The 163632-nt window shown below is 61.9% G+C and carries 156 protein-coding genes, 1 pseudogene and 1 riboswitch; of the genes and pseudogenes, 90 read left to right on the forward strand and 67 right to left on the reverse strand.

The genetic code is table 11. The features are described 5' to 3' along the window. A pseudogene (locus RBB16_RS00865) lies at nucleotides 1-244 on the forward strand (penicillin-binding protein 1C); the annotation flags it as partial. A gap of 304 nt (nucleotides 245-548) precedes the next feature. Next, nucleotides 549-929 (forward strand): hypothetical protein, encoded by a 381-nt coding sequence (locus RBB16_RS00870; protein WP_071691198.1) that lies wholly within the window; start codon nucleotides 549-551, stop codon nucleotides 927-929. A 118-nt stretch (nucleotides 930-1047) separates the two neighbouring features. On the opposite strand, the gene RBB16_RS00875 is transcribed toward RBB16_RS00870, so the two are convergent. The 4 genes from RBB16_RS00875 to RBB16_RS00890 all read right to left on the reverse strand — a co-directional run bounded on the left by RBB16_RS00875 (nucleotide 1048) and on the right by RBB16_RS00890 (nucleotide 5683). Next, nucleotides 1048-2223 (reverse strand): acetyl-CoA C-acyltransferase family protein, encoded by a 1176-nt coding sequence (locus RBB16_RS00875; RefSeq protein WP_306044320.1) that lies wholly within the window; start codon nucleotides 2221-2223, stop codon nucleotides 1048-1050. A gap of 67 nt (nucleotides 2224-2290) precedes the next feature. After that, a complete protein-coding gene (locus RBB16_RS00880; RefSeq protein WP_306044321.1) occupies nucleotides 2291-2737 on the reverse strand; it encodes a MarR family winged helix-turn-helix transcriptional regulator in 447 nt (148 codons plus the stop codon). Between the two features lie 94 nt (nucleotides 2738-2831). Beyond that, a complete protein-coding gene (gene serA / locus RBB16_RS00885; protein ID WP_306044322.1) occupies nucleotides 2832-4427 on the reverse strand; it encodes a phosphoglycerate dehydrogenase in 1596 nt (531 codons plus the stop codon). A 101-nt stretch (nucleotides 4428-4528) separates the two neighbouring features. Then, nucleotides 4529-5683, reverse strand: coding sequence for a phosphoserine transaminase (locus RBB16_RS00890; protein ID WP_306044323.1), 1155 nt, complete (start codon nucleotides 5681-5683; stop codon nucleotides 4529-4531). Between the two features lie 266 nt (nucleotides 5684-5949). Between RBB16_RS00890 and RBB16_RS00895 the strand changes: the two genes are divergently transcribed. From RBB16_RS00895 to RBB16_RS00925, 7 genes are all read left to right on the forward strand, one after another. Continuing rightward, the gene (locus tag RBB16_RS00895; protein WP_306044324.1) at nucleotides 5950-6798 is read left to right on the forward strand and encodes a c-type cytochrome; all 849 of its coding nucleotides are present in this window, start codon (nucleotides 5950-5952) and stop codon (nucleotides 6796-6798) included. A gap of 66 nt (nucleotides 6799-6864) precedes the next feature. Continuing rightward, complete coding sequence (serB, locus tag RBB16_RS00900) at nucleotides 6865-7737, forward strand: phosphoserine phosphatase SerB (protein WP_306044325.1); 873 nt, start codon at nucleotides 6865-6867, stop codon at nucleotides 7735-7737. A 237-nt stretch (nucleotides 7738-7974) separates the two neighbouring features. Next, nucleotides 7975-9717, forward strand: coding sequence for an FG-GAP-like repeat-containing protein (locus RBB16_RS00905; RefSeq protein WP_306044326.1), 1743 nt, complete (start codon nucleotides 7975-7977; stop codon nucleotides 9715-9717). Nucleotides 9718-9821: 104 nt separating this feature from the next. Next, entirely contained in the window at nucleotides 9822-11282 is a 1461-nt protein-coding gene (locus tag RBB16_RS00910; RefSeq protein ID WP_306044327.1) for a DUF6212 domain-containing protein, read from the forward strand. Nucleotides 11283-11286: 4 nt separating this feature from the next. Continuing rightward, nucleotides 11287-13938, forward strand: coding sequence for a glycosyltransferase (locus RBB16_RS00915; RefSeq protein ID WP_306044328.1), 2652 nt, complete (start codon nucleotides 11287-11289; stop codon nucleotides 13936-13938). Next, nucleotides 13925-14701 carry an FkbM family methyltransferase gene (locus RBB16_RS00920; protein WP_306044330.1) on the forward strand — a complete coding sequence of 259 codons (777 nt, stop codon included), beginning with the start codon at nucleotides 13925-13927 and terminating at the stop codon, nucleotides 14699-14701. The genes RBB16_RS00915 and RBB16_RS00920 overlap by 14 nt, the downstream gene beginning before the upstream one ends. Continuing rightward, nucleotides 14698-15426 (forward strand): sulfotransferase, encoded by a 729-nt coding sequence (locus RBB16_RS00925; protein ID WP_306044331.1) that lies wholly within the window; start codon nucleotides 14698-14700, stop codon nucleotides 15424-15426. The genes RBB16_RS00920 and RBB16_RS00925 overlap by 4 nt, the downstream gene beginning before the upstream one ends. A 20-nt stretch (nucleotides 15427-15446) precedes the next feature. On the opposite strand, the gene RBB16_RS00930 is transcribed toward RBB16_RS00925, so the two are convergent. After that, complete coding sequence (locus RBB16_RS00930) at nucleotides 15447-18101, reverse strand: FG-GAP-like repeat-containing protein (RefSeq protein WP_306044332.1); 2655 nt, start codon at nucleotides 18099-18101, stop codon at nucleotides 15447-15449. 417 nt (nucleotides 18102-18518) lie between these two features. Further along, a complete protein-coding gene (locus tag RBB16_RS00935; RefSeq protein WP_071691756.1) occupies nucleotides 18519-19205 on the reverse strand; it encodes a response regulator transcription factor in 687 nt (228 codons plus the stop codon). Between the two features lie 168 nt (nucleotides 19206-19373). On the opposite strand from RBB16_RS00935, the gene ribA reads away from it, so the two are divergent. Further along, on the forward strand, nucleotides 19374-20459 hold the full coding sequence (gene ribA / locus RBB16_RS00940; protein ID WP_306044470.1) for a GTP cyclohydrolase II: 1086 nt from the start codon (nucleotides 19374-19376) through the stop codon (nucleotides 20457-20459). Next, the gene (locus RBB16_RS00945; RefSeq protein WP_306044333.1) at nucleotides 20456-20950 is read left to right on the forward strand and encodes a L,D-transpeptidase; all 495 of its coding nucleotides are present in this window, start codon (nucleotides 20456-20458) and stop codon (nucleotides 20948-20950) included. Before ribA ends, RBB16_RS00945 begins: the two co-directional genes overlap by 4 nt. A gap of 181 nt (nucleotides 20951-21131) precedes the next feature. Here RBB16_RS00945 and RBB16_RS00950 read toward each other — a convergent pair whose 3' ends face one another. Both RBB16_RS00950 and RBB16_RS00955 read right to left on the reverse strand, forming a co-directional pair. Continuing rightward, nucleotides 21132-21785 carry a YggS family pyridoxal phosphate-dependent enzyme gene (locus tag RBB16_RS00950; RefSeq protein ID WP_306044334.1) on the reverse strand — a complete coding sequence of 218 codons (654 nt, stop codon included), beginning with the start codon at nucleotides 21783-21785 and terminating at the stop codon, nucleotides 21132-21134. A gap of 75 nt (nucleotides 21786-21860) precedes the next feature. Further along, nucleotides 21861-22877, reverse strand: coding sequence for a porin (locus RBB16_RS00955; RefSeq protein ID WP_306044335.1), 1017 nt, complete (start codon nucleotides 22875-22877; stop codon nucleotides 21861-21863). Nucleotides 22878-23144: 267 nt separating this feature from the next. On the opposite strand from RBB16_RS00955, the gene RBB16_RS00960 reads away from it, so the two are divergent. The 4 genes from RBB16_RS00960 to holA all read left to right on the forward strand — a co-directional run bounded on the left by RBB16_RS00960 (nucleotide 23145) and on the right by holA (nucleotide 27784). Further along, nucleotides 23145-23639, forward strand: a complete 495-nt coding sequence (locus RBB16_RS00960; RefSeq protein ID WP_306044336.1) for a DUF3576 domain-containing protein — start codon at nucleotides 23145-23147, stop codon at nucleotides 23637-23639. Nucleotides 23640-23719: 80 nt separating this feature from the next. Beyond that, entirely contained in the window at nucleotides 23720-26278 is a 2559-nt protein-coding gene (leuS, locus tag RBB16_RS00965; RefSeq protein ID WP_306044337.1) for a leucine--tRNA ligase, read from the forward strand. Further along, nucleotides 26265-26756: an LPS assembly lipoprotein LptE gene (gene lptE, locus RBB16_RS00970; protein WP_306044338.1), complete on the forward strand. Its 492-nt coding sequence runs from the start codon at nucleotides 26265-26267 to the stop codon at nucleotides 26754-26756. Before leuS ends, lptE begins: the two co-directional genes overlap by 14 nt. Then, nucleotides 26753-27784 carry a DNA polymerase III subunit delta gene (gene holA, locus RBB16_RS00975; protein ID WP_306044339.1) on the forward strand — a complete coding sequence of 344 codons (1032 nt, stop codon included), beginning with the start codon at nucleotides 26753-26755 and terminating at the stop codon, nucleotides 27782-27784. The genes lptE and holA overlap by 4 nt, the downstream gene beginning before the upstream one ends. A 9-nt stretch (nucleotides 27785-27793) precedes the next feature. Here the strand turns inward: holA and RBB16_RS00980 are convergent, their stop codons facing one another. Next, on the reverse strand, nucleotides 27794-28762 hold the full coding sequence (locus RBB16_RS00980; protein ID WP_306044341.1) for a hypothetical protein: 969 nt from the start codon (nucleotides 28760-28762) through the stop codon (nucleotides 27794-27796). Between the two features lie 122 nt (nucleotides 28763-28884). On the opposite strand from RBB16_RS00980, the gene RBB16_RS00985 reads away from it, so the two are divergent. Then, the gene (locus RBB16_RS00985; protein ID WP_306044342.1) at nucleotides 28885-29475 is read left to right on the forward strand and encodes a glutathione S-transferase family protein; all 591 of its coding nucleotides are present in this window, start codon (nucleotides 28885-28887) and stop codon (nucleotides 29473-29475) included. Between the two features lie 210 nt (nucleotides 29476-29685). On the opposite strand, the gene RBB16_RS00990 is transcribed toward RBB16_RS00985, so the two are convergent. Then, nucleotides 29686-30846 carry a TIGR03862 family flavoprotein gene (locus RBB16_RS00990; RefSeq protein WP_306044471.1) on the reverse strand — a complete coding sequence of 387 codons (1161 nt, stop codon included), beginning with the start codon at nucleotides 30844-30846 and terminating at the stop codon, nucleotides 29686-29688. An 81-nt stretch (nucleotides 30847-30927) separates the two neighbouring features. Between RBB16_RS00990 and RBB16_RS00995 the strand changes: the two genes are divergently transcribed. Then, nucleotides 30928-31233, forward strand: coding sequence for an HNH endonuclease (locus RBB16_RS00995; protein WP_306044343.1), 306 nt, complete (start codon nucleotides 30928-30930; stop codon nucleotides 31231-31233). A gap of 31 nt (nucleotides 31234-31264) precedes the next feature. On the opposite strand, the gene dapB is transcribed toward RBB16_RS00995, so the two are convergent. Beyond that, the gene (dapB, locus tag RBB16_RS01000; RefSeq protein WP_306044344.1) at nucleotides 31265-32077 is read right to left on the reverse strand and encodes a 4-hydroxy-tetrahydrodipicolinate reductase; all 813 of its coding nucleotides are present in this window, start codon (nucleotides 32075-32077) and stop codon (nucleotides 31265-31267) included. A gap of 117 nt (nucleotides 32078-32194) precedes the next feature. Between dapB and rbfA the strand changes: the two genes are divergently transcribed. The 5 genes from rbfA to RBB16_RS01025 are packed head-to-tail and all read left to right on the forward strand — an operon-like array spanning nucleotide 32195 to nucleotide 35757. Beyond that, nucleotides 32195-32611, forward strand: a complete 417-nt coding sequence (gene rbfA / locus RBB16_RS01005; RefSeq protein WP_306044345.1) for a 30S ribosome-binding factor RbfA — start codon at nucleotides 32195-32197, stop codon at nucleotides 32609-32611. 1 nt (nucleotide 32612) lies between these two features. Next, nucleotides 32613-33356 carry a phosphodiester glycosidase family protein gene (locus RBB16_RS01010; protein ID WP_306044346.1) on the forward strand — a complete coding sequence of 248 codons (744 nt, stop codon included), beginning with the start codon at nucleotides 32613-32615 and terminating at the stop codon, nucleotides 33354-33356. A 43-nt stretch (nucleotides 33357-33399) separates the two neighbouring features. Next, nucleotides 33400-34302, forward strand: a complete 903-nt coding sequence (gene truB / locus RBB16_RS01015; RefSeq protein ID WP_306044347.1) for a tRNA pseudouridine(55) synthase TruB — start codon at nucleotides 33400-33402, stop codon at nucleotides 34300-34302. After that, nucleotides 34299-34811 (forward strand): DUF1643 domain-containing protein, encoded by a 513-nt coding sequence (locus RBB16_RS01020; protein ID WP_306044348.1) that lies wholly within the window; start codon nucleotides 34299-34301, stop codon nucleotides 34809-34811. Before truB ends, RBB16_RS01020 begins: the two co-directional genes overlap by 4 nt. Nucleotides 34812-34857: 46 nt before the next feature. Beyond that, on the forward strand, nucleotides 34858-35757 hold the full coding sequence (locus RBB16_RS01025; protein ID WP_306044349.1) for an alpha/beta hydrolase: 900 nt from the start codon (nucleotides 34858-34860) through the stop codon (nucleotides 35755-35757). A gap of 6 nt (nucleotides 35758-35763) precedes the next feature. Here the strand turns inward: RBB16_RS01025 and RBB16_RS01030 are convergent, their stop codons facing one another. Continuing rightward, nucleotides 35764-37410, reverse strand: a complete 1647-nt coding sequence (locus tag RBB16_RS01030; RefSeq protein ID WP_306044350.1) for a calcium-binding protein — start codon at nucleotides 37408-37410, stop codon at nucleotides 35764-35766. Nucleotides 37411-37834: 424 nt separating this feature from the next. Between RBB16_RS01030 and rpsO the strand changes: the two genes are divergently transcribed. Then, nucleotides 37835-38104 (forward strand): 30S ribosomal protein S15, encoded by a 270-nt coding sequence (gene rpsO / locus RBB16_RS01035; RefSeq protein ID WP_071691776.1) that lies wholly within the window; start codon nucleotides 37835-37837, stop codon nucleotides 38102-38104. A gap of 69 nt (nucleotides 38105-38173) precedes the next feature. Here rpsO and RBB16_RS01040 read toward each other — a convergent pair whose 3' ends face one another. The 3 genes from RBB16_RS01040 to RBB16_RS01050 all read right to left on the reverse strand — a co-directional run bounded on the left by RBB16_RS01040 (nucleotide 38174) and on the right by RBB16_RS01050 (nucleotide 42023). Then, nucleotides 38174-38953 (reverse strand): 3'(2'),5'-bisphosphate nucleotidase CysQ, encoded by a 780-nt coding sequence (locus tag RBB16_RS01040; protein ID WP_306044351.1) that lies wholly within the window; start codon nucleotides 38951-38953, stop codon nucleotides 38174-38176. Then, the gene (locus RBB16_RS01045) at nucleotides 38940-40286 is read right to left on the reverse strand and encodes a TldD/PmbA family protein (protein ID WP_306044352.1); all 1347 of its coding nucleotides are present in this window, start codon (nucleotides 40284-40286) and stop codon (nucleotides 38940-38942) included. Before RBB16_RS01045 ends, RBB16_RS01040 begins: the two co-directional genes overlap by 14 nt. 126 nt (nucleotides 40287-40412) lie before the next feature. Next, nucleotides 40413-42023, reverse strand: coding sequence for a DUF2125 domain-containing protein (locus RBB16_RS01050; RefSeq protein ID WP_306044353.1), 1611 nt, complete (start codon nucleotides 42021-42023; stop codon nucleotides 40413-40415). A gap of 142 nt (nucleotides 42024-42165) precedes the next feature. Between RBB16_RS01050 and RBB16_RS01055 the strand changes: the two genes are divergently transcribed. Both RBB16_RS01055 and RBB16_RS01060 read left to right on the forward strand, forming a co-directional pair. Further along, on the forward strand, nucleotides 42166-42894 hold the full coding sequence (locus RBB16_RS01055; RefSeq protein WP_306044472.1) for an SDR family oxidoreductase: 729 nt from the start codon (nucleotides 42166-42168) through the stop codon (nucleotides 42892-42894). Then, on the forward strand, nucleotides 42891-43511 hold the full coding sequence (locus RBB16_RS01060; RefSeq protein ID WP_306044354.1) for an enoyl-CoA hydratase/isomerase family protein: 621 nt from the start codon (nucleotides 42891-42893) through the stop codon (nucleotides 43509-43511). Before RBB16_RS01055 ends, RBB16_RS01060 begins: the two co-directional genes overlap by 4 nt. A gap of 11 nt (nucleotides 43512-43522) precedes the next feature. Here the strand turns inward: RBB16_RS01060 and RBB16_RS01065 are convergent, their stop codons facing one another. Both RBB16_RS01065 and RBB16_RS01070 read right to left on the reverse strand, forming a co-directional pair. Continuing rightward, nucleotides 43523-43702: a hypothetical protein gene (locus RBB16_RS01065; protein ID WP_306044355.1), complete on the reverse strand. Its 180-nt coding sequence runs from the start codon at nucleotides 43700-43702 to the stop codon at nucleotides 43523-43525. Between the two features lie 84 nt (nucleotides 43703-43786). Further along, nucleotides 43787-43975, reverse strand: a complete 189-nt coding sequence (locus RBB16_RS01070; RefSeq protein ID WP_306044356.1) for a DUF1674 domain-containing protein — start codon at nucleotides 43973-43975, stop codon at nucleotides 43787-43789. Nucleotides 43976-44045: 70 nt separating this feature from the next. On the opposite strand from RBB16_RS01070, the gene RBB16_RS01075 reads away from it, so the two are divergent. From RBB16_RS01075 to RBB16_RS01125, 11 genes are all read left to right on the forward strand, one after another. Then, nucleotides 44046-45308: an RsmB/NOP family class I SAM-dependent RNA methyltransferase gene (locus tag RBB16_RS01075; protein ID WP_306044357.1), complete on the forward strand. Its 1263-nt coding sequence runs from the start codon at nucleotides 44046-44048 to the stop codon at nucleotides 45306-45308. A gap of 47 nt (nucleotides 45309-45355) precedes the next feature. Further along, nucleotides 45356-47122 carry a heparinase II/III family protein gene (locus RBB16_RS01080; RefSeq protein ID WP_306044358.1) on the forward strand — a complete coding sequence of 589 codons (1767 nt, stop codon included), beginning with the start codon at nucleotides 45356-45358 and terminating at the stop codon, nucleotides 47120-47122. Nucleotides 47123-47140: 18 nt separating this feature from the next. Next, the gene (gene purH, locus RBB16_RS01085; RefSeq protein WP_306044359.1) at nucleotides 47141-48727 is read left to right on the forward strand and encodes a bifunctional phosphoribosylaminoimidazolecarboxamide formyltransferase/IMP cyclohydrolase; all 1587 of its coding nucleotides are present in this window, start codon (nucleotides 47141-47143) and stop codon (nucleotides 48725-48727) included. 134 nt (nucleotides 48728-48861) lie between these two features. Next, nucleotides 48862-49332, forward strand: a complete 471-nt coding sequence (gene lspA, locus RBB16_RS01090; protein WP_306044360.1) for a signal peptidase II — start codon at nucleotides 48862-48864, stop codon at nucleotides 49330-49332. 44 nt (nucleotides 49333-49376) lie between these two features. After that, nucleotides 49377-49901 (forward strand): DUF3035 domain-containing protein, encoded by a 525-nt coding sequence (locus RBB16_RS01095; protein WP_306044361.1) that lies wholly within the window; start codon nucleotides 49377-49379, stop codon nucleotides 49899-49901. Between the two features lie 274 nt (nucleotides 49902-50175). After that, the gene (locus tag RBB16_RS01100) at nucleotides 50176-51330 is read left to right on the forward strand and encodes a Hint domain-containing protein (protein ID WP_306044362.1); all 1155 of its coding nucleotides are present in this window, start codon (nucleotides 50176-50178) and stop codon (nucleotides 51328-51330) included. A 116-nt stretch (nucleotides 51331-51446) separates the two neighbouring features. Continuing rightward, entirely contained in the window at nucleotides 51447-52349 is a 903-nt protein-coding gene (locus RBB16_RS01105; protein WP_306044363.1) for a Hint domain-containing protein, read from the forward strand. Nucleotides 52350-52541: 192 nt separating this feature from the next. Next, entirely contained in the window at nucleotides 52542-53870 is a 1329-nt protein-coding gene (locus RBB16_RS01110; RefSeq protein WP_371931197.1) for a M16 family metallopeptidase, read from the forward strand. A gap of 11 nt (nucleotides 53871-53881) precedes the next feature. Continuing rightward, complete coding sequence (locus tag RBB16_RS01115) at nucleotides 53882-55195, forward strand: pitrilysin family protein (RefSeq protein WP_306044364.1); 1314 nt, start codon at nucleotides 53882-53884, stop codon at nucleotides 55193-55195. A gap of 60 nt (nucleotides 55196-55255) precedes the next feature. Beyond that, the gene (locus tag RBB16_RS01120; RefSeq protein WP_306044365.1) at nucleotides 55256-55591 is read left to right on the forward strand and encodes a zinc ribbon domain-containing protein YjdM; all 336 of its coding nucleotides are present in this window, start codon (nucleotides 55256-55258) and stop codon (nucleotides 55589-55591) included. Nucleotides 55592-55908: 317 nt separating this feature from the next. Beyond that, nucleotides 55909-58389 (forward strand): FG-GAP-like repeat-containing protein, encoded by a 2481-nt coding sequence (locus RBB16_RS01125; protein ID WP_306044366.1) that lies wholly within the window; start codon nucleotides 55909-55911, stop codon nucleotides 58387-58389. A 109-nt stretch (nucleotides 58390-58498) separates the two neighbouring features. Here RBB16_RS01125 and RBB16_RS01130 read toward each other — a convergent pair whose 3' ends face one another. From RBB16_RS01130 to ilvD, 4 genes are read right to left on the reverse strand one after another with little or no spacing between them, the layout of a single operon-like run. Beyond that, nucleotides 58499-58876 (reverse strand): hypothetical protein, encoded by a 378-nt coding sequence (locus tag RBB16_RS01130; RefSeq protein WP_306044367.1) that lies wholly within the window; start codon nucleotides 58874-58876, stop codon nucleotides 58499-58501. Between the two features lie 13 nt (nucleotides 58877-58889). Beyond that, nucleotides 58890-59645 (reverse strand): DUF6478 family protein, encoded by a 756-nt coding sequence (locus RBB16_RS01135; RefSeq protein ID WP_306044368.1) that lies wholly within the window; start codon nucleotides 59643-59645, stop codon nucleotides 58890-58892. Between the two features lie 60 nt (nucleotides 59646-59705). After that, entirely contained in the window at nucleotides 59706-60431 is a 726-nt protein-coding gene (locus RBB16_RS01140; protein WP_306044369.1) for a hypothetical protein, read from the reverse strand. Then, nucleotides 60412-62145 carry a dihydroxy-acid dehydratase gene (gene ilvD / locus RBB16_RS01145; RefSeq protein ID WP_306044370.1) on the reverse strand — a complete coding sequence of 578 codons (1734 nt, stop codon included), beginning with the start codon at nucleotides 62143-62145 and terminating at the stop codon, nucleotides 60412-60414. Before ilvD ends, RBB16_RS01140 begins: the two co-directional genes overlap by 20 nt. A gap of 127 nt (nucleotides 62146-62272) precedes the next feature. Between ilvD and RBB16_RS01150 the strand changes: the two genes are divergently transcribed. The 4 genes from RBB16_RS01150 (at nucleotide 62273) to RBB16_RS01165 (ending at nucleotide 66395) form a co-directional block, all read left to right on the forward strand. Further along, nucleotides 62273-63163, forward strand: coding sequence for a CPBP family intramembrane glutamic endopeptidase (locus tag RBB16_RS01150; protein WP_306044371.1), 891 nt, complete (start codon nucleotides 62273-62275; stop codon nucleotides 63161-63163). Between the two features lie 71 nt (nucleotides 63164-63234). After that, on the forward strand, nucleotides 63235-64179 hold the full coding sequence (accD, locus tag RBB16_RS01155) for an acetyl-CoA carboxylase, carboxyltransferase subunit beta (protein ID WP_306044373.1): 945 nt from the start codon (nucleotides 63235-63237) through the stop codon (nucleotides 64177-64179). Next, entirely contained in the window at nucleotides 64172-65452 is a 1281-nt protein-coding gene (locus RBB16_RS01160) for a folylpolyglutamate synthase/dihydrofolate synthase family protein (RefSeq protein WP_306044374.1), read from the forward strand. Before accD ends, RBB16_RS01160 begins: the two co-directional genes overlap by 8 nt. Nucleotides 65453-65731: 279 nt before the next feature. Continuing rightward, nucleotides 65732-65941, forward strand: a riboswitch (cobalamin riboswitch). Between the two features lie 70 nt (nucleotides 65942-66011). Beyond that, the gene (locus RBB16_RS01165) at nucleotides 66012-66395 is read left to right on the forward strand and encodes a hypothetical protein (protein WP_306044375.1); all 384 of its coding nucleotides are present in this window, start codon (nucleotides 66012-66014) and stop codon (nucleotides 66393-66395) included. 3 nt (nucleotides 66396-66398) lie between these two features. On the opposite strand, the gene RBB16_RS01170 is transcribed toward RBB16_RS01165, so the two are convergent. From RBB16_RS01170 to RBB16_RS01185, 4 genes are read right to left on the reverse strand one after another with little or no spacing between them, the layout of a single operon-like run. Then, nucleotides 66399-67316 carry a metal ABC transporter permease gene (locus tag RBB16_RS01170; RefSeq protein ID WP_306044376.1) on the reverse strand — a complete coding sequence of 306 codons (918 nt, stop codon included), beginning with the start codon at nucleotides 67314-67316 and terminating at the stop codon, nucleotides 66399-66401. Continuing rightward, nucleotides 67313-68518 (reverse strand): metal ABC transporter permease, encoded by a 1206-nt coding sequence (locus RBB16_RS01175; protein ID WP_306044377.1) that lies wholly within the window; start codon nucleotides 68516-68518, stop codon nucleotides 67313-67315. Before RBB16_RS01175 ends, RBB16_RS01170 begins: the two co-directional genes overlap by 4 nt. 3 nt (nucleotides 68519-68521) lie before the next feature. After that, entirely contained in the window at nucleotides 68522-69289 is a 768-nt protein-coding gene (locus tag RBB16_RS01180) for a metal ABC transporter ATP-binding protein (RefSeq protein ID WP_371931201.1), read from the reverse strand. 38 nt (nucleotides 69290-69327) lie between these two features. Next, a complete protein-coding gene (locus RBB16_RS01185) occupies nucleotides 69328-70272 on the reverse strand; it encodes a metal ABC transporter solute-binding protein, Zn/Mn family (protein ID WP_371931198.1) in 945 nt (314 codons plus the stop codon). Between the two features lie 156 nt (nucleotides 70273-70428). Here RBB16_RS01185 and RBB16_RS01190 point away from each other — a divergent pair, with 156 nt between their 5' ends. Beyond that, nucleotides 70429-71112, forward strand: a complete 684-nt coding sequence (locus RBB16_RS01190) for an IclR family transcriptional regulator (protein ID WP_306044379.1) — start codon at nucleotides 70429-70431, stop codon at nucleotides 71110-71112. A 34-nt stretch (nucleotides 71113-71146) separates the two neighbouring features. On the opposite strand, the gene zapE is transcribed toward RBB16_RS01190, so the two are convergent. Continuing rightward, nucleotides 71147-72232 (reverse strand): cell division protein ZapE, encoded by a 1086-nt coding sequence (zapE, locus tag RBB16_RS01195; protein WP_306044380.1) that lies wholly within the window; start codon nucleotides 72230-72232, stop codon nucleotides 71147-71149. A 127-nt stretch (nucleotides 72233-72359) separates the two neighbouring features. On the opposite strand from zapE, the gene RBB16_RS01200 reads away from it, so the two are divergent. Beyond that, nucleotides 72360-73604, forward strand: a complete 1245-nt coding sequence (locus tag RBB16_RS01200; RefSeq protein ID WP_306044381.1) for an MFS transporter — start codon at nucleotides 72360-72362, stop codon at nucleotides 73602-73604. Here RBB16_RS01200 and RBB16_RS01205 read toward each other — a convergent pair. The 5 genes from RBB16_RS01205 to RBB16_RS01225 all read right to left on the reverse strand — a co-directional run bounded on the left by RBB16_RS01205 (nucleotide 73601) and on the right by RBB16_RS01225 (nucleotide 77868). Then, on the reverse strand, nucleotides 73601-74515 hold the full coding sequence (locus RBB16_RS01205) for an alpha/beta fold hydrolase (protein ID WP_306044382.1): 915 nt from the start codon (nucleotides 74513-74515) through the stop codon (nucleotides 73601-73603). The two genes, RBB16_RS01200 and RBB16_RS01205, sit on opposite strands and share 4 nt — an antisense overlap. Beyond that, nucleotides 74500-75417 carry an ornithine cyclodeaminase family protein gene (locus RBB16_RS01210; RefSeq protein ID WP_306044383.1) on the reverse strand — a complete coding sequence of 306 codons (918 nt, stop codon included), beginning with the start codon at nucleotides 75415-75417 and terminating at the stop codon, nucleotides 74500-74502. Before RBB16_RS01210 ends, RBB16_RS01205 begins: the two co-directional genes overlap by 16 nt. Then, nucleotides 75414-76037, reverse strand: coding sequence for an HAD family phosphatase (locus tag RBB16_RS01215; RefSeq protein ID WP_306044384.1), 624 nt, complete (start codon nucleotides 76035-76037; stop codon nucleotides 75414-75416). The genes RBB16_RS01210 and RBB16_RS01215 overlap by 4 nt, the downstream gene beginning before the upstream one ends. Then, the gene (fghA, locus tag RBB16_RS01220) at nucleotides 76034-76873 is read right to left on the reverse strand and encodes an S-formylglutathione hydrolase (protein ID WP_306044386.1); all 840 of its coding nucleotides are present in this window, start codon (nucleotides 76871-76873) and stop codon (nucleotides 76034-76036) included. The genes RBB16_RS01215 and fghA overlap by 4 nt, the downstream gene beginning before the upstream one ends. Nucleotides 76874-76935: 62 nt before the next feature. Next, entirely contained in the window at nucleotides 76936-77868 is a 933-nt protein-coding gene (locus tag RBB16_RS01225) for an AEC family transporter (RefSeq protein ID WP_306044388.1), read from the reverse strand. A 100-nt stretch (nucleotides 77869-77968) separates the two neighbouring features. Here RBB16_RS01225 and RBB16_RS01230 point away from each other — a divergent pair, with 100 nt between their 5' ends. Further along, nucleotides 77969-78586: a TetR/AcrR family transcriptional regulator gene (locus RBB16_RS01230; protein WP_306044389.1), complete on the forward strand. Its 618-nt coding sequence runs from the start codon at nucleotides 77969-77971 to the stop codon at nucleotides 78584-78586. Here the strand turns inward: RBB16_RS01230 and RBB16_RS01235 are convergent, their stop codons facing one another. The 4 genes from RBB16_RS01235 to RBB16_RS01250 form a co-directional block, all read right to left on the reverse strand. After that, a complete protein-coding gene (locus tag RBB16_RS01235) occupies nucleotides 78587-79297 on the reverse strand; it encodes an NYN domain-containing protein (protein WP_306044390.1) in 711 nt (236 codons plus the stop codon). 108 nt (nucleotides 79298-79405) lie between these two features. After that, nucleotides 79406-79840 (reverse strand): hypothetical protein, encoded by a 435-nt coding sequence (locus RBB16_RS01240; RefSeq protein WP_306044392.1) that lies wholly within the window; start codon nucleotides 79838-79840, stop codon nucleotides 79406-79408. 39 nt (nucleotides 79841-79879) lie between these two features. Next, on the reverse strand, nucleotides 79880-80275 hold the full coding sequence (locus tag RBB16_RS01245; RefSeq protein WP_306044394.1) for a hypothetical protein: 396 nt from the start codon (nucleotides 80273-80275) through the stop codon (nucleotides 79880-79882). A 70-nt stretch (nucleotides 80276-80345) separates the two neighbouring features. Continuing rightward, nucleotides 80346-81458, reverse strand: coding sequence for an S-(hydroxymethyl)glutathione dehydrogenase/class III alcohol dehydrogenase (locus RBB16_RS01250; protein ID WP_306044395.1), 1113 nt, complete (start codon nucleotides 81456-81458; stop codon nucleotides 80346-80348). A gap of 173 nt (nucleotides 81459-81631) precedes the next feature. On the opposite strand from RBB16_RS01250, the gene RBB16_RS01255 reads away from it, so the two are divergent. The 7 genes from RBB16_RS01255 to infB all read left to right on the forward strand — a co-directional run bounded on the left by RBB16_RS01255 (nucleotide 81632) and on the right by infB (nucleotide 88207). Beyond that, complete coding sequence (locus RBB16_RS01255) at nucleotides 81632-81892, forward strand: I78 family peptidase inhibitor (RefSeq protein ID WP_306044396.1); 261 nt, start codon at nucleotides 81632-81634, stop codon at nucleotides 81890-81892. Then, nucleotides 81889-82236, forward strand: coding sequence for an I78 family peptidase inhibitor (locus RBB16_RS01260; RefSeq protein ID WP_306044397.1), 348 nt, complete (start codon nucleotides 81889-81891; stop codon nucleotides 82234-82236). The genes RBB16_RS01255 and RBB16_RS01260 overlap by 4 nt, the downstream gene beginning before the upstream one ends. A 35-nt stretch (nucleotides 82237-82271) precedes the next feature. Further along, entirely contained in the window at nucleotides 82272-82718 is a 447-nt protein-coding gene (locus RBB16_RS01265; RefSeq protein WP_306044399.1) for a hypothetical protein, read from the forward strand. 120 nt (nucleotides 82719-82838) lie between these two features. Beyond that, a complete protein-coding gene (gene rimP, locus RBB16_RS01270) occupies nucleotides 82839-83429 on the forward strand; it encodes a ribosome maturation factor RimP (RefSeq protein ID WP_306044400.1) in 591 nt (196 codons plus the stop codon). Nucleotides 83430-83432: 3 nt separating this feature from the next. Further along, a complete protein-coding gene (gene nusA / locus RBB16_RS01275; protein WP_071691680.1) occupies nucleotides 83433-85058 on the forward strand; it encodes a transcription termination factor NusA in 1626 nt (541 codons plus the stop codon). 24 nt (nucleotides 85059-85082) lie between these two features. Continuing rightward, complete coding sequence (locus RBB16_RS01280) at nucleotides 85083-85712, forward strand: RNA-binding protein (protein ID WP_306044401.1); 630 nt, start codon at nucleotides 85083-85085, stop codon at nucleotides 85710-85712. Then, on the forward strand, nucleotides 85709-88207 hold the full coding sequence (gene infB / locus RBB16_RS01285; protein WP_306044402.1) for a translation initiation factor IF-2: 2499 nt from the start codon (nucleotides 85709-85711) through the stop codon (nucleotides 88205-88207). Before RBB16_RS01280 ends, infB begins: the two co-directional genes overlap by 4 nt. Nucleotides 88208-88278: 71 nt before the next feature. On the opposite strand, the gene RBB16_RS01290 is transcribed toward infB, so the two are convergent. Continuing rightward, nucleotides 88279-88743: a cytochrome c family protein gene (locus RBB16_RS01290; RefSeq protein ID WP_306044403.1), complete on the reverse strand. Its 465-nt coding sequence runs from the start codon at nucleotides 88741-88743 to the stop codon at nucleotides 88279-88281. 173 nt (nucleotides 88744-88916) lie between these two features. Between RBB16_RS01290 and hslV the strand changes: the two genes are divergently transcribed. Further along, nucleotides 88917-89474, forward strand: coding sequence for an ATP-dependent protease subunit HslV (hslV, locus tag RBB16_RS01295; RefSeq protein ID WP_306044404.1), 558 nt, complete (start codon nucleotides 88917-88919; stop codon nucleotides 89472-89474). Then, complete coding sequence (locus tag RBB16_RS01300) at nucleotides 89471-90550, forward strand: hypothetical protein (RefSeq protein ID WP_306044405.1); 1080 nt, start codon at nucleotides 89471-89473, stop codon at nucleotides 90548-90550. The genes hslV and RBB16_RS01300 overlap by 4 nt, the downstream gene beginning before the upstream one ends. Here RBB16_RS01300 and RBB16_RS01305 read toward each other — a convergent pair. Both RBB16_RS01305 and RBB16_RS01310 read right to left on the reverse strand, forming a co-directional pair. Beyond that, on the reverse strand, nucleotides 90547-90807 hold the full coding sequence (locus tag RBB16_RS01305) for a BrnA antitoxin family protein (RefSeq protein ID WP_306044406.1): 261 nt from the start codon (nucleotides 90805-90807) through the stop codon (nucleotides 90547-90549). The genes RBB16_RS01300 and RBB16_RS01305 overlap by 4 nt on opposite strands. Next, nucleotides 90767-91060, reverse strand: coding sequence for a BrnT family toxin (locus tag RBB16_RS01310; RefSeq protein WP_306044407.1), 294 nt, complete (start codon nucleotides 91058-91060; stop codon nucleotides 90767-90769). Before RBB16_RS01310 ends, RBB16_RS01305 begins: the two co-directional genes overlap by 41 nt. A gap of 213 nt (nucleotides 91061-91273) precedes the next feature. On the opposite strand from RBB16_RS01310, the gene hslU reads away from it, so the two are divergent. The 3 genes from hslU to RBB16_RS01325 are packed head-to-tail and all read left to right on the forward strand — an operon-like array spanning nucleotide 91274 to nucleotide 94941. After that, nucleotides 91274-92590 carry an ATP-dependent protease ATPase subunit HslU gene (gene hslU, locus RBB16_RS01315; RefSeq protein WP_306044408.1) on the forward strand — a complete coding sequence of 439 codons (1317 nt, stop codon included), beginning with the start codon at nucleotides 91274-91276 and terminating at the stop codon, nucleotides 92588-92590. A gap of 36 nt (nucleotides 92591-92626) precedes the next feature. Then, nucleotides 92627-93718 (forward strand): alpha/beta hydrolase, encoded by a 1092-nt coding sequence (locus tag RBB16_RS01320; protein ID WP_306044409.1) that lies wholly within the window; start codon nucleotides 92627-92629, stop codon nucleotides 93716-93718. Next, the gene (locus RBB16_RS01325; protein ID WP_306044410.1) at nucleotides 93715-94941 is read left to right on the forward strand and encodes a nitrate/nitrite transporter; all 1227 of its coding nucleotides are present in this window, start codon (nucleotides 93715-93717) and stop codon (nucleotides 94939-94941) included. The genes RBB16_RS01320 and RBB16_RS01325 overlap by 4 nt, the downstream gene beginning before the upstream one ends. On the opposite strand, the gene RBB16_RS01330 is transcribed toward RBB16_RS01325, so the two are convergent. From RBB16_RS01330 to RBB16_RS01340, 3 genes are read right to left on the reverse strand one after another with little or no spacing between them, the layout of a single operon-like run. Then, nucleotides 94924-95526 carry a Smr/MutS family protein gene (locus RBB16_RS01330; RefSeq protein ID WP_306044411.1) on the reverse strand — a complete coding sequence of 201 codons (603 nt, stop codon included), beginning with the start codon at nucleotides 95524-95526 and terminating at the stop codon, nucleotides 94924-94926. The two genes, RBB16_RS01325 and RBB16_RS01330, sit on opposite strands and share 18 nt — an antisense overlap. 1 nt (nucleotide 95527) lies before the next feature. Then, nucleotides 95528-96553: a murein transglycosylase A gene (locus RBB16_RS01335; protein WP_371931199.1), complete on the reverse strand. Its 1026-nt coding sequence runs from the start codon at nucleotides 96551-96553 to the stop codon at nucleotides 95528-95530. 6 nt (nucleotides 96554-96559) lie between these two features. Further along, nucleotides 96560-97216 carry a Tim44/TimA family putative adaptor protein gene (locus RBB16_RS01340; protein ID WP_306044412.1) on the reverse strand — a complete coding sequence of 219 codons (657 nt, stop codon included), beginning with the start codon at nucleotides 97214-97216 and terminating at the stop codon, nucleotides 96560-96562. 119 nt (nucleotides 97217-97335) lie between these two features. On the opposite strand from RBB16_RS01340, the gene RBB16_RS01345 reads away from it, so the two are divergent. Both RBB16_RS01345 and secB read left to right on the forward strand, forming a co-directional pair. Continuing rightward, nucleotides 97336-97812 carry an FxsA family protein gene (locus tag RBB16_RS01345; protein WP_306044413.1) on the forward strand — a complete coding sequence of 159 codons (477 nt, stop codon included), beginning with the start codon at nucleotides 97336-97338 and terminating at the stop codon, nucleotides 97810-97812. 55 nt (nucleotides 97813-97867) lie between these two features. Continuing rightward, nucleotides 97868-98371, forward strand: a complete 504-nt coding sequence (gene secB, locus RBB16_RS01350) for a protein-export chaperone SecB (RefSeq protein WP_071691693.1) — start codon at nucleotides 97868-97870, stop codon at nucleotides 98369-98371. Here secB and dnaQ read toward each other — a convergent pair whose 3' ends face one another. Genes dnaQ through RBB16_RS01370 form a run of 4 tightly spaced genes read right to left on the reverse strand, consistent with a single transcriptional unit; the run spans nucleotide 98372 to nucleotide 101118 of the window. Next, nucleotides 98372-99109 (reverse strand): DNA polymerase III subunit epsilon, encoded by a 738-nt coding sequence (gene dnaQ, locus RBB16_RS01355; protein ID WP_306044414.1) that lies wholly within the window; start codon nucleotides 99107-99109, stop codon nucleotides 98372-98374. Continuing rightward, the gene (gene coaE, locus RBB16_RS01360) at nucleotides 99102-99695 is read right to left on the reverse strand and encodes a dephospho-CoA kinase (protein WP_306044415.1); all 594 of its coding nucleotides are present in this window, start codon (nucleotides 99693-99695) and stop codon (nucleotides 99102-99104) included. The genes dnaQ and coaE overlap by 8 nt, the downstream gene beginning before the upstream one ends. Continuing rightward, the gene (locus RBB16_RS01365; protein ID WP_306044416.1) at nucleotides 99692-100525 is read right to left on the reverse strand and encodes a shikimate dehydrogenase; all 834 of its coding nucleotides are present in this window, start codon (nucleotides 100523-100525) and stop codon (nucleotides 99692-99694) included. The genes coaE and RBB16_RS01365 overlap by 4 nt, the downstream gene beginning before the upstream one ends. Continuing rightward, nucleotides 100522-101118, reverse strand: a complete 597-nt coding sequence (locus RBB16_RS01370; protein WP_306044417.1) for a nucleoside triphosphate pyrophosphatase — start codon at nucleotides 101116-101118, stop codon at nucleotides 100522-100524. The genes RBB16_RS01365 and RBB16_RS01370 overlap by 4 nt, the downstream gene beginning before the upstream one ends. A gap of 415 nt (nucleotides 101119-101533) precedes the next feature. Between RBB16_RS01370 and hemJ the strand changes: the two genes are divergently transcribed. The 7 genes from hemJ (at nucleotide 101534) to RBB16_RS01405 (ending at nucleotide 108893) form a co-directional block, all read left to right on the forward strand. Further along, complete coding sequence (hemJ, locus tag RBB16_RS01375) at nucleotides 101534-101992, forward strand: protoporphyrinogen oxidase HemJ (protein WP_306044419.1); 459 nt, start codon at nucleotides 101534-101536, stop codon at nucleotides 101990-101992. A 132-nt stretch (nucleotides 101993-102124) separates the two neighbouring features. Continuing rightward, the gene (rho, locus tag RBB16_RS01380) at nucleotides 102125-103396 is read left to right on the forward strand and encodes a transcription termination factor Rho (RefSeq protein WP_071691699.1); all 1272 of its coding nucleotides are present in this window, start codon (nucleotides 102125-102127) and stop codon (nucleotides 103394-103396) included. Nucleotides 103397-103412: 16 nt separating this feature from the next. Continuing rightward, nucleotides 103413-104696, forward strand: a complete 1284-nt coding sequence (gene mnmE / locus RBB16_RS01385) for a tRNA uridine-5-carboxymethylaminomethyl(34) synthesis GTPase MnmE (protein ID WP_306044420.1) — start codon at nucleotides 103413-103415, stop codon at nucleotides 104694-104696. Between the two features lie 11 nt (nucleotides 104697-104707). After that, entirely contained in the window at nucleotides 104708-106573 is a 1866-nt protein-coding gene (mnmG, locus tag RBB16_RS01390; RefSeq protein WP_306044421.1) for a tRNA uridine-5-carboxymethylaminomethyl(34) synthesis enzyme MnmG, read from the forward strand. Then, the gene (gene rsmG / locus RBB16_RS01395; protein ID WP_306044422.1) at nucleotides 106570-107196 is read left to right on the forward strand and encodes a 16S rRNA (guanine(527)-N(7))-methyltransferase RsmG; all 627 of its coding nucleotides are present in this window, start codon (nucleotides 106570-106572) and stop codon (nucleotides 107194-107196) included. Before mnmG ends, rsmG begins: the two co-directional genes overlap by 4 nt. Continuing rightward, a complete protein-coding gene (locus RBB16_RS01400; protein WP_371931202.1) occupies nucleotides 107180-107980 on the forward strand; it encodes a ParA family protein in 801 nt (266 codons plus the stop codon). Before rsmG ends, RBB16_RS01400 begins: the two co-directional genes overlap by 17 nt. Before the next feature lie 61 nt (nucleotides 107981-108041). Beyond that, nucleotides 108042-108893, forward strand: coding sequence for a ParB/RepB/Spo0J family partition protein (locus RBB16_RS01405; protein WP_306044424.1), 852 nt, complete (start codon nucleotides 108042-108044; stop codon nucleotides 108891-108893). On the opposite strand, the gene hemW is transcribed toward RBB16_RS01405, so the two are convergent. Genes hemW through rph form a run of 3 tightly spaced genes read right to left on the reverse strand, consistent with a single transcriptional unit; the run spans nucleotide 108890 to nucleotide 111361 of the window. Then, nucleotides 108890-110050: a radical SAM family heme chaperone HemW gene (gene hemW, locus RBB16_RS01410; RefSeq protein ID WP_306044425.1), complete on the reverse strand. Its 1161-nt coding sequence runs from the start codon at nucleotides 110048-110050 to the stop codon at nucleotides 108890-108892. The two genes, RBB16_RS01405 and hemW, sit on opposite strands and share 4 nt — an antisense overlap. Further along, nucleotides 110040-110648, reverse strand: coding sequence for an RdgB/HAM1 family non-canonical purine NTP pyrophosphatase (rdgB, locus tag RBB16_RS01415; RefSeq protein WP_306044426.1), 609 nt, complete (start codon nucleotides 110646-110648; stop codon nucleotides 110040-110042). Before rdgB ends, hemW begins: the two co-directional genes overlap by 11 nt. Beyond that, a complete protein-coding gene (gene rph, locus RBB16_RS01420; protein ID WP_071691706.1) occupies nucleotides 110648-111361 on the reverse strand; it encodes a ribonuclease PH in 714 nt (237 codons plus the stop codon). The genes rdgB and rph overlap by 1 nt, the downstream gene beginning before the upstream one ends. A gap of 120 nt (nucleotides 111362-111481) precedes the next feature. Here rph and hrcA point away from each other — a divergent pair, with 120 nt between their 5' ends. Then, complete coding sequence (gene hrcA / locus RBB16_RS01425) at nucleotides 111482-112546, forward strand: heat-inducible transcriptional repressor HrcA (RefSeq protein ID WP_306044427.1); 1065 nt, start codon at nucleotides 111482-111484, stop codon at nucleotides 112544-112546. A gap of 10 nt (nucleotides 112547-112556) precedes the next feature. Further along, nucleotides 112557-113132, forward strand: a complete 576-nt coding sequence (locus RBB16_RS01430; protein ID WP_306044428.1) for a nucleotide exchange factor GrpE — start codon at nucleotides 112557-112559, stop codon at nucleotides 113130-113132. Nucleotides 113133-113231: 99 nt separating this feature from the next. On the opposite strand, the gene mutS is transcribed toward RBB16_RS01430, so the two are convergent. Next, nucleotides 113232-115871 (reverse strand): DNA mismatch repair protein MutS, encoded by a 2640-nt coding sequence (mutS, locus tag RBB16_RS01435; RefSeq protein ID WP_306044429.1) that lies wholly within the window; start codon nucleotides 115869-115871, stop codon nucleotides 113232-113234. 132 nt (nucleotides 115872-116003) lie between these two features. Between mutS and RBB16_RS01440 the strand changes: the two genes are divergently transcribed. Beyond that, complete coding sequence (locus RBB16_RS01440; protein WP_306044430.1) at nucleotides 116004-118265, forward strand: NADP-dependent malic enzyme; 2262 nt, start codon at nucleotides 116004-116006, stop codon at nucleotides 118263-118265. A 60-nt stretch (nucleotides 118266-118325) separates the two neighbouring features. Here the strand turns inward: RBB16_RS01440 and dnaJ are convergent, their stop codons facing one another. Together dnaJ and dnaK are read right to left on the reverse strand one after the other, a co-directional pair. Next, nucleotides 118326-119474 carry a molecular chaperone DnaJ gene (dnaJ, locus tag RBB16_RS01445; RefSeq protein ID WP_306044431.1) on the reverse strand — a complete coding sequence of 383 codons (1149 nt, stop codon included), beginning with the start codon at nucleotides 119472-119474 and terminating at the stop codon, nucleotides 118326-118328. A 79-nt stretch (nucleotides 119475-119553) separates the two neighbouring features. After that, a complete protein-coding gene (gene dnaK / locus RBB16_RS01450; protein ID WP_306044432.1) occupies nucleotides 119554-121467 on the reverse strand; it encodes a molecular chaperone DnaK in 1914 nt (637 codons plus the stop codon). Nucleotides 121468-121680: 213 nt separating this feature from the next. Here dnaK and RBB16_RS01455 point away from each other — a divergent pair, with 213 nt between their 5' ends. Next, nucleotides 121681-122283, forward strand: a complete 603-nt coding sequence (locus tag RBB16_RS01455) for an alpha-ketoglutarate-dependent dioxygenase AlkB (RefSeq protein ID WP_306044433.1) — start codon at nucleotides 121681-121683, stop codon at nucleotides 122281-122283. Here RBB16_RS01455 and RBB16_RS01460 read toward each other — a convergent pair. Together RBB16_RS01460 and RBB16_RS01465 are read right to left on the reverse strand one after the other, a co-directional pair. Beyond that, nucleotides 122280-122900, reverse strand: a complete 621-nt coding sequence (locus RBB16_RS01460; protein WP_306044434.1) for an SH3 domain-containing protein — start codon at nucleotides 122898-122900, stop codon at nucleotides 122280-122282. The genes RBB16_RS01455 and RBB16_RS01460 overlap by 4 nt on opposite strands. Then, nucleotides 122897-123721 (reverse strand): ABC transporter permease, encoded by an 825-nt coding sequence (locus RBB16_RS01465; RefSeq protein ID WP_127561240.1) that lies wholly within the window; start codon nucleotides 123719-123721, stop codon nucleotides 122897-122899. Before RBB16_RS01465 ends, RBB16_RS01460 begins: the two co-directional genes overlap by 4 nt. Nucleotides 123722-123854: 133 nt before the next feature. On the opposite strand from RBB16_RS01465, the gene cysQ reads away from it, so the two are divergent. From cysQ to RBB16_RS01505, 8 genes are all read left to right on the forward strand, one after another. Beyond that, nucleotides 123855-124652: a 3'(2'),5'-bisphosphate nucleotidase CysQ gene (gene cysQ, locus RBB16_RS01470; protein ID WP_306044436.1), complete on the forward strand. Its 798-nt coding sequence runs from the start codon at nucleotides 123855-123857 to the stop codon at nucleotides 124650-124652. After that, the gene (locus RBB16_RS01475; protein WP_306044437.1) at nucleotides 124653-125453 is read left to right on the forward strand and encodes a 3-deoxy-manno-octulosonate cytidylyltransferase; all 801 of its coding nucleotides are present in this window, start codon (nucleotides 124653-124655) and stop codon (nucleotides 125451-125453) included. Further along, nucleotides 125450-126694, forward strand: coding sequence for a glycosyltransferase family 2 protein (locus tag RBB16_RS01480; protein ID WP_306044438.1), 1245 nt, complete (start codon nucleotides 125450-125452; stop codon nucleotides 126692-126694). The genes RBB16_RS01475 and RBB16_RS01480 overlap by 4 nt, the downstream gene beginning before the upstream one ends. Nucleotides 126695-126787: 93 nt before the next feature. Beyond that, complete coding sequence (gene galU, locus RBB16_RS01485) at nucleotides 126788-127678, forward strand: UTP--glucose-1-phosphate uridylyltransferase GalU (RefSeq protein WP_306044439.1); 891 nt, start codon at nucleotides 126788-126790, stop codon at nucleotides 127676-127678. Nucleotides 127679-127753: 75 nt separating this feature from the next. Beyond that, on the forward strand, nucleotides 127754-128908 hold the full coding sequence (locus RBB16_RS01490) for a glycosyltransferase family 1 protein (RefSeq protein WP_306044476.1): 1155 nt from the start codon (nucleotides 127754-127756) through the stop codon (nucleotides 128906-128908). Next, complete coding sequence (locus RBB16_RS01495) at nucleotides 128905-129915, forward strand: glycosyltransferase family 2 protein (RefSeq protein ID WP_306044440.1); 1011 nt, start codon at nucleotides 128905-128907, stop codon at nucleotides 129913-129915. The genes RBB16_RS01490 and RBB16_RS01495 overlap by 4 nt, the downstream gene beginning before the upstream one ends. Then, the gene (locus RBB16_RS01500; protein WP_306044441.1) at nucleotides 129912-131612 is read left to right on the forward strand and encodes a beta-1,6-N-acetylglucosaminyltransferase; all 1701 of its coding nucleotides are present in this window, start codon (nucleotides 129912-129914) and stop codon (nucleotides 131610-131612) included. Before RBB16_RS01495 ends, RBB16_RS01500 begins: the two co-directional genes overlap by 4 nt. A gap of 3 nt (nucleotides 131613-131615) precedes the next feature. Beyond that, nucleotides 131616-133046: a nodulation protein NodH gene (locus RBB16_RS01505; RefSeq protein ID WP_306044443.1), complete on the forward strand. Its 1431-nt coding sequence runs from the start codon at nucleotides 131616-131618 to the stop codon at nucleotides 133044-133046. Here the strand turns inward: RBB16_RS01505 and RBB16_RS01510 are convergent. The 10 genes from RBB16_RS01510 to RBB16_RS01555 all read right to left on the reverse strand — a co-directional run bounded on the left by RBB16_RS01510 (nucleotide 133043) and on the right by RBB16_RS01555 (nucleotide 140819). Next, nucleotides 133043-133507, reverse strand: coding sequence for a PTS sugar transporter subunit IIA (locus tag RBB16_RS01510; RefSeq protein WP_306044444.1), 465 nt, complete (start codon nucleotides 133505-133507; stop codon nucleotides 133043-133045). The two genes, RBB16_RS01505 and RBB16_RS01510, sit on opposite strands and share 4 nt — an antisense overlap. Before the next feature lie 51 nt (nucleotides 133508-133558). After that, nucleotides 133559-134125 carry a ribosome hibernation-promoting factor, HPF/YfiA family gene (hpf, locus tag RBB16_RS01515; RefSeq protein WP_071691724.1) on the reverse strand — a complete coding sequence of 189 codons (567 nt, stop codon included), beginning with the start codon at nucleotides 134123-134125 and terminating at the stop codon, nucleotides 133559-133561. A gap of 233 nt (nucleotides 134126-134358) precedes the next feature. Then, nucleotides 134359-135120 carry an LPS export ABC transporter ATP-binding protein gene (lptB, locus tag RBB16_RS01520; protein WP_306044445.1) on the reverse strand — a complete coding sequence of 254 codons (762 nt, stop codon included), beginning with the start codon at nucleotides 135118-135120 and terminating at the stop codon, nucleotides 134359-134361. Between the two features lie 3 nt (nucleotides 135121-135123). After that, nucleotides 135124-135609 (reverse strand): lipopolysaccharide transport periplasmic protein LptA, encoded by a 486-nt coding sequence (lptA, locus tag RBB16_RS01525; protein WP_306044446.1) that lies wholly within the window; start codon nucleotides 135607-135609, stop codon nucleotides 135124-135126. A 10-nt stretch (nucleotides 135610-135619) separates the two neighbouring features. Further along, nucleotides 135620-136216, reverse strand: coding sequence for a hypothetical protein (locus tag RBB16_RS01530; protein ID WP_306044447.1), 597 nt, complete (start codon nucleotides 136214-136216; stop codon nucleotides 135620-135622). A 10-nt stretch (nucleotides 136217-136226) separates the two neighbouring features. Continuing rightward, nucleotides 136227-136838 carry a ribonuclease D gene (locus RBB16_RS01535; RefSeq protein WP_306044448.1) on the reverse strand — a complete coding sequence of 204 codons (612 nt, stop codon included), beginning with the start codon at nucleotides 136836-136838 and terminating at the stop codon, nucleotides 136227-136229. 136 nt (nucleotides 136839-136974) lie between these two features. Then, complete coding sequence (gene nagA, locus RBB16_RS01540) at nucleotides 136975-138141, reverse strand: N-acetylglucosamine-6-phosphate deacetylase (protein ID WP_306044449.1); 1167 nt, start codon at nucleotides 138139-138141, stop codon at nucleotides 136975-136977. Further along, on the reverse strand, nucleotides 138138-139169 hold the full coding sequence (locus RBB16_RS01545) for an SIS domain-containing protein (RefSeq protein WP_306044450.1): 1032 nt from the start codon (nucleotides 139167-139169) through the stop codon (nucleotides 138138-138140). Before RBB16_RS01545 ends, nagA begins: the two co-directional genes overlap by 4 nt. Before the next feature lie 16 nt (nucleotides 139170-139185). Beyond that, the gene (locus RBB16_RS01550) at nucleotides 139186-139941 is read right to left on the reverse strand and encodes a GntR family transcriptional regulator (RefSeq protein WP_306044451.1); all 756 of its coding nucleotides are present in this window, start codon (nucleotides 139939-139941) and stop codon (nucleotides 139186-139188) included. After that, nucleotides 139938-140819, reverse strand: a complete 882-nt coding sequence (locus tag RBB16_RS01555; RefSeq protein WP_306044452.1) for a BadF/BadG/BcrA/BcrD ATPase family protein — start codon at nucleotides 140817-140819, stop codon at nucleotides 139938-139940. The genes RBB16_RS01550 and RBB16_RS01555 overlap by 4 nt, the downstream gene beginning before the upstream one ends. Nucleotides 140820-140966: 147 nt before the next feature. Here RBB16_RS01555 and RBB16_RS01560 point away from each other — a divergent pair, with 147 nt between their 5' ends. The 12 genes from RBB16_RS01560 to RBB16_RS01615 all read left to right on the forward strand — a co-directional run bounded on the left by RBB16_RS01560 (nucleotide 140967) and on the right by RBB16_RS01615 (nucleotide 153424). Continuing rightward, complete coding sequence (locus RBB16_RS01560) at nucleotides 140967-141863, forward strand: N-acetylmuramic acid 6-phosphate etherase (protein ID WP_306044453.1); 897 nt, start codon at nucleotides 140967-140969, stop codon at nucleotides 141861-141863. A 39-nt stretch (nucleotides 141864-141902) separates the two neighbouring features. Then, a complete protein-coding gene (locus RBB16_RS01565) occupies nucleotides 141903-143159 on the forward strand; it encodes an ABC transporter substrate-binding protein (protein ID WP_371931200.1) in 1257 nt (418 codons plus the stop codon). Nucleotides 143160-143226: 67 nt separating this feature from the next. Then, nucleotides 143227-144141: a carbohydrate ABC transporter permease gene (locus tag RBB16_RS01570; protein ID WP_306044454.1), complete on the forward strand. Its 915-nt coding sequence runs from the start codon at nucleotides 143227-143229 to the stop codon at nucleotides 144139-144141. 13 nt (nucleotides 144142-144154) lie between these two features. After that, nucleotides 144155-144994 (forward strand): carbohydrate ABC transporter permease, encoded by an 840-nt coding sequence (locus RBB16_RS01575; protein ID WP_306044455.1) that lies wholly within the window; start codon nucleotides 144155-144157, stop codon nucleotides 144992-144994. 142 nt (nucleotides 144995-145136) lie between these two features. Then, a complete protein-coding gene (locus tag RBB16_RS01580) occupies nucleotides 145137-146171 on the forward strand; it encodes a Gfo/Idh/MocA family oxidoreductase (RefSeq protein ID WP_306044456.1) in 1035 nt (344 codons plus the stop codon). Beyond that, a complete protein-coding gene (locus RBB16_RS01585; RefSeq protein ID WP_306044457.1) occupies nucleotides 146168-147172 on the forward strand; it encodes an ABC transporter ATP-binding protein in 1005 nt (334 codons plus the stop codon). Before RBB16_RS01580 ends, RBB16_RS01585 begins: the two co-directional genes overlap by 4 nt. 333 nt (nucleotides 147173-147505) lie before the next feature. Continuing rightward, the gene (locus RBB16_RS01590) at nucleotides 147506-150364 is read left to right on the forward strand and encodes a monovalent cation/H+ antiporter subunit A (RefSeq protein WP_306044458.1); all 2859 of its coding nucleotides are present in this window, start codon (nucleotides 147506-147508) and stop codon (nucleotides 150362-150364) included. 1 nt (nucleotide 150365) lies between these two features. Then, the gene (locus RBB16_RS01595; RefSeq protein ID WP_306044459.1) at nucleotides 150366-150731 is read left to right on the forward strand and encodes a Na+/H+ antiporter subunit C; all 366 of its coding nucleotides are present in this window, start codon (nucleotides 150366-150368) and stop codon (nucleotides 150729-150731) included. After that, nucleotides 150728-152278: a monovalent cation/H+ antiporter subunit D gene (locus RBB16_RS01600; RefSeq protein ID WP_306044460.1), complete on the forward strand. Its 1551-nt coding sequence runs from the start codon at nucleotides 150728-150730 to the stop codon at nucleotides 152276-152278. The genes RBB16_RS01595 and RBB16_RS01600 overlap by 4 nt, the downstream gene beginning before the upstream one ends. A gap of 3 nt (nucleotides 152279-152281) precedes the next feature. Then, nucleotides 152282-152773 carry a Na+/H+ antiporter subunit E gene (locus RBB16_RS01605; RefSeq protein WP_306044461.1) on the forward strand — a complete coding sequence of 164 codons (492 nt, stop codon included), beginning with the start codon at nucleotides 152282-152284 and terminating at the stop codon, nucleotides 152771-152773. Beyond that, on the forward strand, nucleotides 152770-153039 hold the full coding sequence (locus RBB16_RS01610; protein WP_306044462.1) for a K+/H+ antiporter subunit F: 270 nt from the start codon (nucleotides 152770-152772) through the stop codon (nucleotides 153037-153039). The genes RBB16_RS01605 and RBB16_RS01610 overlap by 4 nt, the downstream gene beginning before the upstream one ends. Nucleotides 153040-153049: 10 nt before the next feature. After that, nucleotides 153050-153424, forward strand: coding sequence for a Na+/H+ antiporter subunit G (locus RBB16_RS01615; protein WP_306044463.1), 375 nt, complete (start codon nucleotides 153050-153052; stop codon nucleotides 153422-153424). Nucleotides 153425-153482: 58 nt separating this feature from the next. Here the strand turns inward: RBB16_RS01615 and RBB16_RS01620 are convergent, their stop codons facing one another. The 4 genes from RBB16_RS01620 to RBB16_RS01635 form a co-directional block, all read right to left on the reverse strand. Beyond that, entirely contained in the window at nucleotides 153483-156359 is a 2877-nt protein-coding gene (locus RBB16_RS01620) for a glycosyltransferase (protein ID WP_306044464.1), read from the reverse strand. Next, entirely contained in the window at nucleotides 156356-158488 is a 2133-nt protein-coding gene (locus RBB16_RS01625; RefSeq protein WP_306044465.1) for a glycosyltransferase family 2 protein, read from the reverse strand. Before RBB16_RS01625 ends, RBB16_RS01620 begins: the two co-directional genes overlap by 4 nt. Before the next feature lie 5 nt (nucleotides 158489-158493). Next, nucleotides 158494-158994, reverse strand: coding sequence for a hypothetical protein (locus RBB16_RS01630; RefSeq protein WP_306044466.1), 501 nt, complete (start codon nucleotides 158992-158994; stop codon nucleotides 158494-158496). A 68-nt stretch (nucleotides 158995-159062) separates the two neighbouring features. After that, a complete protein-coding gene (locus tag RBB16_RS01635; protein ID WP_306044467.1) occupies nucleotides 159063-160520 on the reverse strand; it encodes a mannose-1-phosphate guanylyltransferase/mannose-6-phosphate isomerase in 1458 nt (485 codons plus the stop codon). A gap of 474 nt (nucleotides 160521-160994) precedes the next feature. Here RBB16_RS01635 and RBB16_RS01640 point away from each other — a divergent pair, with 474 nt between their 5' ends. Both RBB16_RS01640 and RBB16_RS01645 read left to right on the forward strand, forming a co-directional pair. Next, nucleotides 160995-161381 (forward strand): hypothetical protein, encoded by a 387-nt coding sequence (locus RBB16_RS01640; protein ID WP_306044468.1) that lies wholly within the window; start codon nucleotides 160995-160997, stop codon nucleotides 161379-161381. 170 nt (nucleotides 161382-161551) lie between these two features. Continuing rightward, entirely contained in the window at nucleotides 161552-163585 is a 2034-nt protein-coding gene (locus RBB16_RS01645) for an NADPH-dependent 2,4-dienoyl-CoA reductase (protein WP_306044469.1), read from the forward strand. Nucleotides 163586-163632: the final 47 nt, after the last annotated feature.

Below are 163632 nucleotides of genomic sequence, written 5' to 3' on the forward strand. Positions count from 1 at the left end.
CCCCGAGATCGCCTTCCCCCCAGATGGCGCTGTGCTGGCCAGCCAGCCGGGCCTGCCCCTGATGGCGCGGGTGGACAGGGGCAGGCCACCCTTCACCTGGCTCTGGAATGGCGCACCGGTTAGCACTGCGAACCGGGATCGTCAGATGACGCTTGACCTTGCCGGGCCCGGGTTCGGAGAGCTGACGGTTATTGATTCAATGGGCCGGGCTGCCCGCATCACGGTCGAAGTCGCGGCCCCCTGAGTTGTCGAACACCCGATGCCGGGGATTCGCTGGCCACGGGCATCCGCAAGCGTCGCACAGCATTCCCCGGAAGAACCAACGTGCTGAATGGCCGATAAGTTTCACGAGATCACACAGCCGTCACCAACAGTGACGCTCTGGGCTATCCCGCAGATGGAGATGTGCACATACGCACCAACCTCACGCAATTATCCCGCTTTCGTTGGGTGAAACACCAAACTCAAGCTCCTAAGTTGAGTGTCATCGGAGGCACAACGCCTTCAAACGCAAACGCACTGCAAACGACACTTGAAAGGAAAGACCCATGAAAACCATCGCACTCACCACCGCCCTTGTGACCGCCCTTGCCGCCCCCGCTGCATTCGCGTCCGACAACCTTGCCGCGTCACTGGGTGTTGAGCCCGGCACCTACTCCACGTCCGAACTGGTCCGCTTGAGCCAGGCCATGTCCGACAACGACCATGCGGAAGTGGCCTTCATTCTGAACGGCGGCGCAGGTCCGGTTGACGCATCGGTTGCATTCGACGCCCGTGTTCGTCAGGTCCAGGAAGATGATGATCACGCAATCGCAGCCTACCTCACCAATAGCGGCACCGAAGTGATTTCGACCCAGAGCTTTGGCCACAACGAAGTCGCGGCCCGCATTTTCGCCCAGCTGGCTGAAGAATCGCGCTTCGAAGACTGATGCCCATCACTCACGGGCCGGAACCGGCAGGGTGCCCCTCTCCCCATCCCGCCGGTTCCAACAAAAAACCCCCGATGCCGATGTGGCACCGGGGGTTTTTCATGTTCTGATCGTCGGCTCAGATGCGTTCGATGGCAATCGCGATGCCCTGACCGCCGCCGATGCACATGGTGATCAACGCCTTGCTGCCGCCGGTGCGTTCCAGCTCGTGCAGGGCCTTCACGGTGATGATCGCGCCGGTCGCGCCGACCGGGTGGCCCAGCGCAATCGCGCCGCCATTGGGGTTCACCTTGGCGGGGTCGAGCCCCAGACCCTTGTTCACCGCCAGCGCCTGCGCGGCGAAGGCCTCGTTCGATTCGATCACGTCGAAATCGGTGACCGACAGGCCGGTGCGCGCCAGCAGGTTCTGGACCGCAGGCACCGGGCCGATGCCCATCACCTCGGGGCGCACACCTGCATGGGCATAGCCGATGATCCGCGCGCGGGGTTTCAGGCCAGCGGCCTCTGCCGCATCTGCGCGGGCCAGAACCAGCGCGCCAGCACCGTCATTGATGCCCGACGCATTGCCCGCCGTGACCCGTCCGTCTTTCTTGAACACCGTCCGCAGCCCGGCCAGCGTTTCCATGGTGGACGCCTTGGGATGCTCGTCGGTGTCGAAGGGCACCATATCGCGCTTTACCTTCACCTCGACCGGGGCGATCTGATCTTTGAAATAGCCCGCCTCAATCGCCGCAATAGCCCGCTTCTGGCTTTCCACGGCAAAGGCATCCATCTGCTCGCGCGTGATGTCATGCTCTTCTGCCACGTTTTCCGCCGTCACGCCCATATGCCCGGTGCCGAACGGGCAGTTCAGCGCGCCGACCATCATGTCGGTGCCGCCCATATCGCCCATCTTCTGACCCCAACGAATGGCGGGCACGATATAGGGGCCACGGCTCATGCTTTCGGCACCACCGGCAAGGCCGAACTCCGCATCGCCAAGCATCAGGTTCTGCATCACTGACACGATGGCCTGCAAACCAGACCCGCACAGCCGGTTCACGTTCATCGCGGGGGTGGTGTCGGGAATGCCCGCCTGCATGGCGGCAACGCGGGACAGGTACATGTCGCGCGGTTCGGTGTTGATCACATGGCCAAAGGCCACATTGCCCACCTGCTTGCCGTCCACACCGGCACGCTCCAGCGCGGCCTTGGCGGCAACGGTGCCAAGCTCGATCGGGGGTGTCGCGGCCAAAGATCCGCCAAAGGTGCCGATGGCCGTCCGGGCACCGGACAGGATCACGATATCGGTCATTTATAGTCCTCCAAAGACTCCAACCCGCCAGCCGGCGGGCAATATGCCAAATTCCCCTGAACGCTGTTTACCCGCGTTGCGCAGGTTCCGCCATGAGCCGTTTCAGCGCGCTTTGAAAGCCTTCTGCATCGGGCGCGAGCGATTTCAACACCTCGGTCTGATATCTCTCGGCAATCGGTGTCAGCGCATTGATGATCCCCCTGCCGCTTTCCGTCAGCGCCAATACGACGAGACGCCTGTCAGCAGGTGAGGTCGTCTTGCTGATATAGCCCATCTCTTCCAGCCGCGACACGGCCCGGCTGACCTTCGACTTGTCCAGCGCCGCCTGAGCCGAAATCTCCCGGACCGAGACCGCCGTCTGCTGGCTCAGATGCGCCAGAACCCGCCACTCCGACCGGGACAGGCCGAACATCTCTTTGTAATGGCGCGCGAACTGGCCGCTGACCCGCTCGGCCACCACGGCCAGCTGGTAGGGCAGGAAATCATCCAGGACGAAAGGCGTGTTGGTGCTCATGTGTGAAGGATGGGGCGAAACAGGCCCAAACCGCAAGCCTGAACGAAAAAGCCCCGGCCAGAGACCGGGGCTTTGACGGGCTGACATGTCAGTTTCAGGCGGCGTCGAACTGCATCGGCGCGACCTGCTGGAACATGCCTGTGGCGCGCAGTTTCTCCAGCACGTCCGCCGGGGGTTGCGCGTCGAGATAGAGCAGCGCGATGGCATCCTTGCCCGCACCGGACCGGCCAAGGGTAAAGTTGGCGATGTTCACGCCGTTTTCGCCCATGGTCTGGCCGAGCGTGCCGATGATGCCGGGGATATCCTCGTTGGTGGTATACAGCATATGCTCCCCGATCTCGGCGTCGATATTGATGCCCTTGATCTGGATGAAGCGCGGTTTTCCATCCGAGAATACAGTGCCCGCGATGGACCGGGTGCGGTGCGGGGTCACGACCTCCAGCCGGATATAGCCTTCGAACGCACCGGACTTGTCCTGCGTGGTAGTGGAGATCTCGATGCCGCGTTCCCGCGCGATAACGGGGGCCGAAACCATGTTCACATCCGGGTTCACCGCCTTCATGATCCCCGCGATCACGCCGCAATTCAGCGCCTCAAGGTTCATCGTGCCCGCAACCCCGTTATAGGTGATGCGGATTTCCTCGATGGCCTCTTCGGTCAGCTGGCCCACGAAGCTGCCCAGATGCTGCGCCAGTTTCAGCCACGGGCCCATGACCTTGGCTTCCTCTGCCGTGACCGACGGCATGTTCAGCGCGTTCTGCACGGCACCGGTCAGCAGGTAGTCGGCCATCTGTTCGGCCACTTGCAGCGCCACGTTTTCCTGCGCTTCGGTCGTCGCCGCGCCAAGATGGGGCGTGCAGACCACGTTGGGCAGGTTGAACAGCGGGTTTTCGGTGGCCGGTTCCTCGGCGAACACGTCAAAACCCGCGCCCGCCACATGGCCGGATTTCAGCAGCTCCGCCAGAGCGGTTTCATCCACGAGGCCGCCCCGCGCGCAGTTGATGATCCGCACACCCTTCTTGGTCTTTGCGAGGTTCTCGGCAGACAGGATATTCCGGGTCTGGTCGGTCAGCGGCACGTGCAGCGTGATGAAGTCGGCGCGTTTCAGCAGCGTTTCCAGCTCCACCTTTTCCACGCCCATCGAATTCGCCTTCTCCTCCGACAGGAACGGATCGTAGGCGATGACTTTCATCTTCAGACCACGGGCCCGGTCGCAGACGATACCGCCGATATTGCCCGCGCCGATGACGCCGAGCGTCTTGCCGGTCAGCTCGACCCCCATGAACTTGGATTTCTCCCACTTGCCCGCATGGGTAGAGGCGCTGGCCTCGGGGATCTGGCGCGCAACCGCGAACATCATCGCAATCGCGTGCTCGGCGGTGGTGATCATGTTGCCGAACGGCGTGTTCATCACGATCACGCCCTTCTTGGACGCGGCGGGCTTGTCGATATTGTCGGTGCCGATCCCGGCGCGACCGATGACCTTGAGGTTGGTGGCGGCGGCAAGGATCTTCTCCGTCACCTTGGTAGCGGAACGGATGGCAAGGCCGTCATACTCACCGATCCTGGCAAGCAGCGCGTCCTTGTCCTTGCCGAGACCGGGTTCGAAATCGACCTCGATGCCACGATCGCGGAAGATCTGAACGGCGGTTTCGCTGAGTTTGTCGGAAACGAGAACTTTAGGGGCCATTTGGCTGTGTCCTTTGTCGGGGCGTACCGGTGGGCAAACTGCCCACCCTACGCACGGGGAAACGGGAAGGTGTAGGGTGGGCAGTTCTGCCCACCACCACGTCAGGCGGCTTCGGCCTGTGCGGCGATCTCGGCCTCAAAGGCCCATTCCAGCCAGGGCAGCATCGCCTCGATATCCGAGGTCTCCACTGTCGCCCCACACCAGATGCGCAGACCCGCAGGCGCGTCGCGGTATGCCCCGATATCGAGCGCGATATCCTCAGCCTCCAGCCGTTTGGCGACGGCCTTGGCGAAGGCTGCACCGTCTGCGATCCGGTCATCGGTGAACTTCAGGCACACGCTGGTGTTGGACCGTGTGGCGTCATCTTCTGCCAGGTTCGCAATCCAGTCATGCCGGTCGCAGAAGTCCCAGATCGCCTGCGCATTGGCGGTGGACCGGGCAATCAACCCTTCCAGCCCGCCGACCTCGCGCGCCCAGTCCAGCGCAAAAAGGTAGTCCTCGACGCAGAGCATCGAGGGCGTGTTGATCGTGGCGCCGGTAAAGATCCCGTCAATCAGCTTGCCGCCCTTGGTCAGGCGGAAGATTTTCGGCAGCGGCCAGGCCGGGGTGTAGCTTTCCAGCCGCTCGACGGCGCGGGGGGACAGGATCAGCATCCCGTGCGCGGCCTCACCGCCCATCACCTTCTGCCAGCTGAAGGTGGTCACATCCAGCTTGTCCCAGGGCAGGTCCATCGCAAAGGCGGCGCTGGTCGCGTCGCAGATCGTCAGGCCCGAGCGATCCGAGGGGATCACGTCGCCATTGGCCACGCGCACGCCAGATGTGGTGCCGTTCCACGTAAAGACAACGTCGGTGTCGTAGTCCACAGCGGCCATATCGACGATCTGGCCATAGTCGGCGGTCTTCACTTCGGCGTCGATCTTCAGTTGCTTGACCACATCCGTGACCCAGCCCGAGCCGAAGCTTTCCCAGGCCACCATGGTGGCCTTGCGTGCGCCAAGCAGCGACCACAGCGCCATTTCCACGGCGCCGGTGTCGGAGGCGGGCACGATGCCGATCTTGTAGTCTGCGGGGATGCCGAGGATCTCGCGCGTGCCTTCGATGGCGGCCTTCAGCTTGTCCTTGCCAATGGCGGCACGGTGGCTGCGGCCCAGGGGCGCGTCCTTTAAAGCATCAACGGTCCAGGTGGGGGGTTTGGCACAGGGGCCAGAGGAAAAACGCGGGTTCGCCGGCCGCGTTGCCGGGGTAGTCGTCACCATTGCTGGTATCCTTCCAGATATGCGCCCCTCGTTGGGGAGGGGTGTCCCACCGCCGGAATTACGGCCAGTCGCTGGAACGCACAAGTCGTAAAATTCGACAAAACAGTCGTTTCAGGAAAATTCTGCGCCGCCCGCGTTCACGATCGGAAACAAGAGAAAGACACAACCCTTTCGGGTAACATCTGGACATTCGGTCTTTTTTTCGTGTTAGGGTAGAAATCCGGCCTTCGAAAACCTCTGATCGGGCCGGACGACGGGAGGACCCAATGAAAAAACTGACACAAGCGGCCCTGGCCGCAACCGTTCTGATGGCCGCGCCCGCCGCTGCCCAGAACGAAGACCTTGTTGCCCGTGGAGAGTATCTCGTGACCGGACCCGCAGGCTGTGGCAACTGCCACTCACCGATGGGGCCAACCGGTTTCATCGAAGGACAGGAGCTTGGCGGCCGGCTGGTCGAGGCCAATGACATGTTCACCGCCATCGCCCCCAACATCACCCCGGCCGGACCCTCCGGCCAGTGGAGCGACGCGGAACTGGCCCGCGCAATCCGCGAAGGCATCCGCCCCGATGGGTCCGTCATCGGCCCGCCGATGCCCTTCACCTTCTACCGGGGTCTCAGCGATACGGATCTCGCCGCAATCGTGGCCTATCTGCGCACGGTTCCGGCCGTCGACAATGACCCCGGCCGCTCCGCCTATAACATCCCCCTGCCCCCCGCCTATGGCCCGCCGGTGGAAACCGTCGCCGACATCAATGCGGGCGTGACAGTGGAATACGGCGAATACCTTGCCGGGCCGATCGCGCATTGCATGGAATGCCATACCCCGATGGGACCAATGGGGCCGATGGTAGACACCGATCTCGGTCGTGGCGGGTTCGAATTCCACGGGCCCTGGGGCATCTCTGTCGCGTCCAACATCACCAGCCATGAGGACGGGCTGGCGGGCTACACGGATGACGAGATCGCCGCGATGATCACGCAAGGGGTTCGGCCCGATGGCTCGCCCATGTTCCCGCCGATGCCCTACGGGTTCTTTGCGAACATGACCGAGGATGACCTCGCCGCGATCATCCTCTACCTGCGCAGCCTGCCGCCGCTTCCTGACGCAGGCTGAGCCCCTTCAAATCCCAGCTCCCCCGTGGTTTATGCGTGCCAACCGCAGGCTACGGGGGACACACCCATGTTCATCGCCACGCTTCTGACCAACCCCGCAACCCCCAGGCTGGAGGGCGCGCTGGTCGAATCGCTCCGCAACGCCTGGGGCGGGGGCGATGCGCTTTGGCTCTCGCCCGATGTGGCTGCGGAATTTGCGATGCCCGCGATGCCCGCAAACCGGTGGAACGTGTGGGAGAGCCTGCAAGCCGAGGGTGTGGACCTTGTCGTTCAGCCCACGGAAGGCCGCCGCAAGAAGATGCTGCTCGCCGACATGGACAGCACCATGATCCAGCAGGAATGCATCGACGAACTGGCCGATGAGGCGGGCGTGGGCGAGCGTGTGAAAGACATCACCGCGCGTGCCATGAATGGTGAGCTGGATTTCGAAGGCGCGCTCATCGAACGGGTAGGTCTGCTGAAGGGCCTGCCCGAAACCGTCATCACCCGTGTGCTGGAAACGCGCATCACCCATATGCCCGGCGGCAAGGCGTTGCTGGCAACGATGAAGATCCACGGGGCCTATGCGGCGCTGGTCTCGGGTGGCTTCACCGCCTTTACCACGAAGGTCGCCGCCGATCTGGGCTTCGACGAGAACCGCGCCAACTCGCTGCTGGCCGAGGCGGGCCAGCTGACAGGGGAGGTGGCGCGCCCGATCCTCGGGCGCGATGCCAAGGTTCAGGCGCTGCACGACATCACCACTCGCATCGGCATCACCCCCGCCGACGTGATCGCCGTGGGTGACGGCGCGAATGACCTCGGCATGCTGGGGCTGGCGGGCACCGGCGTGGCGCTACATGCGAAGCCGTCGGTGCAGGCCGAATGCGAGATCCGCGTGAACCACGGCGACCTGACGGCGCTGCTCTATCTGCAGGGCTATGCAGACAGCGATTTCGCGTAATTGCTGCGCCTCATGGCGCTTTTCAACGGTTCACTTCCAGTGATCAACCTGTTGATCGGAGTGCCCTTGATGCTGGAAAGCGGAAGAGCGCGCCCATTCCCGCATTCTGCGAACGGATTGTAACCAATTGGTTAACAATAGTTAATAGACTCGACATGAAGCCAATTTTCACTACATTTCGCACAAGGCCTCATCCTGTCCAGAGGCAATAGAACGGCCAGTATTTGGAGCATCTAAATGTCGACAGTCACTCTTCAGGGTTTCGCCATCAATTCCACGACCTATGTCGGCTCGGCATCCCTGACACTCACGATTTCCGAGGGGGCCACGCTGTCTTATTCCGATGTCCCGGAGGGTGTCACGAATCTGTTCGGCATCACGGAAGTGGATGTCGTGAGCTCCTACGGGGCCTACACGAGCCAGTTTTCTCTCAATGGCGGCGTTCCTATTCCCGTGGCTGACGAAGACGAGACGTATATCTATCAGCTCAATCTCAGCACCGGGCCGGTAACTGTCCTGTCTCATTTCGATAGCAGCACGGATATCGACTATGTTTTCTTGCTGGCGGGCAGCGCACCAGCTCCCACCAACCAGGCGGAGTTCAACGCGCTTTTTGCGTCCATAAATCAGACCACACCGGCCCAAACCGCGCCAGCCCCATATGCGCCCGGCCAGGCGATCGACCCGACCGCCATTTCCGGGGCATCGGTGTCACAGAATGATTCCTTCGTCGGAACCTCGGATGACGAAGCCTTCGATGGCGGCAGCGGCGCGGACGATCTTGACGGAAACGGCGGCAATGACACGCTCAATGGCGGGTCCGGAAACGACACGCTCAATGGCGGTGCGGGCGAAGATACCTTCGGCTACTCGGGTGGCGCGGATGTGATCGAGGATTTCTCCGGCGATTTCCTGAAGATCGACTCGCCGGTCCTGAGCGGCAGTTTGGCCTCGGTGCTGTCAGCGGCCAGTGTGGTCAGCGGCAACCTTGTTCTGGATTTCGGAGGTGGCAACACGCTGACACTGAACGGTATCACGGATGTTTCTGCACTGGACGGGCGCATCGAGGTCGCAAACCAGCATGACCCCGAAAGCGACCTGACCGGCGACGGCACCTCCGACATTCTCTGGCGCAACGGCACGACGGGTCAGTACGGCATGTTCGACATGGCTGGCGGCACGCCCACCTGGAGCGTTCTGGGTGGCGAAAGCACCGCCTGGCAGATCGGCGGTCTGGGCGATTTCGACGGGGATGGCACCGACGATATCCTGTGGCGCAACGATACCTCCGGCGGCATCGGCTTCTCGGCCATGGGCACCGGCAGCCCGGTCTGGAACGCGCTCGGCACCGCCGGGGCGGAATGGCAGATCATGGGCGTCGGCGATTTCAACGGCGACGGTACCGACGATATCCTCTGGCAGAACAGCAACAATGGCGGCGTGGGCATGTTCGCCATGTCGGGCGGCACGGCGACCTGGCAGACGATCGGCGGTTCATCTGCGCCGTGGGAGATCGTGGCGACGGGTGACATTACCGGCGACGGGATCGACGACATCATCTGGCGGAACGCGACAACCGGCCAGGTGGGCCAGTTCGAGATGTCCGGCGCGGGCACGCCCACCTGGAGCGTGGTGGCCAATGTCTCGACCGACTGGCGACTGGTGGGGACCGGCGATCTGGACGGCGACGGGACGGATGACCTCTTGTGGCGGCATGAGAGCTCGGGCGCCGTGGGCTACTACGCCATGGGGTCCGGTTCGCCGGTCTGGCAGGGCCTGGGGCAAGCGAGCTTCGACTGGGATATCGTGGGCACCGGCGACTACAATGGCGACGGAACGGACGATATCCTGTGGCGGAACGTGAACACCGGCACGGTCGGCATGTATGATATGGATGGCGGGCCGAACTGGCAGACCATCGGCCAGGCCGCGCTGGCATGGGACGTCGAGGGGCAGTTCGTGGATGAGTTCGTGTTCTGAGTTATCCACCAGCAAAGACGTACTTTCCTGTCCCCTTGAGCCTTGTTGGCGGGACTAGATTTCTCTAGAAGGAAGCGGGAAACAAGAAAGCCGTTGCTCGCCTCATGGAAAATGCCATCGTCATTGCTGATCCCGGTGACGACTTCGCTCAAGTCTTCGATTTCGGGTATCCGCTTTTGCGGTGCGACATGCAGGGGCGTGTTACCGATTGGCATTCGGCATCCGAGGTGCCTCTCTCCGATCTTCAGCAGAACGCGCTCTGCATATTGGCGGCCTCGCCCGATGGCCTTCGGCAGGCGGAAACCTTTTGCGCCCGGTTCGTCACGGAACTGGGGGCGGAACCCTTGCTTCTGATCGACCTGAGCGACACGCATCCCGACCAGAGACAGGCCAAGGTGCTGAGCAAGATCGTCGATATATTGCTGCAGGAACGGCTCAGGGCCGCGCAACGCCAGGTCGAGCTGCTGCGCGACATGGCGCATCTCCGGGCAGATTTCGAAGAGTTGAGCAACGCGTTCGGATTGCTGGAAGGTTTTGTCCAGGAGGCAGAGCTCGATCACAGGCAGCTGCGCCGCGACCTTGCCCCGGCCTCGAACACGAAGCCGGTGAACTTGCCAGCGGGTGCGGTTCTGCATCAGCGCCTGCCAGGTGAAAGCAGCGGAATCTCTGATATCGGCTTGCATGTCGCGCGGGCCCCAGCCGGTTCGGGCGGCCAGCTCCTGATTGGGCTTCACGCACTGGAAAAAGCCGAGACACTTGCCGAATGGTCCATCGGTCAAGGCGATCTGAGCGCCGGCTGGTTGCGATTGCCGCTGGAAGTTGCGCTTGGACCTGACAATACCACGCTTCAACTGCGCCTCGAATGGACGGGCACCGCACCGCTGGAGCTTGATTGGTCACTGCGGCATCCGGACCAGCGCTATTGCCTTCAGCTCCGAGAAGGATCCGAAGCCAAGCCATCTGAGACTGAGGACCGGGTACTTGCCCTGCAATTGTGGACTTACATTCCCGGTTGCACCCCTCCCCATTCCAGCGATGGCGCGGGGGTCAAGGTACTGGCAGAAGCGGCTCTCAGGGCTGCCCGAAATCTCAACCCGGATAACACCGACACGAAGTATCTCGAAGAGCAGAATGTTCTGCAGGTCCATCCGGTTCAGGGTGATCTGGCAGCAGCATTGCTTTGCGATGCGGTTGGCTCAGGTGTGAATGAGGTCACGGCCAGCATTCACAGCCTGTCCGAACAAGGTGCTGATATCGAGTACGCGATTGCAGTTGCCCCAACCGCCGCACGCATTGATCCTGCCGGCAACAAGCGTGCCTTTATCCGGAGGCGCAGTGCGTTGGCGCCTTCCCTGAACAGTTTGCTGGACTCTCCCGGTGCGCAAAAATCCGAATGGTACCGGCTATCTGCTGGCCAGAAAGGCCATATCCATCTGCTCCTGCAAGAACCGGCAGGATCGGCGATGGATCTCTATCTGATCACCCGCATGGCAGACCAACAGCTGCCACCTAGCTGGGCTTGGGCGGCATTCTCATCTGTCACCCTGTGCCGCGACAGGTTCTAGCAGGATGCGCGACGTAGCAGAACCGGCTGCACCGAGGGTTGCGATCGTCATTCCGGTGTTCCGCCACTCCGGCCTGGTGACCGAGGCGCTGGAATCAGCTCTTGCGCAGGAAGCGCCCTTTCCGTTCCTTGTGGCACTGGTCAACGATGGGTGCCCCTATCCCGAAACGGAAGAGGTCGGGCTGGCCTATGCCCGAGCCTATCCGCATCGCGTGATTTATCTTCGCAAGCCGAATGGCGGGCTCGCCAGCGCGCGCAACCACGGAATTCGTACGGTTCTGGACCGGTATCCCTCGGTCGATGCGATCTATTTCCTCGACGCCGACAACCGGCTGAGACCGCAGGCGATGGCACGGGCCATGGCCACGCTTGACGCGGATCCGGACGCAGACTGGATATATCCCAGCATCGACATGTTCGGCCTTCCCAGCGCATGGGATTACAGCGGGCCCTATTCACTTCTTCAACACTCGACCATCAACATCTGCGAGGCGGGCAGCCTTGTCAGACGAAAGGTCTTCGAAGACGGGGTATTCTTCGATCAGAGCTTTCGGCTCGGGTGGGAGGATTGGGATTTCTTCCTGTCGGCGGCGCGCTCCGGGTTCCGGGGAAAGTACCTGGAGGACTTTGGCTTCCGTTACCGGAAGCGCCCCGAAAGCATGCTGATGGAGGCCGACCGCGAAGCGGCCCAGTTGCAGGGGGATATGGCGCAGAAGCACAAGCTGTTGTTTGCGCCGCGTGAACTGGTGCGCCTGGAAGCCGACGAGGCACCGCGATACGCCATCTACATGCCCGACCGGGCCGAGTTGCTGCATTGTGTCGATCCGGATGACGGATCTTTGCGCGTTGTGGATGTCGAAACTCATATCCGGCAGGTATGGCAAGCTCAGGTTCTTCCCGGTGCAAACTCGGCACCGCCTTTCACCGTGGTCATGCACAGTGCGGTTCTGGCCTGCCTCAGGTCGGCCGGTCTCTTGCACTGGGCCTTGTGGAAGCTGGAAAGCCAACTGGAATCCGCGCATGTTGCCGGACTTCATATTTCCCAGGGCACACCGGGACGCGTTGAGATAGCTGATATATCGGCTACCGAGGACAAGAGCCGAATTCGCCAAGCCGCGGTTGCTGCCATTTCCCCGAAATTGCTTACCGAGGTGCTGCGCGATACGGTTTCCGACTGGATCGACACAGTTCTCAGTGCCCATCCCAAGCCCAAGATTGCCCAGAGCGAGCTGTTTCTTCCCGCCTCCGTCGCAGACACGGACCGCCTGCACCGCGACGCGACCAGCAGCCTTGTCCAGCTGATCCACTCTTTGCGCGCATCTCCCTACCGTGCAGCGCTTGGGCAGGAGTGGCAGTGGCGCAGCAACGGCGCGACGATGCGCAATCTCGAATACAGGATTCCCCGAAAGCGGTTTTCGGGTCAGCCGGTATATCCGCGTGTCACGCGAGATACATCGCGCAACATGGGCTTCCTGCTGCCAATGGCGGAATTCGCGGGCGTCGAACGGGTCGCCTACAATATCGCCAAAGCGATGCGGGCACGCGGCTGGTCCACTCATGCCATGCTGCTTGATACCGGGTCGATCAAGATCCTGCCCGACTGGCAGGACGCATTCGATAGCGTGGGGTTCCTGTCCGACCCCGACTTCCGTCTTGGCGGGGACGGGCCGCAGAATTTCCTGGGCAGCCCGATATCAGACTGGGCGGTGTCGGGTAATCACGACAAAGTCCTCAGCATGCTTCACTGGCTCGACTGCGTGATCAACTTCCATGGTGGCGCGGTGGCCGGGACAATGGGACAGCTTCGGCGACTGGGTGTTCGCACCGTGAACTCTTTACATGTCCATGACCTGACCCGCTTTGGACGCCCCACCGGGAATACACATGTGGGTCTTGCTTATGAGCACGCCTTTGATCTGTTTGCCCCGTGCTCCGAAGCGATGGCCAGCTGGTTGCGCGGCATGGGCGTTCCGCGTCAGAAGATCGTGACCGTTCCGAATGCGCCAGGCTTTGACCTGCCAAGTTCCGTGCTGGTATCTGATGCCCTTGCCCGGCGTCGTGACCGCCCCGCCGACCAACCGCTCAGGGCGCTTTTCATCGGTCGGCTGGACCGTCAGAAAGGCGTCGACCGACTGGACGCATTGATCCGCGCCAGCAAGTCCCGTCGCTTGCCGGTGGATTGGCGTGTCATTGGCAGTTCGGTCATGGGGGACAGCAGAAGCCTGCCAGGTGGCAACCTTGCCATCTCGCCAGAAGCCCCGCTGTCCGATCCCGCGGATCTTGCCGCCGCCTATGACTGGGCGGATGTCGTTGTGATGCTGTCCCGCTACGAGGGATTGCCGCTGACGGTGCTGGAGGCCATGCGTTCTGGCGCGGTGGTGATCTCGACGGATGTCGGCGCCATCTCAGAGGTAGTGCAAGACGGCAAGTCCGGCATTCTGTTTCCCGACAGCGAAGATATTACCCCGGCGCTGGATACGCTTGAGCTTCTGTCCGGCGATCGCGCCCGTTTGCGCGCCATGTCGGCTTCCGGTTTTGAAGACATGCTTTCTCGTACATGGCAGACGGCGACACAGGCGCTCTCTGACGCGTTGGAACAGCCAGCACCGTCCGCGCCAACAGATCCCTTGAAGGATGATGGAAATGACGACACCTAGCACGAGCCAAGAGCCCCGTTCGGATCTGATTTACGACCTCGGCATGCATTGGGCTCTTGATACCGATTTCTATCTTCGCAAGGGCTTTTCGGTTGTTGCGCTGGAAGCGAACCCTGAAATGTGCAAGCGCGCGCAGGAGAAGTTTTCAACCGAAGTGGCCGATGGTCGCCTTGCGATCGTGAACCGCGCCTTCTGGGACACGGAGGATCACCAGATCGCTTTTCACGTCAATCCGGTCAAGGACGACTGGAGCAGCGTCAAGAAGGGATGGGCCGAAAAAGGCGGCCATGAATCAGAGGAAATACAGGTTCAGACCGTGACATTGGCGGGGCTTTTCGACCGCTATGGTGTTCCGCGCTACATCAAGTGTGACATGGAAGGCGTGGATGACCTGTTTACCCAACAGTTGGCAACCGACGCACGGCGCCCGGATTTCGTTTCCGTAGAGGCCATGTCGGCAGATACCATCTGCTTTCTGCGCGCGGCGGGCTATGACCGGTTCCAGATTGTAAACCAGGCGCTGCACAACATGGTCCGCCCGGTGGAACCCGCGCGAGAAGGGCAGTTTGCGGATGCAAAGTTCAACGGCCATATGAGCGGGCTATTCGGGAAGGAACTGCCGCCCGAGAAGTGGATCGATGCGGAAGAGTGCCTCGACCGGTTCCAGATGTTCCGGAAATTGCAGCTCAAGGATGGAATGCTTGCCCATGGCTGGATCGATTTCCACGCCACGACACAAGCCAGCCTGGAGAAAACAGCGTGACGCGTTCGACGGATTGTACCCGCTTCGTCATTCTCAGCGAGGCCCGGTCGGGAACCTCTCTGTTGACCGAAACGCTAAACAGCCACCCCGAGATCACGTGCCATGGCGAAGTGTTCCATCCGAACCCGGCGTGGCATTTCCGGGGCACCATGGCGGAGTGGAGCAATGACACATTGCTCAAACTGCGCGCGGAAAAGGCGGTGTTTCTCGACCGGGTGTTTGATCAGCCCGATGCGACAGCAGTCGGATTCAAGATGTGGCGCATTCAGGAGCCCGACGAATGCGCACGGCTGCTTGCCGATGGGTCAGTGTCGAAGATCATCCTCGAACGTCGCAACAAGCTGTCTCAGTATTCCTCAACTCTGTTGGCCCACCAGACAGGAATCTGGAACCTCAGCGCAGACTCAGGCGGCAAGAAGCTGGAATCCGCGCCGCTGGTCTTCGATGCCAGGGCTTTCCGAAAGTTCATCGCGTATCAAACCGAGACATTTGACTATTATCGCAGTCAGGCAACCGGTCCCACGCTGAACATTTCCTTTTCGAGCCTGGTGCAAGACGGGTTCGATGGTGTTCAGGATTTCCTTGGGGTTCAAAGACAGCCGCTTGATCCGCAGAAACGCCGCCTGCATGGCACCGACATTCTGGCGCGCTTCCAGCAATCGGATCACGCGGCAATCCGGGCGGAACTGAGCAGTCTCGGACAACCCGGGTGGGTCACCGAGTAGCGACCTTGATCGGGCACCGTTCAGAACACGAACTCATCCACGAACTGCCCCTCGACGTCCCATTCCAGCCCGGTCTGGCCGATGGTCTGCCAGGTGGGGCCGCCGCCATCCATGTCGTACATACCGACCGTGCCGGTGTTCACGTTCCGCCACAGGATGTCGTCCGTACCGTCGCCATTGTAATCGCCCGTGCCCACGATATCCCAGTCGAAGCTCGCTTGCCCCAGGCCCTGCCAGACTGGCGAACCGGAGCCCATGGCGTAGTAGCCCACGGCGCCCGAGCTCTCGTGCCGCCACAAGAGGTCATCCGTGCCGTCGCCGTCCAGATCGCCGGTCCCCACCAGCCGCCAGTCGTTGGAAGCATTGGCAACGATGCTCCACGTGGGCGTGCCCGCCGAGGATATCTCGAACTGGCCCACCTGACCGGTCGTGGAATTGCGCCAGATGATGTCGTCGATCCCGTCGCCGGTCGTGTCGCCGGTCGCCACGATCTCCCACGGGGCCGAGGAGCCGCCGATCGTCTGCCAGCTGGACGAGCCGCCGGACATGGCGAACATGCCAACACCGCCATTGCTGCTGTTCTGCCAGAGGATATCGTCGGTGCCGTCACCGTTGAAATCGCCGACGCCCACGATGCCCCACGCGGAACTGGCCTGCCCCAAGGCATTCCAGACCGGGCTTCCGCTACCCATAGCCGAGAAGCCGATGCCGCCGGAGCTGTCATTGCGCCAGAGAATATCGTCGGTGCCATCGCCGTCGAAATCGCCCACAAACGAGATCTGCCAGACCGGGGTCTCCTGACCCAGAACGCTCCACGTTGGCGTGCCGCCCGCCATGTCGAACATGCCGAGCTGCCCGGTCGTGCCATTGCGCCACAGGATGTCGGAGGTGCCATCGCCCGTGAGGTCTGACAAAGAGTTAGAGACCCCCGAAGGCCCGCCGCCGCCTGTGCCGGACAGCGTGTATTCATAGGCGATGTATTCCCGCTGGACCCATTCCTCGTAGGCCTCCAAGAAAGCCCCGTCGCTGCCCAACACATTCGGGTCAAAGGCGGAATACTGGGCGAAGAATTCCCGAACCAGTGCCTCTTCCTCGGCCGTCAGGTTTTCGTCCAACCCCCAGCTTGCATAGCCCACATAACCGGTAACGGTCAGATCTCCGGCGTAGCTGTTTAGCGCCGCTGTGACGAATTCGGCGGAGTGCAGGTGGTCGGAATGCTCGATATCCGCATAGTCAGTCGTGTGATCCTGAAGGTGTATGTGATCGGGCTGATGCTGATCGAGAAGCGCCGACAACAGGCCGACAAGGTCCGCGTGCGTGTAAGTCGCGCTTCCGTCCACCGCCGTGATCGTCGCGATGTCTCCGTCCCAAAGCTGTTCCAGGCTTTCGAAATTGTTGACCTCTGACCCTTCGCCCCGACTGAATCCATCGGGAAGGCGCAGGAAATAGAGCCGAATGTCGGGCTGGCTGGCAAGGTAGGAACTCGCGACCTCGAACTGGCTGTTGCCGACAGTCAGGGTAACGGTTTCGTCCACCCAATCATTCGCCCCGGCCATCTGCCCATAGGCCGCGCGTTCACCTGCTTCCCTTGCGCCCCAATACCCTGCGTCCTGCCCGGCATCACCCGCCGTCAGATAGACGACGCTGACCGGATCGGGCCCGTCGATCAGCCGATCTATGGTCGGGTTCATGAACAGCAGATCGTCATCCTGATGGGCGACGAAGATCATGTCTCCGACTCCAACGACCGGGTCGGCCGGGTCGGCGCCACCCGTGCCATCCTGTGGCGCGGACACCGTCAGATCCAGAACCACCCCATTCAGCCTCCCACCCCCGGCGGAGCCCATGGAACCGATCGTTGCTTCCTCTGCAAGAAAGCCGGTCGGGACGGTCCCCGCTGCGTCCACCAAGCGGACGGAGTCTCTCTCGATCCAGATCGTGCCATCTGCATCGGCCCCCACGGACCACATGGCCCACGCACCTTCTGAAATCGCGTCAGAAGCCGTGACACTGTAGATCTGTCCAGCCTCCACGATCTCGAAACGGATATCGTTGCTGTCCGCGACCCGGAACAATCGTATTGCCGATCCGCTATCGGCATTGCCGTAGGTGAACACCGTCTGATCCTCACCTGCCCGCAGATCGTCGAACCGAACAACGGCATCGACCTGGAAGGCTCCATTGATGTCCTCGGGGTTGTTGAGGCGACCGCCATCCACCACATCGCCTGCGTTGGTGATATCGACCCCGAGGATTGCCCCGATCAAGGGCGAATCGTCCGCCCAGTTGGATTGGCCCAACAGTTCATTCGGGCGCAGGCTGTCATCCGGCACAACCGCCTGTGTCTGCCCCAACCGAACACCGTCCCGGTCAAGCCACATCAGGCCGTCCCGATCTATTCCAACGGTCCAGGTGGCGGTTTCCCCCTCAAGGATCGCGCCCGGTGCGATCACTGAATAGGTGGTGCCGTCCTGATAGAGGGCGAACATGATGTCGCCGGTATTCTCGACCTGCGTCAGCAGGATGTTATTGCCACCCGCCCCGGACCCTATATCAATCAACCGTTGCCAATACCCGCCGGTCAGATCGTCAAAGCGGGCGACCACCTGCAACTCGAAGCTGCCGGAAATGTCTGCGACATCGCCGAGCGGAAAGGTCGGTTCAAGGGGCGGCATGGCAATTCCTCTTTCGGGCCGGAAGGCAACCATCGTGACGACCTGCGCCCCGGGCGACAGCCATGTCGCAGCAGAGCGCAGCCCCAAGAACAATTCCTCTTCCGCCCGGAACAATGCGGACGATGACAACAGAGCTACTCATGCGATGGTTAAGGCGGCGTTTTCATTGCCTCGAAAAAGGTTAACCGCTTCTTCTGAAAAATGTCGGCCAGATCGTCGAAGCAATGCGTTTCAAGGAAGGAAACAATCAATTTGCCTCATTCCGCACTGGTCGGACCGCCGATCAATGCGCGTCGTGCCCGCCAGACGAAAAAAGCCCGGCGCTCGGCCGGGCCAGTCCAACAGGGAGGTAGGTGTTGTTCACCTTCTGTCAACTATCGGTTGATTAAATCAATTAGTCAACATTTAGCGGTTATTTCACGCCAAAAGACGATATCCGCCGCTTTCTGTGACCAAAATGCGCGCATTCGAGGGGTCGGGCTCGATCTTCTGGCGCAAGCGGTAGATATGCGTTTCCAGCGTATGGGTGGTCACCCCGGCGTTGTAGCCCCAGACCTCGTGCAACAGCACATCACGCGCCACCACACCATCCTGGGCGCGATAAAGGTATTTGAGGATATTCGTTTCCTTCTCGGTCAACCGGATTTTCTTCATATCCTCCGTTTCCAGCATCTTCATGGCGGGCTTGAACGTGTAGGGCCCAAGCTGGAATACGGCATCTTCCGATTGTTCATGCTGGCGCAGTTGCGCGCGAATGCGGGCCAGAAGAACCGGAAACTTGAAGGGCTTCGTGACATAGTCATTCGCCCCCGCATCAAGGCCAAGGATGGTATCTGCATCGCTGTCATGGCCGGTCAGCATCAGAACCGGGCATTTCACCCCCTGCTTGCGCATCAGGCGGCACAGTTCGCGACCATCGGTGTCGGGCAGACCCACGTCCAGGATTACCAGATCGTATATCGCTTCCTTTGCCTTTTGCAGGCCTTCGGACCCATTGCCGGCCTCGAACACGTCGAAATCTTCGGTCATGATCAGCTGTTCGGCCAATGCCTCGCGCAGATCCTCGTCATCATCCACCAGCAGGATTTTCTTGAGATTGGCCATTCTTGGTGGCTCCCGTTGCTTGTTCTTCTCTGCACATGTCGTGCAATCACCCGTCTGACAAGTGCATCGAAAAACTTCTCACGCAGCCGTGTCAGACAGCGAGCAAATGTTTCAAAACGCTACAGGGCAGTCTACATGGGGAAGACACCCGTCGTTCAGGACCATGCGATGCCGCTTCTGCCCACCCCGTCCGAGCTTGCCGCCCGCGCCCGCGCCGACCTGCGCGTCGGCTTGCCTGTCGTTCTGGGGGACGGCGATGGCATTGCCCTGCTGGCGGCAGAAACACTGACCGATGCCCGGCTTTCGGCGATCCGGAGCTTTGGCGAGCTGGACCTCGCAATCACCGACCGGCGCGCGGAAACGCTGAAGGCGCGGGCCTATGATGGCGATCTGGCGCGCGTTGTGGTCCCCGTCGACGCGACTGCATCCTGGGTGCGGGCAATTGCCGATCCCGCCGACGATTTGCGTGTCCCGATGAAAGGCCCGCTGTTGACCCGGCGAGAGGGGGTGGCAGGGCTTCATCGCCTCGCCATTGCCCTGATCAAGTCCGCGCAGCTTCTGCCCGCGGCGATCATCGTGCCGATCGCCAATGCAAAGGCATTCGCCGCCGATCATCATCTGACCCGCCTGCATCCAGACGCCACCCATCAGGACCTGCTGCGCCCACACGCCCTCAACCCCGTTGCAGCCGCCCGCTTGCCGATCGAGGCAGCTGACGCCGGTCGCCTGCATATCTTCCGCCCCGACAATGGCGGGACCGAGCACTACGCAATCGAGATCGGCCGCCCCGACCGTGATGCCCCGGTACTGGCCCGGCTGCATTCCGCCTGCTTCACCGGCGATGTGCTCGGCTCGCTGAAATGCGACTGTGGCCCGCAACTGCGAACCGCTCTTGCAGAGATGGGAACAGCGGGGGCGGGCGTGCTGCTCTACCTCAATCAGGAAGGGCGCGGGATAGGGCTCGCCAACAAGATGCGCGCCTACTCCCTGCAGGATCAGGGCTTCGATACGGTCGAGGCAAACCACCGGCTCGGCTTCGAAGATGATGAACGCGACTTCCGCCTCGGTGCCGATATCCTGCGCCGCATGGGCTTTTCCGCCGTGCGGTTGATGACCAACAACCCCCGCAAGGTGGCGATGATGGAACACGAAGGAATAATGGTGGCCGAACGGGTTCCCCTGATCACCCCGACGAACCGACACAACGCCCACTACCTTGACGTGAAGGCGAAGAAATCAGGCCACCTGCTATGACTCCGCAGGATATGGTCCTGACCCCGATGGGGCTGCGCTTTCAGGGCCGCGTGATTCCCTGCTCCATCGGCAAGGGCGGCATACGGTCGGACAAGCGCGAAGGCGACGGCGCGACCCCGCGCGGCATCCACAGGATCGTGGGCTGCCTCTACCGGCCCGACCGCATGGCGCGTCCGGTAGGTTGGGCAAGGCCGATCGGGCCGGGCGACCTGTGGTCCGACGACCCGGCTTGCCCGGACTACAACCTGCAAGTCCACGCGCCCTACTCAGGCAGCCACGAACGGCTGTCGCGCGCCGACCGCCTGTACGATCTCATCCTGTTGACGGACTGGAACTGGCCTGTCGCAAAACCGGGGCGCGGTTCCGCCATCTTCCTGCATCGCTGGCGCAAGCCGGGCCACCCCACCGAAGGCTGCGTCGCCATGGCACCGGGCCACCTCCTCTGGCTCACCCGGAAGCTGACACAAGGCAGCCGCCTGATCGTGGACTAAGCCCTTTCATCTTGGCAAAAATACCTCCGCCGGAGGCATCCCGACCCCAAAGCCGCAACCGCCGGCGACACCGCAGACCGCCCGGGGCCGAATGTCCATGGCAATGCGACCCGAGGAGGGCTCCGGAGGAGCCTGACGAGGGTCGCCCCCCGGTCGACGCCGGCAGGCGGCGAAACCGCTCTCAGCCCGGCACCCGGTCCCCGAAAATCGCCGACCCCACCCGCACATAGGTCGCGCCAAGCGCAATCGCCGTCTCAAAATCCGCGCTCATGCCCATGGACAGCTCTGCCAGCCCGTTCCTCTCTGCGATCTTTGCAAGCAGGGCGAAGTGCAGCGCCGGTTCCTCGTCGACCGGCGGGATGCACATCAGGCCCTTTACCGGAAGGTCCAGCGCCCGCGCCTCCGCAATGAACGCATCCGCGTCGCCGGGCAGGACGCCCGCCTTCTGCGGCTCCGCGCCGGTGTTCACCTGGATCATCAGGTCCGGGCAATGTCCCAACTCCTGCGCCAGCCGGGCCAGTGTTGTGGCCAGCTTTGGCCGGTCAAGCGTGTGGATCGCGTCAAAGAGCTCCATCGCCTGGCGCGCCTTGTTGCTTTGCAATGGGCCGATCAGATGCAGGTCGACGCCCTCGAAACGGTCCCGGAACGCGGGCCATTTCCCGGCGGCTTCCTGCACTCGGTTTTCCCCGAACAACCGATGCCCCTCTTCCAGCACCGCCTCGACCCGATCCAGCGGTTGCACCTTGGACACGGCAATCAGGCGAACAGACCCGGGCGCGCGTCCTGCGGCGGCTTCTGCCCGTGTGATGGCCCCGGAGATTTCGGAAAGTGACATCTGTGACGGTCCTTCTGCACAAAAGAAAAGAGCGGGCGTAAAGCCCGCTCTTCCCTACCAAATAATCCGGTTGGATTAGAAGGACATTGCCAGGCCGAAGGACCAGGTGTCTGCGCCACCGTCGGTCGAGCCGTAGCCGAGGTGCAGGCCAGCGCCGCCACCCAGGTCGTAAGCTGCTGCGAGGCCGAAGCCCGATGCGCCGGAGTCGTACTCGCCGTAGTTGGCGTGCAGCGAGATGGCGTCCATCGAGTAGCCGATGCCGATGCCCATGTGCGAGTTGTCTGCACCGGCAACACCACCCACATCGGACCAGTCGCTGTACTGGATGCCTGCGGAGAAGCCGCCTGCGAAGGAAGCAACAACCGATGCACCGATGATGGTCTGGTCGTTTGCAGTGCCGAAGTCGGTCGACTGGTAGCCGAGGCCGAGGCTCAGATCCACACCACCTGCGGAGGTGGAGTAACGCAGACCCAGAGCCATGTTGCCGTTGGTGTCGCCCGCGTCAACAACGCCGTTGCCTGCGCCACCAACGGTGTCCTGCTCCATCGAGATCGCGAATGCGAAATCACCGAAGGAGTAGTCGTAACGCAGAACCTGGCCGTCGGAGGAACCGTCGCCGTAGGAGCCGAGGTAGCCGCCGTGTGCGGTTTCATCGTCAGCGATCGAGCCAGGGTTGCCGATGTTGCCGGCTTCGGTCAGGGCCCAGTCCAGAGCGCCGTCGGTGTCACCCATGGTGACGGTGCCGAAGTTGCCGGAAATGAACACTGCAACGCCGCCATCATCGGAGGTGTTATCCAGAGCTGCGTTAGCCGCGTCGGTGCAGGTGTGCACGGTACCCGCGACAGCAGTCTCAGTGACTGTGCAGGATCCAGTGTCCTGAGCTTCGTCCAAGTCTACGGATGCGCCGAAGGTCAGGCCGTTGTCGGTGGTGCCGGAGAGGCTGAAGGTGACGTCGATGTCCTGATGGAACTGGGTTTCCATCATGTCGCCGCCAACCAGACCCATTTCGGCGTAGCCGGAAACGGTAACGTCTGCAGATGCGACGCCCGCGGTGGCGACGAGTGCAGTCGTTGCGAAGAGAACCTTTTTCATGGTTTTTCCCTCGTTAGATAAAATCTCCCCAACCGGGGAATCCGCGTTGGGTATGCCTCTCTCTCAACTTTCAGCGGTCTGATTGCAAGAAAGCGCGTCGCGGATACGGCATCTTGCCCCGGTGATGGTGCAGACATGTCACAGTAGCCCAACGGGTCGCCTGCTTACGCGCCTTTTAAGACACTTGCCGCGCTATTGGCCCTGCGATACCAAGGGCCAAGCGGTTTAAAGGCTGTAAACCGGAATGGAACGGGACGGGAGCGTATCATGATCGGACGTTTGGGCAAAATCTTGGCGATATTGCTTGCGCTCTCGGCGCTGACGGCCTGCGGCGGTCGTTTCGGCGGGCTGGACAATGAGATGAGCGCTGAAACCCGCGCACAACTTATTGAAGGCGGTGCGCTTCCAGACCCTTCCCGCAACACGATCTGGGATCTGTTTTCCAACAATGACGATCCCAATGTCACGGTCGAGGTGAACCGCTACCTGTGGAATGCCTCGCTTGAGATTCTCGACTTCATGCCGATCGAGGCCGCTGATCCGTTCTCGGGCGTCATCGTCTTCGGCTACGGCACCCCGCCCGGTGGCGGCCGCGCTTATCGCGCGACGGTCTATGTGACCGACCCTGCGCTTGATGCCCGCAGCCTGCGCGTGGCCCTGCAATCGCGCGGTGGCCCGGTCAGCCGGGAAACGCAGCGCGCCGTGGAGGATGCGATTCTAACCCGCGCGCGTCAGATCCGTATCCGCGAAGGTGACCTCTAGATTCTGCCCCGCAAGGCTTCTAAACACACGCCGGGCCCAAGTGCCCGGCGTTTTCGTATGACAGACGACAAGGACAGCACATGGCCCGCTACGACCCCAGTGTGATCGAACCGAAATGGCAATCCGCCTGGGAAAAGTCCGGCACGTTCCTCGCCAAGCGCGATGAGACGAAGCCGAAATACTATGTGCTGGAGATGTTCCCCTACCCGTCGGGCCGCATCCATATCGGCCATGTGCGCAACTACACCATGGGCGACGTCATCGCGCGCTACAAGAAATCGACGGGCCATAACGTGCTGCATCCCATGGGGTTCGACGCGTTCGGGATGCCTGCGGAAAACGCCGCCATGGCCTCGGGCGGGCACCCCAAAACATGGACCTACGAGAATATCGACACGATGGTCGAGCAGATGAAGCCGCTTGGCTTCGGCATCGACTGGAGCCGGATGTTCGCCACCTGCGACCCGGAATACTACGGCCAGCAACAGGCGCTGTTCCTCGATTTCCTTGAAAAAGGGCTGGTCTACCGCAAGAACGCCATCGTGAACTGGGACCCGGTCGATATGACGGTTCTGGCAAATGAACAGGTCGAGGACGGGCGCGGCTGGCGGTCCGGCGCGCTGGTGGAGCGGCGCGAGCTGACCCAGTGGTTCTTCAAGATCTCCGACATGTCGGGGGAATTGCTGGACGCGCTGGATACGCTGGATGACTGGCCCGCCAAGGTGCGGCTGATGCAGGAAAACTGGATCGGCAAGTCGCGCGGTCTGCAATTCTCGTGGTCGCTGACCGAGCCTGCGCATGGGATCGACACGCTCGACGTCTATACAACCCGACCCGACACGCTGATGGGCGCGAGCTTCCTGGGCATCTCCCCCGACCACCCGCTGACCAAGGCGCTGGAGGCCGAGAACCCCGATCTCGCCGCCAAGGTGGCCGAGATGCGCAAGGGCGGTACCACGGAAGAAGCCATTGAAAAGGCGGAGAAACTGGGCGCGGATACCGGTCTGCGCGTGCGTCATCCGCTGAACCCCGACTGGGAGATTCCCGTTTGGGTCGCCAACTTCATCCTGATGGATTACGGCACCGGCGCGATCTTCGCCTGCCCGGCCCACGACCAGCGCGATCTCGACTTCTGCCGCAAGTATAACCTGCCGGTGATCGACACCTTCGTCGCTCTGGATGATCCCAAACCGGTGGAGACAGAGGCTTTCGTGCCCCCCAAAACCGAGAAGGTGAAGTGGATCGACCATTTCGCCGGGCTGGATGAGGCCACCGGGCAGGAGGCCATCGACGCCACCATTGACTGGATGGAGGCCAAGGGGCTCGGCACCGGCGTGACCAAGTTCCGTCTGCGCGATTGGGGTCTTTCCCGCCAGCGCTACTGGGGCTGCCCGATTCCCGTGGTGCATTGCGATGCCTGCGGCGTGGTGCCGGAAAAGAAGGAAAACCTGCCCATCGAACTGCCCGAGGATGTCAGCTTCGACATACCCGGCAACCCGCTGGACCGGCACCCAACCTGGCGCGACTGTGCCTGCCCGTCCTGCGGTGCGCCTGCCCGGCGTGAAACCGACACGATGGATACCTTCGTCGATTCGTCCTGGTATTTCGCCCGCTTCACCGCGCCGCGCGCCACGACGCCCACGGATATGGCCGAGGCCGAGTACTGGATGAATGTCGACCAGTATATCGGCGGCATCGAGCACGCGATTCTGCACCTGCTCTATTCCCGCTTCTTCGCCCGCGCGATGCATATCTGCGGCCACCTGCCGGAGAAGTCGAAGGAACCCTTCGATGCGCTCTTTACGCAAGGGATGGTGACGCATGCGATCTTCCAGACCCGCGACGCCAATGGCCGCCCCGTGTACCACTACCCTGAAGCGGTAGAGATGCGCGATGGCAAGGGGTTCCTCGAGGATGGCACCGAGGTGGAAATCATCCCCTCCGCCAAGATGTCGAAGTCGAAGAACAACGTCGTCGACCCGATGAACATCATCGCGTCCTACGGCGCCGACACCGCCCGCTGGTTCGTGCTGTCCGATTCCCCGCCCGAACGCGACGTGGAATGGACCGCCGCCGGGGCCGAGGCCGCGCACCGGCATCTGGGCCGGGTCTGGACCCTGTGCGACCGCATCGCCGCGATGGACGCCGATGCAAAGGGTGAAGGTGACGTAGACCTGCTGCGCGAGATGCACAAGGCCATCCGTGACGTGACGCTCGGCGTCGAAAGCTTCGGCTTCAACGCGGCGATTGCCCGGCTTTACGCCTTCACCAACACGCTGGCCAAATCAAAGGCAGGCGCGGCGGCGCAGAAGCAGGCGATCATGACACTGGCACAGCTGATGTCGCCCATGACCCCGCATCTTGCGGAAGACATCTGGGCCCATCAGGGTGGCGAGGGTCTTCTGGCCGAGGCCGCCTGGCCGGTAGCGGATGAGGCGATGTTGGTGGAAAACACCGTGACCCTGCCCATCCAGATCAACGGCAAGCGGCGGTCGGAAATCACCGTCGCCAAGGATCTGCCCAAGGAAGAGGTTGAAAAGATCGCGCTGGCAGACGACGCTGTGGTCAAGGCGCTGGCCGGTGGTCAGCCCAAGAAACTGATCGTCGTTCCGGGCCGTATCGTCAATGTCGTCATCTGATCGCCGCCATTTCCTGACCCTTCTGGCCGTGGCCCCGCTTGCGGGCTGCGGCTTTGCACCGGTCTATGCGCCGGGCGGGGCGGGTCAGGCCCTGCGCGGGCAGGTGCTGGTTGCCGCCCCGGACACGCGGCTCGGGTTTCAGCTGGTCGCGCGACTGGAGGAACGGCTTGGCCTGCCTCAGGCCGAGACCTACCGGCTCGACTACTTCATCGAGACTTCGGAAACCGATCTGGCCATCACCGGCACCAATGACATCACCCGTATCAATATCGCGGGCACTGTCCGGTTTACGCTGACCGAAACCGCGACGGATGCGCAGTTGCTGGCCGATTCGGTTTCGACCTTCACGGCCTATTCCACCACCTCGACCTCGGTCGCGACCACCGCTGCCCGCCGCGACGCGCAGGATCGGCTGATGATCGCGCTGGCCGATCAGGTCATGTCGCGGCTGCTGGCCTCTTCGCTTCGCTGGTCATGAAGCTTTCGGCCCGCGACGCCAGCGCCTATTTCGCCAATCCCGACCAATCCGCCGCGGGTCTTCTGATTTTCGGGGCCGATGCCATGCGCGTGGCGATCAAGCGGCAGGATGTGATTGCCAAGCTGCTTGGCCCCGGCGCGGAAGAAGAGATGCGCCTGAGCCGGATCTCCGCCAGCGAGTTGCGCAGCGAAAAGGCCCTGTTGCTAGATGCGGTGAAGGCGGTTGGCTTCTTTCCCGGTCCGCGTGTAGCCTTTGTTGAGGACGCCGCCGACGGGCTTGCCCCGGTGATTGCGGAAGCGCTGAAGGACTGGCAGCCGGGCGATGCCCAGATCATCGTCACCGCGCCGCGCGCCCTGCCCGCCAAATCCGCCCTGCGCAAGCTGTTCGAGGGCCACAAGCAAGCCTATTGCGTGGGCATTTACGACGACCCGCCAAGCCGCGCCGAGATCGAGGAGACGCTGGCAAAATCCGGCGTCACCCAACTTGACCGCGATGCGTCTGCACAGTTGACCGCACTGGCCACCCAACTGGACCCCGGCGATTTCCGCCAGACGGTTGAGAAACTGGCGCTCTACAAGATCGGTGACCCCACCCCGGTCAGCGTCGCCGATGTATCTGCCTGCGCCCCCGCCACGATCGAGGCCGGGATGGATGACATCATCACCGCCGCCGCCGAAGGCCAGGTCGCCCAGATCGGCGCGCTCATGCAGAAGCTGACCGGTCAGGGCGTTGCGACCGTGACCCTGACCATCATGGCCTTGCGCCATTTCCGAACGCTCCACGCCGCCGCGATCCACCCCGGCGGGGCGTCCGCCGGTGTCGGGGCATTGCGCCCCCCCGTTTTCGGCCCGCGCCGCGACAAGATGATCCGGCAGGCCGGAATGTGGGGATCGGACCGGCTGGAACAGGCCCTTCAGGCGCTGATCGAGCTCGACCTGACACTACGCTCCAGCCAGCACGCCCCGCAGGACGCGTTGCTGGAACGCGTGCTGATCCGGCTGGCCACTGTCGCCTCGCGGATGCGCTAGGGCAGTCGATCAGCGGCAGATCGGCAGCTCAAGGGGCGGTTGTTCCGGTAGCGTATCGCGCCATTCGTCGATGATCGGCCGCAGGGTTTCCCGCGTCCAGAACACAGGTGTCTCGATTTCCTCCAGGCAGGCCGCGTTCCAGTAGAGTCCCTCCTCTGAGAGGCTCCGCTGCCCAGTCACGGCCTCTGCCACCGCGTTGATATCGCCGGATTCCGGGTAGATGTAGAGCGTCGTCGGATCCCCCTCAACCAACGAAATGATGTCGCCAGCCACCTCTTCTGACCATGTCGTGCAACCATTGCTCCGCCCGCCATCATAGTTGATCAACTGGCCGAAGGGGACAAATCCCTCCGCATCCGCGAAGGGGCTTTCCGGGTCGCTGAAACGGCACTGCCACCGCAAAAACATCGCGACATGGCCACCGATTTCCCGTTCCCGCGCGTTGTCGGTTTCGCCCATGCCATCGAACAGCAGAAAGGACCGCTCGAACGGCACTCTGTCGTCGGAATCGCTGAAATACCCCTTGAATGAGGTCCGGGTCTCCGCCGTCACATAGGCCCCGCCCATGGTCAGGTTGGATCCTTCCGCATTGCTGAAATGCCGCGCGCATTCCCGTCCGTTGCGGAAATTGGCCTGCGGCAGATCCCGCCCGCTTCCATAGCCCGACGACACCGCGCGAAACGACTCCTCCTCCTCGCAGATAATGTAGAACCGCTGCCCCGGCGTTCCGCTGGACGACGTGCTGGGGCGGGTTGCATCCATTGCAAGGTAACAGGGGTTGGATATGCCCGCCTCGCGCACCTGCTCCTGGTACAGATCTCGCGCTCTTTGCAGTACCACCAGGGCGATCTGCCCTTCCCCCTGACCCACATGCTGCTGCAACCAGGGTGGAATATCCGTTGTTTGCGCCTGCAAGGGGTTTATCGCAGCCAAAGCAATCCCGACTGCGAACAATAGGTGCCTTGACCGGCGGTGCATCGGACGTCTCCTGTCTGAACAGCCTCGACATCAGCCTAGCACAATCAGATCGACAAGCGCACGGCCTCTGGACGCCCCCGCCCTCACGCGCCAGACTGCGCCGATGCAACAGGAGGCACAGCATGTACAAAGTGATCGGCAAGACCCAGACCCGCACCCTGCGCGTGCTATGGGTGCTGGAGGAACTTGGGCTCGCCTACGACCATGTGCAGGCCCCGCCGCGCGACCCCTCCGTCGTCGCCGTGAACCCGGCGGGCAAGGTTCCGGTCCTGATCGCCGATGGCGTCCCGATCACTGATTCGCTGGCGATCATGACCTATCTGGCCGACCGCCATGCGGCCCTGACCTTCGCACCCGGCACCATTGACCGCGCCCATCAGGACGCACTGACCCATTTCATCAACGAAGAGTTCGACCAGATCTTCTGGATGGCCGCCCGTCACAGCTTTGTCCTGCCCGAAGAACACCGCCTGCCTGCGATCAAGGACAGCCTCAAATGGGAATTCGAGCAAAGCCAGCACCGCCTGCTGCCCCGCATGTCCGAAACCGGCCCCTTCCTGATGGGTGAAACCATGACCATTGCCGACATCCTGCTGGCCCATTGCCTCAGATGGGCCGTGGGGGCAAAGTTTCCCATCATCGACGACCGCATCCATGCCTTCGGCGCGATGATGTTCGACCGCCCCGCCTACAAGAAAGCCGCTGCCGCCTGACGCGCGCCTGCCCCTTCTTCTTGGCCCAAATACTCCCGCCGGAGGCGTTCCTGCCGCGCCGCCGGAGGCGTTCCTGCCGCGCCGCCAGTGGATCGTGGAATGTCCGGACCGGTCGGCACCGCCTTCCGTGGCAACGCGGTTCGAGGAGGGCCCCGGAGGGGCTTGACGAGGACCGCCCCCCGCCGCGACCCGGCCCCGTCCGGGGCGCAATCAGCCGCGCCACGCCCCCGCGTGCCGCCCGGCCCATAGCCCGGTGGCAAGGCAGCCCGTCAGCAGATACCCCCCTGTCGGGGCCTCCCAGTCCAGCATCTCGCCGGCCACGAATGTGCCGGGCCGCGCCCGCAGCATCAGCCCGTCCGAGACCGCCGCCCGCATCACGCCGCCGCCCGTGGAAATCGCCTCATCCAGCGGTCTCGGCCCGGCCAGCGGCAGATTCAGCGCCTTCAGCTTTGCCGCAAGCGCCTCACCCTCCGACAGAGGTCGCGCGACCTCATTCACCAGGGCCATGCGCACACCCTCCAATCCCAAAAGCTTGCGCAGATAGTTGGACAGGCTCGCCTTCCCGCGCGGGCGGGCAAGACGCGCGGCCAGATCCTCATGTGTCTGATCCGGGAACAGGTCCAGCACCAGCCCTGCCCCTTCGCGCAGCTCGCGATAGAGCGCATAAATGCCACCGCCCTCGACCCCACGTTCGGACACCACGAACTCCGCCCTCACGTCCCGGTTTCCGGCGCTCAGCAAACAGCCTTTCACCGGGGCCCCGAACCAGCGCGCCATATGCGGTGACCAGGTCACCCGAAACCCCATATTCGCCGGAACGATCGGGGCCACCTCAACGCCGATCTCCTGCAACCACGGCACCCAGGCCGCATCCGACCCGAGCCGCGCCCAGGATCCGCCGCCAAGCGCCAGTACAGTCACCTCTGCCTGCACCAGCCGCTGCCCTTGCGGCGTGTCGAAGCGCAGCGCAGAACCCTCGAACCCGGTCCAGCGCCAGCGCAGCCGCATCTCTGCCCCGATCCGCCCAAGCCAGGCCCGCAGCAAGGGCGATGCCTTCATCACCTTTGGAAACACCCGACCGGATGATCCCGTGAACACCGGTTGCCCCAGCCCCTCGGACCAGGCCTTCACATCTGTTGGGCCGAACGCCTGCAACATCGGCGTCAGCCAGTCTTCAGCCGCGCCATAGGCCGCGAGGAATCGCGCGCATGGCTCGTCCTTTGTCAGGTTCAACCCCGATTTGCCTGCCATCAGCAGTTTGCGCCCGGCCGAGGGCTTTGCCTCGACAATCACCACAGTGCGCCCGGCACGCGTCATGGACTCGGCGGCCATCAGACCGGCTGGTCCTGCCCCAATCACAACCGCGTCCAGTTTTTCGGTTTGCATCCGCGCTTGCCTCGTCCCGGGTTTGCACCATCCTATGGCTCAGAACAGCGCAGGACCACACGCGAAATGGACGAAACGCCGATCTGCCCCCTCTGCGGGCGACCGATCCCGCCGCACGCGAAGCAGAGCCTTCATCACCTGATCCCACGCCTGCGCGGCGGCAAGGGCGGACCGACCGTTTTGCTGCACCAGATCTGTCACAACGAGATTCACGCGACCCTGTCGGAAACAGAGCTCGCACGCGATTTCAACACGATCGAAGCGCTTCAGGCGCAACCGAGGTTGAGCAAGTTCATCGCCTGGGTGCGAAAGCGCCCTGCCGATTTCCACTCGAAGTCCCCCGGTGCGCGACGGGGCTGGCAATCACGCTGATCCACCGGTTCTCGGCTGCTTCAGGGCTGGTTCAACGCATTCCCAGAACGTCGAGCATATCGAAGCGGCCGGGGCCTTTACCCTGACCCCAAAGCGCGGCCTTGAGCGCCCCACGCGCGAAGATGGCTCGGTCGGTGGCGACGTGGCGCAGGACGATGCGTTCGCCCTGACCGGCAAAGAGCACGTCATGTTCGCCGACAATATCGCCGCCACGAATGGCGGAGAAGCCGATATGCCCGCGCTGGCGGGCGCCGGTGATGCCGTCGCGGCCCGAATCCTTCGCGACATTGAGGTCGATGCCCCGGCCATCCGCCGCGGCCTGCCCCAGCATAAGCGCGGTGCCAGAGGGGGCATCGACCTTGTGGTGATGGTGGGCCTCGATCACCTCGATATCGAAATCTTCGTCCAGCGCGGCCGCCACCTGTTTGGTGATCTGCACCAGCAGGTTCACGCCAAGGCTCATATTGCCCGCCTGGATGATCGTGGCGTGGCGGCTGGCATGGGTCAGCGCCTGATCGTGGCTGTCATTCATGCCGGTGGTGCCAATCACGTGGACGCAGCGGGCCTGAGCGGTCAGTTGGGCGTGGGCGACGGTGGCGTCAGGCGAGGTGAAGTCGATCACCGCCTGCGCATTGACGATGGCGTCAATCGGATCGGCATGGACCATGACGCCGGTCGCGGCCCCGCCCATGCATTCGCCCAGGTCGCGGCCTGCCCAGTCATGGCCCGCGCGTTCCGTCACGGCGACCAGATGCGCGGCGTCGCTTTCGTTTACCAGTTTGATCAACATCTGCCCCATTCGGCCCGATGCCCCCATGACTGCGATTGCGGTGCTGCCCTGCATGATCCCGATCCTTTGGCAAAATCCTGCCCCTGCTCTAGCGCACCTAACCACCGCGTGAAAGCCGTTGCTTGCGGGGGGCGGGGTGATCCCATAAGTGGGGGGCAAAGGATGATGGCCATGGCAAAGAACAAGTTTCACGACGGACCCGGACCCTCGCAGCGGCAGTTGCGGGTGGGCGAACTGATCCGGCGCACCCTGTCGGATGTGCTGATGCAGGGGGATATCCACGACCCCGAGTTGAACGCGATGTCGATCACGGTGAGCGAGGTTCGCACCTCGCCCGATCTGAAGATTGCGACCGTCTATGTGTTGCCCCTTGGTGGTGGTCATCGGCAGGAGGCCATTCAGGCGTTGAAGCGCAACAAGGGTGAGCTGCGGCGGGTCATCACCAAGAAGATGAACCTGAAATATGCGCCCGACTTCCGGTTCCTGATCGACGAGACCTTCGACAAGATGGACGAGGCGCGTGCGCTGTTCCAACAGGAGAAAGTGCGGCAGGATCTGGACCACGCAGAGGGTGACGGCGAGGACTGAGATGCGTTGGCTGACCGTTTCGCTGATGATGCTGGCCGCTTCGGCGGTGCAGGCAACCGAATGCCGGCAGGACCAGTTCGACGGGGCTGCCTTCACGATTTGCGAAGTGGATCTGACCCGCGAGGACCTGCGCCTGTTCCTGCGTGACGAGGCCGGCAATATCCTTGGCAATTTCTCTCGTGTCGAACGCAACCTTGCCCCCGGCCAGCGGCTTGGCTTTGCCGTGAATGCTGGCATGTTCCATGACGATCGCAGGCCCGTGGGGCTGTATATCGAGGATGGCCAGCAGGAAATGCGGGTCGTCACATCGGATGGGCCGGGAAATTTCGGGCTGCTGCCCAATGGGGTGTTCTGCATTCAGGCGGGCCGTGCACGGGTGATCGAAAGCCGCGCCTATGCGGCGAACCCGCCCGACTGCCGCTATGCCACGCAATCGGGGCCGATGCTGGTCATTGACGGGGCGCTGCATCCGCGATTTCTGCCGGACAGCACATCTCTGAACATCCGCAACGGGGTAGGCGTCGACGCGACCGGCACCCGCGCGATCTTCGCGATTTCCGACAGGGCGGTGAATTTCGATCATTTCGGGCGGCTCTTCCGCGATCATCTGGGCACGCCCAATGCGCTTTACCTGGATGGGCGCGTCTCGCGGCTCTATGCGCCGGACTTGGGGCGTGACGATTTCGGGTTTCAACTGGGTCCCATTCTGGGGACGGTTGTTGACGAGTCGGGCAAGTCCCGCTAGCAGCATCGCCTTTCCGGGACGTTTGACACGAGAGGTGCGGGCCATGGGGCGCAGGCGCAAGGGACGCGATATTCACGGCTGGCTGGTGGTGGACAAGCCCGCGGGGCTGACCTCGACCGCTGTGGTCAACAAGGTCCGGTGGGCGTTCGATGCCAAGAAGGCAGGTCATGCGGGCACTTTGGACCCGGATGCCACGGGCGTGCTGGCGGTGGCCTTGGGCGAGGCGACCAAGACCGTGCCTTTCATCACCGATGCGATGAAGGCCTATGTCTTTACCGTCAGTTTCGGAGCTGCGACCAACACCGATGACGCCGAGGGCGAGGTCATCCAGACAAGTGATCTGCGGCCGACGGATGATCAGATCGTTGAGGCGCTAAAAGGGTTTGAGGGCGACATCATGCAGGTGCCGCCCAAGTTTTCCGCCGTGAAGATTGATGGCGAGCGCGCCTACAAACTGGCCCGCGATGACGAAGAGTTCGAGATCGCCGCGCGGCCTTTGTATGTGGAAAGCCTGACTCTGCTGTCGCGCCCCGATGCCGATCATGCCGAACTGGAAATGGTCTGCGGAAAGGGCGGCTATGTGCGGTCGATTGCGCGGGATCTTGGCGAAGCGCTCGGATGCCTTGGACATGTGCAGAAGCTGCGCCGCGTCTGGTCCGGGCCTTTCGATGTGGAGGACGCGGTTGCGTTCTCGATGGTCGAGGATATGGCCAAGGACCCGGCGCTTGATGCGCATCTTCTGCCGCTACAGGTGGGGCTCGATGATCTGCCTGAACTGCGCGCCAATGATCTGGGATATGCCCGGTTGAAGAACGGCAATCCGGGGCAGGTATTGGGCACCGCCGAGTATGGAGAGGAGGTCTGGGTGTCTTACAAGGGCACGCCGGTCGCCGTTGGCATCTATCGCGGGGGTGAGGTGCATCCCTCCCGCGTTTTCAACCTGTGATCACCCGAACCCATCAGAAGGGCGATGCGGCCAGCGTTGCGGTCTATTCCGACTGCGAACGGTATCGCTATTCTCTCAGCCGGGTCTGGAACGAGGCCGGGCCACGGGTTCTGTTCATCATGCTGAACCCCTCAAAAGCGACCGAGGTGCAGAACGACCCCACCGTTGAACGCTGCGAACGGCGGGCACGGGTGCTTGGCTTCGGCGGGTTCCGGGTGATGAACATCTTCGCCTGGCGGGAAACCGACCCGCGACTGCTGCGCGCCGCGCCCGAGCCGGTGGGGGCCGAGAATGATGCGCTTCTGCTGGAAGGGCTGGGGTGGGCCGATACGATCATCGCCGGTTGGGGCGTGCATGGTGAACATCTGAGCCGGGGGCCGGAGGTGGAGGCGCTCCTGCGCGGTGCGGGCGTCGCTCTGCATTGCCTGGGGCTGTCCAAGGCGGGGCATCCGCGCCATCCGCTCTATATCGCCTATGCCACGGAGCCGCAGGTCTGGCCTGCCCGTTGACCTCGCCCTTCGCGGCGCGCAGTCTGTCAGGCAGGAGGGCCGCGCCATGTCGGATATTCCAGGCTTCACGCAGAGCTTCATCGAGACGAACGGCATCCGCCTGTCCGTGCATCAGGGGGGTGAAGGGCCGCCGCTGATCTGCCTGCACGGCTTTCCGCAGAACCACATGTGTTGGGCCGGGATCGCGCCCGATCTGGCGCAGGATTTTCACGTGATCATCCCCGATCTGCGCGGCTATGGCGACAGCGACGCGCCTGCCGACGATGCCGATCACCACACCTATTCCAAGCGGGAAATGGCGAGGGATATCATCGGGATCATGGATTTCATGGGGCTGCCCAAAGCGCACATCCTTGGACATGACCGCGGCGCGCGGGTGACCTATCGGCTGGCGCTGGATCATCCCGACCGGGTGGATCGGTTGGGAATCATCGAGGTGGTGCCAACGGTGGATTTCTGGGAGGCGTGGGATGCGGAACTGGCGCTCAAGGCCTACCATTGGACCTTTCTGGCCCAACCCGCCCCTATCCCGGAACGGATGATCGGGGCCGATCCTCTGGCCTATTTCGACTGGACCCTGTCAAGCTGGACCCATTGCCGAAGCCTCGCACCCTTTGAAGGCGCTGCCCTTGACAGGTACCGGCAGCAGGCATTGGACCCGGCGCGTGTGCATGCGATGTGCGCGGATTACCGGGCGGGGGCAACGATAGACCGCGCTCTGGATGAGGCCGACCGTTTGGCCGGCCACAAGATCGCCGCGCCGTTGCTGTTCCTTTGGGCCAGCGCGGGCTTTCCGGCAAAGACGGGCGATCCGCAGGCCTTGTGGCAGGCTTGGTGTGAGCAGCCCGTGACCGGAAAAGAAATCCATGGAACCGGCCATTTCGCAATGGAAGAAGTGCCCGAGGCCATCCTGACGGCGGTCCGTCCGCATTTCCTCGCGAGGTAACCCCGATCAGGCAGATTCCGCCAGATCGTCGAGGCGGATATCGCGGATCAGAATGGCCGAGGGATCAAGCCCCTGCGCGCCGGTCACCTGCAGAACGATGGTGCCATCCACCATGATGCTGGCGCCGGTGCCATCGTCAAAATCAATGACCGACACATCGGGATCAGGCGAAGCCTCCAGGTCCACGCTGACCTGAATCTGGTCTTCGTCCGGGTTGAAATCCGTCACCACCGGGGCCTCGGATTCGATGTAGCTGCCTGATTCGAACAGATCCGCACCGCTACCGCCAATGCCGGTATCGCCCTCACCAAGGAAAAGGTGATCGTCGCCGTCCCCCCCGGCCAGCGTGTCGGAGCTATCCTCATCATACGGGCCGAAGCTGCTGTCACCGCTGGTGAAAGTGCCATCGAGCGTATCATTGCCGTCACCGCCGGACATGTTGTCGGATCCGAATCCGCCAAGCAGATAGTCATCGCCGGCGCCGCCCTGCATGTCGTCGTCACCCTCGGCACCGAACAGCAGGTCATGGCCGTCATCGCCGTAAAGGCTGTCGTCATCTTCCCCGCCATGCAGCAGGTCATGGCCGCTGCCACCCTGCAAAACATCCGCGCCCTGATCACCGTAAAGCTCATCGTTGCCGTCATCGCCCTGCACGGTGTCGTCACCTTCATTGCCGAAGGCGAGATCATTCTCCGTGCCGCCCGAAATCAGATCGTCGCCATCGCCACCGGTCAGGGCATCTGCGCCCTGCTGGCCGAACAGTTCATCCATGCCGGTGCGCCCGCGCAGGATATCGTCGCCGGTGCCGCCATTCAGCAGGTCATCCCCATCGAGGCCGGTGATCGTGTCATCACCCTCACCGCCATCAATCGTGTCATCGCCTTCCCCGCCGGTCAGCGAGTCATCGCCGTCTGATGGGTCCGTCATCTCCTGCTCCAGAACCACATCGTCAAGGCTGACATCGGTGGTGCCATCCAGTTGCAGGATCTGCACGCCATCAGAGAACACGGCCGTATTGCCGGCCTCTTCATCCGCTTCCAACGTGATTTCCGGCGGCGTGTCGCCATCGTAGCGCACAAGGATCGTATCCACACCGGTCAGGAAGTCGGTCAGGATCGGCACGTCTTCGGGAATGTCGTCGTCGGTCTGGAACGTATCCTCACCCTCGCCGCCAGTGGCAAGGTCGCCATCGCCCAGGATCAGCGTATCGGTCCCGTCACCGCCGTCCAGCGTGTCGGCCCCGTCCCCACCGTCAAGCGTGTCTTCGCCATCGTCACCGTAAAGGGAATCGTCGCCATCTTCGCCGTAGATTGCATCGTCGCCGACATCGCCGGACATCGCCTCGCTGGCAGCTGTACCGAAGATGACCTGCTGCTCCTGCGGGTCATCCTCAGGGGCTGCGAACAGGCCATCCAGCAGGTCGCCACCGGACCCGCCGCTTTCGCCGCTGTCCTCTTCGGAGCCGGAGCCGGGATTGCCCATGCCGTCGGTACCGAACAACAGGTCATGCAGATCGGAGGTATAGACGGAGGCGTCATAGCCGCCATCGGCGCGCCCATCGGCAGCCGAGTCCGAGCCATCGCTCGCGCCATCCTGTTCATCGCCGCCAGAAAACAGCCCCTCGAGCGCGAACCCGAGAAGCATCAGCAACATTACTCCACCCGCTGCAATCATTGTCGTTCCTTTGCCTCAACGCACGGCCCCGGGGGTTGAGCCTTTTCATATGCTTGACGATGATCCTGCGCCGGCCATTGGGTCATTTACCGACCACCACAAGGTTTTCCTGTGGAATAAATGTGGCGCTGTTTCCGAAGGGTGAATGAATCACCAGTCGAGGCGTAAATGTTCCGAGTCTTTGATGAAAAGCTCAATAAAATCCTATCCATATGGTTAATGACCGACCGCCCCAATCCCGGCAGAATTGCCTTATTTGGTTGGAGAAAATGGGGCTTTCCTTTGCCCGGATAATCCCCTATACGCCCGCAATCGCCCCGCTTGGGGTGACACTTCTCCATGGGCCTTGCTGGACGACATCCCGGCCTGCGCCATCCACTTTGAACCTGAAAAGGAGACCCCGATGTCGATTACTGCCGAAGAAAAGGCCCGTCTGATCAAGGAATTCGCAACCAAAGAAGGCGACACCGGTTCGCCCGAAGTTCAGGTCGCGATTCTCACCAGCCGCATCAACACGCTGACCGAGCACTTCAAGAGCCACAAGAAGGACAACCACTCCCGCCGTGGTCTTCTGATGATGGTTGCTCAGCGTCGTAAGCTTCTGGACTACACCAAGGCCAAGGACGAAGCTCGTTACCAGAGCCTGATCCAGCGTCTCGGCATCCGCCGCTGAACGCAGCCTGATCGAGAATACGAACGCCCGTCCGGTTCCATCCGGGCGGGTGTTTGCGTTTCAGGGGTGTCAGGCCAGGACGCGCCGCGCCATCAGGGCCGCATGGATCGGGCGGTTGGCGGCGATAACGCCGGGCAGCAACGGGCGCGGGTTGTTGAACGCAAGCGGCCGGTTGTCCCGGTCAGAGATCAGCCCCCCTGCCTCGGACACGATCAGCGCGCCGGCGGCAATGTCCCATTCCCAGCTATCGCGGAAGGTGATCATGCCGTCAAAGCGGCCCTGCCCGACAAGCGCCAGCCGGTAGGCCAGCGAGGGGCGGAAACTGCGATGCACCGCGGGCACGCCCCCCGGCCAGTGATCCGGCTTGAAATTCGGACGAGAGGCCAGAACCGTGGCGCTTGGTTCATCATGGGTGCCGGAGGCGGCGAGGGGTGCGCCGTTCAGCGCCGCCCCTTTCCCAAGTTCTGCCGTGAACATCCTGTCCAGCATCGGCAGGTAGACCACCGCCGCCGTCACCTGTCCCTGTCGGGTCACCGCCAGAGAATGGGCGAAGTTCTTTTGCCCGTCGATGAAGGACCGCGTGCCGTCGATGGGATCAACGATGAAGACGTGATCGCGGGACAACCTGTCCACCCCGTCCTCGGTTTCCTCCGACAGCCAGCCATAGCCGGGGCGCGCGGCGGTCAGGCTTTCCCGCAGCATGGCGTCGATTTCCAGATCGGCCTCTGTCACCGGCCCGTGGCCGCCGGGCTTGTCCCAGATCTGCGGATCACGGGTCCAGTGGCGTTCGGCGATCGTGCCGGCCTTCTGCGCCGCGTCGATCAGAAGCCTCAGATCAGGCCCCGGCAAGCGTCAGCCCCTCGACCAGAAGCGATGGCACCACGTGGCTCAGATGGGTGCGGGCGTCATTGGCGGGCACGATTCCGCGCAGCATGTCACGCAGGTTGCCCGCAACGGTGCATTCGTTGACCGGATAGGCCAGTTCGCCGTTTTCCACCCAGAACCCGGAGGCCCCACGGGAATAGTCGCCCGTGTTGGGGTTGATGGAACTGCCGATCATCGAGGTGATCAGCAGCCCGGTGCCCATGTCGCGCAGCAGATCTTCGCGGCTGGCTGTGCCTTGGGTCAGTGCCACGTTCGAGACCGAGGGCGAGGGCGGAGACGACGTGCCGCGTGCGGCGTTGCCCGTCGATTGCAGCCCCAGTTTGCGGGCAGTGGCAAGGTCCAGCGTCCACCCGGTCAGCACGCCTTTGTCGATGATCGCACGCTCTGCCGTGGGTAGCCCTTCCGCATCGAAGGGGCGCGATCCGCTGGCGCGCGGGCGCAGCGGTTGTTCGATCAGCGACAGCCCCTCGGGCAGCACCTGTTCCCCAAGCGCCTCGCGCAGCCAGGACGCGCCGCGGGCAATGGCGGAACCATTGGCGGCCTGCAACAGATGCCCGATCAGCGAGGATGACACCCGTTCGTCGAACAGCACCGGGAAAGCGCCTGTTGCGGGCTTGCGGGCGCCCTTGCGGGCGACGGCGCGTTCGGCGGCGATCCTGCCCACCTCTGCCGGGGACATCATATCGGCGCGGTGCATCCGCATGTCGCCGTAATAGTCCCGTTCCATTCCCAACCCCTCGCCGGTGATGGCAACACAGGACAGGCCGTGGTCGGTGCGGGTGTAGCCGCCGGAAAACCCGTTCGTCGCGGCGATGTGGCGGGTGCGGCGGCCATATCCGGCGCTGGTGGACTGAACCTGGCTGACGCCGTTCACGGCCAATGCAGCGGCCTCGGCTTCCAGCGCGCGGGCCTCCAGATCGGCGGGGTCGGGCTCTGCCGCCGGGTCGATCATGTCGAGCGCGTCAATGTCCCAACCCGTAGCCAGCTGCGAGGGATCGGCAAGACCGATATTGGGGTCTTCGGGGGCAAGCCGGGCCATGGCGACGGCGCGTTCGGCCATTTCGGTCAGGGTCTCGGCCCGCGTGTCAGAGGCGGAAACACAGGCCTGCCGCTGACCCATCAGAACGCGTAACCCGATCTCAACGCCATCGGCACGTTCAGCATGTTCCAGCGTGCCGTTCAGCACGTCGATGGAAAGCGAGGTTCCCTGCACCGCAATCGCATCCGCTGCATCGGCCCCGGCCTTGCGGGCGGCGTCCAGAAGGGCATGGGCGAGCGTTTCGGGCGTTTGGGTCATCGGTGGCGATCCTGTGCAAGAACTGACTTCGAGACCTAGTGCCCCGCAGTCGGGCGCGCAAGGTGGCAAGAAAAAACCCCCGGACCGCGACAGGCAGCCCGAGGGTGGATTGATACAGTGACGCGTTTATTGCAGCGGCACGCCATTGGCGGTGATGGCACCGCCCGGCAGGAACTCGATGGTCGAGGTGTAGCTGTCTGGCCCAGCGCCCGGAATGGCGAACATGCCCAGCATCCCGCGTGCCATGCCTGCCTGTTGCGGCGGCAGCAAACCACCGTCGGACAGCGACTGGATCAGGGTGTTCGCGCCGGTCAGGCTCAGATCCACCGCGCCGACCGGCATCGGGATCATCTGGCCGGGGGCGAAGTCCACATCGCCGATGCCAGTCAGTTCCGCCCCGCCGAAGGACACTTGCAGGTTGTTCAGCGTCAGGTCACGCAGCTCGCCCGGAGGGACTGACAGACTCTCGGGGTCAATGGACATGAGATCGACGAACAGCTGTACGGTGCCCGACAGGTCGATGATGACCGTCGCAGGCGTGCGCGGAACCGCCTGGCCCGGATCGACCATGGCCCAAAGCGATTCATCGACAGAAACGCCCTGATAAGCGATCGAAGCCGCGAAGGGCGACGGCGTTGCCGATTGCGCCAGTGGCATGTCGATGGACAGCGCGGTTGAATCGGCCGATGCGGCCACCGGGAAGGGCATCTCGTTCGTTGCGAGGTTGATGTTGACACCCGTCGCGGCCAACGCGTAACGGATGCTTTCCTCTGACAGGCCAAAGCCGATCGACCCGCCGGTATTCGAGGCCGAGAAATCGACATTCTCGTAGGTATCAACGAACATGAAGCTGGCCGAGGCAGATGTGTAGCTGGCATCGCCGCTGATCGAGAACCCTTCGGGGAAGCTTTCGACGGTCATCCAGTCGATGCCGCGCGGCATGGTGCCGGTGGCGGTGCTTTCCATGCCGGCCAGCATGATCGACAGATCGAGATGGCCGTCCCCGCGGCCGCCCGTCGGGGCCGGCATCGGGGTGGGTTGCGGTGCCGCCGGGGTCACGACCTTGCCGGGTGCGGGCTGGGAGGGTTGCGGTGTCGGCACCGGGGCAGGTTCTGCGCCGCTTCCAGGCTCGAACGCCTCGACATCGAAGGTCATTCCCGCCAGCGTCCCGCTGGAGGTGAAGCCAAGCATCGCGGGGTTGGAGAAATCATAGGTCACGCTGCCGCCATAGCCGTCCAGCGAGATGTCGTAGATCATTTCGGGGATTTCGGTCGGATCGCCGCCAACGAACTCCACATCGGTCACGGATGCACGCTCGAACCCGGTGTTCAGGGTCAGCAGCTCGGGGCTGCCCGTGGCGAAGCCGCCGAATCCTTGCAGACTGATATGGATGTTGATCGCGTCGGGGGCGTCTGAATCGTCGAACCCGGTGATCGAGTAGATCATCGAGTCGGATGCAGCGATCATGACCGAGCCATCGGCCTGATTGGTCAGGGTGATCTGCGGGATGGTGCCCGCGATCGACACCTCTTCGATCATCATGGTGTTGGTCACGTTCGAGAGTGTGAGCCCGCTGTCATTAGGGGTGGCCTGCGCGGTCAGGCTATAGCCGAACTCGCTGGCTTGTTCCTGCCATATCGCCCAAAGCTGATCTGCATTGATCTCGGCCATGGCGGGGCTTGCAGCCACCAATGCGGCGGTAGACAGGCTGAGTGAAAGGGATTTCATCTTTGACATAACGACCTTCCAAATGTGAATTGCTGACAAGAATGTCCGCCTCACGGGGGCGGGCGTCAAGGTCTGGATACAATGACCTTGGATTGCAACAGTTTTTCGGCGGGAGACAGCGCATATGGGCAGCTTGGACGGTAAGGTGGCAATGATAACGGGCGCAAGCCGCGGCATTGGCGAGGCAGCGGCACGGCTGTTTGCCTCGGAAGGTGCCAAGGTCTGCCTGCTGGCCCGATCCCGCGACGAGATCGCCCAGATCGCCGGCGAAATCGGCGATTCGGCGCTGGCCATTCCCTGCGATGTCAGCCGCTACTGGGAGGTCGAGGCCGCGGTGAATGCCTGTGTCGAAACCTTTGGCGGGCTCGATATCCTGATCAACAACGCGGGCGTGATCGAGCCTGTTGCCTCGCTGATGGGCTCGGACCCCGATGCCTGGGGCCATGTCATCGATATCAACCTGAAAGGCGTCTATTACGGCATGCGCGCGGCCATGCCAGCGATGGTGGCGCGCGGTGGCGGGTCGATCCTGACCATCAGTTCCGGCGCGGCGCATAATGCCCTGGAAGGCTGGAGCCATTATTGCACGTCCAAGGCAGGCGTCGCCATGCTGACCAAATGCGCCCACAAGGAGGGCGCGGCGCAGGGCATCAGGGCCATCGGCCTGTCGCCCGGCACCGTCGCCACGCAGATGCAGCGCGAGATCAAGGCCAGCGGCGTGAACCCGGTCAGCCAACTGGCGTGGGAGGATCACATCCCGGCGGACTGGCCCGCACAATGCCTGTTGTGGATGTGCGGCGCAGAGGCGGATGAGTTTCTTGGCGAAGAGATTTCCCTGCGCGACGAGGGTATTCGCCGCCGGATCGGTGTGATCGCGTGATTGATCTGACCAAGGAAGGCGGGCTCTGGACCGTTACGCTGAACCGCCCCGACAAGGCCAATTCGCTGACCGCCGGAATGCTGGAGGAGCTGGCCGAGATCGCCGAGAGCGGGGCTGCGGATGACAGCCTGCGTGCATTCGTTCTGACCGGGGCCGGGGACCGCGTATTTTCCGCCGGGGCGGATCTGGAGGCGGCAAAGGCGGGGCTTGCGGTATCGCCGCTATGGGAACGGATGTCAGGCGCGATTGCAGCCCTGCCCTGCCTGACCATCGCTGCCCTGAACGGAACGCTGGCGGGTGGGGCATTCGGCATGGCACTGGCCTGCGATATCCGTATCGCGGTGCCGGGGGCGAAGTTTTTCTACCCGGTGGCAAAGCTCGGCTACCTGCCGCAGCCATCCGACCCGAGACGGCTGGCGGCTCTGGTCGGTCCGGCGCGCGCCAGGATGATCCTGTTGGCCAGTCAGAAGATCGAAGCGGACGAAGCGCTGCAATGGGGTCTTCTGGATCGGATCGTTGCACCGGATGCGCTGCTTGGCGCGGCGCGGGATCTGGCCGCAGCGGCGCTGGAAGGAAACCCGGATGTTCTGCAACAGATCAAGCGGATGTGTCCTTGACCCGGCGGACTTTACGGATTTGACAGGCTGATCGCGCTGATCGCGGCCAGTTTCAGGCGTAGATGCCACGTGGCTTGTGCGGATTGCAACCGCAGGGCTGGCTTGGAGCCGGGTGACTCCACCTCCTCCTGCGCGCCCCTGTCCTGTCGGCCCTGACGACCGGTGCAGCGGCGCAGCACCGTCTTGGCCATCCCGTGGCAACACGCCCCGACGAGGGCCCCACCGGGGCCTGAGAAGGGGCGTTCCCCGGTCGACGCCGTCAGGCGGCGAAGCTCTCAGAAATCAACCGCGATGCCCTTTCTTTCCCAGTCGCCAAAGCGCACCGGTTCCGGGCCGTCGCGCCCCCCCAGTTCGGTCGGCAGCTCCAGCGCCTTGGCCGCCTTGCGCCGTTCCTCAGCCTCGGCCAGCGCGCGCTGCGCGGCGGGGGGCAGATCGGTTGGGGGCTTGGCGGTGTCGTCGGACATGGGTCGCAATCCTTGTGCGGTCTGGGGCTTTGATATACCCCGCGCGGGTTGAGTGACAAGAGGACGCCCCATGCCAGACACCGGCCCCGATACCGGCCTCGCCGCCCGCCGCGCGGCGCTGGATCATCTGCGCGGCGTGATGATGGACCACCGGATGATGTCTCATCAGCCCGCGCCGCAGGGCCTCTCCCCCCATGATGCCGCCCGCGCCCAGCGCCTTGCCCTGACGGTCATGCGCCATATGGGCCGGATCGACGCGGTGCTGCGCCCCTACCTGACCCGCCGCCCGACGCTCGCGGTGCAGAACCTGTTGCGACTCGGCGCGGCGGAGCTTCTGGTGGACGGGTCCGAGCCTCATGGCGTGGTCGCGTCTCTGGTCGAGATCGCCAAGCGCCACCCGCGCTGGTCGCGCGCCTCGGGCATGGTGAATGCCGTTTTGCGCAAACTCGATGCCGAAGGGCGCGAGACATGGGCAAAGACGCCCCCGCAGGCGCTGCCCATCTGGCTGCGCAAACCCATGCACAAGGCCTATGGGGTGGATGCCGTCGCGGCCATCGAAGCCGCCCATGAACGCCCCGTTCCCCTGGACATCACGCCGAAACCCGGCGTCACAATCGACGGCGCGGAATTGCTGCCGACCGGGTCTTTCCGGCTGGCGCAGGCGCAGGTCACCGCTTTGCCCGGTTACGACACCGGCGACTGGTGGGTTCAGGACGCCGCCGCCGCACTGCCTGCGAAACTGCTTGGCGATGTGGCCGGCCAAAGGGTGCTCGACCTCTGCGCCGCGCCCGGTGGCAAGACGATGCAGCTTGCCGCCGCCGGGGCCGATGTGACCGCGCTCGACCTGTCCGCATCTCGCATGAAACGCGTCGAAGAAAACCTCTCTCGCACGCAGCTGAAAGCCACCCTCGTCACCGCTGACGCGCTGACCTACCAGGCCGACCCGTTCGACGCGATCCTGCTCGACGCGCCCTGTTCCGCCACTGGCACCATCCGTCGCCATCCCGACCTGCCCTTCGTAAAGACCTCCCAAGAGGTCGAATCGCTGACCCGGCTGCAAATGCAGATGATCGACCATGCAATGACCCTGCTGAAGCCCGGCGGACGGCTGGTCTACTGCACCTGCTCTCTCCTCCCGAATGAGGGGGAGCATCAGGTCAAGGCGGCGCTGAAACGTCATGCAGACCTGACGATTCTGCCTATTGACCCGGTCTCGCTTGGCGGTGACGCCCACTGGGCAAGCGCCGAAGGCGGTCTGCGCCTGCGCCCGGATTTCTGGGCCGACAGGGGTGGGATGGACGGCTTCTACATGGCCCTTTTGAAACGGGGCTGATCCCTGCTATCCTTGCGGCCAGAAAAACAAGAGCAGTCCGCAAACACATGTCAGAAGCCCTTTCACCCGCCCCGGTCGCGCTGCGCGAGCGCCCCGGACGGCTCAACCGGTTCGCCAACCGGTGGGCGGCGTGGCGGGCGGGCTTTGCGCCCAAGCCGAAGGGTTTTACCTCGCAACCGGAACCCCGCCTCATTGGATCGGATGCGCGCGGACGGCAGTTGATGGCAGGAAACCTGCTGTTCGCGGGTGTGCTGGTGCAGATGCCCAAGGATGTGCCCTGGGCGCTGACACCGCCCTCTGACGCGTTCGAGGATGAGTTGCACGGCTTCGAATGGCTCGACCATCTGGCCGCCATCCCCGACGGATCCGCGCGACCCATGGCGCAGGACTGGCTGGCCGGGTGGCTGTCCCGCTATGGCACGGGCAAAGGGCCGGGCTGGGTGCCCGACCTTGTCGGTCGTCGCCAGATCCGCTGGATCAGCCACGCCCTGTTCCTGATGAACGGGCAGGAGGCCGGAGAGACCCGCGCCTTCTATGCGGCACTTGGACGACAGGCGGATTTCCTCGCCCGTCGCTGGCGCAGCACCTCGCACGGGCTGCCGCGATTCGAGGCGCTGACTGGCCTGATCTATTCCGCCTGTTCGCTGATCGGCGTGGCCCATCACCTGAAACCGGCGCTGAAGGCCCTCGCACAGGAATGCGCGAGAGAGATTGACGCTTCGGGCGGGATCGTCACCCGCAACCCCGAGGAACTGCTGCAGGTCTTCACCCTGCTGACCTGGACCGCAGCCGTACTGGCCGAATCCGGCAAAAGCCCCGACCCCGCCGTCAACACCGCCATCATGCGGATGGCCCCCACATTGCGCAGCCTGCGCCACGCGGATGGTGGCCTTGCCCGGTTCCATGGCGGCGGACGCGGGCAGGTTGGCCGGCTGGATCACGCGTTGTCCCAATCCGGGGTACGGCCTGCCACGGTGTCTGGGCTCGCCATGGGCTATGCACGGCTTTCGGGCGGGCGGACCTCTGTCGTGATCGACGCCGCGCCCCCGATGATGGGGCCAGAGGCCTACAACTCCCATGCCTCGACCCTGGCGTTTGAGCTGACCTCCGGTCGCCGCCCGGTGATCGTCAATTGCGGGTCCGGCGCGGGGTTCGGCGCGGATTGGCGGCGCGCGGGCCGCGCGACGCCTTCGCACTCCACCTTGTCAATCGAGGGATATTCCTCGGCCCGGCTCGGCCCCCGGTCCGCCTATCATGGCGTGGTCAAGCAAGCGCTTCTGGAAGGGCCGGAGAATGTCGAGGTGCAGGAAAGCGACAGCGGTGCCGCGCGCGCCATCGCTTTTTCCCATGACGGTTACCGCCGCACCCATGGGTTGATCCACCTGCGCAGCCTCAGCCTGGAAAATGACGGGCGGCTGTTGCGGGGCGAGGATGGGCTTGCCGCGCTGACCGACAAGGACCGCGACACGCTCGACCGGGTCATGGCCCGCCTTCCCATCGACGGAATCCCCTTCACCCTGCGCTTTCACCTGCACCCGGATGTAGAGGCCGAGCTGGATCTGGGGGGCGCAGCCGTGTCGCTGACCCTGCGGGGCGGCGAGGTCTGGGTTTTCCGCCACGGGCGAGAAGCCGCTCTGACGCTGGAGAAGAGCGTTTACCTCGAATCAGGCCGATTAAAGCCACGCGCGACAAAACAGATCGTTCTATCTTCCCGCGTTACCGATTATGGCAGCGCCATAAGCTGGAGCCTCGCCAAACCCACCGACGCCCCGCGCACCCCACGCGCCCCTGCGTCCGATGTGCTCCGGCTGTAAAAAGACACAGGAGACACCATGACCGATCTCGTGCCGCTGCGCCGCGCCCTGCTTTCCGTATCCGACAAGACAGGGCTGATCGAGCTGGCCCAGGCCCTCGCCGCGCGCGGGGTAGAGCTGCTCTCGACCGGTGGCAGCGCCAAGGCGATGCGCGATGCGGGGCTTTCCGTGAAGGATGTGGCCGAGGTCACCGGTTTCCCCGAAATGATGGATGGCCGGGTGAAAACCCTGCACCCCAAGGTGCATGGCGGGTTGCTGGCCCTGCGCGACAATGACGCCCATGTCGCGGCGATGCAGGAACACGGCATCGAGGGCATCGACCTGCTGGTGGTGAACCTCTACCCCTTCGAGGAAACCGTCGCCAAAGGTGCCGATTATGACACCTGCATCGAGAACATCGACATCGGCGGCCCCGCGATGATCCGCGCCGCGGCGAAAAATCATGCCTTCGTGAACGTGGTCACCGACCCCGAGGATTACGCCGCCCTGCTGGCCCAGCTCAATGAAAACGACGGCGCGACCTCCTACGCTTTCCGCCAGCAACTGGCGCTGACCGCCTATGCCCGCACCGCCGCCTATGACGCCGCCGTCTCCACCTGGATGGCCGGGGCGCTCGGGCAAGAGACCCCCCGCCGCCGCGCCTTTGCAGGTACGCTCAAGCAGACCCTGCGCTATGGCGAAAACAGCCATCAGAACGCGGCCTTCTACACCGACGGCTCGATGCGCGAAGGCGTGGCCACCGCCCAACAGCATCAGGGCAAGGAGCTCAGCTACAACAACATCAACGACACCGACGCCGCGTTCGAACTGGTGGCGGAGTTCGGCACCGACACGCCCGCCTGCGCCATCATCAAGCACGCCAACCCCTGCGGCGTGGCCGTGGGCGCAACGCTTCTCGACGCCTACAAATCGGCCTTCGACTGCGACCGCACCTCGGCCTTCGGCGGCATCGTCGCCCTGAACCAGCCACTGGATGCGGCCACAGCCGAGGAAATCACCGGCATCTTCACCGAGGTCGTGATCGCCCCCGGCGCGTCGGACGAGGCGAAAGAGATCTTCGCTGCAAAGAAGAACCTGCGCCTGCTGACAACGGCAGGCCTGCCAGACATGCGCGCGGGCGGGCTTGCCTTCCGCCAGGTCGCGGGCGGCCTTCTGGTGCAGGACAAGGACAACGGCTTCGTCGGCATGGACGACCTCAGGGTCGTGACAAAAAAGGCCCCGACGGACGCCCAGATGCGCGACCTGCTCTTCGCCTGGAAAGTGGCCAAGCACGTCAAATCCAACGCCATCGTCTACGTCAAGGACGGCGCGACGGTCGGCGTCGGCGCGGGCCAGATGAGCCGCGTGGACAGCGCCCTCATCGCCGCGAAAAAGGCCGAACGCATGGCCGAGGCGCTCGGCCTTGCGCAGCCGCTGACCATCGGCTCCGCCGTGGCCTCCGACGCCTTCTTCCCTTTCCCCGACGGGCTGATGGAAGCGGCACAGGCAGGGGCAACCTGCGTCATCCAGCCCGGCGGCTCCATGCGCGATGACGAGGTGATCGCCGCGGCGGACGAGGCGGGCCTTGCCATGGTCTTTACCGGGATGCGCCATTTCCGTCACTGAAAGGGTTGCAACCTGCCATCCCCCCTTTCATCTTGGCAAAAATACCTCGGGGGGTCCGGGGGGCAGCGCCCCCCGGCGGGTCGGCGCCGAAGGCGACGAAACCCGGCCCCGCAAGACAGCAAGGACGTTGGCAGATGCGCCTCACCCTCCTCTCCGCGCTTTTCTGGTTTGCGCTCGACCAGATCAGCAAGTGGTATGTCCTGTACCAGATGGATCTGCTGACCGTCGGTCACATGGAAATCCTTCCACCCTATCTGAACTTTCACATGGGCTGGAACACAGGCATCAATTTCGGCCTGCTGGCCAATGACGCCAATGCCACCCGCTGGCTGCTGGTTGCCCTGGCCTTCGTTATCTCGGCCTGGATCCTCTGGTGGTCGCGCCGGATGCAGAAGCGCATCTCGATGCTGTCGGCCGGCGCGATTGTCGGCGGGGCCATTGCAAACGCCTTCGACAGGGTCATCTATGGCGCGGTTGCGGACTTCCTGAACACCAGTTGCTGTGGCTTCCAGAACCCGTATGCGTTCAACATTGCCGATATCGGCGTCTTCGTCGGTGCCTTTGGCTTGCTGATCTTTGCCGATACGAAGAATATGACCCCGTGACGGCGGCGAAAACATGCGCTAAACCGTCCGAGAGGAGAGACTGAATGAGCAGGCTTCGCACGGCAATCGGCTTGGGACTGGTGCTTTTGGCACTTGCGGCATGTGGTCGAAACGACCCGCGCCTGTTGAACCTGCGCGCCGAGGGAGAAGGCCCCGATGAGTTCGGCATTCTTCCGACGCGGCCTCTGCAAGTGCCGGACGATCTGCAAAGCCTGCCTGCCCCGTCCCCCGGCGGCATCAACCGCGCCGATCCAGACCCAGAGGCCGATGTCGCCGCCGCGCTTGGCGGCAATATCGACCGCGCCGGGGCCGGCAGCCAGGGCATGGTCAGCTATGTCACCCGCTTCGGCGTGGGCCGTGACATCCGCGATACGCTGGCCACCGAAGATCTGGAATTCCGCCGCCGCAATGACGGCCGCATTCTGGAACGGCTCGCCGCCGTGAACGTCTATCACCGCGCTTATCGAGAAATGTCGCTCGACCGCTACGCGGAACTGGAACGCATGCGCGCCGCAGGCATCCGCACCCCCGCCGCCCCGCCCGAGGAAATCGGCAATATCGAAGACTGAATCCCAGTGAGATCTGGCTTTCTTGAAGTGTGATGTGAGCAGCAGACTGATGCCACTCACAGCTCTGAGTTCGTCCTTTTTTGACCGAGCAGCTGCAATGGCGACATCCTTCGCAGGTCAGCTTTTCAGGCACCCGGTTACTTGAACTGGTCACCATCGGCAAAAAAACCTTTGCTGGCCAAACCTTTCAAACTACCCTCCCGCGCATTGTGACGACCAACCGGAGCGCCTGCGAAAGAAGCCGCTACCGAGTGATCATTGGGGGAATAAAGAAATGCCACTAAACGCCGGGGATATTGGGTTTGTTGAAGTCTCGATGGCGTCAAGCTTCACCGATCAAAACTTCAAGATTGTCGTTTTGCAGGATGTATCAGCTGGCGAGTCGATAAGCTTCACTGACAACGGGGTCAACAATGGCGGCTTTAGCACATTGGAGGGCGTGCTGAACTGGACAAACGATACCGGCGGCACCATCGCGGCCGGAACGGTTATCGAGTTCTCCACGCCCAGCGGGTCCGGCGGGTGGAGCGCCTCTCAAGGAAGTCTCGTAGAAAATGGAGTTTTCGACATCGGGACCGGCTCAGACGATCAGATCCTGGCTCAGAGCGGCGGAAGCCCAATCGCTCAGTTCCACTCACAATCGGCATTCTCAATTAATCTCATTGGCAATAGCACGATCAACACCGAACTCGGCTCCGGGCTTACCGAAGGCACAAACGCAATTGCCGCCAATACAGGGGCAAATCTGGCGTCCTACACGGGACCGACATCGCTGACGGATCCCGCGACCTGGGCAGCGCGTTTGAATGACCCGAGCAACTGGACACAGAACACGACTTTCGGCTCTTCAACAATCAGTGTCACCTGCTTCCTGGAAGGAACACTGATTCTGACGGACTCGGGAGATGTGGCTGTCGAAACAATATCCATCGGAGACACCGTGATCACGGCAGAAGGCGCTCCGGCTTCCGTGAAATGGATCGGACGCCAAACCGTTTCTACCGCCTTCGGCCCCGCCGAGCGCCTCATGCCGGTGCGGATCAGCGCAGGTGCGCTTGGCAACGGCCTGCCCCACACCGACCTGACCGTCACCGCCGATCATGGAATGCTTGTGGATGGGGTCATTTGCCATGCCGGGGCGTTGGTGAATGGCACGACGATCACGCAGGTGCCTTTGGCAGAGATGGGCGAGAGCTACACTGTCTACCACATCGAAACCAAGGAACACGAGATCATCCTTGCGAATGGCGCGCCTGCTGAGACCTTCATCGACAATGTCAGCCGCCGCGTGTTCGACAACTACGCCGAGTTCGAGGCGCTTTACGGCGATGTGCCGGAGATGGAGGAACTGCCTTACCCCCGCGCGATGAGCGCCCGACAAGTGCCGCAGCGGATCACGGCGAAGCTGGCCGAGAAGGTGGTGGCCTGACGCGGTAGCGCGCAGAATCGCCCGCCCTGCGTTGGCTAGGCAAAGGGATTGTGTCTGTCCCTCATTTCAGACAAACATCTTGGTAGTCGCGTGACACGCCACAGGAGGGGGATCTCATGGCCAGCTATACCTTTGACCGGTACAAGTATTACAATCGCTCCGGCGACTCTATGACCCAGCAGGGGAGCAGTCTCGGGACGGATGTCTCAACTATCACCGAGGTCGCGCCAGATATCGACGGTGATTTCACACCGAATGAATCCACCCTTTCCAACAATTGGGGCGGCGGTGCACTTGAATATTTTGGAACCTTTGAATTCAACGGCAACACGTTTCTTGTCTTTGAGGACGCGGCCTTTGGCTATTTCCTCGCCTCCCCGGACAGCTCGCTTGGACTTGGCGATTTCCCGGCAGGTTGGTCCTTCGCTGATGTCGTTGCCAACACGACCCCGCTTTGCTTTGCAGTCGGCACGCTGATATCGAACTTGGCAGGCGAGGTTCAGGTGGAGCGCCTGAAGATTGGCGACCTCGTGCAGGCGGCGGACGGCAGCCTCGTTCAGGTCAAATGGATTGGACGGCAGACCGTTATGAACCGTTTCGGTCCTGCCGAGCGGCTGATGCCGGTGCGGTTTGCTGCCGGTTCGCTTGGGGATGACCTGCCCCACACCGACCTGACCGTCACCGCCGATCATGGAATGCTGGTGGATGGGGTCATTTGCCATGCCGGGGCGTTGGTGAACGGCACGACGATCACGCAGGTGCCTTTGGCCGAAATGGGCGAAAGCTACACCGTCTACCACATCGAAACCGAGGAACACGAAATCATCCTCGCCAACGGTGCCCCCGCCGAGACCTTCATCGACAATGTGTCCCGCCGGGTCTTCGACAACTATGCCGAGTTCGAGGCGCTTTACGGCGACGTGCCCGAGATGGAGGAGCTGCCCTATCCGCGTGCGATGAGCGCAAGGCAGGTGCCCGACCGCATTGCAAACAGGCTCACCAAGCGGCAAGTGGCCTGACCATCTGCCCGCTTTCTCAGCATCCGGCGCAGACCCGACCGGTCTGCGCCATTTTTCTTGCTCTGACGCCAGGCCCGAGTGCCGGGACGCGCCCTTCATCGCTCACATCCCCGTCACCACGCTTGATGCTGCGGCGAAACCCCGTATCTCTTGTGGGACTGGATCGCTTTTTTCTGCCTAAGAGGTTTCTGAATGTTCCGATACATGCTGGCCGCGTGCATGGCCCTTATGCCGTTTCTCCCGTCCGGAGCACAGGCCACAGAGGTCTCGGAATTCACCCTCGACAACGGGCTGCATGCCGTCGTCATCGAAGACCACCGTGCCCCGGTGGTGGTCCATATGCTGTGGTATCGCGTGGGCGCAGCGGATGAACCGCCGGGCCGGTCCGGCATCGCGCATTTCCTCGAACACCTGATGTTCAAGGCCACCGAGACGCTGGAAAGCGGCGAATTTTCCGACACGGTCGAGGCCAATGGCGGGTCCGACAATGCGTTTACCAGTTGGGATTATACCGGCTATTATCAGCGTGTCGCCTCGGACCGGCTTGGCCTGATGATGCAGATGGAAGCCGACCGGATGCGCAACCTGCTGCTGACGGACGAGGATATCACCACCGAACGCAGCGTGATCCTTGAGGAACGCGCGCAGCGCACCGATTCCAGTGCGGGCGCGCTGTTCAATGAACAGATGCGGGCGTCGCTCTATCTCGCGCATCCCTATCGCATCCCCATCGGCGGCTGGCGGCACGAGATCGAGAGCCTTGGCCGCGAGGACGTGTTTTCCTTCTATCACGACTATTATTCCCCCGATAACGCGATCCTGATCGTGGCGGGCGATGTGACGCCAGAAGAGGTCCGCGCGCTGGCTGAAGAACATTACGGCCCGCTGGAGCCATCGGGTGTGGAACCGCGCGAACGCCCCCATGATCCTCCCCAGATCGCCGACCGCCGCGTTTACTACGAGGATCCGCGCGTGTCCGATCCCTACGTTGTGCGCAGCTACATCGCCCCCGAACGCGACCCCGGCAATCAGCGCACCGCTGCCGCCCTGACACTACTGTCGAACGTGCTGGCAGGGTCCGGTGCCACCGCCGTGCTGCCGCGTGTCTTGCAGGTAGAGGAAGCCCGGTCGCTCTATGCCGCTGCCAGCTATTCCGGCACCAATCTGGATGACACGGTCTTTTCGGTGTTCAACGTGCCCGTGCCCGGCGTGTCGCTGGAAGAGGCCGAGGCCGATCTCGATCGCGTTATCGCGCAGTTCCTCGAAGACGGCATCGACCCCGAACAGTTCGCGCGCATCCAGTTCCAGTGGGAAGCCGAGATGATCTATGCACAGGACGACGTGGGCGATTGGGCGCGGATGTACGGGGTCGGGCTGACATCCGGCCTGACGGTGCAGGACATTCAGGACTGGCCCGATGTGATTGCCTCGATCACTCCCGAAGAAGTGATGGAAGCCGCCCGCATGATCTTCACGGAAACCACCTCGGTCACCGGTTACCTGACCGCCCCCGGCCTGTGAGGAGACAGCCCATGTTCCGCATTCTTGCCTTCGTCGCCCTCACCCTTGCCGCCACCCTGCCCGCCCGTGCGCAGGTGGATATTCAGGAGGTCACCTCGCCCGGTGGCCTGACGGCCTGGCTGGTCGAGGATCATTCCATTCCGTTCGTGGCGCTAGATATCCTGTTCGAAGGCGGCACCTCGCTCGACGCGCCCGACGCGCGGGGGGCAACCTATCTGATGACCGGCCTGCTGGAAGAAGGCGCCGCCGACATGGACAATGCCGAGTTCGCGGCCCGATCCGAGGCGCTGGCGGCCTATTTCGGTTTCGATTCCTACCGGGACTCGATCAACATCACCGCCCGTATGCTGACCCAGAACCGGGACGAGGCCGTTGACCTGCTGCGCGCGGCGCTGGTGGACCCCAGTTTCGAACAATCCGCCATCGACCGGGTCCGCACGCAGGTTCTGTCGATCATCGACAGCAATCAGAACGACCCGTCGGACCTCGCGTCCTCTGAACTCTACGCCCAGACTTTCGGGAATCATCCCTATGGGTCGGACCATGAGGGAACGGCCGAAAGCGTTCAGGCCCTGACCCGCGACGATCTGATTGCCGCCCATCGGGGCGCGCTGGCCCGCGACCGGGTGCATATCGGCGTGTCGGGCGACATCACGCCCGAAGAACTGGGCCTGCTGCTGGACCGCCTGCTTGGCGATCTGCCCGAAACCGGGGCCGAGATGCCCGGTGACGCGCCTTACAATCTGACCGGCGGCATCACCGTCATTGACTACCCTACACCCCAATCCACCGCCTTCTTCGGCCATGCCGGCATTGAACGGCACGACCCGGATTTCTTCGCCGCCTATGTGCTGAACCAGATCCTTGGCGGCGGCAATTTCCGGTCCCGCCTGATGCAGGAGGTGCGGGTGGAACGCGGCCTGACCTACGGCATTTCCACCTTCCTCGTGCTGTTCGATCACGGTCCGATGATGCTGGGGCAGTTCTCCTCCTCCAACGATCTGGTGGCCGAGGCCATCGACGTGCTGCATGATCAATGGGCCGATGTTGCCGCCAATGGGGTCACGGCAGAGGAACTGGAGGCCGCCCAGACCTATCTGACCGGCGCCTATCCCCTGCGCTTCACAGGCAACGCCACCATTGCCGGCATCCTCTCGGGCATGCAGATCGACGAGATGCCCATTGACTACATCAACACCCGGAACGATCAGGTCATGGCCGTGACGTTGGAGGATATTTCCCGTACCGCCGCCCGGCTAATGGACCCGGAGGGGCTGCATGTGGTGGTGGTCGGGCAACCAGAGGGGCTTGAGACCGGGAATTGACCAAGGGCCGCGACGGCAAGTGCGCTTCCCCACCCCGATCGCCACGGCTATAGGCAGGCCATGACTGACACCCTGCCCCCGTGCCCCGCCTGTTCCTCTGCCTATACTTACCAGGTGGATGCGTTGCTCAACTGTCCGGAATGCGGCCATGAATGGGCCGCTGGTGAAGCGGAACAGGAGATCACCCGAGACAGTGTCGGCAATCCGCTGGCGGATGGGGACACCGTGACCGTGATCAAGGATCTCAAGCTCAAGGGCACGTCCACGGTGGTCAAGGTTGGCACTAAGGTGCGTAACATCCGGCTGGTGGACGGCGATCACGACATCGACTGCAAGATCCCCGGCGTGGGCCAGATCGGGCTGAAGTCACAATTCGTCAAGCGGGTTGCGGACTAGGCAGCCCCGGCGGCGCAATGCAGGCGGTTTCTTCATGCATCCGGATCGCGCCAGCCTAGTCCAACTGCCCATGACAGCGCAGGGCGCGGTTTTGGCATACACGGGGAACCGCCCTGACCGGTGAATTCATCAGGTTTTGCAGGAACGGCAGTAAAAGCGCCAGAAACACGTCCAATGGATGCCATATTTTGACGTCACCCTGTCCGCCCAAGCCATAAGCCAAAATCTACCCAATCGAGTGATTCCAAATGTGCACAATCTGTGTTGCCGTCCGCCCGTATGATCCTGACTGCGTCTACACGGCCCTGACCAACGAGATGGCAGAAGTCCCGGAAATCCCGTCGGCACCGGCCTCCGTTTCGACGACGAATGTCATGTCGGTCGGTGACAGCTTTTCCGGCACTATCGATTCCCTTGGCGATGCCGATTGGGTCGCCATCAGCCTGTCGGCGGGCACAGCATACGAGATCCGGATTCTGGCGGACGGGGCGGGCACAGGCACATTGTCCGACTCCTACCTGCGTGTCTATTCGGAAACCGGATCGCAGATCGCAGAGAACGACGATGGCGGGGCGAACCGCGATTCCCGCCTCGTTTTCACCCCGACAAGCGACGGGACCTACTATCTGAGTGCGCGTGCCTGGAACGACAGCGCCACCGGCACCTATCAGATCACCGTCGAGCCCTATGCCAACAGCATCACCGAAGGCAGCCTTGATGAACTGGCCGCATTCCTGACAGACGGGTACTGGAGCTCGGTCGGTGGAACCCGCCATGTCTTCGACACGTCCAGCAGCAACGAGATCACGGTCAACATCACCGCATTGGATGACCGGGGCCAGTTTCTGGCCCGCGCCGCCATGGAAGCGTGGACCGCCGTGGCCGACATCACGTTCCGTGAGGTTACAAGCGGTGAACAGATCACCTTCACCGACACTCAGAGCGGCGCCTTTGCCTCCTATTCCTCTCTCGGCCCCTACACGACCTCCGCCACCGTCAACATCTCCAGCTCGTGGCTCGACACCTATGGTGCCGGCTATGACGACTACAGCTTCTCCACCTATATCCATGAAATCGGACATGCGCTCGGACTCGGCCATCAGGGGCCCTATAACGGTTCGGCCAGTTATCCCTTTGACGCAGCCTTCAGCAATGACAGCTATCAGTTGTCGGTCATGTCCTATTTCTCGCAGACCGAAAACACGGATGTGGATGCAAGCTATGCCCTTCAGGTGACTGCGATGGCGGCAGATATCGTCGCAATCCAGAACCTCTACGGAGCACCGGATGCCTCTTCACCCACCGCGGGCGATACGACATATGGCGTGGGCCAAACCATAGGCGGCTATCTGGGCGATCTCTTCGATATCGTGACCACGGGGCAGGACTCGAACAATCGCTATGACAACGGCCCCATTGCCTTCACGCTCTACGATCACAGCGGCATTGACACGGTCAATCTCAGCAACGACACCACGAACCAGCTTGTAGACCTGAACAGCCTTGGAATCTGGAATGTCTTCGGGCTGACCGGGAATGTCGTCGTGGCAAGCGGCACGGTTATCGAGAACTATATCGCCGGTTCCGGGAACGACACCATCATCGGCAATGCGGCCCAGAACTACCTGTCTGGCGGCGCTGGCAATGACACGCTTACCGGTGGCGCAAACGTTGACACCTTCGCCTATACCGGCGGCGCTGACGTGATCACCGACTTCTCCGGTGATCTGGTCGATATCGACGCGACTCTGTGGTCAGGCAACTTCAATGCGTTGATGTCGAATGCCGTGTTCCTGGATGGCAATCTCGTTCTGCATTTCGGCTCCGGTAATTCCCTGACATTCAACGGCCTAACCAGCACCTCCGCCCTGAACGGACGCATCCTGGGTGTGACCGCCGACGATGCTGCAAGCGACCTGACCGGCGATGGCACCTCCGACATCCTGTGGCGCAACGGGACGACGGGCCAATACGGCATGTTCGACATGGCGGGCGGCACGACGAGCTGGAGCGTTCTGGGGGCCGAAAGCACCGCCTGGCATATCGCGGGTCTTGGCGATTTCGACGGGGATGGGACCGACGATATTCTCTGGCGCAATGACAGCTCCGGCGGCATCGGCTTTTCCGACATAAGCTCGGGCATCCCGGTCTGGAATGCCTTGGGGCAGGCCAGTTCCGCGTGGGGCATCGTGGGCGTCGGCGATTTCAACGGTGACGGCACCGACGATATCCTCTGGCAGAACAGCAGCAATGGCGGCGTGGGCATGTTCGCCATGTCGGGCGGCACGGCGACCTGGCAGACGATCGGCGGCTCATCCGCGCCTTGGGAGATCGTGGCGACCGGCGACACGACCGGCGACGGGATCGACGATATCATCTGGCGGAACTCCACGACCGGGCAGGTGGGCCAGTTCGAGATGTCGGACAGCGGAACGGCCAGTTGGAGCGTCGTTGCCAATGTCTCGACCGACTGGCGACTGGTGGGCACCGGGGATCTCGATGGCGATGGCACGGATGACCTGCTTTGGCGGCACGAAAGCTCGGGCGCGGTCGGATATTACGCCATGGGTTCCGGCACGCCGACCTGGCAGGGCCTAGGGCAAGCCAGCTTCGACTGGGATATCGTCGGAACCGGCGACTACAATGGCGACGGCACCGACGATATCCTGTGGCGCAACGTCAATACCGGGACTGTCGGCATGTATGACATGGATGGCGGGCCGAACTGGCAGACCATCGGCCAGGCCGGGTTGGATTGGGACGTCGAGGGGCAGTTCGTGGACGAGTTCGTGTTCTGACCTGCGCTTTCATCCGGGACGAAAGCGATTCGGAAGCATGTCCTGCTCATTCCCTGACCATCTTCTTGGTCGAACCGCAAACACCTTACCCGCTGGCCCGACCGCAGGCTCAATCGGCCCCGGTTTCCACGCAGTGGCGGCGAAAGCTTCGTTTCAGCAGGTCCAGCTCCTCTCGCAGGAATTCGACCTCGGCGCGGATGTCGTCCTCCAGCGGTTCGCCAGCCAGAATGGTGATTCGATCCAGCACTTCACCATCCTCGGAACTGCGAAGCTGGATGGTCTGAACCCCGTCGCACAGAACTTCTGAGGGAATGTCGAAGCCAAGCAGGAAGTGCCCCGGATGCCCTTCCATCGGGGTGATCTCGGGCAGGCCGATGACACGGTCATGATGGACGGCCTCGACCACCGGCGCAGCGGAAGAGGCGTTCAGAAGCCCTTCGTAGCGGCCGGCTTTCAGACGGGTTTTGACCAGGCTCGATTCGGACATCGGCAGGGTTCCTTCACAAATCGGCGCGGGGGGCGCGGGTCAGCGTCAGGTCGCTCAGCAGCACCTGATTCATCGCGGGATTGTCAAAGATCAGGTCGATCCAGGCTTTCTCCACCCGCTTTTCATTGATGTTGGAATAGGCCAGATCGAACTCGGCCAACCCCACATCGTCGGACAGGTCCAGCTGCCGCACCATCTGTTCGGTATTGGGGCCATGCTGCACGTTCAGCCGCGCATAGATTTCGATCGGGTTTTCGCGGATCACGCGGGCGCGCAGACTGAAATAATGGTTGCGCGTGATGCCGGAAATCGCCGCATCGGGCAGGGACAGGACCAGCGACAGAAAGGACCCGTCGAAGCGGTAGACATCCAGCAGCAGCCCGAAGGCCGAGGACACCGAGGGATCGGTGTTGCGGGTCTGGCGCAGGGTGATCTCGGACCGGGCGCAATCATGAAACAGCGTCACGCTGTCGGTCAGCTTGTGCGGGGACGGCACTTCCACCACGCCGGAGGGCACGCGGGGGGCGGTCCAGGGATCGGGCCGCCAGGCCCAATCGCATTGATCGGGGCGCAGGATTTCGGATTGCCCATCCGGGATCAGGCCCGCTTCGGCGGAGGCCACGAACAGATCGAGCTTGCGGCGCAGTCTGCGCGCGGTACGCTGCAGATCCTGCGCCTCCTGCGCTGGCAGGGCACCGGCGTGATCGGCCAGCGCCGTCCAGCGCTCGACCGATTTTCTCAGCATCCGTTTTTCCAGAAAACCGCTCATGTCAGCTGCCAAACGCTCCCACTCGTTCCGCGATGTGCCAAGGGTTTTACCCCTGATCCCTTAACCGCCCATTATTCTCCGAAACAGCCCGACATTCCAGAGCGTTCCGCGCGGCTGCGCGGGACTGGCCGGGACCGCTGCCGGGGCAGCCGGGGCAGCCCCGGTTTCGTTTGCAAGCTGCACCGCCCGGGTGAATTCGCGCAATGTCTGCAATCCGCTGTCAGAGGAAACCGGGCTGTCATCGCGGCCCAGAACCGTCAGCGTTGCAATCCGGTCGCCTACATCCAGATAGGACCGCCAGTAATCGGCCGAGACATTCTGGATCTCGCTGGCACTGCTGTCGCTGGCACGCAGATAGAACACATCGCCTTGATGGAAACTGTCCAGAACCTCGACCGTGTCAGCCTCGCCCGCGCGGCTCAGCAACTGGCGGCCTTCTTCGGATGCGAAAAACGCGCTCAGATCCGGAATCGCGTCGCGCAGGGTCTGGCTTGCATCGGCCTCGGACAGGGACGCCGTCAGAACAGCCGGGACCGAGGGCTGCCCAGCGCTGCGGCGGCCCGAGATCACCGCGCAATTGCCCATCAGGACAAAGGCCGTATCGCCACTGTCGCGGGTGGAATCGGGATCGACGCAGAAGCCTTCCGGCCCGGCCACCGTCACCATGTCAGAGGTCACGGACACGGCCCGCACCGGCGGAGACCCGGACGGTCCGCCACCCAGCCGCCCGCAGGCAGCGACCAGCAACACTGTCAGGACAAGCGCCCTAGAGGTCCATATAGACATGCCGTTCCTCTTTTCCGCCCGGATGAGTCACCGCGCCATATTTGGCCGACCCCACCAGCTGCGCGTATTTCCACAGCGCGCCCGAGGCATAGATGGTTTCGCGCGGTCCGGCCCAGGCAGCCTTGCGCGCGGCAAGCTCCTCGTCGTTCAGCGCAACCGACAGCTCTCCGGTTACTGCGTTGATGGTGATCATGTCGCCGTCTTCCAACAGGGCAATCGGCCCGCCATGGGCGGCCTCCGGCCCCACATGCCCCACGCAGAAGCCCCGCGTCGCGCCGGAAAAGCGCCCGTCGGTGATCAGCGCCACGGATTTCCCCATGCCCTGACCGGACAGCGCCGCGGTGGTCGCCAGCATCTCGCGCATTCCCGGCCCGCCTGCGGGGCCTTCGTTGCGGATGACGATCACATCGCCTTCCTTGTAGGACCGCGCCTTGACCGCCTCGAACGCGTCTTCCTCGCATTCGAAGACCCTCGCGGGGCCGGTGAACACCTGTTCCTCCGCGCTCATCCCGGCGACCTTCACGATGGCCCCATCTGGGGCGAGGTTGCCTTGCAGCCCGACCACGCCACCGGTTTCCGTCAGCGGCGTCTCGATCGGGTGGATGACCTTGCCATCGGCCTCGCGTTCGATCCGGTCCAGTTCCTCACCAATGCTGCGCCCGCTGGCGGTCATGCAATCCTCGTGGATCAGCCCGGCCTTGCGCAGCTCTTTCATCACCACGGGTACGCCGCCCACCTCATAGAGATCCTTGGCCACATACTCTCCACCCGGTTTCAGGTTCACGAAATAGGGCGTGTCATGGAAGATCTCGCAAACGTCCTGAAGGTTGAAGTCGATCCCCGCCTCATGCGCAATCGCGGGCAGGTGCAGCCCGGCATTGGTACTGCCGCCGGTGCAAGCCACGACCCGCGCCGCGTTCTGCAAGGATTTCAGCGTCACGATATCCCGTGCGCGGATATTCTTTTCCAGCAGGTTCATCACCGCATCGCCCGAGGCGGTGCCATATGCATCTCGGCTTTCATAAGGCGCGGGCGCACCCGAGGAATTCATCAGCGCCAGCCCAATCGCCTCGGACACGCAGGCCATGGTGTTGGCGGTGAACTGGCCGCCACAGGCCCCGGATGACGGGCATGCGATCTTTTCCAGCGCCCGCAACTCCTCGTCCGAATTGGCCCCGGCCTGATGACGGCCGACAGCCTCGAACACATCCTGAATCGTCACGTCCTTGCCCTTGTAGCGGCCCGGCAGGATCGAGCCGCCATAGATGAACACCGAGGGCACATTGAGCCGCACCATCGCCATCATCATTCCCGGCAGCGACTTGTCGCAACCCGCAAGCCCGACCATTGCGTCATAGCAATGGCCGCGCATCGTCAGTTCCACGGTGTCGGTGATCGCATCGCGACTGGCCAGCGATGCCCGCATCCCCTCATGGCCCATGGCAATGCCATCGGTGACGGTAATGGTGGTGAACTCGCGCGGGGTGCCGCCCGCGTGCTTGACGCCCATCTTTACCGACTGTGCCTGCCGCGACAGGGCGATGTTACACGGCGCGGCCTCGTTCCAGCATGTGGCGACGCCAACGAAAGGCTGGTTCACCTCCTCCTCGCTCAGCCCCATGGCATAGAGAAACGACCGATGCGGCGCGCGCGCGGGGCCGATTGTGGTGTGCCGGCTTGGCAGATGAGATTTGTCTTTCGGACCCGTGGTCATGCTGATCTTCCCCTTACCAAAGCGCTTGCTTTCAGGAATAGAGTGCGCGACTCCCCCACACAAGCGCGATTGCCGCTGACCGCCGGTCAGGGTATGGTCTCGCAAAATGGCAGGCAGGCCCGAGCGAATGAGTTACAAAGCCCATAACGCCTATGTGGCGCCAGCACAGCTACGGCCTCAGATCGGCTGGTTGATGCTTGGATTCGTACTGGCCTGCGTGATCTGCGTGCTCTGGGTCATTGCACTCTTTGGCACAGTCTTCCTGACTGCCGGTGTCGAAGGCGGGCAAGCCTGGATCGACCGCATGACGCGGGCCGATACGCCCACCTCGACCCTGCTGGTCATCGCCACGCTTTGGGGTCTGGCCTTCGGCGTCATGGCCGTGGCCCCCCTGATCCATCGCCGCAGCGCCTGGACGCTCTTCGGCCCCTGGCGGCGGATGCGGCGGCATTTCGTGATTGCCACTCTGGTCTGCCTGGCGGTGCTTGCGGCCTCGGCCATCATCCCCTTCGGCTATGATCCGTTGCCGGGGCTGGACCTGCCCCTTTGGCTCAACTTCCTGCCCCTGTCGCTGCTGGTCATCCTAGGCCAGACCGGGGCGGAGGAGCTGTTCTTTCGCGGCTACCTGCAACAGCAACTGGCCGCCCGGTTCAACACGCCGCTGGTCTGGATGGGCCTGCCCTCGATCCTCTTCGGCCTCGCGCATCTGGATCTGTCCAACGGCCCGCTCCTCGCCTGGCTGGTGGTGGCCGCAACCGGGCTTTTCGGTCTCTGCGCCGCCGATCTGACGGCCCGCACCGGCAATATCGGCGCCGCCTGGGGGTTTCACTTCGCCAATAACGTGGTGGCGATCCTTGTCGTCTCGCTCAGCGGCACGCTGTCCGGTCTTGCGCTCTACGTCACGCCCTTCGGCCCTGCGGAAACCGAAACGCTGGTTCCCCTGCTTCTGCGCGACATGGCCACGACCATCGCCATCTGGGCCGCGATCCGCTTTGTCCTCGCAAAGACCGGGCGTTAGGCCACGCTGCAATTGCATTTCCCGTCCCCGCGTCATATCTGGGCGTGGACGGTCGCAGAAACGGACAGCTCATGAACTGGATCACCAATTACGTCCGCCCCCGGATCAACTCGCTCTTTTCCCGCCGCGAGGTGCCGGAAAATCTTTGGTCCAAATGCCCCGAATGCGGCACCATGCTGTTTCACCGGGAACTGTCGGACAATCTGAACGTCTGCACCGGCTGTGACCACCACATGCCGCTGACCCCGCGCGCCCGGTTCGAGGCGCTGTTCGACGGCGGCGTGTTTTCCGAGGTGCAGGTGCCCGTCCCGGTCCCCGATCCGCTGCATTTCCGCGACCAGAAGAAATATCCCGACCGGATGAAAGCCGCCCAGAAGGGCACCGGAGAATTCGAGGCGATGCTGGTTGCCGAGGGCGAGATCGACCGCACCCGCATCGTCGCCGCCGCACAGGACTTCACCTTCATGGGCGGGTCCATGGGCATGTATGTGGGCAACGCGATTATCGCAGCCGCCGAACGCGCCGTGGAACGGCAATTGCCGCTGGTCCTGTTCTCTGCCGCCGGCGGCGCCCGCATGCAGGAAGGCATCCTGTCGCTGATGCAGATGCCCCGCACAACCGTCGCCGTGCAGATGCTGAAAGAGGCGGGCCTGCCTTATGTCGTCGTGCTGACCCACCCGACCACGGGCGGGGTTACGGCCTCCTACGCCATGCTCGGTGACGTGCAGATCGCCGAACCCAATGCGCTCATCTGCTTTGCCGGTCCCCGCGTGATCGAACAGACCATCCGCGAAACGCTGCCCGAAGGCTTTCAGCGCTCCGAATACCTGCTGGATCACGGCATGCTGGACCGCGTGACGCATCGCAAGGACATGAAGGATGAGCTTGTGACCATCCTGCGGATGCTGACCGGCCAGCCGCCCGCCGTGAAGGGCGACCTGCCCGCGCCGGAACCGGAGGCAGAAACATCTGCACCCGAAGCGTCCGAAGAAGAGGCTGCCGACAAGAATGGCTGAGGCCCGTTCCGACATCCTCCTTGACCGGATGATGTCGCTGCACCCGAAAATCATCGACCTGACGCTCGACCGGATGCACCGGCTGCTGGCTGCATTGGGCCACCCGGAGGCGCAGTTGCCCCCCGTGATCCACGTGGCAGGCACCAATGGCAAAGGCTCCACCCTCGCCATGCTGCGCGCCGGAATCGAGGCCGCGGGTCAGGCCGCCCATGTCTATACCTCGCCGCATCTCGCGCGCTTTCACGAACGCATCCGGCTGGCGGGTGATCTGATCGACGAGGATCTCCTCAGCGACATTCTCGACGAATGCCTTGCCGCCAATGGCCCCGATGCGATCACCTATTTCGAGATCACCACCGCCGCCGCCCTGCTGGCCTTCACCCGTGTGCCCGCCGACTGGACCCTGCTGGAAACCGGCCTTGGCGGGCGGCTCGATGCCACCAACGTGGTGGACCAGCCCCGGCTGACCATCATCACGCCGGTCGATCTCGACCATCAGCAATATCTGGGCGAGACCCTGGCCGAGATCGCCACTGAAAAGGCCGGGATCATGAAACGCGGCGTGCCCTGCGTCGTCGGCCCGCAACAGGACGAGGCGCTGGACGTGATCGAGGCCCGCGCCGCCCGTCTTGGCGCCCCCCTGCTGGTCCATGGCCAGCACTGGCATGTCTGGGAAGAACGCGGGCGGCTGGTGTTCCAGGATGAAACCGGCCTGCTCGACCTGCCGCTGCCAAATCTCGTCGGGGCCCATCAGGTGATGAACGCGGGCGCAGTTCTGGCCGCCCTGCGCCACCTCGGCTTTGACGAAGCGACCTGCGAGGCCGCCGTCACCCGCGCCGAATGGCCCGCAAGGATGCAGCGCCTGAAAACCGGCCCGCTTGTAGACATGGCCGATGCCGCCGGCAGCGATCTCTGGCTCGATGGCGGCCACAACCCCGCCGCCGCGCTGGCCATCGTCGAATCACTCTCGCGCCTCCCGGTGAAACCCACGCATCTCATTTGCGGGATGCTGAACACCAAGGATGTCGGCGGCTTCATGCGCCCGCTGGCCGGTGTCGCTGAAAGCCTCCACGCCGTTTCGATCCCCGGTCAGGCCGCGACTCTCTCGGCCGAAGACACCGTCGCCAAGGCCCGTGCCGCCGGGCTGAGCGCCGAAACCGCCAAGGACGTGCAATCCGCCCTGTCCGCGATCCTGTCAGAAGCCCCCGGTTCCCGCGTTCTCATCTGCGGCTCCCTCTACCTCGCGGGCGTGGTGCTCCGGACACACGGCTAATCCTCCCGGCCCTTTCATCTTGGCACCAAATACCTCCGCCGGAGGCTCCCCAACCCCGAAGCCCGCTCAACGGCGGAATACCCGCGACTCCCGACCCACGAATCCGTGGCAACGCGGCCCGACGAGGGCCCCGAAGGGGCCTGAGGAGGGCCGCTCCCCGGTCGACGCCGGCAGGCGGCGAAACCGGTTTTTGTCTGTACGGGGGGTGCACAGGGGGTGTACGCCCGGTGTACGGGGGGCACCCCCTGATTTCCCCCCATTGACCACAGCTTCCATCCTGCGCAATGTGACCCCGATGGTTCCCCGAAGCGCTGCGCCGAGGGGATGAAAAGGGAATGCGGTGCGGGGTCTCCCCAATGCCGCAACTGCCCCCGCAACTGTAAGCGGAAAGCGCCCCCAATCGCGCCACTGGTTCAGGGACGAACCGGGAAGGCCGGGGACCGCATCGACCCGCGAGTCAGGAGACCTGCCATCCGTATTGAAACCTGAAGGCGGGGTGTCCTTCGAGGGGGTTTTCACAGCCCTCCCGACCCGTCTGATCCAAAGCGCGGAGGGCGCGATGATCATCACCGAAGACGGCTATTCCTATAGCTGCACCACATGCCCCAAGACCGGCCAGCCCTGTGCCGCCGGCCTCAGGCTCGCCCGTCAGCTCGGGGCCGCCCTGCGGGCTGGCGAAGGCACGATCCAGGAGGATTTCGAGATGACCGGACATGGGCAACTCAGTGGCGACTGCGGGAGGAAATGTGGTGTTGTATATAGTCTCTATAACAGGGGATTTCGTGTCTTCTGCGGTGTATCGCAAGACACCGATCCCGAGGCGCTGATCCGCTTCTCCGACGCGTTTCTGGGCGATGGTCCTATTGCTCGCGGACCGGTTCCACGTGCCATGGTTGTAGGCTCTCGAATTGCCCGGCACCCCGTCCCAACGGTCCGGGCCTGACCCTTAGCCCCGCGCGCCTCCTCGTGCGGGGCCGAACAGGGCCGCAAGCCCAAGAATGATCCCCGACACGGTTGCGATCATCCCCGCAGCGCTGACCGAGTCTCGTGCGCCCAGCCAAAGCGGCCCGTAGCCTGCCAGCACATAGCCAAGCACGGCGGACAGCGCGGCAAAAACCACGCTCCACCCCACTTGCGCCCCAAGTCGGTTGGTCATCAACCGCGCCGCGGCAGGTGGGCAGATGAACATCGCGATCACGATGATCGACCCAACAGCATCGAACGCCGCCACGGCAGCCAGTGCGGACACCGCCACAAGCGACATGCCGATCAGGTTGGTCCGCATCCCCATGACCTGCGCAAAGCCCTCATCAAACGTGGAAATTTTCAGGGGTCTCCAGAACAGCCAGACAAACGCAACCACGCCAATCATGGACAACCCCATGCGAAAAAGCTCGGGCGGCAACCCGGCCAGCGCCACCGGATCCAGCAACGAACCCCACCCGAACGCATCCAGCCAGATCAGGCTTTCCAGATTGCCCATCAGCGCATGTTCCACATCGAGGTGAACGGTGGAGGTGTCCGACCTCTCCAACAGCAGCACACCGCCCGCGAACATCGTCGTGAACACCACGCCCATGGCGGCCCCCGGCTCGATCCCTCCGAGCCGTCGAATGGCCTCGATCAGCAGCACGGCCAGCAGGGCGGCGGCAGCGGCGCCGATCATCATCGGCCAGGCCGTCACCGTTCCGGTGATCAGGAAGGCCACGACGATGCCGGGCAAGACCACGTGGGAAATCGCATCTCCGATCAGGGCCTGCCGCCGCAGCACCAGGAAATTGCCCGGAAGCGCGCAGGCAATCGCCGCGAACACACCGATCAGGATGGGTGTCAGGCTAAGGGGAACGAACTCTGCGCCGCTCATGCCGGGACCTCCTGCGGCGCGGCCAGATGCGTGTCTATTTCAGCCAATTGGTCTCGAGTCACGACGGTTTCGATCGGTCGCATCCCGTCATAAAGCGCCGCTGCGGCCTCGTGATCGGGCATGGCGCGCAGGATCTCCCACCGTTTTTCGTCCAGCAGGGCCTTGGCGGCGCGGGCGCGTCCGGCCTCGGTCGCCACGCCATCGGGACGCGACAGGCCCGCACGGTGCAGAAGACGAACAGTGTAGCGTTCATAGATCGGCTGACCATGCGCCAATGCCAGCAGCCCCTGACGCAGATGGACCCGTCGCTGAAACGCGATGTGGCGCAGAACAGCGGCCAGAACGCCGCGATTGGGGGCCAGGAACAGCGACAGGGCGAAGACTGTGAACCCGGTCAGCACGATGATCGGGCCGGTTGGTAGTGCCGGGGCAGAGGCCGAGATGGCCGCGCCGACAAAGCCCGACGCCCCGCCGATGAGACCGGACAGAAGCCAGACCCTTTCGGTCCTGTCCGTCCAGAACCGCGCGGTGACGGGGGGAATGATCAGAAGCGCCACAATCAGGATCAGCCCGACGACTTTCAGCCCGACGACGGTCACGGCCATGACCAGCCCCATTGTCGCAAGATCGACCTGCCGAATGTTCAGCCCCCGCGCGGCGGCGTAGTCCTCGTCGAAGGCCACCATGATCATCGGTCGCCGCAGGATCAGCGTCAGGATCAGGGTCAGCGCCCCTCCGGCCGCGATCAGAAGCGCGTCAGAGCGGAGCATTCCGGCGGTGGAACCAAGCAGCAAGCTGTCCAACCCCGCCTGACGCCCGGATTCCATCGTCTGGATCACGGTCAGCAGCACGACTCCGAACCCGAAGAACACCGACAGCACCGCGCCAATCGCGCTGTCCTCGGCCAGCCTTGTGCGGCGCGTCAGCCATTGCACGGCCAGAAGGCCAAGGGCGGCTGTCACCGCCGACCCGGCCAGTAGCCCCGCCAGGTTCCGGCCGTCCCCGCCAAGCGCCACCATCACGATGAAGGCCAGCCCCACTCCGGGCAGCGTTGCGTGGCTGATGGCGTCGGAGACCAGCGACCTGCGGCGCAGGAACAGGAAGGTTCCCGTCACCCCGGCGGCAAACCCCAACAGGGTCGCGCCAATGGCAACAAGCGTGGCGTTGTAGCCAAGCTGAAGGGTCAGCGCCTGCCACAGCATGTCTTACCCCGCGACCGGAATGCCCGCGACCTGCGCGGTTGCCAGCCGACCGCCATAGGCGGCTTGCAGATTGGTCTCGGTGAAGGCATCCGCAACAGGGCCTTCAGCGATCTTGCTGGTGTTCAGGATCAGGACGCGGTCGAAATAGTCGGTCACAGTGGACAGGTCGTGATGCACGGACACAACCGTCTTGCCCTCTGCCTTCAACGTCTTCAGCACGGCGATGATCGCCTTTTCCGTAGCGGCATCAACGCCCGCAAAGGGTTCGTCCAGCAGGTAGAGGTCCGCCCCCTGGGCCAGCGCGCGGGCGAGAAACACGCGCTGTTGCTGTCCGCCGGACAGCTGTCCGATCTGCCGATCCGCAAATTCGGCCATGCCCACACGGCTCAGACAATCCAGCGCACGGGCGCGGTGGCGGGGCCGCACAAGGCGCAGCAGGCCAAGTTCGCGCGACAAGCCCATCAGAACCACATCCAGAACCGTTGTCGGGAAATCCCAATCGACGCTGGCGCGCTGCGGGACATAGGCGATGCGGTGGCGTTGGCTGTTCAGGGGGCGGCCAAAGACGCTGACGATACCGGACAGGGGCCGCAAGATGCCCAAAGATGCCTTTAACAGGGTCGATTTTCCGGCCCCGTTCGGCCCGATGATCGCGGTCATGGAGCCTTCGGGGAAGGTGGCATCAACGGAAAAGACCACAGGCTTCTGCCCATAGGACACGGTCATGCCCCGGATCGACATCGGGGCGGTTTCGGGGGCGGCACCCGTCATGGTCTGTCCGTTCGTGCTGGCCAGTGCAATCCGTGTCATCACATACCCGCGGAAAGCTGACCGGTCATCCCGCGTTCCGGGGCGGAGCCGCCGAGCGACCGGGTGATGGTGGTCACGTTGTGGTCGATCATTCCGATATAGGTGCCTTCGTAGCTGCCTGGTTCCCCCATGGCATCGGAAAAGAGCTCTCCTCCGATATGCACCTCGTGTCCTCGGGACGCCGCACCTTCGATCAATGCCCGGATATTCCGGTCAGAGACGGAGCTTTCGACGAAGACAGCACGGATATTGCGGGTCACCAGCAGATCCACAAGGTCTGCGATCCGGGCGAGACCTGCCTCGCTTTCGGTTGAAATACCCTGAATCCCCAGAACCTCGAACCCGTAGGCATTGCCGAAATAGTTGAAGGCATCATGGGCGGTCAACAACACGCGCTGATCCTGCGGCACGGTCGCCAGAGCATCGGTGGAATAGGCAGAAACAGTCTCTAACCCGGCCAAAAACGTCTCTGCATTAGAGGAATAGGCGTCGGCATTTCCGGGATCGGCAGAGATCAGGGCATCACGGATGGTTTGCGCCACGGTCTGCCACAGGTCTGGCACCATCCACACATGCGGGTCAAAGCGGTTGTCATAATCCTCATGTGCCAGCAGCAGGTCGCGCGGCAATCCCTCGGCCACGGCGATAACGGTGCGGCGGCGGGACAGATCTTCGAAAAACTCTTCCATCTGCGCTTCGAGATAGAGCCCATGCCACAGCACCAGATCGGCGCGGGTCATGGCGACGATATCGCTGCGAGTCTGGCGATAGGCATGCGGGTCAACGCCCGGCCCCATCAACGCCTGCACCTCTACGTGATCCCCGCCGATCTGGCGGGTTGTATCGGCGATCATGCCGGTCGTGGCGACAACGGTCAGTTGCGCCGCTGCCATCGTGGCGGAGGTCAGGAAGATTGAGAATGCCGTTGTCAGGCGGGTCAGCATTGCTGCACCTTTTTGATGATGTCAGAATAATAATGAGAATGATTTGCAAGAAGTCAATGCAGTTGCGAGTCATTTGCATCTTTTCCAGCACGTTTCGACTGGACAGCCCCAAGCAGTGGCGCAAGATCTAGGCATCTCAACGGTTCAGGGGCTCAAATGGCCAACACGCGCATCGAATCGGTCGAGAAGGCCATGTCGATCCTGTCAGCCTTTTCCAGCCAGCGGCGGCGGATGAGCCTGGCGGAACTGGCCGAGGAGACCGGGCTGCACAAAAGCACGGTGCTGCGGCAGGCCAATTCCATGCAGCTCTATGGCTTCCTGACCCGTGACGCAGATGGGCGTTATGGTATCGGTGCATCCGTCTGGCGGTTGGGGCTCTTGTTCCGGCAGGATTACCAGAATGGCGCCACGATCCGGCCGGTGCTGCGCGACCTGGTGGAGAAGACCGGGGAAACCGCGTCGTTCTATGTGCGTGCGGGTGAGGATCGTGTCTGCCTTTACCGCGAAAACTCGCCCAACCTGATCCGCTATCATCTGGAAGAGGGGATGCGCCTGCCGATGGATCGCGGGTCTGTCGCCATGGTGCTACGCCGCTGCGCCGGGGAACCGGTGCCCCATGCGTTGGAGTTCACCCCGGCCGGATCTGTCAATCTGGCGGGTGGGCGCAACCCCAATATCTCATCTGTTGCAACACCGGTCTTTTCGGCGGATGGGCAGTTGATGGGTGTCTTGGCAGTTTCCGGTCTGAGCACACGATTTGACGAAACCCGAAGGGCTGCCGCATTGAAACTTGTCGAGGCTCATGCCGAGGCGCTGCGGGACCAGCCAGCCCCGGAGTAACGTAAAAACAGTCTCTAACTAAGGGGTTTTGGCTCTACTCCGTGGCCCAATCAGCGCTTTGCATTTCTCTCAATCGCGATGCGGTGCGTTCGAATTCGAAACTGCCAGACCCTTCGAGATAGAGCCTTTCCGGCTCTTCCTCTGCCGATATGATCACCCGCGTCCTTGCTTCATAGAGAGCATCAACAAGGGTCACGAACCGCTTGGCTTCATTGAATTTCGAACTGTCCAGACGCGGCACGTTTTCCAGCACCAGCAGCTTTACCGCCCCGGCCAGCGCCAGATAATCGGCCGGTCCAAGCGCCTGCCCGCAAAGATCCCAGAACTCCGCCCGCGCCATACCAGCCCAGTAGCGGGGCAGATGCACCTCTCGGCCTTTGACCTCCAGCACCAGCTCTTCGCTTTTGCCGCCGGTCAGATCGCGCCAGATTTCGTCGATGGCCCGGCGGGACTGTGCGTTGGCCGGGGCGAAATAGGTGCGTTCCCCGGCCAGGCGGTGCTGGCGGTAGTCGGTCAGGCTGGCGATTTCATGAACTTCCAGCTTGTCGTTCAGAATGTCGATGAAGGGCAGGAACAACTGCCGGTTCAAACCGTCCTTGTAGAGACCTTCCGGCGGGCGGTTCGAGGTGGTCACCACCACCACCCCTGCATCGAACAGCATCTGGAACAGCCGCCCGACGATCATCGCATCGGCAATGTCGGTGATCTGCATTTCATCGAAACACAGAAGGTCCACGTCGCGGATCACCGCCTCTGCCACCGGTTTCAGCGCATCCTCGGCCCCGGATTTGCGCGCCTCATGCAGACCGGACTGAATCTCTTGCATGAAGGCGTGGAAATGCACGCGCCGTTTGCGCGACACCCCGGCATGGGCATGGAACAGGTCCATCAGCATGGACTTCCCGCGCCCGACCCCGCCCCAAAGGTAAAGCCCGCGTGTTCCGTCCGGCACCGCTGGCTTGAAGAACCTGCCCAGGAACCCTGTAGGCTTGGCGGGCCGCTCCTCCAGCTTTTCGCGCAGGTCTTCCAGAAGCAGAAGAACCTCTCGTTGCGCCGGATCGGGGCGTAACAGGCCCTCGGCCACGCGGGTGTCGTAGATGGCTTGAAGATGCTGAGACATATCAGGTTGGTAGCGCGAAGCCGCGCCGGTGATCCACACAAAAACTGACGTGGCGGATCAAGATTTCTGATTTGACAGGGCAGGAGTGCTGACCCACTGTCACCGGACGCGACTTTGGACCCTTGCCATGCCCCAGAAATCCCCCCTCGTCACGCCCGTCCTGATCGGCGGATGCCTGATCATCCTGCTGTCTTTTGCCGTCAGGGCCAGCTTCGGCGTGTTTCAGATCCCCATTGCCGAGGAATTCGGCTGGCCGCGGGCAGAGTTCAGTATGGCCATCGCCATCCAGAACCTGGCATGGGGTATCGGGCAGCCGATCTTCGGGGCCATCGCGGAACGGTTCGGGGATCGCAAGGCGCTGATCCTGGGGGCCCTGGTGTACGCCATCGGGCTGGTCCTGTCGGCGGGCGCGACCCTACCCATTCAGCACCAACTGCTGGAAATCCTCGTAGGATTCGGCATTGCGGGGACCGGTTTCGGCGTCATCCTGGCCATTGTGGGCCGGGCCACTTCGGATGAGAACAGGTCGATTTCCCTTGGAATCGTGACTGCCGCGGGGTCCGCCGGGCAGATCGTGGGGGCGCCTTTTGCCGAGGCCCTGCTTGGCATGATGAGCTGGCAGATGGTCTTCCTGATCTTCGCCGGGATCATCCTTCTGACCGTGCTTGTGCTGCCCTTGCTGAAGGCCCCGCCCATGGCCAGCAAGGCAGAGATCGAGGAAAGCATGGGCCAGATCCTGAAGAAGGCGTTCAAGGACCCGTCCTTCACGCTGATCTTCGTTGGCTTTTTCTCCTGCGGGTATCAACTGGCCTTCATCACCGCCCATTTCCCGGCATTGGTGACGGAAATGTGCGGGCCGATCGTGCCCGGCTCGATGCTGCACAGTATCGGGATCACCTCGACCTCGACCCTCGGGGCGGTTGCCATTTCTCTCATCGGGTTGGCGAATGTCGTTGGCACCATCACGGCGGGCTGGCTCGGCACGAAGTTTCCCAAGAAATACCTGCTGGCGCTGATCTACACGGGCCGCACCATCGCGGCGGCGATGTTCATCCTGTTCCCGATCACGCCGCTGACTGTCGTCGTATTCTCCGTCGTCATGGGCTCTCTGTGGCTTGCCACCGTGCCGCTGACCAGCGGGCTGATCGCTTATCTCTACGGGCTGCGCTACATGGGCACGCTTTACGGAATCGTCTTCTTCAGCCACCAGTTGGGCGGGTTTCTGGGCGTGGTCTTGGGCGGCTGGATGTATGACCTCTACGGCGACTACAGCGCCGTCTGGTGGATCGGCGTGGGGGTCGGGGCGCTGTCGGCAGTGGTTCACCTGCCGATCAACGAAAAGCCCCTGAACGACCGAGCGGCGGTGGCTTAGGCGGGGCCGATGGCCTCGGCCACCTGTTCCGCATGGGTATAGGTCAGTCGGTGATCGGCTTCAATCAGGGTGATCTGCCGGGCAGAGGGGTTGAGCGTCTCCAACCGGTCCCGGCAGGTGATCGGAATGACGGTATCCTCCGCACCCCAGATCGCCAGAACGGGAGTTTCCACCGCCGCAATGCCTGTGTGTAGCGCTGACTGATCATCCGACAGGATGCCGCGCTGTGCGGACAGGATGGCCCGCAGGGTGCCCTCGACGGCCAGTTCGTCCAGCGCGCGGTTGGTGATCGCATCGGCCACCGGGTCCGCGCCGTCGCCCTCGCCATAACCCCCGCGCAGCTTGCGGGTGCCAAGAACCTCCATCATCCAGTCGCCGACCAGCGGGCTTTTGGCCACGATGTCGGAGAACCGCCCGAGCGCGTGGCCCAGACCTGCCGGAGCGAGCAGGATCAGGCGAGAGACTCTCTCAGCACGGGCCGCCGTGAACGCCGCTGAAATCGCCCCGCCCATGGAATAGCCCATCAGGGTGAACGGGCCGCTCACCCCCTCCGCATCCAGCAGATCCTGCAGCTGCCGCAGGAAGAAATCCGCATTCTGACGCCCTGGCGGACGGTCGGAATAACCGCGGCCGTAAAGGTCATAGGTCAGCACCCTATAGCCTAGCCCGGTCAGATGCGGCAGCAGCGGCCCCCAGACAAAGGAGGGCGTGGACAGACCATGCACGCAGACCAGAACCGGGCCACCCTCCGGCCCGTGCCATTCGGCATGGGTGAGACCCTGGGACAGCGATACCAACCGTCCAGGCATGTGGCTGCGCAGGTCGTCGACCCGCCGCCGGTTCAGGCGCGCGCCCAGATAGCTGCCACCATGGGCCAGCGCCGCAGCGCCTGCGATCAGCGGGATTGCCATGCGTCGAGGATGTAGCGGCTTGTCATCAGGTCGAGATGCGCGCCGCCACCGTTCTTGAAGAGCGTGATTTCACCGTCGCTGCGACGGGTCATTTTGCCAGCCTCCAGATCGTAGAAGTCCGAGAGGATATCTTCCTTCGTGATCAACCCCCGGTCAATCGGGTCCTGAATCTCACCGATATGGCCGATCGTGGTGTCGCGGCTGTCCACGTGGATCGCGCTACGCAGGATCGCCGCGTCGTTCACTTCGCGCATATCCGGGCGATAGGCCCCGATGATGTCGATATGCTGGCCGGGCTGAAACCAGTCGCCGTTCAGAATGGGGTCCGTCACCATAGTGGCGGAGGTCACGATATCGGCCCCGCGCACGGCGGTTTCCAGATCGGGGGCGACCTCGGTTCCCGGGTATTCTTCGGCGAAGGCCTCGGCCTTGGCGAGGGTGCGATTCCAGATCTGGAAGCGGGCATCGGGGAACAGCGCGCCATAGGCTTCGCGCAGAGAATGGCCAACAGCGCCCGCGCCAACGATCAGAATCGTTTCACTATCCTTCCGGGCCAGTTGTGCCGCGCCAAGCAGGCTGCCGCCCGCCGTCTTCCACTTTGTGACCAGTTCAAAGTCCACCAATGCCAGCAACCCGCCATCCTCGTCGGAATAGACATTCACCGCCCCAAGGATCAGCGGTTTGCCATTGCCGGGATTGCCGGGGAAGATGTTGGCGGTTTTCACCGCCGATCCAACCCCGTCGATCCAGGCCGCGCGCGACAGCAGCGTGTCGTCCCCACGATAGAGCAGCGTATCGCCGATCTCGGCCTTGGGCAGCCGGTGCCCCGCGCGCAGGGCATCCATCAGGCCCTGCCATGTCAGATGCGCCTCTGCCTCGGGTCCGATGATGTCGATGCTCATGGGCGGGTCTCCTTCTCGGTCAGCAGGCCATGAGCGATGAGCGTCCTTGCCCATCCTTCCGGCCCTTCGAACAGATGCGTGTGCCAGCCGCGTGCTTGGGCGGCGTCGATATTCTCTGCACGGTCGTCGGTAAACAGAAGCGACGCACCGGAAAGACCGGAATCAGTCTCTAACACGGCATAAAACGCAGGGTCCGGTTTGATCAGCCCATGGTGGGCCGAGATATAGGACCGGTCGAACTCGGTCAGGAATTCATACTCTGCACAGGCGGCATCGAATGTTTCCCGACCGAAATTGGACAGGGCAAAGACGGGGATGCCCTTGGCGCGCAGCTTGCGAAGCAGGTGCACACTATGGGGGATGGCGGGGCTGGCCATGTCCAGCCAACGGTCATGCCAGAGCCTGATTTCGTCTCTGAACAAGGGATTTTTATCCGCCAACGCATAGACGGACTGTTGGAATGGATTGCCCTTGTCGATACCGAGGTTCATGCCCTCCAGATCGACGGCGGCGAAAAGCTCTCGCCGCCGATCTTCGCCGAAAAGCCTGTCATAGAGCCGTTCCGGCGCCCATTCGATCAGGACGTTCCCGATATCGAAAACGACCGCCTCGACGCTCATGCACTGACGCCGTAAAGCGCTTCGGCGTGGAAGCTGATGTGATCTTCGATGAAGGTCGAGACAAAGAAATAGGAATGGTCATAGCCGGGCTGCATGCGGATGGTTCCGGGCTGGCGACGGGCGGTCATGGCCTCGGCCAATGCTTCGGTCTTCAGCAGGTCGCCGAACTGGTCGGCGGTGCCCATGTCGATCAGGACCGGGCCGGGAAAGCCCTTGGCCCGCATCAGCATCGTGGCGTCATGCGCTTCCCACAGGGCGGTGTTGTCGCCCAGATAGGCCCCAAGCTGTTTGCGACCCCAGTCGCTTTCCATCGGGTTGCAGATGGGTGAAAAGGCCGAAACGCTGGCGAAGCGGTCGGGGAAGCTCATGGCGATGGTCAGTGCGCCGTGGCCGCCCATGGAATGACCGGTGATGCCCTGACGGCTGGCATCCAGCGCGAAGCGATCGAAGACGAGGTTTGGCAGATCCTCGGTGATGTAATCCCACATCTGGAAATGCTCGGCCCACGGGTCTTGCGTGGCGTTCACGTAGAACCCGGCGCCCTGCCCCAGATCGTAGGCGTCATCATTCGGCACACCTTCGCCGCGCGGGGACGTATCGGGGAAGATCAGAGCGATGCCCTGCTCGGCGGCCCAAAGCTGTGCGCCCGCCTTCACCATCGCGTTTTCATGGGTGCAGGTCAGACCCGACAGATACCACAACACCGGAACCGGGGCGTCCTCTGCCTCTGCGGGCAGGAACAGGCCAAAGGTCATGTCGGTGCCGGTCGCGCTGGAGGCGTGGCGATAAACGCCTTGGGTGCCGCCGAAACACCGGTTTTCTGAAATCGTTTCCATGGGTCGTCCTCCGCAAAAGCTTTCGCCAAGGCGTAACGCGGGAGGGGCGATGCAGCAAGCGGCTAGAGCAGCGGTGTGACCCAGGCGATGACGAGAGAGACCGTGACGATGGATATCGCGGTCGAGATAAGGATTGCCGCCGAAACGCGCTGCGGCGCGACGCCATAGTGTTGCGCAAGGATGTAGACATTGCCCGCGACGGGCAAGGCCGCCGCCGAAATCATCACCGCCGCGTCAAAGGCCGCGACCGGGAACAGCCACAGCGCCGCAATGGCGACCGCGCCGGGGTGCAGCACCAGTTTGCAAAAGCTGAGCCACCCGGCGACCGACATCCGTTCCGCCGATTTGCCTGCCAGCGAGGCCCCGATGGCGAACAGCGCACCGGGGGTTGCAGCGGCCCCGAGGATGCCGAGGAATTCATTGGCAACTTCGGGAATGGGCAGCGACAGGCCCGACCAGATCAGGCCAAGCGCGATCGAGACAATCATCGGGTTTTTCAACAACCCCTTGCCGACCGTGCCGAGAATGGCAACGGACATGCGCCCGTCGCGTGACCCTGTGATCAGGATGGTGATCAGGCTGGAAAAGACGATGAGATCCATGGCCAGGATCATCAGGACCGGGCCGGCTGCGTTTTCGCCCAGAAGCACCACCAGCATCGGCACGCCCAGAAAGCCCGTATTGCCGATGACCGAGCACTGTGCCTCAACCGCCGCTTCCTGTATGCCGACCCCTCGAAAGAACGCGACCGCCGTGGCCAGCAGGTAAACCACCCCGCAGCCCCACAGATAGGCGGCGACGAACCACCAGTCGAAGATCTCGGATATCGACAGGTTGGCGGCAAACCGGAACAGCATGGCGGACAGGGCGAAGTAGAAGACGAATTTCGTCAGGTAGGCCGTCGCCTCTGCCGTAAAGAAGCCGGTGCGTCCCGATTGGAAGCCAAGCGCGATCAACGCGAAGAAGGGCAGGGTCTTGAGAAAGATCTCGATCATGTGGGCATCGCTAGGGCAACATTCATACCCTGTCCAGCGCCTGCTTTGCTTGATGAACTAAACTGGTCAGTCTATTGTACCAATGTCAGCAGGAGGCAGCATGAACATCAGCGTACCGCTCAAGAAAGGCCGGAAATTCGATCAGGTCATCGCCGGGGCGAGAGAGGTGTTTCTGCGCGAAGGGTTCGAAGGCGCCAGCGTCGACCAGATTGCGCGCGATGCAGGCGTGTCCAAGGCGACGCTTTATAGCTATTTCCCTGATAAACAGGCTCTGTTCATGGCGGTTCTGACCTCTCAGTGTCAGATGCAGTCCGAGCAGGCCATGGGGATCGAAATCCTGCAACGCCCGGTGCCAGAGGCGCTCTATTCCATCGCGCGTTCGTTCCTGAACTTCCTGATGTCTGACTTTTCCATCCAGGTGTTCCGGGTCTGTGTGGCCGAATCGAACCGCTTCCCTGAATTGGGCCGCGCCTTCTATGACAGTGGCCCCAAACAGGTGCTGGACCAAATCGCCAGCTATCTGGGCAGCGAGAAGGTGGCGCAGGAGCTGAAGATCGACGATCCCTACATGGCCGCCGACCAGTTCCTGCAGCTTTGCCGGGCCGACATGCTGCTGCGCCGGATCCTCAATGTCGAGACCGATGATTCACCCGATAAGATGGATCGAATTGCACGGGAAACGGTGGCGACCTTCCTCGCGCGCTACCGCCGCGCCTGATCAGTCCACGCGTCGCACGAACAGCTGGTTGTTCTCAGCCCGCCGGGTTTCCAGCGTTTTTACATCCGCCACGATATCGGACAGCTTCTTCTTGCCATAGCTGCGCGTGTCGAAATCGGGGTTCGCGGCCTGAATCTGCTGGCCAAGCGTACCAAGGTTGAACCAGTCGCTGTCCTGATCAATCGAATCCATCGCCCGGTAGATCAGGTCACGCACCTCGGTCAGCTTGGCGGCCGGCTTGGCTGCGCCATCGGCGGGCTTGGTCGTCTCGCCTTCGATGTTCTCGATGAAGATGAACCGCTTGCAGGCCTGGCGGAACGCATCTGGGGTCTTCTTCTGACCGATGCCATAGACCTCCAGCCCCTGTTCCCGGATACGGCTGGCAAGCCGGGTGAAATCACTGTCGGAACTGACCAAAACGAAGCCGTCGAAACGCGCGGTATGCAGCAGGTCCATCGCGTCGATCACAAGGGCGATATCGCTGGCGTTCTTTCCAACGGTATTGGCAGGCTGATGGAAGGGCACCAGCCCGTGCTCCGCCTGTACCCGGTTCCAGCCTGCCATCTGCTGAGACGAGAAATCCCCGTAGATGCGGCGCACGCTGGCCTCTCCGAACCGGGCGATTTCATCGAAGATCGCCTTGGCATGCTTGGGCGAGGTATTGTCCGCATCGACCAGAACGGCCAGCAGGGGGATTTTGGTTTGGGTCACGGACCTGTCCTTTTCGGCCGGGCCGGTGTGGCCCTGTTGCAAACAGGATGACGCCCCCGGATCGGGAAGTCGAGGGCGACGGCAGCATTCAACGCCTTGAACGGTGGGTCATTTGGTTGCCTCGGAAGTGTCGCAAGGGGTGCTTCCGGAAATCTGACTGGCCAGAAGCGTCGTTTCGTCCACGGTGAAGTTACCGGTGATCACGATCTGCCCGCCTGTGATCGGCTCTTGTATCACGGGCGACATCAGCACCTGGTCGCAGACCACCAGATCCATCTCCTGCCCGATATGGGCAGCGGTGATTTCCGCAAACAGGGTGGCGCCGCTGGCGTCGAAACTCAGCTCCAGCTGGGGCATTTGCGTTATGTCATTCACACTGGCCAATACCGCAAGGATGTGTTCGGGCGGGACGATAAATTCCTGCCCTGACACGCGCAGTTCAATCACCGCGCCTCCGGGCTGCGGGGCCGTGTCAGTGGCCCCCACCAAACCGCCAAGGGCGGTCACGAGGCCAGACAGAAATCCCAGGCCTTCGGGTTCCATGACAGATCCTCCATGTCTGAACGGGAGGGCGCGGCGTGCCTATTTGCCCGGTGTCGGCGGTGCGTAGGTGCCCGCCACCTGCTGATCCCAGATCTCGTTCAGCCGGTCGGCCACGGTTTCGCGCGCGTCATTGTCGGAATCGGTGTTGAAGACGATGAGGAACGGCGCCGCGATTCCCGCCTCGATCGGGCAGATGATCAGCGCATCCACAACCTCGCCCCGCAGGTCATAGCCGCCGATGGTCCATTCGCTGCGCCCGGTGAAACCATCACCGCCATAGGTCGCGCGGTAGGCGTCGATCGTGGCTTCGGCCAGGCGCATGCATTCGGCCCGTTCATCGACGGACCCGAGGTCGGACACCGTCCAGCCTTCGGCCTGCGCCATGCCCGCCGCCAACAGGATGCCAAGCCCGGAAATAAGAGCCATGGTCTTCATCTGGAAAACTCCTTTCCTGAAACCAGCCGATCCCCCGAAGGGAACCGGCCCTGACGTTACTATAGCACGTTTAGTACACGACGACGGACCGGATCGACTCGCCTGCATGCATCAGGTCGAAGCCCTTGTTGATGTCGTCGAGGGAAAGCGTGTGGGTGATCATCGGGTCGATCTCGATCTTGCCGTCCATGTACCAGTCGACGATCTTGGGCACGTCCGTCCGGCCCCTTGCGCCGCCAAAGGCCGTGCCGCGCCAGACGCGGCCGGTGACCAGCTGGAAGGGCCGGGTGGAGATCTCGGCCCCCGCGGGCGCCACGCCGATGATGATCGACTCGCCCCAGCCCTTATGGGCGCATTCCAGCGCGTCGCGCATCACCTGCACGTTGCCGGTCGCGTCGAAGGAATAATCCGCGCCGCCGCCGGTCAGCTCCACCAGGTGGTTGACGATGCTGCCTTCGACCTCTTTGGGGTTGACGAAATCGGTCATGCCGAACCGCTTGGCCATCTCCACCTTGTCGGGGTTGAGGTCGACGCCGACGATCTGGTCGGCGCCAGCGAGCCTGAGCCCCTGGATCACATTCAGCCCGATGCCGCCCAGGCCAAAGACCACCGCCCGCGCGCCGATCTCGACCTTGGCGGTGTTGATCACCGCACCGATCCCCGTGGTCACGCCGCAGCCTATATAGCAGATCTTGTCGAAAGGCGCGTCGGGGCGCACTTTGGCCAGCGCGATCTCGGGCAGGACGGTGTGGTTCGAGAAGGTCGAACAACCCATGTAATGCAGGATCGGCGTGCCATCGAGCATGGAAAACCGGCTGGTCCCGTCGGGCATCAGACCCTGGCCTTGCGTGACGCGAATGGCCTGGCAGAGGTTGGTCTTGCCGGAGAGGCAATACTCGCATTCGCGGCATTCGGGCGTGTAGAGCGGGATCACATGATCGCCGGGTTTGAGGCTTTTCACACCGGGGCCCACCTCCAGCACCACGCCCGCGCCCTCATGGCCCAGAATGGCCGGGAACATCCCCTCGGGATCCGCGCCAGAGAGCGTGAACTCATCCGTATGACAGATCCCCGTCGCCTTGATCTCCACCAGAACCTCGCCCGCCTTCGGGCCCTCGAGGTTCACCTCCATAACCTCCAGAGGCTTCCCAGCCTCCAAAGCAACAGCTGCACGGGTGCGCATCAATCTTCCTCCCGGTTTCATCGTGTTGATCTGACCCTGTGACAAAGCCGCTCGGGATTCAATGGAAGAGGAAAGGCGTCCGTCATTTTTGCAAAAGTGTGCCGATAACACATATGGCTTGACTCTCCCCTTGTAAGTGTCGATTATACACCTATAGACAAGGAGACATACCAATGAAACATTTCGCCCTGATTGCCGCCCTGGCCGCGACCACGACCCCCGCCCTGGCAGAGCTGAACCTTGCCGACAGCTGCGGCGCGTCGCGCTATCAGTCCCTGATCGGCCAGCCCGCTATTGTTGCGGATCTGATGGCAGAGGCCAACATGGCCCGCGTCCTGCGCCCCGGCATGATGACCACGATGATCTACATCGCCGATCGTATGAACATCGCCGTTGACGAAAACGACATCATCGAACGGGTCTATTGCGGATGAAACGCCTTGCCACGACCCTCGCCATCCTGTTTGTCGGCGCAGCCCCGACGTTTGCCCAAGGGATCTCTGCCACCTATTTTCCGGGCACGGAAACGGGCCTGACACATCCGAACCCCTATGAAGCATCTGGTGGCTTCCCCGTTCACGACACCTCCCGCATGTGTGGTGCGAACCTGTATCAGCATCTGGTTGGGCAGCCCCTATCCTATGCCCACACGGCCGGGGCAACGCACGGGGCTCGGATTCTCCAGTTCGGTCAGGTGAGAAATTTCAACCACATCGCTGACCGCCTGAATTTTGAAATTCACCTGGATCAAACAGTTTTCCGCGTGTTCTGCGGATAGGCGCAGACATCCCTTTCATGAAAGCACATTCCAAGATGAAAAACTCTATTCTCACCATCGCATTCCTCGCCACCGTGACCCAGATGATCGGCAACGCCGCGATGGCCAACACCATCATCCAACCTCATTGCAACACGGGCAGCCGCTGCCAGGCGGCCATGGAAGGCACGGTAAACTCTTCCCATGCAGGACCAAGCTGGGAATTGGGCCCTGTCATCCCAGTTTCTGGCTCAGTCGCCGTGTGTACCGCCACAGAAGGCTGTGACCCGGTTGTCCGCACCCCGGTGATTGTCGACAACAATTGCGCATTGACGGAGGTGGAAAGCCTTATCGGCCATCCGATCGAGATCACCGGACAGTATGATCTGTCGCCTCGCGTCTTTTCCGCCGAGCGCATGGCCGGGACGATGGATTACTGGCCCTGGCGGTTCAACGTTTTCGTGGACGCGGACGGTATGATTACGCAGGCCTTCTGCGGATGACTTGCGCCCGGCGCTGATTCGTCCTATATCCCCTTCAACAGCGGCGCGTCGGCCTCTACCCCCGACGCTCCACCGGGAAATATCAACGGGCCGCGCGCCCGTTTTTTTGTGTTTGGACCCATGTCAGACCTGATTGCCAAAACCGCTATGGATCGCCGCCTGGCCGATATCCTGACCCCCTTGATCGAAGGGATGGGGTTCGAACTGGTGCGCATCCGCCTGATGAGCGGAAAGACCATGACGCTGCAGATCATGGCCGAACGTCCCGAGGGCGGGATCGAGGTCGATCAATGCGCCGAGATCTCAACCGCGGTCAGCGCCCTTCTGGATGTCGAAGACCCGATTGAAGACAACTACACGCTGGAAGTGTCCAGCCCCGGGATCGACCGGCCGCTGACCCGGCTAAAGGATTTCGACACCTGGCAAGGCTATGAGGCCAAGCTGGAAACCGCTGAACTGATCGACGGGCGGCGCCGCTTCAAGGGCGAGCTTGCCGGGATCGACGGCGACGAAGTGCTGATCAACCTGGTGGATGAAAAGGGCGACCCCGTCACCATCGGGCTGGAGTTCGACTGGCTGACGGACGCCAAGCTGGTCCTGACCGACGACCTGATCACTGAAATGCTGCGCCAGCGCAAGGCGGCGGGCACCATCGACGAATCCCAATTCGACGAGATTGAAACCGAAGAGCCTGGAAAGGCGGAGGACTGACCCATGGCAATCACCAGTGCAAACCAGCTGGAGCTTCTGCAAACCGCCGAGGCCGTTGCCCGCGAGAAGATGATCGACCCCGGTCTGGTGGTCGAGGCGATGGAAGAATCGCTCGCCCGTGCCGCCAAGTCGCGCTACGGGTCCGAGCTGGATATCCGTGTGCACATCGACCGCCGGACCGGCAAGGCCACCTTCACCCGCGTGCGTACCGTGGTTGAAGAGGTAGAGAACCACTTCACCGAACTGACCGTCCGCGACGCCCGCGCCTTCAAGGAAGACGCAGAGATCGGCGACGAGATCATCGACGAGGTTCCCCCGGTCGAGATGGGCCGGATCGCCGCGCAAAGCGCCAAGCAGGTGATCCTGCAAAAGGTGCGCGAGGCCGAGCGGGATCGCCAGTACGAAGAATTCAAGGACCGCAAGGGCACGATCATCAACGGTCAGGTCAAGCGCGAGGAATATGGCAACGTCATCGTCGATATCGGCCGTGGCGAAGCGGTTCTGCGCCGGAATGAAAAGATCGGCCGCGAGAGCTATCGCCCGAATGACCGGATCCGCGTCTTCATCAAGGATGTGCGCCGCGAACCGCGCGGGCCGCAGATTTTCCTCAGCCGTACCGCGCCGGAGTTCATGGCCGAGCTGTTCAAGATGGAAGTGCCGGAAATCTATGACGGCATCATCGAGATCAAGGCCGTCGCCCGTGACCCAGGTTCGCGTGCCAAGATCGCTGTCATTTCCTATGACAACTCGATTGACCCCGTCGGGGCCTGCGTCGGTATGCGCGGCAGCCGGGTTCAGGCCGTCGTGAACGAACTCCAGGGCGAAAAGATCGACATCATCCCGTGGAATGACGATCAGCCGACCTTCCTTGTAAACGCGCTGCAACCTGCGGAAGTGTCCAAGGTTGTTCTGGATGAAGACGCCGGCAAGATCGAGGTCGTGGTTCCCGATGATCAGCTGTCGCTGGCCATTGGCCGCCGCGGTCAGAACGTGCGGCTGGCCTCTCAGCTGACGGGGCTGGATATCGACATTCTGACCGAGGAAGAAGAAAGCGCCCGTCGCCAGGCCGAATTCGCCGAGCGGACGCAGGTCTTCATGGACAGCCTCGACCTGGACGAATTCTTCGCGCAGCTGCTGGTCTCCGAAGGCTTCACCTCGCTGGAAGAAGTCGCCTATGTGGAGCTGGATGAACTGCTGGTCATCGAAGGCGTCGACGAGGACACCGCGAACGAGTTGCAGGCCCGTGCCCGCGACTATCTGGAAGAGCAGAACCGCAAGGCGCTGGAACAGGCCCGTGAACTGGGTGTGGAACAGAGCCTTATTGATTTCGAAGGTCTGACACCCCAGATGCTGGTGGCCCTTGGCGAAGACGATGTGAAAACGCTGGAAGATTTCGCAACCTGCGCCGATTGGGAACTGGCGGGCGGCTGGACCACCGTGGACGGTCAGCGCGTCAAGGATGACGGCCTTCTGGAACAGTTCGACGTGAGCCTCGAGGAAGCTCAGAACATGGTGATGACCGCGCGCCTGCAACTGGGCTGGGTCACCATCGAGGAACTGGAAGCGCAAGCCGCAGCCGAAGCGGAAGCGGCGGCAGCCGAAGCAGCAGAAGAGGAGTCCGAGGCCTGATCGCAGGTCTCGGGGATGCAGCCCATGACACGGGGCGGTCGAACCAAATCGCGCGATGAGGCCGAACGGCGCTGCATCGCCACCGGAGAAACCCAGCCGAAGGCCGGGTTGATCCGCTTTGTCGTGGGTCCGGGCGACGTGATTGTCCCGGATGTCGCAGAGCGGTTGCCCGGTCGGGGCATCTGGGTTTCGGCCGATCCGGCTGCGCTGGCGCTGGCCGTCAAGAAGAACCTGTTCGCCCGTGGGGCAAAGCAGCAAGTGACGGTTCCCGCCGATCTGGCGGAACAGGTCGAAACCCTGCTGGCGCGCCGTGTGATCGAGCTGATCTCGCTGGCGCGGAAGTCCGGCAAGGCGGTGGCCGGGTTTGAAAAAGTAAAAGGCTGGCTGGCGGATGGTCATGCCCGCGTTCTGTTCCAGGCCTCTGACGGCTCGGAACGGGGAAAATCGAAACTCTGGACGCCCGAAGGGGGCCGATTTTTCGGCTGTTTGACGGCAGATGAATTGGGTTTGGCATTCGGGCGCCAACATGTGATACATGGCGCGCTTGCGGCTGGCGGACTCGAACGACGTGTAGTAGAGGAGGCCTCGAAGCTGCGAGGCCTGCGCGGCACATACGGCGAACATATCGCCGGGAAGGATACGAAAGACGTATGAGCGATCAAGACGGTAAAAAACCCCTCGGACTTTCTGGCGGCGCCCGCTCGGGCCGCGTGAACCAGAGCTTTTCGCGTGGGCGGACAAAGAGTGTGGTGGTGGAAACCAAACGCAAACGCGTTGTGGTGCCCAAGCCGGGCTCATCCTCGTCCGGGCAGTCCGATGCGCCGCGTCGGCCTTCGGGTGTTTCCGACGCAGAGATGGAGCGCCGGCTGAAAGCCTTGCAGGCCGCCAAGGCCCGCGAGTCCGAAGAAGCTGAGCGCCGCGAACGCGAAGAGCGCGAACGCGAGGAAGAACGCGCGCGTCGCAAGGCCGAGATCGAGGCCAAGGAACGCGAAGAACGCGAGCGCGAAGAGGCGCTGAAGGCCAAGGCCGAAGAAGACGAGCGCCGCAAGCGCGAGGAAGAGGAACGCCGCGCCGCTGAACGTGCTGCACCCGCTGCCTCACCGGCTGCGGATGCACCCGCCGGCGCCAAGGAAGACCGCACCGCGCGGCCCGTGCCAACCAAGACCGGCGCGCCGACCCCGGCCAAGCGGGACAACAAGGACCGCGACGATAAAGGCGGGCGCGGAAAAGGTGGCGAACGCGATGGCCGCCGGTCCGGCAAGCTGACCGTTAACCAGGCGCTGACCGGTGGCGAAGGCGGGCGGCAACGATCCATGGCCGCCATGAAACGCAAGCAGGAACGCGCACGGCAGAAGGCCATGGGCGGCCACCAGGAACGCGAAAAGATCGTGCGTGACGTGCAGGTGCCCGAGGCCATCGTGGTTTCGGAACTGGCGAACCGCATGGCCGAGCGGGTGGCCGATGTGGTGAAAGAGCTCATGAAAATGGGCATGATGGTCACGCAGAACCAGTCGATCGACCAGGACACCGCGGAACTGATCGTCGAGGAATTCGGCCACCGCATGGTGCGCGTATCCGATTCCGACGTCGAAGACGTGATCGACACGGTCGAGGACAATCCGGAAGACCTGAAGCCCCGTGCCCCGGTCATCACCATCATGGGCCACGTGGACCACGGCAAGACCTCGCTTCTGGATGCGATCCGCAACGCCAAGGTGGTTGCCGGTGAAGCGGGCGGGATCACCCAGCATATCGGTGCCTACCAGGTGACGACCGACGGCGGCCAGCTGCTGACCTTCCTCGATACGCCCGGCCACGCCGCGTTTACCTCGATGCGGGCTCGTGGTGCGCAGGTGACGGATATCGTGGTTCTGGTCGTGGCCGCTGACGATGCGGTGATGCCGCAGACGGTCGAGGCGATCAATCACGCCAAGGCCGCCGGGGTTCCGATGATCGTGGCGATCAACAAGATCGACAAACCGGCCGCCGACCCGATGAAGGTGCGTACCGACCTGCTGCAACACGAGGTTGTCGTGGAACAGATGTCGGGCGAGGTTCAGGACGTTGAAGTGTCGGCCCATACCGGTCAGGGGCTTGATGAACTGCTGGACGCCATCGCGCTGCAGGCGGAAATCCTCGAGCTTAAGGCCAACCCTGACCGGGCTGCCTCTGGTGCTGTCATCGAAGCGCAGCTCGATGTGGGTCGCGGCCCCGTGGCTACCGTTCTGGTTCAGAACGGCACGCTCAAGCAGGGTGATATCTTCGTTGTGGGTGAGCAGTGGGGTAAAGTCCGCGCGCTGATCAACGACAAGGGCGACCGTGTGAAAGAGGCCGGGCCTTCGGTTCCGGTCGAGGTTCTGGGCCTCAATGGCACGCCCGAAGCGGGTGATGTTCTGAACGTGGTCGATACCGAGGCGCAGGCCCGTGAAATCGCCGACTACCGTGAACAGGCCGCCAAGGACCGTCGCGCCGCCGCCGGTGCGGCCACCACGCTCGATCAGCTGATGGCCAAGGCCAAGGCGGATCAGAACGTGGCGGAACTGCCGGTTCTGGTGAAGGCCGATGTGCAGGGCTCTGCCGAAGCCATCGCTCAGGCGCTGGAAAAGGTGGGCAACGAGGAAGTGCGCGTGCGCATCCTGCATTCCGGCGTGGGTGCGATCACCGAATCCGATATCGGCCTTGCCGAAGCGTCCGGTGCACCGGTGATCGGCTTCAACGTCCGGGCCAACGCGCCCGCACGCAACGCTGCGAACCAGAAGGGTGTGGAAATCCGCTATTACTCGGTGATCTACGACCTTGTGGACGACGTGAAGAAAGCGGCCTCTGGCTTGCTCTCTGCCGAAGTGCGCGAGAACTTCATCGGGTATGCCGAGATCAAGGACACCTTCCGCGTATCCGGTGTCGGCAACGTGGCTGGCTGTCTGGTGACCGAAGGCGTTGCCCGCCGGTCTGCCGGGGTGCGCCTGCTGCGCGACAACGTGGTGATCCACGAAGGCACGCTGAAAACGCTCAAGCGCTTCAAGGACGAGGTCAAGGAAGTCCAGTCCGGTCAGGAATGCGGTATGGCGTTTGAGAACTACGACGATGTGCGTAAGGGCGATGTCATCGAGATCTTCGAGCGGGAGGAGGTCGAGCGGTCGCTGGACTGATCTCTGCCAAGCTCCAAAAACAAAGGGCGGTCCCAACGGGCCGCCCTTCTTGCTTCTCTGACATGAGTTGATCAGTCAGACGCTTCATCTTCCATCATCTCACCAAACTGCGCGAGGAAGGCGTAGATATCTATCGCGCCTTCTTCATCAACGCGCTGCGGGGTCATGGTAGACCGGCCACGTTCGCCCGTAGCTTCGGTCAGGAAGGCCGTGGCGTTCGGAATATAGGCGGCGAAGCTGGCCTCGTCCCAGGTGATCTCGGCCGCATGGGCCGCTTCCATCAGAGAAGAGTACCGGAAACCCTCGACGCTTCCTGCCACTGCGCCCACGATACCATACAGGTTAGGGCCCGTGCGGCCATTGCGGCCCGCCAGCACGTTATCATCCGCGTCACGCACGACATGGCAGGAAACGCAGTTGCGGTTAAACAGGTTTTCACCGGCCTCTGCATCCCCGGACGGGCCAGCACCGTGGCTGTCAGCGAAAGCCATGGGCGCGGAAAGAAGCGCTGCGGCGAGTGTCAATTTGCGGATCATTGAGTAGCTCCTCTAGCTTGGCTGGCGGCACTATAGCGACTGAAGAACCGGAATGGTGCCGAACGAATTGTCACGGTCAAAAAATTAGCGGACCTGAACAGAATGACCAGAGGGTGCGAGGTCTTGTCGCCACCCGCCTTGGGGGTCATATACGAGGGAAGCAAGGAGACGACATGAGCAATTCCGACTTTCCCGGCTGGCACGGCACAACCATTATCGGCATTCGCAAGGGCGACGAGGTTGTCGTTGCGGGCGATGGACAGGTCAGCCTCGGTCAGACCGTGATCAAGGGCAGCGCCCGAAAGGTGCGGCGTCTGAAACCGGGCGGACATGAGGTTGTGGCCGGATTTGCCGGGTCCACCGCCGACGCCTTTACCCTGCTGGAACGTCTGGAAGCCAAGCTGGAGGCGACACCCGGTCAACTGGCCCGCGCCAGCGTCGAACTGGCCAAGGACTGGCGGACCGACAAGTACCTGCAAAAACTGGAAGCGATGCTGATCGTCACCGATGGGCGCGACCTGTTCGTCATCACCGGCGCGGGCGATGTGCTGGAACCCGAGCACGGGATTGCAGCGATCGGATCGGGCGGGAACTACGCGCTCGCCGCTGCCCGCGCGATGATTGACAGCGACATGGGGGCCGAGGATATCGCCCGCCGCGCCATGGCCATCGCCGCCGATATCTGCGTCTACACCAATGGCAACCTGACGGTGGAACGGATCGGCGCATGACCGGCGTCAACCGCGACGATATCCGCGCCGCCGTCGGCGCGGGCATGATATCAGAGGCTCAGGCGGCATCCCTTGTAGCCCTGTCCGACGCTAGGCGCGGGGTGCGCGAACACATGACCGGGCTTGATGAACCGTTCGAGCTGTTCAAGGGCTTTAACGAGATTTTCATCGTCGTAGGTCTGAGCATCTTTTTCGCAGGCTGGCTCGGGCTGACCGGGCTCAGCCTGTTCGAGATCACATCTATCGGCTACATCGCCACGATGGTCTATGCGGCTCTGGCCGCGGGGGCGGTCATTCTGCTGGCCCGCTATTTCACGCTCAAGCGCCGGATGGTTGCCCCCTCCATCGCGCTGGCGATCTTCTTCGGTATTTCGACGGCACAGTTCGGCATGGGCCTCAGCTGGATGTTTCGGGGGGACCTGCCGATAACCCTGACGCTTGGCGCCGGACTGTCGACCGTGCTGCTGTGCGCCTATTACGCTGTATTTCGTGTGCCCTTTGCCATGGCTCTGATTGCGCTTGGCGTCTTCGCCACCTGCTTTGGCATCATCGCGATCGGCGGCACCCTGCCCGATGATCCGCGCGACCTGTTTCTTCTGTCAGCGGAAGGCCCCTTCGCCGTCCTGACCATCGTGCTTGGGCTTGTCGGGCTTGCCGTCGCCCTGCGCTTTGACATGAGCGACCCGCATCGCGTCACACGCCGGTCGTCCAGCGGCTTCTGGCTGCACGTCATTGCCGCCCCTGCCATCGTCAACACGGTGTCCCTGACGCTGTTTGATATTGGAACCGTCACCGCGCAGCTGATGGTGCTGGTGTTCGTTCTGGCCATGGCGATCTTTGCCATCGCCATCGACCGCCGGTCCTTTCTGGTATCCGGTGTCGGCTATATCGTGGCGCTGGCCTTCACGGTGATGGAGGGCGCGGCCTTCCTGTCCATCTTCATGCTTGGCCTCGTGCTGATCGTCCTTGGTGCGCAATGGGAAAACATCCGCCGCGCCATCATGAACACGCTGCCGGGTTTCCCCGGCAAAACCCGCCTTCCCCCCTGGGACATTCTGACCCCGGAAGACGCTTAACCCGCTTTCTCCTGCGCGTCCTTGTAGGCCCGAAGAACAGCGTTCATCCGGGTTTGGTAGCCTTTCCCCTGGTTGCGAAAAAACTCCACAATATCGGCGTCGATGCGCAGGGAAATCAGTTTCTTTGGCTCTGGCTCCACCAATCTGGCCGAGGCCCAATCAACCTCGACCTCGGCTTCGCCTTCATGATCGGGTGCCGCCCTGAGACGCTCCCAATCAGTCTGGCTTTTCTGTTTCCGCATCTCGTCGAGCGACATGCGCGTCATATGCTTCTCGCTCATTTCGTCGGGCCCTCCGGGCTGTAATGATCCGGATCGCGTCCTCCCGGATCGTGAAAACCACGGCAATAGGGATGCCGTTCAGATATCCTATCGCGATCTGACGCTGTTCGATCTCGCTGCGGGCAGGAAGAGACAGGTACTCGCCCTCCAGTATTTCCGCCGCGTCTATGAAATCGATTCCATGTTTTTGAAGTGTCAGCTGCCGCTTGTTTTCGTCCCATTCGAACATCGAGGGCACCTCCTGAGCATGACTGATCGCTGATGAACTCTTTCATCGCTCTGTCTCCGTCGGTTGCCCTTGGCGGCTCGAAGGGTGGTAAACGCAACACGAGAACTAAAAAAACCGCTATTTGTATCTACAGGTTGTATCTACAATTGTCCACCCCCTTGGACTCCTCCCTCAGGATGCGTATGTCTCATCGAAGCCCTGCTGGAGTACCAAATGACCGACCTGACCCCCCGCGAAATCGTGTCCGAGCTGGACCGCTTCATCATTGGCCAGAAAGACGCCAAGCGCGCTGTCGCCGTGGCCCTGCGCAACCGTTGGCGGCGCAAGCAATTGGGGGATGATCTGCGGGACGAGGTCTATCCCAAGAACATCCTGATGATCGGCCCCACCGGCGTGGGCAAGACTGAGATCAGCCGCCGTCTGGCGAAACTCGCCCGTGCGCCCTTCATCAAGGTTGAAGCCACCAAGTTCACCGAGGTGGGCTATGTCGGCCGCGATGTGGAACAGATTATCCGTGATCTGGTGGATGCCGCGCAGATCATGGTGCGCGAGCACATGCGCGAAGAGGTCAAGGCCAATGCGCATCAAGCCGCCGAGGACCGGGTGATCGAGGCCCTGGCCGGAACCGATGCCCGCGAACAGACGCGGGAGATGTTCCGCAAGAAACTGCGCTCGGGCGAGCTGGACGACAAGATGATCGAGCTGGAGGTTGCCGATACCTCCAACCCCATGGGCGGCATGTTCGAGATCCCCGGCCAGCCCGGCATGGGGGCCATGGGTGGCGGCATGAACCTTGGCGACATCTTCGGAAAGGCCTTCGGCGGGCGCACCGTGAAACGACGGATGACCGTTGCCTCCAGCTATGACGTGTTGATCGACGAAGAGGCGGACAAGCTGCTGGATGCCGAAACCGTGACGCGCGAAGCGGTGCGTGCGGTGGAACAGAACGGCATCGTTTTCATCGACGAGATCGACAAGGTTTCTGCCCGGTCCGACGCGCGCGGGGCAGATGTGAGCCGCGAAGGCGTGCAGCGCGACCTGCTGCCGTTGATCGAGGGCACGACCGTCAGCACCAAGCACGGGCCGGTCAAGACCGACCATATCCTGTTCATCGCCTCGGGTGCCTTCCACATCGCCAAGCCCTCGGACCTGCTGCCCGAACTTCAGGGGCGATTGCCCATTCGGGTGGAGCTGCGGGCGCTGACGGAAGAGGATTTCGTGCGGATTCTGACGGAAACCGACAACGCCCTGACCCGGCAATACACCGCCCTGATGGCCACCGAGGAGGTGACTGTCACCTTCACCGAGGATGGGATCAAGGCACTTGCTGCGATTGCCGCCGAGGTGAACACCAGCGTGGAAAATATCGGCGCGCGGCGGCTTTATACGGTGATGGAGCGGGTGTTCGAAGAGCTGAGCTTTACGGCCCCGGACCGGGGGGGTGATGCCGTTGTCGTGGATGCCGCATTCGTGGAAAAGAATCTGGGCGAGCTGATGCGCTCTGCCGATCTCGGGCGCTACGTGCTATAGGGCGGGCAAACGCCCTGTTATTCCGGTTCTTTGCCCGTGACTCGTTTCCTTCTGGCCGCGCTTCTGTTTCTGACAGCCGCCTGCGGAACACCGCCGAATATCGCCATGGTCACCCGCACCGTTCCGGATGCCGGGATGCGGACCGTGTTCGTCGCCACCAATCGCGCATTCGAGGATCAGAACTTTACGGCGGGACGGGAAAGCGGGGTGGAATATGCGCGGTTTGATGTCTCTATTCCGCCGAATCGTGACTTGGGCGAGGTGACTTGGCCACAGGGCCAGGTGCCTGACCCGACAACCGATTTCGTCGTGACGGATGCTGGCAGCTATCCCAGCCCCACGGCTTTTCGTGCCGATATTCGCACGGCGCTGACCGCGCTGCCGCCCGAGGATCGGGAGGTCGTGGTGTTCGTTCATGGCTACAACAACAACTTCGCCTCGGGCCTCTTCCGCATCGCGCAGATGGCCCATGACTACGAGGCCCCCGGCCTGACTGCGCATTTCGCCTGGCCAAGCGCGGGTAACCCTTTCGGCTATGTCTTCGACCGGGAAAGTGCGGCGTTTTCACGGGATGCTCTGGAACAGTTCCTGCGCGATCTGCACGCTGCGGGGGCGCGGCGCATCCTTTTGGTGGGGCATTCGCTTGGTGGCCATATCACAATGGAAACCCTGCGCCAGATCCGCATTTCGGGCGATGACACCGTCTTGCAGTCCCTGTCAGGGATTGTGCTGATCTCGCCCGATATCGACATCGAAGTGTTCCAGAGCCAGGCCCGCGCCGTGGACCCGCTGCCGCAACCCTTCGTCGTCTTTACCTCGGCCAATGACCGCGCCTTGCGACTGTCGGCAGGCATCACCGGGCGGCAGAACCGGCTTGGCAATCTGGGCACGGCAGAAGATGTGGCCGAGTTCAACATTCTGCTGGTCGATATCTCTGCCTTCCGATCCGGTGTCGGGGACTGGACCAATCATTCGACTCTGGTCACCTCGCCTTCACTGATCCAGATGTTTCAGGGCCTGCCCGATATTGGCACGGGAAGCGGGGATATCCCGATTGATCTGGTCTCCGGCACGGTTCTGACGGTCAGGAACGCCACGCAAATCCTGTTGTCGCCGGTGGGACAATGACCGCCGCGCTGTCTTTCCTGCGCGACAATGCGGCGTTTCTGCTGGCCGGGGCCTTGCTGAGTTTCACGTCGAGCTTTGGGCAAACCTTCTTCATCTCGATCTTCGCGGGCGAGATCATGTCCACCTTTTCCCTGTCGGACGGGGATTGGGGGCTGATCTACTCCCTCGGCACCACGGCATCGGCCATCGTTATGGTCTGGTCCGGGGTTCTGACCGACCGGCTGCGGGTCAGGGTGCTGGGGGCCATCGTGTTCGCCGGGCTGGCCTTCGCCTGCCTGTTCATGGCGTTCAATCCCTATGCCGCGTTTCTGCCCTTGTCCATTTTCCTTCTGCGCTTCACCGGGCAGGGCATGACAAGCCACATCGCGATGGTCGCCATGGCGCGATGGTTCGTGGCAACGCGGGGCAAGGCGCTGGCCATCGCGGCCTCGGGCTATGCCGTTGGCGAAGCGATCTTGCCTGTGCTGTTCGTGGCGGCCATGACCCTGATCGACTGGCACTACCTGTGGATGGTTGCAGCCCTGTTCATCTTGCTGATGTTGCCGGTGATGCAGAGGCTGCTGCGCCAGGAACGTACCCCGCAATCGCTTGCTGAAAGCGACAACGCGCTTGGCATGAACGGGCGGCATTGGACCCGAAAGGAGATGCTGCGTCATCCGCTGTTCTGGTTCGTGCTACCCTCGATTCTGGGGCCATCGGCCTTCGTCACCGCACTGTTTTTCCAGCAGGTGCATCTGGCCGAGGTCAAGGGTTGGAGCCATGTGGGCTTTGTCGCGCTGTTCCCGGTCTATACGGGCGTGTCGACCCTGTTCATGCTGTTGGCCGGATGGGCGATCGACAGGTTCGGCACCAAGCGGCTGATGCCCTTTTACCAGATCCCCATTGCGATCAGCTTTGTGGTGATGGCGAGCGCCGAGTCGCTTTGGGGCGCGGCGCTGGCATTTGCCCTGATGGCGATGACAACGGGGGCGAATTCAACGCTTCCCTCCGCCTTCTGGGCGGAGTTCTATGGCACGCGCCATATCGGCGGGATCAAGTCCATCGCCACGGCTGCGATGGTGTTGGGTTCGGCAATCGGGCCCGCGATTTCGGGGGTGCTGATTGATCGGGGCATCACATTCCCCGAGCAGATGCTGGGAATCACGATGTGGTTCCTGCTGGCCTCTGGCCTGATCTGGTTCGGGGTGACAACCGCTGCCCGCAGCCTAGCGCGCCCGGCGTAGATAGACGTAATACGCCCCCGCGCCGCCATGGCGGATATGTGCCTCCCGGATATCCAAGACAACGCGGCCAAGCGGCGGCATGTGCAGCCAGTTTGGAACCTGATGTTTCAGCACCCCGCGCCGGATGGGAATGGGGCCGGGATCATCCCGATCCTTGCCCTTGCCAGTGATCACCAGAACCAGCCTGAGACCGTCCTCATGCGCACCGAGGATGAACCGCGTCAGAACCGGGTGCGCCTGCGCCAGCGTCATTCCGTGCAGGTCGATCCGTGCCTCGGGCTTCAGCTTGCCGCGCAGCATCTTCTTGTGGGTGCCGTGATCCATCCTCACCGGGGCATGGGCCAGCCGTTCGGAAACCGACGGCGCGAGCTGACTGCCGGGTAGGGCGCTTGTCGCGGCCTCCCCTATGCGGAAATCGCTGACCTCGAAGCTTTGCTTGTGCTTCGGTTTCGGGTGGTGCCGGTCTGGCGCGGGCGCGAGGTCTTCCTTCTGCTTCTGGGGGCGCGCGGCTGTGACCGTGCGGGTCACGGCGGACCACAGCTTGCGGTCCTCCGCGCTGAGTGTTCTGGGCCTTCTTCGTGACATATCAGGCGTCCGGGACCATCAGGTTGGCCAGCTCGATCGGCATCAACACGATCATCCGTCCGGGGTCGCGGATACGGCCCGCTTCCAACCCGGCCTCATCCCCGAAACCGTAGAACACATCGGCCCGCTGCGCGCCCTGGATCGCAGATCCCGTGTCCTGGGCGATCATCAGCCGGCGCAGCGGGCTTTCGCCATCCTTCTCGATCCAGACCGGCGCGCCAAGCGGCGTAAACCGGGGATCGACCGCAATCGAACGCATCGGCGTGATGGATCGGTTCATGGCGCCGAGCGGCCCGTCATCGGGATTCCGCGTGCGGATGACGCGAAAAAACACGTAGGACGGGTTGTGATAGAGCAGCTCCCGCCCCGCGGTCGGGTTACGCCTGACCCAGGACCCGATGACCTGCGCCGAGACCTGATGGGGCTGATAGATGCCGCGGCGGATCAATTCCTGACCGATGGAGCGGTATTCGTGCCCGTTGCGGCCAGCATACCCCACGCGGATCACGCGGCCATCGGGCAGACGAATGCGTCCAGACCCCTGAATTTGCAGGAAGAACAGTTCGACCGCGTCATCGACCCAGGCGATTTCCAGCCCCTGGCCTTCGAGCAGCCCGTCCTGTTCAATCTCTCGACGGGTGTGCCATGGCTCCACCACATCTGGCGGCATGCGATAGACGGGGAACCGGTAGCGGGAGGTTTGGGTCAATGACCCGCTCAGTTCCGGCTCAAAATAGCCCGTGAAAAGCGCGGGTTCATCACCGCCGATCAGAACCGGGCGAAAGAACAGCTCAAAGAAAGTGCGGGCATTGGGCTGCTGCTGCGCGACTGCGCAAAGCCGCAGCCATTCGCCGTCATTCATATCCGGGCAGGTGTTCAGAAAGACCTCAAGCGCCGCTTGATGATCGTCCTCGGCCCATCCGTCGAGATCGTCGAAACTGAGTATCTGTGCGTTGTGCTGTGCCATCACAGGGGCACAAAACAGGGTCGCGGCGGACAAGACCAGAGAAAAAAGCCCGCCGCGCATGGGGGATCACCCGCCGGTTGCGACCAGAACCCAGTTCGGATCGGAACTGCCCATTTTACGGCCAAAGGTCCAGACATCGCGCTGGCGCTTGATCGCATTGGGGTCGCCTTCGACCAGCTCCCCCGCCGCATTGCGCACGGCAGAGGTCAGCTCACCCACGAAACGCACGGTGACTTCGGCCATATTGTCAGACCGGTCGAAGCTCGCGTCCTGCAACGCCAGTTCCCGCACCCCGACGAAATTCGCGTCGATGGACAGGCCCTGTTCTTCGCGGTTGCGGATCACCTCTTCGAAGGTTTCCATCACGTCATCGGCCAGGAACGGGCGCAGCCCTTCGACATCGCCGTTTTCAAAGGCCATGAGGATCATCTCATAGGCGCCACGCGCACCTTGCAGAAATTCCGACACCGAGAAGCCCGGCTCTGCCATCTTCATCGCGGCAAGCGCCTTGGCGGCATCGGTGCCATCGTCCACATGATCGGTGATATCGCGATCGGGGCCGCCCTCGATCACCTCGAAATCCCGGCGGGGGGGGCTGCGTCGGGTTGGTGCCTCGGACGGAGGCGCCTCATACCCGTCGCGTGTTCCAAGAACGCTGCGCAGCTTCAGGATCAGGAAAATTGCGATCCCGGCCAACACCAGAAGCTGCAGTAGGGAATTCATGTCGGAACCTCTTTCGGGCGGTTGGGGTTAAATCTTGCGGCTCGATGGCACATATGTAGGCGCGGGGGGCGGTCAAGTCCATGTGCCAACCGCCGCTGTTGTCGAAGAAAGGACGCAAGATGTGGCTGTTTTTCCTGTTTATCGGCGTGCCGCTGATTGAAATCGCCCTGTTCATCCAGGTGGGCGGGCTGATCGGTTTGTGGCCGACACTTGGAATAGTTGTGCTGACAGCGGTTCTGGGATCCATGCTGGTGCGGTCGCAGGGCGCTCAGGCGATGGCCAATCTTCGCACCAGTTTCAACGACTTGAACGATCCGACTGAGCCTCTGGCACATGGCGCGATGATCCTGTTTTCCGGGGCACTTCTGTTGACGCCGGGCTTCTTCACCGACGCGCTTGGCTTTGCGCTGCTGGTTCCGGGCTTTCGCAATCTGGTGCTTCGAGAGCTGCGCAAAAGGATCAAGGTTGAATCGGTTGTTGCCGGGCAGCAGCAATGGACGCAAACACGTCACAGCCCCGATGTGATCATCGAAGGCGACTATGAAGTTGACGAAAACCCGCCGCGAAACGGGCCTTCCGGGTGGACTCGCCATTGAGGCAGCCGAATTCACCTGATAAACCGCCTGCAACCTTTTAAACCCGGAGATACAGATGGCCGAAGAAAACGGGACCCAAGCCCCCGAAGGCGCAGCGCAGGCCCCCGTCCTGCCCAAGATGCAGGTCCTTGCCCAGTTCATTAGAGACATGTCTTTCGAGAACATCGCCGCCCAGAAATCCCTGCAGGGCAACACGCAGCCCGAAATTCAGGTGCAGGTCGGTGTCGAAGCGCGCAAGCGCCAGACCGAAAACCAGTACGATGTTGTCGTCAAACTGAAGATCGACAACAAAACCAAGGACGATGGCGCGCAGATTTTCCTGATCGAGCTTGATTATGCCGGCGTCTTCCAGATCGAGAACGTGAACGAGCAGCAGTTGCATCCGTTCCTGCATATCGAATGCCCGCGCATGCTGTTCCCGTTCATCCGCCGCATCGTGTCCGACATTTCGCGCGACGGTGGCTACCCGCCGCTGAACCTCGACAACATGGATTTCGTGCAGATCTATCGCAACCAGCTGGCCCGCGTCGCGCAGACCAAGCCGCACGCGGACGCGTAATCAGCCGAATTTCTTCCAGACAGCGCCGTCGCCCATCTCCTCGACAAAGGACGCATGGGCGGCGGCTTCTTCTTGGCTGATCCTTGAGGGCAGCGGATTGGGCCGTGGTTTCGGGCGCCAGGCTTCGGTCGGTTGACCGGTTGATGTGGTTTCCACGCGCGCTGACAAGGCGAAATCTGGCTGACGCCCGCCGATCAGTTCCAGATAGACCTCCGCCAGGATCTCGGAGTCGAGCAGCGCGCCGTGCAAGGTTCGGGACGAGTTATCAATCCCAAACCGGCGGCAAAGCGCATCGAGCGAGGCTGGCGAGCCGGGAAATTTCTTGCGCGCAATGGCCAGCGTATCGACGGCACGTTCCCATGGGATCTGCGGCAGATTCAGCCAACGCAGTTCCGCGTTCAGGAATTTCATGTCGAAGCTGGCATTGTGGATGACCAGCTTGGAATCCATGCCCACGAAGTCGAGGAATTTCTGCCCGAAGGCCGAGAAAACCGGCTTGTCCTTCAGCGTCACCTCTCCGGGGTTCGGGCCGCGCGGGCCGGATTCCAGCAGGTCTGGCCCGATTCCATGCACGCCAAACGCCTCGTCCGGCATGGACCGTTCCGGGTTGATGTAAACGTGAAACGTTTCGCCCGTAGGCAGGTGGTTATAAAGCTCGATTGCCCCGATCTCGACGATCCGATCCCCTGATTCAGGGTCGAATCCGGTCGTTTCAGTGTCGAGCACGATCTCACGCATGATGTTCCCCGGTCAGCCTTTCGATCAGTTTCATCACGTCCGCACGGGTGCTGTCCAGATCATAGGTCTCGATCACGAAATCAGCACGGGCGCGTTTCTCGGCATCGGGCGTCTGCCGCGCGAGGATCGAGGCGAACATCTCCTCGGTCATTGTTTCTCGCGCCAGAACCCGGCGGCGTTGTTCCTCGGAATCGACGGACACGACAAGCACACCGTCCATATTGGCGGCCGATCCGGTTTCGAAAAGCAGGGGGATGTCCAAAACGATAAGAGGCGCGTCTGTGTTGGCGGCAATAAAATCCGCGCGATCTGCGGCGACAAGCGGGTGCACGATCCGTTCAAGTTGCGCCAGCGCCGTGTCATCCCGCGCGATCCACTCTTTCAGCGCGTCACGGTCCACTTTTCCGATGGCGGTCGCATCCGGGCAGATCTTCGAAATCGGCTCAACCGCAGCGCCGCCCTTGGCATAGATCCGGTGCACGGCGGCATCCGCATCCCAGACCGGCACGCCCGCATCGCGGAAAAACTGGGCTGTGGTGGATTTCCCCATGCCGATAGAGCCGGTGAGGCCGAGAATAAAGCTCATTCCCCCAACACCACCGCGCGCAGGTCGTCATCGACCTCCGGTTTCATACCGAACCAGCGTTCGAACCCCGGTGCGGCCTGATGCAGCAGCATTCCCAATCCGTCGACGGTATGACAGCCACGCGCAGCGGCCTCTTCCAGCAGTTCCGTCCGCAAAGGGGTGTAGACGATGTCATTAACGACCGTTGCCGGATTCAGCCTGTCCAGGTCGATATGAAGGGGTTGCTTGCCGACCATCCCAAGGGAGGTTGTGTTAACCAGCAAAGCAACCTCATCAAGCACGTTGGGAATCCGCGTCCAGTCCGCGACATGGACCTTGGCGCCGAAATGATCCTGAAGGGCTTCGGCCCGGGCACGGGTGCGATTGACCAGAAACACATGCGGGCAACCGTCAGAGAGCAGGGCGGAAACCACCGCCCGCGCGGCCCCTCCGGCCCCAAGTACCAGCGCAGGCCCTTCGGAGGCGGACCAACCGGGTGTGTATTGTCGAATGTTCTCCATGAAACCGACGCCGTCGGTATTATCGGCCTGCAATTTCCCATTCGCCGTATAGGTCAGCGTATTGGCCGCACCGATCAGCGCCGCCCGATCGGTCACGGAATCGGCAATCTGCAGCACGGTTTCTTTATGCGGAATGGTGACATTGACGCCCTTGAACCCCAGGTCGGGCAACAGGCGCAGGGTGTCATGCAACCGCTCTCGGGTGACATGTAGCGGCACATAATGCCCGTCGATCCCGTAGCGCCACAGCCAGTGGCCATGCAGCCGGGGGGACCGGCTATGTGCAATCGGGTCGCCGATTACCCCGGCCAGCAACAGCTTTTCCGTCATCCCTCGATGTCTCCTTTTTGGGTCAGGAACCCGATGAGTTCCAGAAGTGGCAGACCCAGAACGGTAAAGTAGTCCCCTTCAATACGGCTGAAAAGCCGTGCGCCCTCTTCTTCCAGCTTATAGCTACCCACACTGTCCCCGATCCCCGGCCAGTTCCGGGCCAGATAAGCCGCCAGATAGTCGTCACTGCTGTCGCGCATCAGCAGACGGACCTGACCGACATAGCGCCAGACCGGCTCGGCCCCGGAATAGACGACGATGGCAGAGAGCAGCTTGTGCTGTTTTCCCCGCAGCGCGCGCAGTTGGTCGGCTGCTTCCTCCTTGCTGGTTGGCTTGGACAGGATCTGGCCCTGAAATTCCAGAACCTGATCCGAACCAATCACCGTGGCCTCGGGGTGTTTTTCAGCGATCTTGCGGGCTTTGAACTCGGCCAGCGCATCGGCCACATCGCGCGGGGTCGCCTCTTCGGCCAGCAAAGCGGCCTTGATCGCGTCCTCGTCAATGCGCGCGGGCAGGGCGGTGAAGGGGATACCGGCATTGGTCAGCAGCGTCTGCCGGATGGCGGAGCTCGAGGCCAGAATGATCTGCGTCATTGGATAACTCTATGAACAAGTCTGGGGCCAAGCCCGGGAATGGGTTCTGTATATCTTCGACTTCCCCGGTCATCCAAGCCCGGATCGCCCTTCCACGGTGTTTTGCCCAAGTGTTTTCCACGGGGACAGTTCATCACCAGTTAGACGGGGATTTATGTGATGCTGCTGGAGTCAGGCACAGATTCTCCCATGGTTATTCACAAGATGATTTCTCATATATATTTGATATTGCAATACAATTATTCTTATTCCACAGATCATGATCCATGAAGGCGTGGGGGTCAAAGACCTGTGGAGAAGCCTCTGGGCTCTTCCGGTTAAACCCGGTTTTCCCAGTTATCCCCGGTACAACAACCACATCATCTTTTCTTTTAAATAAATATATTTATTGAAGGGGCAGAGAACGGAGCGACCCATGATCGGTGATTTTCTGGCGGCAGCCTATCCCTGGACCAAGAGCCTGCATGTGATGTCAGTGCTCGCCTGGATGGCGGGGCTGTTCTATCTGCCGCGTCTCTTCGTCTATCACGCCGAACAGGTGGGTCAGGGCAACGATACCGACCAGCTTTTCCAGACCATGGAATACAAGCTGCTGCGGGTGATCATGAACCCCGCGATGATCGCCACGTGGATCTTTGGCCTCGCGCTCGTCTTTACACCGGGCATCGTCTATTGGGGTGACGTCTGGCCGTGGACCAAGGCGGCGGCTGTGCTGGGGATGACGTGGTTTCATCACTGGCTGGCCCTGCGTCGCAAGGACTTCGCCAAGGGCGAGAACATCCGCACGGGTCGGACCTATCGGATGATGAACGAACTTCCCACGGTGCTGATGGTCGTGATCGTGATTTCCGTTATCGCTCGGCCGTTTTCCTAAGCCCGGTTGACTTGGTCGCGGCCTTTCCTTATCTCGCTTGTCAACTTGGCCGTCCGGCCTTGCTGTTTCCCTATGAATACCGACACGCGGCATGCCTGAAACAGGGCAGGGCCAGCCGAGGGACTATTTTCCATGACTACTGAAACTCTGAACCTGGCTGATCTGAAAGCCAAATCTCCCAAAGACCTTCTGGCGATGGCCGAGGAGCTGGACATCGAAAACGCCTCGACCATGCGTAAGGGCGAGATGATGTTCCAGATCCTCAAGGAGCGCGCTGAAGAGGGCTGGGAGATCTCTGGCGACGGTGTGCTGGAGGTGCTTCAGGACGGGTTCGGGTTCCTCCGTTCGCCAGAGGCAAACTATCTGCCGGGCCCCGATGACATTTACGTTTCGCCAGACATGATCCGCCAGCATTCCTTGCGGACCGGTGATACGGTTGAGGGCGTGATCCACGCCCCGCGCGAAAACGAACGCTATTTCGGGCTGGTGAAGGTCGCGCAGATCAACTTTGAAGATCCGGAACGCGCCCGCCACAAGATCAACTTCGACAACCTGACGCCGCTCTATCCCGATGAGCGGCTGAAGATGGAAATCGACGATCCGACCATCAAGGATCGCTCCGCCCGCATCATCGACCTGGTTTCGCCGATCGGGAAAGGCCAGCGGTCGCTGATCGTGGCACCACCGCGCACGGGTAAGACGGTTCTGCTGCAGAACATCGCGACCTCGATCGAGAAGAACCATCCGGAATGTTACCTGATCGTCCTGTTGATCGACGAACGCCCGGAAGAGGTGACGGATATGCAGCGGTCGGTGAAGGGTGAGGTCATCTCCTCGACCTTCGACGAACCGGCCACCCGTCACGTTGCCGTGGCCGAAATGGTGATCGAGAAGGCCAAGCGTCTGGTGGAACACAAGCGCGACGTGGTGATCCTGCTCGACTCCATCACCCGCCTTGGCCGCGCCTATAACACAACCGTTCCCAGCTCTGGCAAGGTGCTGACCGGTGGTGTGGATGCGAACGCCCTGCAACGACCCAAGCGCTTCTTCGGTGCTGCCCGGAACATCGAGGAAGGCGGATCGCTGACCATCATCGCTACTGCGCTGATCGACACTGGCAGCCGCATGGACGAGGTGATCTTCGAAGAATTCAAGGGCACCGGTAACTCGGAAATCGTGCTTGACCGCAAGGTCGCCGACAAGCGCGTCTTCCCGGCGATGGACATTCTTAAGTCCGGCACTCGGAAAGAGGATCTGCTGGTCGATTCCAAGGACCTGCACAAGACCTTCCTGCTGCGCCGGATTCTGAACCCGATGGGCACGACCGACGCTATCGAGTTCCTGATCTCCAAGCTCAAGCAGACCAAGACGAACGCCGAGTTCTTCGATTCAATGAACAGCTGACCCCGCGGAGGGGCCCATGGACACGATCTTTGCGCTGGCCACGGCGCCGGGAAAGGCCGGCGTCGCCGTGATCCGTATTTCGGGTCCGGACGCGTTTGCCGTGGGTCGGGCGCTTTCCGGGTCGGTTCCTGCACCCGCAGAGTCGCGTCTGCGTCGGTTGAGTGACGGGCAGGGTACCCATCTTGATGATGCGCTGGTTTTGGCCTTCCAGGCTCCGCACAGCTTCACTGGGGAGGATGTGGTAGAGCTTCAGGCCCACGGTAGCCCTGCGACGGTCAAGGCCGTTCTGGCGGCGATTTCCGCCACGGGGCTGGCGCGCATGGCAGAGCCGGGGGAATTCACCCGCCGAGCGTTGGAAAACGACCGCATGGACCTGGCGCAGGTCGAGGGGCTGGCCGATCTGATCGACGCGGAAACCGAGGCGCAACGGGTGCAGGCCCTGCGGGTTCTGTCAGGCAGTCTGGGTCAACTGGTAGAGGGATGGCGCGACAATCTGCTGCGGGCTGCGGCCTTGCTGGAGGTCACCATCGACTTTGCCGATGAGGAGGTGCCGGTTGATGTGACGCCGGAAGTGGTGGCTCTGCTGACCCCGGTCATGGATGACCTGAGGCGCGAGATCGCCGGGGTGGATGTGGCCGAGAGGATCCGTGACGGGTTCGAGGTGGCCATTCTCGGTGCACCCAATGCTGGCAAGTCCACGCTTCTGAACGCACTCGCCGGGCGCGAGGCGGCGATCACGTCGGACATTGCAGGGACCACGCGGGATGTGATCGAGGTGCGGATGGATTTGCGCGGCTTGCCGGTGACGGTGCTGGATACCGCCGGTTTGCGCGAAGCAGGCGACGAGGTGGAACGCATCGGTATCGACCGCGCCCGTTCGCGCGCAGAGGCGGCGGATCTGCGCGTGTTCCTGAAATCGGCGCCCGACGAGCAGCCGAGTATTCCGCTTCAACCTGATGACATAGTATTGCTCGGGAAGGCCGATCTTCACGACGCTGACGGCATTTCTGGAACGACCGGTCAGGGCGTGTCGGAACTTGTGGACCGGATCACGGATACACTGTCCAACCGCGCCGCCCGTCAGGCAACCGCGACGCATGCCCGTCATGCAGAAGCAATGAAGTCCGCGCTTGGGGCTTTGGAAGCGGGGCTGATTGAGGTAAAAGCCGGGCCGGACAGGACCGAGCTGGCCGCAGAGAATCTGCGTACTGCCATCCGCCGCCTTGATTCGCTCATTGGGCGCATAGATGTGGAGATGGTACTGGGCGAGATCTTCTCGCGCTTCTGCCTCGGCAAATAGGAGTGTTTCACGTGAAACATCTGGATTTCGATGTGGTGGTGATCGGCGGCGGCCATGCCGGGTCCGACGCGGCGCATGCGGCCGCGCGTCGGGGCGTGCGTGTTGCTTTGCTGACGCTGCGCGCGGATACCATCGGGGTCATGTCCTGTAACCCGGCCATCGGGGGCCTGGGCAAAGGGCATCTGGTCCGAGAGATTGATGCACTCGGTGCGGCTATGGGGCGCGTGGCGGATGCGTCGGGCATCCAGTTCCGCCTGCTCAATCGCCGCAAGGGGCCCGCAGTGCAGGGGCCGCGCACGCAATCTGACCGGAAACTCTATCGCCTCGCCATGCAGGCGGAGCTGGCCAGATTGCCGAATCTTTCCATCATCGAAGGCGAAGCGTCCGACCTGATGATGGATGCGGGTCGCATCGCCGGTGTCCGGCTGGAAGATGGCAGCGAAATCAGCGCGCGCGCCGTGGTATTGACCACTGGCACCTTCCTGCGCGGCATCATCCATATCGGCGATAAGCAACGCCCGGGTGGGCGCATGGGCGACAAACCGTCCAACCTGCTGGCGGAGAGGATAGACCAATTTGGCCTGCCGCTCGGGCGCTTGAAAACCGGCACGCCACCGCGCCTGAATGGGAAAACGATCAACTGGGATATACTCGACAGTCAGCCGGCGGATGAAGATCCGGTGATGTTCTCGTTCCTGTCCAAAGGTCCGCAGGTGCGCCAGATTTCCTGTGGCATCACGCATACGAACGCAGCGACCCACCAGATCATCCGAGACAATCTCGACAGGTCGGCGATGTATGGGGGCCATATCGAGGGGATCGGCCCGCGCTATTGCCCGTCGATCGAAGACAAGATCGTGCGGTTTGCCGACAAGGAGTCGCACCAGATCTTCCTGGAGCCAGAGGGGCTGGACGATGACACCGTTTATCCGAATGGCATTTCCACATCCTTGCCCGAAGAGGTGCAGCATGACTATGTGCATTCTATCCGCGGGCTGGAGCGGGCGGAAATCCTGCAGCCGGGCTATGCCATCGAATACGACTATGTCGATCCGCGTGCGCTGAGCCCGGTATTGGAGGTCAAGGATGTGCCGGGCCTGTTCCTAGCCGGTCAGATCAACGGCACGACCGGGTATGAAGAAGCAGCGGCACAAGGTCTTGTAGCGGGACTGAACGCTGCTCAACAAATCTTGGATCAGGAGCCGGTGACCTTCAGCCGCAGTGAATCCTATATCGGTGTGATGATTGACGATCTGGTCACGCGCGGAGTCGCGGAACCTTACCGCATGTTCACGAGCCGGGCCGAGTTCCGCCTGACGCTGCGCGCGGACAATGCGGATCAGAGATTGACCCCCCGAGCGATGGAACTTGGAATCGCCAGCGACGCGCGGATTGCAGCCTTCGAGGACAAGATGGAACGGCTGGCCAAGGGCTATGACGTGATGCAATCGCTCGACCTGACGCCGACGGAAGCCCGCAACAATGGCCTCAACGTGAATCAGGATGGCCAACGCCGAACCGCGCTATCGCTGTTGTCTTTCCCCGATATCACGATGGACGATCTTTCCGCTATTTGGCCTGAGGTTGATGCGATAGATCTGGAGACGAAAGAACAGCTCAGCCGAGAGGCGCTTTATGCGAGCTATATCGAGCGTCAGAAATCCGATGTGGCGGCGCTGAAGCGGGACGAGGCGCATAAGATTCCGGTGGAGTTCAGCTATGATGGTATTGACGGATTGTCGAATGAGCTGCGTGGCAAGCTGACAATGATCAAGCCTCAAACACTCGGGCAGGCCGGGCGCATTGAGGGTATGACTCCCGCAGCGCTGACATTGCTCCTGACCAAGATCCGCCAACATGAACGGAAGCGCGCATGACCGAGCAAGAGGCCCGCGCGCGGCTGCAGGCGGATGTTTCACGTGAAACATTTGAGCGGCTGGAAACATTTGCTGCGGCTTTGGTGAAGTGGCAGAAGGCGATCAACCTGGTGTCGCCCGGCACGATCCCGGAGCTTTGGACGCGCCATTTCCTTGATTCCGCGCAGGTGTTCGATCTATGTGAGGCTAAAGTAGGTTTGTGGCTCGATATCGGGTCGGGCGCGGGGTTTCCGGGGCTTGTTTGTGCAGCTATCGCCTTTGAAAAAGCACCAGACATGCGATTCACTTTCATCGAAAGCGACCTGCGCAAAGGGAGTTTTCTGCGGACCGTCGCAGCGGAAATGGGCCTGAAAATCGGAGTTCTGACTCGCCGCATAGAAGAGGCTCCCCCACAAAACGCCGCTGTTCTGTCGGCCCGCGCGCTTGCCTCACTGACCAAACTGCTTGGCCATGCGGAACGGCATCTGTCGCCTGACGGCACCGCCCTGTTCCTGAAAGGCGCGACACATGGGCAAGAAGTGGAAGAAGCGCTTGAGACATGGCGCATGACGATGGATTCTATCCCAAGCCAGACGGCCGATGGGGCCGTGATTCTGAAAATCGGAGATATTCGACGTGCCTGAGTCCCGGCGACCCCGCTGCATAGCGATAGCGAATCAGAAAGGTGGGGTCGGAAAGACGACCACCGCAATCAATCTTGGCGCGGCTCTGGCTGCCGAAGGTCAAAGGGTGTTGGTGATCGACCTGGATCCGCAGGGCAACGCGTCAACCGGGTTGGGAATCGACGTCGATCAGCGCGGGGTTACGACGTATGATCTTCTGATCGAACACATGCCACTGCGAGAGATCGTGTTGCCAACCGGTGTTGACAACTTGTGGATCGCACCTTCGACAACCGATCTCAGCTCTGCCGATGTGGAGCTTGTGAGCAATGAAAACCGGGTTTTTCTTCTGAAAGATGCGTTGGCGCCCGCAATGGTGGCTGGATTCGACATGATCCTGATGGATTGCCCGCCTTCGTTGAACCTTCTGACAGTCAACGCGATGGTGGCGGCGGATGCGGTTCTGGTGCCGTTGCAGTCGGAATTCTTTGCGTTGGAGGGCCTGTCTCAGCTCATGCTCACCATTCGTGAGGTGCGCCAATCCGCCAATCCTGCACTGAGGATCGAAGGTGTGGTGTTGACCATGTACGACATGCGCAACAACCTTTGTCGCCAGGTAGAGGAGGACGCCCGCGAGAACCTCGGGGATCTGGTGTATCAGACCCGAATCCCCCGAAATGTAAGGCTCAGCGAGGCACCATCTTACGCAATGTCGATCCTGCAATATGATCCGACCTCGCGCGGAAGCGAAGCCTATCGCGATCTGGCGCGGGAAGTGCTGGACCGACAGTTGCAGCAGGCCTGAGAGGACAAAGACCATGACAACGAGAAAGAGCAGGGGCCTGGGACGCGGACTATCAGCGTTGATGGCCGATATAAACGAGCCCACAGAGGCGGAGAGCGCCGCGCCGGACGCGCCGCGCCGTGCGGATATGACCGTCCCGATCGAATCGGTGCGGCCAAACCCGGATCAGCCCCGTCGCGCTTTCACCCAGGAAGCGTTGGAGGAGCTTTCCGCGTCCATCGCTGAAAAGGGGATCATCCAACCGTTGATCGTTCGGCCTGATCCTGCGTTTGAGGGTCAATTTCAGATCGTTGCCGGTGAACGGCGCTGGCGAGCCGCCCAAATGGCGCAATTGCATGAAGTGCCCGTCATCGTGCGCGAGTTTGATGACACCGAGGTTCTGGAAGTCGCAATCATCGAGAATATCCAGCGGGCTGACCTGAACCCGGTGGAAGAAGCCATGGGCTATCGCCAGTTGATGGACCGCTTCAACCACACGCAGGAACGGCTGGCGACCGCCATGGGCAAAAGCCGATCCCATATCGCGAATCTCATGCGCCTGCTGACCCTGCCGGAGGAGGTTCAGGGCTATCTGCGGGATGGGCAGCTGAGTGCCGGTCATGCGCGGGCTCTGGTGGGCAGCGAAGATGCGGTCAGCATTGCGCGTGAGGTGATCAACAAGGGCCTGTCCGTGCGTGATGTTGAAAAGCGGATGCGCAAGCCGGCGACGCCGACCGGTGGGGCAACCCGACAGCGCCCCGCCGGTGACAAGGATGCCGATACCAAGGCGCTCGAATCCGATCTGTCTGCGGCAATTGGCCTGCCAGTCAGCATCGACCACGATGCGGAAAGCGGAACCGGCAAGATCTCGATCAAATACGCGGATCTTGGTCAGCTGGACGATATCATCCAGATTCTGAACTCTGATGGCTAGGAAAGCAGCTCTCTAAGCAGACTGTTTAGGATGGGGCGACCAGCCTTGGTTGCCCTTATTTTGTTGGCGTTTTCGGTCAAAAACCCCATATCTTGTAGTCTCTCTCGTCGATCTCGTGGCAACTCAACGCCCGATAGGTCATTGAATCGCACGAGAGAGCTCCCCTCGGACAGCCTCAAACTCATCATCAGATACTCAGTTGCCTGATCCATGGGGCTGATCGGGTCTCGCACCGACTCGCCGAGACCCTGGGTTTCGACCTGGGTCAGCCATGTCGTGGGCGTCAGCGGGGTCTCAGTCGCGTATCGGGTGCCATTCAGGGTCAACCGCCCATGTGCGCCGGGGCCGATCCCGATGTAGTCACCATAGCGCCAGTAGATCAGGTTGTGCCGACTTTCGGCCATGTCGCGCGCGTGGTTGGAGATCTCGTAGGCGGGCATTCCAGCGGCCTCGGTGATCTCCTGCGTGATGTCATACATATCGGCGGCGTGGTCATCCGTCGGCAAGCCGGGCAGGCGACCGATAGCGTAGCGATCCCCGAATGCGGTGCCTTCTTCGATGGTCAGTTGATAGAGCGAGAGGTGGTCAATCGCCATACTTAGAGCCTGTTTCAGTTCCTCCGCCCAGTCCTGCGGCGTCTGATGCTGGCGGGCATAGATCAGGTCGAAACTGACCCGAGCGAAGAGCTTTCGGGCGATATCAAAGGCCTCGCGCCCTTCCTTCGCGCTGTGCATGCGACCGAGACGCTTCAGGTCGTCGTCATTAAGCGCCTGAATTCCCATGGAAATACGATTAACGCCCGCATCGCGAAACCCGGCGAAACGGCCAGCTTCAACCGAGGTCGGGTTGGCCTCCAGCGTCACCTCGAATGTGTTGGATTGAGGCCAGGTTGCGCGGATTTCTTCCAGCACCGCATGAACCAGTTCCGGGTCCATGAGGGAGGGTGTGCCACCCCCGAAGAACACAGTATCTAGTGTTCGCCCTTGGGTAAGATCACCATATCTCCTCACTTCCGAGAGATAGGCCGTCTTCCAACGGCTTTGATCGACCTGCGAAGCGACATGGCTGTTGAAGTCACAATAGGGGCATTTCGCCAGACAATAGGGCCAGTGCAGGTAAAGCCCGAACCCGCCCTGTTGCCAGTCGTCACTTTCCAAGGGCGGCCACCAGTTTGCGGAACGCGTCGGCGCGGTGGCTGATCTGGTTCTTTTCCCACCGGTCCATTTCGCCGAAGGTGATGTCATAGCCCTGCGGCTGGAAGATCGGGTCGTAGCCATGACCCTGATCGCCGCGCATTGGCCAGACAACATCGCCTTCCATCACGCCGGGGAAGACCTCGTCATGCCCATCGGGCCAGGCCAGAACCAGCGTGCAGCAGAACCGGGCCGTGCGCGGGGCTTTGGCCCCGACCTTTTCCAGTTCTTCATGTGTCCGGGTCATCGCCATCACGAAATCCCGCCCATTCGGCGTTTCCGCCCAATCGGCGGTGTAGACACCGGGCGCGCCGCCAAGCGCGTCGATCTCGATGCCGGAATCGTCGGCCAGGGCTGGCAGGCCGGTGGCCTTCGCCGCGGCATGGGCCTTGATCCGGGCGTTTTCGACGAAGGTTGTGCCAGTTTCCTCCGGCTCGGGCAGCCCATGTTCCTTGGCGGAGGTCACGGAGATGCCCAAGGGTTCCAGCAGATGCGCAATCTCCTCCAGCTTGCCCTGATTATGAGTCGCAACGAGCAGGGTGTCGCCGGTGAACTTGCGCATCAGGCCACCGCCGCTTTCTGGGCTGCGACCAGTTCGGCCACGCCCTTGTCGGCCAGGTCCATCAACTCGTTAAACTGGTCGCGGCTGAAAGTTGCGCCCTCGGCACTGGCTTGCAGCTCGATCAGTTGGCCCGCGCCGGTCATGACGAAGTTGCCATCGGTCCCGGCCTCGGAATCCTCATCATAGTCCAGATCCAGCACCGGTTGGCCGGCAAAAACCCCACAAGACACGGCGGCCACGTGATCCATGATCGGATCAGAGATCACATCGCCAGCCTTCATCAGCTTGTTCACCGCAAGGCGCAGCGCAACCCAACCGCCGGTGATCGCGGCGCAACGGGTGCCGCCATCGGCCTGGATCACGTCGCAATCGACGGTGATCTGCCGCTCACCAAGCGCGACGCGGTCAATGCCAGCGCGCAGGGAACGCCCGATAAGGCGTTGAATTTCTTGTGTTCTTCCGGATTGCTTGCCAGCAGACGCCTCCCGCCGCATCCGCGTATGGGTGGCGCGGGGCAACATGCCGTATTCTGCTGTCACCCAGCCAAGCCCGGTATTACGCAGGAACGGCGGCACGCGCTCTTCCAGCGACGCGGTGCACAGCACATGGGTGTTGCCGACCTTGATCAGGCAAGAGCCCTCTGCATGGCGGGTCACGCCGGTTTCAATGGCAATCGGACGCATCTGGTCTAGGTTTCTGCCGGACGGGCGCATATCTATCTCCTGCATATCGTTGGGCATGGGGATAGTCCCTAGCCCCTGCGACACGCAACCCCGATTGACCTTCTGCCGCTGCCGCTTCTTAATGATTCTGACCTGACAGCACCGAAAAAGATGCCGGAAACCGCGAATATTCTTGCCGAGATGAACGAACGCTCCCGCGAGGTGTTTCGCCGGGTGGTCGAAGGCTATCTGGAAACCGGCGCGCCGATGGGCTCGCGGACTCTGACACGGTCGCTGTCCGAGAAGGTGTCGGCGGCGACGATCCGCAATGTGATGCAGGATCTGGAGCTTCTGGGACTGCTTGACAGCCCGCATGTGTCTGCGGGCCGAATTCCCACGGAACTGGGGCTGCGGATGTTCGTCGATGGCCTGCTGGAAGTCGGCGATCTGACCCTGGCCGACCGCGAAAAACTCGAGGCGACCGTCGGCGGCAACAACACCGACGTGGCGCATAAGCTGGATCTGCTGGGGTCTGCCCTGTCAGGTGTGACACAGGGCGCCAGCCTTGTGCTGGCCCCCAAGCATGAGGCTCCGATCAAGCATATTGAATTCGTGCAACTGGCCTCCAACAAAGCGCTGGTTGTGCTGGTGTTTGCCGATGGGCATGTAGAGAACCGGATTTTCACGCCGCCTCCGGGGCAAACACCAAGTTCCATGCGGGAAGCGGCGAACTTCCTGAATGCGCTGGCGGAAGGGAAGACCGTTACCGAGATCCGCCGCCTGATGGAAACCGAGGTGCAGGAACGACGGCAGGAGATCGACCAACTGGCCCGAGAGCTTATCGAAAGCGGGGCCGCGATCTGGGAGAACGAGGGCGCCCGGACGGAGCGGTTGATTGTCCGGGGCCGGTCACATCTGCTGGAATCGGGCGGCGAATCCGAAGAGATGGAGCGTATCCGGACGCTGTTCGATGACCTCGAACGCAAGCGGGATATTACCGAATTTCTGGAACTGACCGAAGAAGGCGATGGTGTGCGCATTTTTATCGGGTCAGAGAACAAACTTTTCTCACTTTCGGGTTCCTCTCTGGTGGTTTCCCCATATATGAACGCTGATCGAAAGATCATCGGCGCGGTCGGTGTGATCGGGCCCACGAGGCTCAATTACGGCCGGATCGTTCCGATAGTGGATTACACGGCACAACTGGTCGGGAAGCTGATTTCGGACCAGGCATAAGAGGTTTGAGATGGCAGACCCCAAGGAAGAAACATTCCTGGACGACCCCGAAGCGCTGGAGGCCGAACTGGAGGCCGCGCTGGAACATGATGAGCAGGAAGAGGTTTCTGCCGAAGAGCTGGAGCTTGATGCCCTGCGCGCGGAACGCGATGAGCTGAAAGACCGCCTGCTGCGGACGCTGGCGGAATCGGAAAACGTGCGCAAACGTGCGGATCGGGATCGGCGCGAGGCAGAGCATTATGGCAGCACAAGACTGGCCCGCGATCTGCTGCCGGTTTACGACAACCTGCAGCGCGCCCTGGAAGCGGCGAACAAGGAAGAGAACGAGGTTGCGGCGGCCGTGATCGAAGGCGTCGAACTGACCCTCCGCGAATTGCTGAACGTCTTCTCGAAGCATGGGGTGACGCCGGTTGTTCCCGAAACTGGCGATGTCTTTAACCCCAATGAACACGAGGCGATGTTCGAGGCCCCGGTTCCTGGCACCAAGGCGGGAGAGATCATTCAGGTGATGGCTGTCGGTTTCCTGCTGCATGACCGGCTGCTGCGCCCGGCGCAGGTTGGGGTGTCTTCCACTCCGGCGTCGTAAAGGCGGAGAGGGAGCGCAGCGGGGGCCAGCCCCCGCACCCCCGAGGTATTTGGGCCAAGATGAAAGGGCGCGGACAATTTTAGACGAATTGTGCGCGTCTTAGTCTGTTTCAAGTGCCTTCAGCTCGTATATCAGGTCGAGCGCATCCTTGGGTGTCAGCATGTCCGGGTGAATGTCTTTCAACCGGTCCGTGATCGGTGAAGGTTTCACAGGTTGCGGGGCCGGGGCGGGAGTGGCCGAGAAGAGCGGCAGGTCGTCGATCAGCGCCTTCTGACGTTCGCCGCCTTCCCGTTCGCCTTTTTCCAGAGCATCCAGCACATCGTGGGCACGCGCCACGACCGATGCGGGCAAGCCTGCCAGTTTTGCCACTTGCACACCGTAGCTGCGGTCGGCGGCACCGGGGCGTACCTCGTGCAGGAAAATCACGTCGCCTTCCCATTCGCGGACGGCGACGGTGGCGTTCTTGACGCCTTCCATCCGGTCGGCAAGGCTGGTCATCTCGTGGTAATGGGTGGCGAAAAGGGCACGGCAGCGATTGACCTCGTGCAGGTGTTCCAAGGTGGCCCATGCGATGGAAAGACCGTCATAGGTGGCGGTGCCGCGGCCGATTTCATCGAGGATGACCAGCGCACGGTCATCGGCCTGGTTGAGGATCGCGGCGGTTTCGACCATCTCGACCATGAAGGTCGATCGTCCCCGCGCCAGATCGTCGGAGGCCCCGACACGGCTGAACACTTGACTGACAAGGCCGATCTTCGCGGACCTTGCCGGGACGAAACTGCCCATCTGGGCGAGGATCGCAATCAGCGCGTTCTGGCGCAGGTAGGTCGATTTACCGGCCATGTTGGGGCCGGTCAGCAGGGTCAATGATGCGGCATTGCCCTCGGCGGTCAGATCGCAGTCATTGGCAATGAAGGGCTCACCGTCCTTCTGCAACGCGTGTTCCACGACAGGGTGGCGGCCGGACTCGACGATGAAATCCCGGCTGTTGTCCATCTGGGGGCGGACCCAGTTTTCGGACCGGGCGAGATGCGCGAGTGCTGCGGTCAGATCAACCTCGGACAGGGCCGCTGCCGCGGCTCCGATTTCCTCGTTTCGGGTCAATATCGCCTGTTTCAGAGACTGAAACAAAGCTTTCTCGATCTCCAATGCCCGGTTGCCTGCGTTCAGGATCCTTGTTTCGATCTCGGACAGTTCCACTGTCGTGAACCGCACCTGATTGGCCGTGGTCTGTCGGTGAATGAAGGTTTCGGACAGGGGTGGCGACAGCATCTTCTGCGCATGGGTCGCGGTGGTTTCGATGAAATACCCCAGAACGTTGTTGTGCTTGATCTTCAGCGACTGGATGCCGGTCTGCTTGGCATAGTCGGCCTGCATCTTCCCGATGATGCCGCGCCCCTCGTCTCTTAGCTGCCGCGTTTCGTCCAGGTCGTTGTCGTAGCCCGGCGCTATGAACCCACCGTCGCGTGCAAGAAGGGGCGGATCCGCAATCAAAGCTGAATCGAGCTGATCCATCAGATCCTCATGCCCGGATAGCGCGCCCACGGCACGGGCAAGACCTTCGGGCAGGTCTCGGTCTTTCAGAGTTTGGTGAAGCTGGGCCGCCTCGGCCAGGCCGTTTCTGATGGCGGCCAGGTCTCGCGGACCGCCACGGTCGAGCCCGATGCGTGACAAGGCGCGGTCCATATCGGGCACCTTGCGAAGCGTTTCACGCAGGGTATCGCAAAGGCGCGAGTCCTCCACACATGTCTCCACGGTCTCCAACCGCTCGGCAATTACGGGGATCTGCGTCGAGGGGCTGGACAGGCGGTGTTCCAGCAAGCGCGCGCCGCCCGCGGTCAGGGTCTTGTCGATGGTGGCGAGAAGCGACCCGGAGCGTCCGCCATTCATGGAGGCTGTCAGTTCCAGATTGCGCCGGGTGGCCGCGTCGATCTGCATCATCCGCTGCGCCAAGGTTCGTGACGGCGGTCTGAGAAGCGGCAGTTTGCCTTTCTGCGTAATCTCCAGATAGTCGACAATGGCACCCATCGCAGCCAGGTCGGGGCGGGAAAACGCACCGAAGGATTCAAGCGATTGCACCTGAAACAGAGACTGAATCCGCCGTTCTGCCGCCCCGCTGTCAAAGCTGGAGGGTGACAGCGGGGTGACGGGAATCTCTGCCTCTTCGATCACTGACAGAACGTCGTCCCTGACACTATCCGCAACCAGAATTTCCCGAGGGGACAGCCTGGCAAGTTCCGGGGCAAGCCGCACCAGCGGGCAGGGCATCACGTGAAACGCACCCGTAGAGATATCGGTCCAGGCCAGCGCGGCCTCTCCCCTGATGTCTGCATAGGCGGCGAGGTAATTGTGGTGCCGTGCCTCCAGCAGCGTGTCTTCGGTCAGGGTGCCAGGCGTGACCAGACGAACCACCGCCCTGTGAACCACCGCTTTCGATCCGCGCTTCTTCGCCTCTGCCGGATCTTCCATCTGTTCGCAGACCGCAACGCGAAACCCCTTGCGGATCAGCGTCAGGAAATAGCCCTCGGCGGAATGCACCGGGACGCCGCACATGGGAATGTCTTCGCCCAGATGTTTGCCGCGTTTCGTCAGCGCGATATCCAGCGCCTCGGCTGCCGCGACGGCATCGTCAAAAAACATCTCGTAAAAGTCGCCCATCCTGTAAAACAGCAGCGCGTCGCGGTGTTGCGCCTTGATCTCTAGGAATTGCGCCATCATCGGCGTCACTTGTGCGGTCATCGACATCCCCTTGCCTGCGCCGCCACAGTACAAATTGCGCGGGCCGGGTAAAAGGCCGCAAAACTGCTTGGTTGTGACGTAGGGGCAATCGCTCTAAGACAATCTGGCTGGAAAAACGGAGACCGAGCGAAAATGTCGAACAAGACGAAAGTCACACGCGAAGAGGCGCTGGCCTATCACCTGGAACCGCGTCCGGGGAAGATCGACATTCAGGCCTCGACCGCGATGACCACGCAGCGCGATCTGAGCCTTGCCTATTCACCCGGTGTCGCCGTCCCGTGCGAGGCCATCGCCGAGAACCCGGAACTGGCCTATGACTACACCACCAAGGGCAACATGGTGGCGGTGATTTCCAACGGCACGGCGGTGCTGGGTCTGGGGAACCTCGGCGCGCTGGCGTCCAAGCCGGTGATGGAAGGCAAGGCGGTGCTGTTCAAGCGCTTTGCCGACGTCAATTCCATTGATATCGAGCTGGACACCGAGGACCCGGACGAATTCATCAAGGCAGTGCGCCTGATGGGGCCGAGTTTCGGCGGGATCAATCTTGAAGACATCAAGGCGCCGGAATGCTTCATCATTGAACAGACGCTCAAGGAACAGATGGACATTCCCGTCTTCCATGACGACCAGCACGGAACCGCGGTGATTTGTGCGGCGGGTCTGATCAACGCGCTGCATCTCTCGAACAAGAAGATCGAGGATGTGAAGATCGTGCTGAATGGCGCGGGTGCTGCCGGAATTGCCTGTCTTGAACTGCTCAAAGCCATGGGCGCGCGGCATGAAAATTGCATCATGTGCGACACCAAGGGTGTGATCTACCAGGGCCGCACCGAGGGCATGAACCAGTGGAAATCGGCCCATGCGGTGAAGACCGAGGCGCGCACGCTGGAAGATGCCATGAAGGGCTGCGACGTGTTCCTTGGCGTGTCGGCCAAGGGCGCGGTGACGCAGGACATGGTGCTATCCATGGCGGACAATCCGGTGATCTTCGCCATGGCGAATCCCGATCCCGAGATTACCCCGGAAGAAGCGCATGAGGTGCGGGTGGATGCCATCGTGGCCACCGGGCGCAGCGACTACCCCAACCAGGTGAACAACGTTCTGGGCTTTCCCTATCTCTTCCGTGGGGCGCTGGACATTCACGCGCGTGCCATCAATGACGAAATGAAGATCGCCTGTGCCGAGGCGCTGGCTGAGTTGGCTCGTGAAGATGTGCCGGATGAGGTCGCCATGGCCTATGGGCGCAAGCTGTCCTTCGGGCGCGACTACATCATCCCGACGCCGTTCGATCCGCGCCTGATCTACACGATCCCGCCCGCCGTAGCGAAGGCCGGGATGGAAACCGGCGTGGCGCGGCGGCCGATCATCGACCTTGATGCCTATGCACAGACCCTGAATGCGCGGATGGACCCGACGGCCTCGATCCTGCGCGGGATCAACGCGCGCGCCCGCGCGGCGCAGGCCCGCATGATCTTTGCGGAAGGCGATGATGTGCGCGTCCTGCGCGCGGCGGTGGCCTATCAGCGCAACGGCATGGGCAAGGCCATTGTCGTTGGTCGCGATGCGGATGTGAAACAGAAGCTGGAAAGCGTGGGTCTTGCCGATGCGGTGCGCGAATTGCAGATCGTGAACGCGGCGAACACGCCTCATCTCGATACCTACAAATCCTTCCTCTACGACCGGCTGCAGCGCAAGGGCTTTGACCGCACCGATATTCACCGGCTGGCCGCCCGTGATCGTCATGTGTTTTCGTCGCTGATGCTGGCCCATGGTCATGGTGATGGGCTGGTGACCGGGGCCACCCGCAAATCGGCGCATGTGCTGGGACTGATCGGGCATGTCTTCGATGCGCGGGCGCAGGATGGGGCTGTTGGGGTCACGGTTTTGATGAACAAGGGCAAGATCGTTCTGATCGGCGATACGTTGGTCCATGAATGGCCCGAGGCCGAGGATCTGGCCCTGATCGCGCAGCGCGGTGCAACCGTGGCGCGTGGACTGGGGATTGAGCCGCGTGTGGCCTTCGTCAGCTTCTCGACCTACGGTTATCCGGTATCGGAACGGGCCGAGAAGATGCACCTTGCGCCAGAGGTTCTGGACAAGTGGGACGTGGATTTCGAATATGATGGCGAGATGACCGTCGACGTCGCCCTGAACCGCGAAGTCATGGCGCAGTATCCGTTCACCCGCCTGTCCGGTCCCGCGAATGTGCTGGTGGTGCCGGCGCGGCATTCGGCGTCGATCTCGGTCAAGCTGATGCAGGAAATGGCTGGCGCGACCGTGATCGGTCCGATCCTGACGGGGCTGGAACATCCTGTGCAGATCTGCTCGACGGGGTCTACCTCGAACGACATCCTGAACATGGCCGCGATGGCCGCCAGCCGCATTGGCCACTGAATGGAAAAGGCCCGCGAGATTGACTCTCGCGGGCCTGTTTCGTCTCTAAACCGGGCGATTTCAGCTCGTCATCCCGTCCCAGAAATTCTTGACCTTGTCGAAGAAGCCGGTGGCATTCGGGTTGTTCGACTTGGCGCAGGACTCCTCGAACTGGCGCAACAGCTCTTTCTGTTCGCTGGTCAGTTTCACCGGGGTTTCCACCGCCAGCTCGATATACATATCGCCCTGACCGGTGCCGCGTAGGGCGGGCATGCCCTTGGACCGCAGGCGCATCTGACGCCCGGATTGAGACCCTTCCGGCACCTTCACGCGGCTGCGGCCACCGTCGATCGTGGGCACCTCGACCTCGCCCCCCAAAGCGGCCTTGGTCATCGACACCGGCACCCGGCAGAACAGATCCAGCCCGTCGCGCTGGAAGATCGCGTGATCCTGCACTTCGATGAAGATATAGAGATCACCCGGAGGCCCGCCGCGCAGCCCGGCCTCTCCCTCGCCCGAAAGGCGAATGCGGGTGCCTGTTTCGACACCGGCGGGGATGTTGACCGACAGGGCCTTCTCCTTCTCGGTCCGGCCCGATCCACCGCAGACACGGCAGGGGTTTTTCACGATCTGACCCGCGCCCGAACAGGTGGGACAGGTGCGTTCAACGGTGAAGAAGCCCTGCTGAGCGCGCACCTTGCCCATGCCGGAACAGGTGGGGCAGGTCTGGGGCTCGGCCCCGCCTTCCGCGCCGCTGCCGTTGCATTCACCGCAAGACACAGAGGTCGGGACGGTGATCGCCTTTTGCAGGCCCGCATAGGCCTCTTCCAGCGAAATTCGCAGGTTATAGCGCAGGTCGGATCCGCGCGTGGCCCTGTTGCGGGCACCACCGCGCTGACCTCCCATGAAATCGCCGAACAGGTCTTCGAACACATCGGAAAAGGCACTGGCGAAATCGCCCTGGCCCCGGCCACCGCCCGCGCGCGGGCCGCCGCCCATGCCGCCGTCGAATGCCGCGTGACCATAGCGGTCATAGGCGGCCTTCTTGTCGGCGTCCTTCAGCACTTCGTAGGCTTCGTTGACTTCCTTGAACTGAGCCTCGGCATCCGGATTGTCCGCGTTGCGGTCCGGGTGCAGTTCCTTGGCCTTCTTGCGGTAGGCCTTTTTCAGTTCGTCCGCCGAGGCCCCCTTGGAGGCCCCGAGAACCTCGTAATAGTCGCGTTTTGCCATTTGGATTGCTGCCTTCCTCAAACGCGCAGACCGGCCAAGGGGTGTCCTCAGCCGGTCGCACGTGGGTCAGTTCACGCGATCACGACCGACGGTCGTTGTCGAGATCCTCGAAATCCGCGTCCACGATGTCGTCATCGACGCCGCCGGGTTCGTCCACACCGTCAGGCGCGTCTTCGCCAGCTTCCTCGGCCTGGGCCTTGTAGATGGCTTCACCCAGCTTCATCGCGGCTTCGGTGACGTTCTGGATGCCGCCCTTGATCTTGGCCGCGTCTTCGGAGTCCAGCGTTTCTTCCAGCGCCTTGATCGCCAGTTCGATGGCTTCGATGGTGGTCGGATCGACCTTGTCGCCATGTTCTTCCATCGACTTCTGGGTCGAGTGGATCAGGCTTTCGGCCTGGTTCTTCGCTTCGACCAGTTCCTTGCGGCTCTTGTCGGCCTCGGCGTTTTCTTCGGCTTCGCGCACCATGCGTTCGATATCGTCATCGGACAGGCCACCGGATGCCTGGATGGTGATCTGCTGTTCCTTGCCGGTGCCCTTGTCCTTGGCACCCACGGACACGATGCCGTTGGCGTCGATGTCGAAGGTCACTTCGATCTGGGGCATGCCGCGCGGAGCGGGCGGGATGTTTTCAAGGTTGAACTGGCCCAGCATCTTGTTGTCGGCCGCCATTTCCCGTTCACCCTGGAACACGCGAATGGTCACGGCGTTCTGGTTGTCTTCCGCGGTCGAGAAGATCTGCGACTTCTTGGTCGGGATCGTCGTGTTGCGGTCGATCAGGCGGGTGAAAACACCACCGAGCGTTTCGATGCCAAGCGACAGGGGCGTCACGTCCAGCAGAACCACGTCCTTGACGTCGCCTTGAAGAACACCGGCCTGAATGGCGGCACCCAGGGCCACGACTTCGTCGGGGTTCACACCCTTGTGCGGTTCCTTGCCGAAGAAGCTCGACACTTCCGAGATCACCTTGGGCATGCGGGTCATGCCGCCGACCAGGACGATCTCGTCGATCTCGCCCTTGGACAGGCCAGCATCCTTCAGCGCGGCCTGACAGGGCTTGAGCGACGCCTTGATCAGATCACCCACCAGCGATTCCAGCTTGGCGCGGGTCAGCTTCATGACCATATGCAGCGGCGTGCCGTCCTTGCCCATCGAGATGAAGGGCTGGTTGATTTCGGTCTGGGTGGCGGAGCTGAGTTCGATCTTGGCTTTCTCGGCGGCCTCTTTCAGACGCTGCAGGGCCATCTTGTCCTTGGTCAGGTCGACGCCGTGTTCCTTTTTGAACTCGTCCGCCAAGTAGTTGACAATGCGCATGTCAAAGTCTTCACCGCCAAGGAAGGTGTCGCCGTTGGTGGATTTCACTTCGAAGAGGCCGTCGTCAATCTCCAGAATGGTGATGTCGAAGGTACCGCCACCAAGGTCATAGACCGCGATGGTTTTGCTGTCCTTCTTGTCCAGACCATAGGCCAGCGCGGCGGCGGTCGGTTCGTTGATGATGCGCAGCACTTCGAGGCCGGCGATCTTGCCGGCGTCCTTGGTGGCCTGACGCTGGGCGTCGTTGAAATAGGCGGGCACGGTAATGACGGCTTGCGTCACTTCCTCGCCAAGATAGCTTTCGGCGGTTTCCTTCATCTTGCCCAGGATCAGCGCGGACACCTGGCTGGGGCTGTACTTCTCGCCCTTCACCTCGACCCAGGCGTCGCCATTGCCACCGTCCACGATGGCATAGGGCACCAGTTTCTTGTCCTTCTCGACCGCGGGGTCGCCCACGCGGCGGCCGATCAGTCGCTTTACGGCGAAGATGGTGTTGTCAGGGTTGGTGACGGCCTGCCGCTTTGCGGCCTGACCCACCAGCTTTTCGTCATCGGTGTAGCCGACGATCGAAGGGGTGGTGCGTGCGCCTTCCGAGTTCTCGATAACGCGGGGCTGCGATCCGTCCATGATGGCAACACAGGAGTTCGTGGTGCCGAGGTCGATACCAATCACTTTGGCCATGTCTTTGTCATTCCTTCTTCAAGGCGATGTTGCAGGGGGCGGGTCCGATTGCGGCCCCCGGCCCCTTATCCCAATTTGGCCGGAGAGTGCCCCGACCGAGCTTCGCAGGGTATATAAGTGGGGGTTCCGGCCGCTGCAAGCGTGGCAAAGCGTTGAAATGGACGGAATCCGACTCAGGTTCCATCCGTGGAAGAGATTGAGAGAGGTGCGCCCATGAACAAGCTGCAGATTCAGGGCTTCGACATCTATCCCGACCACCTGTCGCCCGATGCGCAGGTGCAGATGGTCGCGGATATCCGCAAGGTTGTTCAAGCGGCGCCGCTGTTTCACCCCGTAACGCCTCGCGGGCAGCAGATGTCGGTGCGCATGACGTCTGCGGGCCGGTTCGGCTGGGTCAGTGACAGGCGGGGCTACCGTTATGAGGCGACGCATCCGAACGGGATGGAGTGGCCCGCGATTCCGAGCAGCATTCTGGCCGTCTGGCAGGATCTGTCGGGGACCGATCGGACGCCGGATTGCTGTCTGATCAACTTCTATGGCGAAGGCGCCCGCATGGGGCTGCATCAGGACAAGGACGAACAGGATTTCAGCCAGCCGGTTTTGTCCATCTCACTCGGGGATGAGGCCCTGTTTCGGATGGGCAATGTCGAACGTGGCGGAGCGACCAGATCCGTCTGGCTGCGGTCCGGTGATGTGGTGGTGATGGGTGGCGAGGCGCGGCTACGCCATCACGGGATCGACCGCATCAAGTTTGGCTCCTCCCCGCTGTTGCCGAACGGGGGGAGGATCAACCTGACCTTGCGCGTGGTCGATTAGCGCGACAGGGAACAGCAGCCTTCCAGCAGCTCGGACCCCTGGGGGCTCGTGCGCAGGAAATGGGCGATGATGCCGTAGTCCCGGTCGCTCATGCCATCTGAACAGATGCCGCGGCGGATGAAGGCCGTCATCCTGGAATTGCCGCTGTCCAGAACCATGCCGAACGCCTGCGGTCCCCTGGCAGAGGCGGTTCCGCTCCATAATTCTGCGAAGGGTTCCGGGGCGGCCATCGTCACGCTGTTGAAGTTGCCGCCACCGATCAGGCGCTCAAAGCTCCAGAACGGTTCCGTCCCATGGCAATAGAGCGGTGCGGGAAGGCCTGCGTTCCAGTCCGGCCCCATGCGGCTGAGAAACCGCATCGAGGACCAGCCGGATGTTTCCCCGATGATGACGCGGCCCCAACGGCGATCTTCAGTCGTGCCCACAACCTCCACATGGGTCTGGTTCGGGGCGAAAGACCCGATGATCTGATGGTTTACGCCGGGACCGGACCGCACGTTCAGCACGTCTGTCGCAGCCACACCGGTGACACGGTAAAGCGCGGGGTAATCATGTACCTGGGCTGCCACTGCATGGCCAAGAATAACAAGGAATAGGGTCAAAAGAAGTTTTTTCATCGTCCTGCCGTCCAGCTCGCGGAAACCCGTTTCCGGGTATAGAAATCGCCCATGAGCCCCAGCATCACGAGGGCGATGGTGAAATAGATCGGGTAGTGCCAATTGGTGTGATGCGGGAAGTAATTATTGAAGGCAAAGCCGCGCGCCTGGTCGATCAGGTGGAACAGCGGGTTCCACGTGAACCAGGGCAGCATCATGGCCGGCAATGCGTTTGCAACGAACATCTTGCCGGACGCGATCATGTTTGCACGGGTATAAACGCTTTGCAGGATCCCGATCAGATCAGGGAACCAGGGCTTTAGGTTCATGAAGATCAGCCCGACCGCGCAGCCGGATGCCCATGACAGCAGATACATGAAGATCACGCCCGACCAGTCATGAATGACCAGCCCGTCAAAGATCGTGTGAATCCCCAACAGGATCACGCAGAGCGACAGCGTCTGGATATACAGTGCGGACAGGGCCGACGACACGATGGCCACGATCGTATTCATCGGCGCGTGCAGCATCATGGCCGAGGTCGGACCCTCTGCCCCCATGACGGCACCAAGGGCCTTGATATGGGTCAGATAGAGGAAAATGCCGGTCACGAGGTAGATCAGGAAATCCCCCCGGATCATCATGCTACGCGTGCCCAGAACCGTGAACATGAAGTAGAAGGCCACGACGAACAGGATCGCCTGAAGCATGCTCATGAGCAGGGCCATGATGGCATTGCCGTGCGATTGCCGGACCTTTCGAACCGTGGAGGTATATGTCAGCTCAGCCAGACTCAGCAGAATGGCGAAGGTCGATTTGCGTCTGGAATGACCGAACTGCATGCGTGTACCGAAATGTTATCTGCCCGAACGTCTGGCCCCCGTCTTTGTCGCAGGGATACCTTGCTCAATTCTTGTTAGGCGACGATAACGGCAAAAAGTGGTTTTTTCAATGAAACTCCCAAGGAGGAACGGGATGGATTTCCCCAGTATCGAGAAAGTCTTCCGCACCCTGGCCCTGCAGGCTGGTGATCGAATCATGGAGATTTACAATGCCGATGATTTCGAGGTGAAGGCAAAGTCGGACGAAAGCCCGGTGACCGAGGCTGATGAGGCCGCCGATGCCCTGATTTCGGCAGGGATCAGATCGGCTTTCCCGGACATGGTTCTTGTGACCGAGGAACAGGCAGCCAGCCACGAGCAATCCGCCAGCAGTTTCATCATCGTCGATCCGCTGGACGGCACCAAGGAATTCATCAAGCGCCGGGGCGATTTCACGGTGAACATCGCCCTTGTGCAGGACGGCGTGCCGATCCGAGGAGTCGTTTATGCGCCTGCCAAGGGGCGGTTGTTCTACACCGAGGCTGATGGTCGATCCGTCGAGGAAACCGGGCCGTTCGACATTGATAACAAGGGCAACGTTGCCGCGATTTCAGTCTCTAAACCGGATAATTCGGCTCTTCTGGTCGTCGCAAGCAAGTCGCACCGGGATGCCGCGACCGATGCCTATATCGGCAAGTACAATGTCGAAGACATGAAGAGCGCGGGGTCATCCCTCAAGTTCTGTCTGGTCGCAACGGGCGAGGCCGATCTCTACCCGCGTCTTGGCCGGACGATGGAATGGGACACGGCAGCGGGTGACGCGGTTCTGCGTGGTGCGGGTGGGCATGTGATCCGGTTCGACGATCACACCCCGTTCACCTACGGTAAACCGGGATATGAGAACCCGTTCTTCATCGCCCATGCTCCGGGCGTCGATCTCAAGGCTGGCTGAATGACCACTGTTTGCATCATCCCCGCTCGCTATGCGTCGACACGTTATCCCGGCAAGCCGCTGGCAGAGCTGAAGGGCGCCACCGGCATGTCCCGCAGTCTGATCGAACGCAGCTGGATGGCTGCGCAAGAAGTTGATGGCGTGGATGCGGTCTATGTGGCGACGGACGATGATCGAATCCGCACGGCGGCAGAGGCGTTCGGGGCCGAGGTGCTGATGACATCGGACAGCTGCCGAAACGGCACAGAACGCTGTGCCGAAGCGCTGGGCATGCTGGGCGATGACGTAGACATGGTGGTGAACCTTCAAGGGGATGCACCGCTGACGCCCGCCTGGTTTCTGGAGGATCTGATCAGCGGACTGAAAGCCGCCCCCGATGCGGCCCTTGCTACCCCGGTTCTGTGCTGTGACGGGGAAACCCATTCGGCGCTTATGGCCGACCGGCATGCAGGGCGCGTTGGCGGCACAACGGCGGTCTTCGACGCCAATCGTCATGCGCTCTATTTCTCGAAAGAGGTCATCCCCTACACGGGCCGTATCTATCAGCGCGATGAGCCGACTCCGGTGTTCCACCATGTCGGTGTCTATGCCTATCGGCCCGATGCCTTGTCGGCCTACTCGACCTGGCCGGTTGGCGCGCTGGAAACACTGGAAGGGCTGGAACAGCTTCGGTTCCTTGAAAACGGTCACAACGTTCTGTGTGTCGAGGTGGAGGCGCGAGGCCGCAAGTTCTGGGAGCTGAACAACCCGGAAGACGTGCCGAGAATAGAGACCATGCTGGCTGAGATGGGGGCGCCTTGACAGACTGCCCGCCCGTCAGCGTCATTGTCGTCAGTCACGGGCGCCCCGCCTTGCTGCGCAGGGCTTTGATCGGGATCGGGCAGCTATTCTATCGTCCCTTCGAGCTGGTCGTCGTGGCCGATGCCGCGGGTCTTGAAGCCATTGCCGATCTGCCCTTTGGCGACCGAGTCAAGACAGCGTTGCAGGACACCCCCAATATCTCTGCTGCACGCAACGCCGGGCTGGCACTGTCTTGCGGCCAGATCGTGGCATTCATCGACGATGATGCGGTGCCAGAGCCTACATGGCTGACTCATCTCGTTTCCCCTTTGTTAGACACTGATATTGCCGCCGCGACAGGCACTGTTCTGGGGCGGAACGGCATCAGCGTTCAGTGGGCCAATCGTGTCGTTGACCAGCTTGGAAAAGCGTTCCCTGCGCCCCCGGGTCCATTGCCGGAAGGTCGCGCTGTCAAGCTGGAAGGCACCAATATGGCGATCCGCCGGAAGGTGGCCGTTGCGCTAGGGGGGTTCGACGAAGGATTCGCGTTCTACCTTGATGAAACCGATCTTGCCTATCGTCTGATGCGCGCCGGTCACCGGGTCGTTCATGCGCCGTCCGCCACTGTTCACCATGGATACGCCGCCAGTGAACGCCGCACCGGGGACCGTGTACCGCTCAGCCTGTTCGAAATTGGCCAAAGCAGCATGCACTATCTGCAGAAGCATGCCACCGGAGACGAGGTGGCAGAAGGCCTTGCCTCGATCAGGGCGGAACAATCCGAACGGGTCGAACGACTGGTGAACTCCGGTGCATTGACCGAGCAGGCCGGGGACAAGCTGCTTGACGGGTTCGAAGCCGGGCTGGACGCAGGCAGAACGCTGTCCGTGTCTTCATTTGAAGCGAGTGGAACCAGCCCCGCCTTTCGGCCGCTTCTGTCCGCGCCCGCCCCGGACCCGGCTTTGCTGACGGGACGGTGGTTTTCGCGCCGGCGCATGCAGGTGCAGGCGCACTCGCTTGCGCAGGATGGCAGGTCGGTCACGTTGATGATCTTCGATCATACCATGCGGGCGCATCGGGTGGTCTTCACCCCTCAAGGCTACTGGCTGCAAAGCGGCGGTTTGTTCGGAAGATCGTCAAGAAATCAGCGGCTTTTCATGATCTGGTCACTTGGTAGGCGCATAAGGTCCGAAATCGAAAGGCTGAAAAAAATTCGCTGGATTTCCGATGCCCCTGAATGCAATACCGACGAGGTGTCATAAAGAGAGCGTTCAAAGGAACGAAGTTTGCCGCGATTGGCCCGTATTTTGGGATCTGACGGCAGACAAGTAGGTTCCAACCTGTTGGAGACGAAGATGAAGAAAGTAACCAAAGCGATTTTTCCGGTGGCAGGACTAGGCACGCGTTTCCTGCCAGCGACCAAATCCATTCCGAAAGAGATCATGACGCTCGTCGACCGCCCGTTGATCCAGTATGCGATCGATGAAGCACGGGCAGCGGGCATTAAGGAGTTCATCTTTGTCACATCCCGCGGGAAAAGCGCGCTTGAGGACTATTTCGACATCGCGCCCGAGCTGGAAAGCACCTTGCGCAAGAAGGGCAAGACCGAGCTTTTGAAGACGCTGAAGTCCACCAACATGGATTCCGGCCAGATTGCCTATATCCGCCAGAACAAGGCCATGGGCCTGGGCCACGCCGTGTGGTGCGCGCGGCGCTTGCTGGGGAACGAGCCGTTCGCGGTCATTCTGCCAGATGACGTGATCGCCGCGGAAAAGCCCTGTCTGCAACAGATGATCGAGGCGCATGAGGAAACCGGTGGCAACATGGTCGCCGCGATGGAGGTTCCGCCCGAGATGACTTCGTCCTACGGGGTGCTCGACATTCGCGACGACATGGGATCGGTCGTATCGGTCAAGGGCATGGTCGAAAAGCCGGACATTCAGGATGCCCCGTCGAATCTGGCGGTTATCGGTCGGTATATCCTGACGCCGGACATCATGCGCAACCTGAACCGTGCAAAATCGGGCGCAGGCGGAGAGATTCAGCTGACCGACGCGATTGCCGAAGAGATCAAGGCATCGGACAACGTTTATGGCTTCCGTTTCCGTGGTCAGCGCTATGATTGCGGGTCCAAGGCAGGATTCTTGCAGGCGACGGTTGCCTTCGGTCTGGCACGTGACGATCTGCGCGACGAGTTCTCTCATTTCCTCGACCAGATGTCGGCAACGAAGAACGCAGCCCAGTAACCTATGATCGGGCCTGCCCTGTGTCTTGACCTGACGCGGCTGTTGTCCCGCGTCGGGCGAGGTCAGTTGACGGGCGTGGATCGCGTCGAGCGCGCTTATGCGGATTGGGTTCTGAGGACGGATCCAGACCCACGGTTTCTGGTCCGCAGCTCTCGCGGTTATATCCTGTTCGGGGCAGCGGGTGCGCAGGCGTTTCTGAACGCGCTTGACGGCAACGTGGATTGGCCACCGCCTGATCTGCTGTCACGTCTGACCGGAAAGTCGGATCTTCCGCGACATCGGGCCGAGGCTCTGCTGCGTCGCCACGCCATTGCCCGTTGCCTGCACGCCAACCTGTTTCGACTGTTGTCCCAACACCTGCGGGAAGACACGACCTATCTGAATGTCGGTCACAGCAACCTGTCCGTGGACTGTCTACGGGCCTTTCGGGCAAACCCGGATGTGCAGGTCGCCGTGCTGCTGCACGATGCCATTCCTCTGGATCATCCGGAATTCTCTCGTCCCGAGATACCGGGGCACTTTCGCAAGATGCTGACGGCCAGCCAGGATCATGCAAATCTGATCATCTGCAACTCGGAGGACACAAGCCGACAACTTGCGCGGCATATGAGCGTTGACATGGCCTTCGTCACGGCTCATCTCGGCCTGCCCGATCGCGTGGAGAAAGAGCCGTTATCGCCCGGTTTAGACCCTGACACTCCCAGATTTGTGTGCCTTGGCACCATTGAGCCCCGCAAGAACCACCAGCTGTTGCTGGATGTCTGGTCGATGTTGCCCGAAGCCGGTCGCCCGCATCTGCATTTCGTTGGTCAGAGGGGATGGGCATCGGAAGAGTTCTTTCAACGGCTCGACACCCACCCGCTGCGTGGAACCGCGGTATTTGAACACAACGACCAGAGCGATGGTCAGGTGCGCACCCTGTTGGAGGGCTCGCATGGGCTGCTGTTTCCGACGCTGGCAGAGGGTTTCGGCTATCCCCCGCTGGAGGCCGCGCGGCTTGGTGTGTTGCCCATCTGCTCGGACCTTCCGGTGTTGCGTGAAACCGTTAACGATTGCGCCGTTTACCTTGACCCTCAGGACGCGTATTCTTGGTTGGAAACGATTAAGAAACGATCGGGGGATAGACTGGCGGACGAGGTGCTGCCAGCGGCCAAGCTTCCGACGTGGCAGGCACATTTCGACACGGTTACTGAGGCCCTTCAAAAGGCCCGGGCAGGGGACATGGTATGAAGGTGGTTCAGCGCTACAAGCTGCGCCTTGAACGTAAGCGGTTTTTGATCCGTGCCTGGCGCAAGGCGCGGGATCTTCTGCTTGTGGCAGACCGCACTGACCAGATCCGCCCCAACGATGTTCTGTGCTTCGTCACCCTGCGAAACGAGCGAATCCGCTTGCCCTATTTCCTGCGCTACTATCGTGACAGGGGCGTGTCGCATTTCGTCTTTGTGGACAACGACAGTACCGATGGCACGCGCGAATACCTCGCCGGGCAGGGCGATTGTTCGGTCTGGACGACGCCCGCCAGCTACAAACGCTCCCGCTTCGGGATGGATTGGCTGAATGCACTTTTGCGGGAATATGGTCATGGCCACTGGTGTGTCGTCGTCGACCCGGATGAATTCCTTGTCTACCCGTTCTGCGATACGCGCCCCATTCCGGCGCTGACAGACTGGCTGGAAAGCAGTTCAATCAAGTCGTTCGGGGCCATGCTGCTGGATATGTATCCCAAGGGCCCGATCACGACGCAGCCTTATAGCGAGGGACAGAACCCGTTCGACATTGCCTGCTGGTTCGACAGCGGCAATTACATGATCAAGCGCAACTGGGATTTCGGGAACCTCTGGATTCAGGGCGGCCCACGGGCGCGCCTGTTCTTCCCGGACAATCCCGAACGCGCCCCGGCGCTGAACAAGATCCCGCTGGTGAAATGGGACAAGAACTATGCCTTTGCCAGCTCTACCCACATGTTGCTGCCGCGCGGGCTGAATCTGGTGTTCGATGAGTGGGGCGGCGAAAAGGCGTCGGGCGTGCTGATGCATGCCAAGTTCCTCGACACCTTCACCACCAAGGCGCGGGAAGAGCTGCAACGCAAACAGCATTACGCCAACAGTCACGAATACAAGGCCTATGCCGCCGGTTTGCAGGAAGACCCCAACCTTTGGTGTAAATGGTCTGAACGCTTCATCAACTGGCGGCAACTGGAAATCCTCGGTCTCATGTCCAAGGGGAACTGGGCATGAGTGTCGGGTTCGTCATGCTCTGCCATACGGCGCTGCATCGCGCGGCGCAGGTGGCGCGGCATTGGGCCGAACGGGATTGCCCTGTTGTGATCCACGTGGATCAGCGCGTGTCGAAAGAGGCGTATTCGGGTCTGAAATCCGATCTGTCTGACCTGCCGAATGTCAAATTCTGCGGGCGGCACAAATGCGAATGGGGAACATGGTCTCTCGTCGCCGCATCGCAGACCGCATCCGAGATGATGCTGGCCGAATTCCCCAATGTCAGACACGTTTTCCTGTCCAGCGGATCCTGCCTGCCCTTGCGCCCTGTGGAGGAGCTCAAGGCCTATCTGGCGGCCCGTCCACGCACGGATTTCATCGAGAGCGTGACCACGGAAGACGTGGAATGGACCGTTGACGGGCTGCATGCGGAACGGTTCCAGCTGCGCTTTCCCTTTTCATGGAAACGTCACCGCAGGCTGTTTGACGGCTATGTGGAGCTGCAGCGCAAGGTGGGTTTCAAGCGGACCATGCCCGATGATCTGGTGCCGCATCTGGGCAGCCAATGGTGGTGCCTGACCCGTCAGACCCTGTCGGCCATCCTGCAAGACCCGTCACGCAAGGCCTATGACCGGTTCTTCAAACTGGTCTGGATTCCTGACGAAAGCTATTATCAGACACTGGTTCGCAAGTACTCGACCCATATCGAAAGCCGGTCGCTGACGCTCTCGAAATTCGATTTTCAGGGCAAACCCCATGTCTTCTACGACGACCACCTGCATCTGCTGCGGCGGTCGGATTGCTTCGTCGCGCGCAAGATCTGGCATAAGGCGGATCGGCTCTATGAAACCTTTCTGACCGATCAGGATCGCGGCACCGTCATGGCCGAACCGGCACCGGGCAAGATCGACCGCGTTTTTTCCAAGGCACTTGAACGGCGAACGCGGGGGCGGGCGGGCATGTATATGCACAGCCGGTTCCCGAACCCTGACTGGGAAAATGGAAAGACCAGCGCGCCCTATTCGGTCTTCCAGGGCTTCAACGACCTTTTCGAGAATTTCGAACCGTGGCTGGCCCGCCGTCTTGGCACGCGGGTGCATGGCAATCTGTTCGACCCCGTGCGCGTGCGGTTCTCGGGCGATGCGGATGTCTATGCTGGCTGCCTGTCCTCGGCCGCCGCCATTCGCGACTATGACCCTGAGCATTTCCTGACCAGCCTGATCTGGAACACGCGGGGCGAACGTCAGGTGTTTCAGTTCAGTCCGCGCGACGAACAGCGAATCGGGGCGTTCCTCGCCTCTGACGGGAATGCGCAGATCTCGGTTGTGACAGGGGCCTGGGCGGTGCCGCTGTTCAACTCGAACCAGGATTTCCACACGATCCGAAAGACGGCGGCCCTGCTGCAAAAGCAGGAGATCGACTTCGTCAACATTCTGCGCCGGGTGCAGACACGGGCAGAGGTGAAGATCTGGTCCCTTGCGGAGTTCGTCGAAGAACCGATGGAAAATCTGCAATCAATCCTCGATGCCATCGGTGGCCCGTCCTCCGGTGCGCGCATAACCGAGGCGCCGCGCATGGTCGATCTGTCGGGATTTGGTCAGTTTCTGCAAAATCTGAAGAACCAGGGGATGAACCCGCATGTCACGGGCGACTTCCCCGTTAACCAGCCCGGAATGCAACCCAGGTCGGGCGGGTCCCGGCCCTATCTTGTCAGGTAACCCATGTCCGACCGTTTCGATGCCTTCGTGATCTTTGCCGAAATGCGGACGGGCTCGAACTACCTCGAGGCGACGCTGAACGATCTGCCCGATCTGAATTGTCTGGGCGAGGTCTATAACCCGACCTTCATGGGCCATCACAATACGTTCGAGATGCATGGCATCGACATGAACCGGCGCGAGGAAAAGCCGCTCGACCTGTTGGATGCCATCCTTGGGAATGCGGGCGACGCGTTGCCGGGCTTTCGGTTCTTCCACGACCATGATCCGCGCGTGCTGGACCGTATCCTGCCCGATCCGCGCATCGCAAAGGTGATCCTGACCCGCAATCCGCTGGAAAGCTATGTCAGCCGCCGGATCGCGACCGAGACCGGGCAATGGCGGCTGACCGATATGAAGCACCAGAAAAGCGCCAAGGTGGAATTTCGGCTGTGGGAGTTCGAGACCATGCTGGAAGACCTGCAATCGTTCCAGATCCGGCTGCAACGCGGGCTGCAAACCACCGGACAGGCGGCGTTCTACATTCGCTATGAGGACATCAACGATGTGGAGGTCGTGAACGGCTTGGCGCGCTTCCTGGGGTCGAGCCATGCGTTGGAGGCCACGAATTCGAAGCTGAAAAAGCAAAACCCGAGCGATCTGAGCCAGAAAGTGGAAAACTACGACCACATGGTCCGGTCGCTGGCCAGGCTGGACCGGTTCGACCTGAGCAGAACGCCCAATTTCGAACCCGCACGCCATGCGGCTGTACCGGGTTTCGTCCTGATGCCGGAAACAGGGTTGATGTTCATGCCGATCCGGGGCGCGGCGGTGGACCCTGTCAAGGACTGGATGGCAGGGCTGGAGGGTATCGGCGCGGACAAGCTGCTGACCGGGTTGAAGCAGAAGGACATCCGCCAATGGATGCGTAAACATCCGGGCCACCGCAGCTTTACCGTCCTGCGTCACCCGCTGGAACGCGCCTATCACGTGTTCAACAGCTGCATTCTGCCCGCCGACAGGCCCGCCTATGCGAATATCCGGCGGGTGCTGAAGAACCGCTACAACCTGCCGATCCCCAAGGACGGGCTGATCCCCGGCTACTATGCCGACCAGCACAAGGAGGCGTTCATCGCCTTTCTGAATTTCCTGAAAGGGAACCTCGCCGGGCAGACCAGCCTGAAAGTGGAACAGATCTTCGCGTCACAGACCGCGCTGATTCAGGGCATGGCGAATTTCGCGCTACCCGACCGCATCTTGCGGGAGGAGGAGCTGATCGAAGACCTGCCGAAGCTGGCTAAAACGCAAGGACGCGATGGCGCAGAGTTCGACATGGCCCTGCCAGAGGAGCCTTTCCCGTTGGCAGAGATCAACGACAGTGAGATCGAGTCGCTGATCTTTGACATCTATCGCAAGGATTTCCTGAATTTCGGCTTCCAGACCTGGGAGCCTTAGGCCGCCTGTGTCGCGCGTGCCTCGGTCAGCAAGGTATGCAGCGTCGCCGCGTCTGAATTGGCCCGCAGCTTTTCACACAGGACCGGGTCGCGCAGGGTGCGAGAGACAAGCGCCAGTGCCTTGAGGTGTTCGGTTCCCGATTCCTCGGGTGCAAACAGGGCAAAGATCAGGTCAACCGGCTGGCGGTCCACGGCGTCGAAATCCACAGGTCGATCCAGCTTGATGAAAGCGCCCTGTACCCCGGTCAGGCCGGACAGGCGCGCATGCGGCAGGGCAACACCCTTGCCGAAGCCGGTGGGCCCAAGGCTTTCGCGTTCCAGCAGGGCCGACGTGATGTCCGTCGTCGACAACCCCGTCAGTGGCGCGGCGACATCGGCCACGGCCTGAATCAGCCGCTTCTTACTGGTGACATCAGCGATGATACGAACCGCTGTCGGGCTCAATAGTGACGCAAGATCCATGAAACTGTCCCGGTCTGGGGCCGCGCTAGCGCCCGGCCCCTGTTGCTTCTGTTAACGGGGGTCAATCCAGCCGACATTCCCATCTTCGCGGCGGTAGACCACATTCAACCCGTCGTGTCCCTCGTTTCGGAAAATCAGAACGGGCGCTCCGGAAATTTCCATCTGCATCACCGCTTCACCAACCGAAAGGGACGGAATTTTCGTCTCCATCTCGGCAATGATCATCGGCTGCAGCGACTCCGGTTCGTCCTCATCCCCATGGTCCGAGCCCGCGAGGATATACGAGGAACCGGCGAAGGTTTCAACGGGCTCTGATCGCTTGATGTGATGGTCTTTCAGGCGGCGCTTGTAGCGACGCAGCTGCTTTTCCATCTTCTCTGCGCATTGGTCGAAGGATGCGTAGATTTCATGGTCGGCGGCCTTTGCTGACGCGGTCAGCCCGGTCGAAAGATGGATGGTGGCTTCGCAGACATGCTCGTGGCCGCTACGCGAGAACACGATATTCGCGTCGGTCGGACGTTCAGCGTATTTTTCCACGACGGCGCCAAGACTGTCCTTCACATGGGTTTGCAAGGCGTCGCCGATATCGATTTGTTTTCCGCTGATCTGGTAGCGCATAGGACCTCCTTAAATGCGAACGGCCGACGCGGGAAAGGATCCCCGGGCGGCCGTAAGTCAGTACAGCGATGCAACAAAAAAGCGCCCCTGATGTTTGCTTGCATTCGTCGGCCCGGTGGGTCCGGCGATGTGCAGTGCAAGATCGGGAACGCTTTCGTACATCCCCACCATTTGGCGCTGAATCGGGGCGGTCTGTCAACGACAACTCGACGTGATCCGCCCGTTGGCAAAGATCAACTGATGCGGAAACTGTGGCCCAGATAGACCCGGCGCACGTTCTCGTCCCGCACCACTTCCTCGGCGGTGCCGCTCATCAACATGGTGCCGTCATGCAGGATATAGGCGCGGTCCACGATATCGAGCGTTTCGCGCACGTTGTGATCGGTGATCAAGACACCGATCCCTCGTTTCTTAAGGTCGGACACCAGTGCGCGAATCTCGGATACCGCAATCGGATCGACGCCCGCAAAGGGCTCGTCCAGCAGCAGATATCGGGGGTTCGAGGCCAGGCAGCGGGCGATCTCGGCCCGGCGGCGTTCGCCTCCGGACAGGGACAGGGCCGGGGCGGCGCGCAGATGGGTGATGGAGAATTCCGAAAGCAGCTCTTCCAGCCGTTCGTGGCGCTTGTGGCGGTCTTTTTCCACCACTTCGAGAATCGCCGTGATGTTTTCCTCGACCGTCAGACCGCGAAAGATCGACATCTCTTGTGGCAGATATCCGATGCCTGCCTTGGCGCGGCGATACATCGGCAGATAGGTGATATCCTGCCCGTCCAGAATGACCTTGCCACCTTCGGGTGCGACCAGCCCGGCGATTGAATAGAAACAGGTGGTCTTGCCCGATCCGTTCGGACCGAGAAGGGCCACAACCTCGCCCCGGTCCAATGTCATGGTCACGTCGCGGATCACCGGACGGCGCTTGTAGCTTTTGCGCAGATTGGTGACGCGCAGGCCCTGCTGGCCCTGTTCCATCACAAGATCGGGCCGGTCTGCCATGGGTTACTGCCCCGCGGGTTGCAGGATGGTGCGCACCCGGCCCTCGACCGTGCCGTTACCGGTGTTGAGGTCGATATTCAGCCGGTCACCGGCAATCGTGGTGCGCCCTTGCGTCACCAGGACATCGCCCGACAGGAACACGTGACCGGTGTCGACCGAGTATTCCGCCTGTGCGCCTTCCGCGGCGTCCTGCCCGCGCGTGAGCAGCACGCCGCCAGTGGCCAGAACCTGCTGGATCTGCTGCGTGTCGCCTGTGCCGTAGATGACAGACACCTCGCCCGCCGCCATCCTCAAATCCCCCTGGATCACGATGACATTGCCGGAAAACACCGCATTTCCCGTCGTTTGATCCACGCTGAGGCTGTCGGACGTCACCTCGATCGGCTGGTTGGCGTCATGAGACACCCCCCCGAATCCGATGGATGTTTGTGCCGAGATCGGCAAAGCGGAAAGGCAAGCCACGCAAAGGGCAATGAGAAAGGCGCGCATGAAAGCTCCGTTAACTTCCGGGCTCGTATAGCACCCGAACACCGCCATTAAAAAGGACAACGTCGTTTCCATCAACAGCGCTGATTCGCATTGATCCGGCTGTCAGGGACAAACCGGGGCCGGTGACCAGCACATTTCCCGGCGCAACGGCGCTGGATGTGCCCATGTCGAAATGCATCAGCTCTGTGTTCAGGCGCAGACCGGTGGTGGTCGTCAGCTGTACCTCGTCCCCCAGATCGGCGGCTTCGTTGCGCAGGTCGAACTGTCCGCTGCCTGCCACGATCAGCAGGATGGAATCAGAGTCCAGGTCAATGCGGGCCTCGATGGTTTCGGCATCCAGCAAGTTGGGGTTGGTCAGCCTTGGGACCACGCGCGCGGCGGTGAAGATCACCTCGCGCCCATCCGACATGGTACCGGCAAAGCGCGGCTGGCCAAGGCTTTGTTCGCGGGCCAGTTCCTCCACATCCACTTCGGCGAAGGGTATGGCGCGGTTCGGGTCCGGGGCGCGGGAGAACAGGAACAGGGTCGACAGCAGCGCCAGCGCCAGCAGCGGCAGGATCACCTTTACCCAGGCGACAACACGCGAATAGGTGTTGGGCGCGGCCATGTCCGTCCCCTCAGTGAGAGAAGATGTCGATCTCGGGCCAGCCCGAAAGATCCAGCTTGGCGCGGGTGGGCAGGAAATCGAAACAGGCTTGGGCGATCTCGGTCCTGCCTTCGCGGTCCAGCCTTGTCTCGAAAATCTCCTTCAGCCGGTGCAGGTACAGAACGTCCGACGCGGCATAGGTCATCTGCGCATCGGTCAGCTTCGGCGCCCCCCAGTCAGAGCTTTGCTGCATCTTGGAAATGTCGACGTTCAACAGCTCCTGACACAGGTTCCGCAGCCCGTGGCGGTCGGTATAGGTGCGCACCAGCTTCGACGCGATCTTGGTGCAGAACACCGGTGCCGCCAGCGCGCCGAAGGCGTGATACATAGCGGCAATGTCGAAGCGCCCGAAATGGAAGAGTTTCAGTACTTCGGGGTCTTCCAGCATCCGCGCAAGGTTCGGGGCTTTGGTCTGGCCCTGTTCGACCTGCACCAGATGCGCGTGACCATCCCCGCCTGACATCTGCACCAGACACAACCGGTCACGATGCGGGTTCAGCCCCATCGTTTCACAGTCGATTGCAACAACGGGGCCAAGGTCCAGCCCGTCGGGAAGGTCGTTCTTGTAAAGATGGATCGTCATCGTCTTCCCCTGATCAATCGCAGGCCGGGCCGCAGCTACCCCAAGTCTCTCTGGCTGGGTTCATGTCACCTTTCGGAAAGATAGGCAACTTGGGGCGGGCTTGCCAATTGGATGGGGCGTATTGGCGGTATCCGGCTTAGCCAGCCGATACAGCTACGCCCCTGTGCCAGACTGTAGCCGGTCCTGTGCCCTCCAACTCAATATGCTGGAAATCCGCTGGAGCACCGGGTTCGAGGCGTCCCAAACCTGTGCTGTCGCCAATAACAGAGGCCGGAATGGACGTCGCCATGGCAAGTGCGCCTGCCGGATCGGCAAAGCCCCATCCGATCAGGTTCCGAACGGCTGTAAGCTGGTCCAGATCCGCCCCGGCCAAAGTGCCGTCCTCCAGCGTCAGCCGGCCCTCCCGGCGCAGAACCTTGCGACCGCCCAGATGAAATTCTGTCAGGTCGGACCCGGCAACGGCCATCGCGTCGCTGACAAGGAAGATCTTTCCCGGACCTGCCTTGGCCCGCAGGGCAATTCCAATGCTGTCGGGATGCGCGTGAATACCATCGGCGATCAGCCCCGCAGACAGCCCCGGCTGGCAGATCGCGCTGCCCACCAGACCCGGTTCGCGATTGCCAAGCTGGCTCATGGCGTTGAACAAGTGGGTCACGCAGGTGGCCCCGGCGTCCACGGCCTTCTGCACCTGTGCGGCGCTTGCTTGTGTGTGGCCAAGCGAGATGATCAGCCCCGCGTCGGTCAATTGCCGGATCTGGGCGAGGGTCACATTCTCGACCGCGACGGTCATCTTCAGAACCGGCAACCGGCGCGCACCGTCGATCAGGATTTCGACATCCCGATCGGTCATGGGGCGGATGAACCGCGCCTCATGTGCGCCCTTGCGGGCAACCGACAGGTGCGGTCCCTCCAGATGCAGGCCGATGATGCCGGGGACGTCTGCGGCAATGGCGGCCTCGACCGCGTCGATGGCGGCAATCGTCTTCTCGGGCGCATCGGTGATCAGCGTTGGCAGGATCGACGTCGCGCCAAGCGTGGCATGGGCGTGGGCGATGCGGCGCAGGGCATCGACGGACTGGTCATCGTTCAGCATCACTCCGCCGCCGCCATTGACTTGCAGGTCGACAAAGCCCGGAGCGAGCAGACCACCGGGAAGGCTGCGGCGGGGCATTGTGTCATCCAGATCGCCTGTTGGGACAATCGCCAAGATCCGGCTGCTTTCCACGATCAGCGCGCTGTCTGAATGAAACGCCGCGCCATCGAAAATGCGAGGACAGAGATAGGCTGTGCGTTGCTCCGTCATACGGTCTCCGTCACTTTGCGCAGATGGCGCGGGGTGTCTGGGTTGATGCCCCGATCCGCCGCCACCCGCTCGACCATCGTGTAGAAGGACACCATAAGCGCGATTGCATCCGTCAGGGCGTGGCCCGTGCGCACATGCGGCAGTTGTGTGGCGCCTGACGGCTGATCGGAGGTCAGAAACACGCTGGCACCTTTCGCGGCCAGATTGTCCGCAACCTGAACCACTGACGCTTCGGCCGCATCGCCCACGGCAAAACACAGCACGGGGAACCCTTCCTCGACGATGGACACCGGGCCATGCAGCACCTCTGCCGCCGAGTAGCTTTCGGCGTGGATCTGGCAGGTTTCCTTGAACTTGAGCGCCGCTTCATTGGACATGGCCCAGGACGGCCCGCGCCCGAGGGTGAAGAGCGATTTCTTCTGCCCGATGGCGCGGCGCAGGTTCGGCCAGTCCAGCTGTGCGGCGCGTTCCAGATGGGCGGGCAGGTCTTTCAGCGCCCCAATCAGCGCGTCATTGCCGGACCAGTGGGCCAGCAGCAGCAGGCCAGACACGGCAGAGGTCACAAAGGTCTTGGTCGCCGCGACGCTGCGTTCGGGGCCAGCGAAGATGTCGATTGTATGGGCCGATGCCTGCGCCAGTGGCGACGCGGGGTCGTTGGTAATGGCCACCGTCAAGGCGCCGCCCTTGCCAGCCCCTTTGGCCATGGACACGATATCGGGGCTTTTTCCCGATTGAGAGACAGAGAGGCACAGACCACCGGCCAGTTTCAGATCCGCTCCGTAGATCGACGCAACAGACGGTCCAATAGAGGCCACGGGCAGCCCAAGCTCCAGCTCGATCGCGTATTTCAGGAATGTACAGACATGGTCAGACGACCCGCGCGCCACGGTTACCACGAACCGGGGATCAGCGGCACGGGCGGCGTCCGCGATGGCGGCGATATCGGCCGATTTCCCGGCCACCAGACGGGCGACGACTTGCGGGATCTCCAGGATTTCCCGGCGCATCTGGGTGGAATGGTCGGTCATGGTCGGATTGCCTTTGCTACAGGCGCAGCTCTGCCACGAAATCATAGGCATCGCCGCGATAGATGGATTTGGTGAATTCAGCGACCCGGCCAGAAGGCAGGTAGGACACGCGCTCGATGCGCAGCCCGGCGGCCCCTTCGGCCACACCGAGCAGATCGGCGTCGTCTTGGCCCAGGTTGATAGCCGAGATTTTCTGGATGGCGCGGACCGGGCGATTCCCGTCCTGTTCCAGCACGTCATAAAGCGACGTCGTGACGGCAATCGGGTTGGGCAGAATGTCGACGGGCAGCGCCGCACGCTCGATGGCCATGGGCCTGTCATCGGCCATGCGCAGCCGCGAGATGCGCGCGACCGAGTCATTGGCCGACAGTGCCAGCGCAATGGTTTCTTCGGGTGACGGCAGGCAGATGCTGCGTTCGAGCCAGACAGAGGTTGATTTCATCCCGCGCCGGGTCATGTCCTCGGAGAACGAGGTCAGATGGGACAGCGATTGTTCAACCCGCTGCGCCTTTTCGGTGACGAACGTGCCCGACCCCTGCCGCTGAATGACTGTCCCCGACTCCACCAATGCCTGAATCGCATTGCGCACGGTGACGCGTGACAAGCCGGTCAGCGAGGCAATCTCTCGTTCCGAGGGAAGGGACGCGCCGGGGGGCAGAATACCAACCTCAGGGTCCATGGCCTTTTCGATCCGTTTGCGCAGCTGCACATAGCGCGGCCCCGCGACCTGATCGAGCCAGCCATCCGCCTTGAGATAATCGGTGATCTTCATGTCGTGCCTCCGCTTCTCGGCAAACGCCGGGCGAGGGTCAGGGCCCCCGCGAGCGCGGAGTCATCCGGATTGGACAGCTCCCCGGCGACATTCGCAGGCAGGAAGTCTGCATATTGCTGCGCCAACCCGCCAATCGGGCAAAGCCGTTCCTCCCGTTTCCACCCAAGCCGGTTGAGGCCGGATACGATGTAGGCCGCGCCATCCTTCATCAGGGTGGTTGCGATGTCGTCTCCCGCCCTGGCCGCCGCAACGATGCGTGGCGCAAAATGGGCGAAATCCACCGGCCGGGCCGTTGCGGCAAAGCCGACTATTCCGGCGGGTCCGTTCAACTCGTCCAGGATCTCGGTTGTCAGGGCAGACCCCGTAATCAGACCGTCCGAAGCATGAAGGGTACGTGACAACAGCTTGCGGCCAAGGTCGGCGCCCGATGCCTCGTCACCGAGAACGAAGCCCCAACCGCCGATCAACTCAATATGATCGTGGGCGCGCCGCGCAAGAAACGACCCGGTGCCTATGCCAATCACAGCGCCGTCATCGTCCCCAAGGGCGCCAACAACAGCAGCGATTCGGTCATCTTCCACCACGACATTGTCTATGTGGAGCGCCTCGGCGACAGTCGCTGCGATCTTCGGGCTGACAACCCCTGCCAGCCCCAGATAGGCCCGCGCATGGCGCAGGTCGTCAAGCGTCAGCCCGGCGGATTGCGCAAGCGATTCAAAGCCATTGCGAAGTGTGGCCAAGGCACCGTGCAGGTCGGTCGAGACATTGGCCGACCCGCATTTGACCTCATACATATGCGTGCCGGTATCGAGGGCAAGGCGGCAGGTGCTGCCCCCACCGTCAACGCCGATCACGAGGTTTGACTTGGTCTGTGTCATGCAGAAACCATTACAATACCTTTGTGGGCATTTCTAGGGGTGGTATCGAATTTATACTACCAAAATAGGCCGAAATGCAGCAAGAACATTCCCTCTTGGCTTAAAGGTACGTAAATGGTATCTTCTGTCGTCAGGAGGGGGAATCACATGCCTCAACGCCAGACAGAACAGCTGCACGCTGCCGCCCGCGGGCTGGATGCGCGCCCGATTGAAGAGATCGGGGCCACATTGCTGGCCGGTCAGCTTGATGCGTTGCGGGCCGTTTCTTCTGCAACGGTGGACATCGCGCGGGGCGGTCAGCTTATGGCGGAGGCCGTTCGCGCTGGTGGGCAGCTGGTCTATGCAGCGGCGGGGTCGTCCGGCCTGATGGCCATGGCGGATGCCTGCGAGCTGGCGGGAACCTTCGGCCTGCCACCGGAACGCACCCGAATTCTGATGGCTGGCGGTATCCCCAAGGACGCCGCGATGCCCGGTGATACGGAAGACGATACCCAAGAAGCAGAGGCAGCGGCCAGCATCATCGGCAAAGGGGACGCGGTCATCTTGCTCAGCGCCTCTGGCCGCACGCCCTATGCCCTGAAAATCGCGGCCATTGCACGCGACCGTGGGGCACATGTGATCGGTTTGGCCAATAACCCCGAAACCCCGTTGCTGGCCCTTGCTGACGTGGCCATCTGCCTGCCGACCCCGCCCGAGGTCATTTCGGGTTCCACACGCATGGGCGCGGGCACGGCGCAAAAGGCGGCCCTGAACATGATGTCAACGATCATGGGCGTTGCCCTGGGTCATGTGCATGACGGCATGATGGTCAACCTGCGCGCCGATAATGACAAACTGCGAGATCGGGCCGCCCGAATGGTGGCCGATATCGCCTCGGTCCCGCATGAACAGGCCGAAACCGCCCTTGCGACGGCAAACGGTCGGGTCAAACCCGCCGTGTTGCTGGCCATGGGTGCCCCGAATCTGACCTTGGCCGAAGACCTGCTGACAAAAGCAGACGGCCGACTTCGTGCCGCCATGGCGGCTTTGCACAGCCACGCCTGAGACGCGGGCTTTAACCAGGACCTTAGGGAGGAAAACCAAATGTCCATGAAGAAACTCGGCGCCGGTCTTCTGGCGACCACCATTCTGGCGGGAACCGTTGCCTCGGCCCAGGATGTTACCCTGACTATTGAGAGCTGGCGGAATGACGACCTGCTGCTGTGGCAGGATGTGATTATCCCTGCATTCGAAGCCAACCATCCCGGCATTCACGTGGAGTTCACCCCCTCGGCTCCGGCGGAATACAATGCCGTGCTGAATTCCAAGCTGGAAGCGGGTTCCGCCGGTGACCTGATCACCTGCCGTCCGTTCGATGCCTCACTTGCGCTTTATGAAGACGGCCACCTTGCCGACCTGAGCGACCTCGACGCGATGGCCAACTTCTCCTCCGTGGCGCAATCCGCATGGCAGACCGATGACGGCTCCGCCACTTTCTGCGTCCCGATGGCGTCCGTGATCCACGGCTTCATCTACAATGCCGATGCGTTTGAGGAGCTTGGGCTGGAAGAGCCGACCACCGTGGACGAATTCTTTGCCGTGCTCGACGCGATCGAGGAAGACGGCGGGTATATCCCCATGGCCATGGGCACCAATGACCAATGGGAAGCGGCCACCATGGGCTATAACAATATCGGCCCGAATTACTGGCGCGGTGAAGAAGGCCGTCTGGCCCTGATCGCCGGTGAACAGTCGCTGACCGATGAAGCCTGGGTTGCCCCCTATCGTCAGCTTGCCCGTTGGGGCCAGTATCTGGGCCGTGGCTTCGAGGCGCAGACCTATCCCGACAGCCAGAACCTGTTCACCCTTGGCCGCGCGGCGATCTATCCCGCCGGATCGTGGGAGATCACCGGGTTCAACGCGCAGGCCGATTTTGCCATGGGGGCCTTCCCGCCGCCGGTGCAGAACGCGGGTGACGAGTGCTACATCTCGGATCACACCGACATCGCCATTGGCCTGAACCCGGCATCGCCGAACGCCGAAGCGGCCCGCACCTTCCTGGAATGGGTCGGCTCCGAGGAGTTCGCCACGATCTACGCCAATGCCCTGCCCGGCTTCTTCTCGCTGTCGAATTTCGACGTGGCCATGGAAGATCCGCTGGCGCAGGAATTCGTGTCCTGGCGGGGTGAGTGCAACTCCACCATCCGCTCCACCTACCAGATCCTGTCGCGCGGCACCCCGAACCTGGAAAACGAAACCTGGAACGCATCCGCCCAGGTGATCCGTGGGGCCGAAACCCCGGAAGAGGCCGGTCAGCGCCTGCAGGACGGTCTGGCAAGCTGGTACGAACCGCAGCAGTAACCTCCCTTGCTGCACATTGTCCGGGCGGCCCCCTTGCTGCCCGGACCCCAAGTCCCCGGAGGCCAAGATGCGCAAACCCCAGATCAGATGGCATATCCTCGTGTTCCTCGCCCCCGCGGTGCTGGTCTACACGGCGATCATGATCATCCCGCTTTTCAACACCTTGCGGCTGGCCCTGTTTGACGAGGTCGACCGGACGCGCGTGTTCGTGGGGCTGGACAATTTCCGCACGCTGTTCGGAGACCCGCTGTGGTCTGACGCGTTCTGGAATGCGCTTGGCAACAACTTCTGGTTTTTCCTCATTCACATGCTGGTTCAGAACCCCATCGGCATCCTTCTGGCCGCAATCCTGAGCCACCCGCGCCTGCGCTTTGCTGCGCTCTATCGCACAGCCATTTTCGTGCCCACGATCCTCAGCTTCGTGATTGTCGGTTTCGCCTGGAAACTGATCCTCTCGCCCATCTGGGGCATTGCACCCGGCATGATGGATGCGGTCGGGCTGGACGACTATTTTCTGCCCTGGCTTGGGCTGGAAAGCACCGCGCTGACCACATTGGCGCTGATTTCCGTCTGGCAGTTCGTCGGCATCCCGATGATGCTGATCTATGCGGCCCTTCTGTCGATCCCCGAGGAGATTCTGGAGGCAGGCGAATGTGACGGAATCACCGGGGCATCGGCTTTCTGGAAGATCAAGCTGCCGCTTATCCTGCCTTCGATCGGGATCATTTCTATCCTGACATTCGTGGGCAATTTCAACGCGTTCGACCTGATCTACGCCGCGCAAGGCGCGCTTGCAGGGCCGGACTATTCAACCGATATCCTTGGCACCTTCATGTATCGCACCTTCTTCGGCTTCCAGCTGCAACTGGGCGATCCGCATATGGGGTCCGCCATTGCAAGCGCCATGTTCGCGATCATCCTGATCGGGGTCTGTATCTACCTCTTCGGTATCCAGACCCGCATGCGCCGCTATCAGTTCTGAGGGGGATGGACGCATGAACAAGGCCCGCAGAAACCCCGTCAACATCGCCGCCGCGCATGGCATCCTGATCCTTTACACGGTCATCGCGCTGTTCCCGGTCTTCGTGATCCTGATCAACAGTTTCAAGACCCGCCGGTCCATCTTCCGCGAGCCGCTGGCCCTGCCGGATGCAGAGAGCTTTTCGACCGTAGGGTACGAGACCGTATTCAATCAGGGCGATTTCTTCGGCTACTTCCAGAACTCGATGATCGTGACGGTGGCGTCGCTGTTCTTCATCCTGCTGTTCGGAGCCATGGCAGCCTTTGCCCTTAGCGAATACCGGTTCAAGGGCAACACGCTGATGGGATTGTATCTGGCCCTTGGCATCATGATCCCGATCCGTATCGGTACCGTCGCGATCCTGGAACTGATGGTGGATACCGGTCTGGTCAATACGCTTTGGGCGCTGATCCTCGTCTATACCGCGCAGGGTTTGCCGCTGGCTGTCTTCATCCTCAGCGAGTTCATGCGGCAGGTGTCGGATGACCTGAAGAACGCAGGCCGGATTGATGGACTCAGCGAATACACGATCTTCTTCCGCCTGGTTCTGCCGCTGGTGCGGCCTGCCATGGCGACGGTCGCGGTCTTCAACATGATCCCGATCTGGAACGATCTTTGGTTCCCGCTGATCCTCGCGCCGGCGGAAGAAACCAAAACCCTGACACTGGGCAGCCAGGTCTTCATCGGCCAGTTCGTGACCGACTGGAACGCGGTTTTGTCAGCGCTTGGCATGGCGATCCTGCCTGTGATGGTGCTCTATGTCATCTTCTCGCGCCAGTTGATCCGCGGCATCACGTCGGGGGCGGTGAAATGAGCACTCTCTCAGGCGGCCCGCAAGCCCGTTCGAACGGGCTTATACAAAGCGGTTTCGAAACCGCTTGCAAGCCGCGTCGACGCGGCTTTGACACGGGCTTTCGAAAGCCCGTCCCGGTCCCGGAGTCAAAAGGGGATAGAACATGACCCGCGTTCTGATTGCAGGCCTTGGCAATATGGGGCTGAGTCACGCTCTGGCCCATCACCGCCACCCCGATGCGCAAATCGTCGGATTGGTGAACCGGTCGGGCCACACGGATCATTCGGAGTTGCAGGGCTATCCCGTCTTCACCGATTTCCATGCGGCACTGGCAGAGGTGAAACCGGATCTGGCCGTGATCGCCACTTACACCGATACCCATGCGGACTATGCCATCGCGGCCATGCAGGCAGGTGCGCATGTCTTCGTGGAAAAGCCGCTGGCCATGACCGCGGCCGAGGCGCGCCGCGTGGTCGATTGCGCGACAAAAACCGGGCGGAAACTGGTCGTGGGCTACATCCTGCGCCATCACCCCTCCTGGATGCGGCTGATCTCCGAGGCGCGCGGGCTTGGCGGGCCCTATGTCTTCCGTCTGAACCTGAACCAGCAATCGACGGGCGAGACCTGGGACACCCACAAATCGCTGATGCAGACCACCAGCCCGATCGTCGATTGTGGCGTCCACTATGTCGACGTCATGTGCCAGATCACCGATGCAGCGCCGGTGCGCGTGCACGGAATGGGTCTGCGCCTGTCCGATGAAATCGCCCCCGACATGTACAATTATGGTCAGTTCCAGGTGATCTTCGAGGACGGCTCCGTCGGCTGGTACGAGGCTGGCTGGGGTCCGATGATGTCGGAAACCGCCTTCTTCGTGAAGGATATCGTCAGCCCCAACGGCGCCGTGTCGATCACCGAGGGCAACAAGGGATCGTCCGACGATGTGGACGGCCACACCAAGGTGGGCGGCATCCTCGTTCACCGGCCTTCCGGCGACCAGTTGATCGAGATGGAGGGCGAGCCCGGCCATGACGACCTCTGCGCCGCCGAGCAGGCCTATATCCTGCGCGCCATCACTGACGATATCGACCTGACCCGCCATATGAATGACGCCGTGCAATCGCTGGCCATCTGCCTTGCCGCCGATGAAAGCATCCGCACCGGTAAACCGATCGACCTGAAGGACCGCAGACCATGACCGCGCTCAGCCTGAAAAACGTCAATAAATCCTTCGGCTCCGTCCATGTACTGAAGGATATCGACCTGGAGGTCGAAGACGGTGAGTTTGTCGTTTTCGTCGGTCCCTCAGGCTGCGGAAAGTCCACGTTGTTGCGGGTGATTGCAGGGCTGGAGGATGCGACTTCGGGCACTGTCGAGATCGCTGGTGAAGAGGTGAACACCGTTCCCCCTGCCAAACGCGGCATTGCCATGGTGTTCCAGAGCTATGCGCTCTACCCGCATCTGACGGTGCGCGGCAACATGGCGCTTGGCCTGAAACAGGAAGGCCAGCCGAAACAGGTAATCGAGGATCGCGTGGCCGAGGCTGCCCGGATGCTGTCGCTTGGCGAGTATCTGGACCGTCGCCCTTCAGAGCTGTCAGGCGGTCAGCGTCAGCGGGTTGCCATTGGCCGGGCCGTGGTGCGCCAGCCCAAGCTGTTCCTTTTCGACGAGCCGCTGTCCAACCTCGACGCGGCGCTGCGCATGAACACCCGAGTGGAAATAGCCCGCCTGCACCGGACGCTTGCCGCCTCGATGATCTATGTCACCCATGACCAGATCGAGGCGATGACATTGGCCGACAAGATCGTCGTGCTGCGCGATGGCAGGGTAGAACAGGTCGGCAGCCCCATGGAGCTGTATAACAACCCGGCCAATCAGTTCGTGGCGGGGTTCATAGGATCCCCTGCGATGAACTTCCTGCCTGCAGAGATCGTTGGTGGAAAGAAGGGCCAGATGATCGGCATTCGGCCGGAATATCTGCGCATTGTGGATCAGGGTCGCTTGCAGGCAACCGTGACCCATGTCGAAAATCTGGGTGGGGACACTAATGTTCTTGCCACGACGGAAGACGGGCATCCTGTGACACTGCGCCTGTTCGGTCAGCATTGCATTCAGCCGGACAAGATCATTGGCTTGGACTATGATGACGCGAAATCCTATCTCTTTGGAGAGGACGGAGAACGGGTGGTTGTCGCGTAGAACAGCGAAAACGACATTTCCAACATCGAGCTTGTAAAGCATCTCTGACAGTGATGGAGCTTTCAGAACGCGCGCTTTTCCTTTGGCGAAGGGGGTAGAACCACACCAAGCTCAATCCGTTGAGAACGGACCCAACCGCATGATGATCCGACCAACTTGCTGCGGTCAAACTGATAGCGGTGAATCCCCTTGAAAGCCTATATCGCAGACATATCTTAACCGAACCAATTGGATAAGGCCGACCGTCAGAGGCGCGACGATAACTCTTCGTTGCAATGAGTTGCCGCGCCCGGTACGTGTTGGCCAGATAAATTAAAGGGACAAGGACATACCATGGGTCTTGGGGGGACTCTCCTTCTTCTCATCGCAGTGATGCCCTTCGCCGGGGCGCTGTTGCCGGGTTTGATGATCCGGGCGGGGCGCAATGTCTGCGCGATCTCGACCGCAGTACCGACATTTCTGGCGCTGACGATGCTCGTCGTTCTGGCGCCATCAGTGATGCAGGGTGACGTGGTTCAGGCCCAGATCGAGTGGCTGCCGCAGCTCGGGCTATCCGCCTCGTTTTTTCTGGACGGCCTTGGGCTTCTCTTCGCGGGGATGATCCTCGGGGTTGGTCTGCTGATCACGCTCTACGCACGGTTCTACCTGTCGGGCGAAGATCCGATGGGGCAGTTCTATACCTATCTTCTGCTGTTTCAGGGCGCGATGCTGGGGATCGTGCTGTCGGACAACATCCTGCTTCTGTTGATTTTCTGGGAACTGACCTCGCTGTCGTCCTTCCTGCTGATCGGGTTCTGGAAGCACCTGCCAGAGGGGCGTCAGGGCGCGCGCATGGCGCTGGCGGTTACCGGCGCGGGCGGGCTTGCGATGATCGGCGGTATGCTGATCCTCGGCAATATCGTGGGCAGTTACAACCTGACGGATATCCTGGCCGCTGGCGATCAGATCCGCGCCTCCGAATGGTATCTGCCGGCGCTTATCCTGATCCTTCTGGGCGCGTTCACCAAATCCGCGCAGTTCCCGTTCCATTTCTGGTTGCCCCACGCCATGGCGGCACCCACGCCCGTTTCGGCCTACCTGCACTCTGCCACGATGGTGAAGGCCGGCGTGTTCCTGCTGGCCCGGATGTGGCCGGCGCTCGCGGGGACCGACGCGTGGTTCTACATCGTCTCCACCACCGGCCTCGTGACAATGGTTCTGGGCGCGCTCATCGCGCTGTTCAAGGATGACCTCAAGGCTTTGCTGGCCTTCTCGACGGTAAGCCATCTCGGTCTTCTGACGATGCTCCTTGGCTTCGGCACCCAGGCCGCCGCCGTGGCTGCCGTGTTCCACGTCATCAACCACCTGACCTTCAAGGCCGCGCTCTTCATGACCGCGGGCATCGTGGATCACGAGACCCACACCCGCGATATCAAGCGGCTTGGCGGGCTGAGGCACCTGATGCCGATAACCTTCCTCATCGGAACCGCTGCCGCCCTGTCGATGGCAGGGATTCCGCTGTTCAACGGGTTCCTGTCGAAGGAATTGATGTTGGAAGAGGCCTCGCATACCGACTGGTTCGGCAGCGCCTATGCGGTGCCGGTCATGGCCACGATCGGGGCGCTCCTGTCGGTCGCCTATTCGCTGCGCTTCATCTCTCATGTCTTTCTCGGTCCGGTGCGCGATGACTATCCGCACAAGCCCCATGATCCGCCCTTCGGCATGTGGGCCGCACCGGCGCTGTTGGTGGCGATGGTCGTTATCATCGGGGTTGCGCCCTTCCTTGCCGAAGGGATCGTGACGGCCGCGGCCAATGCAGTCACCGGCGCGGACCTGCATCCGCATCTGAAGATCTGGCATGGGTTCACACCCGCGCTGTGGATGTCCGTCATCGCCGTTGCTGGCGGGATTGTCCTTCTGCTGCTGCACAAGCCGCTCGACAAGCTATGGATCGCCGCGCCTCGGCCCGAGGCCAAGGCCATTTTCGACCGGTTGATCGCGGGTCTTGTCTCGGCATCCCGCGCGATCACCGAGATCGGCCACAATGGCGCAATCAGCCGCTACCTTGCGATTTTCACGGCAAGTTCCGTGGCCCTTGGCTGGGTCGCCTATTCCTCTGGCGGCCTCTCGGCCCCGACGCGAGAGCTGCTGCCCGTGTCACCGGTGATCTTCGTGGGCTGGGTCATGTTGATCGTCGCAACGCTGTCTGTCGTGACGATGCATCATCACCGCTTCCGGGCGCTGGTTCTGATCGGGATCATCGGCCTGTCGATCTCTGCCGGGTTCGCCTATCTCTCGGCGCCCGATCTGGCGCTGACGCAGATCTCGGTCGAGACGGTCACCATCATGCTGCTGCTTCTGGCGCTGCATTTCATGCCGAAGATTACCCCGAAGGAAAGCTCTGCCGGACTTAAACTGCGCGACGGTGTGATCGCGCTTGGGGCCGGGGGCGGCGTGGCCGCGCTGGCCTATGCATTCCTGCTGCGCGATATCGAGACGATTTCCGACTATCACCTCGCCAACAGCTACGAGGGCGGCGGCGGCACCAATGTGGTCAACGTCATCCTCGTTGATTTCCGTGGATACGATACGTTCGGCGAAATCATCGTATTGGGAATCGCGGGTCTGGTGATCTATGCGGTCATGCACGCGCTGCTGGACGGACCGGCGGCGCGGCGGCTGAAGAACACCGACTATTCGCATGACCGGTCTCGTGACCGCCATCCGATGATGATGGTCGTCGCCACCCGCGTCATGATGCCCATTGCCATCGTCGTGGGTGCCTACATCTTCCTGCGCGGCCACAATCAGCCCGGAGGCGGCTTCGTCGCCGGCCTGGTGATCGCAATCGCGCTTCTGATGCAATACATGGCTTCCGGCTTTGCCTGGACGCAGGAACGTCAGCGGATGGAATACCATACGATGATCGGGCTTGGCGTCGTGATTGCTGGCCTGACCGGCGTCGGTTCGTGGCTCTTCGGGCGACCGTTCCTGACCAGCGACTTCACCTATATTCATCTGCCGCCGATCGAGGAATTCGAGGTCGCCACGGCCATGCTGTTCGATCTCGGGGTGTTCCTGACCGTTCTGGGCGGGGTCATGCTGATGCTCTACAGCCTGAGCAGGATTGCCCGCTTCGCCGGTGAGACGGTGAATGTCGATCCGATGGACTATGACCCGGCGGATCGGATCACGGACGAGGAGGAGCGCTGAGATGGAGATCATCGTTGCAAGCAGTATCGGCGTTCTGACGGCGGGAGGCGTGTATCTTCTGCTGCGCCTCCGCACCTTCCCTGTCATCCTCGGTCTCGCTCTGCTGTCCTACGCGGTGAACGTTTTCCTGTTCGCCAGCGGGCGGCTCGCCACAAACCTGCCGCCCGTCCTGTCGCCATATGGCGACGCCAGCTACACCGACCCGCTGCCCCAGGCGCTGGTGCTGACCGCGATTGTTATCTCGTTCGGGATGACGGCGGTGCTGGTGATGATCGGGCTTGGCGCGTTTCTGGAAGCGGATAGCGACCAGATCGACATGGAGCCGGAAGAGAACGGCGCAGACGCCGCAAACGAGGGGTCCGCGTGATGCACTGGATCATTCTGCCGGTCGTCCTGCCGGCCCTGCTTGCCCCGGTCATCGGCTTCGTGATGCGCCACGACATCACGCTGGCGCGCATCGCTTCGGTTGCGGGCACGGTGCTGTTGCTGGCCATTGCCCTGGGCCTTGCCTACATGGCCGCCGATGGCACGACCCATGTCTACCGGCTTGGTAACTGGCCTGCGCCGTTCGGCATTGTTCTGGTCCTCGACCGGCTGTCCGCCCTGATGGTCCTTCTGACCTCGGCGCTTGCGCTGATCGTGCTGATCCACGCCATTTCCACGGGCTGGGACGCGCGCGGCCGGCATTTCCATGCGCTGTTCCAGTTCCAGCTGATGGGTATCTGCGGCGCTTTCCTGACCGGGGACATCTTCAACCTGTTCGTGTTCTTCGAGGTTCTGCTGATCGCGTCCTACGGGTTGATGATCCATTCCGGCGGCAAGGACCGGATGCGCGCGGGGCTGCAATACGTGGTCATGAACCTGGCGGGTTCGACGCTGTTCCTGTTTGCCCTGGGGACGCTCTACGCCTCTACCGGGACGCTGAACATTGCCGATCTCGCGCTCCGCGTTCCCGAGATCCCGGCCGAAGAGGCCGCACTGGTGCGCGTTGCCACGATCCTGCTGATGATCGTCTTCGCGGTGAAGGCGGCGCTGTTCCCGGTGCAGTTCTGGCTGCCCGCATCCTATTCCAACGCGCCCGCGCCGGTTGCCGCGCTCTTCGCCATCATGACCAAGGTTGGCGCCTACGCAATCTTGCGGGTCCACACCACGGTGTTTGGCCCCGGCAGCCCCGGAACCGAGGATCTGGCTGGTACGTGGCTTTTCCCGGCAGCCATCGTGACCATCGCCATCGGGGCGTTCGGTGTTCTTGGCGCGCGGCGCCTGATGCCGCTGATCGCCTTCTCTGTCGTGGGGTCCATGGGCACCTTGCTGGTGGCGGTTGCCGTGTTCTCGACCACCGCCACGACAGCGGCGCTGTACTACATGGTTCATTCGACCTTCGCGGCGGCCTGCCTGTTCCTGATCGCCGACCTCGTCGTCACGCGCCGGTCAGGGGATGCGCTGCAACCAGAGCTGCCGACACGGCAGAACGGCTTGTTCGCGGCCCTCTTCTTCGCAGCGGCCATCGCTATGGCCGGTATGCCACCGCTGAGCGGGTTTCTGGGAAAACTGCTCGTTCTTGATGCGATCAGAGAGCCCGGCCTGATTGGATGGGCCTGGTCCGCGATCCTGATCGGGTCGCTCTTGACCATCATCGGGTTCGCGCGTGCGGGCAGCGTCCTGTTCTGGAAATCCACGGCGATCACCGTCCCCGACGCTGAAGACGGTGAAACCGAAGACAGCGCCGCGTCGATCCAGTCGCCTCTTGCCACGGTGGGGCAGGTTGCCCCCGTCATGCTTGCATTGGCCGTATTGGGGGGGCTTGCCATCTTCGCTGGTCCCGTCTCGGCCTATCTCGACAATACGTCAGCCCAACTCTTTGACCGCGCGGGGTATGTCGAGGCTGTCCTGAGCCCTGTGGAGGAGCGCTGAGCCATGCTGACCCGTCTCATCCCGCATCCGCTTCTGAGCCTGACCCTCATCTTCGTCTGGCTTGGGCTGGTGAACACCTTCACCCTGGGCAACCTTATCCTCGGGTCGGTCTTCGGACTTTTCGTTCCGATGTTCACCGCGGCCTACTGGCCCGACCGTCCCAGGATCGCCCGGCCATTCAAGGTCGCGGAATACATCCTTGTCGTGCTCTGGGATATCGTCGTGGCCAATGTTCAGGTGGCCTTGATCATCCTGTTCAAGCCAGAGTCGAAGATCCGCTCGCAGTGGATTCCCGTTCCGCTCGACCTCACCTCGGCCGAGGCAATCACAGTGCTGGCAGGCACGATCACCATGACTCCGGGTACGGTATCTGCGACGCTTGCCGCAGATGGCAGTGCGATCCTTGTGCATTGCCTGCATACCGATGACCCCGATGCTGTCCGTGACGAGATCAAGACCAGATACGAACGCCGCCTGATGGAGATATTCCCATGATCGAATATGCCCTTACCTTCGCGCTCGGTTGCTACGCCTTGGCCCTGTTGCTGAATCTCTGGCGTATTGCAGTCGGCCCGGATGCGGCCGACAGGATCCTGGCCCTTGATACCATGGTGATCAACCTGATCGCCCTCGTGGTGCTATATGGTGTCTGGCACAGCACTGCGATCTATTTCGAGGCTGCGATGCTGATTGCGATGGTCGGCTTCGTCTCAACGGTTGCCTATTGCCGCTTCCTGCTGCGCGGCGACATCATCGAATAGGACGACAGATATGAGCATCGTCGCGGAAATCCTCGTCTCTTTCGCCCTCGTCGTGAGTGGCATCTTCGGCCTTGTGGGGTCTGTTGGCTTGGTCAAACTCAAGAACACGCTGCAACGCCTCCATGCCCCGACCAAGGCCACCAGCCTGGGTGTCGGCGGCGTGCTGATCGCCTCGATGATCTACTTCTACGCCAAATACGGACAGGTCTCGTTTCACGAGCTTCTCATCACCCTGTTCCTGTTCCTGACGGCGCCGATTACGGCGAACTTCATCGCCAAGGCGTATATGGCACGTAACCTTGGCGATAAGGATGTTCCGGAGACTACAGGGGAATACGGTTGGTCGATCTATGACGACCCACCGAGTCCGGGTTCGGACCGTTGACGTAGAATTCAGGCCATTGAGCCCGAGACTCCGCCCATAGCGATGCAAGGCGCACTGCCTAGGTGGCGGCGCTTTGATCTGCGGAAGGTCTGTCAGCCCGTTGCGTTGCGGCCATCTGGCTCAGCAGCAAGGCCCGCTTTCTGGCGGCGCGGCTGAGTTCCAGCAGACCGAACCGCGCCACGGATATGGACATCACGGCATTGGCCACCGCGGCTGGATCATCCGCAGGCGTGGAAAAACCGGTTCGACCATGTTCGATCAATGTCGGCGGCGTTCCGCGACGATAGCAGATCACCGGGCGCCCGCCTGCCATTGCCTCCAACGTCGTTCGCCCGAAAGACTCCGCGAAATGCGAGAGGACCAGCACAAGGTCCGTCTGTTCCACCGCGGCCACTGACCCATCGACATAGCCTGTGTGAACCGTGTTGTCGGGAAGCGGGCCCAATGCTTTCAGATCGGCAGAGTCCGGGCCAATCAACAGGAACTGGCAACGCGCGTCAGGCGGGACGTTTTCCGAGGCTTCCGCTTTGGCAACCATGCGCGCAACCGAGACGAAATCCGCTACCCCTTTCTTGGCGATGTTGCTACTGATCAGGCCAACGCGCAGGGACGGCCCGGGGGTAAAGGGCAGATCGAACAGGGCAGGATCAATTTCATTGGATTGCACGTCGACGCGATCGGGGCAATCCAGCCAGTCTGCAACAGCAGGGGAATTCGCGATGAAACGATCGGCCTCGCTGAGGATGCGGCGTCTCAGACCGCGGGCGCTGTCACCAAGAATGCGGCACAGTTGCGGGTCCTCGGCGGGCAACTCGCGCACATGCACGATCGACGGGCACCCTTCAGCCCGCGCCGCCACCAGTGGCGCATTCAGGACAATCGTATTCACATGTATTGCGGCCGGGCGATAGGCTCGGATCATGTCTCGTATCGCGGAAACCGTGTGGTCCGAGGCGGGGCGAAAGCGATGCCGCCAGAGTTGCGGCAGAATTACAACCGCTGCCGATCTTTTCCGCACGTCTTCCAGGTACTGCTTGTTCACGGCGGATGGCAGCACCGTCACAGGAGCGATCCGGGGACCGTCGAGGCCGCTTCCGAGACGCTCCAACGCACGCAACAGGCTGCGCTCGGCCCCGAAGATCTGCCGATCGGCGGAATGCGCGAAGACAAGCGCGGTTTCGGCGTCGCTGCCTGCCAGCGCCCCTTCAAACCGGAACGGTTCAGCCGGGGCCTTGTCGGGGTGCTGTTCGTAATCCAGCAGCGGCACGGCCTGCGTGTCCAGTTCCCGTTTTGCGCGCCATGCAGAATCCGAAAACAGCGGGCCGGGATCGCGGTCTTCCTGTCCGCCGGTTTCCAGATAGTGGCGGACCGGGTCGACATCCGCAGCCAGCACGTCCTTGTTCCGCGTCAGATACCAAAGCGTATCGAAATGCGAAGACCCTGAAATGACGGCGTAGTCACTGACAGCGGTCACATCATCGGCAGGTCGAAGCGCAGGGGGTGCTGGAAATGGCCGTTCCGACGGATGTCTCGTAAGGAAAAGCGAGGCCGCCCGCGCCTCCGTGTCTGAGGTGCTGTCAACCGCAGACACCCTGTTATCGTGCCAGTGCAGCGCGGCATCCAGATAGCATCGGCGCGGACCCCGGAATTGGGTCGAAAGGTGCGTGGCGGACGACAACGTCAAGGATTGCGGCGCGTTGCGACCGAAGGCCAGGGGCACGCCTGGGTGCTGTTCTATCACTGCGCCAGGGCCGAAGGCGGCAAGCAGGCGATGATAGTATTCGGTATCGGCATTGACGCGCACGCGGTCCCAATACCCCACCTTCTCGCGCATCTCCGCGCGGACCATCAGGGACGAGACATTGCGATAGACCCAGCCCTGCTCGACCCGCCAAAGCGACATTGAAAGGTCAGACCCGGTCCGAACCCAGTGCGATGCGCAGGCGACCGGGCCACTGTCGGCCAGAAGCGGCCCAACCTGTGCCTCGATCTTTTGCGGATGGGACCAGTCATCGGAATCATGAACGGTGAAGAACGCACCACGGATGTCTGCCAGGCCGGTATTGCGGGCAATATAGGCGCCGCTGTTCTCTGGCAGACGAATGACCCTGATGCGCGGATCTGCCTGCGCCGCCTCTTCCGCGACACCCGCAGTGTTGTCGGTGCTGGCATCATCCACCACGATGATCTCAAGATTGCGCCAGCTCTGGTCGGTCAACCCTCGCAGACATGTGCCCAGGGTCGCCTCGGACTGATGGGCGGGGACAATGACACTGACAAGTGGACCCTGGTCTACCGGTGCAGGTGGGATCGGGGCTGTCAGCCTGTCCAGGCGCGACAGCGTCCCCTGCCGCAAGCCGATGCCAGCCAAGCCGGTTGCCGCATAGATCTCGGCAAGATGGTTGGAAACAACGTGATCCGGGGCGTTTTCGGCAACCGCAATCTCGATCTCCGACAGTGAAAGATCGGCGTGATCGCCGAACCGGTCCCTGGCTTTCCGCAAAAGCTCTTTTGCAACCGAAAGCTCTCGGCACATGGTTGCGGCCTTTACCCCAAGAACCCAGGGGCCCTTGTGCGGAATGATCGCGGTGCCCAGATCGCCACCATCGAAAAACGATCTGATGGCAGAATGCGCGGATTTCCAGCGTGATTTGCTGGCAGCATGACGCGCAAAGACCCATCCTGCGATCGCCCGTTCACGAGCTGACCCGTTTTTCAGCAGCAGCCGCAGTTCCGGTAACGCCTGTGCCTCGAATCCCCGCCACAGGTCATGATCGAGTTCCAATGCACGCACCGGGCCACCCAAGCGCCCCTCGGCGTGGCCATGGGCTACATAGTGCTCCCATGGATCCAGCCCTGCCGCGCGAACGTCAGAATAGGTCGAGAGATACCAGACCGGATCGAATTCCTCTTTCGTGAAGGCCGCCCCGATCATCTGAAAAGCCCGTGCAACGCGTCGAACGGGATCTTGGCACGCGCGACCCGACTGGCGCCCGCCTTGATCAGCTCCTGTTTGATGGCACGATTTCCGGCCCACCATTCCACGGGTCCCGTTGCGAACCGCTGCGCAGAGGATTCGCAGGCGGACGGATCATATCGCCCAAGGCGGCGCCCCGAGCCGGGAAGCGTGGCGACCGGAGAATAACTTGCCAGAAGACGCACTCTTTCGGCCCGCACCTCGGGAAGGAAACCGGGAAGCTCCTGCAATGCCTCCGGGTCAGGCGCGATCAGCAACGGGGCCGAGGCCGTTTCTCCCGGGCAGAGGTGAAGAAGGCGCTGACCGTCGAGAGCTTCGCGCACCTTCGTGCACAGGCGGAAGGAGGTGTCGAGCATATCCGGCGCCATAGGTCTGGCCAGCGGCACCAGACCGACCGGGCCATCGGAAAGGGATGCCAGTTTCAGGCAGGTTTCCACCACCCAATCGCTGTGTCGAAGATCTGCGGCCAGTACCAAGGACAGCTTGTAGTTGGACTGATCACGCCCTTTCATGATGCCGGGTGCGGGAAACGGGCGACTGCCTGCCGTGTAGTGCAGGTCGCCCACAGAGGTAGTGCGGTGGTGGTGCTCCTGCGCATCGAGATAGGCAAGACGAGCGCCAGTGACATAGCCGTCGATGGACAGGGGGCCACTGCGAACCGCGGATCCTTCCCTGTCGCGCAGCATCGCCAGCGGGCCGGTCTTTCCGGAAATGACAGAGGCAGGCCCGAACACCCGGCGTATTCGCCGTATCAGTTCATTGTCCGCCGCGACGCGAACAGTGTCCCAGCATCCCAGGGCCTCCACCACGGGTTGTCGTCTGAACAGAAGGGACGCCGTGTTGTCCGTCAGAAAACTCGCCTCCGGGCTCAGGCGTGTCAAAGTCAGATCGGAATGCATGCGCACATGCTCGGACGTGCAGGCGATAGCTGTTCCGCTTTCAAGCATCAGGCCCATCTGCACGGCAATCCGGTCGGGGTGGCACCAATCGTCCGCGTCATGAAGCGTAACGTATTCACCACGCGCCTCGGCAAGCCCGGCATTGCGTGCTGCATAGGCACCGCCGTTTTGCGAAAGCCGTTTCAGCCGGATGCGGGGATCGGCTATTGCCGCATCCAGTGCGACCTGAACGGTTCCATCGCTGCTGGCGTCGTCGATGACAATGATTTCAAGGTTGCGCCAGCTTTGGTCTGCAACGGCGCGCAGTGCGGTTGGAAGGGTGTCTTCCGCCTGATGGGCCGCGATCAGGACGGACACCAGCGGTCCGTCTACGGGTAGGGGAGGCCGCTTGGGGGTCAGGCGGTCATAGGCCAGGCTGCTTGGGTCATCGCGCAAGGCCAGTTCGCCAAGGCCGTATGCCGCAAGCGCCCGGTTGATCAGCCTCAGCCGACCGTTTTCCGAGGCTTCAAAGCCTGCAAGCGCAAACCAGGTTTCGTTGCACAGCAGATCTTTCATCTGCCAATCGCGGATGACGTCGTCCGACGGGGCTGGCTGACCCGCCAATGCATCTGCAACAAGGGCAATGGTCAGCAAACGACTGCGCAGGGCCGGGTCCGTCGCCGAGACAAGGGCGTTGTGGGCGAGCCGACCTGCCGATGTCGCACTGTCCGGGGATTGGGTCATCCGCCATTGCCGAAGGTGCCAAAGCGCCAGGTCGCGGCCAGAAAAGCCCGCAGCATCGCCGGTTTCCTCATCCAAGAGGCGCTGGAGCCCCTCTAGGGCGGATGCCTGACCGACCACGTTCAGCCGATTGCGAAGCACATCGCTTTTCACACGCGCCCGCAAGATTGGGTCTTGTTGAAGGGGATTGGCTGCACGGCCTTCTGACGCGCCGTATTGCAGGTAGTGCGTCAGCGCATCCATGCCGCTATCCGCAACTTCTCGGAAGCAGGCCAGATAAGCACGGGTGTCGAACTCGGGTCCGGGGCTGCGCCCAAGGCCCCAACCGATCTTCAGGAAATGATCCAACGGGTCCAGCCCGGACAAGGCCACGTCCCCGTTCCGCGTCGCGTACCATTCCGCGTCGAACAGGGCGGAGTCCTCCAGCAATTGTGCACGGGACGTGTCGATGATGGTTTCGCCGGACATTGCGCCTAGCCTCCGGCGGCTGGTCCGCCCCGCCGACCTTCCGCTTGTCCGTGTAAAACGTAATGAGCCAGAGCAGGCCAGCCCGCCTCGGCAACATCCGGATTGGCGCTGTAATAGGCCTTGGTCTGGAAATCCGGACCCGGATCATGCCCGGCAAACGCGCCACGCAGCAAGTAGTGGGTCGCGGCCTTGTCCGGGCCATCGCATTCGGGGTAGCGCGCCGCGTACCAGTTTGCGTCGAAATAGCGGCTTCTTGCCAAGGCGTTCGCCTGATGACGCAGCATCAGGCGGTGGCGCAGCCTGGCCAGTCGTGTTCTCAGCCATCCACGGCTGAGTCCGGTTGGCGTCTGGCGAGTGGCCTCGGCGATGACGGTCTCGTCCGACTGTCGCAGCAACGCAAGAATTTCCGCATCCCGCTGCGCCAGTTCAGCCCGCAGTGACAGAATTTCAGCCCGCAGCATCGCCTGCATGTCCGCATCGGGCTGGTTTCTGTCCGTTTCAATCATAAGTCATCCGATTGGTGACAGGTACGGGTACTCTTTGCCTCTACGCAGTCCACGGCCTCTTCACAGAGTCACCCTTTCGCGCCTTGCCCGCGGGAATAGACATCCTCGTACCGAATGATGTCATCCTCACCCAGATAGCTACCGGTCTGAACCTCGATCAGCACCATGTCGACCTTACCCGGGTTTTCCATCCTGTGCACGGCTCCGAGAGGAATGTAGACGGACTCGTTTTCCGAAACCAGCTTGACCGTGTCGTCAACCGTAACCTTCGCCGTACCCTGCACGACGATCCAGTGTTCCGATCTGTGGTGATGGCTTTGAAGGCTGAGGCTTGCGCCGGGCTTGACCACGATTCGCTTGACCTGAAACCGCTCGCCAAGCACGAGGGTCTCGAAATGTCCCCATGGACGGTAATCGACGGGCAGGGCTTCTGCCTGACGGGCACCTTTTGCGGCAAGGCTCTGAACGGCGAGTTTCACGTCCTGCGTTCTGTTGATATCGGCAATCAACACCGCGTCCGGCATGGCAATGGCAACGATGCCGTCAAGGCCAAGCCCGACAAGTTCCTGATCCGGGTGCTCTGACCGAAGCAGGGAATTCTTGCAGTCGATGGCCGTTACCGGACCCGCGCAGGCAACACCATCGGAATCGATTGCGCTTTGGTCGCGGACAGCGCTCCAGCTTCCCAGATCGCTCCAGCTGCCCCGGAAGGGAACCACGCTCAGATTGTCTGCCTTCTCCATGACCGCATAGTCGATCGAGATGTTCTGCACCTCTGCCCAGGGATCTGGGGCAAGGCGGAAGAACCCGAGATCCGGTTCGCCCTGCTCCACCGCGGCGCGAACGGGTGTCACAAGATCAGGCGCATGGCGTTCGAAGGCAGAGATGATGTCCTTGGCGGCGAACAGGAAAATACCCGCGTTCCAAAGGAACCCGCCATCGGCAACCATCTGTTCGGCCGTGGCCTGGTCGGGCTTTTCGACAAAACGTTCCAGCTTGTAGGCCGCATCCTTGTCATGCGTTCCAGCCAGTTTGAGGTATCCGTACCCGGTTTCCGGGTAGTCAGGGGCGATGCCGAACGTCACCAGATCGCCGTTCAGGGCCGCACCTGCCGCCAGTTCCAGCGCCGCGGCAAACGCATCGGCATCCGGAAGGATGTGATCGGATGGCGCGACAAGCAGCAGAGCCTCGGGCGAGGTCTTGGCAATGTGCAACGCGGCGGCCAGAACCGCCGGGGCCGTATTTCGCCCCTCGGGCTCGATCAGGATGGCACCCGGATCAATGCCGATGTCCTGCAATTGCTCGGTCACGACAAAGCGAAAGTCGGATCCGGTCAGGATCGTAGGCGCGGCAAAGGTCACCGCGCCGCGCGTACCGGTCATGCGTTCTGCGCATCGTTGATAGAGCGACCGGTCGCCAATCAACTGAACGAACTGTTTGGGATAGCTCTTGCGCGACAATGGCCAAAGACGGGTCCCCGAACCGCCACACAATACCAATGGATGAATTTCAAACGACGGCTGCATAAATAGGTTTCCAACTTGGTAGTGAAATCTATTGCCGCGGACAAAAAGCCACGACCGATCATTGGTAGATCACATGCCTTGTTCACTTTGAAGGGTCAAGGTCGCGCATGTGTGATCAACGACCTCGGCCATGCCCCGCCAGCACATTCCGCGATGTTGCATCTGCACCGGAATGCCACTGTGATGCTTCCCGGAATGCCATTGATCCGTGTTTCGTCGACCAGCCGTTTCCATTTGCCAACGAGAAGAGGAGTCGATCCAGAAACCCTTGTCGCTTCGATCGCGGCGGTGGATCGCGCGTGTTGAATGAAGGCCAATGGAAATCTCATGCTCTCCACCCATCCCTGCGGATTGGGGGATCGACCCCATACGATCGAACGCATGCAGTTGGCAGTTTTGGGCCATCGGAAACGAACACCGGTTCACCAGACACGCCGCTCTGACCGGGCGGCACTTGACCAAAGGAAATGACCCATGACGACCGCATCCAACCCCTCCCGCCGCGCTTTCTTCAAGTCCGTTATCACGCCCGCCCTGGCCGCTGCTGCAATTGCCACAATGGCCATCCCGTCCGGTGCCCATGCGCAGGCGCAGGCACCGCAGCTTGTTCCGGGCAACTACCAGGGCTACTGGCATGACGGTCGCTCGATGGTCGAACGTGTGACGGTTACGCCGAGCGAGATCACGCTTCACCGGATCGCAGGCGGCGATGTTCAGGGCCAGACCTTCCGCTATATCCGCAGCGGGGCCAGCACCTACAATTCCCCCAACGGGCACGTCATCATGATCACCAGCGCGACCACCTTCACCTGGACCAACAGCAATGGCCAGAACGGCGTCGCCTACAGCCTGCTGCGCTAATCCCTTCCCCAATCCGCCGCGCCTGACCCGGTGCGGCGGATTCTTTGCCACGTCCACCCCCCAAGCCCCTGCCTTCCGACCCCGTCGGCAACACCACAACGGGGTGACGCGGCGTTGAGGGTGACAGTCCGCCCGCCTTGCGCCATCTTTGCGCATCGGAGGACACGACCATGACGCACGCGCTTTACCCTCATCTTCTGGCCCCGCTGGACCTTGGCTTCACCACGCTGAAGAACCGGGTTCTGATGGGCTCCATGCATACCGGGCTGGAGGAAACCAAGGACTGGCCCCGCGTGGCGGAGTTCTATGCGGAACGCGCGCGCGGGGGTGCTGCGCTGATCGTGACGGGGGGCATGGCGCCGAACAAGGAAGGCGGCGTGTTTCCGGGGGCGGCGGGGCTGTTCACCGATCAGGATATTGCCAATCACCGGGTGATCACCGATGCGGTGCACGAGGCCGACGGCAAGATCGCAATGCAGATCCTCCATGCAGGGCGCTATGCCTATTCGCCTGATTGTGTGTCTGCCTCCCCCATCAAATCGCCGATCTCGCCCTTCCCGCCGAAGGCGCTGGATGAAGACGGGATCGAGAAACAGATCAGCGACATCGTGACGGCAGCCGTGCGGGCGCGCGAGGCGGGCTATGACGGTGTGGAGGTGATGGGGTCGGAGGGATATTTCCTCAACCAGTTCATCGTGAAACACACCAACAAGCGCACAGATCGGTGGGGCGGCAGCTATGAAAACCGCATTCGCCTGCCCATCGAGGTCGTCCGCCGGGTGCGCGAGGCCGTGGGCCCTGATTTCATCGTGATCTATCGCCTCTCTATGATCGACCTTGTGCCCGAGGGATCGACCTTCGACGAGGTCGTGCATCTGGCGCAGGAGATCGAGAAGGCGGGCGCCACGATCATCAACACCGGCATCGGCTGGCACGAGGCGCGGATTCCGACGATTGCCACCAGCGTTCCGCGCAAGGCCTTTGCCTGGGTCACCAAGAAGCTGATGGGCAAGGTGGGCATTCCGGTGATCACATCGAACCGGATCAATACCCCGGATGTGGGCGAGGAGGTGCTGGCCGAGGGCTGCGCCGATATGGTGTCCATGGCGCGGCCCTTCCTGGCCGATGCGCATTTCGTCGCCAAGGCGGCGGAGGGCCGGGCCGATGAGATTGCGCCTTGTATTGCCTGCAACCAGGCCTGTCTGGATCACACGTTCAGCGGCAAGCTGACCTCCTGCCTCGTGAACCCGCGCGCCTGCCATGAGACCGAACTGCGCTATGACCCGACGGATGCGCCCAAACGGTTGGCTATCGTGGGCGCGGGGGCCGCAGGCGTGATGACGGCGGTGATCGCCGCCGAGCGCGGGCATTCCGTGACGCTCTTCGAGAAGGCCGACAAGGTGGGCGGGCAGCTGAACATGGCCAAGCAGATCCCGGGCAAGGAGGAGTTCTTTGGTCTCGTGGATTGGTTCGAAACCATGCTGGCGCGGTCAGGTGTGGATCTGCGCCTTGGCACCGAGGCCGGGCCGGAGGAGCTGGACGGGTTCGACGAGGTGGTGATTGCCACCGGCATCGTGCCGCGCGATCCGGGCATTCCCGGTCAGGACGGGCCGAATGTGCTGTCCTATATCGACGTGCTGTCGAAAAAGGCCCCGGTTGGCGAGAAGGTGGCCATCATCGGCGCGGGCGGGATCGGCTTCGATGTGGCCGAGTACCTGGTGCATGAGGGCGAGAGCCCGACTGAAAACCTCGATCTGTGGAAGCAGGAATGGGGCGTGGGTGACCCGTCGACGGATCGGGGCGGGCTGGCGGCAAGCGGCCCAAAGCCCGAAGCCCCTGCCCGTCAGGTCACGCTGTTGCAGCGCAAGAATGAACGGCTTGGCAAACGGCTCGGCAAAACCACCGGCTGGATTCACCGCGCGGCGCTGAAGATGAAGGCGGTCGAGATGGTGGGGGGTGTGAACTACGAACGCATCGACGCGGATGGGCTGCATGTGAGCTATGGCGAGGCGCGCGAAAACCCGACGCTGATTGCAGCAGATACCATCGTGCTTTGCGCCGGACAGCTGTCGGAACGGTCTCTGGCGGATCGGTTGGAAGCGGCGGGCAAGAGCGTACATGTGATCGGTGGGGCGGATGTGGCCGCCGAACTGGATGCCAAGCGGGCCATCAATCAGGGTGCGCGGTTGGCGGCAAGCCTCTGACCTCGGGTGTTTCGCCGCCTTACGGCGTCGACCCGCGGGGGGATCCT

It is taken from the genome of Nioella sp. MMSF_3534 (assembly GCF_030732985.1).
Lineage (GTDB): Bacteria > Pseudomonadota > Alphaproteobacteria > Rhodobacterales > Rhodobacteraceae > Nioella.

Bases quoted from the DNA above. Each gene is read 5' to 3' on its own strand.
- RBB16_RS00870 (WP_071691198.1), top strand. From the start codon at position 549: ATGAAAACCATCGCACTCACCACCGCCCTTGTGACCGCCCTTGCCGCC.
- RBB16_RS00875 (WP_306044320.1), bottom strand. From the start codon at position 2,223: ATGACCGATATCGTGATCCTGTCCGGTGCCCGGACGGCCATCGGCACC.
- RBB16_RS00880 (WP_306044321.1), bottom strand. From the start codon at position 2,737: ATGAGCACCAACACGCCTTTCGTCCTGGATGATTTCCTGCCCTACCAG.
- serA (WP_306044322.1), bottom strand. From the start codon at position 4,427: ATGGCCCCTAAAGTTCTCGTTTCCGACAAACTCAGCGAAACCGCCGTT.
- RBB16_RS00890 (WP_306044323.1), bottom strand. From the start codon at position 5,683: ATGGTGACGACTACCCCGGCAACGCGGCCGGCGAACCCGCGTTTTTCC.
- RBB16_RS00895 (WP_306044324.1), top strand. From the start codon at position 5,950: ATGAAAAAACTGACACAAGCGGCCCTGGCCGCAACCGTTCTGATGGCC.
- serB (WP_306044325.1), top strand. From the start codon at position 6,865: ATGTTCATCGCCACGCTTCTGACCAACCCCGCAACCCCCAGGCTGGAG.
- RBB16_RS00905 (WP_306044326.1), top strand. From the start codon at position 7,975: ATGTCGACAGTCACTCTTCAGGGTTTCGCCATCAATTCCACGACCTAT.
- RBB16_RS00910 (WP_306044327.1), top strand. From the start codon at position 9,822: ATGGAAAATGCCATCGTCATTGCTGATCCCGGTGACGACTTCGCTCAA.
- RBB16_RS00915 (WP_306044328.1), top strand. From the start codon at position 11,287: ATGCGCGACGTAGCAGAACCGGCTGCACCGAGGGTTGCGATCGTCATT.
- RBB16_RS00920 (WP_306044330.1), top strand. From the start codon at position 13,925: ATGACGACACCTAGCACGAGCCAAGAGCCCCGTTCGGATCTGATTTAC.
- RBB16_RS00930 (WP_306044332.1), bottom strand. From the start codon at position 18,101: ATGCCGCCCCTTGAACCGACCTTTCCGCTCGGCGATGTCGCAGACATT.
- RBB16_RS00935 (WP_071691756.1), bottom strand. From the start codon at position 19,205: ATGGCCAATCTCAAGAAAATCCTGCTGGTGGATGATGACGAGGATCTG.
- ribA (WP_306044470.1), top strand. From the start codon at position 19,374: ATGCCGCTTCTGCCCACCCCGTCCGAGCTTGCCGCCCGCGCCCGCGCC.
- RBB16_RS00945 (WP_306044333.1), top strand. From the start codon at position 20,456: ATGACTCCGCAGGATATGGTCCTGACCCCGATGGGGCTGCGCTTTCAG.
- RBB16_RS00950 (WP_306044334.1), bottom strand. From the start codon at position 21,785: ATGTCACTTTCCGAAATCTCCGGGGCCATCACACGGGCAGAAGCCGCC.
- RBB16_RS00955 (WP_306044335.1), bottom strand. From the start codon at position 22,877: ATGAAAAAGGTTCTCTTCGCAACGACTGCACTCGTCGCCACCGCGGGC.
- RBB16_RS00960 (WP_306044336.1), top strand. From the start codon at position 23,145: ATGATCGGACGTTTGGGCAAAATCTTGGCGATATTGCTTGCGCTCTCG.
- leuS (WP_306044337.1), top strand. From the start codon at position 23,720: ATGGCCCGCTACGACCCCAGTGTGATCGAACCGAAATGGCAATCCGCC.
- lptE (WP_306044338.1), top strand. From the start codon at position 26,265: ATGTCGTCATCTGATCGCCGCCATTTCCTGACCCTTCTGGCCGTGGCC.
- holA (WP_306044339.1), top strand. From the start codon at position 26,753: ATGAAGCTTTCGGCCCGCGACGCCAGCGCCTATTTCGCCAATCCCGAC.
- RBB16_RS00980 (WP_306044341.1), bottom strand. From the start codon at position 28,762: ATGCACCGCCGGTCAAGGCACCTATTGTTCGCAGTCGGGATTGCTTTG.
- RBB16_RS00985 (WP_306044342.1), top strand. From the start codon at position 28,885: ATGTACAAAGTGATCGGCAAGACCCAGACCCGCACCCTGCGCGTGCTA.
- RBB16_RS00995 (WP_306044343.1), top strand. From the start codon at position 30,928: ATGGACGAAACGCCGATCTGCCCCCTCTGCGGGCGACCGATCCCGCCG.
- dapB (WP_306044344.1), bottom strand. From the start codon at position 32,077: ATGCAGGGCAGCACCGCAATCGCAGTCATGGGGGCATCGGGCCGAATG.
- rbfA (WP_306044345.1), top strand. From the start codon at position 32,195: ATGGCAAAGAACAAGTTTCACGACGGACCCGGACCCTCGCAGCGGCAG.
- RBB16_RS01010 (WP_306044346.1), top strand. From the start codon at position 32,613: ATGCGTTGGCTGACCGTTTCGCTGATGATGCTGGCCGCTTCGGCGGTG.
- truB (WP_306044347.1), top strand. From the start codon at position 33,400: ATGGGGCGCAGGCGCAAGGGACGCGATATTCACGGCTGGCTGGTGGTG.
- RBB16_RS01025 (WP_306044349.1), top strand. From the start codon at position 34,858: ATGTCGGATATTCCAGGCTTCACGCAGAGCTTCATCGAGACGAACGGC.
- RBB16_RS01030 (WP_306044350.1), bottom strand. From the start codon at position 37,410: ATGTTGCTGATGCTTCTCGGGTTCGCGCTCGAGGGGCTGTTTTCTGGC.
- rpsO (WP_071691776.1), top strand. From the start codon at position 37,835: ATGTCGATTACTGCCGAAGAAAAGGCCCGTCTGATCAAGGAATTCGCA.
- RBB16_RS01045 (WP_306044352.1), bottom strand. From the start codon at position 40,286: ATGACCCAAACGCCCGAAACGCTCGCCCATGCCCTTCTGGACGCCGCC.
- RBB16_RS01050 (WP_306044353.1), bottom strand. From the start codon at position 42,023: ATGTCAAAGATGAAATCCCTTTCACTCAGCCTGTCTACCGCCGCATTG.
- RBB16_RS01055 (WP_306044472.1), top strand. From the start codon at position 42,166: ATGATAACGGGCGCAAGCCGCGGCATTGGCGAGGCAGCGGCACGGCTG.
- RBB16_RS01065 (WP_306044355.1), bottom strand. From the start codon at position 43,702: ATGGCCAAGACGGTGCTGCGCCGCTGCACCGGTCGTCAGGGCCGACAG.
- RBB16_RS01070 (WP_306044356.1), bottom strand. From the start codon at position 43,975: ATGTCCGACGACACCGCCAAGCCCCCAACCGATCTGCCCCCCGCCGCG.
- RBB16_RS01075 (WP_306044357.1), top strand. From the start codon at position 44,046: ATGCCAGACACCGGCCCCGATACCGGCCTCGCCGCCCGCCGCGCGGCG.
- RBB16_RS01080 (WP_306044358.1), top strand. From the start codon at position 45,356: ATGTCAGAAGCCCTTTCACCCGCCCCGGTCGCGCTGCGCGAGCGCCCC.
- purH (WP_306044359.1), top strand. From the start codon at position 47,141: ATGACCGATCTCGTGCCGCTGCGCCGCGCCCTGCTTTCCGTATCCGAC.
- lspA (WP_306044360.1), top strand. From the start codon at position 48,862: ATGCGCCTCACCCTCCTCTCCGCGCTTTTCTGGTTTGCGCTCGACCAG.
- RBB16_RS01095 (WP_306044361.1), top strand. From the start codon at position 49,377: ATGAGCAGGCTTCGCACGGCAATCGGCTTGGGACTGGTGCTTTTGGCA.
- RBB16_RS01100 (WP_306044362.1), top strand. From the start codon at position 50,176: ATGCCACTAAACGCCGGGGATATTGGGTTTGTTGAAGTCTCGATGGCG.
- RBB16_RS01105 (WP_306044363.1), top strand. From the start codon at position 51,447: ATGGCCAGCTATACCTTTGACCGGTACAAGTATTACAATCGCTCCGGC.
- RBB16_RS01110 (WP_371931197.1), top strand. From the start codon at position 52,542: ATGTTCCGATACATGCTGGCCGCGTGCATGGCCCTTATGCCGTTTCTC.
- RBB16_RS01115 (WP_306044364.1), top strand. From the start codon at position 53,882: ATGTTCCGCATTCTTGCCTTCGTCGCCCTCACCCTTGCCGCCACCCTG.
- RBB16_RS01120 (WP_306044365.1), top strand. From the start codon at position 55,256: ATGACTGACACCCTGCCCCCGTGCCCCGCCTGTTCCTCTGCCTATACT.
- RBB16_RS01125 (WP_306044366.1), top strand. From the start codon at position 55,909: ATGGCAGAAGTCCCGGAAATCCCGTCGGCACCGGCCTCCGTTTCGACG.
- RBB16_RS01130 (WP_306044367.1), bottom strand. From the start codon at position 58,876: ATGTCCGAATCGAGCCTGGTCAAAACCCGTCTGAAAGCCGGCCGCTAC.
- RBB16_RS01135 (WP_306044368.1), bottom strand. From the start codon at position 59,645: ATGAGCGGTTTTCTGGAAAAACGGATGCTGAGAAAATCGGTCGAGCGC.
- RBB16_RS01140 (WP_306044369.1), bottom strand. From the start codon at position 60,431: ATGTCTATATGGACCTCTAGGGCGCTTGTCCTGACAGTGTTGCTGGTC.
- ilvD (WP_306044370.1), bottom strand. From the start codon at position 62,145: ATGACCACGGGTCCGAAAGACAAATCTCATCTGCCAAGCCGGCACACC.
- RBB16_RS01150 (WP_306044371.1), top strand. From the start codon at position 62,273: ATGAGTTACAAAGCCCATAACGCCTATGTGGCGCCAGCACAGCTACGG.
- accD (WP_306044373.1), top strand. From the start codon at position 63,235: ATGAACTGGATCACCAATTACGTCCGCCCCCGGATCAACTCGCTCTTT.
- RBB16_RS01160 (WP_306044374.1), top strand. From the start codon at position 64,172: ATGGCTGAGGCCCGTTCCGACATCCTCCTTGACCGGATGATGTCGCTG.
- RBB16_RS01165 (WP_306044375.1), top strand. From the start codon at position 66,012: ATGATCATCACCGAAGACGGCTATTCCTATAGCTGCACCACATGCCCC.
- RBB16_RS01170 (WP_306044376.1), bottom strand. From the start codon at position 67,316: ATGAGCGGCGCAGAGTTCGTTCCCCTTAGCCTGACACCCATCCTGATC.
- RBB16_RS01175 (WP_306044377.1), bottom strand. From the start codon at position 68,518: ATGCTGTGGCAGGCGCTGACCCTTCAGCTTGGCTACAACGCCACGCTT.
- RBB16_RS01180 (WP_371931201.1), bottom strand. From the start codon at position 69,289: ATGACGGGTGCCGCCCCCGAAACCGCCCCGATGTCGATCCGGGGCATG.
- RBB16_RS01185 (WP_371931198.1), bottom strand. From the start codon at position 70,272: ATGCTGACCCGCCTGACAACGGCATTCTCAATCTTCCTGACCTCCGCC.
- RBB16_RS01190 (WP_306044379.1), top strand. From the start codon at position 70,429: ATGGCCAACACGCGCATCGAATCGGTCGAGAAGGCCATGTCGATCCTG.
- zapE (WP_306044380.1), bottom strand. From the start codon at position 72,232: ATGTCTCAGCATCTTCAAGCCATCTACGACACCCGCGTGGCCGAGGGC.
- RBB16_RS01200 (WP_306044381.1), top strand. From the start codon at position 72,360: ATGCCCCAGAAATCCCCCCTCGTCACGCCCGTCCTGATCGGCGGATGC.
- RBB16_RS01205 (WP_306044382.1), bottom strand. From the start codon at position 74,515: ATGGCAATCCCGCTGATCGCAGGCGCTGCGGCGCTGGCCCATGGTGGC.
- RBB16_RS01210 (WP_306044383.1), bottom strand. From the start codon at position 75,417: ATGAGCATCGACATCATCGGACCCGAGGCAGAGGCGCATCTGACATGG.
- RBB16_RS01215 (WP_306044384.1), bottom strand. From the start codon at position 76,037: ATGAGCGTCGAGGCGGTCGTTTTCGATATCGGGAACGTCCTGATCGAA.
- fghA (WP_306044386.1), bottom strand. From the start codon at position 76,873: ATGGAAACGATTTCAGAAAACCGGTGTTTCGGCGGCACCCAAGGCGTT.
- RBB16_RS01225 (WP_306044388.1), bottom strand. From the start codon at position 77,868: ATGATCGAGATCTTTCTCAAGACCCTGCCCTTCTTCGCGTTGATCGCG.
- RBB16_RS01230 (WP_306044389.1), top strand. From the start codon at position 77,969: ATGAACATCAGCGTACCGCTCAAGAAAGGCCGGAAATTCGATCAGGTC.
- RBB16_RS01240 (WP_306044392.1), bottom strand. From the start codon at position 79,840: ATGGAACCCGAAGGCCTGGGATTTCTGTCTGGCCTCGTGACCGCCCTT.
- RBB16_RS01245 (WP_306044394.1), bottom strand. From the start codon at position 80,275: ATGAAGACCATGGCTCTTATTTCCGGGCTTGGCATCCTGTTGGCGGCG.
- RBB16_RS01250 (WP_306044395.1), bottom strand. From the start codon at position 81,458: ATGCGCACCCGTGCAGCTGTTGCTTTGGAGGCTGGGAAGCCTCTGGAG.
- RBB16_RS01255 (WP_306044396.1), top strand. From the start codon at position 81,632: ATGAAACATTTCGCCCTGATTGCCGCCCTGGCCGCGACCACGACCCCC.
- RBB16_RS01260 (WP_306044397.1), top strand. From the start codon at position 81,889: ATGAAACGCCTTGCCACGACCCTCGCCATCCTGTTTGTCGGCGCAGCC.
- RBB16_RS01265 (WP_306044399.1), top strand. From the start codon at position 82,272: ATGAAAAACTCTATTCTCACCATCGCATTCCTCGCCACCGTGACCCAG.
- rimP (WP_306044400.1), top strand. From the start codon at position 82,839: ATGTCAGACCTGATTGCCAAAACCGCTATGGATCGCCGCCTGGCCGAT.
- nusA (WP_071691680.1), top strand. From the start codon at position 83,433: ATGGCAATCACCAGTGCAAACCAGCTGGAGCTTCTGCAAACCGCCGAG.
- RBB16_RS01280 (WP_306044401.1), top strand. From the start codon at position 85,083: ATGACACGGGGCGGTCGAACCAAATCGCGCGATGAGGCCGAACGGCGC.
- infB (WP_306044402.1), top strand. From the start codon at position 85,709: ATGAGCGATCAAGACGGTAAAAAACCCCTCGGACTTTCTGGCGGCGCC.
- RBB16_RS01290 (WP_306044403.1), bottom strand. From the start codon at position 88,743: ATGATCCGCAAATTGACACTCGCCGCAGCGCTTCTTTCCGCGCCCATG.
- hslV (WP_306044404.1), top strand. From the start codon at position 88,917: ATGAGCAATTCCGACTTTCCCGGCTGGCACGGCACAACCATTATCGGC.
- RBB16_RS01300 (WP_306044405.1), top strand. From the start codon at position 89,471: ATGACCGGCGTCAACCGCGACGATATCCGCGCCGCCGTCGGCGCGGGC.
- RBB16_RS01305 (WP_306044406.1), bottom strand. From the start codon at position 90,807: ATGTCGCTCGACGAGATGCGGAAACAGAAAAGCCAGACTGATTGGGAG.
- RBB16_RS01310 (WP_306044407.1), bottom strand. From the start codon at position 91,060: ATGTTCGAATGGGACGAAAACAAGCGGCAGCTGACACTTCAAAAACAT.
- hslU (WP_306044408.1), top strand. From the start codon at position 91,274: ATGACCGACCTGACCCCCCGCGAAATCGTGTCCGAGCTGGACCGCTTC.
- RBB16_RS01325 (WP_306044410.1), top strand. From the start codon at position 93,715: ATGACCGCCGCGCTGTCTTTCCTGCGCGACAATGCGGCGTTTCTGCTG.
- RBB16_RS01330 (WP_306044411.1), bottom strand. From the start codon at position 95,526: ATGTCACGAAGAAGGCCCAGAACACTCAGCGCGGAGGACCGCAAGCTG.
- RBB16_RS01335 (WP_371931199.1), bottom strand. From the start codon at position 96,553: ATGCGCGGCGGGCTTTTTTCTCTGGTCTTGTCCGCCGCGACCCTGTTT.
- RBB16_RS01340 (WP_306044412.1), bottom strand. From the start codon at position 97,216: ATGAATTCCCTACTGCAGCTTCTGGTGTTGGCCGGGATCGCAATTTTC.
- RBB16_RS01345 (WP_306044413.1), top strand. From the start codon at position 97,336: ATGTGGCTGTTTTTCCTGTTTATCGGCGTGCCGCTGATTGAAATCGCC.
- secB (WP_071691693.1), top strand. From the start codon at position 97,868: ATGGCCGAAGAAAACGGGACCCAAGCCCCCGAAGGCGCAGCGCAGGCC.
- dnaQ (WP_306044414.1), bottom strand. From the start codon at position 99,109: ATGCGTGAGATCGTGCTCGACACTGAAACGACCGGATTCGACCCTGAA.
- coaE (WP_306044415.1), bottom strand. From the start codon at position 99,695: ATGAGCTTTATTCTCGGCCTCACCGGCTCTATCGGCATGGGGAAATCC.
- RBB16_RS01365 (WP_306044416.1), bottom strand. From the start codon at position 100,525: ATGACGGAAAAGCTGTTGCTGGCCGGGGTAATCGGCGACCCGATTGCA.
- RBB16_RS01370 (WP_306044417.1), bottom strand. From the start codon at position 101,118: ATGACGCAGATCATTCTGGCCTCGAGCTCCGCCATCCGGCAGACGCTG.
- hemJ (WP_306044419.1), top strand. From the start codon at position 101,534: ATGATCGGTGATTTTCTGGCGGCAGCCTATCCCTGGACCAAGAGCCTG.
- rho (WP_071691699.1), top strand. From the start codon at position 102,125: ATGACTACTGAAACTCTGAACCTGGCTGATCTGAAAGCCAAATCTCCC.
- mnmE (WP_306044420.1), top strand. From the start codon at position 103,413: ATGGACACGATCTTTGCGCTGGCCACGGCGCCGGGAAAGGCCGGCGTC.
- rsmG (WP_306044422.1), top strand. From the start codon at position 106,570: ATGACCGAGCAAGAGGCCCGCGCGCGGCTGCAGGCGGATGTTTCACGT.
- RBB16_RS01405 (WP_306044424.1), top strand. From the start codon at position 108,042: ATGGCCGATATAAACGAGCCCACAGAGGCGGAGAGCGCCGCGCCGGAC.
- rdgB (WP_306044426.1), bottom strand. From the start codon at position 110,648: ATGCGCAAGTTCACCGGCGACACCCTGCTCGTTGCGACTCATAATCAG.
- rph (WP_071691706.1), bottom strand. From the start codon at position 111,361: ATGCGCCCGTCCGGCAGAAACCTAGACCAGATGCGTCCGATTGCCATT.
- hrcA (WP_306044427.1), top strand. From the start codon at position 111,482: ATGCCGGAAACCGCGAATATTCTTGCCGAGATGAACGAACGCTCCCGC.
- RBB16_RS01430 (WP_306044428.1), top strand. From the start codon at position 112,557: ATGGCAGACCCCAAGGAAGAAACATTCCTGGACGACCCCGAAGCGCTG.
- mutS (WP_306044429.1), bottom strand. From the start codon at position 115,871: ATGACCGCACAAGTGACGCCGATGATGGCGCAATTCCTAGAGATCAAG.
- RBB16_RS01440 (WP_306044430.1), top strand. From the start codon at position 116,004: ATGTCGAACAAGACGAAAGTCACACGCGAAGAGGCGCTGGCCTATCAC.
- dnaJ (WP_306044431.1), bottom strand. From the start codon at position 119,474: ATGGCAAAACGCGACTATTACGAGGTTCTCGGGGCCTCCAAGGGGGCC.
- dnaK (WP_306044432.1), bottom strand. From the start codon at position 121,467: ATGGCCAAAGTGATTGGTATCGACCTCGGCACCACGAACTCCTGTGTT.
- RBB16_RS01455 (WP_306044433.1), top strand. From the start codon at position 121,681: ATGAACAAGCTGCAGATTCAGGGCTTCGACATCTATCCCGACCACCTG.
- RBB16_RS01460 (WP_306044434.1), bottom strand. From the start codon at position 122,900: ATGAAAAAACTTCTTTTGACCCTATTCCTTGTTATTCTTGGCCATGCA.
- RBB16_RS01465 (WP_127561240.1), bottom strand. From the start codon at position 123,721: ATGCAGTTCGGTCATTCCAGACGCAAATCGACCTTCGCCATTCTGCTG.
- cysQ (WP_306044436.1), top strand. From the start codon at position 123,855: ATGGATTTCCCCAGTATCGAGAAAGTCTTCCGCACCCTGGCCCTGCAG.
- RBB16_RS01475 (WP_306044437.1), top strand. From the start codon at position 124,653: ATGACCACTGTTTGCATCATCCCCGCTCGCTATGCGTCGACACGTTAT.
- galU (WP_306044439.1), top strand. From the start codon at position 126,788: ATGAAGAAAGTAACCAAAGCGATTTTTCCGGTGGCAGGACTAGGCACG.
- RBB16_RS01495 (WP_306044440.1), top strand. From the start codon at position 128,905: ATGAAGGTGGTTCAGCGCTACAAGCTGCGCCTTGAACGTAAGCGGTTT.
- RBB16_RS01500 (WP_306044441.1), top strand. From the start codon at position 129,912: ATGAGTGTCGGGTTCGTCATGCTCTGCCATACGGCGCTGCATCGCGCG.
- RBB16_RS01505 (WP_306044443.1), top strand. From the start codon at position 131,616: ATGTCCGACCGTTTCGATGCCTTCGTGATCTTTGCCGAAATGCGGACG.
- RBB16_RS01510 (WP_306044444.1), bottom strand. From the start codon at position 133,507: ATGGATCTTGCGTCACTATTGAGCCCGACAGCGGTTCGTATCATCGCT.
- hpf (WP_071691724.1), bottom strand. From the start codon at position 134,125: ATGCGCTACCAGATCAGCGGAAAACAAATCGATATCGGCGACGCCTTG.
- lptB (WP_306044445.1), bottom strand. From the start codon at position 135,120: ATGGCAGACCGGCCCGATCTTGTGATGGAACAGGGCCAGCAGGGCCTG.
- lptA (WP_306044446.1), bottom strand. From the start codon at position 135,609: ATGCGCGCCTTTCTCATTGCCCTTTGCGTGGCTTGCCTTTCCGCTTTG.
- RBB16_RS01530 (WP_306044447.1), bottom strand. From the start codon at position 136,216: ATGGCCGCGCCCAACACCTATTCGCGTGTTGTCGCCTGGGTAAAGGTG.
- RBB16_RS01535 (WP_306044448.1), bottom strand. From the start codon at position 136,838: ATGACGATCCATCTTTACAAGAACGACCTTCCCGACGGGCTGGACCTT.
- nagA (WP_306044449.1), bottom strand. From the start codon at position 138,141: ATGACGGAGCAACGCACAGCCTATCTCTGTCCTCGCATTTTCGATGGC.
- RBB16_RS01545 (WP_306044450.1), bottom strand. From the start codon at position 139,169: ATGACCGACCATTCCACCCAGATGCGCCGGGAAATCCTGGAGATCCCG.
- RBB16_RS01550 (WP_306044451.1), bottom strand. From the start codon at position 139,941: ATGAAGATCACCGATTATCTCAAGGCGGATGGCTGGCTCGATCAGGTC.
- RBB16_RS01555 (WP_306044452.1), bottom strand. From the start codon at position 140,819: ATGACACAGACCAAGTCAAACCTCGTGATCGGCGTTGACGGTGGGGGC.
- RBB16_RS01560 (WP_306044453.1), top strand. From the start codon at position 140,967: ATGCCTCAACGCCAGACAGAACAGCTGCACGCTGCCGCCCGCGGGCTG.
- RBB16_RS01565 (WP_371931200.1), top strand. From the start codon at position 141,903: ATGTCCATGAAGAAACTCGGCGCCGGTCTTCTGGCGACCACCATTCTG.
- RBB16_RS01570 (WP_306044454.1), top strand. From the start codon at position 143,227: ATGCGCAAACCCCAGATCAGATGGCATATCCTCGTGTTCCTCGCCCCC.
- RBB16_RS01575 (WP_306044455.1), top strand. From the start codon at position 144,155: ATGAACAAGGCCCGCAGAAACCCCGTCAACATCGCCGCCGCGCATGGC.
- RBB16_RS01580 (WP_306044456.1), top strand. From the start codon at position 145,137: ATGACCCGCGTTCTGATTGCAGGCCTTGGCAATATGGGGCTGAGTCAC.
- RBB16_RS01585 (WP_306044457.1), top strand. From the start codon at position 146,168: ATGACCGCGCTCAGCCTGAAAAACGTCAATAAATCCTTCGGCTCCGTC.
- RBB16_RS01590 (WP_306044458.1), top strand. From the start codon at position 147,506: ATGGGTCTTGGGGGGACTCTCCTTCTTCTCATCGCAGTGATGCCCTTC.
- RBB16_RS01595 (WP_306044459.1), top strand. From the start codon at position 150,366: ATGGAGATCATCGTTGCAAGCAGTATCGGCGTTCTGACGGCGGGAGGC.
- RBB16_RS01605 (WP_306044461.1), top strand. From the start codon at position 152,282: ATGCTGACCCGTCTCATCCCGCATCCGCTTCTGAGCCTGACCCTCATC.
- RBB16_RS01610 (WP_306044462.1), top strand. From the start codon at position 152,770: ATGATCGAATATGCCCTTACCTTCGCGCTCGGTTGCTACGCCTTGGCC.
- RBB16_RS01615 (WP_306044463.1), top strand. From the start codon at position 153,050: ATGAGCATCGTCGCGGAAATCCTCGTCTCTTTCGCCCTCGTCGTGAGT.
- RBB16_RS01620 (WP_306044464.1), bottom strand. From the start codon at position 156,359: ATGATCGGGGCGGCCTTCACGAAAGAGGAATTCGATCCGGTCTGGTAT.
- RBB16_RS01625 (WP_306044465.1), bottom strand. From the start codon at position 158,488: ATGTCCGGCGAAACCATCATCGACACGTCCCGTGCACAATTGCTGGAG.
- RBB16_RS01630 (WP_306044466.1), bottom strand. From the start codon at position 158,994: ATGATTGAAACGGACAGAAACCAGCCCGATGCGGACATGCAGGCGATG.
- RBB16_RS01635 (WP_306044467.1), bottom strand. From the start codon at position 160,520: ATGCAGCCGTCGTTTGAAATTCATCCATTGGTATTGTGTGGCGGTTCG.
- RBB16_RS01640 (WP_306044468.1), top strand. From the start codon at position 160,995: ATGACGACCGCATCCAACCCCTCCCGCCGCGCTTTCTTCAAGTCCGTT.
- RBB16_RS01645 (WP_306044469.1), top strand. From the start codon at position 161,552: ATGACGCACGCGCTTTACCCTCATCTTCTGGCCCCGCTGGACCTTGGC.